Annotated in this window: 204 protein-coding genes, 1 other RNA gene, 2 pseudogenes and 2 riboswitches; of the genes and pseudogenes, 77 read left to right on the forward strand and 130 right to left on the reverse strand. The window is 62.6% G+C overall.

Features of this window, described 5'->3' with window-relative positions:
• The 13 genes from GYH35_RS34965 to rsmI all read right to left on the reverse strand — a co-directional run.
• Window positions 1–751, reverse strand: a 751-nt coding sequence (locus tag GYH35_RS34965; protein ID WP_235936813.1) for a UDP-N-acetylmuramate--L-alanine ligase, incomplete at its 3' end; no start/stop codon positions are given.
• Window positions 748–1,836 (reverse strand): undecaprenyldiphospho-muramoylpentapeptide beta-N-acetylglucosaminyltransferase, encoded by a 1,089-nt coding sequence (gene murG / locus GYH35_RS18435; RefSeq protein WP_161829198.1) that lies wholly within the window; start codon window positions 1,834–1,836, stop codon window positions 748–750. The genes GYH35_RS34965 and murG, both read right to left, overlap by 4 nt.
• Window positions 1,833–3,035 (reverse strand): putative lipid II flippase FtsW, encoded by a 1,203-nt coding sequence (ftsW, locus tag GYH35_RS18440; RefSeq protein ID WP_161813046.1) that lies wholly within the window; start codon window positions 3,033–3,035, stop codon window positions 1,833–1,835. Before ftsW ends, murG begins: the two co-directional genes overlap by 4 nt.
• Window positions 3,032–4,366: a UDP-N-acetylmuramoyl-L-alanine--D-glutamate ligase gene (gene murD, locus GYH35_RS18445; RefSeq protein ID WP_161813045.1), complete on the reverse strand. Its 1,335-nt coding sequence runs from the start codon at window positions 4,364–4,366 to the stop codon at window positions 3,032–3,034. Before murD ends, ftsW begins: the two co-directional genes overlap by 4 nt.
• A 4-nt stretch (window positions 4,367–4,370) precedes the next feature.
• Window positions 4,371–5,453 carry a phospho-N-acetylmuramoyl-pentapeptide-transferase gene (gene mraY, locus GYH35_RS18450; protein ID WP_161813044.1) on the reverse strand — a complete coding sequence of 361 codons (1,083 nt, stop codon included), beginning with the start codon at window positions 5,451–5,453 and terminating at the stop codon, window positions 4,371–4,373.
• 16 nt (window positions 5,454–5,469) lie between these two features.
• A complete protein-coding gene (locus tag GYH35_RS18455; RefSeq protein ID WP_161813043.1) occupies window positions 5,470–6,864 on the reverse strand; it encodes a UDP-N-acetylmuramoyl-tripeptide--D-alanyl-D-alanine ligase in 1,395 nt (464 codons plus the stop codon).
• Entirely contained in the window at window positions 6,861–8,405 is a 1,545-nt protein-coding gene (locus GYH35_RS18460) for a UDP-N-acetylmuramoyl-L-alanyl-D-glutamate--2,6-diaminopimelate ligase (RefSeq protein WP_161829199.1), read from the reverse strand. The genes GYH35_RS18455 and GYH35_RS18460 overlap by 4 nt, the downstream gene beginning before the upstream one ends.
• 23 nt (window positions 8,406–8,428) lie before the next feature.
• Entirely contained in the window at window positions 8,429–10,156 is a 1,728-nt protein-coding gene (locus GYH35_RS18465; RefSeq protein ID WP_161829200.1) for a peptidoglycan D,D-transpeptidase FtsI family protein, read from the reverse strand.
• The gene (ftsL, locus tag GYH35_RS18470; protein WP_161813040.1) at window positions 10,153–10,419 is read right to left on the reverse strand and encodes a cell division protein FtsL; all 267 of its coding nucleotides are present in this window, start codon (window positions 10,417–10,419) and stop codon (window positions 10,153–10,155) included. The genes GYH35_RS18465 and ftsL overlap by 4 nt, the downstream gene beginning before the upstream one ends.
• On the reverse strand, window positions 10,416–11,345 hold the full coding sequence (gene rsmH, locus GYH35_RS18475; RefSeq protein WP_161829201.1) for a 16S rRNA (cytosine(1402)-N(4))-methyltransferase RsmH: 930 nt from the start codon (window positions 11,343–11,345) through the stop codon (window positions 10,416–10,418). Before rsmH ends, ftsL begins: the two co-directional genes overlap by 4 nt.
• Window positions 11,346–11,354: 9 nt before the next feature.
• Window positions 11,355–11,810, reverse strand: coding sequence for a division/cell wall cluster transcriptional repressor MraZ (gene mraZ / locus GYH35_RS18480; RefSeq protein WP_129642247.1), 456 nt, complete (start codon window positions 11,808–11,810; stop codon window positions 11,355–11,357).
• Window positions 11,811–12,292: 482 nt separating this feature from the next.
• Window positions 12,293–12,677, reverse strand: an RNA gene (gene rnpB / locus GYH35_RS18485) — RNase P RNA component class A.
• 18 nt (window positions 12,678–12,695) lie between these two features.
• Window positions 12,696–13,577, reverse strand: a complete 882-nt coding sequence (gene rsmI / locus GYH35_RS18490) for a 16S rRNA (cytidine(1402)-2'-O)-methyltransferase (RefSeq protein WP_161813038.1) — start codon at window positions 13,575–13,577, stop codon at window positions 12,696–12,698.
• A gap of 54 nt (window positions 13,578–13,631) precedes the next feature.
• Here rsmI and GYH35_RS18495 point away from each other — a divergent pair, with 54 nt between their 5' ends.
• The 4 genes from GYH35_RS18495 to GYH35_RS18510 all read left to right on the forward strand — a co-directional run bounded on the left by GYH35_RS18495 (window position 13,632) and on the right by GYH35_RS18510 (window position 17,044).
• A complete protein-coding gene (locus GYH35_RS18495) occupies window positions 13,632–15,518 on the forward strand; it encodes a penicillin-binding protein activator (protein WP_161829202.1) in 1,887 nt (628 codons plus the stop codon).
• 115 nt (window positions 15,519–15,633) lie between these two features.
• Complete coding sequence (locus GYH35_RS18500; RefSeq protein WP_161829203.1) at window positions 15,634–16,002, forward strand: YraN family protein; 369 nt, start codon at window positions 15,634–15,636, stop codon at window positions 16,000–16,002.
• Window positions 16,003–16,040: 38 nt separating this feature from the next.
• A complete protein-coding gene (locus GYH35_RS18505) occupies window positions 16,041–16,226 on the forward strand; it encodes a CPXCG motif-containing cysteine-rich protein (protein WP_161813035.1) in 186 nt (61 codons plus the stop codon).
• A 47-nt stretch (window positions 16,227–16,273) separates the two neighbouring features.
• Window positions 16,274–17,044 carry a hypothetical protein gene (locus tag GYH35_RS18510; RefSeq protein WP_161829204.1) on the forward strand — a complete coding sequence of 257 codons (771 nt, stop codon included), beginning with the start codon at window positions 16,274–16,276 and terminating at the stop codon, window positions 17,042–17,044.
• Window position 17,045: 1 nt separating this feature from the next.
• Here the strand turns inward: GYH35_RS18510 and GYH35_RS18515 are convergent, their stop codons facing one another.
• The 5 genes from GYH35_RS18515 to cobU form a co-directional block, all read right to left on the reverse strand.
• Window positions 17,046–17,807, reverse strand: a complete 762-nt coding sequence (locus tag GYH35_RS18515) for an inositol monophosphatase family protein (RefSeq protein ID WP_161829205.1) — start codon at window positions 17,805–17,807, stop codon at window positions 17,046–17,048.
• A gap of 42 nt (window positions 17,808–17,849) precedes the next feature.
• Entirely contained in the window at window positions 17,850–18,158 is a 309-nt protein-coding gene (locus GYH35_RS18520; RefSeq protein WP_202624405.1) for a DUF2149 domain-containing protein, read from the reverse strand.
• 22 nt (window positions 18,159–18,180) lie between these two features.
• Window positions 18,181–18,618 (reverse strand): MotA/TolQ/ExbB proton channel family protein, encoded by a 438-nt coding sequence (locus GYH35_RS18525; protein ID WP_161829207.1) that lies wholly within the window; start codon window positions 18,616–18,618, stop codon window positions 18,181–18,183.
• Entirely contained in the window at window positions 18,615–22,901 is a 4,287-nt protein-coding gene (locus tag GYH35_RS18530; RefSeq protein ID WP_161829208.1) for a cobaltochelatase subunit CobN, read from the reverse strand. Before GYH35_RS18530 ends, GYH35_RS18525 begins: the two co-directional genes overlap by 4 nt.
• A 112-nt stretch (window positions 22,902–23,013) precedes the next feature.
• Window positions 23,014–23,207, reverse strand: a riboswitch (cobalamin riboswitch).
• Window positions 23,204–23,812, reverse strand: a complete 609-nt coding sequence (gene cobU, locus GYH35_RS18535; RefSeq protein WP_161813029.1) for a bifunctional adenosylcobinamide kinase/adenosylcobinamide-phosphate guanylyltransferase — start codon at window positions 23,810–23,812, stop codon at window positions 23,204–23,206. Its footprint overlaps the riboswitch before it by 4 nt.
• A 29-nt stretch (window positions 23,813–23,841) precedes the next feature.
• Here cobU and cobT point away from each other — a divergent pair, with 29 nt between their 5' ends.
• From cobT to GYH35_RS18560, 5 genes are read left to right on the forward strand one after another with little or no spacing between them, the layout of a single operon-like run.
• Window positions 23,842–24,852: a nicotinate-nucleotide--dimethylbenzimidazole phosphoribosyltransferase gene (cobT, locus tag GYH35_RS18540; protein WP_202624406.1), complete on the forward strand. Its 1,011-nt coding sequence runs from the start codon at window positions 23,842–23,844 to the stop codon at window positions 24,850–24,852.
• The gene (locus tag GYH35_RS18545; protein WP_161813027.1) at window positions 24,849–25,643 is read left to right on the forward strand and encodes an adenosylcobinamide-GDP ribazoletransferase; all 795 of its coding nucleotides are present in this window, start codon (window positions 24,849–24,851) and stop codon (window positions 25,641–25,643) included. The genes cobT and GYH35_RS18545 overlap by 4 nt, the downstream gene beginning before the upstream one ends.
• Complete coding sequence (locus GYH35_RS18550) at window positions 25,628–26,161, forward strand: histidine phosphatase family protein (RefSeq protein WP_161813026.1); 534 nt, start codon at window positions 25,628–25,630, stop codon at window positions 26,159–26,161. Before GYH35_RS18545 ends, GYH35_RS18550 begins: the two co-directional genes overlap by 16 nt.
• A 43-nt stretch (window positions 26,162–26,204) precedes the next feature.
• Window positions 26,205–26,723 carry a sigma-70 family RNA polymerase sigma factor gene (locus tag GYH35_RS18555; protein ID WP_161813025.1) on the forward strand — a complete coding sequence of 173 codons (519 nt, stop codon included), beginning with the start codon at window positions 26,205–26,207 and terminating at the stop codon, window positions 26,721–26,723.
• Entirely contained in the window at window positions 26,720–27,391 is a 672-nt protein-coding gene (locus tag GYH35_RS18560; protein WP_161813024.1) for a DUF3379 family protein, read from the forward strand. Before GYH35_RS18555 ends, GYH35_RS18560 begins: the two co-directional genes overlap by 4 nt.
• Window positions 27,392–27,448: 57 nt before the next feature.
• On the opposite strand, the gene bufA2 is transcribed toward GYH35_RS18560, so the two are convergent.
• Entirely contained in the window at window positions 27,449–27,700 is a 252-nt protein-coding gene (gene bufA2 / locus GYH35_RS18565) for a BufA2 family periplasmic bufferin-type metallophore (RefSeq protein ID WP_161813023.1), read from the reverse strand.
• 442 nt (window positions 27,701–28,142) lie between these two features.
• Between bufA2 and GYH35_RS18570 the strand changes: the two genes are divergently transcribed.
• The 9 genes from GYH35_RS18570 (at window position 28,143) to GYH35_RS18610 (ending at window position 37,638) form a co-directional block, all read left to right on the forward strand.
• Entirely contained in the window at window positions 28,143–28,616 is a 474-nt protein-coding gene (locus GYH35_RS18570; protein WP_161813022.1) for a DoxX family protein, read from the forward strand.
• A 21-nt stretch (window positions 28,617–28,637) separates the two neighbouring features.
• A riboswitch (cobalamin riboswitch) is annotated at window positions 28,638–28,837 on the forward strand.
• A gap of 118 nt (window positions 28,838–28,955) precedes the next feature.
• On the forward strand, window positions 28,956–30,917 hold the full coding sequence (locus tag GYH35_RS18575) for a TonB-dependent receptor plug domain-containing protein (RefSeq protein ID WP_202624407.1): 1,962 nt from the start codon (window positions 28,956–28,958) through the stop codon (window positions 30,915–30,917).
• The gene (gene cobD, locus GYH35_RS18580) at window positions 30,917–31,960 is read left to right on the forward strand and encodes a threonine-phosphate decarboxylase CobD (RefSeq protein WP_161829209.1); all 1,044 of its coding nucleotides are present in this window, start codon (window positions 30,917–30,919) and stop codon (window positions 31,958–31,960) included. The genes GYH35_RS18575 and cobD overlap by 1 nt, the downstream gene beginning before the upstream one ends.
• Window positions 31,957–32,586 (forward strand): cob(I)yrinic acid a,c-diamide adenosyltransferase, encoded by a 630-nt coding sequence (cobO, locus tag GYH35_RS18585; RefSeq protein WP_161829210.1) that lies wholly within the window; start codon window positions 31,957–31,959, stop codon window positions 32,584–32,586. The genes cobD and cobO overlap by 4 nt, the downstream gene beginning before the upstream one ends.
• Window positions 32,583–33,449, forward strand: coding sequence for an ABC transporter substrate-binding protein (locus GYH35_RS18590; protein ID WP_202624408.1), 867 nt, complete (start codon window positions 32,583–32,585; stop codon window positions 33,447–33,449). Before cobO ends, GYH35_RS18590 begins: the two co-directional genes overlap by 4 nt.
• Complete coding sequence (locus GYH35_RS18595; RefSeq protein ID WP_161829211.1) at window positions 33,446–34,423, forward strand: FecCD family ABC transporter permease; 978 nt, start codon at window positions 33,446–33,448, stop codon at window positions 34,421–34,423. Before GYH35_RS18590 ends, GYH35_RS18595 begins: the two co-directional genes overlap by 4 nt.
• Entirely contained in the window at window positions 34,420–35,214 is a 795-nt protein-coding gene (locus GYH35_RS18600; protein ID WP_161829212.1) for an ABC transporter ATP-binding protein, read from the forward strand. The genes GYH35_RS18595 and GYH35_RS18600 overlap by 4 nt, the downstream gene beginning before the upstream one ends.
• A gap of 4 nt (window positions 35,215–35,218) precedes the next feature.
• The gene (cbiB, locus tag GYH35_RS18605) at window positions 35,219–36,163 is read left to right on the forward strand and encodes an adenosylcobinamide-phosphate synthase CbiB (protein WP_161829213.1); all 945 of its coding nucleotides are present in this window, start codon (window positions 35,219–35,221) and stop codon (window positions 36,161–36,163) included.
• Complete coding sequence (locus GYH35_RS18610) at window positions 36,163–37,638, forward strand: cobyric acid synthase (RefSeq protein WP_161829214.1); 1,476 nt, start codon at window positions 36,163–36,165, stop codon at window positions 37,636–37,638. The genes cbiB and GYH35_RS18610 overlap by 1 nt, the downstream gene beginning before the upstream one ends.
• Here the strand turns inward: GYH35_RS18610 and GYH35_RS18615 are convergent.
• The 3 genes from GYH35_RS18615 to GYH35_RS18625 all read right to left on the reverse strand — a co-directional run bounded on the left by GYH35_RS18615 (window position 37,635) and on the right by GYH35_RS18625 (window position 38,861).
• Window positions 37,635–37,868 carry a hypothetical protein gene (locus tag GYH35_RS18615; RefSeq protein WP_161813015.1) on the reverse strand — a complete coding sequence of 78 codons (234 nt, stop codon included), beginning with the start codon at window positions 37,866–37,868 and terminating at the stop codon, window positions 37,635–37,637. The two genes, GYH35_RS18610 and GYH35_RS18615, sit on opposite strands and share 4 nt — an antisense overlap.
• Window positions 37,850–38,197, reverse strand: a complete 348-nt coding sequence (locus GYH35_RS18620) for a hypothetical protein (RefSeq protein ID WP_161813014.1) — start codon at window positions 38,195–38,197, stop codon at window positions 37,850–37,852. The genes GYH35_RS18615 and GYH35_RS18620 overlap by 19 nt, the downstream gene beginning before the upstream one ends.
• Window positions 38,198–38,315: 118 nt before the next feature.
• Window positions 38,316–38,861, reverse strand: coding sequence for a MarR family transcriptional regulator (locus tag GYH35_RS18625; protein WP_202624409.1), 546 nt, complete (start codon window positions 38,859–38,861; stop codon window positions 38,316–38,318).
• A gap of 264 nt (window positions 38,862–39,125) precedes the next feature.
• Between GYH35_RS18625 and GYH35_RS18630 the strand changes: the two genes are divergently transcribed.
• Window positions 39,126–39,698, forward strand: a complete 573-nt coding sequence (locus tag GYH35_RS18630; RefSeq protein WP_161813013.1) for a cob(I)yrinic acid a,c-diamide adenosyltransferase — start codon at window positions 39,126–39,128, stop codon at window positions 39,696–39,698.
• On the opposite strand, the gene GYH35_RS18635 is transcribed toward GYH35_RS18630, so the two are convergent.
• From GYH35_RS18635 to GYH35_RS18690, 12 genes are all read right to left on the reverse strand, one after another.
• Complete coding sequence (locus GYH35_RS18635; protein ID WP_161813012.1) at window positions 39,676–41,316, reverse strand: hypothetical protein; 1,641 nt, start codon at window positions 41,314–41,316, stop codon at window positions 39,676–39,678. The genes GYH35_RS18630 and GYH35_RS18635 overlap by 23 nt on opposite strands.
• 63 nt (window positions 41,317–41,379) lie before the next feature.
• A complete protein-coding gene (gene ypfJ / locus GYH35_RS18640) occupies window positions 41,380–42,228 on the reverse strand; it encodes a KPN_02809 family neutral zinc metallopeptidase (RefSeq protein ID WP_161813011.1) in 849 nt (282 codons plus the stop codon).
• Between the two features lie 84 nt (window positions 42,229–42,312).
• Window positions 42,313–43,491, reverse strand: a complete 1,179-nt coding sequence (locus tag GYH35_RS18645) for a glycosyltransferase (RefSeq protein WP_161813010.1) — start codon at window positions 43,489–43,491, stop codon at window positions 42,313–42,315.
• A gap of 245 nt (window positions 43,492–43,736) precedes the next feature.
• Window positions 43,737–44,621, reverse strand: a complete 885-nt coding sequence (htpX, locus tag GYH35_RS18650) for a protease HtpX (RefSeq protein WP_161813009.1) — start codon at window positions 44,619–44,621, stop codon at window positions 43,737–43,739.
• Window positions 44,622–44,754: 133 nt separating this feature from the next.
• Window positions 44,755–45,999 (reverse strand): L,D-transpeptidase family protein, encoded by a 1,245-nt coding sequence (locus GYH35_RS18655; protein ID WP_161813008.1) that lies wholly within the window; start codon window positions 45,997–45,999, stop codon window positions 44,755–44,757.
• Between the two features lie 70 nt (window positions 46,000–46,069).
• Window positions 46,070–46,561 (reverse strand): TPM domain-containing protein, encoded by a 492-nt coding sequence (locus GYH35_RS18660; RefSeq protein WP_161829215.1) that lies wholly within the window; start codon window positions 46,559–46,561, stop codon window positions 46,070–46,072.
• A 5-nt stretch (window positions 46,562–46,566) separates the two neighbouring features.
• A complete protein-coding gene (locus GYH35_RS18665; protein WP_161829216.1) occupies window positions 46,567–47,508 on the reverse strand; it encodes a TPM domain-containing protein in 942 nt (313 codons plus the stop codon).
• A 29-nt stretch (window positions 47,509–47,537) separates the two neighbouring features.
• Window positions 47,538–48,200 (reverse strand): LemA family protein, encoded by a 663-nt coding sequence (locus tag GYH35_RS18670; RefSeq protein WP_161813524.1) that lies wholly within the window; start codon window positions 48,198–48,200, stop codon window positions 47,538–47,540.
• Window positions 48,201–48,442: 242 nt separating this feature from the next.
• The gene (locus tag GYH35_RS18675) at window positions 48,443–50,500 is read right to left on the reverse strand and encodes a M13 family metallopeptidase (RefSeq protein WP_161829217.1); all 2,058 of its coding nucleotides are present in this window, start codon (window positions 50,498–50,500) and stop codon (window positions 48,443–48,445) included.
• A gap of 50 nt (window positions 50,501–50,550) precedes the next feature.
• On the reverse strand, window positions 50,551–51,297 hold the full coding sequence (locus GYH35_RS18680) for a class I SAM-dependent methyltransferase (RefSeq protein WP_161813004.1): 747 nt from the start codon (window positions 51,295–51,297) through the stop codon (window positions 50,551–50,553).
• Window positions 51,294–52,157 carry an alpha/beta fold hydrolase gene (locus GYH35_RS18685; protein WP_161813003.1) on the reverse strand — a complete coding sequence of 288 codons (864 nt, stop codon included), beginning with the start codon at window positions 52,155–52,157 and terminating at the stop codon, window positions 51,294–51,296. Before GYH35_RS18685 ends, GYH35_RS18680 begins: the two co-directional genes overlap by 4 nt.
• A 130-nt stretch (window positions 52,158–52,287) precedes the next feature.
• Window positions 52,288–52,482 carry a hypothetical protein gene (locus tag GYH35_RS18690; protein WP_129776659.1) on the reverse strand — a complete coding sequence of 65 codons (195 nt, stop codon included), beginning with the start codon at window positions 52,480–52,482 and terminating at the stop codon, window positions 52,288–52,290.
• A gap of 112 nt (window positions 52,483–52,594) precedes the next feature.
• Here GYH35_RS18690 and greB point away from each other — a divergent pair, with 112 nt between their 5' ends.
• Entirely contained in the window at window positions 52,595–53,107 is a 513-nt protein-coding gene (gene greB, locus GYH35_RS18695) for a transcription elongation factor GreB (RefSeq protein WP_161813002.1), read from the forward strand.
• Between the two features lie 29 nt (window positions 53,108–53,136).
• On the opposite strand, the gene GYH35_RS18700 is transcribed toward greB, so the two are convergent.
• The 3 genes from GYH35_RS18700 to GYH35_RS18710 all read right to left on the reverse strand — a co-directional run bounded on the left by GYH35_RS18700 (window position 53,137) and on the right by GYH35_RS18710 (window position 56,039).
• Window positions 53,137–53,694, reverse strand: coding sequence for a hypothetical protein (locus GYH35_RS18700; protein WP_161813001.1), 558 nt, complete (start codon window positions 53,692–53,694; stop codon window positions 53,137–53,139).
• A 36-nt stretch (window positions 53,695–53,730) separates the two neighbouring features.
• Window positions 53,731–55,149, reverse strand: a complete 1,419-nt coding sequence (locus tag GYH35_RS18705; RefSeq protein WP_161829218.1) for a homospermidine synthase — start codon at window positions 55,147–55,149, stop codon at window positions 53,731–53,733.
• 221 nt (window positions 55,150–55,370) lie between these two features.
• Window positions 55,371–56,039, reverse strand: a complete 669-nt coding sequence (locus GYH35_RS18710) for a glutathione S-transferase family protein (protein WP_161812999.1) — start codon at window positions 56,037–56,039, stop codon at window positions 55,371–55,373.
• Between the two features lie 70 nt (window positions 56,040–56,109).
• On the opposite strand from GYH35_RS18710, the gene GYH35_RS18715 reads away from it, so the two are divergent.
• From GYH35_RS18715 to GYH35_RS18745, 7 genes are all read left to right on the forward strand, one after another.
• A complete protein-coding gene (locus GYH35_RS18715; RefSeq protein ID WP_161829219.1) occupies window positions 56,110–56,955 on the forward strand; it encodes a sulfurtransferase in 846 nt (281 codons plus the stop codon).
• 83 nt (window positions 56,956–57,038) lie between these two features.
• On the forward strand, window positions 57,039–59,003 hold the full coding sequence (gene speA / locus GYH35_RS18720) for a biosynthetic arginine decarboxylase (protein WP_202624410.1): 1,965 nt from the start codon (window positions 57,039–57,041) through the stop codon (window positions 59,001–59,003).
• A 335-nt stretch (window positions 59,004–59,338) separates the two neighbouring features.
• Window positions 59,339–59,614 carry an RNA recognition motif domain-containing protein gene (locus tag GYH35_RS18725; protein WP_161812997.1) on the forward strand — a complete coding sequence of 92 codons (276 nt, stop codon included), beginning with the start codon at window positions 59,339–59,341 and terminating at the stop codon, window positions 59,612–59,614.
• Between the two features lie 151 nt (window positions 59,615–59,765).
• Window positions 59,766–60,602 carry a class I SAM-dependent methyltransferase gene (locus GYH35_RS18730; RefSeq protein WP_161812996.1) on the forward strand — a complete coding sequence of 279 codons (837 nt, stop codon included), beginning with the start codon at window positions 59,766–59,768 and terminating at the stop codon, window positions 60,600–60,602.
• On the forward strand, window positions 60,599–61,762 hold the full coding sequence (locus GYH35_RS18735; protein ID WP_161829220.1) for a succinylglutamate desuccinylase/aspartoacylase family protein: 1,164 nt from the start codon (window positions 60,599–60,601) through the stop codon (window positions 61,760–61,762). The genes GYH35_RS18730 and GYH35_RS18735 overlap by 4 nt, the downstream gene beginning before the upstream one ends.
• A gap of 17 nt (window positions 61,763–61,779) precedes the next feature.
• Window positions 61,780–62,313 (forward strand): NUDIX hydrolase, encoded by a 534-nt coding sequence (locus tag GYH35_RS18740; protein ID WP_161812994.1) that lies wholly within the window; start codon window positions 61,780–61,782, stop codon window positions 62,311–62,313.
• A 208-nt stretch (window positions 62,314–62,521) separates the two neighbouring features.
• Entirely contained in the window at window positions 62,522–62,893 is a 372-nt protein-coding gene (locus GYH35_RS18745; RefSeq protein WP_161812993.1) for a hypothetical protein, read from the forward strand.
• 3 nt (window positions 62,894–62,896) lie between these two features.
• Here GYH35_RS18745 and GYH35_RS18750 read toward each other — a convergent pair whose 3' ends face one another.
• The 7 genes from GYH35_RS18750 to GYH35_RS18780 all read right to left on the reverse strand — a co-directional run bounded on the left by GYH35_RS18750 (window position 62,897) and on the right by GYH35_RS18780 (window position 69,076).
• Complete coding sequence (locus GYH35_RS18750) at window positions 62,897–63,550, reverse strand: hypothetical protein (protein WP_161812992.1); 654 nt, start codon at window positions 63,548–63,550, stop codon at window positions 62,897–62,899.
• 1 nt (window position 63,551) lies between these two features.
• Entirely contained in the window at window positions 63,552–64,175 is a 624-nt protein-coding gene (locus tag GYH35_RS18755) for a hypothetical protein (RefSeq protein WP_202624411.1), read from the reverse strand.
• A gap of 173 nt (window positions 64,176–64,348) precedes the next feature.
• Window positions 64,349–64,912, reverse strand: a complete 564-nt coding sequence (locus GYH35_RS18760) for a hypothetical protein (protein ID WP_161812991.1) — start codon at window positions 64,910–64,912, stop codon at window positions 64,349–64,351.
• Window positions 64,913–64,923: 11 nt separating this feature from the next.
• A complete protein-coding gene (locus GYH35_RS18765; RefSeq protein ID WP_161812990.1) occupies window positions 64,924–66,207 on the reverse strand; it encodes a putative porin in 1,284 nt (427 codons plus the stop codon).
• 268 nt (window positions 66,208–66,475) lie between these two features.
• Window positions 66,476–66,793: an RNA recognition motif domain-containing protein gene (locus GYH35_RS18770; RefSeq protein ID WP_129642200.1), complete on the reverse strand. Its 318-nt coding sequence runs from the start codon at window positions 66,791–66,793 to the stop codon at window positions 66,476–66,478.
• Between the two features lie 388 nt (window positions 66,794–67,181).
• Window positions 67,182–67,886 carry an HAD family hydrolase gene (locus GYH35_RS18775; protein ID WP_161812989.1) on the reverse strand — a complete coding sequence of 235 codons (705 nt, stop codon included), beginning with the start codon at window positions 67,884–67,886 and terminating at the stop codon, window positions 67,182–67,184.
• On the reverse strand, window positions 67,886–69,076 hold the full coding sequence (locus GYH35_RS18780) for an O-succinylhomoserine sulfhydrylase (protein WP_161812988.1): 1,191 nt from the start codon (window positions 69,074–69,076) through the stop codon (window positions 67,886–67,888). Before GYH35_RS18780 ends, GYH35_RS18775 begins: the two co-directional genes overlap by 1 nt.
• Before the next feature lie 65 nt (window positions 69,077–69,141).
• Between GYH35_RS18780 and GYH35_RS18785 the strand changes: the two genes are divergently transcribed.
• The 3 genes from GYH35_RS18785 to GYH35_RS18795 all read left to right on the forward strand — a co-directional run bounded on the left by GYH35_RS18785 (window position 69,142) and on the right by GYH35_RS18795 (window position 73,218).
• Window positions 69,142–69,780, forward strand: a complete 639-nt coding sequence (locus GYH35_RS18785) for a glutathione S-transferase family protein (RefSeq protein WP_161812987.1) — start codon at window positions 69,142–69,144, stop codon at window positions 69,778–69,780.
• 129 nt (window positions 69,781–69,909) lie between these two features.
• Complete coding sequence (locus GYH35_RS18790; protein ID WP_161812986.1) at window positions 69,910–71,094, forward strand: FIST signal transduction protein; 1,185 nt, start codon at window positions 69,910–69,912, stop codon at window positions 71,092–71,094.
• Between the two features lie 54 nt (window positions 71,095–71,148).
• Window positions 71,149–73,218 (forward strand): S9 family peptidase, encoded by a 2,070-nt coding sequence (locus tag GYH35_RS18795; RefSeq protein WP_202624412.1) that lies wholly within the window; start codon window positions 71,149–71,151, stop codon window positions 73,216–73,218.
• Window positions 73,219–73,267: 49 nt separating this feature from the next.
• On the opposite strand, the gene GYH35_RS18800 is transcribed toward GYH35_RS18795, so the two are convergent.
• From GYH35_RS18800 to GYH35_RS18810, 3 genes are read right to left on the reverse strand one after another with little or no spacing between them, the layout of a single operon-like run.
• A complete protein-coding gene (locus GYH35_RS18800; protein ID WP_161812985.1) occupies window positions 73,268–74,302 on the reverse strand; it encodes a D-alanine--D-alanine ligase family protein in 1,035 nt (344 codons plus the stop codon).
• Window positions 74,299–75,360: a putative zinc-binding metallopeptidase gene (locus GYH35_RS18805; RefSeq protein ID WP_161829221.1), complete on the reverse strand. Its 1,062-nt coding sequence runs from the start codon at window positions 75,358–75,360 to the stop codon at window positions 74,299–74,301. Before GYH35_RS18805 ends, GYH35_RS18800 begins: the two co-directional genes overlap by 4 nt.
• A gap of 3 nt (window positions 75,361–75,363) precedes the next feature.
• Complete coding sequence (locus GYH35_RS18810) at window positions 75,364–76,791, reverse strand: ADP-ribosylglycohydrolase family protein (protein ID WP_161812983.1); 1,428 nt, start codon at window positions 76,789–76,791, stop codon at window positions 75,364–75,366.
• A 152-nt stretch (window positions 76,792–76,943) separates the two neighbouring features.
• Here GYH35_RS18810 and msrB point away from each other — a divergent pair, with 152 nt between their 5' ends.
• Window positions 76,944–77,417: a peptide-methionine (R)-S-oxide reductase MsrB gene (msrB, locus tag GYH35_RS18815; RefSeq protein WP_161812982.1), complete on the forward strand. Its 474-nt coding sequence runs from the start codon at window positions 76,944–76,946 to the stop codon at window positions 77,415–77,417.
• 25 nt (window positions 77,418–77,442) lie between these two features.
• On the opposite strand, the gene GYH35_RS18820 is transcribed toward msrB, so the two are convergent.
• Window positions 77,443–77,970, reverse strand: coding sequence for a TIGR00645 family protein (locus GYH35_RS18820; protein ID WP_161812981.1), 528 nt, complete (start codon window positions 77,968–77,970; stop codon window positions 77,443–77,445).
• Window positions 77,971–78,067: 97 nt separating this feature from the next.
• On the opposite strand from GYH35_RS18820, the gene GYH35_RS18825 reads away from it, so the two are divergent.
• Genes GYH35_RS18825 through GYH35_RS18835 form a run of 3 tightly spaced genes read left to right on the forward strand, consistent with a single transcriptional unit; the run spans window position 78,068 to window position 80,237 of the window.
• On the forward strand, window positions 78,068–79,360 hold the full coding sequence (locus GYH35_RS18825; RefSeq protein WP_161812980.1) for a sensor histidine kinase: 1,293 nt from the start codon (window positions 78,068–78,070) through the stop codon (window positions 79,358–79,360).
• Window positions 79,361–79,368: 8 nt separating this feature from the next.
• Window positions 79,369–79,533, forward strand: coding sequence for a hypothetical protein (locus GYH35_RS18830; protein WP_161812979.1), 165 nt, complete (start codon window positions 79,369–79,371; stop codon window positions 79,531–79,533).
• Window positions 79,534–79,571: 38 nt separating this feature from the next.
• Window positions 79,572–80,237, forward strand: coding sequence for a DUF6680 family protein (locus GYH35_RS18835; protein ID WP_161812978.1), 666 nt, complete (start codon window positions 79,572–79,574; stop codon window positions 80,235–80,237).
• Here the strand turns inward: GYH35_RS18835 and GYH35_RS18840 are convergent.
• The 11 genes and pseudogenes from GYH35_RS18840 to ampD all read right to left on the reverse strand — a co-directional run bounded on the left by GYH35_RS18840 (window position 80,234) and on the right by ampD (window position 92,224).
• Window positions 80,234–80,524, reverse strand: a complete 291-nt coding sequence (locus GYH35_RS18840; protein ID WP_161812977.1) for a hypothetical protein — start codon at window positions 80,522–80,524, stop codon at window positions 80,234–80,236. The two genes, GYH35_RS18835 and GYH35_RS18840, sit on opposite strands and share 4 nt — an antisense overlap.
• A 294-nt stretch (window positions 80,525–80,818) precedes the next feature.
• A pseudogene (locus tag GYH35_RS35480) lies at window positions 80,819–80,968 on the reverse strand (RHS repeat-associated core domain-containing protein); the annotation flags it as partial.
• A 13-nt stretch (window positions 80,969–80,981) separates the two neighbouring features.
• On the reverse strand, window positions 80,982–81,278 hold the full coding sequence (locus GYH35_RS18850; RefSeq protein WP_161812975.1) for a hypothetical protein: 297 nt from the start codon (window positions 81,276–81,278) through the stop codon (window positions 80,982–80,984).
• The gene (locus tag GYH35_RS18855) at window positions 81,278–84,874 is read right to left on the reverse strand and encodes an RHS repeat protein (protein ID WP_161829222.1); all 3,597 of its coding nucleotides are present in this window, start codon (window positions 84,872–84,874) and stop codon (window positions 81,278–81,280) included. Before GYH35_RS18855 ends, GYH35_RS18850 begins: the two co-directional genes overlap by 1 nt.
• A 62-nt stretch (window positions 84,875–84,936) precedes the next feature.
• A pseudogene (locus GYH35_RS35485) lies at window positions 84,937–85,779 on the reverse strand (hypothetical protein); the annotation flags it as partial.
• A gap of 388 nt (window positions 85,780–86,167) precedes the next feature.
• Complete coding sequence (locus GYH35_RS18860; RefSeq protein ID WP_161829223.1) at window positions 86,168–87,106, reverse strand: hypothetical protein; 939 nt, start codon at window positions 87,104–87,106, stop codon at window positions 86,168–86,170.
• Window positions 87,103–87,780, reverse strand: coding sequence for an RNA polymerase sigma factor (locus GYH35_RS18865; RefSeq protein WP_202624413.1), 678 nt, complete (start codon window positions 87,778–87,780; stop codon window positions 87,103–87,105). Before GYH35_RS18865 ends, GYH35_RS18860 begins: the two co-directional genes overlap by 4 nt.
• 24 nt (window positions 87,781–87,804) lie before the next feature.
• Window positions 87,805–89,559: a vWA domain-containing protein gene (locus GYH35_RS18870; RefSeq protein ID WP_161829224.1), complete on the reverse strand. Its 1,755-nt coding sequence runs from the start codon at window positions 89,557–89,559 to the stop codon at window positions 87,805–87,807.
• Between the two features lie 89 nt (window positions 89,560–89,648).
• Window positions 89,649–90,071: an MGMT family protein gene (locus GYH35_RS18875; RefSeq protein WP_209005445.1), complete on the reverse strand. Its 423-nt coding sequence runs from the start codon at window positions 90,069–90,071 to the stop codon at window positions 89,649–89,651.
• 8 nt (window positions 90,072–90,079) lie between these two features.
• The gene (locus GYH35_RS18880; protein ID WP_161812971.1) at window positions 90,080–91,534 is read right to left on the reverse strand and encodes a sodium:solute symporter family transporter; all 1,455 of its coding nucleotides are present in this window, start codon (window positions 91,532–91,534) and stop codon (window positions 90,080–90,082) included.
• A 78-nt stretch (window positions 91,535–91,612) separates the two neighbouring features.
• On the reverse strand, window positions 91,613–92,224 hold the full coding sequence (gene ampD, locus GYH35_RS18885) for a 1,6-anhydro-N-acetylmuramyl-L-alanine amidase AmpD (protein WP_161829225.1): 612 nt from the start codon (window positions 92,222–92,224) through the stop codon (window positions 91,613–91,615).
• Window positions 92,225–92,322: 98 nt separating this feature from the next.
• Here ampD and GYH35_RS18890 point away from each other — a divergent pair, with 98 nt between their 5' ends.
• On the forward strand, window positions 92,323–93,057 hold the full coding sequence (locus GYH35_RS18890; protein ID WP_161829226.1) for a 16S rRNA (uracil(1498)-N(3))-methyltransferase: 735 nt from the start codon (window positions 92,323–92,325) through the stop codon (window positions 93,055–93,057).
• A 3-nt stretch (window positions 93,058–93,060) separates the two neighbouring features.
• On the opposite strand, the gene GYH35_RS18895 is transcribed toward GYH35_RS18890, so the two are convergent.
• The 6 genes from GYH35_RS18895 to GYH35_RS18920 form a co-directional block, all read right to left on the reverse strand.
• Window positions 93,061–93,540: a chemotaxis protein CheW gene (locus GYH35_RS18895; RefSeq protein ID WP_161812968.1), complete on the reverse strand. Its 480-nt coding sequence runs from the start codon at window positions 93,538–93,540 to the stop codon at window positions 93,061–93,063.
• Window positions 93,537–100,370, reverse strand: a complete 6,834-nt coding sequence (locus tag GYH35_RS18900; RefSeq protein WP_161812967.1) for a hybrid sensor histidine kinase/response regulator — start codon at window positions 100,368–100,370, stop codon at window positions 93,537–93,539. Before GYH35_RS18900 ends, GYH35_RS18895 begins: the two co-directional genes overlap by 4 nt.
• Before the next feature lie 15 nt (window positions 100,371–100,385).
• Window positions 100,386–102,494 carry a methyl-accepting chemotaxis protein gene (locus GYH35_RS18905; RefSeq protein ID WP_161829227.1) on the reverse strand — a complete coding sequence of 703 codons (2,109 nt, stop codon included), beginning with the start codon at window positions 102,492–102,494 and terminating at the stop codon, window positions 100,386–100,388.
• Window positions 102,495–102,681: 187 nt separating this feature from the next.
• A complete protein-coding gene (locus GYH35_RS18910; RefSeq protein ID WP_161812965.1) occupies window positions 102,682–103,248 on the reverse strand; it encodes a chemotaxis protein CheW in 567 nt (188 codons plus the stop codon).
• A gap of 20 nt (window positions 103,249–103,268) precedes the next feature.
• Window positions 103,269–103,640, reverse strand: a complete 372-nt coding sequence (locus GYH35_RS18915; protein WP_116810845.1) for a response regulator transcription factor — start codon at window positions 103,638–103,640, stop codon at window positions 103,269–103,271.
• 57 nt (window positions 103,641–103,697) lie between these two features.
• The gene (locus tag GYH35_RS18920; RefSeq protein ID WP_129642179.1) at window positions 103,698–104,111 is read right to left on the reverse strand and encodes a response regulator; all 414 of its coding nucleotides are present in this window, start codon (window positions 104,109–104,111) and stop codon (window positions 103,698–103,700) included.
• A 185-nt stretch (window positions 104,112–104,296) separates the two neighbouring features.
• Between GYH35_RS18920 and gshB the strand changes: the two genes are divergently transcribed.
• The 8 genes from gshB to GYH35_RS18960 all read left to right on the forward strand — a co-directional run bounded on the left by gshB (window position 104,297) and on the right by GYH35_RS18960 (window position 111,743).
• Window positions 104,297–105,289, forward strand: coding sequence for a glutathione synthase (gene gshB, locus GYH35_RS18925; protein WP_161829228.1), 993 nt, complete (start codon window positions 104,297–104,299; stop codon window positions 105,287–105,289).
• Window positions 105,286–106,188, forward strand: coding sequence for a TonB family protein (locus tag GYH35_RS18930; protein ID WP_161812963.1), 903 nt, complete (start codon window positions 105,286–105,288; stop codon window positions 106,186–106,188). Before gshB ends, GYH35_RS18930 begins: the two co-directional genes overlap by 4 nt.
• Before the next feature lie 46 nt (window positions 106,189–106,234).
• Window positions 106,235–106,798: a YqgE/AlgH family protein gene (locus tag GYH35_RS18935; RefSeq protein WP_129642176.1), complete on the forward strand. Its 564-nt coding sequence runs from the start codon at window positions 106,235–106,237 to the stop codon at window positions 106,796–106,798.
• An 11-nt stretch (window positions 106,799–106,809) separates the two neighbouring features.
• Window positions 106,810–107,241, forward strand: a complete 432-nt coding sequence (ruvX, locus tag GYH35_RS18940) for a Holliday junction resolvase RuvX (protein ID WP_161829409.1) — start codon at window positions 106,810–106,812, stop codon at window positions 107,239–107,241.
• 162 nt (window positions 107,242–107,403) lie between these two features.
• Complete coding sequence (locus GYH35_RS18945) at window positions 107,404–109,854, forward strand: DUF4394 domain-containing protein (RefSeq protein WP_161829229.1); 2,451 nt, start codon at window positions 107,404–107,406, stop codon at window positions 109,852–109,854.
• Window positions 109,855–109,961: 107 nt separating this feature from the next.
• A complete protein-coding gene (locus tag GYH35_RS18950) occupies window positions 109,962–110,948 on the forward strand; it encodes an aspartate carbamoyltransferase catalytic subunit (protein ID WP_161829230.1) in 987 nt (328 codons plus the stop codon).
• A 16-nt stretch (window positions 110,949–110,964) separates the two neighbouring features.
• Window positions 110,965–111,375 (forward strand): hypothetical protein, encoded by a 411-nt coding sequence (locus GYH35_RS18955; protein ID WP_161829231.1) that lies wholly within the window; start codon window positions 110,965–110,967, stop codon window positions 111,373–111,375.
• Between the two features lie 35 nt (window positions 111,376–111,410).
• Window positions 111,411–111,743, forward strand: coding sequence for a hypothetical protein (locus GYH35_RS18960; RefSeq protein ID WP_161812959.1), 333 nt, complete (start codon window positions 111,411–111,413; stop codon window positions 111,741–111,743).
• 43 nt (window positions 111,744–111,786) lie between these two features.
• On the opposite strand, the gene GYH35_RS18965 is transcribed toward GYH35_RS18960, so the two are convergent.
• Genes GYH35_RS18965 through GYH35_RS18975 form a run of 3 tightly spaced genes read right to left on the reverse strand, consistent with a single transcriptional unit; the run spans window position 111,787 to window position 115,165 of the window.
• A complete protein-coding gene (locus tag GYH35_RS18965) occupies window positions 111,787–112,914 on the reverse strand; it encodes a PilT/PilU family type 4a pilus ATPase (protein WP_161812958.1) in 1,128 nt (375 codons plus the stop codon).
• 14 nt (window positions 112,915–112,928) lie between these two features.
• A complete protein-coding gene (locus GYH35_RS18970) occupies window positions 112,929–114,092 on the reverse strand; it encodes a PilT/PilU family type 4a pilus ATPase (RefSeq protein ID WP_129642170.1) in 1,164 nt (387 codons plus the stop codon).
• 32 nt (window positions 114,093–114,124) lie between these two features.
• Window positions 114,125–115,165 (reverse strand): type IV pilus twitching motility protein PilT, encoded by a 1,041-nt coding sequence (locus tag GYH35_RS18975; RefSeq protein ID WP_129642169.1) that lies wholly within the window; start codon window positions 115,163–115,165, stop codon window positions 114,125–114,127.
• 99 nt (window positions 115,166–115,264) lie between these two features.
• On the opposite strand from GYH35_RS18975, the gene GYH35_RS18980 reads away from it, so the two are divergent.
• From GYH35_RS18980 to GYH35_RS19000, 5 genes are all read left to right on the forward strand, one after another.
• Window positions 115,265–116,002, forward strand: a complete 738-nt coding sequence (locus GYH35_RS18980; RefSeq protein WP_161812956.1) for a YggS family pyridoxal phosphate-dependent enzyme — start codon at window positions 115,265–115,267, stop codon at window positions 116,000–116,002.
• 71 nt (window positions 116,003–116,073) lie between these two features.
• On the forward strand, window positions 116,074–116,895 hold the full coding sequence (gene proC / locus GYH35_RS18985) for a pyrroline-5-carboxylate reductase (RefSeq protein WP_161812955.1): 822 nt from the start codon (window positions 116,074–116,076) through the stop codon (window positions 116,893–116,895).
• 6 nt (window positions 116,896–116,901) lie between these two features.
• Window positions 116,902–117,435: a YggT family protein gene (locus GYH35_RS18990; RefSeq protein ID WP_161812954.1), complete on the forward strand. Its 534-nt coding sequence runs from the start codon at window positions 116,902–116,904 to the stop codon at window positions 117,433–117,435.
• A 30-nt stretch (window positions 117,436–117,465) separates the two neighbouring features.
• Window positions 117,466–118,014, forward strand: coding sequence for a DUF4426 domain-containing protein (locus tag GYH35_RS18995; RefSeq protein WP_161829232.1), 549 nt, complete (start codon window positions 117,466–117,468; stop codon window positions 118,012–118,014).
• 279 nt (window positions 118,015–118,293) lie between these two features.
• Window positions 118,294–118,605 (forward strand): HU family DNA-binding protein, encoded by a 312-nt coding sequence (locus GYH35_RS19000; RefSeq protein ID WP_129642164.1) that lies wholly within the window; start codon window positions 118,294–118,296, stop codon window positions 118,603–118,605.
• A gap of 66 nt (window positions 118,606–118,671) precedes the next feature.
• Here GYH35_RS19000 and GYH35_RS19005 read toward each other — a convergent pair whose 3' ends face one another.
• Together GYH35_RS19005 and GYH35_RS19010 are read right to left on the reverse strand one after the other, a co-directional pair.
• Window positions 118,672–119,124: a tellurite resistance TerB family protein gene (locus GYH35_RS19005; protein WP_161812952.1), complete on the reverse strand. Its 453-nt coding sequence runs from the start codon at window positions 119,122–119,124 to the stop codon at window positions 118,672–118,674.
• 25 nt (window positions 119,125–119,149) lie between these two features.
• A complete protein-coding gene (locus GYH35_RS19010; RefSeq protein WP_161812951.1) occupies window positions 119,150–119,809 on the reverse strand; it encodes an alpha/beta hydrolase in 660 nt (219 codons plus the stop codon).
• A 128-nt stretch (window positions 119,810–119,937) separates the two neighbouring features.
• Between GYH35_RS19010 and GYH35_RS19015 the strand changes: the two genes are divergently transcribed.
• Window positions 119,938–120,585 carry a YbhB/YbcL family Raf kinase inhibitor-like protein gene (locus tag GYH35_RS19015; protein WP_161829233.1) on the forward strand — a complete coding sequence of 216 codons (648 nt, stop codon included), beginning with the start codon at window positions 119,938–119,940 and terminating at the stop codon, window positions 120,583–120,585.
• Window positions 120,586–120,588: 3 nt separating this feature from the next.
• On the opposite strand, the gene GYH35_RS19020 is transcribed toward GYH35_RS19015, so the two are convergent.
• The 3 genes from GYH35_RS19020 to GYH35_RS19030 form a co-directional block, all read right to left on the reverse strand.
• The gene (locus GYH35_RS19020) at window positions 120,589–121,095 is read right to left on the reverse strand and encodes an FKBP-type peptidyl-prolyl cis-trans isomerase (protein ID WP_161829234.1); all 507 of its coding nucleotides are present in this window, start codon (window positions 121,093–121,095) and stop codon (window positions 120,589–120,591) included.
• A gap of 44 nt (window positions 121,096–121,139) precedes the next feature.
• Window positions 121,140–123,095 carry a molecular chaperone HtpG gene (gene htpG, locus GYH35_RS19025; RefSeq protein WP_161829235.1) on the reverse strand — a complete coding sequence of 652 codons (1,956 nt, stop codon included), beginning with the start codon at window positions 123,093–123,095 and terminating at the stop codon, window positions 121,140–121,142.
• Window positions 123,096–123,288: 193 nt separating this feature from the next.
• Entirely contained in the window at window positions 123,289–123,519 is a 231-nt protein-coding gene (locus GYH35_RS19030; protein WP_161812947.1) for a hypothetical protein, read from the reverse strand.
• Between the two features lie 182 nt (window positions 123,520–123,701).
• On the opposite strand from GYH35_RS19030, the gene GYH35_RS19035 reads away from it, so the two are divergent.
• Window positions 123,702–124,670: a nucleotide-binding protein gene (locus tag GYH35_RS19035; RefSeq protein ID WP_161829236.1), complete on the forward strand. Its 969-nt coding sequence runs from the start codon at window positions 123,702–123,704 to the stop codon at window positions 124,668–124,670.
• Between the two features lie 23 nt (window positions 124,671–124,693).
• Here GYH35_RS19035 and GYH35_RS19040 read toward each other — a convergent pair whose 3' ends face one another.
• The 8 genes from GYH35_RS19040 to GYH35_RS19075 form a co-directional block, all read right to left on the reverse strand.
• Window positions 124,694–124,966 (reverse strand): hypothetical protein, encoded by a 273-nt coding sequence (locus GYH35_RS19040; protein ID WP_161812945.1) that lies wholly within the window; start codon window positions 124,964–124,966, stop codon window positions 124,694–124,696.
• A gap of 266 nt (window positions 124,967–125,232) precedes the next feature.
• Window positions 125,233–125,934 (reverse strand): DUF6901 family protein, encoded by a 702-nt coding sequence (locus GYH35_RS19045; protein ID WP_161812944.1) that lies wholly within the window; start codon window positions 125,932–125,934, stop codon window positions 125,233–125,235.
• On the reverse strand, window positions 125,931–127,355 hold the full coding sequence (gene ppnN, locus GYH35_RS19050) for a nucleotide 5'-monophosphate nucleosidase PpnN (RefSeq protein WP_161812943.1): 1,425 nt from the start codon (window positions 127,353–127,355) through the stop codon (window positions 125,931–125,933). The genes GYH35_RS19045 and ppnN overlap by 4 nt, the downstream gene beginning before the upstream one ends.
• A 13-nt stretch (window positions 127,356–127,368) precedes the next feature.
• Complete coding sequence (locus tag GYH35_RS19055) at window positions 127,369–127,839, reverse strand: L,D-transpeptidase family protein (RefSeq protein WP_202624414.1); 471 nt, start codon at window positions 127,837–127,839, stop codon at window positions 127,369–127,371.
• Between the two features lie 221 nt (window positions 127,840–128,060).
• The gene (locus GYH35_RS19060) at window positions 128,061–128,444 is read right to left on the reverse strand and encodes a hypothetical protein (protein ID WP_161829238.1); all 384 of its coding nucleotides are present in this window, start codon (window positions 128,442–128,444) and stop codon (window positions 128,061–128,063) included.
• Window positions 128,441–130,627, reverse strand: coding sequence for a LysM peptidoglycan-binding domain-containing protein (locus GYH35_RS19065; RefSeq protein WP_161829239.1), 2,187 nt, complete (start codon window positions 130,625–130,627; stop codon window positions 128,441–128,443). Before GYH35_RS19065 ends, GYH35_RS19060 begins: the two co-directional genes overlap by 4 nt.
• Before the next feature lie 369 nt (window positions 130,628–130,996).
• On the reverse strand, window positions 130,997–132,958 hold the full coding sequence (locus GYH35_RS19070) for a cadherin repeat domain-containing protein (RefSeq protein ID WP_161829240.1): 1,962 nt from the start codon (window positions 132,956–132,958) through the stop codon (window positions 130,997–130,999).
• 157 nt (window positions 132,959–133,115) lie between these two features.
• Complete coding sequence (locus GYH35_RS19075) at window positions 133,116–136,301, reverse strand: TonB-dependent receptor (protein ID WP_161829241.1); 3,186 nt, start codon at window positions 136,299–136,301, stop codon at window positions 133,116–133,118.
• Window positions 136,302–136,747: 446 nt separating this feature from the next.
• On the opposite strand from GYH35_RS19075, the gene GYH35_RS19080 reads away from it, so the two are divergent.
• Window positions 136,748–139,141, forward strand: a complete 2,394-nt coding sequence (locus GYH35_RS19080; protein ID WP_202624416.1) for a glycoside hydrolase family 3 N-terminal domain-containing protein — start codon at window positions 136,748–136,750, stop codon at window positions 139,139–139,141.
• A gap of 49 nt (window positions 139,142–139,190) precedes the next feature.
• Here the strand turns inward: GYH35_RS19080 and GYH35_RS19085 are convergent, their stop codons facing one another.
• Genes GYH35_RS19085 through GYH35_RS19100 form a run of 4 tightly spaced genes read right to left on the reverse strand, consistent with a single transcriptional unit; the run spans window position 139,191 to window position 147,269 of the window.
• Window positions 139,191–141,860: a glycoside hydrolase family 3 C-terminal domain-containing protein gene (locus GYH35_RS19085; protein WP_161829242.1), complete on the reverse strand. Its 2,670-nt coding sequence runs from the start codon at window positions 141,858–141,860 to the stop codon at window positions 139,191–139,193.
• Window positions 141,861–141,862: 2 nt separating this feature from the next.
• Window positions 141,863–143,119, reverse strand: coding sequence for a D-mannonate dehydratase ManD (gene manD / locus GYH35_RS19090; protein ID WP_161812936.1), 1,257 nt, complete (start codon window positions 143,117–143,119; stop codon window positions 141,863–141,865).
• Window positions 143,119–145,059 (reverse strand): sialate O-acetylesterase, encoded by a 1,941-nt coding sequence (locus tag GYH35_RS19095; RefSeq protein WP_161829243.1) that lies wholly within the window; start codon window positions 145,057–145,059, stop codon window positions 143,119–143,121. The genes manD and GYH35_RS19095 overlap by 1 nt, the downstream gene beginning before the upstream one ends.
• Window positions 145,060–145,076: 17 nt before the next feature.
• Window positions 145,077–147,269: an alpha-glucuronidase family glycosyl hydrolase gene (locus GYH35_RS19100; RefSeq protein WP_161812934.1), complete on the reverse strand. Its 2,193-nt coding sequence runs from the start codon at window positions 147,267–147,269 to the stop codon at window positions 145,077–145,079.
• A gap of 136 nt (window positions 147,270–147,405) precedes the next feature.
• Here GYH35_RS19100 and GYH35_RS19105 point away from each other — a divergent pair, with 136 nt between their 5' ends.
• From GYH35_RS19105 to GYH35_RS19140, 8 genes are all read left to right on the forward strand, one after another.
• Complete coding sequence (locus GYH35_RS19105; protein ID WP_161812933.1) at window positions 147,406–148,488, forward strand: LacI family DNA-binding transcriptional regulator; 1,083 nt, start codon at window positions 147,406–147,408, stop codon at window positions 148,486–148,488.
• Between the two features lie 167 nt (window positions 148,489–148,655).
• Window positions 148,656–150,146 (forward strand): D-xylose transporter XylE, encoded by a 1,491-nt coding sequence (xylE, locus tag GYH35_RS19110; protein ID WP_161812932.1) that lies wholly within the window; start codon window positions 148,656–148,658, stop codon window positions 150,144–150,146.
• Window positions 150,147–150,157: 11 nt separating this feature from the next.
• Complete coding sequence (locus GYH35_RS19115) at window positions 150,158–151,315, forward strand: fumarylacetoacetate hydrolase family protein (protein ID WP_161812931.1); 1,158 nt, start codon at window positions 150,158–150,160, stop codon at window positions 151,313–151,315.
• A 20-nt stretch (window positions 151,316–151,335) separates the two neighbouring features.
• Window positions 151,336–152,103: an SDR family NAD(P)-dependent oxidoreductase gene (locus GYH35_RS19120; protein ID WP_161812930.1), complete on the forward strand. Its 768-nt coding sequence runs from the start codon at window positions 151,336–151,338 to the stop codon at window positions 152,101–152,103.
• 32 nt (window positions 152,104–152,135) lie between these two features.
• Window positions 152,136–153,005, forward strand: coding sequence for an SMP-30/gluconolactonase/LRE family protein (locus tag GYH35_RS19125; protein WP_161829244.1), 870 nt, complete (start codon window positions 152,136–152,138; stop codon window positions 153,003–153,005).
• Entirely contained in the window at window positions 152,995–154,767 is a 1,773-nt protein-coding gene (locus GYH35_RS19130) for an IlvD/Edd family dehydratase (RefSeq protein ID WP_161812928.1), read from the forward strand. The genes GYH35_RS19125 and GYH35_RS19130 overlap by 11 nt, the downstream gene beginning before the upstream one ends.
• A gap of 194 nt (window positions 154,768–154,961) precedes the next feature.
• Window positions 154,962–156,623 (forward strand): alkaline phosphatase family protein, encoded by a 1,662-nt coding sequence (locus tag GYH35_RS19135; RefSeq protein ID WP_161812927.1) that lies wholly within the window; start codon window positions 154,962–154,964, stop codon window positions 156,621–156,623.
• Between the two features lie 60 nt (window positions 156,624–156,683).
• The gene (locus GYH35_RS19140) at window positions 156,684–157,352 is read left to right on the forward strand and encodes a DUF2459 domain-containing protein (protein WP_161829245.1); all 669 of its coding nucleotides are present in this window, start codon (window positions 156,684–156,686) and stop codon (window positions 157,350–157,352) included.
• A gap of 27 nt (window positions 157,353–157,379) precedes the next feature.
• Here the strand turns inward: GYH35_RS19140 and GYH35_RS19145 are convergent, their stop codons facing one another.
• The 11 genes from GYH35_RS19145 to GYH35_RS19195 form a co-directional block, all read right to left on the reverse strand.
• Entirely contained in the window at window positions 157,380–157,937 is a 558-nt protein-coding gene (locus tag GYH35_RS19145; RefSeq protein WP_161812925.1) for a BON domain-containing protein, read from the reverse strand.
• A 115-nt stretch (window positions 157,938–158,052) separates the two neighbouring features.
• Window positions 158,053–159,435, reverse strand: a complete 1,383-nt coding sequence (locus GYH35_RS19150) for a sugar porter family MFS transporter (RefSeq protein WP_161829246.1) — start codon at window positions 159,433–159,435, stop codon at window positions 158,053–158,055.
• The gene (locus GYH35_RS19155; RefSeq protein ID WP_161829247.1) at window positions 159,432–160,610 is read right to left on the reverse strand and encodes a hypothetical protein; all 1,179 of its coding nucleotides are present in this window, start codon (window positions 160,608–160,610) and stop codon (window positions 159,432–159,434) included. Before GYH35_RS19155 ends, GYH35_RS19150 begins: the two co-directional genes overlap by 4 nt.
• A 13-nt stretch (window positions 160,611–160,623) precedes the next feature.
• On the reverse strand, window positions 160,624–161,295 hold the full coding sequence (locus GYH35_RS19160; protein WP_161829248.1) for a D-lyxose/D-mannose family sugar isomerase: 672 nt from the start codon (window positions 161,293–161,295) through the stop codon (window positions 160,624–160,626).
• Between the two features lie 9 nt (window positions 161,296–161,304).
• Window positions 161,305–163,269 (reverse strand): bifunctional aldolase/short-chain dehydrogenase, encoded by a 1,965-nt coding sequence (locus GYH35_RS19165; protein ID WP_161829249.1) that lies wholly within the window; start codon window positions 163,267–163,269, stop codon window positions 161,305–161,307.
• Window positions 163,266–163,967 (reverse strand): ribulose-phosphate 3-epimerase, encoded by a 702-nt coding sequence (locus GYH35_RS19170; protein ID WP_161829250.1) that lies wholly within the window; start codon window positions 163,965–163,967, stop codon window positions 163,266–163,268. The genes GYH35_RS19165 and GYH35_RS19170 overlap by 4 nt, the downstream gene beginning before the upstream one ends.
• A gap of 1 nt (window position 163,968) precedes the next feature.
• Entirely contained in the window at window positions 163,969–164,862 is an 894-nt protein-coding gene (lsrF, locus tag GYH35_RS19175) for a 3-hydroxy-5-phosphonooxypentane-2,4-dione thiolase (RefSeq protein ID WP_161812919.1), read from the reverse strand.
• Window positions 164,855–166,870 carry an alpha-ketoacid dehydrogenase subunit alpha/beta gene (locus tag GYH35_RS19180; RefSeq protein ID WP_161829251.1) on the reverse strand — a complete coding sequence of 672 codons (2,016 nt, stop codon included), beginning with the start codon at window positions 166,868–166,870 and terminating at the stop codon, window positions 164,855–164,857. Before GYH35_RS19180 ends, lsrF begins: the two co-directional genes overlap by 8 nt.
• Window positions 166,870–167,100, reverse strand: coding sequence for a biotin/lipoyl-containing protein (locus GYH35_RS19185; protein WP_161829252.1), 231 nt, complete (start codon window positions 167,098–167,100; stop codon window positions 166,870–166,872). Before GYH35_RS19185 ends, GYH35_RS19180 begins: the two co-directional genes overlap by 1 nt.
• 14 nt (window positions 167,101–167,114) lie before the next feature.
• Complete coding sequence (locus tag GYH35_RS19190; RefSeq protein ID WP_161812916.1) at window positions 167,115–168,071, reverse strand: carbohydrate kinase family protein; 957 nt, start codon at window positions 168,069–168,071, stop codon at window positions 167,115–167,117.
• Window positions 168,072–168,074: 3 nt separating this feature from the next.
• The gene (locus GYH35_RS19195; RefSeq protein WP_161812915.1) at window positions 168,075–168,935 is read right to left on the reverse strand and encodes a class II fructose-bisphosphate aldolase; all 861 of its coding nucleotides are present in this window, start codon (window positions 168,933–168,935) and stop codon (window positions 168,075–168,077) included.
• A gap of 153 nt (window positions 168,936–169,088) precedes the next feature.
• Here GYH35_RS19195 and GYH35_RS19200 point away from each other — a divergent pair, with 153 nt between their 5' ends.
• A complete protein-coding gene (locus tag GYH35_RS19200) occupies window positions 169,089–169,979 on the forward strand; it encodes a MurR/RpiR family transcriptional regulator (RefSeq protein WP_161812914.1) in 891 nt (296 codons plus the stop codon).
• A gap of 19 nt (window positions 169,980–169,998) precedes the next feature.
• Here GYH35_RS19200 and GYH35_RS19205 read toward each other — a convergent pair whose 3' ends face one another.
• The 7 genes from GYH35_RS19205 to GYH35_RS19235 all read right to left on the reverse strand — a co-directional run bounded on the left by GYH35_RS19205 (window position 169,999) and on the right by GYH35_RS19235 (window position 177,777).
• Window positions 169,999–170,661, reverse strand: a complete 663-nt coding sequence (locus GYH35_RS19205; RefSeq protein ID WP_161812913.1) for a trimeric intracellular cation channel family protein — start codon at window positions 170,659–170,661, stop codon at window positions 169,999–170,001.
• A 21-nt stretch (window positions 170,662–170,682) separates the two neighbouring features.
• A complete protein-coding gene (locus GYH35_RS19210; protein WP_161812912.1) occupies window positions 170,683–171,414 on the reverse strand; it encodes an endonuclease/exonuclease/phosphatase family protein in 732 nt (243 codons plus the stop codon).
• 56 nt (window positions 171,415–171,470) lie between these two features.
• Window positions 171,471–171,983 (reverse strand): hypothetical protein, encoded by a 513-nt coding sequence (locus GYH35_RS19215; RefSeq protein ID WP_161829253.1) that lies wholly within the window; start codon window positions 171,981–171,983, stop codon window positions 171,471–171,473.
• A gap of 187 nt (window positions 171,984–172,170) precedes the next feature.
• Entirely contained in the window at window positions 172,171–173,715 is a 1,545-nt protein-coding gene (locus GYH35_RS19220) for a Fic family protein (RefSeq protein WP_161812910.1), read from the reverse strand.
• A 205-nt stretch (window positions 173,716–173,920) separates the two neighbouring features.
• Window positions 173,921–174,721 carry an ImmA/IrrE family metallo-endopeptidase gene (locus tag GYH35_RS19225; RefSeq protein ID WP_161829254.1) on the reverse strand — a complete coding sequence of 267 codons (801 nt, stop codon included), beginning with the start codon at window positions 174,719–174,721 and terminating at the stop codon, window positions 173,921–173,923.
• Between the two features lie 145 nt (window positions 174,722–174,866).
• Window positions 174,867–175,583: a TSCPD domain-containing protein gene (locus GYH35_RS19230; RefSeq protein WP_161812908.1), complete on the reverse strand. Its 717-nt coding sequence runs from the start codon at window positions 175,581–175,583 to the stop codon at window positions 174,867–174,869.
• Window positions 175,584–175,632: 49 nt separating this feature from the next.
• Complete coding sequence (locus tag GYH35_RS19235) at window positions 175,633–177,777, reverse strand: adenosylcobalamin-dependent ribonucleoside-diphosphate reductase (protein ID WP_235936816.1); 2,145 nt, start codon at window positions 177,775–177,777, stop codon at window positions 175,633–175,635.
• Window positions 177,778–178,340: 563 nt separating this feature from the next.
• Here GYH35_RS19235 and GYH35_RS19240 point away from each other — a divergent pair.
• Complete coding sequence (locus GYH35_RS19240; protein ID WP_161812907.1) at window positions 178,341–179,693, forward strand: Do family serine endopeptidase; 1,353 nt, start codon at window positions 178,341–178,343, stop codon at window positions 179,691–179,693.
• A 70-nt stretch (window positions 179,694–179,763) separates the two neighbouring features.
• Here GYH35_RS19240 and GYH35_RS19245 read toward each other — a convergent pair whose 3' ends face one another.
• Window positions 179,764–181,596 carry an autotransporter outer membrane beta-barrel domain-containing protein gene (locus GYH35_RS19245; protein WP_161829255.1) on the reverse strand — a complete coding sequence of 611 codons (1,833 nt, stop codon included), beginning with the start codon at window positions 181,594–181,596 and terminating at the stop codon, window positions 179,764–179,766.
• A gap of 195 nt (window positions 181,597–181,791) precedes the next feature.
• Between GYH35_RS19245 and cueR the strand changes: the two genes are divergently transcribed.
• Window positions 181,792–182,247 (forward strand): Cu(I)-responsive transcriptional regulator, encoded by a 456-nt coding sequence (gene cueR / locus GYH35_RS19250; protein ID WP_161812905.1) that lies wholly within the window; start codon window positions 181,792–181,794, stop codon window positions 182,245–182,247.
• Window positions 182,248–182,252: 5 nt separating this feature from the next.
• Entirely contained in the window at window positions 182,253–184,613 is a 2,361-nt protein-coding gene (locus GYH35_RS19255; RefSeq protein ID WP_161829256.1) for a copper-transporting P-type ATPase, read from the forward strand.
• 303 nt (window positions 184,614–184,916) lie between these two features.
• On the opposite strand, the gene GYH35_RS19260 is transcribed toward GYH35_RS19255, so the two are convergent.
• From GYH35_RS19260 to GYH35_RS19270, 3 genes are all read right to left on the reverse strand, one after another.
• Complete coding sequence (locus GYH35_RS19260; RefSeq protein ID WP_161829257.1) at window positions 184,917–186,185, reverse strand: acyltransferase family protein; 1,269 nt, start codon at window positions 186,183–186,185, stop codon at window positions 184,917–184,919.
• Between the two features lie 10 nt (window positions 186,186–186,195).
• A complete protein-coding gene (locus GYH35_RS19265; RefSeq protein ID WP_161829258.1) occupies window positions 186,196–186,933 on the reverse strand; it encodes a GDSL-type esterase/lipase family protein in 738 nt (245 codons plus the stop codon).
• 87 nt (window positions 186,934–187,020) lie between these two features.
• A complete protein-coding gene (locus GYH35_RS19270) occupies window positions 187,021–188,094 on the reverse strand; it encodes an aminopeptidase (RefSeq protein WP_161829259.1) in 1,074 nt (357 codons plus the stop codon).
• A gap of 67 nt (window positions 188,095–188,161) precedes the next feature.
• On the opposite strand from GYH35_RS19270, the gene GYH35_RS19275 reads away from it, so the two are divergent.
• A complete protein-coding gene (locus GYH35_RS19275) occupies window positions 188,162–189,436 on the forward strand; it encodes a multifunctional CCA addition/repair protein (protein ID WP_161812900.1) in 1,275 nt (424 codons plus the stop codon).
• Here the strand turns inward: GYH35_RS19275 and GYH35_RS19280 are convergent.
• The gene (locus tag GYH35_RS19280; RefSeq protein WP_235936829.1) at window positions 189,405–190,577 is read right to left on the reverse strand and encodes a class I SAM-dependent methyltransferase; all 1,173 of its coding nucleotides are present in this window, start codon (window positions 190,575–190,577) and stop codon (window positions 189,405–189,407) included. The two genes, GYH35_RS19275 and GYH35_RS19280, sit on opposite strands and share 32 nt — an antisense overlap.
• A 65-nt stretch (window positions 190,578–190,642) precedes the next feature.
• Here GYH35_RS19280 and GYH35_RS19285 point away from each other — a divergent pair, with 65 nt between their 5' ends.
• Complete coding sequence (locus GYH35_RS19285) at window positions 190,643–191,395, forward strand: pteridine reductase (protein ID WP_161812899.1); 753 nt, start codon at window positions 190,643–190,645, stop codon at window positions 191,393–191,395.
• On the opposite strand, the gene folK is transcribed toward GYH35_RS19285, so the two are convergent.
• Genes folK through tsaD form a run of 3 tightly spaced genes read right to left on the reverse strand, consistent with a single transcriptional unit; the run spans window position 191,346 to window position 193,322 of the window.
• Window positions 191,346–191,885 (reverse strand): 2-amino-4-hydroxy-6-hydroxymethyldihydropteridine diphosphokinase, encoded by a 540-nt coding sequence (gene folK / locus GYH35_RS19290; RefSeq protein WP_161812898.1) that lies wholly within the window; start codon window positions 191,883–191,885, stop codon window positions 191,346–191,348. The two genes, GYH35_RS19285 and folK, sit on opposite strands and share 50 nt — an antisense overlap.
• Window positions 191,882–192,268 (reverse strand): dihydroneopterin aldolase, encoded by a 387-nt coding sequence (gene folB / locus GYH35_RS19295; protein WP_161812897.1) that lies wholly within the window; start codon window positions 192,266–192,268, stop codon window positions 191,882–191,884. The genes folK and folB overlap by 4 nt, the downstream gene beginning before the upstream one ends.
• A 31-nt stretch (window positions 192,269–192,299) precedes the next feature.
• Complete coding sequence (gene tsaD / locus GYH35_RS19300) at window positions 192,300–193,322, reverse strand: tRNA (adenosine(37)-N6)-threonylcarbamoyltransferase complex transferase subunit TsaD (RefSeq protein WP_161812896.1); 1,023 nt, start codon at window positions 193,320–193,322, stop codon at window positions 192,300–192,302.
• Between the two features lie 271 nt (window positions 193,323–193,593).
• On the opposite strand from tsaD, the gene rpsU reads away from it, so the two are divergent.
• From rpsU to rpoD, 4 genes are all read left to right on the forward strand, one after another.
• Window positions 193,594–193,821, forward strand: coding sequence for a 30S ribosomal protein S21 (gene rpsU, locus GYH35_RS19305; RefSeq protein WP_129642111.1), 228 nt, complete (start codon window positions 193,594–193,596; stop codon window positions 193,819–193,821).
• Window positions 193,822–193,897: 76 nt separating this feature from the next.
• Window positions 193,898–194,347: a GatB/YqeY domain-containing protein gene (locus GYH35_RS19310; protein WP_161812895.1), complete on the forward strand. Its 450-nt coding sequence runs from the start codon at window positions 193,898–193,900 to the stop codon at window positions 194,345–194,347.
• Window positions 194,348–194,396: 49 nt separating this feature from the next.
• Complete coding sequence (dnaG, locus tag GYH35_RS19315; RefSeq protein WP_161829260.1) at window positions 194,397–196,160, forward strand: DNA primase; 1,764 nt, start codon at window positions 194,397–194,399, stop codon at window positions 196,158–196,160.
• Window positions 196,161–196,250: 90 nt separating this feature from the next.
• Window positions 196,251–198,140 (forward strand): RNA polymerase sigma factor RpoD, encoded by a 1,890-nt coding sequence (gene rpoD, locus GYH35_RS19320; RefSeq protein ID WP_308683805.1) that lies wholly within the window; start codon window positions 196,251–196,253, stop codon window positions 198,138–198,140.
• 246 nt (window positions 198,141–198,386) lie between these two features.
• Here rpoD and GYH35_RS19325 read toward each other — a convergent pair whose 3' ends face one another.
• From GYH35_RS19325 to GYH35_RS19335, 3 genes are all read right to left on the reverse strand, one after another.
• Window positions 198,387–199,490, reverse strand: a complete 1,104-nt coding sequence (locus tag GYH35_RS19325) for a winged helix-turn-helix domain-containing protein (RefSeq protein ID WP_202624419.1) — start codon at window positions 199,488–199,490, stop codon at window positions 198,387–198,389.
• Between the two features lie 200 nt (window positions 199,491–199,690).
• Entirely contained in the window at window positions 199,691–200,752 is a 1,062-nt protein-coding gene (locus GYH35_RS19330; protein WP_202624420.1) for an MBL fold metallo-hydrolase, read from the reverse strand.
• Window positions 200,753–200,878: 126 nt separating this feature from the next.
• Window positions 200,879–202,705 carry an SLC13 family permease gene (locus GYH35_RS19335; protein WP_202624421.1) on the reverse strand — a complete coding sequence of 609 codons (1,827 nt, stop codon included), beginning with the start codon at window positions 202,703–202,705 and terminating at the stop codon, window positions 200,879–200,881.
• 225 nt (window positions 202,706–202,930) lie between these two features.
• Between GYH35_RS19335 and GYH35_RS19340 the strand changes: the two genes are divergently transcribed.
• Window positions 202,931–203,209, forward strand: a complete 279-nt coding sequence (locus GYH35_RS19340) for a hypothetical protein (protein ID WP_161812891.1) — start codon at window positions 202,931–202,933, stop codon at window positions 203,207–203,209.
• Here the strand turns inward: GYH35_RS19340 and GYH35_RS19345 are convergent, their stop codons facing one another.
• The 3 genes from GYH35_RS19345 to GYH35_RS19355 all read right to left on the reverse strand — a co-directional run bounded on the left by GYH35_RS19345 (window position 203,210) and on the right by GYH35_RS19355 (window position 205,057).
• Window positions 203,210–203,800: a DUF4136 domain-containing protein gene (locus GYH35_RS19345; protein WP_161812890.1), complete on the reverse strand. Its 591-nt coding sequence runs from the start codon at window positions 203,798–203,800 to the stop codon at window positions 203,210–203,212.
• 128 nt (window positions 203,801–203,928) lie between these two features.
• The gene (locus tag GYH35_RS35150; RefSeq protein WP_161812889.1) at window positions 203,929–204,468 is read right to left on the reverse strand and encodes a methylated-DNA--[protein]-cysteine S-methyltransferase; all 540 of its coding nucleotides are present in this window, start codon (window positions 204,466–204,468) and stop codon (window positions 203,929–203,931) included.
• A 34-nt stretch (window positions 204,469–204,502) separates the two neighbouring features.
• Complete coding sequence (locus GYH35_RS19355) at window positions 204,503–205,057, reverse strand: MgtC/SapB family protein (RefSeq protein WP_161812888.1); 555 nt, start codon at window positions 205,055–205,057, stop codon at window positions 204,503–204,505.
• Window positions 205,058–205,189: 132 nt separating this feature from the next.
• On the opposite strand from GYH35_RS19355, the gene GYH35_RS19360 reads away from it, so the two are divergent.
• Window positions 205,190–207,163: a lytic transglycosylase domain-containing protein gene (locus GYH35_RS19360; RefSeq protein ID WP_161829263.1), complete on the forward strand. Its 1,974-nt coding sequence runs from the start codon at window positions 205,190–205,192 to the stop codon at window positions 207,161–207,163.
• A 4-nt stretch (window positions 207,164–207,167) separates the two neighbouring features.
• On the opposite strand, the gene GYH35_RS19365 is transcribed toward GYH35_RS19360, so the two are convergent.
• The 3 genes from GYH35_RS19365 to GYH35_RS19375 all read right to left on the reverse strand — a co-directional run bounded on the left by GYH35_RS19365 (window position 207,168) and on the right by GYH35_RS19375 (window position 212,896).
• On the reverse strand, window positions 207,168–208,958 hold the full coding sequence (locus GYH35_RS19365; RefSeq protein WP_161812886.1) for an AI-2E family transporter: 1,791 nt from the start codon (window positions 208,956–208,958) through the stop codon (window positions 207,168–207,170).
• A 75-nt stretch (window positions 208,959–209,033) separates the two neighbouring features.
• Complete coding sequence (locus tag GYH35_RS19370; RefSeq protein WP_161812885.1) at window positions 209,034–211,619, reverse strand: putative bifunctional diguanylate cyclase/phosphodiesterase; 2,586 nt, start codon at window positions 211,617–211,619, stop codon at window positions 209,034–209,036.
• A 230-nt stretch (window positions 211,620–211,849) separates the two neighbouring features.
• Complete coding sequence (locus GYH35_RS19375; RefSeq protein ID WP_161829264.1) at window positions 211,850–212,896, reverse strand: aldo/keto reductase; 1,047 nt, start codon at window positions 212,894–212,896, stop codon at window positions 211,850–211,852.
• A gap of 191 nt (window positions 212,897–213,087) precedes the next feature.
• On the opposite strand from GYH35_RS19375, the gene GYH35_RS19380 reads away from it, so the two are divergent.
• Together GYH35_RS19380 and GYH35_RS19385 are read left to right on the forward strand one after the other, a co-directional pair.
• Window positions 213,088–214,023 (forward strand): LysR family transcriptional regulator, encoded by a 936-nt coding sequence (locus GYH35_RS19380; RefSeq protein WP_161813513.1) that lies wholly within the window; start codon window positions 213,088–213,090, stop codon window positions 214,021–214,023.
• Window positions 214,024–214,042: 19 nt separating this feature from the next.
• Window positions 214,043–214,771: a glutathione S-transferase gene (locus GYH35_RS19385; RefSeq protein ID WP_161812883.1), complete on the forward strand. Its 729-nt coding sequence runs from the start codon at window positions 214,043–214,045 to the stop codon at window positions 214,769–214,771.
• Here the strand turns inward: GYH35_RS19385 and GYH35_RS19390 are convergent.
• The 5 genes from GYH35_RS19390 to GYH35_RS19410 form a co-directional block, all read right to left on the reverse strand.
• Window positions 214,750–215,199 (reverse strand): nuclear transport factor 2 family protein, encoded by a 450-nt coding sequence (locus GYH35_RS19390; RefSeq protein WP_161812882.1) that lies wholly within the window; start codon window positions 215,197–215,199, stop codon window positions 214,750–214,752. The two genes, GYH35_RS19385 and GYH35_RS19390, sit on opposite strands and share 22 nt — an antisense overlap.
• Before the next feature lie 47 nt (window positions 215,200–215,246).
• Entirely contained in the window at window positions 215,247–215,822 is a 576-nt protein-coding gene (locus tag GYH35_RS19395) for a polysaccharide deacetylase family protein (RefSeq protein ID WP_161812881.1), read from the reverse strand.
• Between the two features lie 2 nt (window positions 215,823–215,824).
• A complete protein-coding gene (locus GYH35_RS19400; protein ID WP_161812880.1) occupies window positions 215,825–216,379 on the reverse strand; it encodes a YkoP family protein in 555 nt (184 codons plus the stop codon).
• Window positions 216,376–217,788 (reverse strand): MGDG synthase family glycosyltransferase, encoded by a 1,413-nt coding sequence (locus GYH35_RS19405; protein WP_161829265.1) that lies wholly within the window; start codon window positions 217,786–217,788, stop codon window positions 216,376–216,378. Before GYH35_RS19405 ends, GYH35_RS19400 begins: the two co-directional genes overlap by 4 nt.
• Window positions 217,789–217,902: 114 nt before the next feature.
• Window positions 217,903–218,481 carry an SAM-dependent methyltransferase gene (locus tag GYH35_RS19410; RefSeq protein ID WP_202624424.1) on the reverse strand — a complete coding sequence of 193 codons (579 nt, stop codon included), beginning with the start codon at window positions 218,479–218,481 and terminating at the stop codon, window positions 217,903–217,905.
• A 751-nt stretch (window positions 218,482–219,232) separates the two neighbouring features.
• Here GYH35_RS19410 and GYH35_RS19415 point away from each other — a divergent pair.
• Window positions 219,233–220,768, forward strand: coding sequence for a protein kinase domain-containing protein (locus tag GYH35_RS19415; protein ID WP_161829266.1), 1,536 nt, complete (start codon window positions 219,233–219,235; stop codon window positions 220,766–220,768).
• A 20-nt stretch (window positions 220,769–220,788) separates the two neighbouring features.
• Here GYH35_RS19415 and GYH35_RS19420 read toward each other — a convergent pair whose 3' ends face one another.
• The 4 genes from GYH35_RS19420 to GYH35_RS19435 all read right to left on the reverse strand — a co-directional run bounded on the left by GYH35_RS19420 (window position 220,789) and on the right by GYH35_RS19435 (window position 228,195).
• The gene (locus tag GYH35_RS19420; protein WP_202624425.1) at window positions 220,789–223,740 is read right to left on the reverse strand and encodes a TonB-dependent receptor domain-containing protein; all 2,952 of its coding nucleotides are present in this window, start codon (window positions 223,738–223,740) and stop codon (window positions 220,789–220,791) included.
• Window positions 223,737–224,366 (reverse strand): response regulator transcription factor, encoded by a 630-nt coding sequence (locus GYH35_RS19425; RefSeq protein ID WP_161829268.1) that lies wholly within the window; start codon window positions 224,364–224,366, stop codon window positions 223,737–223,739. Before GYH35_RS19425 ends, GYH35_RS19420 begins: the two co-directional genes overlap by 4 nt.
• A 107-nt stretch (window positions 224,367–224,473) precedes the next feature.
• Entirely contained in the window at window positions 224,474–227,494 is a 3,021-nt protein-coding gene (locus tag GYH35_RS19430; protein ID WP_161829269.1) for a sensor histidine kinase, read from the reverse strand.
• 59 nt (window positions 227,495–227,553) lie between these two features.
• Entirely contained in the window at window positions 227,554–228,195 is a 642-nt protein-coding gene (locus tag GYH35_RS19435) for a response regulator (protein ID WP_161812874.1), read from the reverse strand.
• A 158-nt stretch (window positions 228,196–228,353) separates the two neighbouring features.
• Between GYH35_RS19435 and GYH35_RS19440 the strand changes: the two genes are divergently transcribed.
• From GYH35_RS19440 to GYH35_RS19450, 3 genes are all read left to right on the forward strand, one after another.
• A complete protein-coding gene (locus tag GYH35_RS19440) occupies window positions 228,354–228,722 on the forward strand; it encodes a hypothetical protein (RefSeq protein ID WP_202624426.1) in 369 nt (122 codons plus the stop codon).
• Between the two features lie 72 nt (window positions 228,723–228,794).
• Window positions 228,795–229,199 carry a GlcG/HbpS family heme-binding protein gene (locus GYH35_RS19445; RefSeq protein ID WP_161812872.1) on the forward strand — a complete coding sequence of 135 codons (405 nt, stop codon included), beginning with the start codon at window positions 228,795–228,797 and terminating at the stop codon, window positions 229,197–229,199.
• A 34-nt stretch (window positions 229,200–229,233) separates the two neighbouring features.
• Window positions 229,234–230,037, forward strand: a complete 804-nt coding sequence (locus GYH35_RS19450; RefSeq protein ID WP_161829270.1) for an SDR family oxidoreductase — start codon at window positions 229,234–229,236, stop codon at window positions 230,035–230,037.
• 45 nt (window positions 230,038–230,082) lie between these two features.
• Here GYH35_RS19450 and GYH35_RS19455 read toward each other — a convergent pair whose 3' ends face one another.
• Window positions 230,083–230,583 (reverse strand): nuclear transport factor 2 family protein, encoded by a 501-nt coding sequence (locus GYH35_RS19455; RefSeq protein WP_202624427.1) that lies wholly within the window; start codon window positions 230,581–230,583, stop codon window positions 230,083–230,085.
• Between the last annotated feature and the right edge of the window lie 103 nt (window positions 230,584–230,686).

Genomic DNA, 230,686 nt, shown 5'->3' on the forward strand with positions numbered 1-230,686 from the left:
CGGCGCGCAGGTCGGCCTCTTGGCTGTCGATGCCATAAGTCACGAACGGTCGATTGATCCGCGGCAGCAAGCTCTTTGCGATCGGATCGTCGGCGCACACCACAGCCAAGCCGTAGAACGGCAGGTTGTGCAGGAAGTCGATGAAGCTCTGCTTCAGCCGCTCGAAGTCGCCTTCGTGCGTGCCGAGGTGATCGTTGTCCACATTGGTGACGATCGAGATCATCGGCTGCAGATGCATGAACGACGCGTCGCTCTCGTCGGCCTCGGCCACGAGATATTTGCCGGCGCCCAGGCGCGCATTGCTGTCCGCGCTCTTCAAGCGGCCGCCGATGACGAACGTCGGATCCAGACCGCCCTCGGCGAGAATCGACGCGACCATGCTGGTCGTCGTGGTCTTGCCGTGCGTGCCGGCGACCGCGACGGAATAACGGAAGCGCATCAGCTCGCCCAACATCACCGCACGCTGCACGATGGGCAGCCGGCGCGACTTTGCTTCGACGACCTCGGGGTTGTCCGCTTGCACGGCCGTCGACACGACGAGCACATCCGCCTTGCCGACGTTCTCCGCCGCGTGGCCGATCTTGATCTGCGCGCCCAGCTTCGCCAGCCGCTGCGTGACGCCGTTCGGCTTCAGGTCGCTGCCTTGAACGTGATAGCCCAGGTTCAACAGCACTTCGGCGATGCCGCCCATGCCGCTGCCGCCGATGCCTACGAAATGGATGTTATGAATGCGGCGCATGCGATCTTTCATGCGACACCTCCCGCGGCGGCCACGCATGCATCGGCGAGACGCACGTCAGCATCCGTGATCGCAACCGAGCGGGCACGCATGGCCATCGCTTTGAGTTGCTCACGTCCACCGCTCAGCAATTTGTTGAGCTCCTGCGCGAGCCGTTCCGGCGTGAGATCGCGCTCGGCAATCGAGATGCCCGCCTGGGCATCGACCAGGAACTTCGCGTTGAGCGTTTGATGATCGTCGACGGCGGCGGCGAACGGCACGAAGATGGCCGGCAGTCCTGCCGCGGCCAACTCGGAAACCGTCATCGCGCCGGAACGACACACCACCACGTCGGCCCAGCTATACGCCTCGGCCATATCAGTGATGAAGGCACGAACGTCACCCTGCACGCCGTGCTTCCTATAAGTCTCTTGCACGACCGGCAAGTGACGCTCGCCGGCCTGATGAATCACCACGGGGCGAAACGCCGCATCGATGGTTGCGAGCGCCGCCGGCACCGTTGCGTTGAGCTTCATCGCGCCCTGGCTGCCGCCGATGATGAGCAAACGGATCGGACCGGTACGGTCGGCGAAACGTTGCTCGGGCGGAGCAATCGCGGCGATCTCACGTCGCACCGGATTGCCCACCTGCTCGGCATGCATGCCCGACGGAAAACTCTTTGGAAATGCTTCGAGCACACGACGCGCCAACTTCGCCAGCATGCGATTCGTCATGCCCGCAACGGCGTTCTGTTCGTGAATAACCAGCGGCCGACGCGTGAGCCATGCAGCCACACCACCCGGACCCGCGACGAAGCCACCGCAGCCGAGCACCACAACGGGGTTGCGTCGGCGGATGACTTGCAGGCTCTGCCAGATCGACTGCACTACCTTGAACGGCGCGAGCAACAACGTCGCCGCCCCTTTGCCGCGCAGACCGCTCATCGAGATCCACTCGATCTCGATCTGTGCCGGCGGGACCAGCTTCGCTTCCAAACCCTTTCTCGTCCCGAGCCATACGGGTTCGAAACCGCGTTCGCGCAAGACGCGAGCAGCCGCGAGCGCCGGAAACACGTGTCCGCCCGTTCCGCCGGCCATGATCAACACCGTGCGCTTCATTCGTCACTCTCCTCTCGCGCGCGGCGAGAAGGACGCGACACAGCGAGGCGGCCCGATGTCTGTGCCTCGTGATGAATGCGCATGAGGAAACCCAGCCAGCCGAGCGTCACCATCACGCTCGAGCCGCCGTAAGACATGAGCGGCAAGGTCAAACCCTTGGTCGGCAGGATGCCCATGTTCACGCCGACGTTGATGAAGGTCTGCAACGCCAGCCAGATGCCGAACGCCGCCGCGCAGTACGCCTGGAATGCGAGCCCCGCCTCGGACGCGATGCGCGAGATATAAAAGCTGCGCCACACCAGCAGCACGAACAGCGCCAGCGTGACGATCACGCCCGCAAGACCCAACTCCTCGGCGAGCACGGCGAACACGAAGTCGGTGTGCGCTTCGGGCAGGTAGAAAAGTTTCTGCACGCTGGAGCCGAGCCCGACGCCGAACAACTCGCCGCGACCGATGGCGATCAGCGACTGGGTCAGCTGGAAACCGGAATTGAATGGATCGGCCCACGGATCCATGAACGCGGTCAGACGCTTCATTCGATACGCTGAAGTCACCGCAATGAACGCCATGCCTGCGGCGGCAATAGCCACGAGCGCGAGAAAGTGACGCAGCTTCACGCCGGCGAGGAACAGCACGCCAAGGCCGGTGGCCATCAGCACGGTCGCCGCACCGAAATCGGGCTCCAAAAGCAGCAGAGCCGCGGCGCCCATGAGCACGCCCAGCGGCTTGAGGAAGCCTTTCAGTTCTTCCTTCAACTCGCCTTGCCGCCGCACGACGTAGCTGCACAGATATATAAGTAGCAGCACGCGAGCCAGCTCGGACGCCTGGAAGTTCATGACGCCGGCACGCAGCCAGCGGCGGCTGCCGTTCACTTCGTGACCCAGGCCGGGAATCAGCACTGCCAACAGGAAAACGAAAGCGACCAGCAGCAGCGGCATGGCCAGCTTTTCCCAAACTGCCGTGGGAATGGACATCATGATCATGGCGCCGAGCACGCCGAAGCCCACGCCATAGAGCTGACGCTCCAGGAAATAGAGGGGGTCCTGCACTTGCTTGTCGGCGATGCTGATGGACGCGGACGTCATCATCACCAGCCCGAGCAGCAAGATGCCGCCGATGGTCAGCAACAGCACGGAGTCGAACGCGAAGCGTCGCGGCCGGCCGTTGTTACGCGCGAATGCGAGAGGTACAGCGCTCATGCCTGCAACCCTCTAACCGCAGCGGCGAACACATCGCCGCGGTGCCCGTAGTCCCGAAACATGTCGAGGCTCGCGCACGCGGGTGACAGCAGGACCGTCTCGCCCGGACGCGCCGCATTCGCAGCCGACTGCACGGCCTCATTCATATCTTTCGCGAACTGAGTCGTGGCGATCCCGTGCAGGGCCGCGTCGATCTGTTTCGCGTCCTGACCAATGAGCACGACGTGCCGGACCTTGCCGCGAAACGCCTGAGCGAGCGGCTGGAAGTCCTGACCCTTGCCTTGACCGCCGGCGATCAACACCAACGAACCCGGCATGCCTGCCACGGCCGCGAGCGTCGCGCCGACGTTCGTGCCCTTCGAGTCATCGACGAAGCGCACACCTTTCACGTCCGCAACCCACTGCGAACGATGCGGCAGTCCGGCGAACTCACGCAGCGCCTGCAAACAGGCGGGACGCGACAAGTTGAGGGCATCGCACATCGCGATCGACGCCAACGCATTCGCTGCGTTGTGCAGACCGCGAATCTTCAGCTCCGACATCGCGATCATTCGCTCGCGACCGTGCATGAGGACCACGTCATCGCCTTGCTGATGCACGTAGTAATCCGCCGTATCGGCATGCAGGCTGAAGCCGAAAACGCGCGACGACTGATAGCGCATGGAGCGAACTGCGATGTCGTCCATGTTCACGATGGCAGCCTGCGCGCGCTGGAAAATGCGCTCTTTCGCGGCCGCGTATTCTTCGATCGTCGCGTAACGATCCATATGATCCGGCGTCACGTTCAACACAGTGGCGGCTGCGGCACGGAGCGACAGCGTCGTCTCCAACTGGAAGCTCGACAGCTCGAGCACATACAACTCGGGCACGGGATCGTCGAGCAGCTCCAACGCCGGCCGTCCGAGATTACCGCCGGCGATAGCGCGCCGACCCGCGGCGTTTGCCATGAGGCCAACGAGCGTCGTGACCGTGCTCTTGCCATTCGTCCCCGTGATCGCCGCGATCGGCGCTTTGGCCTCGCGCACGAACAATTCGATGTCGCCGACGATCGGAATGCCGCGCACGGCGGCACTCATCAGGAAAGGCTCTTTCAGCGACACGCCCGGCGACGCCACGATTTGCGACGCGCCGTCGAGCAACGCTTCGTCGAAGCCGCCGAAACGCAGTTCCGCTTCCGGCGCAAGTTTCTTCAGCGCCGCAGCTTCCGGCGGCGCCGCGCGACTGTCGGTGACAGCGAAGCTCAAGCCGCGAGACTGCAAATAACGCGCGCACGACAATCCCGTCCGGCCCAGGCCGACGACGATCGAACGTCCGCGCTGCTGCTGCGTCATGGCGTTAGCGCACCTTCAACGTCGCAAGGCCGATCAGCACCAGGATCACGCTGATGATCCAGAAGCGCACGATGACCTTGGGCTCGGCCCAGCCCTTGAGCTCGAAATGATGATGGATCGGCGCCATGCGGAAGATGCGCTTGCCGGTGAGCTTGAACGACGCCACCTGCAGCATCACCGACACCGTTTCCATCACGAACACGCCGCCCATCACGAACAGGACGATCTCCTGGCGCACGATGACGGCGACGATGCCTAGTGCCGCACCGAGCGCGAGGGCGCCAATGTCGCCCATGAACACTTGCGCGGGATAGGTGTTGAACCAGAGAAAGCCGAGACCTGCGCCGACCAGCGTCGCGCAGAACACCAGTATTTCACCGGTGCCCTCGATGAAAGGAATGCCGAGATAGCCCGAGAACACTGCATTGCCTGTCGCATAAGCGAACACCCCCAATGCTCCACCCACCAGAACCGCCGGCATGATGGCCAGACCGTCCAGGCCGTCGGTGAGATTCACCGCGTTGCTGGTGCCGACCACGACGAAGTAAGCGAGCGCGACGTACCAGACGCCGAGCGGAATCACCACCTGCTTGAACAGCGGCACATACAACGCCGTCTCGGCCGGCGACTTGGCCGTCATGTACAAGGCGATCGCGCAGCTCAGGCCCGCGACCGACTGCCAGAAATATTTGTATCTGGCGATCAGGCCGCGAGTGTTGCCGACCACCAGCTTCAGATAGTCGTCCCAGAAGCCGATCAGGCCGAACGCCAGCGTCACCAGCAGCGTGACCCACACGAAGCGGTTGCTCAGATCGGCCCACAGCAGCGTGCTGAAGGTGATCGCGACCAGAATCAGCAGCCCGCCCATGGTCGGCGTGCCGGCCTTGGGCAAATGCGTCTTCGGGCCCTCGTCGCGCACGCGCTGGCCGATCTGGTTGACCTGCAGCTTGTTGATCATCCACGGGCCGATCAGGAACGAGATCACCAGCGCCGTGAGCGCGGCCAGAATCGCGCGCAGCGTCAGGTATTGGAAAACGCGAAATGCGCCTTCCAGGAGTGCGAGCTGTTTGGTGAGATACAGCAGCATTTAAGTAGTCGTTCTCTTAATGATGGCCGTTGGTATTGCCAGGCGGCATCGCGGACAGTGCCGCCGACACGCGCTCCAACCGATTCGCTCGCGACCCTTTAATAAGTACCGCGACCCCGCCGCTCAGCGATGCCTTGGCTTCGCGAATCAACGCGTCGATATCGGCGAACCATCGGCCACCGGGACCGAATGCCTCTACCGAGAAGCGCGAGCCTTCGCCGATGGCGAGCAGCCGCTCGATGCCCGTCTGCCGCGCATAGCGACCGACTTCGGCATGCAACTCATCGCTCGCATCGCCCAGTTCTTTCATTTCTCCCAACACCAGCCAGCGCGCGCCGGCGAAGCTCTTCATGGCGTCGAGCCCGGCCTTGAGCGAGCTCGGATTGGCGTTGTAGGAATCGTCGACCAGGAATGCGCCGTTGATGGCGGGCTTCAATTCGAGCCGGCCAGCCACCGTCTTCATCGCCGCAAGGCCTTTGACGATCTGCTCGACTGGCGTGCCCGCCGCGCATGCCGCCGCAGCCGCGCCCAGCGCGTTGCGCAGGTTGTGCAGGCCAGCGAGCGGAATGGTCGCAGCGACCGTCCCATCCGGCGTCACCAGATCGAAGTCGATGCGGAAGCCGGACGGCGAGTTGACCTCACGGACCTTGTGCGCCATGAAATCGGCCGGCTGCTCGAAACCAAACGTCAGGATGCGATCGGCCGCGCTCGCGTCGCGCCACTGCCACGCATATTTGTCGTCGGCGTTGATGACCGAGACGCCTTCGAACGGCAGCGCCTGAAACATCTCGCCCTTGCCGGTCGCGACGCCGTCCAGACTGCCGAACCCTTCGAGGTGCGCGGCGCCCGCATTCGTCACGATGCCGACCGTCGGCTCGGCCAGCGAAGCCAGATGGGCAATCTCGCCCAGATGATTCGCGCCCATTTCGATGACCGCGAAGCGATGCTCCTTGGTCAGCTCGAGCAGCGTCAGCGGCACGCCGATGTGATTGTTCAAGTTGCCCTTGGTCACGAGCGTCGGGCCGCGCTGCGACAGGATGGAGCCGATCAACTCCTTGGTCGTCGTCTTGCCGTTGCTGCCCGTCACGCCGACCACGGGAATCGGGAACTGACGCCGCCACTCACGCGCGAACGCGGACAGCGCCGCCAATGGATCGGCAACGACGATCTGCGGAATGTCGACGGGCAACTGCCTCGCCACCAACGCGGCGGCCGCACCGTTCTGAGCCGCGGTCGCGACGAAATCGTGACCGTCGAACGACGGACCGCTCAGCGCGACGAACAACGCGCCCGGCTTGATGGTCCGCGTATCGGTCGAGACGCTGGTGAATGCACGATCGGCGCCGACCAGCTGGCCCATGCCATTAGAGTGGGCAACCTTCACGAACTCACTCGGTTTCCAGGCAATCATGACTGCCTCCCAAGCGCTTTGAGCGCCTGCTCGTGGTCGCTGAACGAGCGTCGCTCAGTCCCCACGATCTGATAGTCCTCGTGCCCTTTGCCCGCGATCAGCACCACGTCGGTCGCCGCACTCTCGGCAATCGCTCGATTGATAGCGGCCGCGCGGTCACGCTCGACGATCGCGGCTTCGGGACGAGTCAACCCTTTAAGAATGTCGGCGACGATCGCGTCACCGTTCTCGGTGCGCGGATTGTCGTCGGTGATGATGATGCGGTCGGCGAGACGCTCGGCGATCGCGCCCATCAAAGGACGCTTGCCCGCGTCGCGGTCGCCGCCGCAACCGAACACACAAACCAAATTGCCGGTGCGATGCTTGCGCACGGCCAGCAACGCCTTTTCCAACGCGTCCGGCGTATGCGCGTAGTCGACGATGGCGAGCGGACGGTTCGGCGCCGTGATCGTTTCCATGCGGCCCGGCGGCGGACCGCACTTCTCGAGCGCACCGATCGCGTCCTGCATGGACACGCCGCTGGTCAGCAAGGTCGCCAGCACGGCCAGCAAGTTCTCGACGTTGAAGTCGCCGACAAAGCGCGAACGCAATGTCGCCGCGCCCCAGCTGCCGTCGAAATCGATGTCGAGGCCGTTCGGGGCGGCGGTCACGCGGCGAGCAAACAATTGCTTCACTTCGCCCTTCTCGCTGCGCCAACGCGGATCCAACTGGATCTCGCCCGCGCGACTGAGCACGACCAGGCAGGTGTGCGCCACTCGGGTCGCAATCTCGCGGCCGAACGCATCGTCCACGTTCACGATGGAATAGCGCAGCGACGGCCAGCGGAACAGATGCGCCTTGGCTTCGCCGTACGCTTCGAGCGTGCCGTGATAATCGAGATGGTCGCGCGTGAGATTCATGAAGACCGCAGTGTCGAACCGCACGCCGTTGACGCGATGCTGATCGAGCGCATGCGAGGAAACTTCCATCCCCAGGCAACGCACATCTTCGTCGCGGAGTTCAGCGATCTGCCGATGCACGGTGATGCAATCCGGCGTCGTGTGCGAGCCTGAATGCAAGACGCCGACGCGGCCATAGCCGAGCGTGCCGGCGTAGGCGGAAGTCACATCCAACTGTTGCAAGGCGGCGGCGATCACATGCGCCGTAGTCGTTTTTCCATTGGTGCCGGTGACACCGATGACACGCACGCTCGCCGACGGCGCATCGAAAAACCAATCCGCAATTGCGCCGAGCCAGGCCGTCAGTCTGGGAATGCCGATCAGCGGCACGTCTTCCGGCAAGCGCGGCGGAATCACTCCTTCGACCGGCTCCCACAGAATGGCGGCCGCACCGGCGTTCACCGCCTGCGCCGCGAAGCCGATGCCATGAGTGCGCGTTCCGGGAAGTGCAACGAACGCAGCGCCCGGCGTCACTGCCCGGCTGTCGAGTGTGAGATCGGTGATCTCCAGATCGGGCGGCACGAAATCGACGGACGACACGCCGCTGTCCGCGAGCAGCTCCCGCAGATTCTTGGTACGCACGTTGTCGACCCGGCTGTTCATGGTGTTCTTTGCAGCGGCTGTCCTCATGGATTGGCCTGCACCAACGTCGTGGCAGGCACTCGGTCGAGACCGTCGGGAGGAACACCCATCAAGCGCAACGCGCCCGCCATCACATTGGCGAACACGGGCGCGGCGACGTCGCCGCCGTTCTTTCGATCGCCGGTGGGCTCATCGATCACGACCAGCGCAGCCAGACGCGGATGGCTCGCCGGCACCACGCCGCCGAACGATGACTTGTAGCGGTCGCTGGAATACGCGCCGGCATCGGCGGTCCACGCAGTGCCGGTCTTGCCGGCCACTCGATAGCCGATCAGCGAGGCGCGCTTGCCGGTGCCTTCCATCGAGACCACCGACTCCATCATCTCCAGCAATTCTTTGGCGGTGCGCGGATCGATGACTTGCTCGCCCGGCACCGGCTCTTCCACTTTGCGCAATGTCACCGGCCGCTTCACGCCATAAGCGCCGAGCGTCGCGTAGGCGCGCACCAGCTGCAGCGGCGTGACTGACAAACCATATCCATAAGAGATGGTTGCCTGGCCGATCTTGCGCCAGTGCGAGTATTCATTGAGCAAACCGGCCGATTCGCCCGGAAAGCCGCTGCCGGTGACCTCGCCGAAACCGAACGCGGTCAGCGTGTCGTACATGGACTTGGGCGGCAGGCTCATCGCCATCTTGGTCATGCCGACGTTGCTGGATTTCGCCAGCACCGTGGCCAGCGTGATCGGGCCCAGGTTGTGCTTGTCTGGAATTCGTTTGATGCCCACCTGCACGAAACCCGGCGAAGTGTCGATGATGGTGTTGCCGTGATAGCGCCCGCTCGCCACTCCGGCAGCGGCGATGAACGGCTTGATGCTCGACCCGGGCTCGAAGATGTCGGTGGCGGCGCGGTTGCGATAACGCGAAGCCGCGACCTGGTCCCGATCGTTCGGGTTGTAAGCCGGCTGATTGACCATGGCCAGCACTTCGCCGGTCTCGATGTCGAGCACGATGACCGTGCCGGCCTTGGCGCCGTATTCCTGAACCGCTGCCTTCAGTTCGCGATAAGCAAGGTACTGGATGCGCAGATCGATACTGGTAATGAGATCGCCACCCGGATGCGCCGGGCGGATGCTCTCCACGTCTTCTACCGTGCGGCCGAGACGATCCTGAATGACGCGCTTCGCGCCGGCTTCCGCGCCGAGCCAACGGTCGTACGCCAGTTCCAGTCCTTCCTGGCCGATGTCGTCATACTTCTTGGTGAAGCCGAGCAGATGGCCCGTGACTTCGCCGGCCGGATAGAAGCGCTGATATTCGCGCTGCAGGTACACGCCGGGAATCTTCAATTCCTTGACCTTCGCGGCATCGCTCGGGCGCATGTGGCGCACCAGATAAACGAACTCGCGATCCAGGTTGCTGGTGATGAGCTGCGTCAGCCAGCGCTTGTCGCGATTCAGTGCTTCGGCCAGGCTCGGGATCTGATCCGCGGCCTTCATGACTTCGGGCGGGTTCGCCCACACAGTGTCCACCGGCATGCTGGCAGCCAATGGTTCGCCGTTGCGGTCGTAGATGCCGCCACGGTTCGCGGTCAATTTGGCGATGCGGGTGTAGCGAGCGTCGCCCTGACCTTCCAGGAACCCTTCGTCGAGTACCTGCAAATCCACCGCGCGCGCGACCAGGCCGGTCGCGATCAGCACCAGCGTGCCGAGCACGAACCGCAGGCGACCGCGGTACTGCTCGGGGGAAAAGCTCTTGGTTTCGTCGCGACGGATCATGGCTTCACAATCCGCACTTCATCGGGGCGCGGCACGACCATCTGCAGATTCACGCGCGCGGTCTGCTCGACCCGCCCATGCATCGCAAAGGCGCTCTGCTCCAGCTTCAGCTGGCCCCATTCGATTTCGAGCCGGTCGCGCTCCGCATGCAGACGCTGCAGCTCGATGAACAAGCTGCGCTGCTCGTGCTTGCTCCACACGACGGCAATCGCGGCGCCGAGCAGCGCCACTCCCAACACTGGCATGACGACGCGAGCGCTCATGCGGCCACCCTTTCCGCCACTCGCAGCACTGAGCTACGGGCGCGAGGGTTGGCGGCGACTTCGGCTTCGCTCGGATGAATCGGCTTGCCGACACGGCGCAGTTTCGGACGGGCGTGCGCAGGCACGTCGGGCAAGCCGGCGTACACGGGATCTTCCTGCGACTGCTCCTGCATGAAACGTTTGACGATGTTGTCTTCGAGCGAATGAAAACTGATGGCGCACAACCGCCCGTGCGGCGCCAATGCAATGAGGCTGCCGGCCAGCGCGGCCCGGATTTCCTCGAACTCCTGATTCACTTGAATACGAATGGCCTGAAACGTACGCGTCGCCGGGTGTTTGCCCGGCTCCCACTTGGGATTCGCCTGCGAAACGATTTGCGCGAGTTGCAACGTACTCACGACCGGCGCCTCACGGCGCGCATTCACAATGGCGCGCGCAATGCGCTTCGCAAACTTCTCCTCACCGAAATCACGAATGACGCGAGCGATGTCGTGCTCCGACGCCTTCGCGACGAAGTCCGCTGCGGTCATGCCGGATGAAACATCCATGCGCATGTCGAGCGGACCGTCCTGCGTGAAACTGAACCCTCGCGCGGCTTCGTCCAGCTGCGGCGACGACACGCCGAGATCGAGCAGCACGCCGTCGATGGCGCCTTCCAGCCCCATCTGCGTCACTACCGAGCCCAACCGCGAAAACGCACTGCTCACCAAAGTCATCCGCCCATCGTTGGCGAAGCGCTCGCGCCCGGCTGCGATCGCTGCCGGGTCCCGATCGAATGCGATCAGCGCTCCCTGCGGCCCGACCCGCTCCAGAATCGCGGCGCTGTGGCCGCCGCGACCGAACGTGGCGTCGAGATAGCGGCCGCCCTCGCGTATATCGAGCGCGGCCAGCACTTCCTGCAGAAGCACCGGCGTGTGCGACAACATGACCGGGCCTTACAACGACAGCGATTCGAGCTCGGGGGGCAGCTCCTCGGCGGTTTCGTCGACCTTCAGCCACTGCTCGCGGCTGTCGTTCCACAACGCCTCGTCCCACAGCTCGAACCGGTTGCCCTGACCGATCAGCATCGCGGTCCGCGACAGCGTCGCGTACTCACGCAAGCTCGGTGGAATCAGGATGCGGCCGCTGGTGTCCAGCTCCAGATCAGTGGCGTGACCGATCATCAAGCGCTGCAAGCGCCGCGCGACCGGATTCAAGGTCGGCAGACGACGCAGCTTCAGCTCGATCTCTTCCCACTCCGGCAGCGGATAAATCAGCAGACATCGGTCGGCGCGATCGACGGTTGCGATCAGCCGCCCGTTGGAGCGCTCCACGATGCGCTCGCGATAGCGCGTCGGCATGGCTAGCCGACCTTTGCTATCGAGAGTGACCTTGTTTGCGCCCCTGAACATGCCCCGCTAACCCACGCATTCCCACTTTTTCCCACCGATTTGCACTATAGGTACCGATGTGTCGCGGGTCAAAAAAATTTGGGGCATTTCCTGTTTAGCGACAGGCACTTAGGACGTGAAGCTGGCACCCACCCCGAAAATTACAAAAACTGCTCTGACAGAAATCAGTGGGTTAGGAAACGTTCTTTGCGTGCCGCGGCACGAATACCAGGGTTTGTCCCCACCTGTGATTTCAACCAGTACAGGGAAAACCTTAAGCCGCGGAAATGCGCAATCGAAGGCTGAAGAGCGGCCGTTTCAGGGTCGAAATCGGGCCGATTGTGGCGTTTGCCGACGTAAGGATTTTGTCGACAGTGGTAGGTGATTCAGCCCAAAAGCGGTGCCGTAGGCTGAACAGCGTTTATTAAAATTTAATGATATCGAAACAGCCGCCGGCCCCGGCATGTCGGTGCCGGGGCTGAGCGAGCCAAATCGAAAGTGGGAAAAGGAGTCGGCCGGTAAGCCGGGTTCTGTCGTGGACAACCATTCATCTGCGATACGCGTCACCGCGTACCTCCAGCGACCTACCCGGGAGTCTGTGTGGGCCACACATGCGGCCAGTCCGAGGACTGACCGCGCGCTCCCCTATTTGGTCTTGCTCCGGGCGGGGTTTACCGTGCCACCGAGTGTTGCCACCGGCGCGGTGCGCTCTTACCGCACCCTTTCACCCTTACCGTCGCGTGGCCGAAGCCGCGCGCTTAGGCGGTTTGCTTTCTGTTGCACTTTCCGTGGACTCACGTCCCCCAGGCGTTACCTGGCGCCTTGCCCTGGGAGCCCGGACTTTCCTCCACCCTTGCAAGCAAGAGCAGCGGTTGTCTGGCCGACTCCGGCGCGCATGATACAGACTTATTCCCGTTTGCCACCGCTCAATTGCATGGCTCGCGCATAAAGATCGCCGCGCTTTTCGCCGCTGAGTTTTGCGGCGATTTTCGCCGCCTGCGATGGTGAGAGCTCGTCCAACAGCGCGCGCAGCAGCTGATCTGCATTCAAGCTCTGCGCTGTGCTCGCCTCATCAGGATTGCCGCTCACAACGATGACGATTTCGCCGCGTGACATATCGGCGTTTTGCTCGGCGATTTCACTCAACTGCGCGAGCGTGCCGGTGTATGTGGTCTCGAACCGCTTGGTAAGCTCGCGGCTCACCGATGCTGAACGCTCACTGCCCAATTCCGCCGCCATGTCGCGCAGAACTTCGGGCAAGCGATGCGGCGCTTCGTAGAAGATCATCGTACGTTGTTCGCTCGCCAGCGCTCGCAGCCGCGACACGCGAGCTGCGTTTTTCGCGGGCAAAAAGCCTTCGAAAGCGAATCGATCGGTCGGCAACCCGGCGATCGACAACGCCGCGATGGCCGCGCACGGCCCAGGCACGACCGCAATCGAAACACCCCGGGCCCGCGCCGCTGCGACGAGATCGAAGCCTGGATCGCTGATCAGCGGCGTGCCCGCATCCGAGACCAGCGCGATGGCTTCGCCGGCGAGCAAACGTGTGATCAGCGTCTCGCTCTTGTGCATCTCGTTGTGCTCGTGCAACGAAGTAAGCGCAGTATCGATTCCGAACGCTTGCAACATTTGTCGGGTGTGCCGCGTATCTTCAGCTGCGATCAGCTGAACGCCCGACAACACCTCGCGCGCCCGTGCGCTGAGGTCGCCGAGATTGCCTATCGGCGTGGCCACGACGTAGAGCGTGCCGGCCGCCACCGCAGACTCGGTGCTAATTCCAGCGCTCATTTTTTGACCCTATATAATGCCGTCCGCGGCTCACGCCGAGAGGTTGCAGTGGAAATGAATGGCACAAAGACGGGTCGATTTGCGATGAATGGCATCGCCACCATCATACTGGCGATCGGCCTCACCGCATGCGAAGTCACACCCGTCACCCCGGAGACCCCGAGCGCCGCCGCCGACCGGCAGGTCGATCAGGCCGAAGCCCTGTCTGGAAAGGGCGACTACAAGGGCGCCGCCCGCGCGTACGAAGCCTTGGCCGCACAGTCGCCGGGCGACTTGCGCGATCGCTTCCTGTTGCGTGCCGCTCGTGAATATGTTCGCGGTGACGATACGGCTCAAGCGACAGCGCTGTTGAATCAGGTCAGCGCGTCGTTGCCTCGCGCCGATTTCGGATTGCGTTCGCTCGTGACTGCCGAGCTGGCATTGCGTGGCGGCCGTGGCGATAAGGCGCTCGCCGAGCTGGATCGTATTCCTCAGCCGGTGCCCAGTGAATTGTCTTCCGATGTGCTCGAGCTGCGCGCGCGCTCGTTGTTTGCGTTGAGCCGGCCGGCTGCGGCCGTCAGCGCCGCACTCGAGCGCGAGCGTTCGTTGACGAGCAAGGAAGATATTCGCGCCAATCAGCGGATGATCTGGCAGGGCCTGCAAAAGAGCGCGGCAGGCAATGCTGATTTCACACCGCCGGCCGGTGCGAGTTCGACACTCGCTGGCTGGCTCGACCTGGGCCGCGCGGCGCTCGTGACTGCCCGCAATCCGTTTTCCGCGAATGAAGACATTGCGCAGTGGCGCAATCGCTATCCGACCCACCCGGCGAATTCGTTGATCTCTGAAGACGTGCTGCCGCAGTTGAGCGTCGGCCTGGATTATCCAACGCAGATCGCGCTGATTCTGCCGCTGTCGGGCCGTCAGCAGGCCGCAGGCATGGCGGTTCGCGATGGTTTCCTCGCCGCGTTATTGCAGCAGGAGGCGAGCCGTCGGCCGATGTTGAATGTGTATGACTCGGCGGAAATGGGCGCGACGACCGCCTATCGCAAAGCTGTTGCCGACGGCGCGCAGTTCGTCGTCGGCCCGCTGACCAAGGAAGAAGTGACCGCGATTGCGACCTCGGGCGAAGTCTCCGTGCTCACGCTCACTTTGAACCAGACTGCGGACAATGTTTCTTCGCCGCCGCTGTTGTTCCAGTATTCGCTCGATCCGGAAGAAGAAGCTCGGCAGGTTGCGCAACGCGTGACTGCCGACGGCCGCATGCGAGGGTTGGTGCTGTTGCCGAACAACGAGTGGGGTCAGCGGGTGTTTCGTGCGTTCGACACGGAGCTGAAGACGTTGGGCGGTCAGATTGCGGGCATGACATTTTATGACGCGTCGGCGCGCGACTTTTCGCAGCCCATCACCGATTTGTTGCTGATCGACGAGAGCCGCGCTCGCGCGAATTCGCTGTTTACCGCGCTCGGCATGAGGATGGAGTTCGAACCGCGGCGCCGTGGTGATGCGCAGTTCATTTTTGTCGGCGCGCAGCCAGTGCAAGGCCGCTCGATTCGCCCGGGCCTGAAATTTCATCTGGCGGGCGACCTGCCGGTCTATGCAACTTCGGACATTTTCGAGCCGGACACGCAAGCAAACAACGATCTGGAAGGCGTGATCTTCCCGGATATGCCCTGGGTCATTTCCCCCGACGCCGCTTCGACTCAACTCCGCAGCGCCCTCACCCGCCACTGGCCCGTCCGCGCCCGCGGCCGGGGCCGTTTGTATGCTTTCGGCTTCGACGCCTGCCGCATCGTTCCCCTGCTCAAAGCCGGCCAGACCGGCAGCGCGCATGCGATTCCAGGCATGACGGGCTTGCTGTCCGTCGACGAGAAAGGCCACGTCAAACGCGAGCTCGACTGGGCCAAAGTCTCCGGCGGCCGCGCGTTGCCGTTAGGAACGGCGGCGACGGCGTCGGCGCAGTAAACCAATCAACCGAGCGCCGGTATCCATTTACCGGCGCTTTCGCCGAGAAATACGGCCTTCCGCCGCGACTCCATGCTGGCACGGTGATGCCACTTCAAATGCGGCGGAGTGGATCATGGATGATCGAGAACGCAAGGCCATCGGGCTGCTGGGCGAAGAACTGGCGTTGGCGTATTTGCTGTCGCAAGGGCTCAAGCCGCTCATTCGCAACTACCGCTGCAAGATGGGCGAGCTCGATCTGGTGATGATGGAGCGCGAGGTATTGGTGCTCGTCGAAGTTCGCACGCGTGCCAACAACGACTACGGCGGCGCGGCTGCCTCGGTGGACTGGAAGAAGCAGCACCGGCTCGTGCTCGCAGCGGAGCATTTGCGGATGAAGCGAGTCGACCTCCGGCGCTACGCGGCACGTTTCGACGTGGTCGCGATCACCACGGGCGAACCCAAGGCCAAGGTCGACTGGATCAAGAACGCATTCACGCTATAGTCGAGCCGACCTCGGTCGCACCCGCCAGAGAAACCGTCATGCTCGAAACGACCGCTGAAACCACCTGCCCCCATTGCGGCGAATCCATCACGCTGTTCCTGGACCTGTCGGTCGAATCGCAGGAATACATCGAGGATTGCTCCGTCTGCTGCCAGCCCATGACCGTTTATTACAGCGCCGAAGGCGGCGAGCTCACCGATTTGCGGGTGGAATCCGCGAACTGAGACTTATCGCGCGGGGCGGGCCCGCTCGCTGCAGGTAACGTCAGCGCATGTGGCGCAATTTCCGCATCCTGGTCCTGCTGCTGATCCTCCTGGTCGTCGCGCTGAACACGTATTTCGATCGCGTGTACTCGACGGACTGGAATAGCCCGCTGTACGTGACCCTCTATCCCATCGACGGCGACGGCAGCCCGGTAACGCAGCAGTTCATCGGCGACCTGAAGCCGGATCGTTTCCAGGCGCTGGAAAATTTCTTCCAGGAAGAAGCGAGTTTCTGGGAGCTGCCGCTGCAGCGGCCGATCCAGTTCAAATCCGCACCCCAACTGCACGAGGTCCCGCCCGCGCTGGATCGTGACGCGAACGTATTCAGCATCCTGTGGTGGAGCCTGCGCATGCGGTACTGGGTCTGGCAATCGCCGGACCCGCCCGGCGTCGCGCCCGACATCAAGCTCTTCGTCGTCTATCACGACCCGGCGCTGACGCCGACGCTGGCCCACTCGATCGGCATGCAGAAAGGCTTGTACGGTGTCGTGAATGTCTTCGCCGACCGAACGATGACCGGCTCGAACGACATGATCACCGCCCACGAGTTGTTACATACATTGGGCGCAACCGACAAATACGATCCGCGCACCAGCCAACCGATCCATCCGATCGGCTACGCCGAGCCCACCAAAGAACCGCTCTTGCCGCAAACCCACGCCGAGCTGATGGGTGGCCGCATCCCGCTGTCGAACGAAGAGTCGGTCACGCCCGAATCGCTGAACCAAGTCGTCATTGGCGAGCTGACCGCCGCAGAGATCCGCTGGCTGAAAAAATAGCTCAGGCCAGCGCGCTCAGCACGGTCGAATGTAACTTGCCGTTCGCCGCGAGCACCGACGTCGTCTCCAGCGTCAGCGCCTTGCCATCGAGATCCGTGAACTTGCCGCCCGCGGCCTCGACGATCACCGAGCACGCGGCGACGTCCAGAATGTTCACATCCGACTCGATGACCACATCGATCTTGCCCGCCGCCAGCAAGTGATAATGCAGGAAATCGCCATAGCCGCGGATGCGATGAGCGCGGGCAACCAGCTTGCCGTAACGATCCCAGCGCGGGCCGCTCGCCAATGTTTTCAAGTTGCCGCCGGAGATGGCGCCTGCCTCGACAGAATCGATCTCACTGACCTTGATCGGCTTGTCGTTCAACCACGCGCCCTTGCCGATCTCCGCCCACGCCAGCTCGCCATACACCGGCGCCGACGACACACCGACGATGAGCCGGCCGCGATGCATGAGCGCGATCTGCGTGGAGAACATCGGATACTCGCGCACGAATGCCTTGGTGCCATCGATGGGATCGACCAGCCACAAATATTCCGCATCCATCGCGCTCTGCCCGGTCTCCTCGCCGTAAAAACCGTGCGACGGAAAACGCGAGCTGATGATGCCGCGGATGACTTTCTCCGTCTCCACGTCGGCGTCGGTCACCGGCGTCTTGTCGGCTTTGATCGTGACCTGCAGATTGTTCTGGTAGTAACGACGGATAACGTCAGCCGCGGCGCGGGCGGCTTCGAGAGCGGTGTCTAGGAAAGGCGAATTCATGGCGATAGGACAATGGCTGGGCGATGGCCTCATTGTAGCCGCTCATTGCCCCACCAGGATCAACTTGCCGGTTTTTGGATCGCGATACACCTGGCCCACCGGCTCCATACCGGCGCCCGCCGCCTGGCCGCGCAGACCCTCCGGCAACTCGGCCAGCTCACGGCCCGGCTCAACGACTTGCTTGCCACCCTCGGCGCTGCTGGAGGTCTTATTGAGCACCGGCTGTGCCGACACCAGCGCAACGATCAAGCCGCAAATGAACACCAGCATGATGTCCACGAGATTGACCAGCGACGCCTGCGGGTCCTCGGGCGTCTCGTCGAATCGCGCGCTGCTCCAACGACGCCTCACGACTGACGCTCCCAACGGAACTTCATGATTGTTGCTCCCAACGGAGCAAAGCCTCGTCGTACCACCGTCGTCGCAACCGACCGATGATGAAGCCCACGACACCGGCAGCCAGCCCCAGCACGGTGGCGTCGAAGGCCGTCAGCATCGCTTCGGCCAGCAGGTTCAGACTGCCATTGCTGAGCGCCTTCAACCCAGGCCCGAGCGAGATCAACGTGGCCATCAAACCCAGCATCGGTGACGTGCGAGTAAGAATGTCCGCCCGCTCGATGCGTCGATGTGCCCGGCGTTCTACCGCGCCAATATCCGCTGGCCGCTCACGCCGGCGCAAGAACCCGCGTTCCCCGAACAGCACACCCACATCGACACAAGCGAGCGCGATGCAAACAAACAATCCGATGACCACTGGCGTCAAGAGCAGCGGCACCAGCGTGTGGGTCCATTGCACGATGAATGAGTTCATGCGGAACGTTCCTTGGGAGCAATGTAACGTCCGCGGAGATATCCGGCGGACAGCAATACCGCGATCGCGAGCACGATGACCAGCAACGCCCAAGGCGAGCGACCGCTCGCACCCTCAGCATCAGAACGCTGCTTGGCCTCATCTTCAGTTGCTGCCTGCAGTTCCGCCATCGTCGTCGGCGATGAAGCGGACTTCGCATCCACGCGCGCGCGTTCGAGCAGTTGCTTGAGCGGCTCGATCTGATCGGCCCGTAGATAAGGCTGCACCCACTGGAACACGGGATGATCCGGCTGCGTGTGTCCGCTGCCCGGCAAGCCGTGTTCAAGCAACAGATCCACCCACTTCTGACTGAGCCGCTGCAACGTGGCCTCATCGGTCTGCCAGAACTGCTTCTCGGCGGCGACCAGCAGGATGGCAATCATGTTGGTCTTCACGTGCACATTGGAGCCCTGCTCGAGGAACTGGTCCAGTCCGAGGCCATGCGAGTCGTCGACATACACCTGCTTGACCTCGTCCCACGCCCAGCTCTTGATCACATCCGGGTTCGTGACCTGCCAGCCCCACAGGTACTCCATGAACTCGCTGCCCATGGTTCGAGCACCAGCGTAACCATGCTGCATCAACGGTTTGATCCACGCCGGATTCAGATAGCGGCCGCGCAGTTCGGACAACAACGCCGTAGGCAGCGGCTGCATCGTCGGCTGCGCTGGATTGGAATGATCGGCGACATGACTGGCCGGCACACGACCGCTCAACGTTTCCACCGCGAGGCTCAAGCCGCCCAGATAGTCGAACGCATCGTTGTTATCCATCAGGCCGTAGAGATTGCTCGACCGGCCCAGATAGGTGTTGCGCACCTCCCGCAAGTTGCTCTTCAGCAGCTCCTGTTGCGCCTGACTCGTCCCGTCGGCCGAGTATGCGTGCCCAATCCGGTCGATATAGATCTTCGCCAGCTCCTTGCGATCGTTCCAGCTGCCGGAGCGCTCCACCGCGCGATTGATGCCGGCGCTGTAATCGCCCGGCGATGTGCCGAACACACGCAAACTCGCCCGCTTACCCGCTTCTGCATGCCCGACGCGTTGCTTGATGAGCGCCGATGTTTCATTCACCCAATGGCGCGCAACATGATTTCGCGCCAGCGGCTCGTCACCGGGACTCGCCATCGGACCCAACGGCTCCAGCGCAGCGCGCAGTGCCGATGTCAGATCGGGGCGACTGCGCTCGATGGTGCGTCGGCTGCCATCCAGCGCCAGCAGCACGGCCTTGTCCAGCCAGACAATCTGCTGACCGAACAGATCTCGAAACAAACCCGACGTGACGAATACCGTATCGGCGCGCTGACCGACGTCGTTCAGCGGCAGGCGCTCGAGCCCCGCGACGATGCCACGACTGTTCCACTGTGGCGCGACGCCGAGCAGTGACAACCCAAAGCCCACCATCGCACCTTCGTCCCGCACCGAATCGGACGCCCACAGGATGACTGCCTCCTTGCCATCCTCTTTCACTCTCGAGCGCGCCTCGCTCGCGAGCTTCGCGCCCAACGAATAACCCAGCCGTGACGGAATCAGACTGTTGTCGAGACCATGAAAGTTACGCCCCGTCGGCAGCGCCTCGGCATTGCGAATGGGATCGCTGCCCGGACCGGCAGGAACGAAACGGCCCGCGAGACCGTGCAACAGCGCGCGCATTTCATTCTCGGGCGAGCTCTGCAGATTCTGTCGAAGCGCTTTGTCGTCGGCGCCTGCCTTCATGGACACCAGCATCGTGTCGAGGGCTTCCTTCTGCCACGGCTTGCCGAACACATGCAGGCCCAGCGGCATGAAATCTTCCTGCAAGTGCGTGAGGTAATGACCGATCTCGTGCACGAGCAACTCGTCGTCGGCCTGCTCGAACGAGATGCCGCGCACTTTCAACTCGGCGTCCATGCTTGCAGTCAGCGCGTCTTTGAGATGCAGCTCATCGATCAAACCGCGCATCGATTCAGCGGCTTGCTTGCGCAGGGCCGGGTTGTTCGACGACTCGTAACTTTCCACCAGCTGCCGAAGACGCAACAGGTCGTCATAGAGCGGTGTCGCCGTGAGCGGCGGAATCAAATGATCGACCATCACCGCGAGTCCGCGCCGCTTGGCCTGCAAACCCTCGCCGACGCCATCGACTATGTAGGGATAGATACCCGGAATGTCGCCGGCGATCAGCGCCGGATAATCCAGCTCATCCTGACCGACGCCTTTGCGCGGCAGGAACTCATAGGTCGAGTGACGTCCCAAATGCACGATGGCATCGGCGCGGAACTCGTGACGCAGCCAGAAATAGAACGCGAGGTACTGATGCGTCGGCGGAATGCTGGTGTTGGCGTGTAACAGCTCCTCGTTCAGCTCCCAGCCGCGCGGGGGCTGCGGCCCCACAAATATCTTGCCGAAGCGCACACCCGGCAGCACGAGCTTGCCTCTATTCACCATCACATTGCCCGGCAATTCGCCCCAGCCTCGCAGCCCTTCAACGCCGGTAGCTGCAATCGCGCGAGTCAGCGAGTCGATACGCGCTTCGTTGCCGCCTTTACTCAGCTGAGTTTCATACGCAGCTTGCAGCTGTTTCACGAGATCGAGGGCACGGTTTCGCGCGGGATGTTGTGCGCCTTCGAGCAGATGTTCGACCTCGTGCAGCGTTCGATTGACTTGACCCCGCGCTTCCTGAGGCAAGCGCGCAGCTTGTGCCGCTTGGACATTTGCTTGTAGCAATGCCAATGGGCCGCCGGTCATTTCCTTCTGCAACGGTTGCTGCAAGGCCGCGAACCATTGCGCATACTGCTCAGCGCTTACATTGGCAACTCGCGTCGCCATCGCGCGCAACACATCGCCCTGCTCGGGGAGATTCACGCCGTCCTGTTGCAGCCGCTCGAGCAGATCCGCCGATGACGCAGGCAGCGATCCCGTGTCGTAACCTTCGCGCTTCAAAGCCCGCAGGATTTCCAGCAACGAGGCTGGCACGTCGAGATTGTCCGCGCCGATGTTGTGACGACCTGGCGGATGGTTGTAGTAGACGATGGCGACGTGCTTGTCGGCGTTCTTCATCTGTTGCAGCCGTGCCCAACGCTCGATTCGCGCCGTCAGCTGCTCGAGTTGGGATGGAATGGCTGCGACTCGGGTCACTGCGATGCCGGTCAAAGCATCCAGCTGCGGAGCAGCCGCGGCCGCAACGACGATCGGCTGACTGATCCCTTGCAGCTCCGGCATGGCAACGCGGTAGTAAACACTGTCCCAAGCCAGTCCTTGCTCTGACATACGCCAGCCTTCGACAGTGACATCGTGCAATCGAAGTGCTTTCAGCACAGGCACATCGAGCTGCTCGATGCGGCGCGTCGCCTCAGCGCGATCGCTGCTGCCACCGACGATGAAATCCTGCACGGACACGATCGCACCTAGACGGGCGCCGACCTTATCGGCAATCACTCCCAACGCGTCGCTGCTCGGCCTGCCCCAACCCGCGAGCACCGTCAGGCAATCCAGATCCCGCGCACTCAACGAGCGGCAGATTGCTTCACTCAAACTCGCATCGGCGTGCTGATCCTCGAGTACCGCGACTACGCGTCGATCGCCGGAGATGCGCAATGTTTCGGCGGTCGACCACTCGCCGCGATAGTGAAAGCGCATGGGAAGCGCATCTTCGACGGGCTTGATGGCCGCCGCGGCCGCGCGATCTTGCTCGGACAGCATCAACGCCAGCAGCGAGATCAGATTGGACGCACCCCGGTTCTGCCAGTACGCGCGCGCTTGAATCCAGGGCGTCAGTTGCGGATGGCGACGAACGGCCGCAGCGACAGCGTCCGCGCTCGCATCCTTCTCTGCCGTCAGCGACGACAACTCCGCATAGCGCGGATCTTCATCGACAAACAAACGTTTGCTGCCCCATCGACTCTGCCGACCGAGCGCCGGGTCGCCGGCAACGGAGATGATCTCGCGAGCGCGAGTCGCCGGAAGCAGCGCCTGAACGCGCTGAGCCGTTTCTTTGAACACCGTGGCGAGCAACAACGCATCGGCGCCGCTGATCAGTTCTTCCAACTGAGCATCGCTAAGCGCATCGACTTGCGCGGTCGTGCGGAAGATCAATCGATGGTTGGGCAGCCGCTGGTTGACATCACGCGCCGCTTGCGCGAGATCGCCGGAATTGCGCTCGGATACGACCGCAACGAGCGTGGCCGCGGATATCTCGGCGGCGAAACAAGAAAGGATCAGGGCAAACAGTCCGCGTAACACACGGACGACGGGGCGAGACTGAGATCGCACAGCGGGACCTGCGGGAGCTGACACACCACACGGTGCGAACGCCTTCAGGCATCGCTCCGTGAACCTGTCGCCGCTGCAGGAATTCCCGCTCGTTCAGCACACCCCGGCTGCACGAAGACGACCACGGCAAGCTGGTCTCCTGGCTCGCGGCTTGAGGCCTACATCACCTTCCCAGGCGTGAAACCCAGTGGTCAGCTCTCGCGAGCTTCGATGGCGGCACCGCTTACAGTTGCGGGGGCAGCCCGGGCATTGCACCCGGTTCCCATGACTTGTCGTTCGCGCGACACCTTGCGCGAAAATTGTTACGTCGTCAATCGACCGCCACGGAACGTCTTGATGGGCACGGCAATTCCGGCGACTACCAAAGTCACTTCGTCGCAGGCCGCGGCCAGCATCTGGTTCAGCCGACCCTGCTCGTCCTGAAAGCGCCGCGCGACCGGCGACAACGGCACGATGCCCGCGCCCACTTCATTGGAAATCAACAGCACGTCGCGGCGAACTGCCTGCAGCCATTGCAGAAAATCAGCGCGCTCCGACTCCCAGGCTGGCAGCTCCGCGGTCGGCGCATCCTCACGAAAATCCTTTAACAAAGCGTTGGATAACCACAGAGTCATGCAGTCGATCACGAGCATGGACGATGCATCCTGGCCTCGCAGCGCTTGCGCAAGACCGGCCGGTGCTTCTAAGGTGCGCCACGTTGCCGGTCGCTCGGCCCGATGTAACGAGATGCGATGCTGCATCTCCTGATCGAGTGCTTGCGCGGTGGCGACGTAGGTGACATTCACGCCCCGCGCATCCGACAGCGATTTCGCCAGAGCAAGGGCATGAGCGGTCTTCCCCGAGCGCGCACCGCCGATGATCAGGCGCCGCCCGACCGAAGCTCGCTCACCCGACACGTCATCCTCTACCATTGCCTGCACTCACCGATCAGATGCTGCCCATGATAACCAACGCCACCTTGCAACGCCGACTCGATACGCGCACCAAGCCGCAAGGGTCGCTCGGCGCACTGGAAACCCTGGCGGTCCGCATCGGCCTGGCGCTCGATACCGAAACGCCGGTGTTCCGCGCCCCGCAAATGTTTGTATTTGCAGGCGACCATGGCATCGCCACCGATGGTGTCAGCGCTTACCCACAGTCCGTGACCTCGCAAATGTTGCTCAACTACTTGCACGGCGGCGCGGCCATCAATGTGCTGGCGCGTCAGCATGGCATTTCTTTGCGCGTCGTCGACGCCGGCGTCGCCAGCGACACTGGAGAACATCCGTCACTCGTTGCTCGCGCCATTGCCCGAGGCACCCGTAACTTTCGAGTCGAGCCGGCGATGACACAAGCTCAATGCACGCAGGCGCTCGACACCGGTCGCGCGCTGGCGCAAGAAGCTTTGAGCGCAGGATCGAACGCGTTGCTGTTTGGCGAGATGGGCATCGGCAACACCGCTTGCGCCTCGATGCTGCTGCATCGGCGAACGGGTTGGTCCTTGGAAGATTGCGTCGGTCGCGGCACGGGCCTCGACGATGTCGGTTTGGCCCGCAAGCGCGAACGCCTGGCGGCCGCGTCGGCGCGTCGTCCCGAAAAGCTCTCGCCGCTCGAAACGATCGCCGAATACGGCGGGTTCGAGTTGGCGATGATCACTGGCGCCTTGCTCGCAACCGCCGACGCGAAATGCATCGCCGTGATCGACGGCTTCGCTGTATCGGTCGCTGCGTTGCTCGCCATCGAGATCGATCCCCGAGTTCGGACCCGGTGCATCTTCAGCCATTGCTCGGCGGAACATGCACATCGAAACTTGTTAGCTCATCTCGACGTGAAGCCGCTGCTCGACCTGGGCATGCGACTCGGCGAAGGGACGGGCGCGGCCATGGCGTGGCCCATCATCGACGCCGCAGCCCGCTTGATGACCGAGATGGCCAGCTTCGAATCCGCAGGAGTGGACGACAAGGCTTCATGAGTAGCGAAGCTCGCACCGCTCGCCCTTCTCGCCTGCTCGCTGAGCTGCGGCTGCTGCTCATGGCGGTTCAGTATTTCACGCGCGTACCCATGCCAGCCTGGGTTGGCCACTCGGCGGAGAACTTGGGCAGCACGCCACGTTACTTTCCGGCGGTCGGCGCGCTGATCGGCGCTGTCGGAGCACTGGTGTTGTGGGCAACCAGTCTGGTTCTGGCCGGACCGTTGCCGGTCATCTTGAGCACAGCATTCACCGTGTTCATGACCGGCGCATTCCACGAGGACGGTCTCGCAGACACGTTCGATGGATTGGGCGGTGGCGCGACACGCGAGCGCGCACTGGAAATCATGAAGGACTCGCGCCTCGGTACGTTCGGCACGGCTGCACTGGTGCTGACGTTACTGATCAAGATCGAAGCGTTGAGCGAATTGCCCGTAACGTTCGCGATCGTCGTGTTGATCGCCGGTCATGCATTCTCTCGCGCGTGCGCGGTAACGCTGATCTTTGCCGGCACCCTCGTCAGCAATCCCGAGCTGTCACGATCGCGAGCGGTTGCGCAGCCCATGGGCCGCGGCGAGCTGATCTTCGCGCTCGTAATTGGCATCGCGCCGCTGTACTGGTGCGGCACTTACGCGATCGCGGGATTTGTTTGCTCGCTGATCGTGTTGTATGTGCTCGCACGCTGGTTCATGCGAAGACTCGGCGGCTTCACCGGCGACACCCTGGGCGCCACCCAGCAGCTCACCGAGATCGCGTTTTATCTGGGCGTACTCGCGTCGTGGAATTCTTTCTGATTCGCCACACCGCGCCCGCGGTGGTGAAAGGCGTGTGCTATGGCCAGACCGATGTGGCGCTGGCGGCGTCTGCGGAGCGCGACATTCAGGTCGCATTGGCGCCCTTGCCCAAGTTCGATCGGGTCTATTCGAGCCCGGCGCAGCGCTGCCTGCGCCTTGCCTCCGCGTTAGCACAAAGAGACCGGAGCCCCTTGGTGCTCGCGCCCGAGCTGCAGGAATTGAACTTCGGCGAATGGGAGCAATTGCCGTGGGCGCAGATTCCGAGAGAACATAGCGACCCATGGGCGGCGGACACCTGGAACCTCGCGCCGCCCGGCGGAGAAACAGAACAGGCCTTATGGACCCGAGTCGCCACCTGGTATCGCACAGCTTCTTCGACGCCGGCCTCCCGTTGCGCAGTCGTCGCGCACGGCGGGTCGTTGCGGGTGTTGCGCTGTTTGATCCTGGGCCGACCCGTCGAGGATCGCTGGTCCTGGACCCTGAACTGGGGCGAGCACGCGCGCTTCGAGCCGGTCTGAATCCGCCCTGCAATAAAACCCCGCTGTTCCCGGTCTACTTCCCATGAACGCTGCCGATAGTGCTCGTGAGCGCGGGCGCTTCGAGGCGCTGTGCATGCCGTTTCGGGCCGATGTGTTTCGGTTCGTGTACTGGCTTTGCCGAGACCGGGCGTTGGCGGAGGATGTGGTGCAAGAGACGCTGCTGCGAGCGTGGCGGTCGCTGGACTCGCTCGGCGACGAGAAGTCCGCGCGACCTTGGCTGCTGACGATTGCACGACGCGAGCTGGCGAGAGTGTTCGAGCGCAAGAGGCTGCCCATCGTGGACATCGATGTCGCCAACGAAGCCGAGCCCGACTCGCTGGCCGTCAACGATCAGCATGAAGTCGAGGACATGCGACGCGCGATTCTGAAACTGGACGTGACCCACCGCGAGCCGCTGGTGCTCCAGGTGCTGCTGGGCTATTCCACCGAGGAGATCGCCCGGCACCTGGACATCAGTGTCGCTGCCGTGTTGACGCGTCTGTTTCGTGCGCGACAGGTTCTGCGTCAGCAGCTTCTGGGCGCGGAGGGCTCGCGGTCATGAACTGCGAAGAACTGCGCACGCTCGTCGGCGCCGAGCCCAACTCGACCAACCCCGAAGTCCTTGCGCACATCGAAAGCTGCCCTGAGTGCGCGCGCTATCGCCAGGAACTGCAGGCGATGGATCGGCTGATCTATCGCGCGCTGGCCGTCGAAGCGCCGACCGAGACGATCGCTTCGCCACCGAAGCAAACACAAAATCCGTCTCGTGTGTGGCGCATGGCCGCGAGCGTGCTCATTGCCGTGCTCGTAGGCGCCATGTCCCTGTGGCTGCTGACACCGAGAGAGAGCTTTGCAGCGGAAGCGATCAACCACGTAAAGCATGAGCAATTCTCGCTCGTGCGTACTTCGGAAACTGTAGATGACCAGGAGCTGGAAGCGGTTCTCGCAGCATCGCGCTTACGTTTGAAACCGGGCGCGGCGAAAGTGTCGTACGCGCAGAGTTGTCCGTTCCGTGGCCAACGCGTTCCGCATCTCGTAGTGCAAACGGAACAAGGACCCGTCACCGCGCTCGTTGTGACAGATGCGCCGACTCAGGGGCGCGAACATATCGACGAGCAAGGCTTCCAGGGCGAGATCATTCCGGCGCCGCGCGGCGTGATCGTCGTGCTCGGGCAGAACGTGCCGGTAGATGCGGTCGCGAGAACGCTATTGAGCGCGCTGGAATACTGAGCCTGAAATGCACAGCGGCGCTTGCGCGCCGCTGTGCGAGTCGATTGCAGAACGCAATTACTTCTTCACTTTCGCCTTGGCCGCGTCGCACTCGGCCTTGGTCAGCATCACGTAGCCGGTGCCCTTGCACTTGTTCTGGCCCGCGCAGGCATTGGTGGCCGTGCTGCAAGCGGACTGGCCCTTGCACGCGTTGGCGCCTTCGCATTTCACCTTGGCTTCGTCCGCCGCGTTCGCGGTGGTGGCGACAGTGGAAAACAGCAATGCCGCGGCGGCGGCCATGGCGGCGCGAGTGGCTTTCTGTGTGCTCATGAATTCTCTCCTGATCTGATTTCTCGAGCGGGTGTGAAACGGATCGTCATCGATGCCGCGAACAGCATCTTGCCCACAAGACCGGACCCGCCGCCATCCCATTACATGCAAATCGAGTAATAAGCGAGCGCTGAGACCGGTCTGGTTAGCACAGCGACTCGGGCATCCTGCCACTCGCGCTGTGGCGCAGAGAGGAAAAGGCGCGACTTTTCCCCCTGCGCTCGCCGCCTGCGGCGGCGGGCACATTGCGCTGTGCTGTCCTGCTCCGCGCAAGCCCTGGGTGTACATCCGTGTACACCCGCTCGGCGGAGCGAAGCAGTGCTTCGCCGAAAGGCACCGCCGAGCCCCTGTGCCTGGGGTGGCTCGTATTGAGTTTCATGGATCGTGGGTCGGCTCGCAGCCGACGGAAAGCTAGCCAACAACCACAATCGGGAGTGAGAACATGTTGAGCGATACCCTGATGGACCCGAAGAGTCCGCTGGCCCGGCTGCTCGACCACCTGCAGGCTCCGTTCGCGCTGGCTTCCCGGGTTTATGTGAGCTGGGTGTTCCTCAAGAGCGGCTACCTCAAGCTGTCGGACTGGGAGCAGACCGTGGCGCTGTTCGAGTACGAATATCGGGTGCCGCTGCTGTCCCCTCAACTCGCGGCCATCGCGGGTACGGCCGGCGAGCTGGTGTTTCCAACGCTGTTGATGCTCGGCCTGTTCGGCAGGATCAGCGCGCTCGGCCTGCAGGCCGTCAATGCGCTGGCGGTGATTTCATATGCGCACGTGCTGTTCCAGGAAGGCTTCGCGGCCGCCATCGGCCAGCATTATCTGTGGGGTTATATTTTGCTGGTCCTGACGGTCTATGGGCCGGGCGCCTGGTCGCTGGACCACCAACTGCGCCGGCGACGCAAGAATTCTTCCGACACTTGACGAAGACCGGCGCGGACCTCATCCTCGCGCCGCGCGACAAGTTCCCCGTCAAGGGGATTCAAAGGGAACTCGGGTGTGAAGCCCGGGCTGCCCCCGCAACTGTAAGTGGTTCGCCGCGCGTCAAAAAACCACTGGCGTCACCCCAGGAATGGGTCCGCCGGGAAGGTGACGCGAGGACTTCAGCCATCAGCCAGGAGACCTGCTTGCCGCCGTCGTCCATCGATCGGCCGGGGTGTGCCGAGAGAACGGGAATTTCCCTGTAGAGGCGACCGGTGCATGGGTCGCGACGCGTTTGTGAGTTGCAGCCCGTGCGGTTTGTAACTTACAGCGGAGCTCTCAGTGTCTACCCATCCCGTTTCCGGCCCCACCCCCCGGGCCTCGTCTCGCCTTCTCACCCTGTCCGTCGCCTTGCTGCTGCATCCCGCGTGGTCCGCGATGGCGGCCGATATGCAGGATGGCGTCGAAGATGTCATCGTCACCGCCAATCGCATCGCGCAGGAAACATCGCGCGTCGGCGACTCGGTCACTGTAATTACCGCGAAAGAACAGCGTCTCAGCCAGAAAACCGCCGTGTCCGATCTGCTCGCGCTGACACCGGGCGTGACGGTCGCGCGCAATGGCGGCTTCGGCGGCACCACGACGATTCGAATTCGTGGCGCCGAGAGCCATCAGACGATGGTGCTCATCGACGGCGTCAAGCTCAACGATCCGTCCTCGGCCAGCGGCGAATTCAACTTCGCGGATCTCATCACCACCGACTTTGCGCAGATCGAAGTGTTGCGCGGCCCGCAGTCCACGCTGTGGGGCAGTCAGGCGATCGGCGGCGTAGTAAACATCGTGACGCCGGTGCCCGAAGGCCCGCTGTCCGCATCTGTCTCCGCCGAGGGTGGCACTCACGAAACCGCGATCATGCGCGCTCACGCGCAGGCCGGCGGCGACCGTTTCGCCTGGCGCGTCAGCGGCAATTATTTGACCAGCGACGGCATCTCCGCCTATTCGCGCGACCTGGGCGGTCGCGAGCCTGACGGCTATCGAAATGTTGGCTTCACGGCGCGCGGCATTCTGCACATCACTGACAACGTCTCCGCCGAAATCCGCTCGACCTGGAGCGACGGCCGCTCGGACTACGACGGCTTTGTGGGTTTCAATCTGGCAGACACGCCCGAGTACGGCACGACCGAAGAATTGACCACCTACGCCGGTGTGAAATTCGATGTGTTCGACGGACGTTTCGAGAATCGCATCGGCTTCGCGTACACCGATACCGACCGCAAGGACACCGATCCTTCGTCGACGGTGCCGACCACTTTCGATGCGGACGGTCGCAACGAGCGTTGGGAATATCAGGGCACGCTGCGTATCACGGAGCGCGTGAGCACCATCGTCGGCCTGGAGTCGGAACGCTCCGAGCTGAGTTCGGCATCGCCCACCACGTTCGATCCAGATCCCGCGCCGCTGACCGGCGAGGTGCAGATCGACAGCGCCTACGCGCAAGTCAACGTAACGCCGATCGATGCGTTGTCGTTGACGGCCGGCGTTCGCTATGACGATCACGATACCTTCGGCGGGCACACGACGACCCGTGCGTCGGCTGCATGGTCGGTCACGCCGTCGACGATCCTGCGCGCCAGTTATGGCGAAGGATTCAAGGCGCCGACGCTGTATCAGCTGTACAGCCTGTACGGCAATCTGAATCTCGACGCCGAAGAGGCCGAGAGCTGGGATGCCGGCATCGAGCAGCACTTCTTCGACAAGCAGCTGGTGGTGTCCGCGACCTACTTCGACCGCGACACGACCAACATGATCGACTTCGTCTCCTGCTGGGGCGAGACCTCGCCGGATTGCCTGGCGCGGCCCGACGGTTACTACGACAACTTCCAGCAAACGAATGCCCACGGCGTCGAACTGGCGATGGCCGCGCACTTGACCGAACAGCTCTCGCTCACCGTGAACTACACGAACATGGATGCGGAGAACACGGCGCGCGGCACCGCGAACTTCGGCCATTCGCTGCCGCGTCGGCCGGATGAAACGACCAATGCGCAAGTGAGCTATGAGTGGCCGGTCGGTCTGACGACGACGGTTGCCGTCCAGCATGCGAGCCGCAGCTTCGACACGATCTCGAATGCCGCCGTGCTGGATGGTTACACGCTGGTCGACTTCCGCGCATCGCTTGCGGTGAGCGATTCGTTGGAAGTCTACGGTCGCATCGAGAATGCGTTCGATGAAGAGTACGAGACCGTGAAGAACTACGGCACGCTCGGTCGCACGTTCTACGCCGGCCTGCGGCAGAGCTTCTGATGGACAGTGGCGCCGACATTGCAGCCGGTCGTTTCGCACATCACGGTGGCCGGCTGTGTGTCGCGCGCTCGCTGTTTCCCGATGTGCCTCAGCCGTGGATCGACCTGTCTACGGGCATCAATCCTTCGTCATATTCAGCGCCGCGAGCTTCGGCTCGCGAGCGCAATCGATTGCCGGAGCCGAGCGAGCTCGCGAAGCTCGAAGCGGTGGCAGCCGCGGCCTTTGGTGTAGACGATCCTGCGCGCGTCGTCGCGACTGGCGGGACGGAGAGCGCGCTTCGATTGCTGCCGTATTTGTTGAGGACCGGTTCGGCTGTCGTTGCGGGGCCGACGTATGGGTCGCATGCTGATGCATGGATGCGAGCAGGTGTAGATACGAATATGGTCGCCGACTCGGAGCTGGCGGCCCGAGCCAGCGCTGCCGGCGCTGCCATGACTGTCGTCAATCCAAACAATCCGGACGGACGCGTGCTGAGCCGCGAGCAACTACAAACGCTGCATGATTCTTTGCAAGCAAACGGTGGCGCGCTGATCGTCGACGAAGCGTTCGGCGATCTCGAGCCCACTCACTGCGTCGCCGGCCTGGCCGGCACGGACCGCGCGGCGCGCATGATCGTGTTGCGCTCGTTTGGGAAGTTCTATGGATTGGCCGGCGTGCGTTTGGGATTCGTCGTTGCCTCCCCCGTCATTGCCACTCAACTGCGTCACATGCTCGGCGACTGGCCCGTGTCTGTGGATGCGTTGCGCGCGGGACTCGCCGCCTACGCAGACGAGGCCTGGGCGGCGAAAACGCGGCTTCGCTTGCATCGCGCCGCGCAGCGTCTCGACAAGCTGCTCGTCGACGCCGGCATGACCATCGTCGGGGGCACCTCGCTTTATCGGCTGGCTCGTGCTTCGAACGCGCGCGCAAGATTCACGCAACTCATCTCACACGGCCTCCTCGCCCGGCCGTTCGACTACGACAGCACGCTGTTACGTTTCGGTCTGCCGCTCGGTGCAAAAGACTGGCGCCGTCTTGCGGACGCGCTGAAGGTGCAACCATGAGCACACCGACCGACGGCCTTTCCGAAGCCGAGAAGGACCGTCTGCACGCCGAAGAAATGAGGCTGCGCCAGGCGGAGCGTCGCGCCGAGCGCGCAACCAAGAAGGAACGCGGCGGCCTGCTGATGATCCTCACCGGCCCTGGCAAGGGCAAATCCTCCAGCGCCTTTGGCATGGTGGCCCGCGCGCTCGGTTGGGACATGCGCATCGGCATCGTGCAGTTCATCAAGGGCAAGTGGCAGACCGGCGAGAAACATTTCTTCCGCCGCTTTCCCGAACTGGTGACGTTCGAAGTGATGGGCGAAGGCTTCACCTGGGACGTGCAGGACCGCCAGCGCGACATCGCCGCCGCCCAGAAGGCGTGGCAACGCGGCTGCGAGCTGATCGTCGATCCCGAGTATGACTTCGTGCTGCTCGATGAGCTGAACATCGCCATTCGCAACGATTACGTCAGCATCGATGAAGTGGTTGCGTTCCTGAAGAATCGTCCGCGCGACAAGCATATCTGCATCACTGGGCGCGACGCGCGCCCCCAGCTGACCGAGATCGCCGATCTGGTCACCGAGATGACGCTGATCAAACATCCGTACGAGGCCGGTTTCAAACCGCAGCGTGGAGTGGAATTTTGAAACCCTGGCTCGCACCGCTGCTGGCCGCTCTATGGCTCGCGCCGGGCGCACAGGCGGGGGAACCGGCGCCTCACCCGATGCGCATCGTTTCGTTGAACATGTGCGTCGACAGCATCGTCGTCGAACTGGTCTCGCACGATCGGATTGCGGCACTCAGCCACTACGCGCGCGATCCGCAGCGTTCAACGATTTCAGACGCGGCCCGACACCTGCCGATCACTTATGAAACCGCCGAGGAAGTCGTCGCGCTCCGGCCGGACCTGGTGCTCACCAGCCGCCACTCGGCGATTGCCACTCGCAATGCGCTGAAGCGGGTCGGCATTCGATTCGAGTTGTTCGATGTTCCGGCCAGCATCGAAGAGAGCCTGGCGCAGGTGAGACAGGTCGCGCATCTGCTGGGCGCGGAGCGTGAGGGCGAAGCGATGGTTGCGCGCATTCAGGCCGCGCTGGACGCTGCTCGCCTGCCTCCTGAAGAGCCACCGTTGACCGCCGCCATATATCAGCCCGGCGGCTTGTCTGCTGGCGCGGATACCGTCGTCGGTGAATTGATGGAGCTCACCGGCCTTAGAAACATCGCCGCGCGCTATGGCGTCGAGCAGTATCGTCCGCTGCCTTTGGAAGTGCTGGTTTCAGCGCCGCCGGATGTGTTGCTGGTGGGCGAGACTTCGCCCGGCGCACCGCTGCAGGCAGAAAAGATTGTGCGCCATCGCGCATTGCACGCTTTGGATTCTCAAATGACACAAGCCGTGTTTCCAGCGCGGCTCCTGTACTGCGCCGGACCGACGATGGTCCCTGCGGCGGCTGCGCTTGTGCATGCTCGTGAGCAAGCGTGGGCCGTGCGGCGTACGAGGGTCAGGCTGTGACTTCGCGTCGGTGGGCCGTACCTTCGCTTTTGGCGCTCGTGGTCGTGCTCGCGATCCTGTCGATCGCCGTTGGCCGCGTGACGCTGACTTGGGATATGTGGAAGGCACAGGATGCTGTCAGCCGCGCGATTCTGCTCGAGCTGCGCCTGCCTCGCGCGATCCTGGGTGTATTGGTCGGCGCATCGCTCGGCCTTGCAGGCGCAGCGATGCAGGGATATTTGCGAAATGCCCTCGCCGAGCCGGGAACGTTGGGCGTATCGGCGATGTCGGCACTCGGCGCTGTGCTCAGCATCTTCTTCAACATCGCCGGACTGCATCCGTGGGTACTACCCATCTGCGGCGTGACAGGCGGCATGACGGCCATGGCTGCGTTGTTTGTTTTGTCCGGCATGGCGGCCAGCGTGCTGACGCTCGTCTTGTCCGGCATCATCCTGAGCGCGCTCGCCGTCGCCGGCATTTCGTTGGTGCTGTCGTTATCACCCAGCCCGTGGGCAGCCGGTGAGATCGTACGCTGGATGCTGGGTGGGCTCACGGATCGAAGCTTCGATGAGCTGACCATCGCCGCGCCGTTGATCGTGATTGGATGTATCGCGGTGCTCGGTTGTCGTCGTTCCCTGGACGCGCTGACGCTCGGCGAGACGGGCGCCCGCTCGCTCGGCATCGATTTGAACCGTGCGCAATGGCAGCTGGCCTTTGGCATCGGCCTGATCGTCGGTGGCAGTACTGCGGTTACGGGCGTGATTGGATTCGTCGGCCTGATCGTGCCGCACCTGATGCGCTCGCTGGTCGGCTCGCGCCCGGGCGCATTGTTAGTTCCCAGCGCCATTGGCGGCGCGGCCCTGGTGCTCGCGGCAGACATTGCCGTCCGACTCCTGCCCGGCGGCTCGGAGCTCGAGCTCGGGGTGGTGATGTCGTTGATCGGCGCACCGTTCTTCTTCGTGCTGCTGCACTCCATGCGGCGCAAGCTCACATGACGCGGCCGGCTAGCAACCTGAAGATCAACGGACTACAGTTTCGACGTGGCAGCCGCGTCGTGCTGGATGCCATCGATCTGCAACTGCAGTCGGGCGCAGTCACCGCGGTGCTCGGTCCGAACGGGGCCGGCAAGTCCACGCTATTGTCGTGCATCGCCGGCCTGCTTCGGCCGGAGCGCGGCTCGGTCGAGCTGGATGGAACATCACTGCATTCATTGGCCGCCATGCAACGGGCACGTCGCATCGCCTTTCTGCCCCAGACTCCCGAGATCGCCTGGGCGGTCGACGTGCAGACCCTGGTCGGACTCGGCCGCATTCCGTTTCAAGGCGTCAGCAGCGATGAGGAAGATCGCGCTGCCGTCGCTCGCGCCATGGCTAAAACCGAAGTCGCCCAGTGGGCCGAGCGCGCTGTGACGACGCTCTCGGGCGGTGAGCGCGCACGCGTGCTGTTGGCTCGTGTGCTGGCGGGCGAATCGGATTGGATTCTGGCGGATGAGCCGTTCACCGGCCTCGATCCGTCCCATCAGTTCGAAGCGGCCGAACTGTTACGAGCCGCGGCCGATCAAGGCGGCGGCGTGGTGCTGACCATTCACGATCTCACGCTCGCGGCGAGAATCGCCGATCGCGTCATCATCATCGACGACGGCCGCATCGTTGCTGACGGCTCACCTCAGGACGCCCTGACGCCGCAGATCCTGCGCGATGTTTATAACATCGACGCGCAGTGGCTCGAAGGCATGAATGGCACGCCGCCGACGATTGCCATTCACGGGCGTGCGACACGGGGCTAGCGACATGTTCGACCCCTGGTTACTCATCGCGGCGCTGATCGTCGAAGCCTGCGTCGGCTATCCGCTCGCCCTTTATCGCGCGATTCGTCATCCGGTGGTTTGGATCGGGATCGCGCTCGATGCGCTGGAGCGTCGCTGGAACCGACCGGAATTCGGCGATGGAGCGCGGCGCTCGCTGGGCGTTGTCACTGTCGTGTTGGTAGCGGGCGGCGCTGCTGGGATCGGTTACGTCGTTCAGACATTGGCCGGCCATGTTTCTTTCGGTTCGGCTTTGATTGTCCTGGTCGCGAGCACTGGCCTCGCTCAGCACAGTTTATTTACTCACGTTCGTGCTGTGCTTCAGCCGCTTGCCAGTGGCGATTTGGTTGCCGCACGCCGCGAAGTTGCGCAGATCGTTGGCCGTGATACGGAGGCGCTGAGCGAATCCGGTGTGGCGGGGGCAGCGCTGGAAAGTCTCGCGGAGAGTTTCAACGACGGTATCGTCGCGCCAGCGTTCTGGTTGTTCGTCGGCGGCTTGCCCGGCTTGTTTGCTTATAAAGCGCTGAATACCGCCGACAGCTTGATCGGCCATCGAGAGGCGCGCTGGCGGATGTTTGGTTGGGCGGCCGCGCGTGCCGACGACGTTGCGAATCTCATTCCCGCCCGCCTCGCTGGCGCGTTGCTCGCCATCGCTGGCGGCGGTGGATTGTTAGTGATGTGGCGGGACGCGCCGAAACATGCATCGCCAAATGCCGGTTGGCCCGAAGCCGCGATGGCCGGCGCGCTGCGCATTCGACTCGGCGGACCGACGGCTTACGACGGCGTCATGCATGAACGGCCTGTGTTCGGCGCAGGTTCGTCGCCGACGGTTGACGACCTCAAGCGCGGACTTCGTATTTACGTGATCGCCTGCGGTTTGCTGTGGCTGACTGCGGTCGCGACGGGATTCGCGATGGGTGCGAACGGCTGATGGCCGCGATCATGATCCAAGGCTGCGGATCGGACGTCGGCAAATCGTTGCTCGTCGCGGGGCTGTGCCGTCTGTTTGCGGATCGTGGGCTGACGGTGCGGCCGTTCAAGCCGCAGAACATGTCGAACAACGCGGCCGTCACGCCCGACGGTGGCGAGATCGGGCGCTCGACGGCGCTGCAGGCATTGGCCTGCCGGACCCCGCCGACTGTCGATATGAACCCGGTGTTGCTCAAGCCGCAAAGCGATCTGGGCTCGCAGCTGATCGTCCGCGGCCGGCGCCAGGGCGTCATGCAAGCCAGTGCGCATGGACGCGACAAACGGGAGCTGTTGCAGATCGCGGTCGAGAGTTTCCGACGGTTGCAGCAAGAATCTGAGTTGGTGATCGTCGAGGGTGCGGGCAGCCCAGCGGAAACGAACCTGCGCACGCATGACATTGCGAACATGGGCTTTGCACATGCGGCCGATGTGCCCGTTGTGCTGGTAGGCGATATCGACCGCGGACATGTGATCGCTTCTTTGGTCGGCGCGCATGCTGTGCTCGACGAGGCCGATCGCGCTCGCATTCGGGGCTTCATCATCAACAAGTTTCGGGGCGATGCGAGTTTGTTCGATGATGGGCTCAGGACGATCGAGAGTCGCACCGGATGGTCTCGACTCGGCGTCGTGCCGTGGTTGCATCAGGCCGGCGCGCTGCCTGCGGAAGATGCCATGCAGTTGGATCAGTCGGGCATCGCGCCTGCTGTAGCTGCTCGAGATCGGATTCGCATCGTTATCCCTCGCCTGCCGCACATCGCGAACTTCGACGATTTCGACCCGCTGCGCGCGGAGCCACAGGTGGAGCTGCTATTCATTCACCCGGGTCAGCCGTTGCCGCTCGATGCGACACTGATCGTCCTTCCCGGCAGCAAGGCCACCATCGCCGATCTCGAATTCGTCCGCTCCCAAGGCTGGGACATCGACCTGCTCGCCCACGCCCGCCGCGGCGGCCGCGTGCTCGGCATCTGTGCCGGCTATCAAATGCTCGGCAACGTCGTCCTCGACCCGGAACGCATCGAAGGCCCCCAAGCCTCCGCCCGCGGCCTCGGCCTGCTCGACATCGCCACCACCATGACCGGCAACAAACAACTCCGCGCCATCACCGGCACGGACCTGGTCACCGGCTCCGCCGTGAGCGGCTACGAAATGCACCTCGGCCTCTCCACCGGCCCAGCGACTGCGCATCCGTTCATCCGCTTCGACAACGGCACCACCGACGGCGCCCTCTCCCCAGACACCCGCATCCTCGGCTGCCACCTCCACGGCCTCTTCCACTCCCCCGCCTTCCGCTCCGCGTTCCTCGCCCGCCTGGGCGCTGAGTCGAATGAAGAGGATTACGCTTGTCGGGTGGAGCAATCGCTCGATGCGATCGCTGCTCAACTGGAACAAGCGTTGGATATCGCGAAGCTCGCGGGAATCGCGAGGCTCGCCATCTAACCAGCGATTATCCGGATGCGCTCGTAAACCAGCTGAGCGCGATCCGCCTGATCATTCCCAGATGCAATCAGTCCCGGCAGATAGTCGGCAAACAGCGGCGTCGCTAACAGACCTCCACAGTGCTCTCCCAGATACTTGCGTAAGTCATTGGGACTCGCGGCGATCTCTTCGATCAAGCTCGGCCTGCCATCGATGACATTGACGATGTCTTCTAAATCGTGGCTTGCCAAGAGATCGCCGGCGCCGCGATCCGCATGTGCCTCGAACTTGGTCGCCAGAAAACTGGTGCGGCGATCAAGCGAATATCTTCGCCGTCCGGCAGTTTGAACGAAGTCGCACCGCTCACAGCGAGTGGGTACCAGCGATTGGCGAAGCCGAGAATACCGGGATCGGAGGGCATCACATCGACTTCTAGCCCTCGATAGCGCCAGCGACAGATAGGCGCTTCCGTCGCCATGTCTCGCTTGAAACCGAGCTTGGACAGCTCCCTTTCGATTCCGCGATAAGCAGACAGCGCCGAGACTGAAACGACGAGATCCACGTCCAGCGTGGCGCGCACAGGCGCAGCGGCTTCATCCGTTATGAGCAAACCGACTGCGCAACCTCCGACGAACACAACTTCTTTGCGCAACGGCCCGAGCGCATGAGCGACTAACTGTAACTTTGCAACGTTGGGATCACGCGCTGCCACCGAAATACTTCTCCAACAGCTTCTGCGCCGCGGCTCGCTCGCGCGCTTGCCCGGACCGATATGCATCGAATAGCGAAAGCACGGCATACAAATCCGCGTCTCGCGGAGCGGCTTCTGGAATAGTGGGATAGAGCGGCGCCAAGCTCACGCCGCGGGCTTTTCCATTCCTATGAGCCCAAACCGGAATCGGATCGGTTGAAGGCGTGATGACGCTCTTCAATGGCTCAGCCGCATAAGCGGTGGGAACACCGCGACCGACTCGACCAAGTACCGCCGGGAACGCGTACTTGGCACCTCCCAGAACGAACTCCTTCAGCTGCGGCCTCAGTATCGACGGCCGCCCCTCACGGATGACCGCCAGTCCCGCAAGTACGGCCCGTTTCAAGGACGCGTGAACTGCCGATGCCGCCAAGCCAGTGCGCTCGGCGAGGCGCGCGTAGGTGGGACCGTTTTCGGCGCTGGTGAGCAGAGCCAGCAGAACGTACAAATCCTGCGGTTTCAACACCAGCTGCTGAGTGCTCCGTCGCGCCATATTCTTGATTCTTGAATTGAGAATGCCGGCTTCGGCCAACACCCTATCAGCCTGGTTATCGCAGTCAATATTCTCAATTCAAGAATAAAGAATGCCTGCCGCTTAAATTATTTCAACCTACTGATTTTTAAAGAAATGCTTGAAAGATAAGATATCGAAAAATTGTCAGTTTTGATGGATTTCGAGGCGCGCGCAGAGAAGAGTCGACAATCCCGGCCGATCCGGGCAAGGTTAGCCTTTCGACCACACTGACGAGTATTTGCCATGGGCCACCGCCTCTCAAAAATCTACACACGCACCGGCGACGACGGCACGACCGGGTTGGGCGATGGGTCGCGGGTGGAGAAGACGCATGCGCGGATCGAGGCGTATGGGACGGTGGATGAGGCCAACAGTGCGATTGGGATGATCCTCGCTGTGCCTAACTTGCCGGCTGGTGTGTCGGCGGCGCTGACGCAGATTCAGCATGAGTTGTTCGATCTGGGCGGGGAGCTCGCGGTGCCGGGGTATCGGGTGATCACGGCGACGCATATCGATGCACTGGAAGACACGCTGGATAAGTTCAACGAGCCGTTGCCGCCGTTGAAGGAGTTCATTCTGCCCGGCGGCGGGCCGGCGGCGGCTGCTTGCCATCTCGCGCGGGCTATCACGAGGCGGGCGGAGCGCTGCTCGTGGGCGGCGTCGAAGCAGGAAGACATCGCGCCGGAAGTCACGCGTTATTTGAATCGCCTGTCCGATCTGCTCTTCGTGATCGCGCGCGTCTTGGCGCGGCACGAGAACGGGCAGGAAGTGCTGTGGAAGAAAACGACGCCGGTCAGTTCAAAGCCAGCACGCTGATGAAATCGTCCTTGGGCGTGAGCCGGAGCGTGATTTCCTGCTCCAGCTCGCGCGACACGACCAAGGTGGCCTCGAAGCGATTGACCATCACCGGCTTCACTGTAGAACCGCCGGGCCGATGCGTCAGCATGAAGCTGTGATAAGCGCCGGCATGGGTCGCGGTGAACTGCACCAGAATGTGGATGCCGTCGCCTTCGTCATTGATGCGCTCGTCACAGATCACCAGGAACGCCTGATCCGCCGGCACTGAAGCGAAGGCGCCCGCACTTCGCAGCTCGCTCAAGAAATTAGAGATCTGCCGCGACACTCGCATCCAGGTGCTCGCTGCATTGGGCAGGCCCGCACACCAGCGCGTGCCGCGCTCGATGGCGTTGATCACAAACAGCGCGAAACGACGCTGCGCCAGATAAGACCAATCCGACGACGCACTCGCCCCGCAAGCCAAGGTCCGCAAGGCGGGCCATTCGCGATCGGGATTGCGCACCGACTGCAGCACATTGACGCCCATGGCCGCGAGCAGCCAGCGATCGGAGTTGTTCACTTCTTTGGCCAGCTTGGCGCTGGAACGGAGCATCGGCTCCGGCTCGCGGTCTGAAACCGCCGCCGCAACCGCCTCACCCGAGCGCGACAGCAATCCGGCGACCGCACCGCCGTTACCAAAGACCTCGAGGCGTCCTCGCAGCCGGTCCATCGCCGAGATCCGCGGAAAAAACATCAGCGCGTTGTCACTGCGAAAGTCGAGCGCCTTGAGCGAACGAATCGCCTCGGGAGCGCTTTCCCACGACGACGGCGGATCGACGATCAGCATCGCCCGCTTGTCCCGGCAGAAGCGGGTCGCGACCAGCAACGCGCTCACTCCCACATCGATGACTCGCGCCAGCGGCGGGATGTACAGGAACGCCAGATCGTCGACGCTTTCCAATGCAAACAATCCCGTGCCGCGGGCGGCCGAACCGATCACGTCATAGTCGGTGATGGGCTTGCCGTCATCACCATCGGGATTGGAGTTCACATAGCCCACCGGCAGATTGGTGCCCGGCATGAGCGTGCGATCGGGCCGGATCAGCGGCACCGCGCCGCGCACCCGCATCAGGTCCGATTCCAACAGCACCGAAGTGACGAACCGGGGCGACTGCGGATCCACCGACAGGGCACGGAACGTTTCCTGCTCTTCGACCCGTTCCGAGCCCGGCGAGCGCACACGTTGAATGACCAGGTTGAAGGTTTGTTCGTCGTTGCTATCGATATGGTCGTAATCGATCGACGCTCGCAGGAATTCACGAGTGCCGGGCGCTCGCGCTTCGAGCCGCAATGTCTCCCGGCCGCACTTCAACGAGAGCGTTACCGGCGCCGCGCCATTCGCCACCCGAACGATCACCGCCTGGCGACCGCCCTGCTCGAAGAAATGCTCGACTGCGTAGGCAAGGGGGCTCGGCTGCCACAGGCCGCCGAAGTGCTGCTGAAAGTCCGCGAAGCTGCGGACGACGATGGGTTGATGCAACGGACCGCGAAGAGTACGACCGACGAACGCGGTCAGTTGCGCGTTGGCGCGCGCAATAGGTTGCTCCGCACTCGACGTTGCCGCGAACTGGATACCAGCGAGCGTTTGCTCCCGCACCGTACCTCCCCAGGTGTGTGCGGAGCGTAAGTTATCATAGCTATTGACAGGAACTACAACTGTTTACAGCTGATTCGTGCCGAAAGTGTCACAAGCCTGCACCGAGCCCGTCTCGTAGCCGCGTTTGAACCATCGCACGCGCTGCTCCGAGCTGCCATGTGTAAACGACTCCGGCGCTATGTAACCGCGCGCCTGCTTCTGCAAGCGGTCGTCGCCGATCGCGGCGGCGGCATTCAAACCTTCTTCGATATCGCCTTGCTCGAGCAGCTGACGGGAACGATCGGCGTTGTGCGCCCAGATGCCGGCGAAACAATCGGCCTGCAGCTCCTGCCGCACCGATAAAGCATTCGCTTCGGCCTCGCCGGCCTGCTGCCGTGCCGCCATGTTGCGCTCCGAAATGCCAAGCAGCGTCTGGACGTGATGTCCGATCTCATGCGCGACCACATACGCCTGCGCGAAATCGCCCGGTGCGCCGAAGCGGTTTTGCAGCTCCTGATAGAACGACAGATCGATATAGACCTTGTGATCGCCGGGGCAGTAGAACGGCCCGACCGCAGCCTCGGCGAATCCGCAAGCCGACTCGACCGCGCCCGAGAACAACACCAGCTTCGGCTGCTCATAGGTACGTCCAGCCTGGCTGAAGATCTGGCCCCATGTTTCTTCCGTATCCGCCAGCACCACGCTGACGAACTCGCGCGACTGCGCTTCCTCGGGGGTTTCCTCATAGGGACCTTCCTGGGACGTGGGCGCCGAAGGCTGCACGCCTTGCAGAACGACCGATGGGTCCTGACCGAAGTAGATGGCGATCAGCGCCAGCACGATGGTGCCGATGCCAATGCCGCCGGCCCGTCCGAAACGGACGCCACGCCGATCTTCGATGTTCGAGCTGCCTTGCCGACCTCGCCAACGCATGACGTCACTCCGCCGAGATTTCTTGTCGGTAGAGGTTATACGGCCTGGGACGCGAAGTGTTCCAGCCGTGGAGGAAAGTCGAGCTTACGCCGCCAGTTTCTTCGGGTCGGCAGTAATGAGGGAGGAATACAGCTCGGCCATCCGAGCGGCCGTCGCGCCGGCCGACCAGGTGGCGGCGTAGGCGCGCGCTTCAGTGGACATCGTCCGCCGCCGCTCTGGATCATTGAGCAACTCGACGACCAGGTTCGCGAAGCCTGCTTCGTCATCCGGCGCGACGCGCGCCCCGCGCTCGGGCTTCACGATGTCCGCAGTACCCATGTAAGCGGTGGAAACAACCGGCGTGCCGCAGGCCATTGCCTCCAACAGCACCAGGCCCTGGGTCTCGGTCTTCGATGAGAACACGAACAGATCGCCGGCGTTGTAGCAGTCCGGCAGCTCGCGCTCGCGCGACAGGTAACCGACGAACCGAACGTTCGCCGAAAGTTTCAACGACTCGACATAGGACTTGCAGTGCTCGAGGGCGGGCCCTTCGCCGGCCACGACCAGCATCGTCTCCGGCTTGCGCTTCACAACGCGAACAAACATTCGCAACAGGAAATCGATGTTCTTTTCATGAGCGATGCGCCCGACGTGCACCAGCGTCGGCCGATCCGCGGCAATGCCGACGCGCTCGCGAAACCGGCGGCCATCGCCGCTCGCGAAACGTTCCATCTCCATGCCGGTGGGAATGATGTGCATCGGACAACGCACACCGTAGTCCTGCAATGCCTTCTGCATCGCCATCGACGGCACGACGAGCGCATCGAGCGCGGAACATTGCGATACCGTGAATCGACGCGCGACGAAGCGCATCACCGAGCGAGGAATGAGCGGCACGTAGTGATGCAGATACTCTTCGAAGTAGGTGTGATAGGTCTCGATCACCGGCACGCCCAGCTCCCTGGCGACGCTCACACCGTAATAGTGAGCGATGAACGGCGTCTGGATGTGCACGAGATCGAAGCCGCCGCGCTTGAGCTCCGGACGCAGCGAGCGGAGAGCGTTCTGCCTGAGGATGCGATCTTCGGGATCGCGCGGCAGATAACGGGACGGCACCCGGATGACGGGCTCCTGGCCCGCGTCGGAATATTCGAGGGGATATTCCGGCGCGATCAGCACCGTTTCATGCCCGGCCGCGTGCAGACCCCGGCGGAATGTCTGGATCGAGGTGGAAACGCCGTTGATGCGCGGAAAATAAACATCCGAGATCATCAAGATGCGCATGCCGGCACTCGTGACTAGCGATGGGCGCGGAGCGTATGGCGTTTACATGACAGGTTGATGAACTAGGGGGACCTGAGAACCCACCCCCTGGCCCCTCCCGATGGGAGGGGGAATAATTTTTTCTCCCTGCGGGAGACTGGCCTTTTTCAGAAGGGCCATCTCACGCCAGGGGAATCATTCCTGCGGAGCCTTTCCAAAAAAAACGGCGGCCCACCCGGCCGCCGTCGTAGAGAAACTGACCTCGCTCAAGCCGCCTGGCGGAGCGCGGCGATGCGCTCTTCCAGCGGCGGGTGCGTCATGAACAATCGCGCCAGACCGCCGGGCTTCTTCTCAGTGCTGATGCCTAGGGCCTGCATCGAATCCGGCAGTGGCGTGGAATGCCCGTGACGCAAGCGCTCCAACGCGCCGATCATATTTTGGCGACCGGCCAGGTTCGCGCCGCCCGCATCGGCGCGGAACTCGCGATAGCGCGAGAACCACATGACGATCATGCTGGCGAGAATGCCCAGCACCAACTGCGCAATGATCGTGGTGATCATGAAGGCCGGACCATGGTCGCGCTCCGTCTTGAACACGACGCGGTCGACGGTATAGCCGATCACTCGCGACAGGAACACGACGAACGTGTTCACGACGCCTTGAATCAGCGTCAGTGTCACCATGTCGCCGTTCGCAACGTGGCTGACTTCGTGCGCGAGCACAGCTTCGACTTGTGGTTGTGACATGTTGTGCAGCAGTCCGCTGCTCACTGCGACGAGCGCGTTGTTGCGATTCGCGCCAGTCGCGAACGCGTTCATATCGGGCGCATCGAAGATGCCGACTTCAGGCATGCCGATGCCGGCGGCCTGCGCTTGCTTGCGCACGGTCTCGACCAGCCACGCTTCAGTCGGATTGCGCGGCTGCTCGATCACGCGCACGCCCATGCTGCGCTTGGCGATGAATTTCGACATGGCCAGCGAGATCAGCGAGCCCGCGAAGCCGACAACGGCGGAGAACACCAGCAGGTTGGTGAGATCGAGGCCGGTGCCTTGCTCGTTGAGAATGCGATCGACGCCGAGCAGGCGCAGGGTGACGCTGAGGACCAGCAGAATGGCCACGTTGGTGGCGACGAACAGCAATATGCGTTTCATAGTTGACTCGAGGCCGGTGGATCGATTCCTGGGGACAAACGCGCGGGGCATCGAACGCAGCTAACCTGCGGACGATATGCGGCCGGACGCCCGCCGCTTCAAGCGGGCGCCCGGTCGCAATAAACGAGAGGATTTAGGAGCCGCTGGCGGCGCCAGCAGGCTTCGCGGCCGTCTTTTTGGCTTTCGGCGGCGTCTTCTTGGGCAACGGCTTACCGTCGCGCACCGCTTCGAATTCTTCGGCGAGAAACAGACCTTCTTCCGTGTAGTTCCAGGTTGCACCTTGCGGCACCCGGTTCTCCACGCGACGCGCCCGGGCGAGATAGGCATCGACCGTCACGTTCTGGCGCGAAATCGGCATGGCGATGCCACGCGACTGCGCGATGATTTGATTCAGCAGCTCAACGTCGACAGCCGCGGCATGCTGTTGCAGTTTCTGCGACAACTTGTCGTTGATGCCGGCGGTGAGTAATTCCTCCGCGCCCTTGGGATGTTCGCGCTCGTCATCCTCGAGCACTGGAAATACCTGCACATACATCGCGTCCTTCTGCCAGCCGAAGACGAACGGCTGGTTGACGACGCTGACCTTGGTGCCGACCGGGATCTGGTCGTACAGCTGGGCGATGTCTTCCGGATAGAAACGAATGCAGCCGTGGCTCGAGCGCATGCCGACGCCGTAAGGCTTGTTCGTGCCGTGGATCAGATAGCTCGGCCAGCCGAGTGTCATCTTGAAAGCGCCGAGCGGGTTGTCCGGCCCCGGCGGCACACGCGCCGGCAACGGATCGCCGTTTTCCTTGTGCTCCTTGCGCACCGACAGCGGCGGCGTCCAGGTCGGGTTCTTTTGTTTGCTGACGACCTTGGTGCTGCCTTCCGGCGTCTGCCAGCCGATCTTGCCGATGCCGATGGGATGCGTGATGACGGTGCGCATGCCGTCATCGACTTCGCCCTTCTTCAGCTTGGGCGGCTTCGGAAAATAATAAACGCGCAGCTGTGCAAGATTTACAACGAGACCTTCGCGCGGGGCATCGGGCAACACGAACTGAGTCGGCACCACGATCTCGCGACCGACGCCGGGCAGCCAAGGATCGACGCCCGGATTGGCGCGCAGAATCTCCTCGTAGCCCACGTTGAAGCGCCGTGCGATGTCGGACAGCGTGTCCTCGCCTTGCACGTGAGTGATCTGGATCTCGCCGACCACTTCGTCGTGCGCAGGATCGAAGCGGAATTGATGGGTCGCGATCGGCGCTTCGATCGGCGGTGGCGCGGGTGGGGGCGGCGGAGGCGGCGGTTCGGCCGGACGGATGAGTTGGCAACCGGCGGCCACCAGAGCCGCGGCCAACACCACCAGACGGCCCAAGCCGGAACGAATCGACGGGTTCATAGGGCTACTTATTACCTGATTGAGCCGCGCTTTTCCATTTCTGTCCCCGTTCAGAACCAAGCACGAACCCTCATAACAGCGTCGGGCGATCCGGCAATTCGTTGCGATCCGCGGCTGGAAAATGCCGCGAAATGAGCGCGCCTGCGGCCTGAATGCCAGCGATCATCGCGGAGGCCGCCGAGCCCTGGCTGAACAGCTGCTCCATGCGATGGCACACGTCGCTCCACTCCTGGGCGCTGATGCGGCCGTTGAAGCCACGATCGGCGACGATCTCGACATCGCGATCGGCCCACAGCACATAGATCAGCACGCCGTTGTTTAGTTCGGTGTCCCACACGCCCAAGTGGGAAAACGCCTGCAAGGCGCGCTGGCGCGGTGTGATGTCGCTGAACAATTCGGCGGGATCGAGGCTCGCTTCGAGCGCGATGCGCACTTCACCGCCGTGGGTCTTCTCGGTGTCGGTAATTGCCTTCTCGATCGCGTTCAGCGCGGCCTCATCGAAGGAGCGCCGCAGACTGCGTCGAGGCATGAAGATGTGTCGGGTGAGTCGGGCGAAATTCATGAGGCTTACCACCGTCCCGAAGCACCGCCGCCGCTGAAGCCGCCACCGCCGCCGCTCCAACCGCCGCCTCCGCCAAAGCCACCGCCTCCGCCGAAGCCGCCGCCCCAGCCGCCACCGCCCCAACCGCCCCAACCGCCGCGACGATTGCTCCAGCCGCGGCCACCACCGCCGCCCCCGCCGCTGAACAGTGCGAACAGGAAGGCGACCACGGCCGCGATAAAGGAGATGGCCATGACGCTGGTCAATACCCACATCAACAGACCGGCAAGGCCCGCCGTCGCACCGGCGCCGCCAACCCGGCCGAGCAGGCCTCGCAAGATTCCGCTGCCGACGAAAACAAACATCAGCAGGATCGGCAGCGCATTCCCGATGCCCTGCGCCTCACCGCGCCCGGAGCGGCGCTCGGGTTCGGGCAGCGCCTCGCCTTCGATCACTGCGATGATGCGAGTAATCGCTGCATTGATGCCGCCCGAGAAATCGCCTTCGCGGAAGTGCGGCACGATGACCTGAGAGATGATGCGGCTCGCAATGACGTCCGGCAGCGCGCCTTCCAGCCCAGTGCCGACTTCGATGCGCACCGCGCGATCGTTCTTCGCGACCAGCAGAATGATGCCGTCATCCGGCTCGGCTCGGCCGACCTTCCAGGCGTCGGCGACGCGAATGGAATATTGCTCGATCGACTCGGGCTGAGTCGTCGGCACGATGAGCACCGCGATCTGACTGCCCTTCTCTTGCTCGAAGGCGAGCAGCCTGCTCTTCAGCGCAGCGGTTTCTTCGGGCCGCAGCGTGCCCGTGAGATCCAGCACCGGCGCGTCCCGAGGCGGCGCTGGAACGGGCGGCTCTTGCGCGAACGCCGTGAGCGCCAGCAGCAGCGTCAGCAACAGCAGCCAGGGAATCGCAGCCCGCGGCGCTGGCAAGCGTCCGCGGGAGTTGGCGAAGGCGGTCATCAAGGTATTCGCGCTGGTCTCGAGCCGGTTCAGCCGGGCTTCTCAACCTGGGGCTGCGGCGCCGGCTGCGCCGGCGGAGTCTGCTGCTGCGGCCCCGACTCGGTCCGGCCGAAGTCCACCGCCGGCGGACGCGCGATCTCGCGCTCGTTCTCGACCGAGAAATTCTGCTTCGATTCGTGCCCGAACACCTTCGCGGTCAGGTTGGTCGGGAACGAGCGCACGGTGACGTTATAAGTCTGCACCGCATCTATGTAACGTTTGCGCGCAACGGCAATCCGATTCTCGGTGCCTTCCAGCTGCGCCCGCAGATCGTCGAAGCCGGAGATGGATTTCAGCTCCGGGTACCGCTCCACGACCACCATCAGTCGCGACAACGCCTGGCTCAACTCGCCTTGCGCCGCCTGCCACTGCTGGAACGCCTGCGGATTGTTGATCAGCTCCGGGGTCGCCTGGATCGATGTGGCGCGGGCACGCGCTTCCACGACGCTGTCGAGAATGTCCTTCTCGGCCTGCACCGCGCCCTTCACCGTGTTCACCAGGTTGGGCACCAGATCGGCGCGGCGCTGATATTGGTTCAGCACTTCCGACCAAGCCGCAGTCACCTGCTCATCCTGCTGCTGCAACCGGTTGTAACCGCACCCGGTCAACAGCGCGCCGAGCAGTACCAGCAAACCTACGCGCAGAACATGCATGACGGAGCCCTTCATGATAATCGTCGTTTAGCCAGGGCCGGTCCTGCGCATCCCTGCGCTCCCGGCACTCGGGCATCCTGCCCAGTGTCTCTTGCCGCGCACGTCAGCCACGCGCCGCCGGACCCGTCAGCGAAACCGTCCTGGATGGGTCAGAGTTCCGCTGACAGCAGCTGTTAAATTGGGGAAATTCACTCGAACTTTCAAGCGGTCGCCGGCGAATGCAGCAAAGTCGCCGGCGAGCTTCACCAAATGCGGACCCGATCGGCGGGCGCCTTGTACATCTTGTCGCCCGGCTTCACAGCGAAAGCCGCATGAAACTCCGGCAGATTCGCGACGACGTTATTGGTCCGGTACTCGCTCGGACTGTGGGGATCGGTCAGTAAGCGGCGCCGCAACTCGTCATCGCGGTACTTGCGCGCCCAGCCCTGGGCCCAGCCGATGAAGAAGCGCTGCTCGCCGGTGTACCCATCGATCACAGGCGCGGGCTTGCCGCGCAACGATAACTGCCAGGCGCGATAGGCCATGGCGAGGCCCGCGACATCCGCGATGTTCTCGCCCATGGTGAGATCGCCGTTCACAAACAGGCCGGGCAACGGGCTCAGGGCGCTGTACTGCGCGCCCAGCTGCTTGGCGCGGGCGGTGAACTCGGCATTGTCCTCGGGCGCCCACCAGTCGTTCAGATTGCCCGCACCGTCGTAACGACGGCCCTGATCGTCGAACCCATGACTGATCTCATGTCCGATGACCGCACCGATGGCGCCGTAATTGATGGCGTCGTCGGCGGCGACGTTGAAGAACGGCGGCTGCAGGATGGCTGCCGGGAACACGATCTCGTTGGTCGGCGGGTTGTAGTAGGCATTGACGGTTTGCGGCGTCATGAACCATTCGGTGCGATCGATCGGCCCGCCCAGCTTGGCGAGGTTGCGATCGAACACCACCGTCGCGGCGCGCATCTCGTTGCCAACCAGATCGTCGCGGCGAATTTCGAGCTTCGACCAGTCGCGCCATTGCGACGGGTAACCGATCTTCGTCGTCAGACGCTCCAGCTTCGCGTGCGCTTTTTGTTTGGTGGCCGGCGACATCCAATCCAGTGAATCGATTCCTCGGGCGTAAGCACTCAGCAGGTTACCCACCAGCTCATCCATGCGGCGCTTCGCGTCCGGGCTGAAGTGACGGTCCACATACATCTTGCCGACCAGATCGCCCATGGCGCCATCGACCGTATCCACCGCCCGCTTCCAGCGCGGCTTCACTTCTTCGATGCCCGACACGGTGCGCTGAGTGAAGTCGAAATGCAGATGCGCGATGCTGCCCGGCAGATCGGGCGCATAAGTGCTGAGCAGCTTGTATCGGAAATAGCCGCGCCAATCGGCCACTGGCGTCGTCGCAATCAGCTTGCCCAGCGCTTCGAAATAGCTCGGCTGCGAGACGACCAGCGCCTGCGTCTTGTCCATGGGAATCTGCGCGCCGGCGAAGAATGAGTTCCAGTCGAAGCCCGGCATGAGCTTCGGCAGCGCCGCGATTTCGTAACGGTTGTATGTTTTCTGCGCGTCGCGGTTCTGCACGCGCGTCCAGTGCGACTTCGCCAGCTGCGTCTCCATCGCGACGATTTTCTCCGCGATACTCTCGGCTTTCGGCGTGTCCGCGGCGGCGAGCAGATCCTGCACGTAGATCTGATACTTCTCACGAATGCCCTTCAGCCGCTCGTCGCCGGACAGGTAATAGTCACGATCCGGCATGCCCAGACCGCTCTGCGCGAGGACGCCTGTGTACTGGCTGGAGTTCTTCCGGTCGATGGAAACGTAATACGCGAACGGATGCATCACCGAGATGCGCTGGCTGTAGCCGATGTGACGCGCGACGTCCTGCTTGGTCTTCAAGCCGTCGATACGTTTCAGCTCGGCTGCGAGCGGCGCCAGCCCGCGCGCTTCGATGGTTGTCTCATCGAGATAGCTGGCATACAGATCGCCGACCTTCTGCGCGTCCGAGCCCACCGGCGCATTGGCGGCCGCGGCTTCTTCAAGAATGGCCTTGAGATTTTCCTCGGCGCCGTCTTCGAGCAGCGCGAACGCGCCGTAGTTGGAACGATCGGCCGGGATGGTGGTGTTGGCGAGCCAGTGGCCGTTCACGAATCGATAGAAGTCATCCTGCGGCCGGACGTTCTTATCCAGATTCGAGCTGTAAACGCCGGAGCGCAGCGTCGAGGTCGATGCAGCTGGGGGCGCGCCGGTCGGCGGGCTCGAACAAGCGGCGAGAACGACGGCGCAACTCAACGCGGCAAGCAACGGTTTGGCGTTCATGCCCGCGATCATAGCGGGCGCCGTTGCATTGCGGACGGGCTATTGAACAGTCAGTGAGGCCGGCCGACTTTCAGATGCAATGGCCAGGTCACTAACTTGGTCTCGACCGGCGAGCCCCAGCACGGCGCCATCTCGGCCCGCAGAGCGGGCAGCGGATCCTGGCCGGTCGTGCGCTTGTATCGTTGCACGGCGGACCAGGTGCCGAGATAGCCGATCAAGCTGTCCAGATCCCATTGCAGCTGCAGCTGAAATTGCGGCGTGCCGATCTCCTGGAACGGGAACGGCAGATCGCGATAGGCGCTCTCTACCCAGCGCCGCTCGGGCGGCCAGTAGCTGCCCACTACATCGCTGTAGAAATGCCGGACGATCGCATCGATCTGCGGCTCGACGTACGCGAGGCCGTAAGTCCACAAGGCCAGCGCGCCGCCGCTCTTCAGCACACGCTTCACTTCGGGATAGAAACGATCGTGATCGAACCAATGCGCGGCTTGCGCGGCGACGACGAGATCGACCGTGCCAGCGCGCAGCGCCGGCTGCTCGGCCAGATTGCCGATGTATGCAACGTGCGGATGCTGTTCGGCGTTCTGCAGCTGGGACACGCTGCCATCGCTCGCGATCACCAGCTCGAAATGCCCGGCCAGCCCGACTGCCGCCTGTCCGCTGCCCGTGGCGCAATCGAGCGCGACCTTTCTTTGCGGCGTCAGTGAGGCGAGGTAGTCGAACAGCTCGGCCGGATAGTCGGGACGATATTTCGCGTAAGCATTCGCGTGGCCGGAAAAGTGATCCTTGAAACTCATGGCAGCTCCGCCAGGAAGCGATCGAGCGCCGCGCGACATTGCGGCTCGTCGAGTTGCGGCACGTGCCCTCTGTTATCAACCGTCACTCGCTGCAGGCGCGGATGCTCGCGTTGCATCCGATCGAATACATCCACGGACAATAGATCGGACAGCGCGCCGCGAATCGCCAGCGTCGGCGTGTCGCGCAACGCGTTGAAGGCGAGCCACATGCCTTGCGCTGCGCCCGGCGGCGGCTGGATCGCTCGGATCGCGTCGCCGATGCGAGGATCGGCTTCGAGCCGCGGCGAGCCCGTTTCGTCTTCGCTATAGGAGAGTCGCACGAAATCGCGCCACTGCGGTTCGGTGAAATCGGGAAGCGCCACGCCGAAAACATATTTCATCTGCTCGATGGCGTCGCCCCAACTTCGCGGCGGCGGGAAGCGCCCCGCGTAACTGCGAATGCGCGCGGCGCCGACGGGATCGACTTCCGGCCCGATGTCGTTGAGCACGACGCCCGCGAAAGTTTGCGCGCGAACTGCCCCCATGAGCATCGCAACCAAGCCACCGAGCGATGTGCCAATGGCGATGACGCGATCGATGCCCAACTCCCGCAGCAACGACCACAGGTCGTCGACGTAAGTCATCGGGTGATAGTTCATCCACATCGAGTCGTACTGCGACTGCCCGCGCCCGCGGAAATCCGGCGTGATGACTCGTCGCCCCGGCGTGATCCTCAACGCCAGAGCCTCGAAATCACGACAGTTGCGCGTCAGCCCATGCAGGCAAAGCACGGGCACTTTTTTCACGTCGCCCGGATAGTCGCGGTAGTAAAGCTTCAGGCCGTCGCGGGAACGGTAGGTCTGCTCGGAGTAAATCGGCATGCTCGCAGGATAACCCGCGGCAAAATCGAGGCAAAAAAAACCCCGAGCTTGGGGCTCGGGGCAGAGAAGCGGACTTTCTGAAGGGAAGTAAAGCCCGCTAGGGGATCGAGGAATTTTGGGGGCACCCGCTTTAGTGCAACCGGCTCCACTGCAGAACCTTGATATCCTTGGTGTCGCATTCGAAGTTCTTCGCCAGCACCGTGGCGGCTTCCTTGAGGTCGCCGCGCAGCAAGGTGCGGTTCACTTCGACCACGCCGCGGAACTCGCTCATGCCCTTGGGGGCCCGTTCTTGCAGCAGAAAGTGCGTGTAGTACTTGATGCTCATGGGACGGCAGAGTAAAGAGCGCGAGGGCCGGCGACCGTGAAGGATCTCTCAGAATTTCGGCCATTTGACGTTATCAGCGACGGCCTTACGAAAGCTTGGCAAACCGGCTCACATGTCCCGCTACCGACCGCCTCAACCAAAGGGTTCAAAGTTCATTACTCCTGTCGGTGCACAACGACTAAAGGACGAATTGGACCACCTGTGGCGCGTCTTGCGCCCGCAAGTCACGCAGGCCGTGCAAGAGGCCGCGGCCCAGGGCGACCGCTCGGAAAATGCCGAATACATCTATGGCAAACGTCAGCTGCGCGAGATCGATCGCCGTGTACGTTTTCTGCGGCAACGACTCGACGGCATGGTGATCGTCAGCCAGCCCCCGTCGGATTCATCCCGTGTGTTCTTTGGCGCCTGGGTGACGCTCGAAGACGACAATGGCGTCGAGAGCGAATACCGCATCGTGGGCCCCGACGAGTTCGATGCATCCCAGGGGTACATCAGCATGGACTCGCCATTGGGCCGCGCGTTGTTGCGCAAAGGTTTGGATGATGAAGTCCGCGTCGAAGTTCCGGGCGGTCTCAAGGCTTATGTAATAACCGCCGTGCGCTACGAGGCGCCATCAGGCGGATGATTAAACGCCCGTTAACTGGACGATGACGGCTATAGCCCGAATAGGGAAAAGAGGCGGCGCACCGGTCCCGCGGCCGCATCCAGATCGCGCTTACGACGGGTGTGCATGCGTTTCTGCAGCGTCTCACGGCGTTGACTCAGCCATTGCTCGCGATCCGCGCCAGGGGGCGAATGACGCTTGGCCAACTGCGCGGCGCGGAACTTACAGAAGTCGCGATACGACTCCAGATCGTGGTGCAGGTCACGACTGACCAGCTCGATCATGATGGCTTGATCGAGCAGCGCCGAAGAGGCTCCCGGCGCCGGCTCGCCAAAGCAGGCCAGCGCGTTCACCAAGCGCTGCGAATCTTCCTCACTCAGCCGCCACTCCGCGTCGTCCGCCATTTCGAGCAGGGTGCCGAGGCGCGAGTAACGTTCCTTCACGAAGTCGGCGAGATGCGCTTGCGAGCCTTTCAAATAAACCTCGCGTGCCGAAGCAACGATGCGCTCGATGGGCTGCGCACGCGCGGCCGACTGGCGCACCTGCGCGACTTCCGCGAGGTGCTGCAGATCGGCGTCGCCGAGATTGAAGCTGATTCTGAATGGCATGCCGAGACTATCCCTAGTCTCGACATGAACGTCAGCTCAAACGATCACGTTTTTGAATTGCCACGGATCGGTCTTGTCGAGGTTCTCCTCGAACAGCCGGTTGCGATCGAACAGCGGCGTCCAATCGCCGTACGCACCGACGACGGGGCCGAGGTACGGCATGCAGATCTCGAGGGCGCGGCGGAAGTCCAGCTCGTCCGGCTCGACCACGCCGCGATTCGGATTTTCCATCGCCCAGATCATGCCCGCCAGCGCCGCGACACAGACTTGCAAGCTGGTCGCCGTGTTGTGCGGGCAGAGCTTGCGCGCTTCGTCGATCGACAGCTGCGAGCCATACCAGTACGCATTCTTCTTGTGACCCGCGAGCAGCACGCCGAGCTCGTCGATGCCGCCGGAGAGGATCTCCTGATTCAGAATGCGCTTGTGATCCTGCAGCCGCCAGTTGCGGCCGGCGAACTCGTACACCGACATCACCGCGTCGTCGCACGGGTGATAGGCGTAGTGCACCGTCGGGCGGTACACGACCTTGTCGCCTTCGCGATGACTCAGATAGTCGGAGATCGAGATCGACTCGCCGTGCGTGATCAGGAAGCCGTGGAAATGTCCGGCCTTCGGCGTCCAGGTGCGCACGCGCGTGCCTGCTCCCGGCTGCATCAGATAGATCGCGCTCTGGCGGCCGAACTCGTGACGACGGCCCTGCGGCGGCAATTCCTTTTCGTGCGTGCCCCAGCCGAGCTCCGCCGGCTGACAACCTTCGCTGACGAAGCCGTCCACCGACCAGGTGTTCACGAACTCGTTGATCTTCTTCGGCGTGTTGGCGACCTGCGTGTCGCGCTCGGCGATGTGAATGACTTTCACGGCGAGCTTGGCCGCGAGCGCCGCCCACTCTTCGCGCGTCTTCGGGTTGCCCGCGTCAACGGACGTGTCCGCCGCGATGTTCAGCAGCGCCTGCTTCACGAAGTGCGACACGAGACCCGGGTTTGCGCCGTGGGTGATCACGGCGGTCGGCCCGCCCTTCTGCGCGTCGCGCACTTCCAGCATCTGCTCGCGCAGCGCGTAGTTGGAGCGCAGCGACGGCGGCACATTCGGATCGGTGTAGCCGCCCGGCCACGGCTCGATGCACGTGTCCAGATACAGCGCGCCTTTCTCGTGCGCCAGCTTGACCAGCGCGATGCTGGAAACATCGACCGACAGGTTCAGCAGGAAGTCGCCCTTGCCGACCAGCGGCTCGAGCACCTGACGATAATTTTCCTGCGTCAGCGGGTTGATGATGAACTTCACGCCGTATTCGGCAGCTTCCTGCTGGCCCAGATCTTCCGCGGTCACGATCGTGATGCGCTCCGGCGGGAGCGCGATGTGACGCAAGATGAGTGGCAAAACTCCCTGTCCGATGCTGCCGAAACCGACCATCACCAGACGGCCGGGGAACTTGAAATGCACGGGATATTGGGACATAGCACACTCACTCACGCAAACAACAACCCAAAAAGTTTGGAACGTCGAACCTCGATTGCGAAATAGCTCGCTGGGCGACGGCGCGAAGTTTACTGACTTTTGCCGCCGCGTCGACCGTAATGAAAATCGACGGCGATAAGTGCGCCGCGTGAGCGCACTTTCAAGGTCTGGCAGAGAATTTTTCAGTGGCGACGCGCCCGTCAATGCGCGCCGCGGGCACGCTACTCTTTTTCTTTCCAGTGCGGCGGATAGGTTTTTTCGTAGCCGGGCAGCGCTTCCACGCGCTTGATCCACGCCGCGATGGCGGGAAAAGTCGTCTCGATCGGCAGCAGACGCGCGCGCAGATCTTCCGCCTCGCGCCGCTCCAGCACGCGCATCAACTGCTGGATGCCCGGGAAAATGACGATGTCGGCGGCCGAAAACGCCTCTCCGACCAGCCACGCGGACGTCGTCAGCCGATTCTCGATGGTGCGCGCCTCGGCGATCACGAAGTTGAGCGCACGCTCGATCTCCTCCATGTGCCCTTCGACGCCCTGGAACAGAATCGCGTAGATGAGCTTGGCGAGGTGGTCCTCGGCGTACGACTGGTACTCGCAAATCACGCGCGTGATCGTGCCCTCCTCCTCGGCGTTGTGACCGAAGATCGGGATCTCGGGATACTTGCGGTCCAGGTAGCGCAGGATGGCGAGCGACTCGAACACCACATAGTCGCCATCCTTGAGCACCGGCACGCGCCCGCGCGGATTCATCTGCAACATCTGCGGCGAGCGGTGCTCCTGCTTGGAGAACTGCACCAGATGCGACACGTACGGCAACCGCTTGTGCTCGAGCGCGAGCAGCGCGCGCCAGGAATAAGGGCTGCCGCTACCCCACCACAGTTCCAGTGCCATGAAGTCGTCCCCACGAAGCCAAGGGCGGATTGTAACGAAGCCGGCCACAGTGGCTAGTACACTAGCTGCCATGCACACCACACTCGTCAGCGTCGGAACTCTGGCGCAACACCTGACCGATTCACAGTGGTTGATCGTCGACTGCCGCTTCGATCTGGCGCAGCCGGCGGCCGGCGAGACGGCGTATCACGCCGGGCACATTCCTGGCGCCATCTACGCGCATCTGGACCGCGACCTGTCGAGCCCGATCACGCCGACGACCGGCCGGCATCCGCTGCCGGATCCTGAACGTTTTGCGCAGACTTTGAGCCGCTGGGGTGTCGGCGCCGACACACAAGTGATCGCGTATGACGCCGACAACGGCATGTATGCATCACGCCTGTGGTGGCTGCTGCGCTGGGTGGGCCATCGCGCAGTGGCCGTGCTCGACGGCGGACTCAAAGCCTGGACCGCGGCGAGCCTGCCGCTCGCCACTGAAATTCCTGCACGTCGGCCGACACAATTTCAGGCGCGTCCGAACCGCGAGTTGTGGCTAGACGCCGACCAGGTGCAGGCGCGCGTGCAACAGCCTGACTGGAGATTGCTCGATGCGCGCGCGCCGGAGCGCTTCCTGGGCAAAGTCGAGCCGCTCGACAAAGTCGCCGGCCACGTGCCAGGCGCTCGCAATCATCCGTTCTCGACCAATCTGGCGGGCGACGGCCGCTTCGGCGCGCCGGAAGAATTACGACGTCGCTATGAGCAGTCGCAGGCGGGCGTCGCCGACGATCGCACCATCGTAATGTGCGGCTCCGGCGTGACTGCGTGTCATCTGCTGCTCGCGATGGAAGTAGCCGGCAAACCCGGTGCGCGCTTGTACGCCGGATCCTGGAGCGAATGGATCAGAGATCCGCGCCGAGGCGTTGCAACTACTGATTAATCGTCGCGCTTAATTTAGCAATCTCTTTGCAGTATCGTTCGCGCCTTTCTTACACAGGCCCCACACCGGAGAGGCCAGCGCACTTGGACTCCACTGCCAAAAAACCCCTGCCTTTGGGCGTCACCAACGGCTCCTGGGACACCGAGGATTCGCTCGAGCTGTATCAGGTGCCGCATTGGGGCAAGCACTACTTCAGCATCAACGCCGCCGGCCACGTCGTGGTGCGCCCGGATGGCTCGCCGGATCGCGAGATCGATTTGTATGAAGTCGTCGAAGGACTGCGTCAGCGCGATCTGACCACGCCCGTGGTGGTGCGCTTCTCCGACATCCTGCGTCATCGGCTCAGCCGGCTGCAGAAAGCGTTCGCGCAGGCCATCGCCGAGAACGACTACAAGAACCGCTACACCGCGGTGTTCCCGATCAAGGTGAATCAGCAGCGCCTGGTGGTCGAAGAGGTGTATCGCTACGGCAAGGAATTCGGCTTCGGCCTGGAAGCCGGCTCCAAGCCCGAGCTGCTGGCGGTGATGGCGCTGACCGAAGATGCGCCCGAGCGCATGATCGTCTGCAACGGCTTCAAGGACGACAGCTACATCGAGGCGGTCATCCTCGCCACCAAGCTCGGCCGCACCATCATTCCGGTGATCGAGAACTTCGAGGAGCTGGCGCTGGTGCTGAAGCACGCGCAGAAGTATCAAGTGCGCCCGCGCATCGGCGTGCGTGTGAAGCTGGCGAGCGAAGGCGCCGGACGCTGGCGCGATTCGGCCGGCGAGAAATCCAAATTCGGCCTGTTCGTCACCGAAATTCTCGATCTGGTGAAGGTGCTCAAGGCCAACAACATGCTCGACTGCCTGGAGCTGGTGCACTGTCATCCCGGCAGCCAATTGCAGGACATCCGCAAGGTCAAAGACGCGATCAACGAGCTGGCGCATGTCTACGCCGAGCTCAAGCTGATGGGCGCCGGCCTGAAATATATCGACGTGGGCGGCGGCCTCGGCGTCGACTACGACGGCAGCGGCACCAACTTCGAATCGTCGATGAACTACACGATGAACGAGTACGCCAGCGACGTCGTGTACCGCATCGGCAGCGTCTGCAACGCGCGCGGCATCGACCATCCCGTCATCGTCAGCGAATCGGGCCGCGCCACCGCGGCTCATCACAGCGTGCTGGTGTTCAACGCGCTCGGCTCTTCGTGCCTCGATAAATTCCGCATCTCGGACCGTATCGAAGACGAATACAGCGGCGACAAGGACGAGCTGCCGCAGCCCGTGCTCGATCTATTCGAAGCCTATCGCACGATTTCCGAGCGACGGCTGGTGGAGTGCTATCACGACGCTCTGCAGGCGCGCGAGCAGGCGCTGCAGATGTTCAACCTGGGCTTGCTGAGCCTGGAATTCCGCGGCCTGACGGAACGTTTGTATTGGGCGACCTGCGCCAAGATCCGCGACTACTGCCGCAAGCTGGAGCGAGTGCCGGAGGAACTGGAAGGCCTGGAGCTGATTCTTTCCGATACTTACTTCTGTAATTTCTCGGTGTTCCAGTCGTTGCCGGACAGCTGGGCCATCGACCAGCTGTTTCCCATCATGCCCATCCACCGGCTCGATGAGAAACCGACGCGCAATGGCGTGCTGGCCGATATCACCTGCGACTCGGACGGCAAGATCGATCGTTTCGTCAGCCAGCGCGAAGTGAAGCGCACGCTCGAGCTGCACGAATTGAAACCCGGCGAGGAATATTACCTGGCCGCGTTCCTGGTCGGCGCCTACCAGGAAACGCTGGGCGATTTGCATAATCTGTTCGGCGACACGCACGTCGTGCACATCCGCCTGCACGACGAGGGCGGCTGGTGGATCGAGGAGATCGTCAAAGGCGACACCGCCGGCGAAGTGCTCAGTTACATGCAGTACGACGTGGAGCGGTTGTTTCCACAATTCGCCCGCGACTGCGAACGCGCGGTCCGCGAAGGCCGCATGACGCTGGCCGAAAGCCAGGCGTTGCGCCGTTTCTACGAGTGGGAGCTGAACGGCTATACGTATTTGGAAGGTTGATAACACTCCAGGCCGGGCGGAACCCGCCCGGCCTACCTGCCCTCCTAGTTCGCACCTGCAAAAAAATCCAAAAATCCCGTTGTCAAGTAGGATCATTGCAGTCGCCAAAAGGCTGACGTAGTATCGGCCGCGGTCAGCTGAATACGCATTTCAACCTACAAGAGCGACCTTCGGACATACGCGCTGCATAGCTCGTCTCCTTACCACCGCCATTCCCATGGTTGATTGTCAGCGACCAAGACACGGCGATCGTTCTCTCATCCGGGAGCCCATGAGCTCGTCGGAGGCGATCGTTTGGCTGCAACTTTTGTCTGGCCTCAAAGAGTGATCCTTCGATGACGACGATCTACGTTGGCAATCTGCCGTTCAGCGCCACTGAAACGGACGTTCGCACCCTGTTCGAAAAACACGGCACGGTGCAGTCGGTCAAGTTGGTAAACGATCGCGAAACTGGCCGTCCGCGCGGCTTCGGCTTCGTGGAAATGCCTTCGGGCGATGCCCAGACCGCCATTCAGCACATGAATGGCTTCGACATGGGCGGCCGTCCGCTGCGGGTGAACGAAGCCCGCGAGCGCGAAGCCCGTCCGCCGCGGCAAAACGGCCGCTGGTAACCAGCTCCGACAGCCTGCTGCAACCAGGCTGCCGTAACTGAACCGGTCCGTCTGCCCAGGCCACGCTCCGCAGGGCGTGGCCTGGGTCTGGTTTTGATTGCCACTGTCGCATCCACTATCTTCGCGGCTCGTGAGGTCGCGAGGAGAAGGAATGAGATTGCCCTGCGTCGCCCGGTCGTTCCGTTGGTTCGTGCTGAGCGCGATAATTCTGACTGGTTGCGCGACGACGCCTGCCACCGATCCAGCCACCAACGCCGCGCTCGACACCATCCTTCGCGGTGAGCACCGCGCACCCGAGCAGCGCGCGCGGGATATATACCGCCATCCCAAAGAGACGTTGGAATTCTTCGGCATCCGCCAGGACATGACGGTGGTCGAAGTGTGGCCGGGCGCCGGCTGGTACACCGAGATTCTCGCGCCGCTGCTGAAAGAACGCGGCCAGCTGTATAGCGCCCTGCTCGACCCCGCCGCCGGCGAGTACGCCAGGAGCACGGTCGAGACCTACAAGGAAAAACTGCGGATGCGGCCGGACCTGTACGGCAAAGTGATCATGACGACGCTGGCCGCGCCGCCGGCGAAGAACGAGATCGCGCCCGCCGGCTCGGCCGACCTGGTGCTGACCTTCCGCAATCTGCACAACTGGATGATGTTCGGCTGGGAACGCGACGCCCTCGCCGCCATGCATGCGGCGCTCAAGCCAGGCGGCGTGCTCGGCGTCGTCGCACATCGCGGCGACCCGAAGCTGCCGCAGGATCCCAAGGCTGCCTCCGGTTATGTGAACGAGGATGTCGCGATCCGGATGATCGAAGCCGCCGGCTTCCAACTGGTCGGACGTTCGGAGATCAACGCCAATCCCAAGGACACCAAGGCCTACGAGAAAGGCGTGTGGACGCTGCCGCCCGGCTTCGCCGACGGCGATGCTGAGCGTTACAAACAAATCGGCGAGAGCGACCGCTTCACGCTGAAGTTCGTGAAGAAGGCGTCATGAAACGCGTCCTGACTGCGGCGCTGCTCGGTTGCCTGCTCAGCACCCTCGCGCACACCGCCGAAGAGCCAGTGGCGCCGACGCCGGCGCCCGCGACCATGGAGGGCTCGGAAACGCTGAAGCCCAAGGGCCGCCTGCGCCTGCTCGGCAGCGAAGTGCCGCCGGGCACGCGCAAGAAACTCACTTGGACCAGCGGCCAGGCGATGGAAGGTTTCGTCTCGCCCGTGCCGGTGTTCGTGCTCAACGGCAAAGGACCCGGGCCGGTGTTGTGCCTGACAGCCGCCGTGCATGGCGATGAGTTGAACGGCATCGAAGTTGCGCGCCGCGTGCTCGACGACATCGACGTCGAAGAATTGAATGGCGCGGTCATCGGCGTGCCCATCGTCAATATCCAGGGTTTCTATCGCGGCGCTCGCTACCTGCCCGACCGCCGCGATCTGAATCGTTACTTCCCCGGCAATCCGAAAGGCAGCGCCGCCACGCGCATGGCGCACTCGTTCTTCACCGAAGTCGTGAAGAATTGCTCGGCGCTGATCGACCTGCACACAGGCTCGCTGAATCGCACCAACCTGCCGCAAGTGCGCGCCGACCTGCGTCTGCCGCAAGTGTCCCGCATGACCAAAGCGTTTGGCGCGACGGTCGTTCTGCACAGTGTCGGCGAACGAGGTTCGTTGCGGCGGGCAGCGACCGAAGCAGGCATTCCTTCGGTGACGTTCGAAATGGGCGAGCCGATGCGCGTGCAATCCGAGCAGGTCGAGCATGGCGCCAAGGCGGTGGAAACATTGCTGTACTCGCTCGGCATGACCAAGCAGCGCCGCTATTGGGGCGATCCGGAGCCGGTGTACTACGCCTCCAAATGGGTGCGCGTCGATCACGGCGGCATCCTGTTCTCCGACGTGGCGCTCGGCGAGCGGGTCAGCGAAGGCGAGTTGCTCGGCGTCGTCACCGATCCGATCTCGAATCAGCAGCATCGCATCTACGCGCCCACCAGCGGCCGCGTGCTCGGCATGGCGTTGAATCAGGTCGTGCTGCCGGGCTTCGCGGCCTATCGCATCGGCACCGCCACCACGCCCTCGAAGATGTCCAAACAAAGCGCCGAAGATGCCGCCGAGGACGACGAGTCGGCGCCGCCCACCGAAGAAGCCGATCCTCCGCCAGGGTAGGGGCCTGCTAACACGCCATGAGCATCGAGAAACTCACCCACATCTTCACCGGTCGCGCCATCACGGTGAACGTCGAGGAAGTGCGACTGCCGAACGACCACCTCGCGACGCTGGACATGGTTCATCACCCCGGCGGCGCCGCCATCATGGCGCTCGACGACGCCGGCCGCGTTTGCCTGGTGCGGCAATATCGTCATGCGGCCAACGGCTACATCTGGGAATTCCCGGCCGGCAAGATCGACAACAAGGAACCGCCGCTGCAGACCGCGCAGCGTGAGCTGGAAGAAGAGGCCGGCCGTCGTGCGCGCGAGTGGCGCAGCCTCGGCGACTTCCTGCCCTCTCCCGGTTTCCTGACGGAAGTCGTGCATTTGTTTCTGGCCACCGATCTGACCGAGGTCGCCAACCGGCTGGAAGCGAGCGAAGTGCTCGAAGCGCATTGGCTGCCGTTCGAGCAAGCGATGCAGATGGCGCAGTCCGGCGAGCTGCGCGATGGCAAGACCCTGGCGGCGCTGCTTCGAGCCGCTCCTTATGTGCAAACACGGGAGCCATGACTGTCGGTATTTTTAGCGCATTTGCAGCACTGTCGATGGTCATGACAGTCAAGGATGCACATCCGGCACTCACATCACACTTTTGCAACTTGCCCGCGGTTGTGCGAAGCAATTCAATAACGGCACCCGTCCAAAGGGATACGAGGACGTGGAATTCTCAACAGGGCCGGAAGGAGCAAGCCTCCCGACGGGAGATGGAGACGCGGAGTTGAATGACGATTTGAAGAAACTGGGTTTCCGACTGCGGCCTCGAGTGGTCGAGCCGAAGCAGCCGGGCCGCATTGCCTTCGACGAGCGGGGCAATGCCGTTTACGAGTGGAAGGACGATCGCTTCACCGAAGACGGCGAGGAAGGCGAGCGCGCGCGCCGCAAGGCCCTCGATCACCCCGGCCTGTCGTTCGTGGAAGAAGAGCAGCCGGCCAACTCGATCCAGAACAACGCCAAAGGCACGCGCCTGGGCTACAACCCCTACGAGAGCGGACTTTTGAAGCGCAAGCCGGCCGCCCCGAAGCGCGACCTGCGCGAGCTGTCGAAGTGGATCGAGCTGAAGAAGAAGGTCGGCAACAACAGCGGCGAGTGAGCCTCACACCGCGAGTTGCCTGATCTTCTCCTGATGTCCGCAACGGAAGAAGCGGCGTAGCTCGGCCAGCCACTTCTCCGGTTGCGAGCGCCGCGGATGCAGATAGCGCTGATCCAATGAGCGGCAATAGCGCGCCGCGTGCCGATTGGCTTCTTCGTAGCGACGCCGGCTGATCTCATCCAGCTGCGGCAGGAAACTCACCCCGTTGAACATCCTTGCATGCAACGCGCCCGGGAACGCGCCCGCGCGTTGCTGGGTGATCAAGGCGAGCGCCGTGGCGTACTTGTCCACTTCGGCCTGCAGCTCCAGCTCGAGCAGCGACACCGGCCGGCCGCGCGCCAGACTCCAGATCAAGTAGTGAAAGTGACTGACGCCTTCGAGCGCCGTGCAGAAGTCGTGCAGGTTGCCTTCGTCGAGCGCGTTCAGCGGATCCTGACGTTCCAGGCGGTCGAGCACCCGCTCATCGATGAACAGGCCGATGCGCACGTCGCCGTCTTCCTGCACCACGAACACCTGCTCGTCGCTGAGCGGCCCGCGCTGATCGCCGACCACTTCACGCAGCCGTTGCGGGTCGCTGATCAAAAAATCTTCGGCGTCGTGCTCGACGGGAGCGTCGTACAGTCGGGTCAGGAGCGACTGCATACGACGCAGCAGCATGTCAGTGCTCCTTTCTCCCGGCATTCACTGGCGCGACACCGAGACGCTGCAGGATCGCGAAGGCGCGCGGACTGCCCGTCTTCAGCCAGATCTCGTAGAGCCGCAGGATGTCCTTGTCGGTATGCTGATATGCCATCTCGGCCACATCGTTGAGCACATCGACCAGGCTCTGAAACTTTCTTGCGAGCTCCAGGAACACCGTCGCGAATGCCTGGCCACGGATCGAGTAGCGCATATTCTCGGCGAGCGTGCCGTACGCGCGGCCGCCCATCGCGATGTGGTAATCGATGTCGACCAGTTTGCGCGCGAAACTTTGCGCGAAGAAGCCAGCGATGAACAAAGAAACATCGCCCAACCGACGCAATGCCTCGTCACGCTGCTGACTGGATTGCGCGGCCGAGGCATCCGCCAGCATGTGCGCCAGCGGCTTGAGCCGGACGCCTTCGGGCGTCCTTTCGTAGAGCTCTTCGGAGCGCGCAAACATGGTCAGCACGTTAACGACGTAGTGCTCGGTGTGATCGTCGACAGCCACGCGTTGATTGCGTAGCGCCTTCTGCACCGAGTCGTGAAAGAACTCGCGCAGATTGGGAACCGCAACTACCGTTCCTGAGCCATCGTCGCTCATCGCTTTGGCCCTCGTGCATGACCCTTGTACTAAGAGATCGGCAAGAGTCGTCGAGAATTTAACCCTCTAGCGTTAGATACGGTTCCCAGGGGCAAGTTCGCAATCAGACTTTGGATGGATGTGGCGAAATTTGTGAGAAAGTTCCCTTAGCACTCGCCGGCAATGTTTGCTAATTATCTCGCCAGCCTGCCGATGCTCAGCCCGACCACGAGCGAGCCGATCGCCTTGCCACTATCGAGCACGGGCACCGCGACCTGCAGCTGCTGCAAGCCGGAGGACTCGTCGACCTCCACCTCGCCCTGCCAGGTCTTGCCGCTCATCGGCAGATCGTGTTTCGGCTTGCCCCGATGACTCCAGTTGGTCGGCTTGCCGAGGAACGCAACCTTGCCGCCATCCGCGCCCGAAAGAAACGCTTCGGAGACGACCTCGCCCCGCCTGGTCTTGAGCACTTGCGCCGCCGGCGTCTTGGTGAGGCCGCGCACGAACGGATCGATGACGCTGGTGTTGGTCCACCTGGCCTGATCCATCGACGCCGCCTGCGGCGACTTGCTGGTGTTGTACTCCTTCACCGCGCTGACGATGGCCGGATCGGCGGCCCAGGCTTTCACTTCCTTGATCTTCGCGGTCACACTCGCTTGCAGCGCCGGATCGAGATCCGAGGCTGCGGCGACTTGCGACAGACAAAGCAGCGCCGCCAGCATCGAGCCGGCGAACGCCTTGACGTTGATCGTTCTCATGGCCCTGCCAATCAAAACTTGGTGTTGAAATCGAGCATGAGCCGATCGAAGTCGTACTCGGTGCCCACGTCCTTGTTGTTCGCGTTCTTGAAGTACGTGGCGTTCAACACCCAGTTCTTCGCCGGCGCATAGCCAGTGCGCAACACCCAGCCGTCGGAGTCCGACACGCCGCCGCCGAAATCGGAGTCGATGTGTTGGGCGAACAGCGCATCCTTCTCGATCAGCTGATACGCGAGGCCGGTTTCCCACGTGCCTGGGTTCGACGCCTTGCCGACCATCGTGCCCATGGTGAATGCGGTGTCGTATTCGGCGTCGAGGTTGCGCGCGACCTCGGCCCACACCTGGAACGGCACATCGCGCAGCTTGAAGTTGTACTCCGTCATCAGGTCCACGACCTGGAAGTCGTACGCCAGACCGCCACTGGGGTTGAGCGAGTTGCCGTTCGGGGAATTGTTATAGAACGGGCGACGGCGTTCGGCGGCGGCGAGGTCGTAGTAAGAAGCCGCGACCACCAGGTTGTTGCCGCCGAGATCGAAACGATTGCCCAGCTGCAGGCCATACATCTTCGTGTCGGTGGTAGTGCTCGTCGTGGCGGTGCTCTGCACGTTCTCTTCCAGCCAATAGCTCCACGCCGAGCCGAACATCGAGCCGACGCTGTAGGTCAGCGCGATGCCTTCGGGATTGATGTCGTTGTCCCAGAACAGACTCTGGCCGGGCCGCACGAACGGCATCTTCATCTTGCCGGCGATGAAATGAGCGTCGTCGGCAAACGTCCAATCGAAATAGGCGAGATCGAGATACAGCGACTTGCGCGAGAACGCGCCGTCGAGCTGCACGTTCCCGCCGCGCGGACTGCCGGAAGTCACGATGCCAACGGCGGCGACGATGTTGTCGTTTACTTTTGCTTCCACACCGAGACGTGCGCGCAGCAGATCTTCTTCGCGCTTGGCGCTGGCACTGTCATCGTCGGTCTGTTGATGACGGTAACGAACGTCGCCCTTGAGCACGACGCGGCTCGGCCAGTCCGCGCCTTTCACGGCGGGCACTGCCGGCTTCATGTCGGCCGCCCGATTGGCGGCGTGGGCCACTTGTTTGCTGACCTGTTCGGTCTGCGCCTTGAGCTGGTCGTTCTCGGATTTGAGCGAGTTGTTTTCGGCTTCGAGCTTGTCGACTCGCTGCATGAGACTTTGCAACTGCGAGCGGATCTGCGCGAGCTCATCGTTCGAGGCTGCGTGCGCCGCCGAGCCCAAGCTCAGAGCAGCGGCAACGGCGGCCGCGAGGAGCGGATTCTTCACAAGGTTCTCCGGTAAGGGACGATGTATGGCCGTCGTGCCGGGACGTCACGCGTCCGTCACACGACTGCAACATTGCGATGGTTACCGGCCTGCAGCACTGCCGTTATGCGATTTCGCCTGATGCACCCCTACGGCCGGGCCGGGCAGTGACCGTTATGTGAACCTGCTCCCAAGCGGTTTGTGACGTACCTCTCCAAAAAGAAAAACCCCGAGGTATTGCTACCTCGGGGTTCTTCACAAGCGAAGCTAGCTTCGTTGTTGGCGCCGCTTACCAGCGGCCGCCACCGCCGCCGCCGCCGCCCGGGCCACGGGGGCCACGGCCACCGCCGCCGCCACCACCGCCCTGACGCTCCTGCGCTTCATTGACGCGCAGCGGACGGCCACCCATGTCCTTGCCGTTCAAGGATTGAATGGCGCGCTGTGCGTCGGCACGCGGCATTTCCACGAAGCCGAAGCCGCGAGGACGACCGGTTTCACGGTCGTTGATCAGGGCGACGGACTCCACGGTGCCGTGCTGTTCGAACATCTGGCGAACCTGGTCCTCGTTCGCCGAGAACGGCAGGTTACCCACATAGATCTTTGTCATAGCGATACAGTCTCTCTGAAAAAGCCTCGAGCGCGATCCCCCTGCTGGGAAATATCATCACTGCGAGGCCTGGTTACATTCGGGCTCCGCCCCTGCACTCCCCCAGTCGTTCCTGACGCAGAAGTCATGCGGTTTAGGTTCCCAGGCCTACGTTCGCGGTCTCGTCGGATTTTTCAGAAGTTGGCCGAAAAAAGGGTCTTCAATGACCCGGCTGGCCAAGCCAGAGAAAAAAGCGGGCAAAGGCACAACGAACGGCGCGGAATGTACGCCAATCAAAGAGTCAAGGCAATCGGCGACAAAGCCCGCAGGTCCTTGAAAATAGGGATACAACGGCGAATGTATCGGGCGCGCAGCGCACCGTAATGCGCGCCCCGGCGCGGGGCCTTGGTTAGCGCCGCAGCCCCAACAGGGTGCCGAGCTCATGCAATGTTCGCACTGTATGCACCGGCGCCCCGAACTCGGCCGACCATGCGAAGTCGCCGCGATTGATCCAGACCGGATGCATACCGGCGGCCCTTGCCCCGACTACGTCCAGGGCCGGATCGTCGCCCACATACACAACCTGTTGTGGTGTCAGTCCGGTTCCTTCAATTACCTTGTGGAACAGGAGCGGATCCGGCTTCAACGCACCGACCTCCCGGGCGGCCAGGCAGCGCTCGAAATAATGCGCCAGACCGATGCGTTTTAGATCGGCGTTACCGTTACTGGCGGTAAACAGACGGAAGTGCGGCTTGAGCCAGTCCAGGCCCGGCAGCACGTCGTCGTACAGCACCACTTCGTTGCGCGCCTGGAGGAAAGCCTCGAACGCCTCGTCGGCCATGGCCTCGGCGTAACCGAACTCCCGGGCATGATCGGCCAGTGTCTGCCGGCGCAAAAAAGTAAAGTCATGCGCCATTTGGGGGTAGGCCTGCGCAGTCTCCTGGCGAGCTTTGCGCAACATCTCGACCGTCATGGCGGCGGTCACGCGGGGGTACTTGAGGGCTAGAAAATCGTACATGGCCTGTTCGGCCCGCTCGATCACCGGCATCACGTCCCAGAACGTGTTGTCCAGATCGAAGCAGACCGCGCGGACGCCCGACAGGTCGCCCGCCATCACGCCGCCACCGCACGAACCGCCGCGAGGCCGCGCTCGAGATCGGTTTGCAGATCGCGCACGTCTTCCAGACCGACCGAGATGCGGAGCAAACCTTCCGTAATGCCGGCGCGCTCGCGCTCCGCGGGACTGATTCTCGAATGAGTGGTCGTCGCCGGATGAGTGATGGTGCTCTTGGTGTCGCCGAGGTTCGCAGTGATCGAGAGCAACCGCGTCGCGTCGACGAACGCCCAGGCGCCCTTTCGGCCCTGCTCGACATCGAACGCGATAATGCCGCCGAAGCCGCTCTGCTGCCGCTTCGCGAGCGCATGTTGCGGGTGCGACTCCAACCCCGCGTAGTACACCTTGCTGACGCCCGGCTGCACTTCCAGCCAACGGGCCAGCTGCAACGCGGCGGCGGAATGCGCCCGCATGCGCAGTTCCAATGTTTCCAACCCCTTCAGGAACACCCAGGCATTGAACGGGCTCATGCTCGGCCCGGCGGTGCGCAGGAAGCCGAAAATATCCTTGCCGACCAGTTGTTCGTTGCCCAGCACCGCGCCGCCCACGCAGCGCCCCTGACCGTCCAGATATTTGGTGGCCGAGTGGATCACCAGATCCGCGCCCAGCTCGAACGGTTTCTGCAATGCCGGCGTGCAAAAACAGTTGTCGACGATCAACAGCACGCCGCGCTCGTGCGCGATATCGGCGATGGCGCGAATGTCCGCGATGACCGAAAGCGGGTTCGACGGGGTCTCGAGGAAGAACAACTTGGTGTTGCTCTTGATCGCGCGCCGCCATGCCTCGCTGTCGTCCGGACGCACATAGGTGACTTCGACGCCGAACTTCACCAGGTACCGATTGATCAGCGCGATGGTCGAGCCGAACACGCTGTCGGAACAAACGATGTGATCGCCCGCCTTCATCAGCGCCATGCAGGTCGCGAGAATGGCCGCCATGCCGGAGCCGGTCGCGACACACGAGGCCGCGCCTTCCAGCGCCGCGAGCCGCTCTTCGAAGCAGCGCACGGTGGGATTGGTGAAGCGCGAATAGATATTGCCCTTGACGCTCTCGTCGAAGCGCGCGGCGGCATCGGCGGCGCTCGCGAACACATAGCTCGACGTGGTGAAGATGGGCTCGGAATGCTCGGCTTCGTGGGAGCGGCTCTGGCCGGCGCGGACCGCGAGCGTGGCAAGGTGATGTTCAGTCATGGTCAACGAGGGTTTAATAAATCTCGGTGGACGGGATGCGGGGCGTGCCGCATTCTACTCAACCCATGCTTACTCTCGTCATCGGCAACAAGAATCTCTCCTCCTGGTCGCTGCGCCCCTGGCTGGTGCTGAAGCATTTCGGCGTGCCGTTCCAGGAAGTGAAGCTGCCGCTCGACACACCTGAATTCCAGCGCGACATCGTCAAGTATTCGCCGACGCGGCGCGTGCCGCTGCTGATCGACGGCGAGCTGAAGATCTGGGACTCGCTGGCCATCGCCGAGTACCTCAACGAGCGGCTTCAGGGCCGCGCCTGGCCGTCCGATCCCAGCGCCCGGGCGCTGGCGCGTGCGGTCAGCGCCGAGATGCATTCAGGCTTCGCGGCCTTGCGCACTAACTGGCCGATGAAGGCGATCGGTACCGCGATCGTGCCGCTGCCTCCGCAAGGCATCGACGATGTGAATCGGGTTCAGCAGCTGTGGCACGAGTGCCGTTCGCAATATGCGCAACGTGGGCCGTGGCTGTTCGGCGAGTACTCGATCGCCGATGCCATGTACGCGCCGGTCGCCGTGCGTTTCCGCCACTACGGCTCGAGGTTTTCCAGCCCCATCGTCGAGGCGTACCAGCAGCAACTCCTCCAGGATCCATACATGCAGGAGTGGATCGCCGAGTCCCAGGTGGAAGTGGACACGGGCTTCGGCACTTAACCGAGTCGGTAAATAACGCTCAGCTCGCAGCGCTGCCGACGACAGGCCGCGCGACGGCGATTGCAGAATGGCATTTAACGAAAGAATGCCTAGAATCGAGCGCTCGACTCGCATTCAAGCAGGACAGCTATGCGCTGGGCATCCGCCGTCGACACCGATAATTCCTTGCGGGCCGCAGTGGAGCATGCCGCTGAGACCGTGTTCCTCGGGCTGGGACGTCAGGAACCGGATCTGGCGATCGTGTTCGTGAGCGCCGAGCACTCGGGCCACTTCGACGCCGTGCCGGCGCTGCTCCAACGCGAGTTCGAAAATGTCTTCATTTTCGGCTGCTGTGGCGGTGGCGTGATCGGCGGCGGTCGCGAGATCGAAGATCGTCCCGCCTTTTCGTTGACCGGCGCAGTGCTGCCCGGCGTGCGCCTGAAAGGCACGCATCTGGATGCCGCCCAAGTGCCGCCGGTGTACGCCGAAGCACGCGCGTGGGAAGACGCATTGCGGGTCACCTCCGCTCAGCAGCCCTCATTCCTGTTGCTTGCCGACCCTTTCAGCTTCGAGGCCGAGACCTTCATCCGTGGCCTGGACCGAATCTATCCGTTGGCGCCGAAGATAGGCGGCCTGGCGAGCGGCGCGCGGCAGGTGGGCGGCAGCGCGTTGTACCTGGGCAATCAGGTCTACCACTCGGGCTGCATTTCACTCGCCCTGACCGGCAACGTCGATATCGACATGGTGGTCGCGCAGGGCTGCCGGGCGATCGGCGATCCGATGTTCGTCACGTCGGCGCACGAGAATCTGATCCGGGAGCTCGACGGGCGCTCGCCCCGGGATGTGCTGTCGGCGCTGTTCGAGCGCCTGCCCGCGCCCGATCGGGAGTTGTTCAGTCAATCTTTGCATCTGGGCATGGCGATGCGCACCGACGCGAGCGAATTCACGCCGGGCGATTTTTTGATCCGTGGCATTCTCGGCATGGATCCGCAAAGCGGCGCGTTGTGGGTCAGCGCCAACGTGCCCGCGAATAGCGTCGTGCAATTCCATCTGCGCGACGCCGCCACCTCGGCCATCGACCTGGAACGCACGCTGCGGGCTTATCGGGCTTCGCATCCCGTCGAACCCGATGCCGGGGCGTTGCTGTTCTCCTGCCACGGCCGCGGCATTGGCTTGTACGGTCAGGCCGATCACGACAGCAATGCGTTCCGGCGCCTGGTCGCTGACCTGCCCATCGGCGGCTTTTTCTGCGACGGCGAGTTCGGGCCCATCCAGAACTCCACCTTCCTGCACAGCTACACCAGCGCCTTCGCGGTTATCCACGAGAAGAAATAAGCGCTTGCGATAAGCTCTATACTCCCGCCCTTTCGCCGGACCGGAGTCCCCTTGATGCGTCAGTCGTTCGCCCCTGCCGCCTGTGCGTTGTCCGCTTGTTTACTGATGCCGCTGGGCGCCCTCGCTGCCCCCCATCCCTTCAATGTCGAAGACCTGGTCCGCATGCAGCGCGTGTCCGAGCCGGTGCTCTCGCCCGATGGCCGCACGGCCGTTTTCACGATGCGTGAGACCGATCTGGCCGCGAACCGGGGCCGCACCGATCTTTGGGCGCTCGATATCGCAACCAAAGGGGCGCAGCCTCGCCGGCTCACCACCCATCCCGAGGGCGACAGCTCGCCGGAATGGACCGCCGACGGTCGCGAGATTTATTTCCTGTCGACGCGCAGCGGCTCCAGCCAGGTGTGGCGTTTGCCGGCCAACGGCGGCGAAGCGATTCAGGTCACCGACCTGCCGCTCGATGTCGGTTCGTTCCACGTTGCCAGCCAGGCCGGCCGCCTTGCCGTGACGTTGGAAGTATTCCCCGACTGCAACGACCTGCCGTGCACGGTCGACCGGCTCAAGGAAGCCAAGAACGTGAAGGACAGCGGCGAGGTTTACGACCGCCTGTTCGTGCGCCATTGGGACGCCTGGAGCGACGGCCGCATCTCGCAACTGTTCGTGCTCCAGCTGAGCAATGGGGCGGCCACCGAGCCAGTGTCGGTCAGCAAGGCCCTCGATGCCGACGTGCCGTCCAAGCCCTTCGGCGATGCGAGCGAATATACGTTCTCGCCGGATGGCTCCAGGCTGGTGTTCTCGACGCGCCTCAAGGGCAAGTCGGAGCCGTGGTCGACCAACTTCGATTTGTATGAAGTCGGCGTCGACGGCAGCGGCCTGCGCAACCTCACCGAAGACAACCCCGCCTGGGACACGCAGCCCGTGTTCTCTCGCGACGGCAGCCAGCTTGCGTGGCGCGCGATGGAACGCGCCGGCTTCGAAGCCGACCGTTTCCACGTCGTGGTCATGGATCTGAAGAGCGGCCAGCGTCGCGCGCTCACCAAGGAATGGGACCGTTCGGTCGACGGCATGGCCTTCGCCAACGACGGCAAGACGTTGTTCGTGACCACCGATCATTTCGGCCAGCATCCGCTGTGGTCGGTCGAGGTGAAGACCGGCAAGCCCACCATGCTGACCGGCCCGGGACGCGTCGAAGCCTTCAGCGTCGGCGAGAAAGAAATCGTGCTGACGACGTCCTCGCTGAAATCTCCGGCCGAGTTGCAGGCGCTCACCATCAAGGGCGGCGATCTGCGGGCACTGCCTCGCATGAACGAAGCGGCGCTGGCGGAGGTCAAGCTCGGCGAGCCGGAGCAGTTCACGTTCGCGGGCGCCGAAGGTGCGACGGTATATGGCTTCGTGATGAAGCCGGCCGACTTCAAGCCCGGCACGAAATATCCGGTCGCGTTCATCATCCATGGCGGCCCGCAGGGCTCGTTCGCCAATTCCTGGAGCTATCGCTGGAATCCGCAGACCTATGCGGGCGCGGGCTACGCGTCGGTGTTCATCGATTTCCATGGCTCGACCGGTTACGGCCAGGCGTTCACGGATTCGATCAGCCAGGACTGGGGCGGCAAGCCGCTCGAAGACTTGCAGAAGGGTCTCGCGGCCGCGCTCGACAAATATCAATGGCTGGACGGCGCTCGCATGTGCGCGCTCGGCGCGTCGTACGGCGGTTACATGATCAACTGGATCGCAGGCAACTGGGCCGAGCCGTTCAAGTGCTTGGTGAATCACGACGGCGTGTTCGACTCGCGCGCCATGGCCTACTCCACCGAGGAGCTGTGGTTCACGGAATGGGAGCAAGGCGGAATTGCGTGGGAAGTGCCGGAGAACGTCGAGAAGTTCAACCCGGTCAATCACGTCGCGAATTGGAACAAGCCGATGCTCGTCATCCACGGCACGCGCGATCATCGAATTCCGTACGCGCAGGGCCTGTCGGCGTTCACAGCGCTACAGCGCAAGGGCATTCCCAGCCGCCTGCTGATGTTTCCGGACGAGAACCACTGGGTGCTCAAGCCCAACAACAGCATCCGCTGGCACCACGAGGTGCAGAAGTGGCTGAATGAGTGGACCGGCAAGAGCGGCGAATGAGTTTCGATTTTAAAGGCCCGCTGCGAAGCGGGCCTTTTTCTTTGCCCGGCTACTCTTCGTCGGCGCGCCAGGCGGCTTGGTAGTTGTTGCCAACCCGAATGATCTGTTCCAGCAGCGCCGGATACTCCAAGCCGGCGGCGAGCGCCGAGTCGGCGAAGTCCTCCTCGCGGCTGATGTTCGGATTGCAGTTCGCTTCCAGGACGAACACGCTGCCGTCCGGCCGCATGCGAAAGTCCATGCGCGCGTAACCGCTCAGGTACAGCGAGCGGAAGATGCGTTTCGATAACTTATCCAGATAAGCGGCGCACCCTTCCGGCAGGTTCTGCGCAGCGCCGGTGCGGATGCCATGTTTCGTCTGATAGCGGCGATCCCACTTCACTTTGCGGGTGGCGATACCCGCCATCACGTCCGGCAAGGTGCCGAAATCCATCTCCCACACGGGCAGGGTCCGCAACCGGTCGTTGCCGAGCACGCCGACGTACAGCTCGCGGCCCTCGATATATTCCTCGATGAGTGCGTCCGAGTTGGTCTGCTCGTGGATGAACTGGATACGTTCCTTCAACTTGTCGGCATCGGGGACCACCGACGCTTGTGAGATGCCGAGCGACGCATCCTCGGTCACCGACTTCACGAACAGGGGAAACTTGAGCTTGCGCGGCAGCCGGTAGCGCTGCCCTTTGCGAATGACCGCGAAGCCCGGGGTAGGAATGCGGTGATAGGAAAGAATCTGTTTGGAGAGCGCCTTGTCGCGCGAGATCATCATGCCGCGCGGGTTGCAGCCGGTGTACGGCAGCTTCATCAGCTCCAGGAATGCGACCACGTACTGGTCGTAAGTAACGATGCCCTGGAATTCCTCGAGCAGATTGAAAGCCACATCGGGCTTCCACTCGGTGATGATGGAGCGCAGCTCGGCGAGATTGTCGCCCAGCCCGAGCGCCCGCACTTCGTGGCCGGCCTTCTCCAGCGCCGCCTTCACATCGTATTCAGTCCTGAACTCGTCGATTTCCTTATCACTGAGGCCCTTGAGACTCTCTGGCGGCACCAGACTCTCATGCATCAGCACCAGGACTCGACGCGGCTTCATAGGGTGTAGCGTTCGCGGTCCCGCCGCAGCATGTCGATCAAGATTCGCTCCAGTACGCCCAGCAACGAGCGCTTGGCTTCGTGTTTGGAAGTATCCAGCACCAGGTCCAGCTCACGGCAGCGTTGAGTCACCGTCCTCAGCACATGATGCACGAGATAAGGATACAACCGCGAGCGCCGCATCAGCCAACGTTCCAATTCCGGCCGGCTCTGGCGCACGAACGTGCTCGCACGTACGCGCCGCCGACCCTTTTGATATTTGCCGAAGACACGCTTGAGCCGCAAGTCATACGCGTCCGGCGTATCGAAGTCATAGCGGGCCCGCTTGCGGCGATAGTGCTCGGCCAGCGTGGTTTTGTTCTTGCCGATCGGCTCGATCAGCGAACGGTTCATCACGTGCGGCAGCGTGCCGGACAGCTCGATCATCAGCCGATCCACATATTCCAGCTTCTCGAGCGCGGGCCAGCCCTGATAGTCGCGCCGCCAGCGCGCTTTGGGCTGCATCCACACCGCGAAGGTTTCGGCCCAGTCTTCGGTGGGATGGCTCTGCGCGTACCAGTGGCCCAGATGTAAGACGAAGTCACGACTGGCGGGCCGCGGCCGATACACGTTTGGATAGCGCCGCTCCGGATCGCCGAAAGTCTCGCGCCATCCCTTGCGGCGGCGGATGCGATAGGCATTGTCGAGGGCGTGCGCGAACTCGTGGCGCATGATGCGGGTCAGCCAGTTGGCATTGCCGCCCTCCACCTCGTCCATCATCTTGCGCTCCAGGCGCATCAGCCGCGGATGCGCCATATAGAACGCGATGGCGATGCCGGGCACGCCATCGGGGGAGAACCATTCTTCGGACAGCCAGACATGCGGCGCGAACAGGATGCCGCGGCGCTTGAGATCGCGCCGGATCTGGCGGATGTGACTGTCGATCTCCGTGTGGCGCAGAGTCAGCCGCAGGTCGCAGAAACGTTTCTGCAACAGCTCCTCGTCGCTGAGCCGTGTCCAGGCGGGTTCGCGGGAGCGCACACGACGACGAGCAGGAGCACGCTTGATCCGAGTCGCCATCGCTCAATGCATCAAATGGCGGGCCAGGGAGCGCAACACGGCTTCTTCGGACAACTGCCGTTGCAGTTCGGGCGAAATGGCATCGCCGCCATGATAGGCGCCGCACAGGGCGCCACAGAGCGCGGCTGCCGATGGCGCGGCTCGCGAGGAAGTGAGCACACGAATCAACGAATCGTGTAGCGTCTTGGCGCCGGCAAAGCCGTTCAACGCCACGCAGGTTACCGCGAGGGCATCGCTGGCATCGACACAAGGCTTCGCGCGCCCCTCGACCAATTGTTTGACCTGCGGCTTGAGCTGGCGCTGCCGAACCAACTGCATCGCCGGCCCGCCGAAGCCCAGCAATGTTTGTTTGTTCACGCCGGCGAACGCATCGACGAACAGCGCCGCCCAGACGCGGCACAGATCCAGCACGATCGGCGACTGCTGCGTGGTGCGCGAAGCTTCGACCGCTGCGTCGATGGCCGCTTGCGGATCGCTGCGAAGAAACATTGCGACCACCAAGGTGCGCGGCAGCGAATGCGGATCCAGATTGGCTGGGTCGTGCGTGCCCGCCAGCTTTTTTCTCGACCATTGCCACCCCGCCAGCGCCCGGCGCACTTCCTGAGGCACGCCGATATTGCCGACGCTCTGGCTCCAGGCGAGATAGCGCTGCATCTGGTCGTCGGAATCGTTGATGCCCTTGGCCAGCAAGCTCTCGGCCAAGGCGCGAGTCATCGCCGTGCTTGCGCCGGTGACGAGCATTCCGGCATCGCGCAGGCCGCCGCCAGCCACCAGCGTTGCGGCGTCGAAATTGCTGTTCGCGACCATGCTGCCGAACGCGTCGCCGATCGCCAGTCCGACGATGCTGGCTTCATACCGTCCCAGCACATCGACCGGACTGCCCGGCGCCATCGACTCGCGCCATTGACGCACGAATTCGATTTGCTCGTCGGTCTCGGGAATGGTCGGCCAGCGGTGCGAGCGGCCGCACTGCTGCCACAGATCCTGCAGCCGATCGAGCGCTGCCTCGCTGCCCAAGCCGCTGCGGATCAAATGACAGCCGATCGTGGTGCCGGTGCGGCCGATGCCTGCCCGGCAGTGAACGTAAACGCAGCGGCCGGCGGCCAGCTCGCTGTCGATGAAATCCAGGATTCGCACCATGTGGGCCGGCGACTCCGGCAAGCCATGATCGAGCACCGGCAGCCGCCGATAACGGATGTGCTGCTCGCTGAGCTTGGCCAGGAGCGGATCGTAGGCGGGCATCTCGCCCTCTTCGGTCAGGTCGACGAAGCTGTTGATGCCCGCGTGCAACAGCTTCTGCACGCGTTCTGTCGCCTCGGCGCGCGACATCGATCCCGGATACTCACCGGCGAGCAGCTGCCCTGGGCGCACCCAATAGCTGTTCGGGATCGGCACCGAGGCGATGCCGACAGTGAAAGGATCGGTACTCATGGGCAGCCATGATAAGGGATGCGGTCGGCATAAACCCGCACCGCGGCCGGTGCGTTCCACCTATATTCGCGCCCGGCCGGAAGACGCCTCGCGACCTTGACTTGGCCGCAGCCGCCGCCAATTCTCGTCAGACCCCACCCGAGGACTCTTCCATGCAAAAGCCCACCGAATCGGCCGTCAGCTCCGCCAGCGGCTACGACCTGCGTCCCTTGAGCAAGGCCGAACGTGAACGGCTCGCGGTCTCGCTGACCCCGGAAGAGCGCCACATCATTCTGGATCACGGCACCGAGCGGCCGTTCTGCGGCACTTTGCTGAACAACAAGCAGTCGGGGCTGTATGCCTGCCGCCTGTGCGGGTTGCCGCTGTTCCAGGCCAATGCCAAGTTCGAGTCCGGCACCGGCTGGCCGAGCTTCTATCAGCCGTTCGATCCCGAGCACATCACCGAGCTGCGCGATGTCAGCCACGGCATGATCCGCACCGAGATCCGCTGCCGCCGCTGCGACGGTCACCTGGGACACGTGTTCCCGGACGGCCCGCCGCCGACTCATCAGCGCTATTGCCTGAACTCGGCGTCGATGCAGTTCTATCCGGAAGGTCAGCCGCCGGAACAGCACACGGCCGCATAAGCAACCGCGTATCCCGGGGCGAGGTTCAAGCCTCGCCCTCGTGATCGTGACTGCCGTGGGACTTGGCGGTAATTCGATCCAGCACGCCCATCATCACCGCCGACACGACGAACGTCAGATGGATGATGACGTACCACATCAGCGTGTCGCCTTTCTCGGCCAGCGTCGGCGTCTCCATGAAAGCGCGCAACAAATGAATCGATGAGATCGCGACGATGGACGAGGCCACCTTCAACTTGAGGGAATTGGCGTCGAGCTTGCCCAGCCAGCTCAACTTTTCGGCGCCCTCCTCCACATCCAGCGCCGACACGAAGTTCTCGTAACCCGAGAACATCACCATGACGATCAGGCTGCCGACCAGCACCATGTCGACCAGCGCGAGCAGCAACAGCACCATGTCCGCTTCGGCCATGAAGGCCACATCGGTGATCAGGTGGTACAGCTCCTGGAAGAACTTGATGCCCAGCGCGACCAGCGCCAGCGACATGCCCAGATAGACGGGCGCCAGAATCCAGCGACTGGCAAACAACAACTTTTCGATCGTCTTTTCCATTGCTCCGTTCCGGACCGGCGGTACCGGCGGGGATTCTACCGTATGACCCGCTGAACGTATTGGATGTCGATCCGGTCGGGGGTACAGTCCGCCCAGCATGAGCGCAGACACTCAGCAGGGAGAAGGCAGCGGAAGCCCGGCTTCGTTCGCAACCGAGCGCATGCAGCTGGCCCGGCTGCACGCCAGCCCGGCGTCGCGGCTACGCGACTTGTGGTTGCAACTGTCGGAAATTGCGGCGCGAACCTTGAACGTCGAGCGCGTCGGCGTATGGATTCTGGCCGACGAGGATCGAGCGCTGCGTTGTCGATATCTGCTGCAATTCTCCAGTCAGCAGGTTTTTCAAGGCGCGGTGTTGCGCGCGCAGGATTTTCCCACTTATTTTCAAGCGCTGCAGCAGCAGCGCACCATTGCCGCCGATGACGCACTCAGCGCAACGACCACCGGCGAGTTGCGCGAGTCGTATCTCGAGCCGCTGGGTATTACCTCGCTGTTGGATGCCCCGATTTACGTAGGCGGCAAAGTGGTCGGCGTCGTTTGTCACGAGCACATCGGTGCGCCACGCATGTGGAGCGAAGCCGAAAGCGATTTCGCGGCGACGATCGCGGATACGATTGCACGCCTCTATGGCGAATATGAGCATCGCCACGCCGAGACAGCGCTGGAAAGTTACCAGCTGCATCTGATGGAGTTGCATCGCATGGAGGCGCTGGGGCGCATGGCCGCCGGCGTCGCGCATGACTTTCGAGGGATTGTGAGTATCGCGCTCGGCTTCACCGAGTTGATCCGCCGCGTTCCCAATCTGGCGCCGCAGGCGGATCACTATGCGCAGCGCGTGATCGAAGCGCTCCAGCGAGGTCAGAATCTCACCCAGGAGATCATGAACTTCGGCAAGGACGATCCGGTGTCACCGCGCGTTCTGGACATTGGCGCGGCGCTGTCGAAATGTTCTCACATGTTTCGTGTACTGCTCGGCACCGGCATCCGCCTGCGAGTGCGCAGCTCGGGCCCGGTGAGTCGAGTGTTCATGGACGCGTCGCAGTTCGAGCGCATGATGCTGAACCTGGTCATCAACGCGAGAGACGCCATGCCCTCGGGCGGCGACCTCGACATCGACTACCAGGACGCCATCATCGGCGACGAAGATGACGAACGTGCGACGTATGTCGCGATCTATGTCCGCGACAGCGGCGTCGGCATGGATGAGATGACGCGCCTCAACGCGTTCAAGCCGTTCTTCACGACCAAGGGCGACCGAGGCACTGGCCTCGGATTGGTGATCGTCGATCAAATCGTCGCGCGCGCCGGCGGCCGAGTGAAGATCGACAGCGACGTCGGTCGCGGCACGACGCTGCAGGTTTATTTGCCGAGAATCGCGGCGGCGGCTCGGTAAGGAAACGGGTGGCATCAAACGAAGCTTCTCGTCACTTGATGGCCGCCGCGGGCAATCGCGGCCCAGCCTTCAAGCTGCAACAACAGATCGAACGATTGAGCCAGCTGCCCAAGGCCAAGCAGAAGGTCGTCATCAAGATGCTCGATGGCGTGCTCAGTCAGGCCGGTAGATAAATTCAAAGCCCTGGATAAAAGGGCATGGGGAGACAACTATGGACTTGGGTCTATCCGAGCTCGGTGTCCGCGACTGGTCGGTGATCATCGCCACGATCGCCGGTCCCATTCTCGCTGTTCAGGCGCAGAAGTGGCTCGAACGCTTGCGCGAACGTCGCAACCGCAAGCTCTGGGTCTTTCAACAGCTGATGGCCACGCGCGCCTCGCGCCTCTCCAACGATCATGTGCAGGCACTCAACATGATCGATCTCGTGTTCTACGGCACGCACTTTTTCGGCATCCATCGACGCACCAAGGGCGAGACCAGCGTCGTCGAAGCGTGGCACGAGTATCACGATCACCTCGGCAACAAGTTCGATGATTCAACGTTCGCGATCTGGAACACCAAGGGCGACGAGCTGTTCATCAACCTGTTGTTCGCTATCGCCACCGACGTGCATTTCAAGTTCGATCGCGTACAGCTAAAGAAGGGCTCCTACTCACCGATCGCTCACGGCAACCTCGAGCACGAACAGAACTTGATCCGCAAGTCCGTGCTCAAGCTTCTCGCAGGTCAGAGCGCGCTCAAGATGGAAGTCACCAGCTTTCCTATGAACGAAGATGTCGCCAACGCCCAAGCCACGCTGCAGAAGGCGATGAGCGAAGCCTTTGCCGGTAGAGGCGCGCTCAACGTGATCGTCAAGGGCGATGGTGCTGGCAGCTAGGTTCGTTCCGAATCGGAAAGAAACGTCCTATTCAATCGTCGCTCAAGCACCTGCCTGAGCTGAGGCCAATCGCCTTCCAGAAAATCCTTTGCCTCGGTGGACCCAAGCGCAATCGATTGACGCGCTAATCCTTCAACAACTGACAGCATGGCGTGAACGTCCTTCTGGACTACTCGCGTCATGTAAAGCTGAGCCAGATCGAACGCTGCATCCTTATCTCCTGATGAGATTCGATCGAGGCATTCTCGTATCAATTCGTGATTGACCTGAGCCGCGTTCTCGTCCACTGGTTTCTCCTAGCACATGGGCCCGCAAGATTGGTAGCACTCCACGTAACGCCGATTCGCCTCCTTCTTACACGCCACCCAACCACCTTTCGGCCGGCCCTTCATTTTCCACATCCATTCGCACTGAAACATATCCCTATCCCACTGCTCATCACATGCCTACTCACATTCTGCGCGCGCCTTCTCCCGATCCCTCTCAGACATATCCGGTATCGGAAACGCCGGATCGGCGGGCCACGGACGTGGCGTAACCCTTGGCCTTGGCACAACCCAAGGCCGCGGAACGAACCATGGCGCAGCGACCTGCAATCCCTCTGGGTCAACATTGGAAACAGGATTGGATAGCGCATAGGCGTAGGTGTTAATGCCACCATCCAACCCGATCGGATCTGACTCCACATACCTTCCCGTCGCCGGGTCGTAGTCCCTGAAGTAGTTATAGTGTCGCCTAAGGCGATTACAAAGCTCCCCCCATCCAGAATTTGGCATTCACGCCGATCACCAAAGCGAACAAGAACACGATGCATGAAAATATAAGCGCTGACATGAGTGCCACTGGCCTTCTGCCGATTGCTCGCCAATGAATCACTATCGTTGCGATAGCAAAGAAGGCAGTGAGCGAATAGAAAGTCAAGGAACCAAACAAAGGCTCGCGCGCGCGGACCTCAAGCATGATGGCCATCAGCACGAGAACCAGATACATAGCGCCTGCTATACAACTCAGGCGCAATGCATCTTTAAGACCAATAACCACTAGCGCCTCCCCGGCCTAAAGCCGCGGCAAAGATTTCCGCCATAAAGCAAGCAGTCCATATCACCGGGAGAGCATCGGCCGCACACGTCATCACTTTGGCAACCAACGCCGCTACACGGCGCCCCGAGGCGCCCACCCGGCGATCCGGGCGAAGTCAACCCGGCTGACTTGATGCAGTCATTGGCCGCATTGTGGCAATCATTGAACCCCGGAAACCACAATCCATTGTTCGCGTTCTTCTTGCAGCAACTCATCACTTGGTCTTCGAGACCGTCACTGCCGTCGACCTTGACGCAGAAATCGACCGAGGGCCCCTTCTCTTTGTCTCCGGTGGGCCCAAACCCAAACGATCCTTGCATTCCACAAGAGGCATTGGACTTGTCGTTCCAGAGGTAGCCGTGATTTCCGAAGCCAGGAAACCCGCTAACTTTTCGGTTGCAGAGCCAGATCGCAAGACCTAAGGGATCCGTCCATTGCAGCGGATTGCCCTTCACATATGCATATGTGTTGAGACCGCCTTTCAGACCAATCGGATCGGATTCGACGTACCTTCCGGTCGGCGGGTCATAATCCCTGTGGTAGTTGTAGTGCAGCCCCATCTCCGCCATCGCAATCTGCCCCGGAAAGCGCAGATTGAACTCAAACACGCCCGCACCAGATGGGTCGTCATTCGTCGCCCCACCGCCGAACGGCTCACCATCCCAGCGCCATCGCACGGCGGCGGTTGCCGAGTCGGTGATGACACGCGGCGCGTTCAGATGATCCGTGTGGATGTTGTAAAGCTTCACGCCGCCGCCGCTCTGCGGCCGCAGAGTTGCGATTGGCGTGTCGCCCAGCCAGACGATTTCTTCCGTCAGCGCGCCACTGCCATCATAAATTCCCAGGACGTGCCCGGCGTCGTCGTAGTAGTACAGCGTGCTCCCGGCCTTTTTTGCGAGTTGGCCAAGCGCATTGTAGACGTAGTTGGTCGTCACCCCATTCTTCGTCGACGAGCTCATCCGCCCACGGTTGTTGTAGGTGAACGAAATGCCTGTGAAACTGGTCGTGTTGCCAGCGTCATCGTAACCGTAGATGCGCGACAGCGCGCCCGACGCGACCGAGAGCCGATTGCTATTCGCAGCGATTGTGAACGTCGATGGATGCGAGCCGGTCTCTGTTAGACGATTGCCGTTGGCATCGTACGTGTAGCCAATCGTCGTGCCGCTCTTCGATGCGCTCGTCAATCGATCCAGATCGTCGTAGCCATACGTCCAGCTGAACGCGGAATTGGTCGTATCCGTGATGCCGGTTACACGAAAGGCATCGTCATAGCTGTAGGTCTTCAGACCAGCGCTATCGATCAACGCAATACTGCCGTCTTGGTCGAACGTGCGAACGGCCAGCGAACCGTCGGCCCAAGTCCATTGGCGCACAGGACCGAAGGGATCGTAGAGGATGCCCGAGACGATGACGGTCCCGTTTACGCTGATGCTGGTGACCTTGCCGTTCGTATAGCCGTATGTGATGACTTGGCCGGACGGGGTCGTCATGCTTTGGCGCAAGCCGTTAGCATAGGTGTAGCTCGTCGTCTTGCTAATCGAGTCCACGACTTGAGTCGCCGTCAGCGCGCGACCATGCTCGTCGTAGGTCCATGCCAATGAGTGACTGGCGTCGTACGCACCGGTGAGACGGCCTTTACCGAACGCGCCTGCGTCGTATATGTATGTAAGCACCTGGTCCGTAACTCCACCGGCAGAGAACGAAGTCGTCGCGACGCGATGGAGTTCGTCGTAGGTGTGAGACGCAACGGCGTTTCGCGCATCCGTACTCGTGGCGAGGTTGCCGGCCGAGTCGTACGTATTGGCGGTGCCCCCGGTGTCGGGGCTGGTCTGCTGCTGCAGATCACCCAGAGCGTTGTACGAGTAGGACGTGACTAAGCCACGCGGATCGGTGACAGAGATCAATTGGTCCAGCGCGTTGTAGCCATATTGGGTAACGCCATTAAGCGGGTCGGTAGCGGTCGTCAGTCGATTCAGCTCGTCGTAACCCTGTGCCGTGTCGCGCCCGAGCGGTGCGGCGAGACTCGTTTGATTGCCGTTGTTGTCGTAGCCGTAGGTTGATGTAACGCTGGCTGTGCCCGCTGCACCGATCTCCTGGTGCAGACGGTTTAGGGTATTGAAAACCCGTGTACGACTACGCGCTAACGCGTTCGAGGGATCGTATGTTTGCTCGTTCGTTCGATTGCCCATCGCATCCAGCATATAGTGGATGCGGTTGCCCTCGGCATCGTTAATATCGGTGAGGCGATGAGCGGCGTCGTAGGTGTACTCGAGATAGCTGCCATCGGGCAGGGCGGCCTTCTTCAGCAAACCCGTCGGCCAATAGCTGAACATCGTTACTTCGCCCGCGACGGTGCGCGACGTCAGGCGCTGACGCAAATCGTAGCTTAGCGTCCTCACAACGCCGTTTGGATCGGTGATCGTGAGCGGCTGCCCGTGCGCATTGTATGTGTTGTAAGTGGTGACGTGACCGGCGGCGTTGGTGACGGTCTGAACCTGGCCGCATTGATAGCCGGTCACGCAGCTGTAGTACGTGTACGTCGTGACGTCAGAGACATCGGCGCGCGGTCCATCCGCGGTCAGCACCTGGCCGAAACTGTTGTATGTGTACGTCCAGGCACGCGAAACGTTCGTTGTGGTATCCAGCACTGTGCGTGTGAGCACGTTGCCGGTCGCGTCGCGGGTAAATGTTGTGCGTTTGCCAGGTTCGTCAATCTGCACCGGAAGACGGTATGTGGGGTGCCACTGGGTTGTTATCGTCCTGGCCAGCGACGTTCCGTAAGCTTCGGTCCGAGACGTTTCCAACGTACGAGAAAGATCGTACGTGTACCGTGTCTCGATGTTGTTGAAATCGGTACTCGCTGAGACGTTCCCCTTCAGGTCGTACTGCACCGATTTCGATTCGGCGCATCCATCGCAGAAAGAAGGCGATGACGTGTATCGCCGAGCGCCATACCGCACCTGGGAATTGTGAACACGCGCGACACCCAGAGGATCCGTTACCGTTCGAGTGCTGCTGGTGGAGGTGAAGCTATACCGATTGACGCCGCCGGCATGCTCCGTGCTCGTGGCAGCGCTGCCGTAATAGCCGAAGGTCGCATAGCGTTGTACCGACTCGTCGGTGATTCCCGTCAGCAAATTGACTTGGATGGACGAAGTCATCTCGTAGTGGTAGGTACGCGTCGATCCATCAGGGTATTCAGACTGCGTCAGATTTCGAGACGAATCGTATGTGTAAGCGATTTGAGAGCCATCCGGAAGTGTAATGCTCACGAGCCTCTGGTCGGCATTCCATGTGAAGACTAGTGCGTGTCCGAAGCTATCCGTCACGGAGGCGAGCATGCCGCTTGAGCCATAAGAAAGTGTCTGCACAACGCCGGCGCGAGCGGTGACTGACACAAGCTTGCCCGTGAGATCATATTGCTCGATATCATCATCCTCGGTGATGTACTTCCATCCGATGTGACTGCCATTCGCGTCCAGCACGCGCTCGACGCGATCGGCGATCTCGCCGCCATAATCGAAAACGCCTGTCGCAGCCTCCGTGTAGCCCAGCACGGAGCCATTCGGGCGGTATGCCCATACGCCCTGCAACTGCCCCCCCCCATGCTATATCTCAGATGCTGAAGGTAGCTTCCGGCCCAGCCGATGCCGAGAGGTTCGAATCGATCGTTAGTAGCGTCGTTGTATGCGTAGGCGTATTTGCTGTTATAGGAGCGCACGAAGCTCAAACCGTTTGGACCACTGTAGTCGCGCTCCACCTGGTGCTTGTTACCGGACATGACGATGCAAGGATTTCCCTTGCACATCGATCCCTTGTATGTGACGGGAGGAGCACATTCACTGCTCCAGGGGCACGCGCAATATGCTCGAATGCCTGCAGAATCGTCACCACTGAGAGTCCAGCCTTTCGGACAAGTCACTTCTCTCTGACGATAAATCGTAGCCTCGTAGATCCAACTCTGATTGCATGGGACCACATTCGTCTTATGCGCAATCACCTCATACTGCAGCCGGACATACTGACGTCGGAGAACGCCATGAACATAGGTTTCCGAACCGGGGGTGCTGGACAGATACGGCATCTCGCACCAACTCGAATCGGGCAAGATGCTGGCCGGGATAGCTGCAATCAACTCCTCTTGCGAACTCCGCCAGTGGTTTGGAAACCCCACCATGTGGTCATACCCGAGGCTGTAGACCCGCCAGCGCCATGGCCCAATGTCCACCGGTTTGCATGCAGCGCCGATTGTCGACCCTTCAGGTGTGCATTGATACTGCGTGGGAATGGCGCTCGCTGCAGCATGCGAGAATACAAGCGCAATCAGTGCCACCAAGGCCGATAGGGCGAGCGGCAGAACGCTGCGGGATAACTTGAGTGTGATTGGCGCAGTCGGCCCGGATAGTGCGATTGAAGAGGGCGCGCTCCTCCATGGACTCAGCAACGACGAACGCAGCGACATGCCTCTTTCCTGCTTCCTCACGTCATGTCGCAACCCTGCTTGCCGCCATCCATGAGCGAGTCGATTGACTATTATACGACGAGCCTAGGGCGATCTTACAAACAGGGTCAATCGGGGAATAGATGAAGTACAGTGGTAACGAGGTTCCCACTGGACTACCGTGATGGAATAGGGGCTCATCGTGGGACGTGACCGCAACGAGCACATCGCCATTCGGCAGCACATACAACTACCGCGGATGATCGAGCTCACACGCGAACCGAGAGACGGCGCGTCCTTTTGCTGCGGCCGGCGCTTGATCCGCAGCCCACGCTTTTTGCTTCGGCAACGTTTACTGTGGAATGAGGGCAAGCCTTCTTTACGGACACTGCCGGCATCAGTAACAAGGCTACTTGTTCGCCTCGCGCGCGGTGTCGTTCTCAGCCACCTCATAATTCGGGAAGGCGGCGACAAAGAGTTTCCACTGGCGGTCGGCTTCTTCTGGTTTGTTATCTTTCCGCAGCTGGCGAATGTCTTTCAGCCAGGCTTCCGGGTCTGTGTAAGTCTTCTCCAACTTCGCCATGCTATCGGCGCTGGTGACAACGGCGCTGGCGCTGATGGGGCGTGAGTAGCTCAATACCGCCTTGGGCTCGGGCGTTTCGACGGTGTCGCGAGGGCCGGCGACGCCGGCTTGTTCGCCACGCATGGCTCGTTGCGACGCTGACAGCTCCCGTTCTCGCGCAGCCGCTTCCAGAGCCGACTTCTGTCGCGCGACGTCGGCCACGAAAGCTGCATTGTCTCTTTCCTCAGCCTTGGCGACCTGCTCCTCGAGCGGCGCAGGAGCGGGCGCGGCGACCGGCGGCGGCGGGGCTCGACGCTGAACAGCCGTCATCGGCATCTCGGACGCCGAAGCCGGTGGAGGAACCTCGATTTTCGGCGGCGGCGGCACGGGCATTACCAATTCGGCGGCGGCCGAATCCGCCGCGGGAGCATTGGCTGACGGCTCGCTTGCCGGCTCCTCGATCATCCTCGTCTCAATCGGCGCTTCCGCAGCCTCGCGTTTTTCCTGCATCGCGGACACGGTCGTTTCATCTCGCAAGCCCGTCTCGAGCACGATCGAAACCACCAGCACGGCCGAAGCCGCAACCGCGAGCGGCGCAGTCCAACGCATCCACGCAGGCCGCGACGGACGCTTCACCGCCTCCTCCGCCTGACGAAGCACGAGACGATCGAGCGACGGCGGAACGTCCGCACCGGGCAGCTGACGATATTGACGAGACACGCTGGAACCCCCCTTCAGGTATTCGTCCAGCGGCTGCTCGTCAACCTTGTCGGTGGGTTCGGTCATGACACGCTCGACTGCAGAGTCGGAGATTGATGCTGGCGCAGCGCCCCGCGCAGCTTGCCCAAGGCATAACGCAGGCGGCTCTTCGCCGTTTCCATGGCGACACCGGTGATGCGGCCGATATCCTCCAACCCAAGCCCCGTTTCTTCGTACAGCAGGAATACATCGCGCTGTTCCGCCGGCAATTCATCCAGCGCGCGTTTGAAATCCGCACGCAGCTGCGCTTCGGAGAGCGCGGCATCGGGACTTTCATGACCCGGCCCGGGCAACTCGTCCGCCAGCGCATCGACATCCTGTGCGCCTTTTTCCTGCGGCCGGCCGGCACGGCGGAAATAGTCGATCGCGCAGTTGTGCGCGATGTGAAACAGGAACGTCGTGAACTTGGCGCGCACTTCGTAGCGCTCGCGGCTGGCGATCACCTTGCTCCACACCTCCTGAAACAAATCATTGGCCGCCTCCTGGCTGCGGCACAGGCGCCGCAGGTAACGATACAGCGATCCCTTGTGCCGCTCGTAAAGCATCTCGAACGCGCGCACATCGCCCTTGCGATAGCGAAGCATGAGCGTCGCGTCGTCCGGCGCCGCGCCGATGGTCGATACCGTCGCGCCGGCCGCGCCGGTGACATCGCCCGCCGCAGCCGACATCGGCTGCGGGCCAGGAGTGGAAGAAAGATCCATGCAGCGAAGAATATCAGCAATGCTTCATTCTGAAATCTGGCTGACCTTACTGGCGTCCGTCGACGGCGTCAGGCTCTTGGCCAGCGCCACCAGCGACACGAACTCCTTCCGATAACCATCGCGATCCGCACCGAGCGCACCGTTCGCGAGCTTGGTGACATCGCCGTAGCTGAACTCGCCCATGTATTTTCCACCTCGCAGCAGCTGCCCGAACGCCGCGACGCTGGCCGCGAAGCGGAAATCGGCGGTCACCTTATCTGCGACCGAATCCTTGCGGATCGGATATTCCAACAACTGGCTGGCATCCGAGCCGGGCTTCTTGTAACGCAGCCGGACGTTCGCGAGCTCGCCCTTGCCAGCGGTAGCTTCGGTCTTGGCGCCGTAGCGCAATGAGTCGACGCGACCCTTCGCACCCACCGGCACGACTTCATACAACGCCGTCACTCGATGGCCGGCGCCGATCTCGCCCGCATCGACCTTGTCGTTGTTGAAATCCTCACGGGCCAGCATGCGGTTCTCGTAACCGATCAGACGATACTCGAGCACTTCGGACGGATTGAACTCGACCTGGATCTTCACGTCCTTGGCGATGGTGTATAGCGTCGAGCTGAGCTGCGAGACCAGCACCTTGCGCGCTTCGGACAACGTATCGATGTATGCGTAGTTGCCGTTGCCGGCATCGGCGAGGCGCTCCATCAATTGCTCGTTGTAGTTACCCGTGCCGAAGCCCAGTGTCGTCAGCTCGACGCCCGTGGTCCGCTCGCGCTCGACGATGTCCACCAGCGCTTCGAAATCCACCGTGCCGACGTTGAAGTCGCCATCGGTCGCGAGCACGACGCGATTGATGCCGCCTTTGACGAAGGTGTCGTGCGCCAGTTTGTAAGCGAGCTGGATGCCGGAGGCGCCATTCGTCGAGCCGCCGGCGGACAGACGAGCGAGCGCTTCCTGAATTTGATGTTTCGCATTGCCCGGCGTCGGCTCGAGCACGACGCCCGAACTGCCGGCGTACACAACCATGGAAACACGATCGCGACCGGTCAACTGATCCGTCAGCAGGCGAAACGCATTCTTGAGCAGCGGCAATTTATCGGGCGAGTCCATCGAGCCCGAGACGTCGATCAGAAACACCAGGTTCGCGGCCGGACGTTCCTTCGCCTCCACTTCGAAACCTTTGATGCCGATGCGCATCAGCAACGCTTGCGAATTCCATGGCGCGGCGGACAGCTCGGTCGACACATTGAACGGAATGTCGCGACTGTTCGGGGTCGCGTACTCGTAATCGAAATAGTTGATCAGCTCCTCGACACGGACGGCATCCTGCGGCGGCAGGCTGCCGTTGTTGAGGAAGCGACGCACGTTCGCATATGCGCCCGTGTCTACGTCGATAGAGAAAGTCGACACCGGCTGCTCCGCGGCAACCTGTATGCCGTTGTCTTGTTGATGTTGGTAGCGATCGGTGTCGGCGGGATTTGCCGGCATCGCGAAACCAGACGACGCCATCTTCATTTGCACCTCGGCCCGGCGCAGCTGATCGGCCGATGTCACCTGCCGGTACGACTCCTGAGCTGGGGCGGGCAGGGCTGCGGGCGGAACCGGCGCCGCTTGAATCGCCGCGTCGGCGGGAGATGCGACTGCCTGTTCTTCGAGCATGCGGGTTTCTATGGGCTCTGCATTGCCCACCTGCTCCGCAACGGTCTGTTTTTCTTCCCGCTTGGCGGCGCAAGCAGCAAGCACGGCAGCAGCAATCAACAAGGATCCCCGACTGACGACCCGATTCATGGCTTCGCTCCCCACTCCGACGCGGCTTGCGTCACTGGGGGTATGAACGGCGGGTGAGCTCGGATCGGGTTAAGGCGGGGTAAAGATTTTCAGCCCGGTCCCCAGACCAGCTCGTCCAGCAGCTTCTCTCGGGGCGGCCAGCCATACCGGTCCAGATCCACCCGGCCGCCGACGAAATCTATGCCCTCGTTCTCCAGATGCTTACGCTGGCGGGCATAGCCATCGCTGCCGAGGGGAAAGGAAATGCGGCCACTGGCGTTGATGACCCGAAACCAAGGCAATCCTCGCGACGCCGGCGTCTGGCGCAACACCGTGCCCACCAGCCGTGCCCGTCGGGGCAGACCGGCCACGTCGGCTACGCCGCCATACGTGCAGACCTTTCCTCGCGGAATTCGCTTGATTGCCGCAATGATGCGAGCCGCGTCGTTCGCCGGTGCGACCGTCGCGGTCTTTTTCTTCGAGATCTTTCGCGTCGCGTTCTTCCGAGCTTTTTGTTTGTTACGCGAAGCCACGAGTCACCTCAGATCGGCACGCGATCGTGCACGGTTTCCTGGGAGCGATCGGCGCGGTCGGGATTGCGCCGGCGCTCACCGCCGGTGAGTGCGATACCCAGCGAAGCCACGAAAGGCATGACGCGCTCCAGGAAATCGCCCGGCGCATCCGGCAGCAAATGAAATAGCAAAGAAAGAATGAACCCGGACCAGATTGCCGCGAGCATTGCACCGGGACGTACGCGCTTGCCGCACACGCGAACCAACAGCAGCGGCCCGAAGGACGAGCCGATCGCCGCGTAACCGAACATTGCATGCTCGAACACTGTCGCCGGCGCCCATAGCGTCGATAGCACGATCAGCACCGCCGACAACACCATGGCGGCTCGACTCCAGCCGATGGACAGCGGCGCGTTCACACGGCGCATGTCGATTCCCAAGGTGGTCGCGAGCGCCAGCAACTGACTGCCCAGGTTGGCGAAGATCGCGGCGATCAGGCTCGCGACGATGAATGCCGCCAGCAGCGGCGGCAGCAGCCGGTCCGCGATCGTAAACAGCGCCAGCTCGGGCCGATCCAGGTCCGAATACAGAATGCCGGCAGCCCAGCCACAACCCAGCACCAGACCGACCAGCAGCGTCGTGAGCAGGAGCGACAGGCAGCTGGCCCGCAACAATGTTTTCTCATCGCGAGCCGCCATGAATCGAGTGGCGAGCTGCGGCTGGCCGGTCATGCCCAAGCCGATACAAAACACACCGGCGGCGAACGCCAGCGACACCACACCCTTGCGCCCCCCAAACCAATCGGAGGCCAGGGGTCCGAGCGCCGTGAAGGCGATTTTGAATTGGTCCCAACCTTCGATTGCGACACTCGCGCCCGCCAGCAACAGGGCAGCGAACAGTCCGACAGCGATCACTTGCACGGCATCGCCCACTGCCGCCGCACGCAAGCCGCCGGCGAATGCGCCCACGGTGATAAGAAACATCGAGGTCAGCGTGATGCTGATCAAGTTGAATCCAAACTCGTCGACCAGCAGCCCGCCGGCGAAGCGCAACATCGCACTGGTCTGCAACAGCACACACAGCATGAAGATGAGAATGGCCGAGCGCGCCACCAAAGGTTGCAGGCGATCGCCCGCATCGACGCTCAACACCTGAAACAAAGTGGCCGTGCCCTGGCCCACGGAGATGCCACGCAGGCGCGGAGCGATAAAGAACAGATTGAGCGCGGAGCCAAGCACGAAGGCGCCGCAAATCCAGACCGCCGACCAGCCCCAAGCGAAGGCGGCGCCGGCGAGCGTCATCAACAGCCAGCCGTTGACGGTATTCGCTGTACAGCTGACCGCCGTCAGCCAGACACCAAGACGGCGATTCGCCAGCGCGAAATCGGCCGCGTTGTGCGTGCGCCGGCCCGCCCACGCCGCCACCACCAGCAGCAGCGCCGCGAAGGCCATCAGCGTCAGCAACACCGTGGCGGAGCGGTTCATGGTCGAATACGAGTCCTCAAGCGGCCGGCCGGCGATGCTACACGAGGCCGTGTTCGCGCGCGAAAGGTGTCGCCAGAATCAGGCAATCGCTCGCAATAGCGCGTAGAGCCGCTGCCAATCGAAGGCCGGGCCCGGATCGGTCTTGCGGCCCGGCGCGATATCGCTGTGTCCCGCGATTCGAGCGAGCGACAGCGACGGATAGGCTTCACACAGCGCCAGGATGACCGCGCTCAGCACGCGATACTGCGCCGGCTCGTACGGAATCTCATCGGCGCCCTCCAACTCGATGCCGACGGAAAAATCGTTGCAGCGCTCGCGCCCCTGATAGCTCGACGCGCCGGCGTGCCAGGCGCGCTCGTGAAACGGCACGTACTGCACCGGCTCGCCGTCGCGACGGATCAACAAGTGCGAGGACACCTTCAGATCCTTGATCTTCTCGAAGTACGGATGCTCGGCAGGCGGCAGCGTGTTGGTAAACAAGCGGTCGATCCACGGCCCGCCGAATTCGTCCGGCGGCAAGCTGATGCCGTGCACGACAATGAGTTCTGGCAAGATGCCGCCCGGCCGCGCATCGAAGTTCGGCGACGGCGCCTGCCGGGCCGCACGCAGCCAGCCGCTGTTCGCGTCGATGCCCGCCGCCACCGTGAGCAGGTGGTGGTACAGAGCGTCGGGCGGCGAAGTGAAGTGCATGGGCTGTTCCATCACGGTGTCACGGCACAATGTTTGCTTGGCCTTGAATAGATCATGACTGGTCAGGGCTAGGATCCCCTACTCGCAATGAGGCGAGCATGAGAATGAACCGAATCTTTTGCGACGGCCCGCTGGCCGGTCGCACCGAAATCGACCTGCCTCCGGCCGGCGGTTACCACGTCGCACGCGTCCTGCGTATGCGCGAGGGTGCACCGCTTAGTGTATTCGATGGCAGCGGCCAGGAATTCCGCGCCGAAATCGTGCGCGTCGAAGGCGACAAGGTCACCGTCAGCCTCGGCGATCCCACGCCCGGCACCGCCGAGTCGCCCTTGAAAATCACCCTGGTCCAGGGCGTCTCGCGCAGCGAGCGCATGGATTGGACGCTGCAAAAAGCGACGGAGCTGGGCGTGGCCGCGATCTCGCCCGTGCTGACGGCCCGCAGCGTCGTACGCCTCGATGAGAAGCAAGCCGCCAAAAAACGTGAGCATTGGAAGGGCATCGTCATCGGCGCCTGCGAGCAATGCGGGCGCGCGAAGATCCCGGCGGTATCGGCGCCGATGACGCTGCGCGAGTACTTTGCCAACGTGAAAAAGGACGGCCTGCGACTGGTGCTGAGCCCGTCCGCGCCGGCGTCGCTGGTCGGCCTGTCGAGCATGCCTAGCAAAGCCGAATTGTTGATCGGCCCGGAAGGCGGCCTGGACGACGACGAACTGCACGCCGCCCAGAAAGCCGGCTTCATGCCGGTGCGTCTCGGCCCGAGAGTGCTCCGAACCGAAACAGCGGCAGTGGTCGCTCTGTCTGTTTTGCAAGGTCTATGGGGTGACCTTCAGTAGGAATTAAGCTGCCCGACTCTCTTCGCTGATCATCTGCTCCAGATGCTCGAAGTCCGGAATGAGCGGCGACTCATTCAACATGCGCACCTGGCACAGGATCGGACCGCGTTCCGGAAAAGTTCTGCTTGGATCGGATTTCACAACGTCATTGTTGACGCGCACCAGCTGCGGGAAGCCTTGCGTAATGACACCGAAATAGCCGCCCGTTACCTGGCTGCTCAAAGCGACGAAAATCACAATACGCGTACGCGTACCCGGCGTCGGCACAGCCTGGCCGCAGGCGGCTTCGAAGGAGATCACCGGCACCGGCCGCCCGCTCCAGGAAATCGTGCCCAGATACCACGGCGGCACGCCCTCCACCTTCTCCGGCGTCTGCCACGTCACGACCTCGGCCACGCACGCGCGCGGCACGATCAACCGTTCCTGCGCCAGCGGGATCAGCAGGCTGTACAGCTCGTGCGAGGGGACGTCAGTAGCACTCACGACACTTTCCTTCTACGCGCCTGCACCAGCGGCTCGATCGCATCGAGCAGCTGATTTTCCTGATACGGCTTGCCGAGGTAATCGTTCACGCCGATCTCGATCGCGCGGGCGCGATGTTTCTCGCCGACGCGCGATGTGATCATCACGATCGGAATATCGGTCAGACGCGCATCGGCGCGCACCTGCGTCGCCAGCTCGTAACCGTCCATGCGCGGCATTTCGATATCGAGCAGGATCACATCCGGGATGTGTTCCTGCAGGATCGACAGCGCATCGACGCCGTCCTTCGCCGTCATCACTCGCATGCCATTGCGCTCGAGCAGACGCTGCGTCACGCGGCGCACGGTGATCGAGTCGTCGACGACCAGCGCGAACGTACGGTTGTCCTGCTTCGGACCCTGCTGTTCCAACGGCGCCTTGCCGCCGCGCCAATCCGAGCGCACCAGCGTGCCCATGTCCAAGATGATGACGATGCGGCCGTCGCCCAGGATCGTGGCGCCGGCAATGCCGCGAATCGTCGCGATCTGCGGGCCCACCGACTTCACGACCATCTCACGGCTGCCGACCAACTCGTCGGTGACGATCGCCGTCGAATGCTCGCCGGCACGGATCAGAATCAGCGGCACCGATACGTCGAGCTCGGGCAGCGCCGACGGACCGCCGCCCACGAACGCGCCGAGATGCTGCAATCGATAGACCTGTCCGCCGTAGTTGAAGGTCGGCGATTCTTCGGCCAGATGTCTCTGCACTTCCGACTTCGGAATGCGAGCGACGCCTTCGACGGACGGCAGCGGCAGCGCGTACAGCTCATCGCCCGTGCGGACGATCAACGCTTGCGTGATGGCCAGCGTGAACGGCAGACGGATCGTGAACTTCACGCCCTTGCCCAACTCCGAGGCGGTAAACAGCGCGCCGCCGAGTTTCTTGATCTCGTTGACCACCACGTCCATGCCGACGCCGCGGCCGGCATGTTGAGTGATGGTGCTAGCGGTGCTGAAGCCCGGCTCGAGAATGAGCTGCATCGCTTCTTCGTCGGTCAGCACGCGGCCCGCTTGTAACAAGCCCCGCTGCTTGGCGCGCTCGCGCACGGCGTTCACGTCGATGCCGCGACCGTCGTCTTCGAGCACGATGACCATTTCCGAGCCTTCTCGGTGCAGGCCGACTTTGATCGTGCCTTGCGCCGGCTTGCCGCTCGCAACGCGTTCTTCCGGCGTTTCGATGCCGTGCACGACGGAGTTACGCAGCATGTGCTCGAACGGCGGCAACATGCGCTCGAGCACCTGGCGATCGAGCTCGCCGTTCGCACCGACGACCACCAGCTCGACACTCTTCTTCGTGTCGTTGGCGACCTGGCGCACCAATCGGCTGAGACGTTGCACGTGGCGCTGGAACGGCACCATGCGCGTGCGCATCAGGCCGTTCTGCATTTCCGTCACGACACGCGACTGCTGCAGCAACAGGTTCTGCGCTTCGCGCGTGAGATTTTCCAGCAAGCCTTCGATCGAGCTCACGTCGCTCACCGATTCGGCGAACGCGCGCGTCAACTGTTGAATGGTCGAGTAACGATCCATTTCCAGCGGATCGAAGTCGGCGCGATCCGGGAACTGTTCCTGGTGGCGGTGCAGGATCTGCGATTCGGTTTCCAGCTCGAGCTTGCGCAGCTGTTCCTTCAATCGTGTGACGGTGCGGCCCAGCTCGGCGAGGTTGAACTCGATGGAGCTGACCTGCTGTTCCATGCGCGAGCGGAAGATGCTGACTTCGCCGGCGTTGTTGAGCAGGTTGTCGAGCAGGTCGGCATCGACGCGCGCGAATTCGCGAGGTTCCTGCTGAGTCGGCTTTTCGCGGCCCGGCAGTGCGGGGGCTTGCGCTTCCGCAGCTTCTTCCTGCTGCTCGCTGCCGTCGGGCGGCAGCTCGGGAGCGACCGCTGAGACATCGTGGGCTGCATGCACGCCGGTGGCGGCGTGCTCCGCCTGGATGGCGGCGTCGGGAGTTTCTTCCACGCGAACGGATTCGCGCGGAGCGACGGCGCCCAGTTCGTCGGCGCCGAATTCAACTTCGACGTCGGAGACGGCTTCGATTTCCGGCGCGGATGGCTCTTCGCTCCATGCGCCTTCGGACAGCTCGCCTTCGGCGAGCGCCTTTTCGGCGGCCGCTTCTTCTTCGACCAGCGCTTCGATGTCGGTGAGCGTCGGGACGATGTCGGTTTGCGAGCCGATGTCCCGGTCGTCGGGCGAGTAGTCCTCGATCTCGACGATCTCTTCCGCGGGCGCATCGAACACCGGCTCCGGCGTGAGCGCGGCCGGAGGCACGATTTCAGGCGCGATCGGAGCAGCGGGCATGATCGCAGCGGCGGACGTCGGTTCGGCGGCTGCGGCCTGCGGCGCGCTGACTGGCGCGGGCGCTTCTTCGGCTTCGCCGTTGGCCAGCGCACGAATGCGCCTCATCAGTTCGCGAGCCGGCTTGCAGCGCTCGCCGCTGGCGACCACATCGCGCATGCGATGCAGTTCGTCGAGGCTGGCCTGCAGGGCGTCGAACACCCTTTGCTCGGCGGGCACCTGGCCGGTTTCGACCAGACCCATCAATGTTTCCAACTCGTGGCTGAGATCGCCCATGGCGCGAATGCCCGCCATGCGAGCGCCGCCCTTGAGCGTGTGCACGACGCGTTTCAGCTCGAACACCAGCGCGGTGTTGGCGCGATCGCGGATCCACGAGGAGAGCGATTGATCGGCGGTTTCGAGCAGCTCGGTGGCCTCTTCGGTGAAGATGGCCGCGACGTCGGGGTCGAAATCGCTGTCGTCGTAGTCGCCTTCGTCCTCGGGCTCCGTCGCAGACGCGCCTGGCTGCTGCGCAGCCGGCGCTACTTCAGAAACAGCTTGAGATTGAGCAGCGCTCGCCGGCTCGGAAATCGGCTCTGCCGATGTCTCAGAAGCCATAGCCTGTGACTGCTCTGCGCCCGGCGCTGCTTCAGAAGGTGCGGCCGGCTGATCGTCGAATGCCGCCATTTCAGCCGGTTCGGAGAACGGTGCGAGCTCAGGCGTTGCCGCCATCGCAGCGGCCTCGCCCAATGTTTCATCGGCAGCCGGCCGCAGCGACGGGCTGCGAATCGTCTCCGCGTCATCGCGTGCAACCGCCGACTCCGGCGGCAACATTGGCGGCTCGTATTCCGCCGCCCACGGTGCAGTCTCAACGATGAGATCGGTAGCTTCGGCGGGCAGCGGCTCGTTCAGTTGCAGCAGCGCGCGATTGCTTTCATCGAGCAGGAGCTGCGCCTCATCGACGACGATCCCCGGCTCTTCCTGGGTCAACTCCGCCAGCGCAGCCGCTTCCTGCGTGAGATCGTCATCCGAGCTCAGCTCGACTGCTTCGACCTGCAGTTCGCCGCTGGAACCATCATGGTTGGCGGCATCGGCGCCGTCCTTCGGGAAGTTCTCGTAGGACCACTGCAGCGTATCGAGACCTTTGAAGCCAGCTTCGATCTCGACGACCTCGCCAGCCGGCTCATCGAGCGTGATCTCTTCCGGCGTGACCTCGACCGCGCCGAGCACGATCTCTTCGCCGAGCGCTTCGGTGGCGCCGCCCGCCAGGGCGGCCGCGTCGAGCGTGATTTCCTCGACGACGAGCTCCGGCACGGCCAGCTCGATGTCTTCGACAGAGACTTCGGGCGCCTGCAGATTGATCTCTTCGCCGACGACCAGCGTGGTCGCATCGAATGCGCCCGACTCGAGCATGCTCGGCTCGACGGGGCTGAGCTCGAAGGTTTCCGGCTCGATCGGCGGCAGCATGGCATTGACCTCCGCCAGCGACATCTCGTCGACGTGGACGGGTTCGAGCGGCGGCACGCTCAGCTGCAGATTGACGCTGGTGGCCGCGGTCGACGTGATCAGATGCTCGCCCGTCGCCTCGCTATTCGTAGCATTGGCCGAGGTGGTTGCACCGAGCTCGGCGATGCGCGAAATCTCCGCATCGAGCGAGTGCTCGAGGTCGTTCAAGCGACGCACGATCACGTCGTGGTCGAGGAAGAATCCGGTGTTCTCGTTGATATTTTCAACGACCTGCTGGATCGCGGTCACCGCATCCGACAACGACGCCAGCCCGGCGTCGGACATGCCGATGGAATTGTCGTAGAGCTTGCGGATGTAACGATTCAGCGGCTCCGCGATCTTGATGCCCTGGCGCGCGCCGGCAGTCTTCGCCGTGCCGCTCAGGGTGTGACAGGAGCGATGCAGATCTTCCGTAACGACATAAGGAGGCGTCGCCAGCCGGCAGGCTGCGATGAACTTATGAATCGTCGCGAGGTGTCCCGCGGTTTCTTTGGCGTAGATCTCGTGGAGCGCCGGGTCCATTCGGGATTCTGCCGATTCCGCCGCGGGGGTTATTGCCTGCGGGGCTGGCTCTGTTTTTTTTTCCGGCAGAGGCGACAGTGTTGGCGCCTCCATGGCGGCGGCCGTGAGCACCGGCGGCTCCGGACGACGCGCCGGAGCAGGCTTGGGAGCAGCAGCCGGCGCGGCGGCCAATGTCTGAGTCGCCGTTCCCGGACGAACGCCGGCGAGCGTATTCGCCGTGTTGATGATCTTTGCGATATCGGCCTGCGGCGCGCGACCGGTTTCGAGCTGCTCGACGAGCTCCGGCACGGCGGCCACGGCGGAGCGCATCAGCGCCATGATGTCGGGCGTGCGATCCAGCGTCTTGTTGATGACGCGATTCAACATGTTCTCGACCGACCATGCGAAGTCGCCGATGAGCTGCGCGCCCACCATGCGACCGCTGCCCTTCAATGTATGGAAGGAACGGCGCACGTTGACCAGCGCTTCCTGATCCTGCGGGTTGGAGTCCCACAGCGGGAAGAACTGGTTGAGCTTGGCGATTTCGTCCTTGGCTTCTTCGATGAACAGCTCGACGAACTCCGGATCGACTTCGCGATCGACGGGCTTCGTGAGCGCGGGCGGCATCGGCGCTGGCGGCTGCGGAGCGGCGGCCGGCTTGGTCGGACGACGCACTTCCTGCGTGACCGGATCAAGCACAGCAGTCGGCTCGTGCTCGGTGCCGAGCGCAACGGTGGCCGCGTGCGGCTCGATGACGACCGTGCGAGCGTGATCGGAAGTCGTGCCGCCAAACGCTTCGACGCGCGGCACCGGCTGCGCTTCGGCGAGATAACGCAGGCAGGTTTCGGCGTTGTCGAGCATGTACCAGGGATCGGCGCGGCCGGCCTGGATGGTTTCCATGTAGTACTCGACCGCGACGATGGCATCGGCGAGACGATCGACCGCCTCTTGCGGCAGCGTCAGGCCGTCGCTGCGCACGAAGTTCTGCAGCGCCTTGTCGATGCCTTCCATGATCTCGACGACGCGCGTCTTGCCCAGCATCAGCAAGCCGGCGGTGATGCCGCGCATGAGCTGAGGAATCTGGTCGACGGCCGTGCCTTCGCGAGGCTTGTCCAACGAGTGCGCGATCGCTTCCTTGATGCGCGCCATGTTGACGATACATTCGCGCAGCACCGCCTCGGTGACCTGGCGGAACTCGATATCGTCCGGGCCGGCTGGCTTCGCCGGTGCGCTGCTGTCAGCCGTCGGCACGATCATGCCGACCAGCTGCTCATCGAGACTGTCTTCGACCTTGATGAGCGTCGCCGCCATGCGCAGCAACGTGCCTTCGCTGGCCTTGGACTTCTGCGCGACGATGGCCTGCAGATCGGCTGTCTCGGTCTGCACTTTGTCGCGCAGCTCGCCGAGGCCGAGCACGCCGAGCGTATCGGCGATCTTCTTCAGCAGTTCCAACTGCGGCGCGAGCTCGTCGACCTGCGTCCCACCCTGGCGCACGAAGATATCGAGCGCGTCTTTGACGCGGCTCAAATCTTCCTTGATCGCGGCGGCCACGGTCTTCATCAGCTTGACCGAAGGTGCGGACAAGCTTTCACGCGCCTGCTCGACACCCTCGTCGACCGGCAGCAGCTCGGACAGACGGAACGAAGCACGCACGGCGGCAACGCGCGGGCCGTTGGTGCGCGCACGAGCGACGTAATAAAGCAGGTTGTTCAGCAGCTCGAGCGGCGGAGAATCGGCGTAACGCGCTTCGCCTGCTTCATACAAACGTTTCATTTCCCGGTCGGCCTGACCGAGCAAACGTTTGATCGAGGCACTGCCTTCGAGGCCGCCCTCACGCAGCGCTTCGAGGATCGCGCCGACCACCCACCACAGCTGGAACACAGCTTGGGTCGTGGCGACATGCTCCAGCTTCTCGGAGGTGCGCGACAGGGTTTCGAGGTTCTGATCGACGCGCTCGCCCTTGATCCAGCCCAGCAGGCCGAGTTGGAAACGAGTGCGCAGTTTGCGAGCCCACTGCGCGACCGTGAGCGCGCCTTCGGCGGCGCCCGCGACCGGATTCGCTTGTTGATCCGAGCTGAGATTCAGCAGCAGCAACGTGCCTTCGGACAACAACGCATGACCGCGCACCGCGCGCAGGTCGTTCAACAAAGGCAACAGCACGAGCGCCATGTCGCGCCCACCGCTCATCACGCGCTCGAGATAGGTCGGCAGCTGCACCATCGCGCGCATCAAGGCGTCGAGACCTTCGGCGAGATGACGTTTCTCGTTGAAGTTCGCGATCAGGTAGTTCGCGACCTGGCCCATTTCTTCGGCCAGCAAAGCCGCGCCATACACTTCGGCGACGCGCAGGGCGCCGTGCACCGCGTGCAGGTGTTCATTGCACTTACGAAGCAGCGCCAGGTTGTCCTGCTGCTCGCCGAACGCTTCCAACGAAGCGCGTGCTTCGTTCAGTTCGCTGGCGAGCTCGCGCGCAACGATGTGCAGAGTCTGCGATGAAACCTCAGCCATGGTCTCGCGTATTTCTTAAGCGTTGAGGCCGCTGACTTTCTTCGGCGCGTTGGTGCGGTTCGCGGCGGTGCCGCTGCCGGTCGCTGTAAGCGAAGGCGGCGGCGCCACGGGCGGCGCTTTACGGGCCGGATCAGTCAACAAGGCAGAGCCACCGGACACAGCGTCCGGCAGACGGAAGCCCGCGACAGACTTGCGCAACTGCGAGGACAGCTCGGCAAGCTTGCCGACCGAGCTGGACGTAGCGGCGGAATTCTCCGCTGTCTGCGAGCTGATCTCTCTGAGCACGCCCATGTTGCGTGCGATGTTTTGCGCCGCCGAGGACTGCTGGCGGGCGCTGGCGGAAATGTTCTGCACCAGGCTGGCGATCTGATTCGACACCTGCTCGATCTCTTCCAGGGCCGCGCCGGCGTTTTCGGCCAGCAAGGCTCCGCCCACCACGTCCGTGGTGCTGCGCTCCATCGACACCACCGCTTCGTTGGTGTCGGCCTGAATCGTGCGCACCAGCACTTCGATCTGCTTGGTGGCGTTCGCGGCGCGCTCGGCGAGGCGCTGCACTTCGTCCGCGACGACCGCGAAACCGCGGCCCGCTTCACCGGCCATGGACGCCTGAATGGAGGCGTTCAAGGCGAGAATGTTGGTCTGCTCGGCGATGTCGTTGATCAGCTCGACGATGTTGCCGATCTCCTGCGAGCTCTCGCCGAGGCGCTTGATGCGCTTCGACGTTTCCTGAATGGTCTCGCGGATGGTGTTCATGCCGTCGATGGTACGACGCACGGCATCGCCGCCCTTGTGCGCCACGTCCACCGAGTGACGCGCCACGTCGGCCGAACGTTCGGCGTTGCCAGACACTTCCTCGGTCGAGGAAGCCATCGCAGCCACCGACTCAGACGCCAGCGCAACTTGCTTGGACTGAGCCACCGACGCCTTCGCCAGCTGACTGACCGAGCCCTGGGTTTGTTTGGCCGCGGAGTCCAGCGACACCGCCGACTCGTTGATGGTCGCGACCAGCTCGCGCAGCGCTTCGATGGCGTAGTTGATGGAGTCCGCGATCGCGCCGGTGATGTCTTCGGTCACCGTGGCCTGCACGGTGAGATCGCCGTCGGCCAGGCTCGACAGCTCGTCGAGCAGACGCAGAATGGCTTCCTGGTTCTGTTTGTTCCTGCTCGCCTGTACTTCCAGCTGTTTGCGGATATTGCCGCCAATCGAATACAGCAAGGTAAGCACGGTCAGCGAGATCAAGCCGAGCGCGAGCAAACCGATCGGCAAGGCTTTGCTGTTGACGACGCCGGCCGCAGCGCCGCCCGGCACGCCGACCCGGGTAGCAAACGCGCCGTAAATCTTGTCGCCGCTGGCAGCAAGCGCTGCCGCAGCTTCGCGTGCGGACTTCACTCGATCGGCGGAGCTGATGGCCGTGCGAACCTTGTCGCTCAGCTGAGCATACAAAGAGCTGGTGCTCTTGAAGCGGCCTTCGGCTTCCGGCCCGGTGACCTTGGGCAGGCCCAGGCCCGAGTCTTCGCCGCCGAGGCCGCCGACGACCTGGCCCATATAGTCGTTGCCGTCCGCGAGACGACGCGCAATCACCGTCGCGTCGCCGACGCCGCCGGCGAGCGCTTCGACGTCCTGCTGCAAACGCAGGCCGGTCAGCTCGAAACGTTCCAGATGCCGGGTCATGCCTTCGATGCCGGGCGAGCCGAGCGCGCTCGCGACATTACCGAGGCTCTGTAACAGCTGCGGCACCAGGGCGCGCACTTCGATGGACGATTTCTGCACGCCTTCGATGGCTTCCTGCGCGTTCAGGATTGCCTGGCTTTGTTTCAACAGGTCGGTCGTGCCGGCAAAGCTCTGCACGTCGGGGCCGAGGGAAGCGGCGAGCGTCGAATAACGGGTGCGCGATTCAGACAGCGCGTTGAACGCGCCCTGCGTGCCGCTCAGCGCGGCGTTGGCTTGCAACGGCAGCTTCTGCGACAGTGCGAGCAGCTCGTTCATCTCGCGCACGCTCTTGTCGTCGCCGCCCGTATCCGGGCCTGCAAACATCATCAAACTCAGTGCCGCGACTACGCACACCAGCGCGACCACCATGAGGGCCGGCAGGAAGCGCACGCCAGTCATTTTTTTGTCAGCCATGATCCTGCCCTTCCGTGGCGATCATCGGGTCGCAAGACGCCACGCCGTGCAAACCCGCTGTCGCAGGCGCCGGCGCATGCCGTGTGCTGATGCTGTAGTTGTTTTGCACGACCGTCTTCCAACTCGTCTCGTCTATCTAATTGGCCAAACTGCTCGGACTTTCGGTATCGGCTCGATGCGGGCGCGGCTAGGAGGCCGCTGCTTGCAGAAACTCGGCGCTCTCCAGCAGCGAGCGCAGGCTGAACACGGGCCAGCTCTCCGTGCCACGACGGAACGCGCCGGCGAGATAACGATCGCAACGTACGATGGTCGGCGGCGGCGTCGCGGAGAATTCGCCGTCGGCGAAGCGGCGGAATCCCAGCACTTCGTCCACCAGCAAGCCGGCGGGCACTTCGCGATGATTCGCCACCAGCACGCGCGTGCTGCGATTGGTGTTGGTCATGCCGCCGCCCAGATAGGCGCGCAGATCGACCACCGGCAGCAACTGGCCTCGCACATTGGCGATGCCACGGATCCAGGGTTTCGCGCCCGGCACGCGCGTCACGACGGACGGATAACTCAACACCTCGCGTGTTTCTTCACGCGCGGCCAGAAAACTTTCCGAGCTCAAACGGAACGCCACGCCGACCCACTCGCGCTCGGAGGCCGCATCGCGGCCCTGCCCGGTCAGCGCAACGCGCGCCAGTCGCTCGAGCTCCCGCAGGAGGTCGAACGGCTTGTCTCGCAGCGACTTGAGTGTGGCGGAGGCGCTCATTTCCTTAGGGCAGTCCGAAGTCAGCCGGCCTGGGTCAGGGCGGCCTGCGCTTTTTCGATCAGCTTTTCCATCGACACCGGCTTCACCAGGTAGTCCTTGGCGCCCTGGCGCATGCCCCAGATGCGGTCGGTCTCCTGGTCTTTGGAAGTCACCATGATCACCGGAATCGCCTTGGTGTCGGGATCGGAGGCGAGCTTGCGCGTCGCCTGGAAGCCGTTCACGCCGGGCATCACCACGTCCATGAAAATCAGATCGGGCTTCATCTCCTTGGCCTTGCGGATCGCCTCGGCGCCATCGCCGGCGGAGGCCGTCTGATAGCCGTGGCGTTCCAGCGCCTTCTGCATCACGTGCACTTCCGTCGGCGAATCGTCGACGATGAGGATCAGTGCCATACCTTGCTCCGCCGTACCTTGCTCCGTCCGAGTTGCCAAAGCTGCACGCATATGCGGCTACCTTGCCGCCGCGCCAACGTGCGTTTCGATCGCGTTCAACAACTCATCCTTGGTGAAGGGCTTGGTCAGATAGTGCTCGGAGCCGACGATCCGGCCGCGGGCACGATCGAACAAGCCGTCCTTGCTCGACAACATGATCACCGGAATGGAGCGGAACACCTTGTTGTGCTTGATCAGCGAGCAGGTCTGATAACCGTCCAGCCGCGGCATCATGATGTCGACGAACACGATGTCGGGCTGATGGTCGGCGATCTTCGACAGCGCATCGAAGCCGTCGACCGCCGTGAACACCTCGCAGCCTTCCTTCGACAGCAGCGTCTCGGCCGTCCGGCGAATGGTCTTGCTGTCGTCGATGACCAGCACTTTGAGGCCCGAAAGTCGGGCGGACTGGCTCGCTGCTAGGTTCTCCATCGCGCTAATTCCTCAAGCCCTCAACTGATCCGGAAAAAACTGCCGGGGCACAACCGCCGGAACTTTTAACATATTGGTTATAGGGCCGCCATCGCCCGCCTTCCTATACTATGAAGCCCGTCACACAGCGCTCGCACCGCGAATTCCGTGTGATGTGTACGCTCGACTTCCCAGGTGAAATGCCCATGTCCCCCACGACCGACAAGACCCGCCCAAGCACTGTGTCGCAACCTGTCCGCGTCGTCGTGGTCATGGATCCCATCTCTGAGATCAAACCGGCCAAGGACACGACGCTGGCCATGCTGCTGGCCGCCCAGGAGCGGGGCTGGGAGCTGTGGTATGCCGAGCAGCGGGACCTGTGGCTGCGCGATGGCGCGCCCCTGGCCCGGCTCGCACGGGTCACGGTGAAGAACGATCTCGAGGATTGGTATGAGCTGGGCGAATCCCAGGTACAGGGATTGTCCGAATTCGATGTCATCCTGATGCGTAAGGACCCGCCGTTCGACATGGAGTACATCTACACGACGTACATCCTCGAACGGGCCGAGGAGGCCGGCGTGCTGGTGGTGAACCGGCCGCAGGGCCTGCGCGACATGAACGAGAAGGTATACACAGCCTGGTTTCCGCAGTGCTGTGCCCCGACGCTCATCACGCGCGACATGGCCGACATGCACGCGTTCCTGAAGGAGCACGGGCGCATCGTCTGCAAGCCGCTGTATGGCATGGGCGGCCGCTCGATCTTCGTGCTCGAGCAGAGCGACAAGAATGCCAATGTGATTTTCGAGACCATGACCGAGTACGGCACGCGCTTCGCGATCGTGCAGAAATATCTGCCGGAGATCGTCGAGAGCGGCGACTCGCGCATCCTGGTCATCGATGGCGAGCCGGCGCCGTATGCACTGGCGCGGATACCGTCGGCCACTGACAATCGCGGCAATCTCGCCGCTGGCGCCAAGGGCGTGGGCCGCGAGCTGAACGAGCGCGACCGCTGGCTGGTCGGCCAGATCGGCCCCGAGCTGCGGCGTCGCGGGATGTTGTTTGTTGGACTGGACGTGATCGGCGGCTTTGTCACGGAGATCAACGTGACCAGCCCGACCGGCGTCCGTGAACTGGACAAGCAGTTCGGCACCCGGATCGCCGGCCTGCTCATGGATGCGATAGAGAAACGACTGCAATGAATGCTTCGGCTCAGCCTGACGATTCGTCGCTCTCCAGCGAGCTGCAGGAGGGTCAGGCGCCCGTCAACGACCGGCTGACCACCACTTTGTTTCTGGCGGCGCTGTTTCACGGCATCGTGATCCTGGGGATCACTTTCGCCGCGCCTCGCGGCGACAACAGCCCGACGCCGACCCTGGAAGTGCTGTTGCTCACCAGTAACGACACCCGCGCCGCCGATAATCCCGGCGCCGAATACCTGGCTCAACGCAGCCAGCAAGGCAGCGGCACCACCGACGAGCGCGTGCGGCCGGCGAATCCCACCTCCTCGCCCGTGATGGCCGACCTGGATGGCGTGCCCGACGGCAACAGCGATCGCTACAAGGAAGCGGTCAGCGGCCAGCAATCCACCGAGATCGTCAGCAGCCGCAGTGATCGCAGCGAAGTCGAATATCGCAGCGGCGACAACAATCCGTCACAGCAGGCCGAAGTGCCGCTGGCTCTGTCGCCGACCGCGCCGCGCCCGATCGCCACCAGCGCGACCGACACGTCGCTCGTGCTTCGCGGCAAGCGCATGGACGGCGTGACGGAGATCGTGCCGAACACGCGCGAGTCCAAACTCGCGCCCTATTTGAATAGCTGGCGGACCAAGGTGGAACGTCTGGGCACGCTGAACTTTCCGCAGTACGCGCGCAACGGCCAGACCGGCAACCCGGTGCTGGAAGTTTCGCTGAAGCCCGACGGCACCCTGGGCGACGCCCTGATCCGCCGCTCCAGCGGCAGCAAGGAAATCGACCAGGCGGCGCTGTCCATCCTGCGCCTGGCCTCACCCTTCGACCCGTTCCCGAGCGAGCTGCGTAAGCAGTACCAGGAATTGCGGTTCGCCTATGAGTGGCAATTCCTTGGCGCCGCCAAAAATTGAGCTTCCGTGCTTGAGCCCCGGCGGGAGCGGCCGGATACTTGGGCTCATGTCCGAAGGCGACTTCCTCACCAATCAGTTCCTCATCGCCATGCCGGCGATGACCGACAGTAATTTTGCCCAGACGGTCACGTTCATCTGGGAGCACAACGCGGACGGCGCCCTCGGCATCATCATCAACCGGCCGCTGCAGATGCGGCTGCTGGACGTGTTCGAGCAGCTGAAAATGCCGACGGCGCCCGGGGTGTTCGGTCACCAGCAAGTCTTGCAAGGCGGCCCGGTGCAAACCGACCGCGGCTTCGTCGTGCATCAGGTCGGCGGGCATTGGGAACATACCCGCCAGGTGTCGCCGCGCCTGCAAGTCACGACTTCGCCGGACATCCTGAATGCCATGGCTCGCGGCAGCGGGCCGAACACCGCGCTGGTCGCCTTGGGCTATGCCGGCTGGAGCGCCGGTCAGCTGGAAACCGAATTGGCACAAAATGCCTGGCTCACCGCGCCCTGCGATGAGCGCATTCTGTTCGACACGCCCTATGAGCAGCGCTGGCGCGCCGCCGGCCGTCTGCTGGGCGTGGATCTCGCCACCATCAGCGACCAGGTGGGCCACGCCTGAGCCCGCAGGTCATCCTCGCGTTCGATTACGGAACGAAACGCATCGGCGTCGCCAGCGGCGACACGCTGACTCGCACCGCTCGCGCGCTCACCACGCTCGAACGCGGTGAAGTCGTGCCCTGGGCGGCGATTGCCAAGCTGGTGCAGGAGTATCAGCCGTCGCAGTTCGTTGTAGGACTGCCCTGGAACATGGATGGCACACCGACGGTGCTCACCGACGTCAGCCGTTCCTTTGCAGCCGAATTGAAGTCTCGTTACAACAAACCGGTGGCGCTGGTCGATGAAAGATTGAGCTCGCGCGAGGCCGAGGCTCAGCTGCGCGATGCCCGAGCGTCGGGAATGAAGAAGCGTCGCACCACCCACGCCGACGTCGACATGATCGCTGCGCGCATCTTGCTCGAACAATGGCTCGAGAATCCTCACGCTGCGGAACAGGCGACCTGAATATCGATCCGAGGCGGCGAGCAAGCGTGACGCGCCTCTCAATTTCTCCGGCAAACGCAGCGCCGACGCTCGCTGGAAATAATTCGACACAGCTACGGCGCATCCATCGCTCGCCTGGCGCCGAAGCAGCCTGCATCTGCAGCCGAAGCAACAGGCGACCCCATGAATCCCAACGCTCGCGCCGTTACGGCCCGCGTTCCGTTTGCTTTATATGCGTTGCTCACGCTGCCGCTCCTGGGATGCAGTAGCGGCGGCGGCAACGACGATTCAGCGCCCGCGCCAACGCCTAATCCACCGAGCGGCATCGTGCCGGGCGATACGTTCGCGGTCACCAGCTCGAACCGCCTGATGAGTTTCAACAGCGCCACCCCCGGCACCGGTTCGGCGGTTGCCATCGCCGGCCTGCGCGCCAACGAAAACATCGTTGGCTTCGATCTGCGGCCCGGCGGCTCGCCCGCCGGACAACTGATCGCCGTGGGCAATCAAGGCGGCGTCTACACCGTCGATCCGAACAGCGGCACGGCCACGCTCAAAAGCTCGATGGTCGCCGACCCATCGGACACCAGCGATCCCTACACGGCGCTGTCGGGCACACGGGTCAGCATCGATGTGAATAACGTCGTCGACCAGTTGCGAATCGTCAGCAACTCCGGTCAGAACCTGCGCGTGAACATGGACACCGGCGCGACCTTCACCGACCCGCCGCTCACGGTGGCGGGCCTGCGCAACATCGGTGTGGTCGAGGTTGCTTATACGAATAACTTTTCGTCCGCGTGCCGCACGACGGTTTATTACCTCGACACCACGGACGATCGTTTGCTCACGAGCGCTAACGCCAGCGGCGGCGTGCTGACCACGGTCGGCCCGCTGACCGTGAACGCCGGAATCGGGGGCTTCGATATCTCTACCGCCCCCGACGGCACGCAGTCCGCCATCGCCGCGCTGTCCGTGGGCAATGTGACTTCGCTATACATGATCGATCTGAACACCGGCGCGGCCACGCTCGTCGCCGGAATCGGCGGACTGAACAGCGGCGAAACCGTGCTCGGCCTGGCGCGCCCGGTGCCCACGACGACGCCGCCGCAACCGGTCGGCGAACTGTTGGCGCTGACCGAAGGCAATGGCCTGGCCTCTTTCAACAGCGGTCTGCCCGGGAAACTCTGCACGAACGCCACCATCAACGGCTTGCAAGGTAACGAGACCGTCGTGGGCGTCGACACGCGGCCCGCCGACCGCAACGTCTACGCGCTCACCAGCGCCGGACGGCTCTACACCGTCAATGCAGCTACCGGCACCGTGGCGCTCAAGGCAACGCTTACTGCATCGTCGAGCGATTCGACGTCGCCGTTCACGGGCCTCGATGGCGGCAACATCACCGTCGACGTAAGCCCGGTGGCCGATGGCTTGCGCGTCCTGAGCAGCAACGGCATGAACCTGCGCGTGCTGTTCGATACCGGAGAAACATTCACCGACGATCGGCTCAACCCGTCCGGGTCGAGCGTGACTGCGGCGGCGTACACCAACAGCTTCGCCGGGACGGGCACGAGCACGTTGTATGTAATCGATACGGCGAACGATCGGCTGATGATTCAAGGACGCGCGCCGAGCACTCCTGTCGCGGGCGATTTGCAGCCCGTTGGCCCATTGGGCATCACCGGTGACGTGCAGACAGTCGCCGGCCTGGATATCAATGCCATCAACAACAACGCTTTCGCGGCGCTGAATGTCGGTACCGCAACCACTTCCGATCTCTACAGCATCGATCTCACGACCGGCGCAGCTACTCGGATCGGCCCCATCGGCTCGACAGCGCGCATCCGCGCGCTGACGCATTCGAACGTGCCGCAAGCGACGCTGCTCGGCATCACCAACGACGGGCGCTTGCTCAGCTTCAACGTCAACACGCCGGGAACGATCGCCAGCAACCTGGCCGTCACCGGCCTGCAAGGCGGCGAACGGGTGCTGGGCTTCGACATCCGTCCCTCGAACCAGGTGTTGTATCTGCTGAGCGACGCAGGCCGCATCTACACCGTCGATCCGGTGGCCGCCCGTGCGACGCTCGGCAGGGCATTGATGCCCAACATCGGCGATCCCTTTCGAGCACTGATAGGCACGACATTCGGCACCGACTTCAGCCCGACCGCAGACGCGCTCCGAGTGCTCAGCGACGCCGAGCACAACCTCGCCGTCATCGTGGATTCCGGCGCGACCGGCACCGCCACGTCCTTGCGGCGCATCCCCGACGAGAATGGCCGGCCGGCGCCCGATGTGGTCGCGATCGCATACACCAACAACTACGCCAACCCGGGCGACACCACCCTTTACAACATCGATCTGGGCAGCAATGCACTGGTGACCCAGAAGCCGGCGAACAACGGCCTGCTCACGACCGTCGGCCCGCTGACCACCGACCGCCAGACCTTCACCTTCAGCGGCGGCTTCGACATCGTGGGCGGCGACAATGGCCTTGCCGTGGCGGCGCTCCAGCCCACGGGCAGCAGCCAGTCGACGCTGTACCGAGTGGACCTCCGCACCGGTGCGCTGACCGCCATCGGCCCGATCGGTGCGGCCGATACGATGCGGCTGATGGGGCTGACGATCCGGCTCCAGTAAATCTCTACTCGCCGGCCGGGCCTCGGGGCGCCGGCAACGATTGCTGGCGAGCGCGCCTCCAGAACGCGGCGCGCCGAGCCGCCTTCGACTACAATCCCGCCCCGACTATGAGTACCGACCACAGCGCCAAAGTGCAGCGCGACGCCGAAGGGCGGCTGCGACATCTGATCACCCTGGACGGCCTGAGCCGCGACGAGATCGTCGCCCTGCTCGATCTGGCCCAGTTTTACGCACGTACGCCGGGCGAGCTCGCCGCCCGCGATCAAACGCTCGCCGGGCACACCGTCGCCAATCTGTTCTTCGAACCCAGCACTCGTACGCGCGTGTCGTTCGAACTGGCGGCACAGCGGCTCGGCGCGGACGTGGTCAACCTGGACATGCAGTCGTCCTCTCGCGTGAAAGGCGAGACGGTGCTCGACACGATCTACACCTTGCAGGCCATGCAGGCCGACATTCTCGTGATGCGAGACGCCGAGCCTGGCTTGCCGGCCTACGTTGCGAAGTACGTCGCGCCGCATGTTTGTATCTTGAATGCAGGCGAGGCGCATTTGTCACATCCGACGCAGGGCTTGCTCGATGCGCTCACGGTGCGGCAGACCAAGGGCGACTTCACCAAGCTCAAGATTTTGATCGCCGGCGACCTCAGCCACTCGCGGGTGGCGCGCTCGGCCTGGCATGCGTTCACGACGCTCGGCGTCGCTGAACTGCGCATCGCCGCGCCGGAAGATTTGATGCCCGGCAAGGACGAATTCAAAGGCGCCACGCGCTTCACCGATATCGACAAGGCGATCAGCGGCGTCGATGTGGTCATGACCCTGCGCATCCAGCGCGAGCGCATGAGCGGCGCGTCGATCCCCGACGAAGCGACCTATCATCACACCTTCGGCATCACCGCCGATCGTCTGGCGAAAGCCAACAAAGACGCCATCGTCATGCACCCGGGCCCGATGAACCGCGACGTCGAGATCGCCAGCGCCGTGGCCGACGGCCCGCAGTCGGTGATCCAGCGCCAGGTCACCAACGGCGTCGCCGTCCGCATGGCCGTGCTCGCGACCATCGCCCGCAACGTGCAGGCGCGCCGGCATTTCCAGTGATTCATGCAGGTGAGTCGTGCGACTCCTGATCGGCACCGACTCGGAATACGCGGCGGTCGTTCGGACCGCCAACGAAATGCAGCAAGCCGACGATCGCTCGCCGCTGCTGGTGCTGATCGGTAGCGCGAGCTCGTTTTCGTTCAAGCCCCGCCCCTCGACCATCCTGGTGCCCGGCATGCCCGCCGGCGTGATCGCCGCCGTGCCGTCGTTGGAAGAGTTTGGGATTGCGAGCCGGCTCGCGAGTGAAGCCGGTCTGCCGGGTTGTTACGACGGCCCTGTCGTCGAGCTCGCGGCAGCCTGGCTGGGCTCGCTGCCAAACGAACTACGTTCGCAAACGCAGGTCATCTTCGCCGCAGCTGCCAGCGGGATAGCGCCGTTGGCCGAGCGCTTGGGCGTTCCGGGAAGCTCGATACAAGTGCTATCTTAGCCCCGCCACTTCAACAACTCACATCGAGGGATCGAATGAAAAGAGCAATATTCGCGGCGGGCGCGTTGCTATTACCACTGGCGTCGTTTGCGGGATGGGGCCAGCCGGTGAACGTTACCGGATACTACGTTTGGGACAACGGCGTGGCCTACATCAAGACATCGAGTCACGCCAACCCTCAGTCTTGCTCCAGTGCCCAATACCTGGCGCTGGACACGGAGCAGAAAAACTTCAAAGCAATCTGGGCGCAGATCATCTCGGCGCATGCGCAGGGGCTGACCGTCTCGCTGTTCTACGACGGCTGCATGCAGACCGTTGAGGCAAGCTATCCCAAGATACGAGCTATCGCGGTGCCCAACGTCTGGTAACTGGCGCGCGGAACAGTAACGGGCCAAGGCTGAGCGCGCTCGCTCAGCCGAAGTTGATCTTCGCTTCCAGGTTGGTGCGCGAGTCCGCGTAGGCCAGCGCATCTTCCATCGTGATGCGGCCTTGCTTGTACAACTCGTACAGCGCCGTATCGAAGTGCTGCATGCCCTTCTCCGAGCTGGTGCGCAGAGCTTCCTTCGCACCGAGCACGTCGCCTTTCTTGATCAGCTCCTGGACGTGCGGCGTGTTGATCAGCAACTCCACCGCGGCGACGCGGCGCTTGTTCTTACCCGGCACCAGACGCTGCGCGATGATCGCGCGAAGGTACTGCGAGAGGTCGAGGAAGATCTGCGTGTGCTGATCCAGCGGGAACATGTTGATGATGCGGTCGAGCGTTTCCGCCGCATTGTTCGCGTGCAAGGTCGCGAGCACCAGGTGGCCGGTACCCGCAAGCATGATCGCCGACTCCATCGTCTCGCGATCGCGAATCTCACCGATCAGCAGCACGTCAGGCGCGGCGCGCATGGCGCTGCGAAGAGCGCGTGCGTAGGACTTGGTGTCCAGGCCGACTTCGCGCTGGTTGATGATCGACTTCTTGTTCGAGTGCAAGAACTCGATCGGATCCTCGATCGTGATGATGTGGTCCGAAGAGCTCTCGTTGCGATAGTTGATCATCGACGCGAGCGTGGTCGACTTGCCCGAGCCGGTCGCGCCGACCATGAGCAGCAGGCCGCGCTTCATCATCATCAGATCTTTCAGGATCTCCGGCAGGCCGAGATCGTCGATGCGCGGCATGTCGGCAGTGATGTAACGAAGCACCATCGCGGGATTGCCGCGTTGATGGAACACGTTCACGCGGAAGCGGCCGAGGCCGGGCTCGGAAATCGCGAAGTCGATTTCGAGCTCGTCGTTGAACGCGTCGATCTGTTCCTGGGTCATCAAGCCATACGCGGCCTGGCGCACCACTTCCGGCGTCAGCATCTGCTTGTTGACCGGAAAGATCTGGCCTTCGATCTTGATCTTGATGGGCGCGTAGGAGGTGAAGAACAAGTCGGAGGCGCGCTTGTCCACCATCAGCTTGAACAACGGCTTGGTGTTGAGAACGACTGTGCGGTCCTCACCGGTGTTCTCGGCACTAGCTTCGCTATTGATCGTTTCGCCGTCAGCAGCCATGTTCTGGAATCCAACTATCTACCAATGACGCCTTCGGACTCTTCATCCATGATCCGCAGGCTGTCGCCGCCCTCGTCGGGCAGCTTCGCTTCGCGCTTGCTCTCGAGCTTGATGCGCAGGCGCACTTCGTTCTTCGAGTCCGCGTTACGCAGCGCGTCTTCGTAGGAGATCATGCCGCTTTCGTACAGGTCGTACAGCGACTGGTCGAAGGTCTTCATACCCAGCCGGTTCGACTTGCCCATCACGTCCTTGATCTGCGCGACTTCGCCCTTGAAGATCAGGTCCGCGATCAGCGGCGAGTTCAGCATGATCTCCATCGCGGCGATGCGGCCCGTGCCGGTCTCGCGCGGAATCAGGCGCTGCGAAATCAGCGCTCGAATATTCAAAGACAGATCCATCAGCAACTGTTCCCGGCGCTCTTCCGGGAAAAAGTTGATGATGCGGTCCAGCGCCTGGTTGGCGCTGTTGGCGTGCAGCGTAGCGAGCACCAGGTGGCCGGTTTCGGCGAACTGAATGCCGTATTCCATCGTGTCGCGGTCACGGATTTCGCCGATCAGGATCACGTCCGGCGCCTGGCGCAGCGTGTTCTTGAGCGCCACGTGCCAGTTCTCGCAGTCGACGCCGACTTCGCGGTGAGTAATGACGCACCCCTTGTGGTTGTGCACGTACTCCACCGGATCTTCGATGGTGATGATGTGGCCGCGGGTCTTTTCGTTGCGGTAGTTCAACATCGCGGCCAGCGACGTGGACTTACCCGAGCCGGTGCCGCCGACCAGGATCACCAGGCCGCGCTTGCTCATCACGACATCGCGCAGGATGAGCGGCAGCTGCATTTCTTCCAGCGTCGGGATCTTGGCATTGATGGTTCGCACCACGCAGCCGATCTGGCCCTGCTGCACGAACGCGCTGACACGGAAGCGGCCGATGCCGGCCGGCGCGATCGCGAAGTTACATTCCTTGGAGGCGTCGAAGTCGCGCGTCTGCTTGTCGTTCATGATGGAACGGACCAGCACCGCGGCCTGCTCCGGCGTCAGCACCCGCTCGGACTGCGGACGGATCTCGCCGTCGACTTTGATGGCGGGCGGGAAGCCCGCGGTGATGAACAGGTCCGAGCCCTTGCGGTCGACGACACGCTTGAGCAGGTCCTGCATCAGCTTGATAGCTTGTTCGCGTTCCATTTCGCAACCTCAACTGTCAGCGCACGGGCGCTTTAGAACGCGTCCTTGTTTTGAGCGCGGAAGCGCGCTTCTTCCTTCGTCACTACGCCCTTCTGCAGCAGTTCGGCCAGGCACTGGTCGAGCGTCTGCATGCCGTCTTTCTGGCCGGTTTGAATCGCCGAGTACATCTGCGCGATCTTGCCTTCGCGGATCAGGTTACGGATCGCCGGCGTGCCGATCATGATCTCGTGCGCGGCCACTCGGCCGCCGCCGATGCGCTTGAGCAACGACTGTGAGATCGCGGCGCGCAGCGACTCGGACAACATGGTTCGCACCATTTCTTTTTCAGCCGCGGGGAACACGTCGACGATACGGTCGATGGTCTTGGCCGCCGAGCTGGTGTGCAACGTGCCGAACACCAAGTGGCCGGTTTCCGCCGCGGTCAACGCCAGGCGGATCGTTTCCAGGTCGCGCATTTCGCCGACCAGCACTACGTCGGGATCTTCACGCAACGCCGAGCGCAAGGCTTCGGAGAAGCCGAGCGTGTCACGATGCACTTCGCGCTGGTTGACCAGCGAGCGTTTGCTCTCGTGCACGAACTCGATGGGATCTTCGATCGTGATGATGTGATCGGGCTTATTGTCGTTGACGTAGTTGACCATCGCGGCCAGCGTCGTCGACTTGCCCGACCCCGTCGGCCCCGTCACCAGCACCAGGCCGCGCGGCTGCATGGCGAGATCCTTGAAGATCTTCGGCGCATTCAAGTCGTCGAGCGACATGATCAGCGAGGGAATGGTCCGGAACACCGCGGCCGCGCCACGGCTTTGATTGAATGCGTTGACGCGGAAGCGCGCCAGCTTGGGAATCTCGAAGGAAAAGTCCGTCTCGTAGAACTCTTCATAAGCCTTGCGCTGCTTGTCATTCATAATGTCGTACACCATGCTGTGTACTTCCTTATGAGAGAGCGCCGGCATGTTGACGCGCTTCATGTCGCCGTCGACACGGATCATCGGCGGCACACCGGCCGACAGATGCAGATCCGAGGCGTTGTTTTTGACGGCGAAAGCCAACAGCTGCGCGATATCGACAGGCATGAATCTTCCTTCCAATCCGCTTCGCCCGCCGGGATAGGTCAGGGTGCGGACGCAAAAGATGAGCGTGCGGCAGTATAACGGAGCGGTATCGGGCTCAATATGTTAACCGGTCCGCAGATTTCGGCTGACACAGTGACAGACAGCGCATCTCGAAACCTGGCGAATAGCTGGTCGCAGACCCGGCAACGCATTGCCACAGCGGCGTCGCAGTGGGGCAGACTGTGCGATTCCGTCGGATTGGTCGCAATCAGTAAGGGCCACCCGGCCAGCGCGATCCGCGCCGTGGCGGCCCTGGGCCAGCGCGACTTTGGCGAGAATTACCTGCAGGAGGCGCTGCCCAAGCTGCAGGAATTGCAGGATCTGGAGCTCACCTGGCACTACACCGGCCAGCTCCAGGGCAACAAGACCCGGCCGGTCGCGGAGCATTTCCATTGGGTCCACACCCTGGACCGGCAGCGCATCGCCCTGCGTCTGAATGAGCAGCGGCCGCACTACGCCCCGCCGCTCAATATATGTGTGCAAGTCAGCCTGGCGCCCGAGCCCGGCAAAGGCGGCGTGCCGCCGGAAGAAGTATTGTCCCTGGCACAGAGCGTGGCGGCGCTGCCCAAGCTCAAGCTGCGCGGGCTGATGTGCATTCCGCCGCCGCGCGATACGTTCGATGAACAGCGTGCGCTGTTCGAACAACTCGTCGCTTGTCAGCGTCAGCTGCTGGACGCGGGCCTCGCCGTCGATACTTTATCGATGGGCATGTCGGCCGATCTGGAAGCCGCCGTCGCGGCGGGGGCGACCTGGGTCAGAATTGGCACCGCGATCTTTGGCGTGCGAACTCCCAAGTAGACGCAACGGTTAAGCGACAACAGTCCGCATAGACTTCCACGGATTCATCTAGACAAATAAGTATCCGACTCATGAAACAACGCATCGCATTCATCGGCGGCGGCAATATGGGGCGCAGCCTGATCGGGGGCTTGATCGCCAAGGGCGCCGATCCGTCGCAGCTCGTGGTCGCCGATCCCTACGCACCGACGCTGCAAGCTCTGCAAGCTCAGTACAACGTACAGACCGTCAGCAACAATGCCGACGCCGTGCGCGATGCGAACGTGGTGCTGCTCGCCGTCAAGCCGCAGGAATTGCGTAATGTGGTCAGCTCGTTGCAGGAGCAGATTCTGCGCACCCGTCCGCTGCTGATTTCGATAGCGGCCGGCATTCTCGCGACCGACATCCAGCGCTGGGCCGGCGGCCTGCCGGTCGTGCGCTGCATGCCGAATCGCCCAGCCATGCAAGGCTGCGGCGTCACCGCGCTGTACGCGAATGAATTGGTGACCGAAGCGAACCGCGCACTCGCGGAGCAGATCCTCGGTGCGGTCGGCGCGACGCTGTGGGTCGAACGCGAAACCGACATGGATACGGTGACCGCGATTTCCGGCAGCGGCCCGGCCTATTTCTTCCTGCTGATCGAGATGCTGGAAGCGGCCGGCCAGTCGCTCGGCCTGTCGCCGGACGTGGCGCGCAAGCTCGCGGTCGAGACGGCGTACGGCTCCGGATTCATGGCGCACGAGTCAAGCGACTCGCCCGCAACTTTGCGCCAGCAGGTCACGTCCAAGGGTGGAACCACCGAAGCGGCGCTCAAGCATCTGGAAGCGAACAATGTCCGTGCTATCTTTTCGCAGGCCGTAGCCGCCGCCGCGCAACGCTCGGCGCAATTGGCCAAAGAACTGGGCAGCACCTAACGACACATGGAATCCATCAGATTCATCATCGGCACCTTGCTCCAGGTGCTGCTGGTCACGGTTTTCTTATTGCGCGTGTTACTGCCGCTGGCCCGCGCCGAGACCCGCAATCAGCTGTCACAAGCAGTGATCCGGATGACCAATCCTCTGGTCCTGCCGCTGCGTAAAGTGCTGCCGCCGATCGGCAAGGTCGACACTGCGTCCATCGTCGCGTTGATCATCGTGCAGGCGGCGGCGGTCGCATTGATGTGGTTGCTGGGCGGTTACCCGGGGATTTTCACCCCCAGCCAGTTCATCACGGTCGTGCTCCTGACGCTGATCAGGACCATCATCAACTTCTACATCTTCGCGCTGTTCCTTTACGTCATCCTGAGCTGGATCGCTCCCGGCACCAACAGTCCCGGCGCGGCGCTGATCGATACGCTGTGCGAGCCGCTGCTGCGTCCGGTGCGCCGGCTGATTCCGCCGCTCGGCGGGTTCGATCTTTCGGCGTTGTTCGTCATCATCGGTCTACAGGCGCTAAACATCGCGATCACCTGACAAAGCGATCGGTGCTATAAACAGTTCTCCATGCCCTTTTGGAGAACATCGGTGCTCAATAACACACGCAAGCACACCGCCGTTCGCACGTTCCGGAATTCGCCGCTCGGCCCGCTGCTCGCCTTGCTCGCGGCCACCTTGCTGGTCGGTTGCACGGAGCAGCCCGAGCAACGCGCCATGCCGGCGCAGGCGCTGGACGAAACCTTCAAGGACTTCGGAAATTACGAGGTGCATTTCAACGCGCTTCGCACCGACGAGCTGACTCCCGAGGTGGCGCGCGCCTATGGCATTCAGCGCAGCGCCAACCGAGTCATGCTCAACGTAACGGTGTTGCGCAAGGAAGCCGAGCATGCGCCGCGCAAGCCGGTGGAAGCCACCGTGGCGGTGGACGCCTACAACTTGAACGGTCAGTTGAAGGACATCGAGATGCGCCGTGTTTCCGAAGGAGAAGCGATCTACTCCATCGGCGAGGTCACGATCGCCGGCACCGAAATCCTGGTGTTCGACATCAACGTCACACCGCAGGGCGAATCGTCGCCGTTCAACGTGAAGTTGAAGCGTGAATTCGTCTCGGATTAGCTCGGCAAAAGTCGCGCCTTTTGCCGGGCGCATCGAAAGGGCCTTGGCCGCTTTCGATCAGGGAAGTAGTCCGAAAGTCGCATTCGTCCGACGACTTTGGCCTCAACGAACGGTTCGTCGCTGTGAGGGAGTGCGCGCGAGCCTGAAAAAATAGGCGAAAAAACCGGTCCGCTGCTTATTTCCCGGCAAATCTTGTGCTATTTTCCGCGCGTCTTGCGATTGCCCGCGACCGATCCATTTCAAGACGGCGCGATTTGTCACTTACTCAGGAGACTACAAATGGCAAAAAAGAATGCTGCGCCGACCAAGTCGGAGATCCTTGCGCAGATTTCCAAAGACACGGGTCTTGCCAAGAAGCAAGTGTCCGATGTGTTTGAGTCGTTGAGCGGCGTAGTGAAGAAGAGCCTGAAGGGTTCGGGACTGTTCACCCTGCCGGGCCTGCTGAAGATGAAGGTTGTGAAGAAGCCTGCCACCAAGGCTCGCGAAGGCGTCAACCCGTTCACGGGCGAGAAGATGACCTTCAAGGCGAAGCCCGCCAGCAAGAAAGTGCGCATCGCTGCACTGAAGAGCCTGAAGGAAATGGTGAACTAAGAGTTCACTGCTTCCGATGCTTTTCGCGGCGCCGGCTCCGTCCGGCGCCGCTCCCGCCCCGACGCCTCAACGATCCACGACCACTTTCAGCTTCAGGCGCACCCGGTCGCGATCGGAAATATGCAGTAACCCTGCGATCCGCTGGACCAACTGCTCCTCGTGCTTGTCGATCCGGCCGTCGGCATGACTGACCCGCCAGAGCATTTCGACGATCTGCAGCTTGTCCGCCTCAGGCAATTCCCGATTCAACCGATGCGTGAATTCATGCAGCGAGACCGCTTTGTCGGCGCGCTTCGTGGCATTGATCATGAGCACATCGAGCGCTTCGTCGGTCAGCTCGAACCGTTTCTGCAACAGATGACGGATGGCCTGCACCTCGGCATCGCTCTCGGAAAAATCAGCGCGCGCCAGCTCCAGCAGCAGCGCCGCCGTCGCCAGCTCGAACGGCTCGCGATCTTCCAGCACGCCGCGCGGCACGGGATCTTCGCCAAAAATCTTTTTCAATTGACCCAGTAACATGCGTACTCCGTAAGTCCGGCGCGGCTCAGCGGCCCAGATGCGCCAGCTCGATCAACCATTGCACCACGACCTGGCGCAATTCGTTCAAGCGGCCGTGGAAGAAGTGTTCCACGCCGTTCAGCACCGCCAGGCGGGGCGACTCCGGCAATGCTTGCGCCCATTGTTGGATATCGTTCGGGTCGACCAGTTCATCCCGATCGCCTTGCACGATCAGCCAGGGACATTGCGGTAACGAGCCATCGTCGACGCTGACTCTGCGAATCGCCGGCGCTACCGTCACCAATCTCGCCACGTCGCGTGCCGCGGCGGCACGAATCGCGACCGCGCCACCGAATGAAAATCCACCGAGCCACAAGCGTGCACCAGGCCAGCGCTGCGCGGCCCAATCGAGCACGGCGATCGCGTCGTCGGTTTCACCCTTGCCTTCGTCGTAGTTGCCCGTGCTCTTGCCCACGCCGCGATAGTTGAACCGCACCGATGGCGCACCGGCTTCATTGAACGCTCGGGCAATCGAATACACCACTTTGTTGGTCATGGTGCCGCCGTACTGCGGATGCGGATGACAGATCACCGCAACCGACTCGGGCGCGGCAATCGTGGCGGGTACATCGAGCAATGCTTCCAGCGTTCCGGCCGGGCCGGGGATGGTCAGCGTCTGTGAGGCGGTCGGGGCGGTTGCAGTCATTCTTCCAGGGTACCATTCATGGCCGGGGCGCCGGCGCCGAAGCTCGACCGGGCGAAGTTTTCGCACCGGCTGACGGAACATCGACTGCCGTCGTTCAATTCTTTCTGATCCGACCTTGCGAGACTGTCATGAAGCTTACTTCCTCCAGCTTCCAGCACGATCAGCCCATCCCGGAGAAATTCGCGTTCGGCGCGCCGGATCCTGTGCTGCACATCCGCCTTACCGACAATCACAATCCGCAGTTGCAGTGGGCCGATGCGCCCGCGCAGACACGCAGTTTCGCCTTGATCTGCGTCGATCCGGATGTGCCGACGAAACCGGACGATGTGAACCAGGAAGGCCGCAGCGTGCCGGCGAGCCTGCCGCGCACCGATTTTTATCACTGGGTGATGGTCGATATCCCGGCGCAGACCGCCGAAATCAAGGCCGGCGAAAGCTCCAAGGGCATCGTTGCCGGCGGCAAGAAAGAGCTCGGCGGGCCCGCCGGTTCACGCCAGGGCGTGAACGATTACACGGCGTGGTTCGCGGGCGATGCCGACATGAAAGGCACGTACAAAGGTTATGACGGCCCGTGCCCGCCGTGGAACGACGAGATCGTGCATCACTACAACTTCACGGTGTACGCGCTCGATTGCGCGAAGGCGCCGGTGGATGGCGATTTCACGGGGCCGCAGGTGTTGCAGGCGATTCGCCCGCACATCCTTGCGCAGGCGACGCTGACCGGCACTTACTCGAACAATCCGAAATTCAACAAGCCGAAGCCGTTGGATAAATAACGGTTACGGCGCCGGCGGTGGCGGTGGGTCTTCGATTGCCAGCAACTCGACGTCGAACAACAAGGTCGCGTTCGGCGGAATCTGTCCGCCACCCGCGCCCGTTGCACCGTAACCGAGATCGGAAGGAATGATCAGCTGACGCTGACCGCCGGGCTGCATGCCCTGCACGCCCTCCTCCCAACCTTTGATCACTTTGCCCTGGCCGATCACGAAACGAAACGGCCGGCCGCTGTCGCGCGAGCTGTCGAACTGCTTGCCCTTGCGCTCGGGCGCGCTGGGGTCGTACAGCCAGCCGGTGTAATGCACGACCGCCTGCTGTCCGGAAGAAATCCCCTCACCGGCTCCCTTGACGATATCGATCTTCCGCAGCTCGGTGACTGGCGCCGCGGTCGGCGGAGGATTCTCCACCGGCCGGCGGGCCGTACTCGGGGCATCGTTACCGCACGCCGCCACGAGCAGAGCCGCGGCGACGCCAGCCAGAACCAACGACGATGAACGCGTGTGCTTCATTCTGACGATCCAGTTTTTATCGAAGCGCCAATAGTGCCCGCGAATCAGGCGGTCTTCATCAGTAGCCGGTTCAAGCGCTGCACGAACGCGGCGGGCTCGGGCAGCTGACCGCCATCCGCCAGCGTCGCCTGCTCGAACAACAGCATCGACAGATCGTTGAACTCCGCATCCTCGGCGGTCTTCTCGATCCGTTGCAGCAACGGATGATTCGGGTTCACTTCCAGCGTCGGCTTGCTGACCGGCGCCTTCTGTCCCGCCGCTTCCATGATCCGGCGCATCTGCGCACCCATGTCGTACTGACCGAGCACCAGACACGCGGGCGAATCGGCCAGGCGAACGGTCACGCGCACATCGCTGACCTGATCGGTGAGCGCCTTCTTCATGCGCTCGACCAGATCGGTGTGGCCCTTCGAAAGCTCTTCCTGCGCTTTCTTTTCCTCGTCCGACTGAATGGCCGCGAAATCCAGCTCGCCGCGCGCCACGTTCTTCAGCTGCTTGCCATCGAACTCGCGCAGGTGATCGACCAGCCATTCATCGACGCGATCCGACAACAGCAACACTTCGATGCCCTTCTTCCGCAGCACTTCCAGATGCGGGCTCGACTTCGCGGCGCCGAAGTTGTCGGCGATGACGTAATAGATCTCCTTCTGACCTTCCTTCATGCGACCGACGTAGTCCTCGAGCGACACGTCCGCTTCCGGCTTGTCGGCCAGCGTGCTGGAGAAACGCAGCAGCTTGGCGATGCGTTCGCGGTTGGCGTGATCCTCGGCCGGACCTTCCTTCATCACCGTGCCGAATTCCTTCCAGAACGTCGCGTACTTCTCCGGCTCGTCCTTCGCCATCTTGGCCAGCATGTCGAGCACGCGCCGTGCGAGACCGGTCTTCATGGTCTCGATCGCCGGATCGTGCTGGAGCATTTCGCGAGAAATGTTGAGCGGCAGATCGGCCGAATCGACCACGCCTTTGACGAAGCGCAGATACAGCGGCAGGAACTGCTCGGCGTCATCCATGATGAACACGCGACGCACGTACAGCTTCAGACCGCGAGCGCCTTCGCGATGCCACAGGTCGTAAGGCGCGCGCGACGGGATGTACAGCAGGCTCGTGTATTCCTTCTTGCCTTCGACCTTGCCGTGCGACCACGCGAGCGGATCGGTGAAGTCGTGCGTGACGTGACGATAGAACTCTTTGTATTCCTCGTCCTTCAACTCGGTGCGCGGCCGCGCCCAAAGCGCTTGCGCCGCGTTGACGGTTTCGAATTCCGGCTTCGCGTCTTCCGGCTTGACCTCGGCAACGACCGAATCGTCCTTCTTCTCTTCATCCTCGCCCTTGTAGGGCGCGGGCTTGGGCATGCGCACGGGGAACGCGATGTGGTCGGAATACTTCCGCACCAGGGAACGAATGCGATATTGATCGGCGAACTCGTGATCGCCTTCCTTCAAGTGCAGCACGATGCGCGTGCCGCGCTCCGGCAACTCGATGTCCGACACGGTGAATTCACCGTCGGCGGCCGACGTCCAATGCACGCCAGCGCCCGCCTCGAGCCCGGCACGGCGCGAGAACACTTCCACTTTCTCGGCGACGATGAACGATGAATAGAAGCCGACGCCGAACTGGCCGATCAGCTGCGCGTCCTTCTTCTGATCGCCGGTGAGCTTGGCGAGGAAGTCGGAGGTGCCGGACTTGGCGATGGTGCCGAGGTGCTCGATGGCTTCCTGGCGGCTCATGCCGATGCCGTTGTCGACGATGGTGATGGTGTGCGCTTTGTCGTCGGCGTCGATGGTGATGGTCAGCTCACCGCCGCCTTCCAGCAGCTCGGGCTTGGCGAGCGCCTCGAAGCGCAGCTTGTCGAGCGCGTCGGAGGCGTTGGAGATCAGCTCGCGGAGAAAGATTTCCTTGTGGCTGTACAGCGAATGGATCATCAGCTTCAGCAGCTGCTTCACCTCGGCCTGAAAGCCCAGCGTCTGGGTCTGGGTCTCGTGCGTGCCCGTGTCGTTCATTGAGTGCTCTCCATAAGTTCGCGTCGCGCCCAGCCGCCTGTCGGAATGGCGTGGCTGAACGGTGAAAGGCCGGTCCGGGAGACCGACCATGATAGAGGGACGCGGGGGCTTATGGGGACCCGGGCTACGGATTCAAGAGCCGGGGTCCGGGCATTCTCCCCGATATATTTTTCGGGGAGTTACGTAGCGGGTGTCAGTCGTTATTAGCCAGTTCTGCGCGGCGCCGACGCCAATAGTCATAGAGCGAGGCCGACAGCATCAGGCCGATGGCGGCCAGCGTCGCCTGGGGCGCCAGCATCAGCGCGAATCCGGTGAGCGCGAACAGAGCGAAAGCCAGCAGGAAACCGAGAATTTTCGGCGCCAGGTGCCGGGTGGCACACAGGGCGTCGTCAAGGTTGTCCCACCACAGCAGCAGGAATTCCATAGGGGTCCTCAAAGTTGATGGCGACGACTCTAGCGGCGGCCAGTTGGGGTCGGTGTGAGCCGACTCACAGCAACGGCAACCACGGCCGGTGATGATCGTCACAACTCTGAGCTTGCGGCGTTGCCAAACGCTGCGTAGGCTGATTCACGACAGAAAGTGACTCTATTTGACAGTCGGCGAGCATGCAAAAGATCGTCGTATTGAATCCCAAAGGTGGCTCCGGCAAGACCACGATAGCGACCAACCTGGCCAGCTATTTCGCGGTCGAGCAGCTGCGCCCGACGCTCATGGACATGGACGCCCAGGGCTCGAGCACGCACTGGCTCAGCAAGCGCACCCCGGAGCAACCGCTGATCAGCGGCATTGCCGCTTACGAGCGTAATACCGGATTGACCCGCAGTTTCGCCACCCGTCTGCCGCTGGATACACAGCGTCTGGTGGTGGATACGCCTGCGGCCGTCGAGCCTCAGAAACTCCCCGACATCACCCGCAATGCCACTGCCGTGCTGGTGCCGGTGCTGCCGTCGGACATCGACATTCACGCCGCGGCTAAATGCATATCCAATCTGCTGCTGATTGCCAAGCTGCGTCGTGACGAGCAGCGCATCGCGGTGATCGCCAATCGGGTGAAAAAGCAGACGCTGATCTACAAGTCGCTGATGAAGTTTCTGGAGAACCTGCAGATTCCGGTGATCGCGACGCTGCGCGACTCGCAGGCTTATATCCGTTCGGCCGAGACCGGCTTGGGCGTATTCGAGATGAAGCCGAATGGAGTGCGCGAAGACCTGGAGCAATGGCTGCCGCTGGTGGGCTGGCTCGCGCAACGCAAGCCGCTACCCATCGAGCCCGGCACACCGGCGATTACGTCGGCGCCGACTACGGCGCCAAAAACCGCGACCACTTCGCTCGAATCTCTCGTGACACCGACACCGCCTGCGAAGCCGGTGCTGGCTCAAGCACTCGCCGCTCCACCCGCTCGATTCAATCCCGCTGCTGAATCCGCGAAGCCGCCGCAGGTGAGTCCGGACGCGGTCGTGAACGCGCTCGCGAGTCCAGCCAGCGCGCTGACTCCTCGGGGCTCCAGCGGCACGAACAAGATCGAGCGCTCCGAGTCGTTGCTGCCGTCACTGCTTCGCCGCGTCTTCGGCTGAAGCAGCTCCGCTCGAAAGCGGAGTTACTTGCCGCTCTTCGTATCCTTGTCCCAACTGCTCTTCACCTTGTCAGTCCAGCTCTTGTAGTTGGACCAGGTGTGCAGCGAGCGCGTGATCGCGGCATGACGCGAGTTGCTCGCGGCCGTCGGCGCACGGTCGAGCCAGTTGGCTCGCTGCGGCTCACGCGGCGGAGTGCCCGTGCCGGCGCGAACGATCGCACCCGCGCTCTCGCCCGCCCAGGCGCGATGCCGGCCCGTGGCGGTCATCTCATCGATCTTGGTTTCGGTGGTGGTCATGTGTGATCTCCTGTTGTGAGCGAAGTTACGGAGCACACACCACACACAAGAGGAACTACATCACAGCGATGAAGCGACGTCTCCAGAGTGCGACAGCCATCGCAAGGGCGGCGCCTCACACGTCACAAAGCGCGCTGCATTTAACCGGCCGTTATGCATTATTGGAGCGATTGCACCGCGTCGCGCGCAACACACATCGATGCACGCATGCGTTCATCGGCGAGAGTGGAAAAAGTTCCGACACTCGCGGCTAAGTAACAAATGTTTTATTTCGCTGCGAGCAACGCAGCGAAGGCCGGTTTGATCTCGTCAAGGATGTCGTGGATCGCGGCAGGCACGAGACTGCTGAACACATCGAGCAGCACCACTGCATTCACGATCGCATCCTGTCGGCTCGCCGCGCGCAGACGCGTCGCCATGCCGCGATTCACCGAGTGCACGCCGCGATACACGCGTTCGAGATCGTTGAGCACGAAATCCGCCGATGCACCTTCGCGCGCAGCGTAGTGCTGAGCGAGCAGATACATCGATGCAACTCGATACGCCGTTTCGGATTCGCTGGAGAACGGCAGATGGAAGCGCGCCATCGGGCGAAACACCGCGGTGCGCGGGCAACCGCTCGATGCCATGATCAAGCCCATCAGCGAAGCGAGTGCTTGCTGTGCGGCCAAGGTCGCTGTGACCTGGCGCTCTTCGCTCTCCACCGTCACTTTCACCTTGTCGTAGGAAACGATGTCGGTGAAGCCATCGATCACGCCGGCGAGCTGCAAAGCCGCGGGACAATGCGGCGTCTCGGCGGCATTGAACGGACAGCCGGTGCACTGATTGAAGCCCAGCGCCGTCCACGCCGGCGGCTGCGGCACATTCGGCGGACTGAGCTCCGCCGTGTCGCGATCCATCTCCAGCTCGAAAGCGCGTTCCTGGGAATCGGGGAAGGTGAAGCGATAGGTAAGTGTGACCTTGCTCATGCGACCAGCCGATAGCAGGGCTTGTATTCGCCCGCGAGCTTCATGCGTTTTTGCCGCACGAACGCCGACAGCAGCTCATCGAGCAGCGTCATCACTTCCTTGTCACCGTGCAGTTCGAAGGGGCCGCGCTCTTCGATGGCGTGAATGCCGTTCTCCTTCACGTTGCCGGCGACGATGCCGGAGAACGCGCGGCGCAGATTGGCGGCCATCACGTGCGAGGGCAGATCCCGCCGCAATTCCAGGCGCGCCATGGCCTCGTGCGTGGGCTCGAACGGACGCTGGAAATCCTCGGGGATCTTCAGCAGCCAGTTGTAGTTGTAGGCATCGCTCTTGGTGCGTCGATATTCGCGCACGGACTCGATGCCCTTGTACGCCTCGCGCGCCGCCTGCGGCGGATCGCCAATGATGATCTTGTAACGGCTGCGCGCAGCTTCGCCCAAGGTCGCACCGATGAAGCGATCGATCTGACCGAAATATTCGGCGGCCGACGGCGGCCCGGTGAAAATCACCGGCACCGGCTGATCGGCATTGGCCGGATCGAGCAGGATGCCGAGCAGATACAGAATTTCCTCGGCGGTGCCGGCGCCGCCCGGGAACACGATGATGGCGTGCGCGCAGCGGACGAACGCTTCGAGACGCTTCTCGATGTCCGGCATGATCACCAGCTGATTGACGATCGGATTCGGCGGCTCGGCGGCGATGATGCCGGGCTCGGTCATGCCGATATAACGCCCCTCGCGAATGCGCTGCTTGGAGTGGCCGATGGTGGCGCCCTTCATCGGGCCCTTCATCGCGCCCGGCCCGCAGCCCGTGCAAACGCTGAGCGCGCGCAGGCCGAGCTCGTAGCCGACCCGCTTGGTGTAGTCGTACTCCACCGAGCTGATCGAATGGCCGCCCCAGCAGACCACCAGGTCGGGCCGGCCTTTGTAGTCGAGGATCCGCGCGTTGCGCAGGATGTGATAGACCGCGTTGGTGATGCTGGCCGAATCGGTCAGATCGAAGCGCTGGCTGCCGAGAATCGCATCGTGGATGTAGACGATGTCGCGCAGCACCGCGAACAGATGTTCCTTGATGCCGCGGATCATCGAGCCGTCGACGAACGCGCTCGCCGGCGCATTCTTCACTTCCAGCTTGATGCCCCAGGCCTGGCGGCCGAGCCGGATCTCGAAGTCCTTGTAGCGATCGAAGATGGCGCGCACGTCGTCGGACTCGAGGCCCGAGCTGAGCACCGCCAGCGCACAGCGGCGGAACAGATCGTAAACGCCGCCCTGCCCCGAGCTGAGCAGCTGCTGCACTTCACGCTGCGATAGATTTTCCAGGCTGCCTAGCGGCGAGACTCTGGCGTCGACCACTCCTTCGGGTTCAGCCTGGGTTACCGAAACCGAGGCCGAGGCGCGTCCATCGGTGGACGGCGCCTTCATCTTGAACTCTCTTTCACGGCAAGATCTCTATGGGCGTGTCGGGCGGCGTCATCAACCAGATTTCCACCATGTCCGAATTGGACACGGCGATGCAGCCCTCGGTCCAGTCGACATTCGCGTAGTAGTCGCGGGACTTCTTCGGAGTGTTCGGCTGGCCATGAATCATGATCGCACCACCCGGACGCAGGCCCTGCTTGCGCGCACGCTTCACGTCCTGCTCGTTCGGATAGTCGACCTGGATGGAAAGGAAATATTCGCTGTTCGGGTTCCGGCGCGTCAGGCGATAGGAGCCCTCGGGCGTGCGGAAGTCGCCTTCGAACTGCTTGTGGCCCTCGGGGCGCAGCCCGAGCGCGATCTTGAACGTCCTGAGCGCCGCGCCGTTGCTCATCAGGAAGAGCTTGCGCTCGGCCTTGCGCACGATGATCTTGTCCGCCAGCGGCAGCGCCGCTTCGACGCTGGAGGAGACCAGGGCCGAGGACTGCAATGGCGTTTCCGCCCGCAGCGGGGCGGTGGCGAAGAGAATCAATGAAGCGATGACTGGGACGGCAATGTTTCGCGGCATAAGGGTGACGACGGTCAACGCTGACGGAGTATAGCGTGCTTGCGAGTTATGTCGGCTCGCCGGTGAGCCGATTGAGGGCTGTAGGGCATCCTCCATGTGTATCTTGGCGACACGGGGCGGAAAAACCGTGATTTGGATCGCATTCAGTCCTGGGATTCCAGCGTCACACCGGTGCATTCACGCAGTGCCGGCCCGGTCTCGGCGCGTAACCGGTATTTACGACCGCCGTACACCTCCACATCGAGCGAATGGCGCGAGCCGCCCTTGGTCTCGGCAATCCGGCAGTCCACCAGCAAATTGTGCTTGCCTTCCAGGACATCGACCGAGGTCTGCGTGACGCCGATGTCGTGACCGTCGACCTGCCGCAGGATCACGGTAACCGGCGAACCGGCGGTGACCACCGGATCGCCCGTGATGCGGGCAACTTCGTCCCGATCTCGTTTCGGTCCGTCATACAGCTGCACGCTCATGCAGCCGCCGGCCAGCAGCGCGGCAATCGCCAGCAGACTCAGTTCGATGGACTTCAAGCCGAGGGCTCCGCAACACCTGTGGCTTCGACCAGCGGAATCACCAAACGTGCGCCAGGCTGCAACGCGCCGAGGTCCAGGTCCGGGTTGTACTGGCGCAGCAGCCAGATCGGAATGTTGTAGCGCTGCTGAGCCAGCACCCACACCGATTCGCCGCGCTTGATGACGTGCTCGCGCGTTCCCTGGATGCGGAACTCCGTGAAGAACGCTTCCTGCAGAGCGCGGTGATATTCCACGCGGCGCGCTTCGAACTGGTCGGGCGTGACCTTGGAGAAGTCCAGCTTCACTTTGCGGCCGATCACCACCGGCGTCGCCATCGAGATGCGGTTCAGCTGGCGCAGCTGGCTGGCGCGCACGTCCAGCCACTCGGCGTAGTGACCGAGCGTCTCGGCCGCCTGCACGATGACCGTGTTGTTGTCCTTGACGCCGTAATCGCTGGGATCGGCCGAGGCCGCCGTCTGCGTGCCGGGCACCAGCGCGGGGCCGATTTCTTCGGCTTCGCGCTCCGACACCGGCTCGACCGCTTCAGCCTCGGCCGGCGGCTCGCTGACGGCGGCGATCGTCGCCACCGGCACTTCAGCTTCCACTGGCGGCTTGGCGCGCGCCGAGGCCACCAATGCGAGCACCTGGCCTTCGTAGATGAACTGGCGATTGCGGATGCTGTTCATTTCCATCAGCTGGTCTTCGGTCAAACCATGCTTCTTCGCGATCTTGCCGAGCGTGTCGCCACGACGGACCACATAGCTCTCCGCGCCGACCACACCGGTCGGAGGCGTCGGCTTGGCGGCCGGCAGCGCGGGCGGCGGTGTTTCTTTCGGCGCCTGCGCGACCGTGGCGGCCGGGCGAGTACCCCTCGACGGCAACTCCAATACCTGACCAATGCGCAGCCGATACGGGCGGTTCAAATCGTTCAACTCGGCCAACTGCTGCTGGCTCACACCGTACTGGCTCGCAATGGCCGACAGCGTCTCGCCGCTCTCCACTCGATGCTGAGATTCGGCCAGCGCGACTTCGACAGCCTCGGCTGCGCCGCCCGTATTCAGCTTGGCCATCACCGTCGACAGATCGATATGCGAGGGCACGCGGAACTCATAGCCGCGCGGCACATTGCGAGCGCCCTTCCAGACCGAGTTCAGCAACGCCGGATTCAGGCGGCGCAGTTCTTCGCGTTCCAGGTCGAGCACGGTCGCGATGCGGCTGGCCGGAATCGATAGCGGCAACTTCATCACCAGGCTGCTGTCCGCAGCGTTGCGACGGATGCCGGGGAAGTACTTCTCCGGGTTCTGATCGATTTCCAGCGCCGCCAGGAACGCCAGATAGAAGTTGCGCGAAGCAAAGCCGAACGAACGGCTGTTGTACTTGCGCACGATGGTGGTGATGTCGCTGGTGCCGAGCTGCTCCTGAGCGCGCTTCATGCCGCCAGGACCGTGGTTATAAGCGGTCAGCGCGAGCGGCCAGCTGCCGAGAATGATGTAGTTCTGTTCGAGGAAGCGCGCGGCCGCCTCGGTGGAACGGTAGGGATCGAGGCGCTCGTCGACCGTTGCGTCGATGCGCAGGAAGCGGCGGCCGGTGCTGCGCATGAACTGCCACATGCCGGCGGCGCCGACTTTGGAATAAGCGTAAGTGTTGAACGAAGACTCGACGTGCGGCAGCGAGGCCAGCTCGCGCGGCAAGCCCATTTTCTGGAACGTATCGGCGATGTGCTCGCGCCACGCGCCCGAGCGCACCAGGCCTTCGCGGAAGCGGTCCGCCTGACCCAACTGGAAGCGCACTTCTTCGGAAGCCTGCTCGAAACGTGAACGGCGCGTGTTCTTCGGCCACAGCGCCTGAACGCGCAACTCTTCCTCACTCAGGTCGTCGGCGCCGCTCGCCAGACGATCCAGGATGCGCGAGTACTTCTTCTTGGCGTCCTCGATGCGCTTGGTGCGAGTTTTCGGCGCAATGTCCGAGGGAAACTCGAGCACTTCATAAACGACGCTCAGGTCTTCCGGGTCGTGCAGCAGACCGCCTGCGGTCGTGACCTCGGTGTAAATGCGGCGCCAGAACGCGATGTCCGGTTCCAGCTCTGCCGGGCGCACGAAATGCTCGCTCTGGCTGGCGCTGGCGCGGGCCGGCATGGCCAGCGCGAGCGCCAGCGATGTCAGCAACAACAGGAGGGTGAGGCGATACGAGGTCGTCTTCATGAAACTTAAGGCAACGGGAAGCTTGGCGGCAAGACTATGTAAAACCTTGGCGCTTGCACAGCGGTGCAGTTCGCAAATTGCGACAGGTAGGGCCCTAAGCCTTTCCCTGATTTAACAACGACCGATCGGACTCCCTGTCACGACGGTCGTGCTCCGAGGAAAAAGCGTCGTTTTTCCTCGGAGCCGCCACTTGCGTGGCGTGGTCACATCCATGTGCCCAGTTGCCCATTCGTCGCGGCGCGCCGGCCGGTTTTGCGACGCGCCGCGCCTGAATAAAAAAACGGCAGGAGAGTTGCGGCTCCTGCCGTTAAAGTCGTCGGCGGGTAACACCACCGGGGGTAAACGACAGCACCCCCGCCGACGTCTCGATCAGCGTTTCGGGCAGCCGCCTCCAATGGTGTCGCCATGCGCCAGATGCGCAGGCACCGCGTGCTTGTTCACATGCTGGCTGCGGCCCTTGTGACAGATCTGGATATCGCTCGGAATCTTGACGATCACTTCGGCCGCGTGGCTCGGCAGCTTGCCGTCGCCGGCCATTACCGTGAGCTGGTAAGCCTCCCGCTTGAAGTCGATGCGCTGGGGCTGCGCGATGCGAATGGTTCCGGTGTCCGCGTCGATCTCGAAGATGCCGACGCCGGCGCCGCCTTTGATCTGCCAGCTGCCAATCGTGTCGTTCTCATCGGCGTCCTTGCCGTGCACCGTGCCGACCGTGTTGAGCGGCGCTTCTCCGAGCCGAAATTTCTGATCGTTGGCAATGACCGGACGGCTGTCGTTCAGATAGCGGGCAGCGAACATCGCGAACGTCGGCCAGTTCGGCGTCGAGACGTGACCTTCGATCTGGCGCCGCCAGCCCACCGTGCCGTCGATGAACGCCACGTTGAATGGCGGCGTGCCGCCGATCGATTCACCCGGCCCCGAAGTGAACACGGTGCCCTCTGGAACGATCTGTCCTTTCCAGCCGAGCAGGTTCCACACCGGCGAGGCCAGCTGACCCGAAAGGAATGTGCCGCGCGGATCGGCCCATGCGTCGCCAAAGCCGGGAGGTGTATCCGTACCGTTGGTGACAAAGATGGCGCGCGGTGCGAGCAGCGATGTGGTCGAGTGCGCATCCACATCGAGCAACTCGAGCTTGCGTGGCATGAACTGCCCTTCGTGCAAGGCTCCGGCGTATTTCAGGATGTTGCCATTCACCCAGTGATATTCACCGGTGGAACTGGCCACGAATTCCAACGACTCGCCCCAATGACGGCGCGCCATCGCCGTTCCCAGCGCGCCCGCGTCACTGGGCCAGGCAACGACGACGCGCTCGTCGTACGCGGCCGTAACCAACGTCGCTTTGCCGTAGCGCGAGTGTCCCTGCACGGCGATCTTGTCGCCGTCGAAGTCCGCGTCGCGCTCCAGCGCGTCGATGAGTCGGCTGACACCCCAGCCCCACGCCACCAGCGCGCCAGGATCGTCCGGCTTGCGCCATTGGCCTTGCGTGACCAGACCGATGAGATAGCTGGACAGGTTGCCGGTGTTACCGTTGTCCGGCTGCACCTGGGTCGGCAAGTAATTGCAGACACCGATCCCATACGGCGCGGTGTATTGGAAACGATTCACGCCTTCGCCGTAAGTGATGACAGCGGGATATTTCTTGCCGGCCTCGGCCGGATAGCGGCAGGTCGCATTGACGACCGGCACGTTGCGCAGCTGCGGATAGCGCGATGTATCGACCGTCCCGGTGAAGGTTTTCTCTCGATAGGAATAGCCGACCCCGCCGACGACTTGCGTCCCCGTGGTGACGGCGCTCACCGCCCAACTCACTTCGATATTCGGATCGATGGGCTTGCCGTACAGCTGCTCCTGCACGAGCTTGAAGATTTCCGGCCGCCGCTTTTGCCACCAGTCCGTGGCCGTGGCGACTGCGTCGCCGTCCTTCATGCGTAACAGATCGATGTCGGAATAGCGCGGCGACGAAAAAGGGCCGTAGTCGCCGAAGCCGCTCATGGCGCCGCCCGCCTGGCCGGCGGAATCGTCATAGGTGTGCCACAAACCGAAGTTGGTGCGCACTACGGTGTGACCGAGCGCATCGGTCCAGTTGCCTTCGGGATTGGCGGGATTCGAGGGCCACGCGTTGCTGGGACGATTGGGATCTTGCAGACGCGGCGGCAAGACAGGAAACGAAATGCCGAGCTGGCACAACATGCGATCGCGATCCTGCGCCGACGTGACGGTCGCATCGGGCATCGCTGGCAACGCGCAGTTCTGCGCAGGTGAGATCAAAGGAAGAAGCAGGCCTCCCGCGAGCGCCCCGATGACGCTGCCGCGGGGGATGGAACTAACATTCATGTCGATCCCCCGAAGTTCTTCGCTTGTTTCGACTCGCCGCGGCCCGAGGATTGCCTCGGGCCGCGAACGAAGGTGCTCCGTGCGTGCTGGTCTCTCTAGCTAATTCCCGCGGGATGACCGCAGGCCGCGCTCCTTAGGTCGCGCAGCCTTTCCGGCCTCAAAACTTGCCGCGCAGGCCGACGATCACCGTGCGGCCAGCTTCATACTGCGTGAACGTGGCGTTCGGGAACTGGAAGTACTGACGCTGTTCCTCGTCGAACAGGTTGATCACGTCGACCGTGAGCTGCGGAATGAACTCGGACCAGCCGAACATCGTCGTGAAGTCGAAGCTGGACGAGAAGTCCCACTGCTCGTAGTCGTCGTTGAACAGCGCCGCGGTCGCGATGCCGTTCTGGTTCAGACCCGAAGCCTGCGAGCCCTGGCTGAACGTCGTCGACAGACGCGCGCTGATGCCGAAGTTCTCGTAGTAGATCGTCGCGTTGTAGGTTTCCGGCGCGACGCCGACCGCCACCGCCGGCACCTGGCCGTCGCCCTTCTGGTCGACGATCGTGTAGTTGGCCGTGAAGCCGAGGCCTTCGACCCCCAGATCCGCCAGCAGGAAGTCGAGCGGCTGCACCCAGTTGAGCTCGAGGCCGTTCACCGTGAGGCGACCGTCCGCGTTCACCTGCTGTTGCAACACCACCGTGGCCGCATCCGGGCCGCCGCGAGAATTGATGGCCTGCTGCTGCGTCGGAGTGAGGCTGTCGAACGTCACGCCGTAAAGCGCGAGCTCGCTGAACGGCACGGTCTTCGAGCCCAGCACCGTGAAGCCGTCGATGCCTTTGCGGAACGCGGTCGCGCCGACGTAACCTTCCTTGCCGGTGTAGATCTCGAAGCCCAGATCGATGTTGTCCGAAAGGAACGGCTTCAGATCGGGATTGCCCACCGTGCCGACGTCCGCCGACGGCGTGCTGAAGCCCAATCCCGGCAGCATGTCGTTCGGATTCGCGCGGGTCATGGAGCGCGAAGCTGCGGCACGAATCACCACGTTATCCGTAACGTTGAAGGCGACATTCGCCGACGGCAGCCAGTTCTCGTACGTGCGCTCGGTCTCGACGAAGTTCACCATGTTCGGATAGCGCGAACCGTCCGCAATCGAGGTGCCATCCGGCAGCGTGTTACGAGGATCGGCGATCGAGACGCGGCCACCGACGGTCTGATCGGTGCGAACCCAGCGCACGCCCACGTTGTAACGCAGCCGCTGGTCGCCGACATCAACGTCACCGTTGACCTCGGTGTAGAAGCCGGTGGACTGTTCGCGAATCAAGCCGCCACTGGCGCCGGTGTTGGACGAACTTGCTTCCGGGGAAGCTCCGTGGAACGCCGCGTACTGCGAGTCACGCGCGAAAGCATCCCAATCGGCAGTGACGAAGCCCGGGCCGGGCCGCAGATAGTTCACGAGCGACGACTGCGGAATCAATGAACCTTGATAGTTCAACGCCGGAGCGCCCACGGACGCGCCCGTGCCCAAGCCCGGATACGCCGGGTAACCCGCTGGCGCCGCGCCCGGTGCAACCGCGCCCAAGCAAGCCGGCTGACTGTTCGGCGTCTGCAGGAAAACGTTCGGATTGTTGCCGCAGACTGCGTTCTGCCAGGCCTGGCTGTTATCGAAGGCGCGAATCCGACGTTCCACGTCGTCATAGGCGCCGCCCAGACTGACGCTGAAATCGCTGTCGCCCCAAGTCAGGCTGGCGCGCGTGCCTTTCGTTTCGGTCTCGCGCTCTTCGTCCTGCATGTTGACGCGGCCGCCCGCCCAACCGAAGTTCGCCGGATTGTTCAGATCGAGCGAGCTGTCGATGGTCGGAATGCCGCCGTTATTGGTGTAGTTCACCGTCATGCCGGAGTTCGCCGGCGTGCTGACCAGGAAGGTCGGCGATTCGCGATGGAATTCGCTGTGCGTGTAATCGGCCTGCCAGTTCAGGCTCAGCTTGTCGGTGAGCTGCCATTCGAAGCCCGGATTGGCGCCGTAGAACTCGGTGTCTTCGATGAACGGCCGGTACTCGAGGAACGCCTGCGCATTCGCGAACGTGGCGCTGGTCACCACGCAGCCCTGCGCGCAGTTGACGCGGTCCACTTGCATGTTCAGCGGAATCATCGCCCCGTTGCGCCCGACCAGGTTCATGTCGATGCGCTCCAGGTCGTTTTCCTTCTTGCCGTACATCGTGTCGAGGTAGGCGTGGAAGGTATCGGTCGGGCGGAATTCGAACGCGGCCACGGCGTTGTAACGGTCGCGGTCGCCGGAGATCACCGCGGGACGGCCCAGGCGCGGAATGATGGCGTTGTCGATCTGCTCGAGGGTGAGGCCCGGGTTGTTGGCGAGCAGGAATTCCCGATTGATGACGTCGCCCGGCGTCAGGCCGTTGCCTGCATTGCTGGGCACGACGCCCGGAATCGTGAAATTGCCGCCGCCGGTGCCGTTACACCGATCGCCGGCGCCGGGTCTGCATTGCGCATTGGCCTCGGGCACGGGGTTGGTCGTGCTGGTGCTGGGCACGACCAGATTGGGATTGGTCCAGCCGATGGTTTCGAAGCCGGTGGTGTTCACTTTGTTGTGAACGCCGGCCACGCCGATCAGCGCGCCGAAGCTGCCCCAGGTGTTGCTGGCAACGATCGAGCCGCGGCCGCCCATCGAGTCGGCCTTGCTGTTGTCGATGCCTTGCATCGAATAAGCGATATGGCCGCCTTCGTTATCGAACGGACGCGCACTGCGCATGTTCACCGTACCGGCGGCGCCACCTTCCAGCATTGCGGCGGTGGGCGTCTTGCTCACGGTCAACTGCGAGAACAATTCGGTCGGAAACAGATCCAGATCGACTTCGCGGTTCGTGCTTTGCGCATCGGTGCGGCCGGTGGATGCGACGGCGACCGGGGCGCCATTCAGCAGCACTTTCGTGAAGTTCGTGCCGAGGCCGCGGATCGCGATGTTCAGGCCTTCGCCCGAAGTTTCGCGGGCGATGGTGATACCTGGAATGCGATTGAACGATTCGGCGATGTTGGAATCGGGAAACTTGCCGATGTCCTCGGCGAAGATGGCGTCGACGAAGCCGACCGCGTCCCGCTTGGCCGTGGTCGAGCTCTCCAGGCTCTGGCGATAGCCCGTGACCACCACTTCTTCGAGCGCGCTCTCATCGGCCGCCGGCGCGGCAGCCTCCTGAGCATGCGCGAACTGCGCCTGGCCCAGGGCAGCAGCGATACAGATGCTCAGAGCTTTACTGCGGGCGGCGCGCCCTGCGTCCAATTTGCGATTACTCACAATCCCCTCCCCATCACGAACGTTACGACATGCGCCGAATGGCGCAGGCATGGCATAGGGAGGGAGTCCGCAGCTTTGGCGGCAGAGACAACAAAGAGCCGAGGCAAAAGCATCGTTCTCTCCCCCTGACAACTCGATCTTTATCTGGGCCGGCCGCGCTTACGGCGCGGGGGCCCTGTCGCTTTCCAGCGAAGGCGATTTGATGATAGCGCTCACAATTCGACAAATGCAACCGTCCCTGGCGAGCGCTCCGTCACAAAGTCTTCAGGCCCCCTGGCGGAGCTGTTGTCGCGCCGACGCCATCCAGAAAATTCGTCTAAAAATCTCACCGCTGGCGAATGATGTCCGCGCGCCACAGTGCGCGACCGAGCGTGGGCGGGAGGAATTTGCAGCCGCGATTGACCCCGACCGGGGGCCTGGGTTAATGATACCGGTATCACCTTACTAACAAAGACGAGCCCGTTTTGGAGCCCGTTTCACAACCCTAGGGGGGACCCATGGTGCGAGCTTTCAGCCTGGCCACGGCTGGCCAGCGGATGCGTAATCCGAGCGCGAAATTAGGTGTCTTGATCGCCGCGGTGCTGGTGGCGTCCGGAGTATCGGCGCAGTCACGCAGCGACCGCCCCACGTATAAAGATCCGGCGGCGCCGGTCGAACAGCGCGTGCAGGACCTGCTCTCGCGCATGACCCTGGAAGAAAAGATCGCGCAAATTACCGCGGTCTGGACCAAGAAGAATGAGCTGCTCGATGCCAAGGGAAACTTCGTTCCCGAAGCCGCGCAGAAGCTATATCCCGCAGGCATCGGTCATTTCACACGCCCCAGCGATCGTCAGCAGGTCGGCAGTCCGCTCCAGACGCCATTTCGTAACGAGCGCGAGACCGTCGAGCTGATCAACGCGATCCAGCGTCATGCCACTCGCAACACACGGCTGGGCATTCCGGTTTTGTTTCATGAGGAAGGACTGCACGGCCATCAGGCGCTCGGCGGCACACACTTCCCGCAAGCCATCGCACTCGCGAGCAGCTGGGATCCGCAGTTGCTCGAGCGGATTTTCACTGTCGTCGCTCGAGAGATTCGTGCTCGCGGCGCGCATCTGGTGCTCGCTCCCGTCGTAGACGTCGCGCGCGACCCGCGCTGGGGCCGCTTCGAAGAAACATACGGCGAAGATCCCTACCTCGTAAGCGCGATGGGCGTGGCGGCGGTGCGCGGATTCCAGGGCACTACCCTGCCGCTTCCCAAAGATCGAGTGTTCGCAACCCTCAAGCACATGACGGGGCACGGCCAGCCGGAGAGCGGCACCAATGTCGGCCCGGCAAATATCTCCGAGCGCATCCTCCGTGAAGTGTTCTTTCCGCCCTTCAAGGCCGCCGTCGCTGCCAACGCCCAGGCGGTAATGCCTTCATACAATGAAATCGACGGCGTGCCGTCGCACGCCAATCACTGGCTGCTGCAGGACATCCTGCGTGGCGAGATGGGCTTCAAAGGCGCGATCGTCAGCGACTACTTCGCGATCAAAGAACTCATCGACGTGCATCACATCACGACCGATCCGGTCGATGCCGCGGTCCGCGCGTTGAAGGCCGGCGTTTCTTCGGACCTGCCCAACGGTGACAGTTATGCGTTGCTGCCGCAGGCGCTCGCCGCAGGACGCATTCAGCAGGCGGACATCGATAGAGCCGTCGGCGACATGCTGCGCCTGAAGTTCCTCGCAGGCCTGTTCGAACAGCCGTATGCGGATGCCAAATACGCTGAAAAGATCACCGGCAACGCCGAGGCCCGTGCGTTGGCGCTCGAAGCTGCACGCAAGTCCATCGTGCTCCTGAAGAACGATGGCGTATTGCCGCTGCGTGCCGATGGATTGAAAACATTGGCGGTGATCGGCCCGAATGCCGCTCGCGTCGAGCTGGGCGGCTATTCGAACGTTCCCAAGCACGTCGCCACTCTTCTGGATGGCATCAAAGCCAAAGTCGGGCAGCGCGTGAACGTCGTCTCGGCCGAAGGCGTGCGCCTGACCGAGAGTGGCGACTGGTACACCGACGAAGTCGTCCGCGCGAAGCGTGAAGACAATCTCGAGCGCATCAAGGAAGCAGTGAAAGTCGCGCAAGGCGCCGACTCCATCGTGCTGGCAATTGGCGGCAGCAGCGCTTTGCACCGCGAGGCGTGGGCGAAGAATCATCTCGGCGACAGCCTCACCCTCGGCCTGACGGGGGAACAGAGCGAGCTTGCCGAGGCGATGTTTGCTCTGGGCAAACCGGTCGTGGTGGTGCTGATCAACGGCCAGCCACTGTCGATTCCCCAGGTTGTGGACAAGGCCAACGGCGTGCTCGAAGGCTGGTATCCCGGCCAGGAAGGCGGCACGGCCCTCGCGGATGTGTTGTTCGGCGACGCCAATCCGGGCGGCAAACTGCCGGTCACGGTCGCTCGCGACATCGGACAGCTGCCGTTCTTCTACAACCAGAAGCCGAGCGCGCATCGCGGTTACCACTTCGAATCGAAGCAACCGCTGTTCCCGTTCGGCTTCGGTCTGTCCTACACCAAGTTCGAGCTCGGCGAGCCGAAGCTTTCGAGCGCGCGCATCAGCGCCGACGGTAACGTGAAAGTGTCGGTGGACGTGCGTAACACCGGCTCGATGCAGGGCGATGAAGTCGTGCAGCTGTACGTACGTGACGTTGCCAGCTCGATCACGCGTCCCGTGAAAGAGCTCAAGGCATTCCGCCGCGTTTCATTGCAGCCCGGTGCGTCGACTACCGTGGAATTTACGTTGGCCAAGGAGGCATTCGCGTACTGGAATCAGGAGATGAAGTACGCCGTCGAGCCTGGCGAATTCAGCATCATGACCGGTCCCAACTCGGCCGAGCTGAAGTCCGCAACTTTGACCATCGGCGACTGATCGACGATGGCTGGCGTCCGCCGTTGCCGGCGGACGCCATTGCCTCGAACTAGCGTTTCACTTCAAATGTCTGTCGGGCGCGAATGTCCGCGCTCGAGGCACCGACCTGCACTTCGTACTTGCCGGGATCGACCGTGTAACGCTTGGCGTTCACGTCATAGTGACGCAGATCGCTGGACGCCTCGAGCGTGAAGCTGACATTGCCCACCTCGCCCGGCTTCAACGCAACGCGCTTCACACCACGCAGATCTTTGTTGGCCCACTGCTGCTTGGAGTCCTTCGGCGCAACGTACAGCTGAACGACTTCCTCACCGGCCCGCGAGCCCGCGTTCTTCACCGTGAGCGACGCCTGAATCGTTCCATCCGGAGCGACGTTCGCGCGATCCAGCTTCAGGTTCGAATACTCGAAGCGCGTGTACGAAAGCCCGTGGCCGAACGGATACAACGGCTGGCCCGTGAAATAACGATACGTCCGGCCCTGCATGGCGTAGTCATCGAACGCCGGCAACTTTTCGTTCTCTTTGTAGAACGTGACAGGCAGGCGACCCGACGGATTCACGTTGCCGAACAACACATCCGCCACCGCATTGCCACCGCGCTGACCCGGATACCATGCCATCAGGATCGCAGGCAGACGCTGCTGCGCCCAATCGACCGCGAGCGCCGAGCCGCCCGTGAGCACCAACGCAACCGGCTTGCCCGTGGCCTGCAACGCTTCGAGCAGTTTTCGCTGGCTGCCGGGCAAGCGCAGATCGGTGCGATCGCCGCCGGCGAAGCCCGGATAGCTCACCTTCATCTCCTCGCCTTCGACATCGCCCGTCAGACCGCCGACGAACACAACTGCATCGGCGGCGCGTGCGGCGTCCATTGCTTCTTCGAATGGCGCCTTGGCGCCGGGGCGTCGCCAGCCCAAGCGGATTTCGGCGTCGCGGATGTCTTCGAAGTATTCGAGCTTGATGCGATAGGCCCGCCCGCCTTCGAGATCCACGCTCGCGCTGTGACTTTTCACGCGCTCGTTCTGATCCCAGCCGTTCACGATCAGGCGATCGTCGATATACAAACGCACACCATCGTTCGCACCCACGACCAGCTCGTACTTGCCCGAAGTCGGCGGTAGCAACTGACCGGTCCAGCGAACGCTGAAGTCATCGCCGGCCAGCGCCTGCGCATTCGACAGCTCACCTCGCGCAGCCAGGTCATCGGTCGGCGCGCCGCGATCCCAACGGAACGCGATTCGCGAATCGACGCGCGTCATCACCGGCGCGCCCGCAAAGTCGCGCCCCCGGAAGTATTCGCCTTTGAGGCCCTGCTCTTTCGAATTTGCATCGGGCCGCAGGAAGTTCGCGTCGATCAGCGGCACCGCGCGAGGCTCTTCGCGTCCTTCGACCAGGTCGACGCCACGCGAATAGATCACCTTCGTCTGCTTGCCCGCTGCCTCACGGATGCCCTGGAGAATCGTCACTGGAGCCGCCGGCGTGCCGTAGTAATTGCCGAGCAGCGACATGACTTCATCGGCTGTCGGACCGATGACAGCCAGCGTTTTGATATCGCGCGAAAGCGGCAACATGCCGTCGTTCTTCAGCATCACGATGGATGACTGCGCTGCCCGCCGCGCCAGCTGATCGTGTTCCGCCGATTGATTGACCGAATATGGAATCTGCGCCCACCGTACACGCTCGGGCGGATCGAACATGCCCAACTGAAAGCGCGTCAGCATCAGCTTGCCCACAGCGGCGTCGATCTCTTTCTCGCTGATCAGATTCTGCTTCACGGCCGGCAGGAGAGCGTCATAGGTCTTGCCGCAGTCCAGCTCGCAGCCATAGCGCACGCCCAGCGCGGCGGCTTCGGGCGCCGTCGCGACGATCTTGTGATGTTTCCAGATGTCCTCGATGGAATCGCAGTCCGAGACGACGTAGCCATCGAAGCCCCAGTCCTTGCGAAGAATCTGCTGTAACAGCCGCGGACTGGCGGAAGCCGATTCGCCATACACGCGGTTATATGCACCCATCACCGACGCGACCTTGCCCTCCTGAACGAGCGCTTGGAACGCAGGCAGATAGGTGTCGTACAGATCGCGCTCGCTCGGATGCACGTCGAAGTGATGTCGATCCGCCTCCGGCCCGCTATGCACCGCGAAGTGCTTGGCGGTGGCGTCGACCTTCCGATACTTCGGATCGTCGCCCTGCAAGCCCTTCACGAACGCGACGCCCATGCGCGCAGTGAGCCATGGATCTTCGCCGTAGGTTTCCTGTCCGCGTCCCCAGCGAGGATCGCGGAAGATATTGATGTTGGGGGACCAGAACGTCAGGCCCTGATAGCGCTTGCGCAGACCGCGACGTGCGAATTCATGATGCTTGGCGCGCGCCTCGTCACTGATGGCAGTCGCGATCTCGAACATCATCTTCTCGTCGAAGGTCGCGGAGAGCCCGATAGCTTGCGGGAACACGGTCGCCGCGCCGGCGCGAGCGACGCCGTGCAACGCTTCATTCCACCATTCGTACTCGGGAACATCGAGCCGCGGAATGGCAGGCGCGGCGTTGCCCAACTGGGCGATCTTTTCTTCCAAGGTCATGCGGGACACCAGGTCGGCCGCACGTTCCTCGAACGACTTGTTCAAATCCTTGTATGCAGGCTGCTCGGCGCCTGCCGAGAACGAAACGCACAGCAGTGCGGCAACGGTCAAGGCAAGCTTCGTCGATCCCGACTTCATGTAGCGCATGGTTACCAATCCCACATTGAGCCGTCTTCCAGACGAGCGATAGGTAGTTGTTTGGGCGAGTACGGATACTTCGCCGCGAGTTTTTCGTCGATGGTGACGCCGTGTCCCGGCGACTCGCCACAGTGCAGCCGGCCATCGCTGAAACGATAGTCGTGCGGAAACACTTCGTCGGTCTCCTTGGCGTGATGCATCCACTCCTGAATGCCGAAGTTCGGCACCCAGGTGTCGAAATGCAGGGCCGCGCCCATGCACACCGGCGACAGATCGGTCGCGCCGTGAAAACCCGTGCGCACTTGATACAGCGATGCAAAGTCCGCGAGCCGACGGACGTGCGTGATGCCGCCCGCGTGCACGATGGTCGTGCGGATGTAGTCGATGAGCTGATTCTCGATCAGATGTTTGCAATCCCAGATCGAGTTGAACACCTCACCGACGGCGAGCGGCGTTACGGAGTGATGCCGGATCAGCTCGAATGCCTTCTGATTCTCCGCTGGTGTCGCATCTTCCAGCCAGAACAGGCGGTATGGCTCGAGGCTCCGCGCCAGACGCGCCGCCTCGATCGGTGTCATGCGGTGATGACCATCGTGCAGCAGCTCGACCTCGTTGCCATGATCGATGCGCAACTGCTCGAACAGCTTAGGCACGATCTCCAGATACTTCGGCGTCGACCACAACGTCTCCAGCGGCAGCTGCGTTTCCGCGGGCTCATAAGCCTTACCGCCGCTGGCAATGCCGTACGTCTTTGCCAATCCGGGCACTGCGCACTGAGCGCGGACCGCACGAAATCCCATTCCGATGTAGCGAGCGACTTCATCGCTGGTCTCAGCGATGTCGCGGCCGTTGGCATGCGCGTAGACGAGCGCACCCTCGCGCGAACGACCGCCGAGCATTTGATAAAGCGGCAGACCGGCGAGCTTCGAAACGATGTCCCACAACGCCACGTCGACAGCAGCAATCGCCGTCATCGTCACAGGGCCACGACGCCAATACGCGCCGCGATAGAAAAACTGCCAGGTGTCTTCGATGCGACCGGCATCTTTGCCGATCAAGTTGGGAACGATGTGCTCTTGCAGATAGGCCGCGACGGCCAGCTCGCGACCGTTCAGCGTGGCGTCGCCGAGCCCGGTGATTCCCGAGCGCGTGACGATCTGCAACGTAACGAAATTACGACCCGGACAAGTCACGATCACCTTGGCGTCGACGATCTCGCGATCCCGACTCGAGCCGGCCACTGCTGGCGACTCTTTCTCGACCTTCATCATTTGACCTCGATCTGGAACGGACCGGCCGGCAGCGGCGCCGTGTCATATAACGTGCACACGGGGCTGTCGGCCCAGCAATAACGGACGCGCGTCGCAGTCCCTGAGTTCGCGCTATTCAACAGCACGCGCTGACCTTGAATCGTCGCTTCGGCGTATTCGCAGGTGCCCGCAGCAGCGCCGCAGGTTTCGAAGCCGATCGGACGCGCGGCGCTGTAGGCCACGAGCTTTCCGGTGACATCCGCGAATTCAACCGAAACAGCGTCGCCCTCGCGACGCGCGCTCGCCGGCACAGGGCCGGACGGGGGAGCAGTGTCCTTGTACAGAACATGCCGAGCCGCACGAGCAAGCCGCCGCGCGACCTCTTGTTTGTTGGCCGGATGAACGTCGGTGTACTCGCCCAGATCGATGGCAACCGCGAGAGCCGCATTCGGATCTGCCTTCACCGCGAGGCGCTGCGCTTCGCGCGTCTTCGCCCAGCCGCTTTCGGTCGGCTCTGTCGAGGCCGGGCCGTAGCCCGCGAGTTGCACCACGAAGAACGGCACGCTCGCACCGAACTGCGTGCGCCAATCGGCCATGAATCGGGTCAACAGCGCCTGATACTGATCGCCTTCATCGGTATTGGATTCGCCCTGATACCAAACGACGCCACGCAGGCTGAGATTCGACAGCGGCGCGATCATGCCGTTGTGGATCACGCCCAATCCGGCAGTTGCCTCCCAGGGCGCACGCAACGGATACGCAGCATTGGCCGGCGGCAATTGGTAACGCCATTCCTTGTTGAGCAAGACGTTCGAGCCATCGGCGAAGCGAATTGCACGACTTTCCATGGAACCGGGCAGACCGCCGCTCGCGTATGTATCGAGCACGCTGACGACGACCGTGTTCTCTCCAGCACGCAGCACCTTCGGCGGCAGCGGATAAGATTTTTCGCCGCCCGGGCCCGCGGCCCCCACCAGGCGGCCGTTGATCCAAACTTGATCGGACTCATCGACGCGCCCCAAGGCGAGCGTGGCTTGCTGCGCGGCTTGTGACTTCGTCAAAGTCACATTCGTCCGATACCACAGCATGCCGTCGTACTTGGCCAACTCGGGCACGCCCCACTCTTCCCAGTAGCCGCGCTCCACCGGTGCAGGCTTCCACTCGCCGTTGGGCTTTGCGCTCCAGGGCTCCTGGCCCGGACGATCTTTGGTGCGCTCGCGCCACCAGCCTTCCCAAATGCTGGCCCACTGAGCGTTCGCAGCGATCGGGTCTTTGCTCGACAGCGCCAGCGCGTCCAGCGCGCCCTCATAACCGCCCATCGAACGAAGCGCCGGCGCCGTCATCCAGGACTGGATCTTCGATCCGCCCCAGGCCGCGGCGATCAAGCCCATCGGCACCTTGTCTTTCTTCTGCAGCTCGCGCGCGAAATACAAACAAACGGCCGAGAACTCCGGCACTGTCTGCGGCGACGCCTTCAACCATTTCACCGGACTGGCAAAGCCGTACTGAGGAACCGGATTGTTCGCCAACGGCACGGTCAGCATGCGAATGGAGTCGTTCGTCGAGTTGAGGATCTCCGAACGAGAATCGAGCGCGCGGTGGACTTGCAGGACCATGTTGGACTGGCCCGTGCACAACCACACGTCGCCGATCATCACATCGTCGACGACCTGCTTTTCGCCCGAGGCGGCGGCGACGGACAGCTGATAAGGACCGCCCGCGCTCATGCTTGGCAGGCTCGCTCGCCAACTCCCCGTCGCGTCCACCTTCGCCTGTACGCTCGAGCTCGCCAACGTCACGGTGAGCGACTCACCCGGCTCGGCGCGTCCCCAAACATTGATCGCCTGCTCCCGCTGCAGGACCACGTGATCCTGAAACAGGTCGTGCAGCAGCGGAGCCGCATTCGCGCTTGTCGTCGAGAGTACTGCCAACAGCGCGCCCGGGATCCACTTCGACATGCAGCGAGTCCTCATGATCAGTGATGTCCCGGCGCGTACGGGAACTCGAGCGACTTGTAGTAATCGAGCGAGTGCTCAGGAGGCGCGAAACCTGCGGGCAGCGGGCGCTTCGAGAAGGTCTGGAAGTAAGCGATGCTGGCGTCGCGCCACCACTTTGCTTCCTTCTCCTGAATCTTCAGGAAGGCAGCGACCTCGTGGTGACGTTCGGCATCGACGAACGGCGCCAGCCCTTGCCACGTGCCTTCCATCTCGCGAACCGTGTCGACACCCCGCGTGTATCGATACACCAGCTCGTCCCATAGGATGCGGCCGGACTTCGTGCGGTAGTCCCAAGGCACGTGATGGAACCACAGCAGGAACTGCTCCGGCACTCGCTTGAGATCGCCAAACTGTGCGGCCACGGGCGGCGCATATTGAGCGACGGCATTGCTGCCCGTCTTGGTGCGATCGAAGCCAATGCCGTTGGCGTCGGCGCGATGGTAGTAAACGGAAGTCCAGTCGGCGCGCGGACCGCCTTCGACCCACGGTCCCGGTCCATAGTGATGACCGCGTCCCATCAAATGATGCAAGCCGAGCGGCGTCATGTAATCGACGACCGCCTCGTGCGACTTCATCATCATCGCGACCACCGGCTTTACGAACTGCGGATCGTTCGAGAACGTCATCCGCACCCATTCTTCGGCGAGGTCCTTGGACGACAGCATCGGATTCCAGGCGAGGCGCCCGAAGGCATACCAGTTCGCCTGCTCGAACTGCGCGCCGCTCCAGTTGCGATCGGTGCCGATGTTGGCCACGCCCGCAATTGCCGTGCGCGCGTAGTTATGTACGGAGCCATCGAGGATCTTCGCCACCGTCGAACCCTGACGCGGGCGATAGGTGTCGGCACGCAGCACTTCTTCGTAGAACGCGCCGAGATAAACCAGATGCGTCGCGAAGCCCAGATATTCCTTGGTGATCTGGAATTCCATGGCCAGCGGCGTCTTCGGCATGGCGCCGAACAAGGGATGGAACGGCTCGCGCGGCTGGAAATCGATGGCGCCGTTCTTCACCTGCACGAGCACGTTGTCGCGGAACTTGCCGTCGAGCGGCACGAACTCGTCGTAGGCCTGTTTGGCGCGATCGTCCGGCTGCTCGTGCGAATAAACAAACGCACGCCAGATGACCGTGCCGCCGAACGGTTTGACGGCGTCGGCCAGCATGTTCGCGCCGTCGGCGTGAGTGCGGCCGTAATCCTGCGGGCCCGGCTGCCCTTCGGAGTTGGCTTTGACCAGGAACCCGCCGAAATCGGGGATAAATTTGTAGACCTCGGCAGCCTTTGCTTTCCACCACTGCTGCACACCGGGATCGGCGGGATCCGCCGTCTTCAAGCCGCCGATTTCGACTGGAGCACTGAAGCGCGCCGTTAGAAACACCCGGATGCCATACGGGCGAAACACGTTCGCCAGCGCCGCGGCCTTTTCCAGATACGGCGCAGTCAGCATCGTCGCGTTTGCATTGACGTTGGTCAGCACCGTCGCATTGATGCCGATCGACGCGTTGGCGCGCGCATAGTCGGTGTAGCGCGGGTCGAGATAGTCGGGCAGCTTGTGCCAGTCCCACAGCGAAAAGCCCGCGTAACCGCGCTCGACGGTGCGGTCGAGATTGTCCCAGTGATTCAGCATGCGCAGCTGAATGCGCGAGGACTCGGTGATGTTGATGTTGCCCAACGGCTGCTGGGTCTGCAGCACCCGCAGGAAATGAAACACGCCGTAGAGCACACCGACATCGTCGTTGGCCGCGATGATCACGGTCGCCTGGCCATTGATGGGCCGGTGACGAATGACATAACCCTGCGCCGCCAGCCCCTTCAAGCCCAGATCGAACTGAGCAATCTGCGCGTTCGACTGTGGCGTGCCGATCACCAATGCGGGCGCCGACACACTCTCGACGGCAGCAGGCTGTTGCGACAGTAAGCCGTTCAACCCGCGCAACAATTCGTCCTTGGCGGCAACGAGGGTCGGCGAAGGAGTCGGCATCACGAGCTGAGTCGTGGCTCCGGCATAACGATCGCGCTGATCGGCAGGTAGCGGGCGATAGCGGAGCCAGAGCTCATAGCCATCTTCGGCGGCGGCGGGTTGCATGAAAAGCGCCGCGCACAGCGCCCAAATAGACATGACTGCTCGAAACAAAGGCGCGCATCCGCCACCCAACGAACGATGACCTGGCGCCATCTCTTCCCCCTACCATCGGCTAACCGGAGTTTTGGTAACGGTAACACGGGCGCTCGACGCGCTTCCACCCTTCCCGACTCCGAGGCAATAATGTGCTGAATTCATGAGCCCATCGGGCCCGTCACCTACAACCTGCATGCAAAACGCACCTCGCAAAGCCCGCAACTCGGCCACTTCGACACGCCGTAAAAGCGCCGCTGTCACCATTCACGAAGTGGCCCAGCGCGCCGGCGTCTCGCCGATGACCGTGTCCCGCGTGGTCAACGGCAACGCCAATGTGCGGGCCGCGACTCGCGAATTGGTGATGCGCACGGTGCGCGAGCTCAACTACACACCGAACGCCGCCGCTCGCTCGCTGGCCGCCGCGTCCGGCACCCGGATCGCATTGATCTATACAAACCCGAGCTCGGCCTACTTGAGCGAGTTGCTGGTCGGCGCGCTCGACGGAGCCAGCAAGGCGGCAACGCAACTGGTGCTCGATACCTGGGATCACATGACGCGCGCGACCGAACGAGCCGCCGCTCGCAAGATCGCCCAGAGCGTGGCCGGCGTGATTCTTCCGCCCCCTTTGTGCGAATCGAAAGCCGTTTGTTCCGAACTGGTGGCTGCGGGAATTCCGGTGGTCGCCATCGCTTCCGGGCGCTTCCAGCCGGACATTTCCGGCGTGCGCATCGACGACTTTCGCGCAGCGCAAGAAATGACCGAGCATTTGATTTCATTCGGACATTCGCGCATCGCCTTCATCAAAGGCCATCCCAATCAGACCGCCAGCGCCCTGCGCTACGAAGGTTTCCAGGCGGCCATGGCGGCGGCCGGCATACCGGTCGATCCGACCATGGTTCAGCAAGGGTTCTTCACCTATCGCTCCGGCCTGGAAGCGGCGGAGAAACTGCTCGCGCGCAAGAAGCCGCCAACAGCCATTTTTGCCAGCAACGACGACATGGCCGCGGCCGCCGTGTCGGTGGCTCACCGCCGGGGTATGGATGTACCGCGCGACATATCCGTGGTGGGTTTCGACGATACGCCGACCGCGACCACCGTCTGGCCCGAACTGACCACCATCCGTCAGCCGATCGCCGCGATGGCGGCGTCTTCCATCGACCTGCTGCTACGGAGCATTCGTCGCCGTAAGGACGGCGAAGCCCGGGTGGTGGTCGATCACGTCGTGGCTCACGTCCTGGTCAAGCGCGACTCGGTGGCCGCCCCCGGCCCAGGCTGATTCCGCGCTTCGGAGCGCATTTCCTTCCCCTCGTCCTACGTTCTGGTAAGGCAAGGTCGCGCTTGAATTTTGATAGCGCTATCACTACGCTCGTCCATCAGCATGAGGCCATTGAGAGCCTCGCTTCGCCAATCTACCCATAGGCGTCATCTCAGGGGGCGCAATTTATGTCACAGGGGATTTCCCAGGCCGAGCTGAATCCCACGCTGGTGCGTGGACTTGCGTTCGTCGCCGCACTCGGTGGACTGCTGTTCGGCTACGACACGGCTGTCATTTCCGGCGCGGTCGGCGCCATCGACCATAACTTCATCCTGCCCCGTGGACTGCCGGAAACCAGCGCAGCCAGCCTGTCGGGTTGGGCCATTTCCTGCGCCTTGCTCGGCTGCGTGATCGGCGCCGCGTTGGCCGGCCCGATGTCACAGAAGATCGGCCGTCGCGGCGGCCTGATGGTCTCGGCCGTGCTGTTCATCCTTTCCTCGGCCGGTTCCGCCTACCCGGAATTCGGCTTCCTGGGCATTGGCGGCGAGGGGCCTGAAGCGCTCACCTCGTTCATTCTTTATCGAATCCTCGGCGGCATTGGCATCGGCGTGGCCTCGATGCTCTCGCCGCTATATATCGCCGAGATTGCTCCGCCGAAACAGCGCGGCCAGCTGGTCACTTATCAGCAGGTCGCCATCGTCGTCGGCATGACGCTGGTGTACTTCGTGAATTGGTTCATCGCCTCGCAGGGCGACGACCAGTGGGTGCTCTCGACCGGCTGGCGCTTCATGCTGCTGTCGGCTGCGTTGCCGGCGGCTTTGTTCCTCGGCCTGTTGCTGCTGGTGCCCGAAACGCCGCGCTGGCTGGTGATGAAAGGCCGCATGGACGAGGCACGGGACGTTCTGGCGCGCCTGACGAACGAAGCCGAAGCCCGCGTCGTGCTCAAAGAGATCGACGAATCGCTGCACGAGCGCACCGGCAAGTTGTTTGCTTTCGGTGCACTGGTGGTGTTCGTCGGCATCATGCTGTCGGTGTTCCAGCAGTTCATCGGCATCAACGCGGTGCTGTACTACGCGCCGCTGATGTTCCAGAACATGGGCGCCTCGACCGATAGCGCGCTGTTGCAAACGATCATCGTCGGCGTGGCCAACATCGTATTCACACTGGTCGCGCTGGTGACCGTGGATCGCTGGGGCCGCAAGCCGCTGCTGATCCTGGGCGGCGTGGTGATGGCGATCTCGATGCTGTCGCTGGGCTTCCTGTTCAACAGCCACAACGTCGGCACCGCCGCGCTGGTCGCGGTCGTCGCTTATATCGCCGGCTTCGCGCTTTCGTGGGGCCCGGTGGTGTGGGTGCTGCTGGCGGAAATCTTCCCGAACCCGATCAAGGGCAAGGCGATGGCCATTGCGGTGGCCATGCAGTGGATCGCGAACCTTTTCGTTTCCTGGTCGTTCAAGGTGCTGGACGGCAACTCGGCGTTGAACGCGATGTTCAACCACGGCTTCTCCTACTGGATCTACGGCGTGATGAGCATTCTCGCCGCGCTGTTCGTGTGGCGCTTCGTGCCCGAGACCAAGGGTCACAGCCTGGAAGCCATTCAGCACTTGTGGATGGAAAAGCCGCAGGACCACTCGAGCTCCGAGGCTGCCTCCAAGGCCAGCACTGCTAACGCGCTCTGAACGATCTATTTATGAGACTACTTGCCCATCTTCCGGCGGACTGGCGTGAGGCCACCTTGGTTGGCCGCATCGCCACGGCCGCCGGCCCGACCCCAGTCGTCATCACTCGCGGCCACGTTCGCGACGTGTCGCGAGTCGCGCCGACGGTTTCCGACCTGCTCAACAATTGGAACGGCACCCTGCCAGCTGGCGATGACCTCGGCCCGCTCGAGCAGCTGCCGTTGTCGGCTGCTTTCAACGGCGGCGCGGATGCGTCGACGCGCTTGCTCGCGCCGGTAGATCTGCAATGCGTAAAAGCTTGCGGCGTGACGTTCGCCGTCTCGGCGGTGGAACGCGTGATCGAAGAGCGCGCCCGTGGCGACTACGCCAAAGCTCAGTCCATCCGTGATGCGCTGGGTGAACGTGTTGGCGCCGACATCCGCTCGGTCAAGCCCGGCTCGGCCACCGCGGTTCGCTTGAAAGAAGCGCTGATCGCCGACGGCCTGTGGTCGCAATACCTGGAAGTGGCCATCGGTCCGGATGCCGAAGTGTTCACCAAGTCGCCGGTGCTCTCCTCGGTGGGCTGGGGTGACTGGATCGGCGTGCGCAAGGAATCGCAGTGGAACAATCCCGAGCCCGAGATCGTGCTTGCGTGCGATGCGAAAGGCCGCACGCTGGGCGCCTCGCTCGGCAACGACGTGAATCTCCGCGATATCGAAGGCCGTAGCGCGCTGTTGCTCGGCAAGGCGAAGGACAACAACGCGTCCTGCGCCATCGGCCCCTTCATCCGCATGTTCGACTCGACCTTCAGCATCGACGACGTGCGCCAGACCGTGGTGTCGCTGACCGTCGAAGGGCCCGAGGGCTACAAGCTCGAAGGCCGCAGCTCCATGTCGTTGATCAGCCGCGATCCGCTGGAGCTGGTCGAGCAGACCCTGAGCCAGCATCAGTATCCGGACGGCTTCGCGCTGTTCCTCGGCACCATGTTTGCTCCCACCGACGATCGCGATGTGGCCGGCCGCGGCTTCACGCACAAAGTCGGCGACATCGTGCGCGTGTCCTCGCCTCACCTGGGCACGCTGGAAAACAAACTCACGACTTCGGACCAGGCGCCGCCGTGGTCCCACGGCATCGGTCATCTGATGCGGAATCTCGCCAGCCGGGGCTTGTTGGCCCAGCGCTCCACTTAAGCTCAGGCTCAGCTCATTTTATGTCTCACACCGTTTATCCCTCGCTTCGTAACAAGCGTGTCGTTGTCACCGGTGGCGGCTCCGGCATCGGCGCGGCCATCGTCGAATCGTTCGTCCGCCAGGGCGCGCGAGTGGCGTTTCTCGACATCGCCGATGACGACTCCAAGCAGCTGGAGCGTCAACTGGAATCCAGCAGCGCCACGCCGCCTCGCTACTACCGCTGCGATCTGAAGAGCATCGACGCGATCCGCGAAACGTTTGTTCGCGTGCGTGCCGATCTGGGTGGCGGCATCGATGTCCTGGTGAACAACGCGGCCAACGACGACCGTCACACGGTGCAGGAAATCACCGAGAAGTATTGGGACGACCGCATCGCTGTGAACCTGCGCCATCACCTGTTCTGCGCGCAGGCCGTGGTCGAGGACATGAAGGCGGCCGGCGGCGGCGCCATCATCAACCTGGGCTCGATCTCCTGGCATCTGGCCCTTCCGGACCTCGCCATCTACCAGACCGCCAAGGCCGGCATCGAAGGCCTGACCCGCTCGCTGGCTCGCGACCTGGGAACGTTTGGCATTCGAGTGAATTGCGTAGTACCGGGCGGCGTGCGCACGCCGCGCCAGATGAAGTTGTGGCATACGCCGGACGAAGAGGCGCGCATGCTCGGCCTGCAATGCATTAAGGCCCGCGTCGAGCCGCACGACGTGGCCAACATGGTGGTGTTCCTGTCGTCGGACGACGCCCGCATGTGCACGGGACACGAATATTTCGTGGACGCTGGCTGGCGCTGAGCCAGCGGAACTCTCACATCACGGACTGAAGCATGACCAAGGTCGATTGCGTCTGCGCCGTGGGCGCCCAACTGGGTGAAGGCCCGCTCTGGTCAGCGCCAGAGCAGGCAGTCTGGTTCGTCGATATCAAAGGCCGCCAGGTTCATCGCTTCGACACTCGTGGCAGCGCATTGAGCTCGTGGGCGGCGCCGGAAGAAGTCGGCTTCGTGGTCAAAGCGACCGGCGGACGCTTTGTCGCCGGCATGAAGAGCGGGCTGCACTCGTTCGATCCGACGAACGGCAAATTCACTTTGATCACGCGCGTCGATTCGGATCGGCCGCGCAATCGACTCAATGATGGTTACGTCGACGGCGCCGGCCGCTTGTGGTTCGGCTCCATGGACAACGACGAATCGCAGCCCACCGGCTCGTTGTACCGCTTCGACCAGCGCGGGCTGCGACGCTGCGACGAGAACTACGTGATCACCAACGGCCCGACCACCAGCCCGGATGGCCGCACGCTGTATCACGTCGACACCCTGGAACGGATCATCTACGCCTTCGACTTGAACGATGGCGATCTCAGCAATCGTCGCGAGTTCGCTCGCATCGAAAAGCCCGGCGCCTATCCGGACGGCCCGGCCATCGACGCCGATGGCTGTGTATGGATCGGCCTGTTCGGCGGCTGGGGCGTGCAGCGCTTCTCGCCGCAGGGCGAGCTGCTGCAAACGATCGAGATGCCGGTCGCCAACTGCACGAAGGTGGCCTTCGGCGGCAACGACCTGCGCACCATGTACATCACCACTGCGTGGAAGGGCTTGTCTAAAGAGCAGCTCGCCACGCAACCGCTCGCTGGAGGCTTGTTCGCGACCCGCGTCGGCACGCCCGGCGTAGCTCCGAACGAGGTTCGTTATGACGGCTAAGCGCCGCTTCCGCTCCCAGGATTGGTTCGACGCCCGCGATCACATCGACATGATGGCGCTCTACCTGGAGCGCTTCATGAATTACGGCCTGACGCCGAAGGAGCTGACGAGCGGCAAGCCCATCGTCGGCATCGCTCAGAGCGGCAGCGATCTCACTCCCTGCAATCGCATCCACGTCGATCTGGCTACGCGCGTGAAAGAAGGCATTCGCGATGCTGGCGGCATTCCGATGGAATTCCCGACGCATCCGATCTTCGAGAATTGCCGGCGCCCGACCGCGGCGCTGGATCGCAATCTCGCCTATCTCGGCCTGGTTGAAATTCTGCACGGCTATCCGATCGACGCCGTCGTGCTGACGACGGGCTGTGACAAGACGACCCCAGCCGCAGTGATGGCTGCATCGACCGTCGACATCCCTGCGATCGTGCTCTCCGGCGGCCCGATGCTCGATGGCTGGTTCGAAGATGAGCTGGTCGGCTCCGGCACCGTGATCTGGAAGAGCCGCCGCCGTCTGGCAGCGGGTCAAATTACCGAACAAGAGTTTCTCGATGCCGCCGCGGCTTCGGCGCCCTCGCCCGGCCACTGCAACAGCATGGGCACGGCTTCGACGATGAACGCCGTCGCGGAAACCCTTGGCCTGTCGTTGCCCGGTTGCTCCGCCATTCCCGCGCCGTATCGCGAGCGCGGTCAGATGGCGTATGAAACGGGCCGTCGCGCCGTTGAAATGGCATTCGAAGATTTGCGCCCGTCGAAGATCCTCTCGCGCGAATCGTTCCTCAACGCCATCACTGCGATTGCGGCTCTCGGTGGCTCGACGAACGCGCAACCGCACCTGACTGCGATGGCGCGCCACGCCGGCGTGGAGCTGAATCCTCAGGACTGGACCAAGTACGGTCACGAGATCCCGCTGCTGCTCAACATGCAGCCTGCCGGCAAATACCTGGGCGAGCGATTCCATCGCGCGGGCGGCGTGCCCGCCGTTCTGCACGAGCTGATGGAAGCAGGCAAACTGCACGCCGACGCGATGACCGTCACCGGTCGCGCCTTGAAAGAAAACATCAAAGGCCGCGCGAGCCGCGACCGCGAGATGATCACGACCTACGACAAGCCGCTGCGCGAGCGCGCGGGTTTTGTCGTGTTGAGCGGCAATCTGTTCGACTTCGCCATCCTCAAGGCCAGCGTGATCACCGAAGATTTCCGCCGCCGCTATCTGGGTGAGGCCGGGCACGACAACGTGTTCGAAGGTCGCGCCATCGTGTTCGATGGCTCCGACGATTACCGAGCTCGCATCAACGACCCGTCATTGAATATCGACGAGCGCAGCGTGCTTGTGATCCGCGGCGCCGGCCCCCTCGGCTGGCCCGGCTCTGCCGAGGTCGTGAACATGCAGCCGCCCGATGCGCTGCTGAAGCGTGGCATCACGAGCTTGCCGACCATCGGCGACGGGCGGCAGTCCGGCACTTCGGACAGCCCGTCGATCCTGAACGCCTCTCCGGAGAGCGCCGCTGGCGGCGGGCTCGCGTGGCTGCGGACCGGCGACATCATCCGCATCGATCTGAATCAGGCTCGCTGTGACATGCTGGTGTCCGATGAAGAGATCGAACGCCGCAAGAAGGACGGCATCCCGGCCGTGCCCGAAAGCGCGACGCCGTGGCAGGAGCTGTATCGCTCCACCGTCAGCCAGCTCGATACCGGTGGCGTGATGGAGATGGCGCTGAAATATCGGCAAGTGGCCAAGAAAACGCCCCGGCACAATCATTGAGCCCGGCTCGCCAGATCCTGTAACGCTGGCGAAACAAACGCAGATCAAAGTGGCAGGCTGGCGCGAATCTACGCGCCGGCTCGGCGGGCTCATGTCAGAGGCTTAACCTGACGCGGCAGGCCGAGCGCCGTAAAATGGCTGGCTATTCGAGTCGAGTTCCGACTCTCATCAGGCTCCGAAGTCGCCGCCCATCCATGAATTCAACGTCCCGCTCGGCAATCGCACGTTGCCTGTCCGTCTGCATGTTGCTCGGCTCGCTCACCGCAGCTCCGCTGCACGCAGCCGAACCGCCGCGTCCCAAGCTCGTGGTCGCCATCGCGATCGACCAGTTCTCCTCCGATGTGTTCACCGAGTACCGTCCGTTGTATCAGGCCGGGCTGAAGCGCCTTGCCAGCGGCGCCGTGTTCCCGAAAGGCCATCAGAGCCACGCCTCGACCGAAACCTGCCCCGGCCATTCCACCATCCTGACCGGCGCGCGTCCGGCACGAACCGGCATCATCGCGAACGACTGGCAGGATCCGTTGCTGCCGCGGACCGTGAATGGAAAGGAAACATTCACGCTGTACTGCGTGGAAAAGCCCGAGCCGGCCGGCAGCGTCGTGGACAAGACAGTCGTCTCACCGGACTCTCTGCTCGTGCCGACGCTCGGCGATCGCATGAAGGCGCGCGATCCCGCCACTCGAGTCGTGTCGGTCGCCGGCAAGGATCGATCGGCGGTGATGCTTGGCGGTCACAACGCCGACCTCGCTTTGTGGTGGACCCAAACGGGCTTTGCGACGTACGACGGCAAGGAGTCGAGCATCCCCGAAGAGATCGCCGATAAGATCAATGCGAACCTTCGCAAGTCATACGGTTCGCCGTCAGTGCTGAAGCTGCCGGCCGCTTGCGCCTCGCGATCGCGCGAGACCAGGCTCACCGACAATATTTCCATCGGCACCTTGCAGAATCTTCCCGCCAGCTCCAAGCGCTGGCGCGCGACTCCGGCGATGGATGCGTTCACCGTCGACGCCGCGCTCGCCGCGGTGAAGAGTTTCAATCTCGGCGGCAAGGGCGCCACCGACCTGCTGGCAGTGAGCTTCTCCGGCACGGATTACGCCGGCCACTATTACGGCACCGAAGGCGCCGAGATGTGCACCCAGCAACTCGCGCTCGATCAATCGATCGGTCGGTTGCTCGCCGGCCTCGACAAGACAGGCATCCCGTACGTGGTCGCAATGACGGCCGACCATGGCGGCATCGACACCACGGAAAGAAACAAACAGCGCGGCGTCGCCGAGGCAGCTCGCATCGATACGAACCTGCTGGCGGCAAACGTCAACGCGATTCTCGAACAAGAACTGCCGGACTTGCCGAAGCCCGTCGTGCTCGGCCCCAAAGAGTTCGCAAACGACGTTTACTTGAATGCAGCGATCCCGGCGGGTCGCCGCGCAGGCGCCCTGCATGCGGTCGCTCAGTACTATCGCAATCACCCGCAGATCGCCGCGGTGTTCACGAAAGACGAATTGATCGCAGCCGCACCGCCTTCCGGTCCCGTCGATGAGTGGACGCTGCTCCAGCGCGCCAAGGCCAGTTTCAATGCGCAACGCTCGGGCGATCTGATCGTGCTGCTCAAGCCTTACATCTCGCTGTATCAGCTGCCCAAGAACGTGGACAGCGACTACACCGCGTCGCATGGCTCGCCCTGGGGCTATGACCGTCGCGTGCCGCTGGTGTTCTGGTGGAAGGGCATTGTCGGCTTCGAGCAGCCTGTTGCCGTCGAGACGGTGGATCTGGCGCCGACGCTGGCAAAGATCATCGGACTCGACGTCCCCGCCGGCGAATTCGACGGGCGCGCGCTGCCCGTCGTCCAACCCTGATCAGGCCGCGTCTGAGGCGGATTGCCGCCTCAGTCACGTTTCATGTAGCGTGCGCCGTGCATGACCCACGGCTTTCGACAACTGCTGTCGTTGTTTGCCACGGTGCTGCTGACGGGCCTGCTCTCCGGCTGCGCCTCGAACGACGCCTGCTACGCGCCGACCACGCCGCACGAATCCCTGCATTCGGTGTATGTGATCAAACGCGCCTGGCACACTGGCGTCGCAGTCGCGGCCGCCGATTGGCCGAATCGCAATTGGCCGGTGCTCGCCGACTTTCCGGAGTCACGGTATCTGGAGTTCGGGTGGGGCGATGCTCGCTTCTATCAAGCGCCGGCTGGCGAAGAAAGCTGGTGGCTCGCGCTTCGCGCAGCGTTCTTTTCGACCGCCAGCGTCGTTCACGTCATCGGCTTCGACCGTCCAACACCGGAAGCGCTGCTCGCAGATGAAGTGATTGAGGTGCGACTCTCGGCGGAGGGATTGCGGAAGCTCACGGCCTCGATCGAAGCAGAGTTCAACGAGAACACGCCCAAATCGTTTGGCGCGCCGCTGCTCGGCACGCCCGATCCGAACAAGTTCTATTACGCCAAGCGACGTTTCTTCTTTCCTCGCATGTGCAATTGGTGGACCTCGCAGCGCCTGCACGACGGCGGCTGTCCGATTGCTGCGTGGTCGGTCGTCTCCGCGAACAGAGTGATCAGGGAAGCGAAGGGATTCGCGAGCGCGCCTTGAGCACGCTCGCGGTGGGTAAGGCCACGATCATTCCTGCGGCTCCCGCTCCTGCTCCTCGGTCAGCGCGATATTGTTTTCAACGTCTCTAACGCCAGGCACGGCGCTGGCCGCATCGCCGGCGCGAGCTTTCTCTTCCACGCTCGTCACAAAGCCGCTCAGCTGCACCACGCCCGCACTCACTTCGACATTGACGTCGCTTTCGTCGTCCATCTCGACGTTGCCCAGGCTGCTGCGGACTCGGGCTGCAATGACTGTATCGGAAACAGGTTGCTGCGCGGGCCGGTCCTCATTGCGAACGACCAGGTCATTACGAACCTCGTCGACGCCATTGACCGATCGAGCACGCAAGACCGCCGCGGAGATCGCATCGTCGGACTCCACAAATCCGCTCAACTGAACAATGCCATCGCGTGTCTCGACCTCGATATCTTTCGCTTTCACGGCGCTATCGGCCGCCAGAGCCGATTTGACCTTCGCCGTCAGCGCGGTGTCGCTGACAGCTTGAGTGTCCTGGGCAGCCGCTGCGGCGGCAGGGATGACGCAAAACAAGCACACGATGAGGGTGAGTTCTCGCAGGTGACGCATTGGCTGATCTCCGGTCGCAGACTCGCTGCGATGTAGTGGGAATGAGTCAGCCAAATCGAAGTTCCCCCGGCAGGGGAAAGTGCGCACACTGTGTGTAAGTAAGCCGACCGCCCCGCTACTGAGCTTCGCGGGCGCCTTGCACGACCACGGCGCTGTCAGCCGGATCCGAAGTGCCCAAGCGTCGTTGGATGTCCTCGAGCCGGACGCCGCTGGTCTCGGGAAAGAACATCCACACGACCAGGAACTGCAGGATCACCATGACCAGGAACACGAAGAACGGACCGGACTGCGACTGAGTCGCGATCACCGGAAACGCGGCCGACACGATGGCATTCATGACCCAATGCGTCGAACTGCCGAGACTCTGTCCTTGCGCGCGCACGCGATCGGGAAAGATTTCGCTCAAGTACACCCAGACGACCGCACCCTGCGAGAACGCAAAGAACGCCACGTAACCGACCACGAACACCAGCAGCGTTTGCTGATACTGCTGGATCCGGAAGATCGTCGCGATGGCGGCCAGGCACACTGCCAGTCCGACGGAGCCGACCAACAACAGCGTCCGCCGACCGAACCGATCGATCAGGCTCAGCGCGATGAGGGTTGCGATCAACATCGTCGCACCGACGGCCACCGCCTGCGCGTTCTGCGACGCCCGATCGAAGCCAGCCATCTGGAAGATATCGTTCAAGTAATAGAGCACCGCGTTGATGCCGATCAACTGGTTGAACATGGCCAGCACCAGCGCCAGCAGGATCGGGCGGCGATAACGCCATTGAAACAGACGATCCGAGCTCGGCCCCACATCCGCCTGCAGCGATGCACGGATGGTTTCCCGCTCGGTTTGCGGCTGCGGCGAGCCGAGCTTCCCAAGCACCTGATCTGCTTCCATCAAGCGATTCTGTGCGATCAACCATCGCGGGCTCTGCGGAATGCCGACCAGCATCCATAGAAACAGCGCCGCCGGTGCAGCTGCGACGCCCAGCTGCCAGCGCCACTCGATATCGCCCAGCGCAAACGATCCGATCACGTAGTTCGACAGATACGCGAGCAGAATGCCGCCGATGATATTTATCTGAAACGCGCCGACCAATCGCCCGCGCCACGCAGCGGGAGCAATCTCGGCGATGTACACCGGTGCAATCACAGATGAACCGCCCATGCCGAGGCCGCCGACAAAGCGGAAGATCAACAGCCACGTCCAGGATGTGGAAAGCGCGCAGCCCAACGCCGATACGAGATAGCACGCGGCCAGGATCAGCAAACTCGTGCGCCCGCCTAGCGCGCGGCCAAGCCAGCCTGCCGCCATCGCGCCCAGCACCGTGCCCCACAGCGCGGCCGACACTGTGAACCCCAGCTCGGCCGGCGAGAGATTGAATACTCGGGTCAGTCCCTGCGTCGACCCGGCGATGACCGCCGTATCGAAACCGAGCAGCGAGCCACCCAGCGCAGCGACGAAGACCGTGCGGATCAAGGTACCGTTGAGCGTCTGTTTCATTGTAATGCGAGCCCCGGTAAGGTTCCCGTGCGCAGGAAGTCGAGATGACAATAGACCGCCACCGCGGCGCCCGACGCCGCGCGCAGCACGATGCTGTTATCCCTCCAGTGACCTTCGATATCGGCGACGCAGTCGAAATCTGCCGGTACGCGCGCGACGCCCTGGAGATAAAAGATAGAGAGCCGGCCGCGCACATCCGGCCGCAAAGAAGTCGGTATGCCTCGCGCGTTCAATGGATTCTCCCGGCAGGACGCGGCGAGCCCGGCGTGAAAGTAGGCCGTGATGTCCTCGATGCCCATGACGTTGACGTGCCTGCCATTCCACGGCGGAAAATGACGTCCGCCATTGGAGAACCACAGCAGCGTCGACGCGAGTTGCTTCGGGTCGCGCAATGCGAACCAAACAAATCGTTGCTCCGGAAAGGTCACGGCCGACCAGGCGAACTCTTGCGCCGGGTCCGCGCACAATAGCGCGAGATCTTCGAATCCGCGTCGCGCGGGATAGCGGCACAGATCCGTGGTCGAGCCATCGATGCATGGCGCGGCATGTAGATCGACGATCTGCTGATCCGTCTGGAGCCACGAGTAGCCGCGATCTTCCGGCCTGGCAGTTGGCTCAACATACGTGCGCGCATGAAGCAACGAACTAAACGAGAGCCGGGCAGCGCCCTGGCCGGTAGGAAACGCAAGTGTCGCGTGATGACCCGGGTTGATCGGCCCGGTCAGGCCCGAGAGGTCGTGCCGTTGATAAACGATCGATTGATTGGCGAGCAGCGCGGTGGTCGCATGGCATGCGCCACCTTGCAACGGCATGTCGACCCCCAGCCGCAGCCAGCAGCCGTCGTTTGTTTCTCCACTATCGATCTCGCGCCATTCGCGATTCGCGGTTTCACCGTGCGGCGGCAAACGCTGGCCACGATACGGCTCGGCGTTCTCACCAAATGCCGAGCAGAACCAGTCGCCACGCAATGCCCGAAGCATCGGCGGCACATCGGCAGGCAATGATTCCTGTGCCCACGGCGCAATCGCGTAAGGCTGAATGGGCTCATCGTCTCTGGGAAAAAACGTAACCGGACCCAGCATGCCGCCGGTCCGGGTCAACGCCAGCTCGACATCCCGCGAGCCCAGCAGGAATGAGTCCTGCCCCTGAATCTTGACAGTGGACTCGAAGGTCATGCGACACCGGGCGTCAATATTCAGTACACAGTTTGTGCGTCACCGGCTCGTCTTCGTCGATGGTCGGAAAGCGCCCGACCTTGGCATGGAAGGCATTGTCGGTCTCATCGTCGTTGACCGACGAGACTTCGCCCACGATGGCCGTCCCTCTGCCTTCCTCGGCCCAGAACTCGTGATACAGATAGGGCGTCAAGGTGATGGAGTCGCCCGGCTGCAAGCGAAATGTATGTCCTGCCTTCACACGGTAGCGCACGCCGTCCAGCGAGACTTCGACATCCGAGTCCGAAAGCGTGCCGTCCGGGCCGCGATTGAACAGACGAATCAGCAGATTGCCGCCCGACTTGCAGATGATGTCCTCGGACTTGAGCATGTGATGGTGCATCGGCGTGTGCTGATTCTCTTGAATCACCAGGATCTTCTCGGCGTACGGCTTCTTGTTGTAAGGCGCGATCTTGTGATGCCCGTTACGCACCGTGAAGACCACCAGGCCGACTTTGTCGAAATCTCCCGAGCCGAAATCGGTGATATCCCAGCCCAGCTTGCATTGACGGATCTCATCGCATTCCTCGCCCTTGGTCGCCCACTCGGCGGGACTCCAATAAGCGAACGGCGGCAGGCGCACCTGATGTTCGTGCAGCAGCGCGATCGCGTCATCGATCAGCGCATTGATCTCGGATCGTTTCATCGTTCCCCCTCAGATGACCCGCTCGTTGCCGCCATCCACTGGAATCTGCGCGCCCGTGGTCCTGGAGAACCGGGGCCCGCACAGTTCGGCGGCCAGCTCCGCCACATCTTTGCTCGTCACCTCGACCTTGAGGACGTTGTTTGTTTTGTATTCCTGGACACTCAGTTTGTAGGAGGCCGCACGCGCGGCCAGCACTTCAGGTGTCCAGATGGCCGTATCGAAAACGGCATTCGGATGCACGCAGTTCACGCGAATGCCATCGCCACCCCACTCCAGCGCCGCAACTCGCGCCAGCTGTTGCATCGCCGATTTCGAAGCCGAGTAAGCCGCAGCTCCCGGCCCCGGGGCGGCGACATTCTTGGATCCGATAATCACCACCCGCCCCCCGCGCGGCGCGAGCTTCAGCAGTGGATGACATTCCCGCATCAGCACCAGGTTTGCATCCAGATTAATACTCATGGTCCGGCGCCATACGTCGGTGGCCAGCGCGGCAATTGGCGAGCTCTTTGGAAAGATCCCGGCATTCAGGACCAACATATCGATCGAACCGAAGGTGCGCACGGCCTGATCCAGCGCCGCGCCGATCCGCTCCTCATCGGTGAGATTGCACTCGATGCCCAGATAGCTCTTCCGGTCGTACAGATGTTTGACGGCCGGCGCCACATCCAGGCCGATGACGGCGGCGCCGCGCGCGAGTAATGCATCGACGCAGGCTTTGCCGATGCCCGAAGCCGCCCCAGTCACCAGCGCTACTTCACCCAGGAAATCGCATTCAGGATCGGGCTTCGTGAGCTTGGTGCGCTCCAGGTCCCAGAACTCGACATCGAAGAAGTCTCTGGCTGGCAGCGCCTTCCAGCCACCGAGTTTCTCGGCGCTCATGATGATGTCGATGGTGTGCCGATAGATATCTTCGGCGATACCCGCATCCTCGGCGCTCCGGCCCAGCACCACCATCCCGAGCTCCGGATCCAGAATGACGCGCGGCGCCGGATCGACGACCGCCAATGTGCGTCCCGCTGCGTAGGCCCGCGCATAATCTTGATATGCCGCCGCGTAGGCCGCGACATCGCGCCCCACCATCGGCACGCGCTTCGTACGAATGACGTGATCGGGCGTCACGCCGCCACGCTGAGACAACTCGAGCACATCGGTACGCCGAGCAAAGCCCAACGCCTGTGAGTCCGAGCGCACTGTCATCACCATAGGCGCTCCGGCCGCGTCGCTCACTTTTCGACGAAGCGCCGCGATCTCCGCGCGTGGCTGAGGCTTCACCGGCTGCGTAAGCCATTCGATCCGGCCGGCGCCGTGCGTCTCGAGATAGCGCTCCGCCTGCGACACCAGATCGATCATGCGCTCGTAAGAAATCTTCGCCGATTCGCCGAAGGTAAAGAGCCCGTGATGCATCAGCACGACGCCAATGGTTTCGCGCGTCGCTTCCTTGGAAAGAATCTCGCGGCACAGACGCACCAGCTTGAAGCCCGGCATCGCATAAGGAATGATCACGACCTGCGTGCCGTAGATCTCCTGCAAGCGCTCGAAGCCATTGCGTGAGTTCATCACGGCGATGAGCGCATCGGCGTGCGTATGGTCGACGAACTTCTGTGGAAGTAGCGCGTGCAGCAGCGTTTCCACCGACGGCGCGGGAGCGGAGGCACGCGTCAATGACAACTTCAGCTCGCTCTCCATCTGCTCGTCGGACAGTTCGGAGAGACTCACGAGCCGTAGCAGCCGCCGCAACCGACACGGCGAAAATCCGGCCGCGTCGATCGTGCTCAGATCCGCGCCGCGACCTTTGACGTACAGCACTTCTTCGGATTCGCCGAAGAGATTCGGCTCGAGCAGCTTGACCGAGGTGTTGCCGCCGCCGTGAAGGACGAGCGAAGGATCGCGACCGAGCAGGCGCGAAGTGTAGACCCGTTGCCCCAACGGCCCCTGGAATCGGAGCGCGTCCTGATCGTTCCACAAACTGTTCATCGCAACGCGCCTGTCATGGCCCTGGCATTCTCCAACGGAGCCTTGCCATCGAAGACCGCGCTGCCGGTGACGATGATGTCGGCGCCGAGGCGGGCGATGCTCCCAATGTTGTCTCGCGTGACGCCGCCGTCCACGCATATCAACGCCGTATCTCGCACGATCTCTCGCAGCCGTTTGACACGATCGCAGGTCGACGCGATGAACTTCTGACCGCCCCAGCCGGGATTCACCGCCAACATCAGCACCAGCTCGAATTCGCCCGCCAGCGGCTCCAGCACTTCCAGCGGCGTGCCGGGATTCAAAGCGATGCCACGCACGATGCCGCGGTTCGAATCGTTGGCATTGGTCATCTTGCCCAACGCCTGCAGCACGCGATGAATATGACGAGTGGATTCAGCGTGCACAGTGATGATGTCGGCGCCGGCGGCGACGAACGCATCCAGCTTGCTGAGCGGATCTTCGATCATCAGGTGCACGTCTTTGAGCAGACGCGTCTTGAGCCCCGCGACGACGGGCGCGCCCATGGTCAACATGGGGCAGAACATGCCGTCCATCACATCGAAGTGCAGGAGTTCGACGCCGGCGCTTTCGAGGATCTCCAGCTGCGAGCCTAGCGTCAGCCAGTCCGCGGTGAGCACCCCAACGCTGATCTGAGGCGCGGAGGCGCGCAAACGATCAACCAGAGGTGAGCGCGCCATTTCAACGTCCTTTCGACTCTTCGCTTCTCAACGTCAGGAACAGCTCATGCGCTTCCTTCGGCTTGAGACCGCTGTGCACGACTTTGTGAATCGCCAGCATCATGGCGCGCGGCGCTTCGCTCTGGAAAATATTGCGCCCCATGTCGACGCCGGCGGCGCCTCGCTGAATCGCGTTATAAGCCATGGTCAGCGCGTCCAATTCCGGCAGCTTCTTGCCGCCCGCCATCACGATGGGCACTGGGCACGAAGCCGTGACCGTTTCGAAACCTTCGGCGCAGTAATACGTCTTGACGATCTGCGCGCCCAGCTCGGCACAGATGCGGCAGGCCAGGCGGAGATACTGAGCATCGCGCGTCAGCTCCTTGCCCACGGCGGTAACCGCCATCGTCGGAATGCTATAGCGCAGGCCCATGTCGACGAGCCGCGTCATGTTGTGAACCGAGTGCGTCTCGAACTGTCCGCCGATGAACACCTGCGTGGTCAGCGCCGAAACATTCATGCGAATGGCGTCTTCGATATCGACCGCCAGCTCCTCGTTCGACAGTTCCTTGAGAATGCTCGGACCGCCGCTACAACGCATGACGATGGGTTTGTTGATCGCCGGCGGCACCGTGGTCCGCAAAATGCCGCGCGTGAGCATCAGTGCATCGGCCATGGGCATGAGCGGGACGATGTTGAGGTCCACCCGTTCCAGGCCGGTCGTCGGCCCTTGGAAATATCCATGGTCGATGGCGAGCATCACCGTGCGCGCGGTTTCAGGATTGAAGATGCGCGCCAGGCGATTCTTCATGCCCCAGTCGAGCGAGCCCGCTCCGCGCAGAAAGAATCCGGGCGTGCGCATCGGCACGTCCTCGTGGAAATTCTTTGCTTCTCTGAGTGCTTCTGTATCAGCCATGGCTTTCCTCCAATATCTCGCGCACTCCCATCGAGATGCAGTCCGCATTGGGGCGGTATGCGTTTTCGAGCACGGGAGTGAAAGGAACAGGAACATCGGGCGAGGCCACGCGCGTTACGCGCACGGACGGCCAACGCTCGGCGATACCGGCGGCGATCTCGGCGCCCACGCCGCCAGTCACCGGCCCTTCTTCGACGATGACGGCGTGACCGGTCTTGCGCACCGATGCGCCGATCGTTTCCCAATCGATGGGAGACAGACTGCGCACGTCGATCACTTCCGCGTCGAGCTCATCGGCCACTTGCATTGCGTAGTGGACCATCAAGAGCCAGGCCAACACCGTCACGCGCTTGCCTTCGCGCCGAACCGCGGCTTTGCCGATCGGTACCACATAGTCTTCCAACGGAACATCGCTCGACGCATCGACCGCACCGCCCTCGGCGCGCGCGCCCTTCGAGCCGTACAACAACTTGTGCTCGAACATGAGCACAGGATTGCCGTCGCGTAACGCCGCCTTGAGCAAGCCCTTGGCGTCGTATGCATTCGAGGGCGCAACTACTTTCAGCCCAGGAACGCCAGTGAAATAGCGCTCCATGTTTTGCGCATGCTGCGAGCCTCGGCCCGTCGCCCCTACCGGCGCACGCATGACCAACGGGACGCTGATCGTTCCGCCGGACATGTAACGAAGCTTGGCCGCGTTATTGATGATTTGATCGCTCGCGAGGAACAGGAAATCGCCATACTGCACGTCGGCGATCGGCCGCATGCCCATCACGGCCGCCCCGGTGGCCAGGCCGAAGAAACCGAGCTCCGCGATCGGTGTATTGATCATCCGCTCCGGAAATCTTTTCTCCAGGCCCAGCGTCACCGTGAACGCACCGCCCCACCCCCCCGGCACCCCAATATCCTCGCCGATGCAGAACACGCGCGGATCCGCAGCCATTTCTTCGGTAATACCCTCGCGCAACGCCTCGGCAATGCCGAGACGCCGCGTTGATCCACCTGCGCTCACGACGGGGTTTAGTTGTTCATTGAGCGCAGATGGCCGCGGCGACGCCTCGGCAAAAACGTAGTCGGTCAGGTCGCTGGCGCTCGGATGAGGCGCGACCTTTGCTCGCTCGACCGCTGCGGTGAGCGTCTTTTGAATGCGGGTATTGATGAGCTCGTGCTCTTCGGCCGTAATCTGAACCTTCGCGGCGAAGCGCTCGATGGGATCGCGTTGCGCCCAGGCCTCGCGCTCATCCTTCGGTTGGTAATGACACGGGTCGCGACGCGAGTGCCCGGTGCGACGATAGGTCATCAGCTCCAGCAGCACCGGACCGTGGCCGGCGCGACATTCGGCGACCGCCTTCTGTGCAGCTTCATACACTGCGAGAACATCGTTGCCGTCGACTGTTTCACCGCGGAATCCGTACGACTTCGCGCGATCCGAGATGCGCGAGTTCTTCATTACCAGATCGACATGCGTCGACGCGCCGTACAGATTGTTCTCGCACACCAGGATGAGCGGCAGATTCCAGATGGCCGCCATGTTGACGCCTTCGTGGAACGCGCCTTCGGCGATGGCGCCGTCACCGAAGAAGGACGCCACTACGTGTGGCTTGTTTTCCAACTTGAATGACAGCGCCATGCCGGCGGCCAACGGAATGCCGCCTGCCACGATGGCGATACCCGGCACCATCCCCTTGCTCATATTGCCGACGTGCATCGAGCCGCCCCGGCCCTTGCAACACCCGGTCTCCGCGCCAAACAGCTCATCCATCAATTCTTGCGGCGCCAATCCCTTGGCCAGCGCATGGCCGTGGCCACGAAATGTCGAAGTGATCCAATCATCGGACGACAGCGCCGTGCACACGCCGACAGCGGTCGCCTCCTGGCCCTGACATTGATGAATCGTTCCCGGCATGGTGCCTTCGAGGAACAGGAATTTGACCGTGTCCTCGAACTCGCGGATCAGCACCATCCGCTCGTACATGTCGAGCAGGAACTTGCGATCGTAGCCAGGCATCAGCTCACCTTGATGGTCGCGATGACGGTGCCGACGGGAACCTTCTGCCCGGACTGCACATGGATGGTGGCCAGGGTGCCGTTGGCGATGCACTCCACTTCCTGGACCGCTTTGTCGGTTTCGATCTCGAGCAGCGCCTGACCGCGCTTCACGGGGTCGCCCACATTAGCCAGCCAGCGGGTGATGCCGAGCTCCACGCCTTCGTTGGTGGCGAGATCCGGCATCTTCATATTTACATCCATCGTCAATGTTCCTCGCTGGTAACAGGCAACGGATGCGTGCCTAGAAATGTATCGGCTTCTTCGGCGCTGAACACGGAGTCGGTTGTGCCCGCAGCCCTGGTAGCGGACGCGCCGACGGCGCTCGCATAGCGAAGTGTTTGCTGCAGGTCCCAGCCCTCGAGCAGGCTGCGGATGACGCCCGACGTGAATGCATCCCCGGAGCCGGACGGATCGACGACAGCCATGCGGTAGGCCCCGCAACTCCACATCTTGCCGTCCCGCCCGGCGACGGACCCATGTGGGCCACGCGTGATGATCACGGTGTTTGCACCGGCATCTTTCAGCGCGCTCAGTTGGTCGTGCGGATCGGCGAAACCCGTGAAGGCGCGCGCTTCGTCGTCGTTCGGCAGAAATACATCGATGTAGGGCAGCAAGGGGGCCAACTGCGCCATGCCCGTCATTCCTTGCGGAACGACCACATCGACGACGGTCTTGACCTCGGCTTCCCTGCAGAACTGCAGCAGCGCTTTGAGCTTCGCGAAGTCGATGCCCGGCATGACAAACAGGCCGCCGAGATAGAACACTTTCAGCGACTCCAGCCACTGGGGCGAGATGCGATCGATGCTGAATGCGTGGTTGGCGCCGAATGTATGCAGGTAACGGCGATCCTGATTTTCAATCAGCAGCACGATCGTCCGACTGGTCGGATACTGCTCGACCCGCTCTACCAGCGAACAACCGACGTCGTGCCTGTTGAACGCTTTGAAAAGCGTTTCGGCGGAGCCGTCGCGGCCGACACAGCCGACGACATCGACACTGACGCCTTGTTTGGCCAGATCGATAGCGACATTCGCGGCACAACCGCCGGCTCGTACCGGCAGGTCGTCCAGCGCGTGCAATTGTCCCGCCGGTGGCAGGGCCGGAAGCGGGCCACAGAATGTGTCTTCGACCAGGATTCCTGCGCAGCCCACATCAGGCATGGCTCACGCCCTTCCGCAGCAACCGAGAAGATCGATCCGCTCCAGTACCGCTTCCTTCACGACGCGACGGCCGATCACCATCAGGTCGGTGCCGCTGCCATCGCCGAGCAGTGCATGCGGATTCGGCTCGGCGGTGTCCAGCGCCTCGCGGATGGTTCGAAGATACTTCTGTTTCATATAGGTGCCATAGTTGATCTTCCTGACACCCAGATGGATGGCGGCCTTGATCGAGTCGTCCTCGATACCGGTCCCCCCGTGTAATACCAAGGGCACATCGAGCCGCCGGCCCAGCGCTTCGAGCCGGCTCAGATCCAACGGCGCGCGGCCTTGCAGTTTGATTTCTTCGTTCCCGACGCTGACCGCGAGCAGATCGACGCCAGTTTCCGTTACGAACTGCACGGCGCCGTCGGCGTACGCGGCGGTGTCCAGATCGTCGGCTTCGAAATCCGCTTCCACCGCGACCTGCCGGCTGTGGGCCAATGCCGTGAGCCGCTTCACCCGGCGGGTGTAATCCTCCAGCGGCGCATGCGGATCGGCCGGCATGACCAGGTTGAACCCCGCGCCGATGGCCTGTTCCACCCACGCATCGTTGGGGCATTCATTGAAGATGAACCCGACCGGCACATCGGCTTCGATGGCCGCCGCTTTGCCGAGCGCGGCGTACAGGCGCAACTCCTGGGCCGAGGCGTTCTGCCGTTCCGCGAGCCATTCGCCGTTGAAGCCGATGATGATGGGCGAGCGGGTTGCCTCGGCCGCATCGATCACGCCTTGCACGGACTCGAGGCTCCAGCTTTCGAAATAGCCGAGCGCATAGTCGTGATGGCGGGCGTGCTGCATCAGTCGATTGATCGGTTCGAGCGACATTGGAAAAACCCGCGATGACAAAGACTGAAATGGCTGTGAACTAGCGCCGGAACTACGACTGAACTATGTTCACTAATATTGTAGTGTTACTGAACTTGGTTCAAAACTACGCGGCCGCTGGTGTGCTGTCAAGGCTGCTCATAGAATGGTCCTGTGCGACGCAAGAACTCTGCATTAAAGGCATCGACTGACACGCTTGGGGGCGACGGCCGGCGGCCGTTGCTGACCTATATCAAAGGCATCCTCGCGTCCCTCAATCCGACAGACCGGTTGATCGCCGACTGTGTGCTCGCCGACCCGGAACGGGTCATCACCTCATCGATCGCACAGTTGAAAGACGACTGTGGCGCCAGTGTCGGCGCCATCGTGGCGTTCTGCCGTCGCGTCGGTGTCGCGGGTTTTGCCGAGTTCAAAATCGCCCTGGCCCGCGACCTGGCGCAGTCGGGCCTGCCGGCCGGACAGGGGCAGGAAAGCGGCACGCTGCTCGAGAAGGTGTTCCAGGTTCACGCGCAGAGCCTGACGGAAACCTTGCAGATCAACCCGCCCGCCCAGTTCGAGAAGATCGCGCAAGTCATCGACAAGAGCCGGCGCGTGGAGCTGTTCTCCATCGGCCTGTCCTATCCGGTCGCTCACACGGCGTACTGCAAGTTCCTGCTGCTGGGACTGCAGGCGTCGGCGCATTTCGACTCGCATATCCAGCTCATCGCCGCGACTCAGCTGGAGAAAGGCGATGTGGCCATCGGTATTTCGTTGTCGGGCACCACTCGCGAAACGGTGGAATGCCTGAAAGTCGCCAAGGCCAAGGGCGCCACCACCATCGGGCTCACCAATGCCATGAAGTCGCCGATCACGACTTACAGCGATTACTGCCTGTACGCGACGCCGAGCGAGATCAAATATTTCCAGGCGCCGCTCGCCTCGCGCGTGACGCAGCTGGCGTTGATCGATGCGTTATTCGTTTTTCTGGCGCTGAAACACAAGAGCCGCACGGCGGCCAAGCTGCAGTCCTCCGGCGAGGAACTGATCAAGCGCCGGATCGAGTGAGACGGTTGCGAATACCGACTTACAATCTGGCGTCTTTCTGCACGTCCTTGCGCTCGCCGGCGCCGCCGCGTGGCTGTTGAAACGCCTTCGGCAGTTGCCAGCCACGCTTGATTGCCATCGCGCGCAAGACGAAACAAAACGCAGCTCCGCATAAGGCGGCAGGAAGCGGTGGCGCGCCGAACTGATCGCCCAACACCACCACCGTCGCTCCGGCGAGCGCGGCCACCGCATACAGGTCCGCACGCAACACCAGAGGAATCTGCGCGAGGAGTAAATCGCGAGCGACACCGCCGCCAATGCCGGTGAGCATGCCGAACAACGCCGCCATCACCGGATTGAGCTCGTATGCGAGCGCCTTCTGAGTTCCTGCTACCGCGAACAGCGCAAGACCCGCCGCGTCAAACATTCGCACCGGATTCTCCATGCGCTCGATGGCGGCATGCCACCGGAACGCGATGATCCCCGCGACGGCGGACGTAGCAAGAAACCGCCAATCCGTAATCGCCGCCGGCGGCGTGGCCCCAATCAAAACATCCCTCGCGATACCTCCAGCACATGCCGCCGCAAACGCCAGCACGAGAACGCCAAAGATATCCAACTGCCGCCGCGCCCCTGCCGTCGCACCAGCGAGCGCAAACACGAAGGTGCCGGCGAGATCGAGGACCAGGACGAGGGTTTTCATGAGAGCGCCTGCAGCAATCGTTTACGGCGCGCGCCGCTCTATCACCGCCAGAATTCCCTTGTGATCGCTGATGCCCTCCAGCACCTGCACCTGTGTCACCCGATATTCCGGCGTCGAGAAAATGGTATCGACTGCCAGCTCGAGCGCGCCGGCGTAATGGAACTGCGGGTCGAGCGTGGTGGTGACATCCGGCGGCAAGTGATCTACCAGCCCTAACTCGCCCGTGAACCTCGAGAACATTTCCCCGCCGCGAGGCGCATTGAAGTCGCCACACAAGACATAGTCGGGATATGGCATCAGCACCTGTTTGAGCCGCGCGAAATCTTCGCGTTGTTCGTCGGTCGGTTCGCCGTTCCTCGACCAGGTGAAATGAGTGGTGCCGATCTTGTAATACCGCCCCTCGTGCGGGAGCTCCGTCATGACCACCAAGCGCCGTGGATCGTTCGGCTGCTTGAAGATCCGGATGCGGGGATCGTCGGCATAGTAACTGACGGTTTGATTATGAACCGGCACCCGAGTCAGCACCGCCAAGCCCCAACTGCGCGGACTGGTATTGCCCGCCTCGCCCTCCGGCATGAGCGCGCTGAGGGCGTACTTCACTTGATAGCCGCCCGCCGCCGCGAGCTTCGCACAGTCCTTCTCGAATACTTCCTGCAAGCAGACGATGTCTGGCAAGTGCGTGGCAATCGTCCGCGCCACCCGGTCGAGATGACGATCGTGTTCGATATTCAGGGTCAGTAGTTTGAGCGGCATAGCCGCAACAGTACGCGGCGGCCGGTGAAAAGGAAAATCACGACCGCCGCGACGGATCAGGTGTCGCCTGCGTGCGTCATGCGCGTTTTCGCATGCAGCGCCTTGATCTTCACTCCATCGGTGAGCGTTTTCACCAGCGTGACCCTGTCCTCGCCGACCGTATGCACCTTCATTTGAATCCCCGCCATCGTCACCGAGCGCTGCTCGGTATACGACACCTCGGCGGTCCAGGGGTGCAGCCAGTCGCGGCTCACCTCGACGTCGTCGCGCCGGACATTCATGCCGCTCACGACGAGCTTCATGGCCGGAACGACCTGCGCGTAGTAATCGCACAGGTCCTCCTTGCCTCCCTCCATATCGAGCGGGCGGCCCGGCGTCGTGCGGTCATCGATCGAGAACTCCAAGTCCTCGTGCATCATCTCGCAAATGCCGTCCGCATCGCCGTTCAGCGAGAGCTGCTCCCATTCGTCGAGATAGTTCATCGCGCCTCGCGGCCCGAGGCTCATGAAGCCCGAGCCATAAATCCAGGCGAGCGCGATCGTTACGACCCAGAAGAGCTTCTTCATCATGCGTCCTGCGATTGAGCTGGAGCGAATGCTCGCGCAGTCGCGGCTGTCCGTGTGCGACGAGCGTCACGTTCCCGGTACGCACGGAATCGCCCGCTCCCTCTCGATTAACAATTCCGGCGCGGCGTCGCCCAGCCCGTGCGCGTGACGGCCATAGTAGCGGCCCGGTGGTCAGCGGCGGGCACCTACGCTACTCCCCCGGCCCGCGTCGATCTGCGTTCGACGCCGCTTCATGAAAACTCTGCGCAACTACTTCTTCCGCCCGGTCAACTTCTTCGTCCCGCATCCAGCTGAAATGCGATTTGCGCTTGTTGGTCGATAGACGGTTGTTATTTTGGTGCACGACACGAATGAACGTGTCCATGGAATGAGGCGGCCAGTCCAGCATTCCGTTGAGAGCTTTCTTGGCAAGATCATATCCGAGCAGGTACGTTATTTCCTGTTCGAGGTCCTGCTCCACGGTGCAATCGAGCGCGTGATACAGGAAGCTCGCTTGCTCGGTGGCATCGAAGTACTGGTAGTACACCGCCTCATTTCCCTGAGCCTGCATCTTCGAGACGATCGGATCGTATGAGGTGATGGCGTTGAGAGGCTTCGAGAATGCCTTCAGCGCCGCCGAATAGGATTCAAGATGAGCGAGAATGACGGCCGACACTGGAAGGATGATTCCCTTCGGCGTGAATTCGGCAACCGACAGTTGCTCATGGATCAGGTAGCGGTGCAATCGCCCGTTGCCGTCGATAAACGGATGTATGAATACGAAGCCGAAAGAGACGCTCGCCGCGGCAATGACCGAGTCGAGCGCAGCGGGAGCGGCTCGCAGTCGGTCCGAGAAGCGGACCAGGCCGTCCATAAGGGGACGCACATCATCGGGTCGCGGAGGTACGAACTCGACGCGTGGCATGTGCCCCAGACCATGATCTCCGATCCAGTTCTGCTCAATCCGATAGGACGCCTCGCGGAAGCGTTCGTCGACGACGGCGTTCTGCAACTCGATGAAGCGGTCCTCGCTCAACGGTTCACCGGATTCTGCTTTCCGAAGCAGATCGGCGAAGCGCTGGGCACGGGCGGGACTGGGACGCTCGCGCTCCACTTCGAACGAGGAGTGAGTTTCCTTTAGATAGAGATATTCAGCGGCGCGCCGTAGCAGGCCCGCATCGTACTTCTCAAGCTTCTCCTTGGTCCGAACTTTGAGGTTCTTGCCAACCATCGTCTCGAGATAGTCTGTGCGCCGCACGAGTGGGCAGAACGCACGGTTACCCGGGAGATTGTCAATCACTCGATATTTAGGATCTCGTGGACTCTGGTCGAGGCGCATTCCGAATTGCAGAGACTCGTCGAGGACCGGGAGGTAGGCTGACTTCGGCGACACCTCCAGCGGCGCGATATCGAGCCTCTCCCCTGTGAGCCATTCATACAGGTAGCCGATGCGCCGAGAGAACGCGGACTGGAGTTGGGCTGTGATGAGCTGTCGAACGGGCTCGTCGCCCAGTTGCGCGAAGAGCAGCGCGAGCACGGTCAGGTTCAGACCTTCGTAGCGAAGCGCGAACTGCAGGTCACCAGACAGGGTGTCCTCAGGGCGGTAGGAAGGCTGAAACTCGCAAATCTCGCTGCTTCCATCGTTCCGGGTTCGCCGGCCGTGGACGGCGGTGGCGACCTGCGCGACGATTGGAAGCGCTGGAAGCTTGAGTTGGTAACGCTCCACTAGGCGGGCGTACCCGATCGGCTCGCCCATACTGAACTCCTACAAAATTCACCCGCGGCGTACATAAATGGGCCGCACTGGCGCCCACAGTACAAAAACGAGCCGCGATAATCCACTTCAGGCGGGTGAGCCGGAGATAGTGGCCATAAAAAAGCCCCGCCGTATCGGCGGGGCTTCAGTCGGCCAGGTTAGTCCCCATCGTGCCGTAAAGAAATCCAGTTGCAGAGGCTGCCCGCTAAAACCTGACCAACCCCAGCTCTTCCAATCGAATCGCCATCACCTCGACCGAAACGCCGAACTTTTCATCGAGGGAATGAAAGTGCCTGGAGTTGTAAGAATGCGCCGATGCGAGCCTACGGCTCAGGTCGCGCTCACTTCGACATTTGCGTTTTAGTTGGGCGAGAGGCTCCGCCGTCAACGCGAAAGCAGTCGCGTCAGTCAGTTCGAAGGGCGCTGCAAGAAATCTGTTAATGAAGGCCTCTCGGACCAACTTCTCTGGCAACAGAAAATATGCAGCAAACTCATCTGCTTCACGTTCCTGAGGATCGCGGGAGCGAGCCGCCGAGCCATCGGGCGCTCGGTCTCTGTGCAAGCCAGAGCCCGTATGTAGAAGCGCATGACCCAGTTCGTGAGCAGCGGTGAAATTTCGCGACCAAGGATCGAAACGCCGCGAGACACGCACCTCGCCGTGATCTCGATCCATCAATCCCGCCACTTCATACGTGTCCTTTCCCGCAGCATGCTCCCCGAGCGATTCATGCTCAACGACTCTGTATCCAAGTGCTTTCAATGCCAAAGCAGGATCCACAATCTGAGCTGGCTCGACGTCAGCGGCCCCGAGCAACCTCTCTCGATGCGTCCACATTAACCTGTGGAGCGTTCGGGCGATCAACTCGAGATCGCGTTTGGCAAACGGGCGCCCTCTACGATACCCGTTCATCACTTGAGCAGCATTGAGTACTGGCTGGTCAAGTGCGGGCAGGACAGCATCGTACTCACCCGCACCATTTAGATGGGCGTAGGGGTTCTTGAGCAACTCTCGGCTTTTTCTGATTCGAGAATCCACATTCCGAGTCATATCGTGCAGCCCTGCCTGTCACAGGCGATCGCTGAAGAATCAACCAGACATTTAGCTCACACATTCGTTCATTCAAAGGAGGGAGCGCCGAGCCAGCCCCGGCTCATCCGCACTTCGAATCGCCGCAGTTCAAACAAGTCATGCAGCCGTCCATCAACACGACCGCGGTGGTGCTGCACTTGGAGCACAGCTGCGCGCCCTCGGGGAAATGGCTCTTCGCAAAGGCGTCGACCTGTTTGTTGCGCGCCTCGTACTCGGCCTTCTTTTCCTCGATGAGCTTCTTGCGCTCCTCTTCCATTTCCGGCTTCTTCAGCAGGCCGATGGTCTGCAAATGCTTTTCGACCACGTAGCCGAGCTCGGCGATGATGGACGGCATGAACTTGCCGCCGCTCTGCCAGTAGCCGCCGCGAGGGTCGAACACGGCTTTCATTTCATCGACCAGGAAGGTCACGTCGCCGCCCTTGCGGAACACGGCCGAGAGAATTCGGGTCAACGCCACGATCCACTGGAAATGATCCAGGTTCTTGGAGTTGATGAAGATCTCGAACGGCCGGCGCTGCTCGTGGCGGGTGCCTTCGTTCAGGATGATGTCGTTGATGGTCACGTACATGGCGTGATCCGACACCGGCGTCTTGATCTTGTAGGTCGAGCCGATCAGCACGTCGGGACGCTCGACTTTCTCGTGCATCCAGACGACGTTCGATTCTTCCTTGCGTTCCTTGGCCTGCACGGCTTCGGCGGCGGCTTTTTCGGCCGCAGCCTTGTCCTCGGGCTTCTCGACCCGGTACTTGATGATTTTCTTGTCGATCTTGGAGCTCATGGTTTGACCTGCTTCAAGTGCGGCGGGCGCTGCGCGCCCGCCAGCGACTTTAAAATTTTCCGTAGTAGCCTTCTTTGAGCGCGTCGAAGAGATTCGCGGCGGTGTGCTTCTCGCCGTCGTACTCGATCTCTTCGTCGCCACGCACCTTCACTTCGGTGCCGTCTTCCAGCGTGAACACGTACGTGGTGTTCTTCAGATCTTCTTCCTTGACCAGCACGCCCTGGAACGCTTCCGGGTTGAACCGGAACGTGGTGCAGCCCTTCAGGCCCTGCTCGTAGGCATACAGATAAATGTTCTTGAAATCCTCGTACGGATAATCCGTCGGCACGTTCGCCGTCTTGGAGATCGAGGAGTCGATCCACAGCTGCGAGGCCGCCTGGATGTCGACGTGCTCCTTCGGCGTGATGTTGTCCGCCGTCGTGAAGTAGTCGGGCAGCTTCTCGGCCGCGTTGGTCGAGTTCGGCATCGCGCGCGGATTGATCAGCTCGCGGTAGGCCAGCAGCTCGAAGGAGAACACGTCGATCTTCTCCTTGCTCTTCTTGCCTTCGCGGATGACGTTGCGGAAGTAGTGATGCGCGAACGACGGCTCGATGCCGTTGGACGCATTGTTCGCCAACGACAGCGAGATCGTGCCGGTCGGCGCGATCGAGCTGTGATGCGTGAAGCGCGCACCCACTTCCGCCAGCTCATCGACCAGTTCCGGCGCGGCTTCGGCAACGCGTTGCATGTAACGGCTGTACTTGGCGTGCAAGGTGCGGCCGTGAATCTTCTGACCGACGCGCCAGCCGTCCTTCTTCATCTCGGGACGCTTGCGGAGCATTTCCGCCGTCACGTCGAACTCCTCGACCATGATCGGAGCCGGGCCCTTCTCACGCGCCAGCTCGAGGCCCGCTTCCCAGCCCGCGAGCGCCATTTCGCGCGACACGTTCTGTGTGAAAGCAACCGACTTCTTCGAGCCGTACTTCATGCACTGCATGGTGATCGCCGAGCCCAGGCCCAGGAAGCCCATGCCATGGCGGCGCTTGCGCATGATCTCGTCGCGCTGCTGACCGAGCGGCAGGCCGTTGATCTCGACCACGTTGTCGAGCATGCGCGTGAACACCTTCACGGCCTTGCGGAACTCTTCCCAATCGAAGCGCGCGTTTTCGGTGAATGGATCGAGCACGAAGCGCGTCAGGTTGATCGAGCCCAGCAGGCACGAGCCATACGGCGGCAGCGGCTGCTCGCCGCAAGGATTGGTCGCGCGAATGTTTTCGCACCACCAGTTGTTGTTCATTTCATTGACTTTGTCGATGAGCACGAAGCCCGGCTCGGCGAAGTCGTAGGTGGACGACATGATCACGTCCCACATGCGCTTGGCCGGCAGCGTCTTATAGATCTTGCAGCAGACCAGGCCGGTCTCGTTCACGACATAGCCGTCCTTGGTCGGCCACTCGCGCCACACGTACTGGGAGCTGTCCTGCAGGTTCTCGCCGCCTTCCAGCTCGCGCTGGCTGACCGGGAAGGCGAGCTGCCAGTCCTGGTCCTTCTTCACCGCCTCGACGAATTCGTCGGTGATCAGCAGCGACAGGTTGAACTGACGCAGCCGGCCGGCTTCGCGCTTGGCGCGGATGAAATCCATTGCGTCGGGATGACCGATATCGAATGTGCCCATCTGCGCGCCGCGACGACCGCCGGCCGACGAAACGGTGAAGCACATCTTGTCGTAGATATCCATGAACGACAGCGGGCCCGACGTGTATGCGCCGGCGCCGGAGACATACGCCCCCTTCGGGCGCATGGTCGAAAATTCGTAGCCGATGCCGCAGCCGGCCTTCAGCGTCAGGCCCGCTTCGTGGACCTTCGCGAGAATGTCATCCATCGAGTCCAGAATGGTGCCGGACACGGTGCAGTTGATCGTGGAAGTGGCGGGCTTGTGCTCCAGCGCGCCGGCGTTCGAGGTGACGCGGCCAGCCGGAATCGCGCCCTTGCGCAGGGCCCACAGAAACTTTTCGTACCATTGGTCGCGCACGTCTTCTTTCTCGACGTCGGCGAGCGCACGGGCGACCCGTTTATAGGTGTCGTCCATGGAGCGATCGACGGGCGTGCCGTCTTTGGCGGAGAGGCGGTATTTTTTGTCCCAGATATCCAGCGAGGCTTCCTGGAACGGAATGCTGTTGACATCCATGGGCTCAAGTTTGATTGCGGTCTTCATGCCGGCAAAGAACTCCGGATTGCGAGCGGGCGCCAATCGTCCCCAACTGACGTCCCAAAACTCCCTCCAGCACGAGCCCCTTCAAAGCCCATGACTGGCGGTCCATCTGACCTGCGCAGTTATCTCGCCGGTCGTGTTTTTCTTTCCACAGCGAGACACTACATATTGTGTCAGAGGCACAAGCCTAGACCTGCCATCTGAAGCCGTCAAGAAACCCTCCTTCGAAAAATAGGCTCGGAAAGCCCCTATAGTTCAAGGGCTTGCTGGCTTTCGCGGGAGGATTTCGGCGCTGCCGAAAAGAGGTCGCCAGTATCACCGCAAACGCAGCAAACCACAACATCTTGTGTCCACCCGGTATCAACTGTAAGCGCACAAGTTATCCACAGCGTGCCCACCGGTGTGTCCACAGAGCCATCGTTCGCCCTCGAAATGCCAAACCGGGCGGATTGCTCATAGAATCCGGGGCTGGGCAGGACTGGCCCGGATCGAACCCAAAAACCTCAACCATTGTCTTGGCAAATGCGGCGGCGAGCCGCTTTCACGCTCCACACTAGGATTGCTTCATGAGACAGGTTTACGCGCTGTTGGCCGCAACGGCTCTGCTCTACAACGTGGGCGCCGCCGCACAGCTACCGGAGAAAGTCGGAGATGCGCCGCTGCCCTCGCTGGCGCCCATCGTCAAAAAAGCTTCGCCGGCGGTGGTGAACATCGCCACTCGCGGCACCGTGCGGGAACAGCGGCCCCGCAATCCGCTGCTGGAAGATCCGTTTTTCCGCCGCTTTTTCGATGCTCCAGAGATGGGGCCGCGCGAGCGCCAATTCCAGAGCGCCGGCTCGGGCGTCATCGTCGACGCGAAGAACGGCTACATCATCACCAACGCGCACGTAATCGAGAACGCCGACGAGATCACCGTGACGTTGCTCGATGACCGGCAGGTGAAGGCCGAAATCGTCGGCCGCGACAAGGCGTCGGACGTGGCGGTGTTGAAAGTGCCCGCGAAGAATCTGGTCGAGATGCCGCTCGCCGATTCATCCAAAGCCGAAGTCGGCGATTTCGTGCTCGCGATCGGCAATCCTTTCGCGCTCAGCCACACGGTGACCTCCGGCATCATCAGCGCGCTCGGTCGCTCCGATAACAATCCGGAGTCGTATCAGGATTTCATCCAGACCGACGCGCCCATCAATCCCGGCAATTCGGGCGGCGCGCTGGTGGACCTGAAAGGTCAGCTGGTCGGCGTCAACACCGCCATCTTCTCCGGCAGCGGCGGCAACATCGGCATCGGCTTCGCCATTCCTTCCAACATGGTGAAGGCCGTGATGGCGCAGCTCGTCCAATACGGCGAAGTGAAGCGCGGCATGCTCGGCGTGCAGCTGTCTAACAACTTCACTCCTGGCATCGCCGACAGCCTCGGCCTGGAAAATGCGCGAGGCGCGCTGGTGTCGCAGGTCATCGAAGGCTCGCCGGCGGATCAGGCGGGCATCAAAGCCGGCGACGTGATCACGTCGATCAACGGCCGCACCGTCGCCAATGCTGGCGAACTGCGCAACACCATCGGCCTGCTGCGTATCGGCGAGAAGGTCGAGCTGGGTTTGATCCGCGAAGGCAAGCCGCGTCGCGTGAGCGCTGTCATCGGTGAGCGCGATGGCGCCGATGGTGAAGGCGCCGCAGAGATTCATCCGGCCCTCGAAGGCGCCGCGCTGACCAACGCTGCAAACAATACTGGCGTGCTGGTGGAAAGCGTCGCCGACGGCAGCCCGGCTCAGCAGGCCGGTCTGCGCGCGAACGATGTGATCCTCGCGATCGGCCGCGCACGCATCAGCTCGGTTGAACAACTGCGTCAGGCAGTGAACGGCGCGACGGCCTTTGCGCTGACGATTCGTCGCGGCAATTCGACGCTGGTCTTTACGATCCAATAAAAAAGATTCGATAGTCGCTGTTACCGCGCCCTCTGCCGATCCGGGCAGAGGGCCTTTGATTCCCATCGCATCAGTAGTCGATCGAGCGCGCGCAGCGGACTCCGGTCGCCGTGAATTTTGCGGTCAATAACTCGGTGGGATCGGCAGACATCAGCACGCTCCAGGCATGGTCCGGGCCGTACTGGGTCGAGCTCCAGTAGCTGAAATTGGCCATCTCGGGCCTGAACCCCAGTCGCACCAGGTTCGTATGGATGCTTGGAACGCCGGCGGGGCAGTTCGCCAGTCCACCCACGTCGGTCAGCTGGCAAACGGCGGGCAAGTACCAGGTGCCGACACTGGCTCCGCCAGCGGTGCTGGTATCACAAACATCGGCCGCCGGCGCAAGGTTACCTAGCTGGGCCGCGATCGACGCCGTGTTGCCCGCGCCGTCGATTGGATCGGTCCCGCTCACCAAGAGCGTCGTCCCGGACCAGCTCCAAGAACCCATATTGGCGCCGTCAATCACGCTGGCGCTGGTCGGCGAGTCGACCGAGAACACCAGGTACCCATCGATCGAGAACGCGATCGCCGTCGTCGCCGACGAAGAAACATTGTCGCCTGTGATCTCGATGCCGCCCTGAGCGACGTAGGGGACGGGCGATCCCAAGGTCAGCGTGCATGCAGCCAGGGGCGGCAGCGACGGACCGCAGGTCGAGCTCACGACCGACACATCCGTCCAGCCCGCCGGCAGATTGATTGCGATGTTTTGCGCCGAATAGCTGGCGCCAGTGTTCGTCACGGTCAGCGACGCCGTGCCGTCGACCGGGATCACGGCGCGAGCAGTGACCGAAAGCGTCGTGGCGTTATCGGCGCAAGAGACACCCACGTTCGCAACGTCGCTCATGTCCATCATGCCGCTGTCATTGCTCACGGTGCACGTTTGCGTCGCCGGCTGAGTCAACACAGTGACCGAATAGTTGCTCCCCTGCGCGACGGGGCTGGGGAATGTGTAGGCGCCGCTGCTAGTGATAGCGAGATTGTCGCCGCCGTTGTTTTGCAGGACGACGGTGCCGTTCAATCCAGAGACCGTGCCGCCCAGATTGAAGTAGTTGGTCGAGCAGACGACCACGACGTTGGAAACATCGCCCGAGCCCACCGCGCCCGCTCCCTGACTCACACTGCAGGTCTGCGTCGCCGGTTGAGTTTGAACCATCACGGCGTACGGGCTGCCCTGCGCGACGGCAGCGGGGAACTCGAACGCTCCATTGCCGCTGATGGTTATCGGATCGCCGCTGTTGTTTTGTAACACGACGTCGCCGGCGAGGCCGGAGACAGTGCCACCGATGACGAAAGTGTTGGTCGAACAAACGACAGCCACATTCTCGACCGCACTTGTTCCCATCGTGCCGGCGCCATTGCTGACCGAGCAGGTTTGGATGTCCGGATGGGTTTGAACGCTGACGGCATAAGCCGCACCTTCAGTCACGGGCGTCGCGAACGAGAATGGTCCGTCCGTGCTGGACGGGTATGTATCGTTGCCATTGGTCAGAGTCACGGAGCCGACGAGCCCCGAGATGTTGCCGCCAACGGCGTGGCTGCGGCCTGCGCAACTGACGACGACGCTATTGATCGATGCGTAAGGCATCGTGCCCGTGCCGCCGAGCACTGCGCAGACCTGATTCGCCGGCTGCGAACCGATCGTGACGACATAGCTCGTTTCCGCAGGCAACCGGGTGGCGAAATTGAAACTGCCGTTAGTGGAAACTCGCAGCGATTCGCTGCCGTTTAGGATCAACGTGACTTCCCCGGACAGCCCGGTGACCGTCCCACCCACGCCAGCCTCGAAGGAAGCCTCCTTATCGGAATCGACGCAACCGCCCAGCGCCAGCGCGGCTACCGCAGTCCATACCTTCGACAATCGCACGGCTCGTCCTTTTCATTGTTTTGCCGTGGAATTGTGCACCGCAGTCAGCATTGGGTCCGTGACACAGCGCTAACTCCGCGACCGTCGACTGGGCCGGTCAACAACATGCGACTGGCTCGCTCGCCGGTGCACCTCGTCCGCCTTGACCTTGCCACCGTGGCAAGGTTCATCATGCAGGCCGTTTGGAGGTGAGCCATGCCTGCTGTCAAAGCGCGAGCGGAATTGTCGGAAGCCAAAGATCAGGGTTACTACAGTATCGGCAAGGCCGCCGAGCTGTCGGGAATCACCCCGAAGATGATTCGTCACTACGAATCGCTGCAGCTCATTCCCAAGGCCGCCCGCACTGCCGGCGACTATCGCGTCTACAGCGCGGCCGATATCCATACGCTGCGATTCATCCGCCGCGCACGGGGTCATGGATTCTCGATGGAAGAGATCGGGACGCTGCTCGGCTTGTGGCGCAATCAGCGGCGCGCCAGCGAGCAAGTGAAGCGGCTCGCGACCAAACACATCACGGACCTCGATCATAAGATCGCCGAGCTGCAGTCCATGCGCGCGGCGCTAGCGGAGCTCGCCGAGCATTGTCACGGCGACTCGAGACCCGATTGTCCCATTCTCAGCGATCTCGCCGGGCTGCCGCCGGCGGAGTGAAAATCATGTCGAAGCATCAGCATCATCATTCAGAGAGCAAACACGAGGGCGCGGCCGCGAAGTCGTGCTGCTCGACTGCACCCAGCGCGCCTGAGGCGGCAGCATCTGACTCGTGCTCGCACACGGGCGCAGCGAAGCGCGATTCATCCGGTTCGCACGGTGCCCATGGTCACGCGCAGAAGGCTGCATCGAGCTGCTCGCACGAGCGACACGAGCATCATGGACATCATCGCGCGCGTCCCGCGAGCGACGTGCCGCTGCCGGCCGGCACGATCTACACCTGCCCGATGCATCCAGAAATCCGGCAGGTCGGCCCGGGCAACTGCCCCAAGTGCGGCATGGCGCTCGAGCCAGAGCTGCCGAGCGAGCACGTCGACGACAGCGAACTGCGGAGCGTGCGACGCAAGTTCTGGATCTCACTGGCTCTGAGCATTCCGGTCGTCCTCGTGGCGATGGCGCCGCATATGCTCAATCTGGCGATCTCACATTCGACAGCAAGCAACCTGCGCTGGCTCGAGCTCCTGTTGAGCGCACCGGTCGTGCTCTGGGCCGCGGGCGACTATTACAAGCGCGGTTGGATGGGCGTCATGCATCGCGCGCCGAACATGTACACACTGATCGGCCTCGGCGTTTGTATCGCCTTCGGTTACAGCCTGGTCGCGACGTTTCTTCCTCACGTCTTCCCAGCCGAGCTCCGCGATGGACACGGCATGGTCGGCGTGTACTACGAAGTCGCGAGCTCGATCGTCACACTCGTGCTGCTCGGCGAATGGCTCGAGTTGCGAGCACGCGGCCGTACCAGCGCAGCGATTCGTCAGCTCCTCGGTCTCGCACCGAAAACCGCGCGCCGCATCGAGGCCGATGGCACAGAACACGACGTTCCGCTCGGCCACGTCCACGCCGGCGACAAACTCCGCGTCCGCCCGGGCGAGAAGATTCCGGTCGACGGTGTAGTCGTCGAAGGCAACTCCAGCGTCGACGAATCGATGCTGACCGGCGAGCCCATGCCAGTGGAGAAATCCGCCGGCGATGCGGTGACAGGTGCGACCATCAATCAAACCGGTGGCTTGATCGTCGAAGCCCAACGCGTCGGCGCCGAAAGCCTGCTCTCTCAAATCGTCACGATGGTCGCGCAAGCCCAGCGCTCGCGTGCCCCGCTGCAGCGACTGGCCGACCAGGTCGCCGCCTGGTTCGTCCCGGCCGTGATCGTCATCGCAATCGCCACGTTCATCGTGTGGTGGTTCGTCGGCCCGGACCCGAAGCTCGCCTACGCGCTGGTGAACGCAGTCGCCGTCTTGATCATCGCCTGCCCTTGCGCGCTCGGACTCGCAACGCCGATCTCCATCATGGTCGCCAGCGGCCGCGGCGCTCAACAAGGCGTGTTGTTCCGCGACGCGCAGGCCATCGAGAACCTCCGCAACGTCGATACGCTCGTGCTGGACAAGACCGGCACGATCACCATCGGCCGCCCGACGCTCGATCGCGTGATCGCGTTGAACGGCTATTCAGAATCTCAGGTGCTCAGCTGGGCCGCCGGACTCGATCGCGCGAGCGAACACCCACTGGCGCGCGCCATCGTGACCGGGGCCGAACAGCGGAAGGCTCAACTCGCCACCGTCACTGGCTTTCAGTCGGTCACCGGTCAAGGCGTTCGCGGCCAAGCCGACGGCCATGAGCTTGCGCTGGGAAACAAAGCGCTCATGAGCAACGTTGGCGCGTCAATCGACACTCTCGCCGAGCAAATCGCAGATTTGCGAAGCGAAGGAAAGACGGTCGTATTCCTCAGCGTCGACGGCCAACTCGCCGGCGCCATCGCTGTGGGCGACGCCATCAAAGAAACCACGCCGAGCGCGCTGCAGGCCCTGAAGCAAGACGGCTTGCGGCTCGTCATGCTCACTGGCGACAACGAAACAACGGCTCGCGCCGTGGCCAAACACCTCGCGATCGACGAAGTGATCGCCGAAGTGCAGCCTCAGGACAAAGCGAACGTGATCGCGAAGCTGCAATCCCAGGGCCGCCGCGTCGCCATGGCCGGCGACGGCATCAACGACGCCCCCGCCCTCGCCAAAGCCGACGTCGGCATCGCCATGGGCACGGGCACCGACATCGCAATGGAAAGCGCACAGGTCACCCTGGTGAAAGGCGACCTCACCGGCATCGTCCGCGCCCGGCACTTGAGCCGAGCGACGGTAAAGAACATTCGCCAGAACCTGTTCTTCGCGTTTGGCTACAACGCGCTCGGCATCCCTATTGCCGCCGGCGTGCTCTATCCGTTTACCGGCTGGCTGCTGAGCCCGATGCTCGCCGCGCTGGCGATGAGTCTGTCGTCGGTATCAGTCATCAGCAACGCGTTGCGGCTGAGATGAGCCGCAACACCACTGAGACATATCGACGCCGTCGCGACAGCCGAGACCCATCTCTTTGCCGGCAAGCCAAGCGAACGTGTCGGCGCGTCGACGAGGTGGGGGACCTCCTTCCGGCAGCTTTTCGGCACAGGGACGGGGCCGAAACAGCAGGGCTCACCATGGACGTGCGGCGAGGGGCGCAATGCGCTCCGGCCGGCGCCCGGTGCCGGAAGGAGGTCCCCCACCTCGGCGGCGTGCGGGAACCGACGCCTCTCCTATCCGAAACCGACGCCTCCTGAATCCCGGTCGACGCTGAGCGCCAGATCAGGCATGACTCTCGAGCACCGGCACCTCGACATTAGCGGACTTCCCCTCGACCGCGACCGCAGCCGCCACCGGCGCAGCCGGACTAACAGTCTGCGGCTGAGCCACCGGCGCCGTCGACTTCAACAGCGCGCGAGCAAAGATCGGCCGCAAGTACGTACCAACGGCACGGTGATGTTTCTCGAACGAGTGATACACCACCAGCGCCACCAGATGCGCCAGCACGACACCGAACGCAATCGCGGCCGGCTTCGGCCAGCTGTGGGTGTTTTCGAACACGATGACCAGCACGGTGTTATGCACCAGATACAGACTGTAACTATACGAAGCGCCGAACTTCGCCAGCGCGGCGGGAATCCTCCAGGCCGCCGTGGCCTGATTCAGCCTTAGGAAGATCCCGAAAAAGATCACCGTCATCAAAAAATTCGTCTGCAGATCGTACGGATCGAGTCCCAGCTTCACGACGCGCGCACCGAGCGACGCGACCCCGCAGACGACGATGATCCAGGCAAGCAATCTTGAACGGGCGGCGGCGCTGTCCGCCCCCATGAACACGACGAGAAAGCCGGCCATGCCACCCACCATCCAGGTAAGCGACAACGCTTTGCCCGCGCCGTCCGCCGCATTCCACAGAATCACCGGCACACTGATCAGCGCCAGCAGCACGATCCAGCCGCCCCGGATCCGCTCACGCTTGATCGCACAGAAGAACAGCAAGCTCATCGCGATGTAGATCCAGAACTCGATCGCGACAGTCCAAAAGGGCTCGGCGGTGTTGTAGGGCCGGATGCGCCACCACACGTCGACGTGCGCAATGTCCAGCAACTGGAACACCGGATAGTCGAACAGCAGAAACAAATTCCCCAGCAGCGCAACGAAGCCCGTGCTCAACCCGTCGAGGCTCCAGTTGGTGTGAATGACCGTCGCATTCAACAGCGCAATCGCCAACAACACCGGAACGAACGGAGTCATGATGCGAGCGACGCGGTCCGCCAGGAACGCCGGCATGTGCTCGCCAGGCTTCTTCGCTCGATACATCAATGAGCGCGTAATCAAAAAGCCCGACAGCACGAACAGGATGATGACGGCCACGCCGCGGCCCTGGTAGGTCTTCTTGTTGTCGAAGAACACGACAAAGACATGCGACAGCAGCACCAGATTGGCCGCTGTAAAGCGCAGTAGATCCAGAAAAGCCGTCGCGGACGCACTGGTGCCCCGGGAGTCCCGCTGCTTCGACGCGTCAGCCGTGACCGGTGGAGAACTGTCCATTGACGACCACCTACTTCGATTCGATTTTCTGCTTGAGCGTCCGTCCCAACACTTCGTAACCCGCAGGGCCGATATGCAAGCGATCCGCAGCCAGCAGATTCGGCTGCGGCTGCCCGTCCGGGGTTGCAAACAGCGGAAACAAATCCAGCAACTCCACGTTGTCATACTTTTTCGCCAGCTCGCGGATACTGGCGTTGAGATGGGTCAGCTCCGACGCCTTGATCGGCGCCTTCTCGCTGTTCCTCGGCGGCAAGGTGCACAGGATGACCGGCAGGTCCGCCTTGTGCGCCCGGATGGCCTGCAACATCCGATCGATGTTTCGAGCAGTCTGATCGGTCTTCTGTAACGCGCTCAGATCGTTGCCGCCGATCAGCACGACGATCCCGCTGGGGTTCAGCTCGAGCACGTCTTCCTGGAATCGAAACAACAATCCGCGGCTCACGTCGCCGCCGATGGCTCGATTCGCGATCGGCGTCGGCGCGAGATCGCGCTCGGAGGTCTTCCAATTGCCCAGCAAGGAGTCGCCGGCGAGCACCCAGGCGCCCTGTTTTCGCTCGCGCTGCTTCCAGAAACTTTCGCGGTTGTCCTTCATCCAGCCGAAGACGCGGATCACGCCTTCGCCGGGCCAATCCTTCTCAGCCGCCGGGTAAGGCGTGGGCCCATTCTTTGAAATATTTTCAGTCGCACCGGCAACCGTCATCAAGCCGGTGCAAATCAGCGCGGCAATTGCCCGCACCCATCTCCGCATATCTCGTCCCTCGCCCGTAAACGGCGACGATACGCGAGTTGCACCGTTTTAAATATAGATACGGTTTTCAGACAAGGAACGATGACGTCACGAATCGGCGACAGCGCAAACTGCGGCAGCCCGCGCCTCTCTTGTTTCTTTTGCCAGCTCGCGCGCCTTCTCGTAGAACCGTGGCAGATCGCTATCGACCGATTGCAACAGTCGACGCAACCCCGGCACGCAGCCGTAGTAAGTCGCGGCAGACACCAAATGAGCGTTGTTCAGCGTGCGACCGAACCAGGCGTCATAGCCGCGATAACCATTCCACTGCTCGGCTTTCAGCTGCGAGTACTGCAGCTTCAGCACGCCGAATTCATATTGTTTGCGATCGCGCTTCTCGTCGTCGGGCAAGTCCGACCGATACAACGCATCGAGGCGTTCGCGAGTCTGTAACAAGAGTGCAACGAACTGAGCATTGCGCTCGCGCTGCTCATTCCACGCATCCAGATCCTTCAACCGGCCGCGCGATGCGAGCCATCGCTGCAAGCCTGCCTCCTCGACCACGGTCGCGAACGCTTCGTTGAACTCCGAATCGCCGGGCACATAGACGACCTGATGCGCCAGCTCATGAAACAACGTCGCCGCAAGCTGCACGTCGCTCCAGCCGAGCATGGTGTTGAGCACCGGGTCTTTGAAATGACCCAATGTTGAGTAAGCGGCAACACCACCCACCGCGGTGTCGCTGCCTCGCAAACGCAAGCGACGTGCATAGGTCTTCGCGTTGTTCTCTTTGAAGTAACCGCGATACACGACGCAGCCGGCAATCGGAAAGCACCAGCGCTTCGGCTGCACCGAGAACTCATCGGTCGCGAACACATTCCAGACGACGTAAGGACGGCCGACATCCGCATAGCTGCGATAGCTGTCGTTGTCCGGCAGGCCCAGCTCTTGCGAAGCGAAAGTTCGCGCGGCGGACACGTATTCGAGCCGGTCGCGCAACTGCTCCGGCGTGCGCGCGTCGGTCAGCAGCTTGGCGATGGGCTGACGCTTGGAGGTGAGCTCCATTTGCCCGGTGGCCGCCTGGATCAAATAGCAGCCGCCGGCCGATAGCGACGCCGCCAGGACGAGCGCGATCCTGCACAGGCGGGCAATGAAACTAGGGGTGTGGTCCGTTCCGGGCATCGTTCGGGCAATCAGCTCACGATCGCGCCATTTTGTCCCACCGCGTCAAGTGAGACAAAATGTCCGTATGAAGATTTACCTGGTCGGCGGCGCAGTGCGTGATGAGCTCCTCGGCCTGGCCGTGCGAGAGCGCGACTGGGTCGTGGTCGGCGCGTGCCCGGAGGAATTGCTCGATCAGGGCTTCAAGCCGGTGGGAAAGGACTTCCCCGTGTTCCTGCATCCGCAGACCAGCGAGGAATACGCACTCGCCCGCACCGAGCGCAAGACCGGGCCGGGCTATCGCGGCTTCGACACCATGTTCTCGCCCGACGTGACGCTGGAGCAGGATCTCGAGCGCCGGGACCTGACGATCAATGCGATCGCCCGGGATGAGGCGACGGGCGCGCTCGTCGATCCATTCCACGGCCAACGCGATCTCCAGGAGCGCTGGCTCCGGCACGTGTCGCCGGCATTCGTCGAAGATCCGGTTCGAGTGCTGCGCCTCGCGCGCTTCGCCGCCCGGTTCGCACCGCTCGGTTTTCGGGTCGCACCTGAAACAATGGAGCTCTTGAGAGAGATCGCTGCACGCGGCGAGCTCGATGCGCTCGTGTCTGAACGTGTCTGGCAGGAGACCCAGCGCGCGCTGGAAATGCCCGCTCCGCGTCAGTTCTTCGAGGTGCTGCGCGAAGGGAACGCGTTGCCGGTGATCTTTCCGGAAATCGATGCGCTTTTCGGCATTCCTCAGCCCGAGCAATGGCATCCGGAGATCGACACCGGCGTGCACACCATGATGGTGCTCGATCAAGCCACCAAGCTGACTGACGATCCGGTGGTCCGCTTCGCCGCGCTCGTTCACGACCTGGGCAAAGCGACGACGCCAACTCATGAGCTGCCCCGGCACATCGCGCACGAAGAGCGGGGCGTCGGCATCGTCGAGGAGCTGTGCGATCGTCTGCGCATTCCCAATGCCTATCGCGAACTGGGCGTGCTGGTGTCTCGCTATCACCTGCACATGCATAAGATCACAGAGCTGCGTCCGCAAACCGTTCTGGAGCTGCTGGAACGTCTCGATTCGTTCCGGCGCCCGGCGCGATTCGAACAATTTTTGCTCGCGTGCGAAGCCGACGCTCGCGGCCGTAAAGGGCTCGAGCAGCGCGATTATCCGCAGCCCGAATATTTACGCCGCGCGCGTGAGGTAGCTGCGGCTGCGACACTGAGCGCAGAAGAACGCGAGGGACTGCAAGGCTTCGAGATCGCGAAGCGGCTGCACGACAAGCGCATCCACGCGCTGAAAGAGCTGAAGCGACAGCACGAAGCCGCTCGCAGCGAAACTAAAGAGACGCCGCCAGATCCCGAACGCTGAAGCCGCGCAACGGCAGCTCGATTCCTTTGGCGAGTCCGATGACTTTGAATCGCTCGCCCATCTCGCCGGGCAGCGTCAACAACATCGCCTGTCGCGCCATCTGTAATCGCGCCGCGAGTTCTTCATCATTCGTCGGCGCGAGGAACTGCTCGATACCGGTGCCGATGAGGAAGTGCGCCTGCGTCGTGTAACCGGCGACGCTCATGCCCGCGGCGATAGCAGCCTCGGCGACGGCGGTGAAATCCACCCACGCGCCGATATCCTGCACACCGACATTGATGAGCGGATCGTCATGGAAACGATGCCGGAAGTGACAAAGCATCGTGCCAGCGCTGCGGTTGGCCGCGTAGTACTGTCGGCGAGGCAGTCCGTAGTCGATGAAGAACGCGGCGCCTTGCTTCATCGATGCCGCGATACCTGCGATCCACTGCGACAAACGGAGATTGATCTCAGAGGTGTAACCGTCGGCGAACGGCTCGCCCAAATTGAACTCGATTTCGCGCACCGTCGCCTCGAGCGCCGCGTCGGCGTGCACCTCGGACCAGTCGAGTCGGCCGAGCTCCCAGGTCACGCCCAACTGATTCACCTGCAGACCGCGGATCCGAAAGCGCTGAATCGGCAGTGCGTCGAGCACTTCATTCGCGAGCAGCACGCCGCGAAATTCATCCGGCAGACGATCCAGCCACTCGATGCGATCCATCAGGTGCGGCAGGCGCCGTTGTAACAACGCGCGCTGCCGTTCGCACAGATCGGCGCTGACTTCGAGGATGAGATATCGCTCCGGTGTTTTCTGCTGTCGGTCGAGCTCGCTCAGCACGTCGGCGGCCATCACGCCGGAGCCGGCGCCCAGTTCCAGAATGTGACCGCCGTTGACCGTATCCAGCACCTGGACGCATTGATTGGCGAGGCAGCGGCTGAACAAGGGAGAAATTTCCGGCGCGGTGACGAAGTCGCCTTCGCTGCCCAGCTTGGTCGCGCCCGCACTGTAGTAGCCGAGGCCCGGTTCGTAGAGCGCCATCTCCATGAAGCGCTCGAAGCTGATCCAGCCGCCGGCGGCTTCGATCGCGTCGCGAATGCGCTGGACCAGCTGCTCGCTGTGCGCCAATTCATCCGGCGAGAGTGCCGGCAACGGCAGTGACACGTTCAAGCGACGCGCTCCGAGTCAGCCGGGCTTGCAGCAATCATCCGTTCGTTCACCATACCTGCATGGACACTTCCAACGCACTCGCCCAACGTTCGGTGCTGATCACTGGCGCGGCCCGCCGCATCGGCGCGGCGCTGGCCCGGGGCTTTCATGCCGAGGGCGCCAATGTCTGCATTCATTTTCACCGTTCGGCCGGCGAAGCGGAACAGTTGCGTGACGAGCTCAATGCCGCTCGCGCCGACTCGGCCGTCTGCGCCGCCGCCGATCTGCTGGATACCGAGGCCCTGCCGACGCTCGTCGAGCGAGCAACCTGCGCGTTCGGCCGGCTCGATGTGCTGATCAACAACGCTTCGACGTTTTATCCCACTCCGCTCGGCACTGTCACGGCCAAACAATGGGACGACCTGATGGGGACCAACCTGCGCGCGCCGCTGTTCCTGGCGCAAGCAGCCGCGCCGGCGCTCAAAGCAGCGCGAGGTCTCATCATCAACATGATCGACATTCATGCGCAGCGCCCGCTCCCGCAGCACCCGGTTTATTCCAGCGCCAAGGCCGGATTGATGATGCTGACCCGGTCGCTGGCGCGCGAGCTGGCGCCCGAGGTGCGGGTCAATGGCATCGCGCCCGGCCCGATCCTGTGGCCCGAAGGCGGCCTCGACGAGACGGTGAAGCAGGAAATCATCGACAAGACCTTGCTCAAGCGCAGCGGCTCGCCGCCCGACATCGTGCGCGCGGCGCTGTTCTTCGCGAAGGACGGCCCGTTCGTCACCGGCCAGATTCTGGCGATCGATGGGGGGCGGAGTGTGGGCTGGTAGGCTCGCCGCCCAGCAGCACCTCGACCATGGCGTGCTCACCGCCCTGAAAACTTTCCCAGAGCTCGCGCATGGTTTTATCGAGCATCGGGTGCCGCACATCGGGCGCGATGTCGGCCATCGGCTTGAGCATGTAAGGCCGCTTCACCAGATCCGGCCGCGGGATGACCAGGCCGGGCTGGTTGCTCACCAGGTCGCCGAACAAAAGGATGTCGAGATCCATGGTCCGCGGCGCCCACTTCGGCGCGTCCGGCGGACGGTCGCAGGCGGCTTCGATCTTCTGCAGTTGTCGGCGCACTTCAGCGACGGAATCTTCCGTGTTGAAGCCGACCACCAGATTGATGAAATCGGCGCCCTCGAACCCTACGGCCTTGTTCTTATAAGCCGGCGACAACGTCATCGGGCCATACGCCGCCGCCAACGCGCGTAACGCGACCGACAAATGTTTTTCGGGCTCGACGTTGCTGCCAGCAGCGACGTAAACAGCCGTCATGGCTGAGTCTGCTGCGTCACGCCCGCGTAATCCTCAGCACGTCGCTCGATCTCGATACCGACATCCCGCGCGCCCCGAATCGCGCCGCGCTTATTCAGCCGCACCTTCACCCACGAAACACCGAACTCCGTGACGATCACTCTCGCGATCGCCTCGGTCAGCGTCTCGACCAGCTGATATTGCGACTCGCCCACGAATGCGAGCAACCGTTTGGCGACGCGTTTGTAATCGATGGTGTCATCGATGTGGTCGGTGGCCGCGGCTTTGCGAATGTCGGCCGCCATTTCGACATCGAGGATGACGGTCTGTTTGACGCGCCGTTCCCAGTCCCAAATGCCGACGATGCATTCGACACTGAGCTGGGACAGAAAGATCTTATCCATGGACTGAAGGGGCAACTCTCTAAAGGATGGATCAAACGGCCGCGGGCATGCGCAGCGTATCGAGCGGCCAGCGCGCGGTCGCACGAATCTTCAAATCGTCGTGCTCGCCTGCCGCCAGACGGCGATAGCCAGCGTACGCGATCATCGCCGCATTGTCGGTGCAAAACTCCGGCCTCGGATACAACACTCGCAACCCGCGCTTCTCGCCCAACGCCTGCAGCTCGGCTCGCAACCGGCGGTTCGCGCCCACGCCACCGGCAACCACCAACGTCTTCAACCCGGTTTGTTTCGCGGCGCGCGCGCATTTGGCGACCAGCGTCTCGACCACGGCTTGCTGAAATTCATAAGCAACGTCGGCCCGCGTCTGTTCATCGAGCTGCCGACCGCGAATCGCGACCACCACCGCCGTCTTCAGACCGCTGAAGCTGAAATCCAGCCCCGGCCGGTCGAGCATGGGCCGCGGAAAATCGAAGCCCCCCGGCTTACCGCTGTCCGCCAGCTTGGCCAGCGCCGGGCCGCCCGGATACGGCAAGCCGAGCATCTTGGCCGTCTTGTCGAACGCCTCGCCGGCGGCATCGTCCAGGGAGGAGCCGATGATCTGGTACTCCCCGAGCCCGCGAACTTCCGCGAGCAGGGTATGGCCACCGGACACCAACAACGCCAGGAATGGAAACTCGGGCGCCGCCGTCTCCAGCATGGGCGCGAGCAGGTGCCCTTCCAGGTGATGAACCCCGACCGCCGGCTTGCCCCAGGCAAACGCCAGGCTGCGAGCCAGCGAAGCGCCCACCAGCAATGCCCCGACCAGGCCGGGCCCGGCGGTGTAAGCGACGCCATCCAGCTGATCTGCATCGATTTTTGCCTCGGCCAGCGCTTGCTGGACCAGCGGCAACAGCTTCTTTACATGGTCACGCGAGGCCAGCTCCGGCACGACGCCGCCATAAACGGCGTGTAGTTGAACCTGACTATATAAAGCGTGGGACAGCAGCCCGCGCTCGCCGTCGTACACGGCGGCGGCGGTCTCGTCACAGGAGGTTTCGATACCGAGGACTTTCACAGTGGCGCGTAGGGCTGGTTGTAGGAAAGGGCCCAAAACCCAATTTTGGGGGCGCGAAGCTTAACCCCCAAGGCAGCCCAAGTGCCCCTATCCGCGGGCTGCAGAAAGCCGATTTCTGCGTTATTTTGCTTTTCCCCTCGGGGACCATTAGACTGCCGCGCTCTCAATCGTCCCCGTCTCGTTTCGTCCTCGACCCCGACGCCAGTCTTCGGCGCTCGTCGTCGGCTCGAATCGACCGAAGCGGGCCGTGTTCAACATTCCGAGGTTAGTAATGCCGAGCGTTCGCGTCCGAGAAAACGAGTACTTCGATGCCGCCTTGCGGCGCTTCAAGCGCGCCTGCGAAAAGGCCGGGGTCCTGACGGAACTGCGCCGCCGGGAATTCTACGAGAAGCCCACTCAGGAACGTAAACGCAAGAAGGCCGCCGCCGTGAAGCGCCACATGAAGCGCGTCACCCGCGACGGCAGCAGCCGCGGCCCAGCCCGCGCCCGCGCTTACTGATCGAACTTGTTTCCCGGGACGGAGCCTTCTCGCTCCGTCCCCGTCGATTCCCTCCCGCCGACCTGCCCGAGCCGCCATGTCCTCACTCAAAGACCGCATCACCGAAGACATGAAGACGGCGATGAAGGCCAAGGACACCGAGCGCCTGGGCACGATCCGGATGATCACCTCCGCCATCAAGCAGCGCGAAGTCGACGAGCGTATTCAGCTCGACGACACGCAGGTGCTGGCTGTGGTCGAGAAGATGATCAAGATGCGCAAGGAATCCATTGCGCAGTTCCAGAGCGGCGGTCGCGAGGACCTGGTCGCCAAGGAACAGAAGGAAATCGACCTGTTGCAGGGCTATATGCCGCAGCAGCTCAGCGACGCCGAAGTCGATGCGCTGATCGCCCAGGCCATTGCCGAATCCGGCGCCACTTCCATCAAGGAAATGGGCAAGGCCATGGCGTTGCTGAAGCAGAAGGCGCAGGGCCGCACCGATATGGCCAGCGCCAGCGCCAAACTGAAGGCCAAGCTCGGCGGCTGAGGCGATCGGGCTCTATGCCGGCCACGTTGCCGCGCATACTCTTGCATTCGTGTCCGGCCTCATCCCCAAACATTTCATCGAAGAGCTGATCTCCCGGGTCGACCTGGTCGAGCTGATCGGCAGCCGTGTGCCGCTGAAAAAGGCCGGCAAGGAATATAAGGGCTGTTGCCCGTTCCACGGAGAGAAGACGCCGTCGTTCACCGTGGTGCCGGACAAGAACTTCTACCACTGCTTCGGTTGCGGCGAGCACGGCAACGCGCTCGGCTTCCTGATGAAGCACGACAACCTCGGCTTCATCGATGCGATCGAGGAGCTGGCCGACCGGGTCGGCGTCGAGGTGCCGCGCGAGCAAACTCCGGGCCAACGGCCGCCGCCGTCGGATGTTTTGTTCGCGACGTTGGAGAAAGCCGCGGCTTTCTACAGAAGTGAGTTGATGAATACGGCCCGCGGCAAGGACTACTTCAAGTCGCGCGGCCTCACCGGCGAAACCGCCGCAACTTTTGCGCTGGGATACGCCCCGGACGCCTGGGATTCGGTACTCAAGCTACTGGGCGGCAGCGACGCCGAGCGGTCGCGGCTGCTGCAGGTGGGGTTGATCATCGAGCGCGACAACCGCTCCGGCCATTACGACCGGTTTCGTGATCGGGTGATGTTCCCGATCCGTGATGCGCGGGGTCGCACCATCGGTTTCGGCGGGCGCGTGCTCGATAAAGGCGAGCCCAAGTACATGAACTCGCCGGAAACAGAACTGTTTCACAAAGGCCGCGAGCTTTATGGCTTATATGAGGCTCGTCAGGCCAGCCGGACCCTGAGCCGGCTGTTGATCGTTGAAGGTTATATGGATGTGGTGCGGCTCCATCAGGCCGGCATCACTTATGCAGTGGCGACCCTGGGTACGGCAACGACGCCGGAGCATCTGGCACGCGTGTTCCGCATCTGTAACGAAGTGACTTTCTGTTTCGACGGCGACCGCGCCGGCCGGGCGGCCGCGTGGAAAGCGCTGGAGAACTCGCTGAGCCAGGTGCGCGAGGGACGGCAGATCCGGTTCTTGTTTCTGCCCGAAGGGCACGATCCGGACACGCTGGTCGGCGAGGAAGGCCGCGAGGCTTTCGAAGCACGTATCAAACAGGCGATGCCGTTGTCTGAATATTTCATCAATCATCTGAGCGCGCAGGTCGATACGCACAGCATCGACGGGCGGGCGCGGCTGGGCGAAATGGCACGGCCGTTGCTTGAGCGCATCCCCGCGGGAATTTTCCGTGAATTGCTGGCCGAGGAAGTAGCCAAAACCGTCGGCCTGAAACGCGACCGATTGACGTCTATGTTAGGCGAGGGCGGCGAAAAGGCGGCCGCGCCGGAGCCGGCGCGCCGGCCCATGAAGCCTCAGGTTCAGACGGGTCGGCGCAATCTGGTCCGGCAGGCGATTCATTTGTTGGTGCATTACCCTGAAATTGCCGACAAGGTGACCTTGAATCCTGTCTTGAGCACGCTCGAAAGGCCGGGAATTCCGCTGTTGATCGAGCTGATCGAGGAACTAGCCCAGCGCCCGTGCGCTAACACTGGGGCGCTGCTTGAACGCTGGCGGGATCGCCCCGATGTTGAGCACCTGGCGAAATTGGCCGCTCAGGAGTGTCTGGTCGACGCCGCCGGCGCCGCCACCGACCTGGCCGGCGCGGTCCAGCAGCTGGCCGCCGAGGCGATGGAGGCTCGACAGAAGCTTCTGTTAAGCCGGGCGGGCCAGTTAACCGATGCCGAAAAGGCTGAATTGCAGGGGCTATTGGCCCGGAAACCTCCGGTTGCTCATGGTGCGTGAACGCGAACCTAGCGCCCGGAAAACGATCAAAGTACACTGCGCGGTCTTTTTAAGCCCGCCCACCCCCGGACAGCACGTGAGGGCCACGACTTGAGCAAAACCTTGGCAGCAAAGAAGGAACCGGCGCAGATCGCCGATGAGCGTCAATCGCAATTGAAGCTGCTGATTGCCCGTGGCAAGGAGCAGGGCTACCTGACGTACGTCGAGGTCAATGACCATCTGCCCAGCGAAATCGTCGATCCGGAGCAGATCGAAGATATCGTCAACATGATTAACGACATGGGCATTACGGTGTACGAGAAGGCGCCGGAATCCGAAGCCCTGTTGTTGGCCGAGCCCGTGGTCGCCGACGAGGAAGCCGCAGAAGAAGCCGCCGCCGCGCTCGCCACTGTGGACGCCGAATTCGGCCGCACGACCGACCCGGTCCGCATGTACATGCGCGAGATGGGCACCGTCGAGCTGCTGACCCGCGAAGGCGAAATCCGTATCGCCAAGCGCATCGAGGAAGGCCTCGACACGGTTCGTGGCGCGCTGTCCAGCTATCCCCTCACCTATAACTTCATGCTCAACCAGTACGAGCAGGTGAAGGCCGGTCAGGGCCGCCTGGTCGACATCATCACGGGCTTCATCGATCCGAACGCGCCGGACGAAATCGCCGCGCCGGTCAATCCGAAGCTGGCCGCGGCCGCCGCGCCGGCCGAAGAGGAGAACGAGGACGAGGAGAGCGAGGGCGGCAGCGAGGACGAGGAAACGCTCGAGACCGGCCCGGATCCGGAAGAGGCCGCTCGCCGCTTCGTGTCCATTGCCAAGGGCCACCAGCAGGTCCTCAAGGCCATGGCCGAAGACAAGACCGGCAAGGACCCGAAGTCGGTCAAGCTGCGCAAGAAAGTCGCCAGCGAGTTCATGGAACTGAAGCTGTCGCCGAAGATGTTCGACGCGCTGATCGTGCAGCTGCGCGACAACGTCGCCGAGATCCGCAATCTCGAGAAGCAGATCATGATCCTGTGCGTGCGCGACGCCGGCATGCCGCGCAAGGACTTCATCTCGACCTTCCCGAAGAACGAGACCAACACCAAGTGGCTCGACAAGCACATCCGCGCCAAGCGCAAGCATTCGGCCGCGCTCGCGCGTCTGCGTGAAGAGATCGAGAAGCAGCAGAAGAAGCTGATGTCGCTCGAGGAGCGCGTGCACCTGACGATCGCGGAAGTGAAGGAGATCAACCGCGAAGTGGCCGTGGGCGAAGCCAAGGCCCGCCGCGCCAAGAAGGAGATGGTGGAAGCCAACCTCCGTCTGGTGATCTCGATCGCGAAGAAGTACACGAACCGTGGCCTGCAGTTCCTGGATCTCATCCAGGAAGGCAACATCGGCCTGATGAAGGCGGTCGACAAGTTCGAATACCGCCGCGGTTACAAGTTCTCGACCTATGCGACGTGGTGGATCCGCCAGGCGATCACCCGTTCGATCGCCGACCAGGCGCGCACCATCCGTATCCCGGTGCACATGATCGAGACCATCAACAAGCTGAACCGCATTTCGCGGCAGATGCTGCAGGAGATGGGTCGCGAGCCGACGCCGGAAGAGCTGGCGGTGCGCATGGAAATGCCGGAGGACAAAGTCCGCCGCGTGCTCAAGATCGCCAAAGAGCCGATCTCGATGGAAACGCCGATCGGCGACGACGAGGATTCGCACTTGGGCGATTTCATCGAAGACACTTCGGTGGACTCGCCGATCGATTCCGCGACGATGGAAAGCCTGCGCGAAACTACGCACTCCGTGCTGGCTGGCCTGACCCCGCGCGAAGCGAAGGTTCTGCGGATGCGCTTCGGTATCGACATGAATACCGACCACACGCTGGAAGAAGTGGGCAAGCAGTTCGACGTGACGCGCGAGCGCATCCGTCAGATCGAAGCGAAGGCGCTGCGCAAGCTGCGTCATCCGAGCCGCAGCGAGCAGCTGCGCAGCTTCCTGATGGATGACTGACCGTCACCGCCGCTACAACAAAGCAAGACATTCAGCCCCCTCACGGGGGCTGAACTTTTTCAGGGCCTGGCATTCCAAAATATCGACGCTCGGGAACCGACCACCTCGTCCGGTCGTTTTTTCGACAAGACGAAAATGTTGGAGGCTGCACAAATGGGCCTGTTGTTTTATCTGACTCTGTTCATCGTGATGTGCGTGTTCGGCTGGTCCGCTCGCGGCGCAGGTTGAACTTACATTCACATCCGTTCAGCGCGCTTTCAGTTTCTTCAGCGCGCGCATGAGCTCACCCTTGCGACTCGTGACGGCGTAATTTTCCAGGCCGAGCCAGCTCGCCAGCTCAACCAACTGTTTCGCCAGCGGCTCGGCGACGCGCGCCGGCACGACACCCGGCTCGACGCTTCCGCCCTTGACCTGTAGCACGCCGCTCTGGCGCTCCGATTTCAGATCGACACGCCCGACGACGCGCTCGCCCAGCAACAGCGGCAGCACGTAGTAACCATGCACTCGCTTGTGCAGGGGCGTGTAAATCTCCAGCCGGAAGTGAAAGTCGAACAGACGTTCGGTGCGCTGACGTTCCCAAATCAACGAGTCGAATGGCGATAGCAGCGCGGCCACATCAGCAATCTTGGAAGCGCGAGGAATCTTCGCTTCGTGGTGTAAGTATCCCTGCTGCTTCCAGCCTTCCACGCTGACGGGCACGAGCCTGCCCTCTTCCACAAGCTCCGCGAGCCGCATCGCCGCCTCTTTCGTCGGAAGCCGAAAGTAATCGCGCAGGTCGCGCGCCGTCGCCACACCCATGGCTCGGGCGCCAATCATCATCAGCTCGCGCTGTGCGCTCTCTCGTGCGGGCACAGGCGCGTTTCGTACCGACTCGGGTAACACGCGCTCCGGCAAGTCATACAGTCGTTCGAAATTCCGCCGACGCGCCGTGGTCACGTCACCGATCCAGAACAGCCACTCCAGGATTTCCTTGCCCTGACTCCAGCCCCACCAGCTGCCCTTGGATTTGCCGGCGTCCGTCAGCTCACTCGCGCCCAGCGGGCCGCGCTCGCGGATTTGATCGATCGCGCCTTTCACCAGATCTTGATGACTGGTCGCATATCGCTTGAGGCGGCCCCAGGTGCCGACGCCTTTGCGCGCGTCGTCCATGCGCCAGCGGAACAATGGATACGATTCAATGGGAAGCAGCGAGGCTTCGTGGCCCCAATATTCGAACAGCAACCGCTCGTCGTAGGCCGCGCGTTCGAGCAGCGCGCTCTTGTAATCGCCCCGCCGCGAAAACACCGGCAGGTAGTGCGAGCGACACAGCACGTTGACGGAATCCATCTGCACGACGCCCAAGCGTCGCACGATGTCTGCGAGTGCCTTCCCGCTTCTCGGCGCGGCTCCTGCCGAGAGGAACTGCTGTGCCTCTAACGCTACCCGTCGCGCTTCGCCGATCGAAAGTGAATCCTTCGCCGCGCCCATGAAGCCACGCATCCCCAACAAACAGGAAGCGCGCAGTGTAGCCGCAAACCCTGACTATCCCCGCCGCTTTTGGGCGCAGCGGCTCACATGGCGTGCGTCGTAGCAGTCATGCTCATGCTGGCAGGCCGAGGTTGTTTGAAACGCCACCACGCCTGCGCGGCCTGGTAATGATCCAGGCGCTCAGCCTCGCCAATGCGCGGCATGGTGAGACGAATACCGTGTTGCGACGACAGCGTCAGCATCTTTTCCATGGGCTCATCCCAGGAATGGAACGCCAGATCGAACGTCGCGTTGTGGATCGGCAGCAACCAGTCGCCCCGCAAATCCCGATGCGCTTGCATGACCTGTTCGGGAAGCATGTGCACTCCTTCCCATTGCTTGTCATAGGCGCCGGCCTCCAGCAACGTCAGATCGAACGGCCCATGGCGCCGGCCGATCTCCGCGAAGCCGTCGAAATAACCCGTATCGCCGCTGAAGAAAATGCGATGCGTGCCGGTGTAGATCGCCCACGACGCCCACAACGTCGGGTTCTTCGCAAAGAAGCTGCGGCCGGAGAAATGCTGGGCCGGCGTGGCAGTGAATTGCAGGCCTTCCAGTTCGACGGTCTGCCACCAATCGAGCTGCTGGATCTTGCTGGCGGGAACGCCCCACCGGATCAGATGATCGCCCACGCCCAAGGGCGTAAGAAACATGCGGGTCTTCGCGGCGAGCTTCACGACCGTGTCGCGATCGAGATGATCGAAGTGATCGTGCGACAGCACCACGCCGGCCAGCGGCGGCAAGTCCTCGAGCGCGATCGGCGTCGGGATGAAACGCTTCGGCCCGGCCCATTGCACCGGCGAGGCGCGCTCGGAGAACACCGGATCGGTGATCCAGAACCTGCCATTCAATTTCATCAGCACGGTCGAATGGCCGAGCCGCCAGATCGATCCGTCGGCGGCCTGCTGCAATTGATCCGGCGCCAGCGGCGTCACGGACAATGCTTCGGGCGGCACCGTCCGGCTCGTATCCTTGAACATGAACTGCCACCACAATTTCAGCAACTGCCACCCGCCCGGCTGCTTGGGCGGCGCGACGTTGTGAAATCGACCGTCGCGAAACTGAGCCGATGAAAAGGCAGGCCGATCGCCGTAGGCTGCGCTCATAGCGACAACTCCCAATAACAACACCCAATGGGTCAGGCGCATGGGCAGTATCTTGCCCTGGGAGACTTAGCCAGGAGTTAGGCGAAGCTGGCGGGTTCTTGCCTATTCCCGCACATCCCGCCTGGATCAACCCAACGGATAGAACTGTGGCAGCACCCAAGTCAGCGCCAGCCACATGATCAACGTCAGCGGCACACCGACGCGCAGGAAATCGCCGAACGAATAGCCACCTGCGCTATAGACGAGCAAATTGCAGTTGTCGGCCATCGGCGTCGCGTATCCCATGTTCACGCCGAACATCACCGCCAGCACGAATGGCTCCGGCGCCAGCCCCAACTGCCTCGCCAGCTCGATAGCAATGGGTGTTCCGATCACCGCGGCAGCACTGTTGGAAATCACACTGCTCATCATCGCCATGAACAGCATCGTCGCGCTCAGCACGGCCAACGGCGGCAGCGACTTCGCCACTGCGGCAGCCACTTGCGCGATGAACGCAGCGCCGCCCGTCGTCACCAATGCAAGGCTCAACGCGAGGCTCGCCACCGTCAGCAGGATCATCGACGAGTCGAGCGCCCGCGTCGCGTGACGCCACTTCAAACACCCCGTCGTGACCATCACCAACACGCCGCAAATCGCGGCGATGGCGACCGGCGCGATTCGCAACGACGCGATCAAGACGATGCCGGCCATGATGCCCAACGCCAGCGGCGCCTTGGCCGTCAGCGGCACATTGCTGGTCGCATCCAGCACCAGCATTTCGCTGCGCTTCTTGAGCGCCTCGATCTGCTCCGCCGGCCCCTGCACCAGCAACACGTCGCCGACGCCCAGCCGCACGTCCCGTAGCATCGTGTGACTCAACGCCTCTTCCTCACCGGGCCGATGAACCGCGAGGGGAATCAGCTGGTAGTGCCAATCGAAGTTGGCCTGCGCCAACGTGCGATCTCGCAGCGGCGACGCGGGTGTCAGCACCAACTCGGCCGTCTGCTGGTTGGGCGCAGTCAGCGGATGCTCCGCGTCGACGCGTACGTCGCCGGAAAACAGCGTCGCGCCGAGCACCCGCGAATACTCCATCAACTGTTCCGACGTATCCCGCACAGCAAGCTGATCGCCAGCTCTCAGGATTACGTCCGGCAGCGGCGAAATCACCAAATCCTGCGAGCGCCGCACCGACACGACGGACATCTCGCCCTGCGTGAGCTTCTTCGCATCGGCCAACGTCTTGCCCGCGACCGGACTGCTGTCCGAGATATGCAGCTGAGCATCGAAAATACGCGGCGAGGCATTCACGAACGACGGATGCGGGTGCTTGTCCGGCAGCAGTCTCGGCGCGATCAGCCACAAGAACAGCAGGCCTGGGATCGCCGCCAGCGCCGCCGGCGCAATGAAGTCGAACATGTGGAAGCGCTCGACTCCCAGGCTCGCCGCGCTGCCGATCACCAGCAGGTTCAGCGACGTGCCGATCGGCGTGCCCATGCCGCCGATCTGCGAGGCGAAGGTCATGGGCATGAGCAGTTTCGACGGCGACATGCTCGAGCGCACCGCCACCGCCGTGAGGATGGGGATCATCAACACCACCTGCGGGGTGTTGTTCATGAATGCGCTGATGACGGCCGTCACGATGATCACGACCCCCATCGCCAGCAGCGGACTGATCTGCCACACCCGGTGCACGACCCGCCCGATCGGCGCGAGCGCCCCGGTGGAGACCAGCCCCTGGCTCGCCATCACCAGGGCGCAGATCGCGATCAAGGCCTCGTTGCCGAAACCTGCGAAGAAGCGGATGGGATCGAGCTCGCTGCCGTCCGTCCCCCGATAGGGGAACAAGCTGAACCCGATGGCCAGCACCGCCACGACCAGCAGGCTGGACGTCTCGATGGGAATGAAGTCGCGCGAGAAGAGATAAAGCGCGCCGAGGGTCAGCAGCATGACCGCGATCGCGTGCGGGTCGGGCATGGGGATCGGGGTCATCGCCGTCAAATGAACGACTTTACATTATGGTTCCCTGGAGGTCACACGTGCCGTCCGGGCGGTTAGAATGCGCCGCGCTGCCCGACCGGATTACGGTAAGTCGCACCATTTCATAATGCTTGCGACTCGCGTGTGTGAACTGCGTTGCAGGCTTCAGCCACGCGCCTCTGGCAGCATCCATGGGTCGAAGTCGAATGAGGGCCGAGCTCAATGAATCCCATCGCGGAGATCTCCATCGATCTCACGGCCCAGGAATTGACCGATCCCTCGAGCGTTGGCCCCCTCGCCCCCAATGAAATCGAAGTGGACGACATCTGCGAATTCGACCCGCTGTTGAAGCCGCTGCCGGCGGCGAACAACGATGGCGCCGTGCTGTCCCCCGCCGATCCCATCCCGGACCTGGCGCTGGACGACGACACCATCGAAGTCGAAATCGAGCTGAGCGTCGAGCAGATGGACGCCATGCTCTCCGGCTTGCCGGTTCGCTAGCTACATATTCGGCTTGCCGGGGTACTGCCGCATCAGCTCGGTCACGACCGCGTTGATGGCGACCTTCGGGTTCTGCAGCTCGTCCTCGTTCACGCGACCTTCGGCCACGCCTTCCCACACCAGCTGCTTCTTCTCGGCATCGACGATGTCGAGATTCAGCGTGCCGACTTTGTACGTGACGGTGCGGTCTTCGTCATACATCGGCCAGGCGTTGTACAGGCCGTAGCGATAGCCGTAATAGCCATAGCCCACCGACGCACGCGCATCCGGACGGATCTCGGTGCGCTCGCGAGTATTCATGTAGAAGTTCACCAGCAGGTCCGGATGCTCCTCGCTGTACTTGTAGCCGCGAGCTTCCATCTGCGCCGACATCGCGCTCTTCAGATAGCTCGTGACCAGCGTCGAATAACCGCCGCGATCGGTGCCGGTTTCCTTCGGGAATCCGTAAGTGCGATACACGGAAAAGTCCGCCGATCGATCGTAGTCGATGCGGGTCTTGGGGCCGCTGGTGGTGGCGCAGCCGGCCGCGAATAGAGCCGCGGTCAGCGCGAACGCCGCCGCGACCCGTGAAAAATATGGCTTGAACGACATGATGGAGTCCCTCGTACGCATCAGCTTACTGTTTAGGCGAATCGTCCGGGCCTCAAGTTCCGAAGCGACGCGTTACCAAATGTTCATCCTCGGCGCCTATATGGCGGCTGAACCGGTGCTCACAAGCCCTACAGCGCCAATGAGCCCTGACCCCGCTCCAGGTCCAGCAGAATCCGTTTGCGCCACAGGCCGCCGCCGTAGCCCCCGTCGCCGCCATCGGCGTTGATGACCCGATGACAGGGAATGACGATGGCGATGGGATTCGCGCCATTCGCATACCCGACCGCCCGCGTCGCCAGTGCATCGCCGATGCGCACGGCGAGCTGCAAATATGACCAGGTCTCGCCGTAAGGAATTTCGCAAAGCGCCGCCCACACACGCTCCTGAAACGGCGTGCCGGGACTACGCAACGACATCGTGAACGTCTGGCGCTGACCCGCGAAATATTCCGCCAGCTGCACTCTCAGATCGTTCAGCACCCGATTGCTGCCCGCTTGTAGCGTCATCGCGTGCCGCTCGCGCAGCTCGTGCAATCGTTCTTGCAGGCGATCGGCGTCGCAGAACGACAGGCCGCAGAGCGCGCTGTCGGTTGCACGAGCAATCAGCGGCCCGACCGGCGATTCGTACCAGTCGATGGAGCGGACCTCGGATGGGGCAGCGGCGTTCACGGGCGCGCACGTTACACCAGCGGGCACGCGCCCACTAGAAGTGCGGTTTATCCGCTTTGCGTCTTTCGGAGCGCTGCTCGCCTTCGACCGGCTTTGGAGCCTCGTCATCCGCGGGCTTGGTGGCCAGCCGCTTCTCTATCTTCGCCAGCACGACGAGCACGATGAGCGCGAACCCGGTGCCGATAGTGGCGAGAAAGTAATACCCGGCACCGCACGCGACGCCGAGCGCGCCGGCAAGCCACATGTTGGCGCCAGTCGTCAGGCCATGCACGTTGCCGCGACTCTGAATGATCGCGCCCGCGGCCAGAAACGCGACGCCGGCGGTCACCGCCTCGATGATACGAACCGGATCGGCCGTCTTGCTGCTGTTGTCGCCGGTGAACTGCTCGTGCAGCTCGAAGGTGATCAAAGTGAACAAAGCCGCCGCGAGCGATATCAAAATATGCGTGCGCAGACCGGCCGGTTTGTTACGCAGCTCGCGATCCAGCCCGATGAGGCTGCCCGCCACAACCGCGAACAGGAGGCGGAGTGTGGCTTCGAGCGATGGCAGCACCGTGTGGTGTCCGCCCAAGGTGACGAACAGGTCCATGGCCAGGAACGTTGCACCCGGCCGTAGGGTTCCTCTGATGCAGTGTGCTGAACTCGCTTCACGGCCGGGCTGCCGTAATGGCCAGACGAGGCATTTGCCATTAATCTCACGACCATGACTCGTTTCCGCCCCATGAAATCGTCGCTGCTCGCGTTGACCCTGCTGTCGCTGATTGGCGGCACGGCGCTCGCTGCCAAGGATCCGTACAAGCGCACTCGGGAAGTGTTCCAAGAGGCGTACGAACTGGCGAGCACCCAGCCGACCGATGAGAAGAAAGACAGCGAGGCGTTACGCAATTACCCGCTGTATCCCTATTTGCAGGCAGCGCGTATCAAGCGCGCCCTGGGCGAGGCGACCGACGAGCTCGGCCCGGCCGATCGGAGCGCGGAAACATTCGTTTCCTATTATGAACGCGAGCCGGTGGGACGCGACGTGCGCGGCGCCTGGTTGACGAGCCTCGCGACCCGTCAGCAATGGCAACCGTTCATGCAACACTACCGGGACGCGTCGGCCAGCGATTCCTTGCGCTGTCAGAGCTTCACCGCCCGCATCGCGCTCGGACAAACCGAAGACCTGTCGCTCGACATCGCGCGCCAATGGCTCACTCCGGTCAGCCTGCCGGATTGTGAGCAGGCGTTCGCATGGATGCGTGCGCAAAATGCGATGACGCCCGAGCTGATCGAGCAACGTGTGCGTCGCGCGCTCGAAAACAACAATCCCAGCTTTGCCAAACAGATCGCCACGGGATTGCCGGCCGATCGTGCCGCGCCGCTGCTGCGCTGGGCCGCGCTGCTGGAAAATCCGCAAAAGCAGATCGATGCGCTGATCGGCTCACCTGCGCTGGAGGTTGAACCGAAGGCGCAACTCGCCGGCTGGCAGCGGCTGGCGCGCATCGACCGTGACGGCGCCGTGAGTCGCTACGAAAGATTCGTCCGCGCTCGCAAGCTCACAGAAGAAACCGCGAGCCCCTATGCGCTGGCGCTCGCACTTGGCCTGGCCTGGGACCGCCGGTCGGAAGAAGCCCTCGATTACTTCAAGCGCGTGCAGCTGAAAGATTTCGATGACATGGCTCGCGAGTGGCACGCACGCGCGGCGCTGTGGACCGGCGATTGGAAACTCGTCGCCAATATCATCGCCGCCATGCCGGATCAGCAGCGCTCGCTGGCTCGCTGGCGATATTGGGCGGCGCGCGCCACCGAGAAGAACGGCGACCCGAAGCTGGCGCGTCAGCTCTATGAATCGGTGCTGGCCGAGGACAATTTCTATTCCATCATGGCCGGCGCACGGCTCGATCGGCCCGTCTCTCCGCATCCTGAAAAGCTGCCGCTGGATCAGGCGCAAGTCGAGCGCATGGAACAATTGCCGCCGATGGTGCGCGCGCGGGAGCTGTTGTTGAGCGACATGCGCAATCAGGCCAACAGCGAATGGTCGTTTGGCTTCGAGCAACTGATGGACTCGGCGCGCACGCAATCCATTCATCTCGCCGCCCGCTGGGGCTGGTACGACCAAGCCATCGCCACGGCGACTCAGCAGCGGGTGTTCAACGATTACGAGCTGTTGTATCCGCAGCCTTACGATGCGGAAGTGCTGACGGCCGCGAAGCTCACCGGCCTGTCACCGCAGCTGATCTACAGCGTGATGCGCCAGGAAAGCCTGTACCGCCGCGACGCGTACTCGTCGGCCGGAGCGCGCGGTCTGCTGCAGATGCTGCCGGAGACCGCACGGCGCACCGCCCGCAAATGGAATAAACCGCGCCCTTCTCCTGACGACCTGTTCAATCCGGTGATCAACGTGCCGCTCGGTGCGGCCAATCTGCGCGGTCTGGTGGATCGTTTCGGCGGCCAGACGATGGTTGCATTGGCCGGTTACAACGCCGGCCCGAATGCAGCGGCGCGCTGGATGCCGCCCGAATCGCTGGATCCGGACATCTGGGTCGAAAACATTCCCTACAACGAAACGCGCAACTACGTGCAGCGCATCCTCTGGCACAACGTGGTGTTCTCGTGGCTAAAGACCGGCGAGCCGCAGAAGGTGGACAACTGGCTGGCGCGGATCGCACCGTTGAGCGATTCGGCGGTGCTCGGCCTCGCCGAAGAAGGCACCTGATTATTTACTGGGCCTGCACCGAGAGCTGATGCGACTTACTGGTCGGCTCAGCGCTGGCGGACTCGGCATTCGCTGCGAGCAGACGATCGATTGCGGCGACCGCCTGCTTCGCGCCAACCACCATACAATTCGCACCGGCTTCGCGGAAGCGCTCGATGGAACGAGGCGCTTCATCGTCCGGCAGCTGCGGACGCATCACGATGATTCGGGTTTCGGGAAGCTCACTCCGGATGCGGCGGCAATAGTTGCGCAGCTCCGATCCTCGAGTCGAGGCAGCGGCGGCGATACAGATCATCGCAGGCGCCTGCCGAATCGCGGCACGCAGCGCTTCTTCCGCAGTCATTTCGGGTGACATCACCGCAATCCGGTCGCGCCCGTACGCCGTACGCAACATCTCGAGCACCAAGTCGTCCGCCGGCGCGCGCACCGTCAAGCCGATGATGTTGGTCTTCGGCATCACCACATTGTCCATGCTCGGCAGCTGCTGCAAAGTCTCGGCGACCACATCCAGCACGAACTCTGTGTCGTCCTCGCTGATCTCGTTCTGCTCGCGATGACTCAGCACCAGCGTCACCGTGGGCACCAGCACATCGTCGATGACGGCGATCGGTCCCATGTCGTTCAGCATGCGATTGACCAGCACGCTGGCCTCATCCTCATCCCGCGCCAGCAACCGTTGATAGAAACGAACATGCGGCTGCAATGCCGGCTCGTCCGCGAAAATGACGGCGAGGAAGCGTAGCGAGCGCACATGACGCCCCAGCACGGCAATACACACCGTCAGTGGCGTCGCGAGCAGCAGTCCCACCGGGCCCCACACCCAGATCCAGAACAGCGCCGAGATCAACAGCGCGAACGAAGAAACACCGGTGCGATAACCGAATACCACGGGCTCGACGAAGTACGCGGTGATCAGATCCAGCCCAAGGAACAGCGCCAGCGTCTCGGCGGTTTCGGACCAGCCAGGAAAGATTGCGAACGCCAGCGACGCCGGCATCAACGCCGAAAGCACGGTCCCGACGTAGGGCACGAAACGCAGCAACGCCGTGATGCCGCCCCACAACGCCGCATACGGCACGCCGATCCAGTACAGCCCCAAGCCCACCAGGATGCCGAAGCCGAGGTTGATCAGCGTCTGCCACACCAGGAACTGGCTGACCCGATACGCCGCTTCATTCATCAGCCGGGTCGTCAGGGTCACATTGCCGGCGCCGATCAATCGTATGAAACGGTCACGCAGGTCTTCGCGCTGCCCGAGAAGAAACGCGACCAGCACGATCACGATGAATGCACTGGCGACCGACTCGAAGATCGCCGTGAACGATTCGCGCAAGCGTTGCGTTGGCGGCAATTTCGCGGGCACGACCCGCACGGGCTCTGCCTTGGCTTGATCGGGATCGTCGTAGAACTGATCGGTCACGCGGCCCAGTGTGCGCGTGAACTGTTGAATGGCGGCGTCGTTCCCCAGGCGCAACTGGCTGACCTTGCGACGCATGGATGAGGTGTATTGGCTGATCTCTCCGGACAGCTGCGCGAACTGGTCGTAGACGACGTAGCCCATGCCGCCGACCGCGCTCAGCGCCAGCACCATGGTGAGCGCCACGCCGGCAAATCTTGGCAGATGCATCCGATCGAACTGGCGGACCAGCGGCGTGAGCACGAAGGCGAGCACCACACCCAACGCCATCGGCAACAGCACTGCCTTGCCGGTGTACAGAATGCCAACGACCAGCACGAGCGTGAGCAAAGTGACCCACGGACCGTTCAATCGTGCGGGTAAAGGGTTCTGCGGCACGTGAATTTCAGCCCCTGCGGGGACGCTGATAGGAAGACGACGTTGCAGAAACTCCGCGCCGCAGGCGCGGGTTCCTCACTTCTCGTCGGCCGGGGGTCTGCCGGAACGAGCGCCGCGCGCAGTGGACGCTCGCAAAGTACGTAGCCGTGTAGTGTTCGACTCGTTTTCGTGGACCGGCGCGGGCGCGCCGATCATCAATTGTTCCAGATGCGCGCGTGCCTGATCGATGAACACCGGCACCGTCGCCGCATTGATGGGTCGCGACACCAGATAGCCCTGGACCTGCACGCCGCGGTCGTTCAGCAAAGCACCGAGCTGCGCCGGCCGCTCGACACCTTCGGCGGTCACCTGCAGGCCGAGGCTGTGGCACAGGCCAATGATGGAACGCACGATCGCCGACGAGCGCCCGCCGGTGTCGATCGTGCTCACCAGGCTGCGATCGATTTTCACGCGGGTCAGCGGCAGCCGCTCCAGCGACGTGAGCGAGGAATAGCCGGTGCCGAAATCATCCAGCGCAATGCTGATGCCGAGCTCGCGCAAGCGCTTCAGTGTCGCGACGGTGTTCGCGCCGGTCTGCAGGACATTCTCGGTCAGCTCGATCTCCAGACACTGCGCCGGCAATTGATACTGCTTCAGCAACGACTGCAGACGGCTGACGAAGCTCGCGCTCATCAGCTGCTGCGAAGAAATATTCACCGCGACGCGCGTCTTGGGCCATGGGCCGCTGTGCCAGACCGCCGCCGTTTGAATGGCCGTGCGCAGCGCCCAATCGCTGATATCGGCGATGAGCCCGGTCTGCTCGGCGACCTCGAAGAAATCCGCCGGCGACACGACGTTGCCATCGGGCTGACGCCAGCGCAGCAGCGCCTCGACCGTGTGCGTCTCCAACGTTTCGAAACAGACTTCCGGTTGATAGAGCAGCTCGAACTCGCCCTGCTCCACCGCGCGTCGCAGCGACTGCTCGACCTTGAAGCGCGACGCCGCCGCCTCGAGCAGCTGTGGCGCATACAAACTCCAGCAATTGCGGCCCGACTCCTTGGCGCGGAACAACGCCGAATCGGCCGCCCGTAACAAGGCATGAGAGTCGGACGCGTGATCCGGAAAGATGCACGCGCCGACGCTTACGCTGATCCGTAGCTCGCGGCCGTGGACGCTCAGCGAACGCTGGAACTCTTCCAGCACCGAGCGGCTCAGCCTCTCGACATCCCCTAGCTGATCTACTTCTTCACAAACAACCGTGAATTCATCGCCACCGAGGCGGGCGCTGAACGAGCGCGAGAACAAGCTGTTCATGCGCAGCCGCTCGCTCACCGCCTGCAGCACGCGGTCGCCGAACGCGTGACCCATGCTGTCATTGATGGTCTTGAAGTTATCCAGATCGATGAACAGCAGCGCAAGTCGACCATTTCTCAAACGCGCACGATCGATGGCTTCGTCGAGATGCGCCAGCAGATGGCGGCGATTCGGCAGATCGGTCAGCGGATCGTGATGTGCGAGATGATTCAGCTCGCGCGTGCGCTCATCGACTCGAGCTTCCAGCTCCAGCTGATGCACGCGAACGGCGCTCTGTGCCTGCTGGAGCTGCTCGGCCATCTGGTTGAATGCCTCGGCCAGCGTGTCGAGCTCGGGCACGCCGCCGCGGACAACGCGAGTTCTCACCGCGCCTCCCGCCAACCGACGGGTCGCTTCGGTCAAGCGACGAACCGGCGCCGTCACGCCCGTGACAGTGACGATCGCAATGCCGATCAACAACAGCATCGCGATGCCGCTCGCCCAACCAAGCCGACGATCGGCCCGATCCGACGCTTGCACCGCCAATTGATCCGCATCCGCCAGCGCACGTCGCGCCGGCTCGACGAGCTTCGTCACGACCATGCCGGAAATCTCGGCGGCGTGATCGCGAAACGTCACCGACTGCTCGTTGAATGTGTCGATGCTATCGAAGGCAGCCCGCCGTCCGGTCACCACACTATTGAAATTGCGCTTCACTTGATCGAGCCAGGGCTGGCCGTGCAACTTCGCCAGCTCGGTCGAGTGCTGCTGCAGCCGGGCGCGAAATGCATTTTCACTCGCGATGATGAGCTGCAAGGAACGCGGCGACGACAGGCTCGCGGCGGCACTGACCTGCTCACGGACACTCGCCAGCGTGCGAGACAGATCCATCAGTTTTTCGCTCGCGAACACCGCGCCAGCGAAGCGCACCGCATTCGCTTGCGGCGCATTGAGGCTCGTTTCCAACGTATCGAAGCGCGCCCAGTAATCTCGCATTCGAGAACGACGCGTCACACTGGTACGCAGAAGATCGTCGCCCGATTTCAGAAAGTCATTGAGCTCGCCGGCAAACGCCGGCGCGGGACGATCGTTCTCGGAGAATCGCGAGGCCGCTTCTTGATAGTCGGCCGCGGCTTCGGTCATGCGCTGGGCAGCGGCTTTGACCGGCTGTTGGGCGATCGTGCTGGTCTCGCTTTGATCGATGACCGCGCGCTCGTACATGGATACGGCAGCGGCGAGCGATTCGGTGGCGCGCACCAGCGGCTCGTGCTGGACCAGCAGCTCACGAACCTTTTCCCGGGCCTCGCGGGCGCTCTGCTGCGTGGAAATATTGGTGACGATGACCGTCAGGCCGACCGCCGCAAAGCCGATGGCCACACGCCAGGCCATGCCCGGCCGCCAACGGCCGGGGCGGGCGTTGGAGACTGGACTCGATGTTCCTTCGCCAGAGTCGATCCCGTCGGTTCGGCTTGGAGGAAGCTCCATCCAGTATCACTACGTAAGTTAAGAGCCGGCAATGTGCCACCGGCTCTGTCCCCGGTCTGTAGGAACTCGATTGGATTGAGCAGCAAGTCTCGCTTTGTCGCCGCTCTGAACTCAGTCTCGCACTGTGATTTAACTTATCGGCCGCCGGCCGGCACCGGTGGCGCAGTGCGTTCCGCAAACTGTCCGTTCCAATACGGGTAATAGGGGTACGGCGGCGTCACCGCGCTGACCGCATCCAGCCTCGCCATTTGATCCTTCGAGAGCTGCCAGCCGATCGCGCCGAGATTCTCACGCAGTTGTTTCTCGTCTCGCGCCCCAATGAGGACGGTCGAGACGGTCGGCCGCTGCAGCAGCCAGTTCAACGCGATCTGCGGGACGGACTTGCCGGTTTCGGCAGCAACTTCATCGAGCACATCCACGATGCGATACAAGCGCTCATCGTCCACCGGCGGACCGATGCTGGCGGTTTCGTGCAGACGGCTGGACTTCGGCAGCGGCTGACCGCGACGGATGCGCCCGGTCAAGCGGCCCCAGCCCAGCGGGCTCCAGACCACCGCGCCGATGCCTTGATCGAGCCCCACTGGCATCAGCTCCCACTCATAGTCGCGCCCGAGCAGCGAGTAATACGTCTGATTGGCAACGAAGCGCGAGTAACCGTAGCGATCCGCGGCGGCTTGTGACTTCATCAATTGCCAGCCCGAAAAGTTCGAAGCGCCGATAAAGCGCACCTTGCCCGCGCGCACCAGATCGTCGAGCGTCGACATCACGGCTTCGACCGGCGTCATCGCGTCGAAGTGATGCAGCTGTAACAGGTCGATGTAGTCCGTGCCCAGGCGTTGAAGCGCACGATCTGTTGCACGGATGAGGTGATACTTCGACGCGCCGACTGCATTCGCGTCTGTACCGGCGCGCAGAGTCAGCTTTGTGGAGATCACAACCTGATCTCGCCGTCCTTTGATCGCGGCGCCGAGGATGGACTCGGACGCACCGTCCGAATATACGTCGGCCGTGTCGAAGAAATTCAAGCCCGCATCGAGACTCACATCGATGAGCCGTCGCGCCTCCTCGACATCGGTATTGCCCCACGCACTGAACAGCGGCCCCTTGCCGCCAAACGTGCCCGCCCCGAAGCCCAGCGCCGACACTTTGAAACCTGATGCACCTAAGAACCGATATTCCACGTTTGCTCTCCCAGTCAACCGAGCGCCTGTGGATGCAGCAATTGCTTCCAGAAGGTCGCCGAACGAAGTGCTCTGCCGGCGTCGCGGCGCGGAGCGCCGCCGACGCAAGCCATGGATCGCAGGTTAGAGGTGCGCCTCTTGTGTTAAAACCACGCGCATCGACCAGCACTTTCTACGTTTCGTTGAAAATCATGGACCACCTCGGCGACTTGAACCTCTTTCTGCGCGTGCTCGACTTGGGCTCGATCAGCGCCGCCGCTCGCAGCCTGGATCTCTCCGTCGCGGTGGCCAGCCAGCGCCTGAAGCGACTGGAGCGCGGCTTGGGCGTTCGGCTCTTGCACCGGACCACGCGTCAGCTGCAGCCGACGCCGGAGGGCGTCGCGCTGGCGGATCAAGGTCGACACCTGGTCGAAGAATTGGACGTACTGACCAGCAGTCTCGCCAGCAACGCGAAGAGCATCGCGGGCACCCTGCGCGTCACGATTCCCGGGTCGTTCGGCCGCCAGTACATCTCGCCGGTGCTGCCGCAATTCATGGCGCGCCATCCTCGGCTACGTCTGGACATCGACCTGTCGGACCAGATGCGCGATCTCGTCAGCGAAGGCCTCGATCTCGCCATCCGCATTGGCACGCTGAAGGACTCCGAGCTCGTAGCGACTCGACTCGCTGAAAATCGGCGCGTACTGTGCGCGTCGCCGGATTACTTGCGTCGTCATGGCACGCCGAAGCAACCGACAGAACTGACGCGTCACGAATGTTTGCTCATGTCGTCGAATCGCGAGTCTTCCAACGTCTGGAAACTGCGCGGCCCGGATGGGAAAGAGACGGACGTACGCTTGCAAGGCCGAGTCAGAAGCAACCTCGGCGAGGTCATTCGCGACGCGGCTATCGGGGGCTTGGGAATTGCGCTGCATTCGACCTGGCACGTTTGCGAAGACCTGCGCGCCGGCCGGCTCAAGATCGTGCTGCCCGACTATCAGCTGCCGGACAGCGGCATCTACGCCGTCATGCCGCAGCGGCGGATGGTGCTGCCGCGAGTGCGTGCTTTCGTCGACTTCCTGAGTCAGCAGTTCGGCAAAACCCCGCCGTGGGAACGATACTTGGCCGCGAAGTCTTCAAAGAAGTGACGTCACCCGAGGAATCACCATGGTGTACGAGCTTTATTACTGGCCGGGCATCCAGGGGCGCGGCGAATTCGTCCGGCTGGCGCTGGAAGAAGGCGGCGCGAAGTACATCGACATCGCATTGAAGCCCGAGAACCGCGGTGGCGGCGTGCCCGCCATGAATAAATTTCTCGAAGGGCCGCGTGTGCCGCATCCGCCGTTCGCGCCACCCTTCCTCAAAGTGGGCAAGCAGCTCATCGGCCAGACCTCGAACATCCTGCTGTACCTCGGCGGCCCGTTGAAGCTCGCGCCTCGCGATGAAGCAGGCAAACTTTGGGTGCATCAATTGCAGCTGACGGTCGCCGATCTGGTCGTCGAAGCGCACGACACGCATCACCCGATCGCGGCCGGTCTCTATTACAAGGATCAGAAAGCGGCGGCAAAACGCCGCGCCGAGGACTTCCGCGAACACCGCATTCCGAAGTTCTTCAACTATTTCGAGAAAGTGCTGACGCGCAATCGAACCGCCGGCCCCTGGCTCGTCGGTCGTCGGGTGACCTATGCGGACCTGTCACTCGCGCAGGTCGTCGCGGGTATTCGTTACGCGTTTCCCAAGGCGTCGACGAAGGCGCTCCGCAAACATCCTCGATTGATGAAACTGCACGACGCCGTATTCGAACGCCCGCGCATCAAGCGCTACGCCGAGTCAGGCCGACGCCTCGCATTCAACAACGACGACTTGTTCCGGAATTACCCGGAGCTGGATGGCTGAGCCGGCACTGACACGTGGGTGTAAACCACCTGCCACTTGCCGTTGCGTTTGGCCCAGATGTCCGCGAATCGCAGCGTGACCGCGAACGGCTTGCCTTCCGATGTGCCTTTGAGATGCACAAGCCCGCCCATGACCGCGCCATCGCCCCAGGCCTTTTCAACCGGCTCCAGCACTTTGAACGGCTCGATCTTGTAGCCGGGCGAGAGATAGTCGGCGATCAGCTCTGACTTGTTCTGCACCTTGCCGCTGCTGTTGACCAGCACGTATTCATCAGCGACCAAGCGGTGCAACTCGGCGCCATCCGCCTTCACCTGCGCGTGATCGTAATCCTCGACGGCCTTGCGCAGGTCAGCCGGAATATCCGCCGCAATCGCAGCTGCTGCCCAAGCGACGCACGCGAGCAGAACGGCAACGCATTTCTTGAACACTGTGAGCACCTCATCCTTTGGCGATGAGGCATGGTATGAACTGGCAGCTACGCCGGCAACAGCGCCGGGCGCAGTCCCCGATCCGACAAATTGCGCAGGAATACCGGAAGAATCTGTACCAGCTGATCCGGCCGATTGTGCTTGTTCTGACCGTCGTGCATCAGCACGATGTCGCCGCCCTTCACCGCGTCGAGCCGCTTCTCGATACCCTCGGCCGCTCCGAGCGGGCCCCAGTCGATGGCGCTCACATTCCAAAGAACGACCTGCTCGCCGCAACGATGCGCCTCGTCACTCATGCAGGCTCGTTCGCGTCCATGCGGCGGGCGATAGAACCCGGGCTGCACGCCGAGCACATCGCTGATCGCGTTTGCACCATCGCGCACCTGCGCTCGCGCAGCTCGTTGCGACATGAACCACGGATGACGATGGCTGAATGTGTGATTGCCCACTGCATGCCCGGCGTCATGAACTCGCCGCATCAGATCGGGGAAGCGCTGCGCCTGTCGCCCGATCGCGAAGAACGTTGCCTTCACGCCCTCTTTCTCGAGCGCATCGAGCACGCGCGGCGTCCACTCGGGATCCGGTCCGTCATCGAACGTGAGATAGACGCGGTTGGCGCACATCGCTAGCCGACCTTCAACTTATCCAGATTGCGCGACAGAGCCTCACGCGTCAGCCAGTATAGGCGGGGCTCCGCCTGCTCGCGATTGCGAATGCGCGCAGCCGGCGCGAACACCCACATCAGCATCTTGAAATGCGCCGAGAGCAACCGGGTCTTCCACGTCTTCGGCATCGGCGTGCTCACGAAACCGACGACCTCGCCGTGCGCGGGAATCCAAGTCGTGCCCTGAAACACACGCACATCGGCCAACGAAGGATCGTTATGCGCCGCCTCCGCCAGCTTGCGCAGCGATTCACGCATCAGCTTGGCAAAGCGAAAGCCGACGCGATGCATCGAGCCCTCGCCCAATGCGGCGATGCTCGCATTGTTGAAGTGCAGACGGCCGATGACGTCGTTGTCGCGCAGTAACGTGCCATCCTCGAATTTCAACTCCGGCCCGCGATAGTGCGTCCGGCCGATGAACAGCACCGGTCCGAGCGTTTTCAATTTGTAGCGACGGTAGTACCACGCGTCGACCAGGCCGAGCGCGCGCTGCGCGAGCCGATGCATTGCCTTCATGGAGTTTGTTGCGCCACTGCCCGGTTGACGGACGCGAGGTCGAGTGCGAGTTGCGCCACCTTGGCCGCGCCGTCGCGCTGACCCAGCAGCCACGCGCGACGCTGCATATTCTGCAATACATCCCGATCACGCAGCAGCGCATCGACCCGCTCCAACAATTCACCATCGGCGACCAGGCCGCCGACTTCGTGTCGCGTGAGGAAATCGACGTTGAAGCCTTCCTGCCCGCCAAGCGAGCGCGTCGCGAGCAGCGGCCGGCCACAGGCCAGCGCTTCGGCGACGGTGATTCCGCCCGGCTTGCCGACGACCACATCGGACGCGCGCAGATAAACATCCATGCGATCGGTCCAGTCGCACACTTTCAACCGCTGCGGATGCCGGGCCGCGAGCCGATCCAGCGCCGAGCGCGCTTTGTTATTTGTGCCGGGCATGACGATGACATGCGTCGACGCCGGTCGCTGCAAGAGCGACATCGCTGCGGTGTCCACACTCAGCCCCAAGCCGCCGCCGAGCACCAGCACGACCTGCGAATCTTCCGGCAGGCCCACCGCACGCCGCGCCTCCACCTGTGACAGCGGGAACGCGAAATCCGGCATCAATGGCACACCAGTAACGACTGCCCGCGAGGTTGTCGACGAGCCATCCCCTTCCAGGATGGAGGGGTGCGCTACACAGTACCGATCGACACCGCGCTGCTTCCAGAAATCGTGCACGCCAAAATCCGTCAGTACTCCGATCATCGAAGTCTGCACCTTGCCGCGTTGCTTCAAATAGGACGTCATGGCGGCAGGAATCATCTGGGTGCTGATGATCACATCGGGCGCGAATTTGCGGATCGCCGGCTCCAGGCGCCGAATCAGCCGCAGGTACGTGAACTTCCAGAGGGCTAGCCGGGCGCGCACGCCGTTGCCCGCAAGACTGTCACCGTCATACGGCATCGACGCGCACAGCAACGAGTACAGCAGTTTGTCCGATGCGTATCGACCGCCTCGCGGGATGCTCTGCCCCTCCTTCGACGCAACCGAAGCGATCAGCTCGAGCACTTCGAGCACGGCGCGCGGCGGGCCGGAACGGCTCTCCAAGACCTGGCGCCAGGTGCCGGCTTCCAGGTGATACAGCCGCTCATACAAATCGGAATGGTTTTGAACCAGATCCAGATACGTCGCATGAATAGCGCGCGCCGCGCCGGCATTCATCAGCGACCAGAAATCGACGGTGGCGACCTCGGCCTGATCCTGCAATGCCGCCGCGACGGCCTGGGCCGCCCGCACATGCCCCAACCCCAGGCCCGACGTGAGCAACAGGACACGCAGCGGCGGCCCGTCGTGAGATATCGGCTGATCGTTGTCAGAAAATACGAATGCTTCGCGAGCGGGTAGCGATCCTGAACTGGGGAGATCGAGGCGCATGCCGTGTTCCGATGTCCGGCGGCTGCGCCGGGCGTGCAATGAACATTACTCCTTTGAATGCCCCATCGTAGTCCTCGGTTCCGGACGCCGCATGAGGACATTGTTCATTTTCAATCACTTCAGTCGTGATCGTTCGGCGAGCGGCGGCATCACCCACATATATATGCCGTCGGCGCCGAGATTGACCGAGCGATCCGGCGGCCAGTCTTTGCCCATGTCGAAATCATGCGAGACCACTCGCGCGCCCGGCGGCAGCTCGGCGAACAGTTTCGGTTTGAGACGCCGATTCAATTCGGGCAAGAGATACAACATGACGACCGTCGCTTCGCGCAGATCGGTCTCGAACATATCGCCAACTCGGAATGTGACCAGCTGGTCGACGCCCTGCGCTTTGGCATTGGCGCGCGCTTCTCGGATTCGAGCCGGATCGAGATCCACCCCGACGCCGCGTGTGCCGTACTGCTTGGCGGCGGCGATGACCATGCGACCGTCGCCGCAACCGAGGTCGTAGACCACGTCGGTCGCTTTGATCTTGGCCTCGTAGAGCATCCGGTCGACCACTTCATGCGGCGTGGCGACGTACCAGACGTCGAGCTTGCGCTTGGGTTTGGTCGGCTCGACCTCGGAGCCGGCGGCGAATTGGCAGAGCGCCAGCAGTATTAGCCCCAATAGCGCGAGTGCGGGGTGTGGCACTGGGTTAGACGGTCGCAAGCAACCTCCGTCAACGTTGATCACTGAACGATCAATCCAACGCCCGAGCCATCTTCCGCCGCAGATGCGCGAAGTCAAGCCTCGGTTATCAAGAAGTTATCCACCGCTTCTGTGGATATCTGGGCGCTGGCGCGACTGACTGCTAGAATTGCGCGCTTCGACGATATGGGCCTGTAGCACAACGGTTAGTGCAGGGGACTCATCGATAAAAGGTGCCTTCGTGTGCGAAAGCCACGAAGTGGACGGGATGAATTCAGGGAACCCTTCCGCCTCACCCTCGCGGGGATGGCGTGGCAACCCTGAGCCAAGCCGGCGGTACACCGCCGGAAGGTGCAGAGACTACCTGAGGGCGGGTTCGATACCGGGACTTCGGTCCTGGCGACGAATCCGAGCGCCCTTGATAACAGGCTGGAGCGTCCCGCACCCCACCGCTCGCTTCGATTTATTCGAAAGGCGCGGGTGAAGAGATAGTCCACTCCCTTTGGAAACATCGGGACCACAGTGAATCCCTTGGTTGCAGGTTCGAATCCTGCCGGGCCCACCATTTCGTTCTAGCGCGCGGTGCAGCGCGCATGAATCCAAAGTCGACCCCCGCTCGAACTTTGACGGTTGGTTAGCCTCCCCCTCTTGAGTCAGAGCCGCGAACGTTCGTCCACGCGACGCCAGCCTCGCGTTCGGTTCCATCGTCCCGCGAGGCCGAGTCGGGCACGAACTACGCGGACACCTTTCGGCTATGAACAAAAAAACGGCGCTGGCCCTGCTGGGCCTGAATGACAACAAGGATCGGGTCAGGGTGGCGCGGGCTTATGGCGAACGACTGGCTCTTCTCCAGGACAAGCTCATGTCGGCGCAGTCCGAGCAAGAGCGCAGCGCCCATGGCGTCGAACTCGCCGAGTTGGGCAAGGCTTATGAAGTGCTCACCGGCGCAGGCCACGGCGCGAAATCAAATGAAGCGTCTGCGACTGTTATGCGCACGGGCACGATGCAATCGCCTGCAGCAGATGCGTTCGTTCGCATGGAGCCCGGCGCAGTCATCGCGGGTCGTCTGGAAATCGGCGCATTGCTCGGGGAAGGAGGCATGGGCTGCGTGTACGCTGCGCGCGATCGTCTGAAGGGTGAGGACGTCGCGATCAAAGTGTTGCGACACGACCTGCAATTCAGCAGCGCGGCAAAGGAGCGTTTCCTCGCCGAAGCAAAAGTTTCCTGCAGTCTGTCTCATCCCAACATCGTGCGCGTGCATGACGTCGGCATCGGCGGCGGCCTCTATTACCTGTCCATGGAGCGCTTGAAAGGTCACACGCTGCGCCACCAGATCGAGCAGTATCGCAAGAAGAATCGCGCCTTCCGTATTGCCGAGGTCACGGACATCGCGCATCAGCTGATCGATGCACTCGACTACGCGCATCGCTACATCATGCATCGGGACATCAAGCCGGAGAACATCTGGCTGGCCGAGGATGGCACGGTCAAGTTGATGGACTTCGGCATCGCTCGAGCGTCGAGCGACTCTCAGATGACGAAGACCGGCGTGACGCTCGGCACGGCTTACTACATGTCGCCGGAACAACGCATCGGCTCGAAGAAAGTGGACTGGCGCACCGATCAGTATGCGCTCGGCGTGGTGTTGTATGAATTGTTGGCCGGCACCTTGCCGACCGGCGCGGTGCAGCCGATCGATACGATTCGTCGCGATCTGCCGAAACGCTATGCGAAAGCGCTCATGCGAGCGATGTCGACATCGCCGCGGAAGCGTTTCCGATCGTATAACGAGATGCTGGCCGAGATGCAGTTGCCACGCTCGAGGCAGTCGTTTCGTTTTGCTGGCTTGCTGTTGATCGGCGCCGGAGTGGCGGCAGCGGGGTACGCGGTCTGGAATGTCCCCGATTGGCAAACGAAACTGTCAGCTGCTGTTATCGCGCTGAAAGCAGAGCTGGCGGGAACGGGCGCAGCGGAGGTGGGGGCTTCCGATGCCGGACGTGCAGAGGGGTTGATCCCTGTCGACGTTCCGCCGCCGGAAGAAACATCGTGGGTCGCAACTGCCTTGACGGAGCCCGAGTCACAGTCGGCGTTGGAGACAGTGCCCGTGCCGGACTCGGAGTCAGAGCCGAAACTGGAATCGCAGTCGGACTCGGAGTCAGAGCCCGGCTTGGAGGCTCAGCCGCCCTCCGAGCCGGAACAATTGCCAAGCTCGGTGGCAGAGCCGGAGCCAGAGGCATCGCTGCAAGCTCCAGCCCTATCGACCGATGCAGTCAGCGCGACCCCGCCGTGAAGGTCACGCAGTCGCCGGCATCAAAACGTGTAATTAACCGACATCGCATAACTCCGCCCGAAAATCCCGTCGTAATACGCAACCGTTCCGCCCGCCGCGGGCACCGGGAACGGCGCCTCGCGATCGAACACGTTATCGACGAAGACGCGCGTCGTGATGTTTTCGTTGAGTCGATATCCCGCCGACAGATTGAACAGCCACCATTCCCCAATCTCCGCGAAGTTGCGAGTATCGATCTGCTCATCGACATCCCATCGCGCCGGCCCCATGTATTGGGTCTGCAGTGACAGGGAAAGATCCTTGACGCTGTAGTTCAGCGTCAGCGAGCCCTGGTCGCGGCTCGTCCCCACCTCCCCTGCTTGGCGATCCAAGTCGCCGAGGCCGACCCGCGTGGTGAGATTGCGAAGGTTGTAGAAGTTCAGCGATGTGTCGAGTCGGCCGAAGCGGCCCAAGCCGACGCCGTAGTTCAACTGCGCCGTGATTGCTTTGAAGCGCTTGGACCCCGCATTGGCGTAGCCGGTGCGTACAAAGGTGACTTGGCCGGATGCGTCACGATCGATGTTGTCGCAGAGCGCGGTCGCGCCGATGCCCGCTTCACTGTCGTAGCACGCGTTCATCACGCCGACCGCGTTGAGGGCGACGATGGCGTTGGTGAGATCGATCTCGATCCAGTCCACCGCAAGGCTCAACGACGGCACCCAGCGCGGGCGCAGGACCACGCCCCAGGTGCGCGAATCTGCTTCCTCGTTCAACAGATCGGGATTGCCCGACACACTGACTTGAGCCGAGGCATCCACAATGTTGGATTGGAACGGCTGTGTAATGCCCGCCGCTGCGCAGTTCGCCGCACGCGTCGCGGGGTTCGGGCCCGCGTCGATGAATCGCGAGTCGCAGGGGTCGTCGGCCGTATCGAATGCGCTCGATGTCGGGACGAACGCTTCGGTGATCGCGGGCGAACGAATCGCGAGCGTTTTGTTGCCGCGGAACTGAATGTCGGGAATTGGCGCGAATCGCGCGCCCGCAGTCCAAGTGAGATCGCCGCCGGCGACGGAATGGTCCACGTAGCGAGCAGCGCCTTCGACCTGCAAGGCATTCACGAACGGAATGTTCTGGTGCTCACCGACGATCGGGATCAAGAGTTCGGTGAAAGCCTCATCCGTTTCGAACTCGCCGCTCAAGCCGTCGATGGGCACCAGCCGTCCCCACGCTTCCCGGAAGAAACGATCGGGATCGAATCGAGAAGTCTCCCGGCGGTTTTCCACGCCGACGACAGCCTGGACCGCACCACCAGGAAGATCGACGATTTCGCCGGAGATATCGGCAGTGACGACGCGCTGAGTGACCGTCGAAGTCTGCATCGCCAGCGTCGTGATGTAGTCGCGCGCGGCTTGGCTGGGCGAACCGACGCCGAACAGGTTCAAAGGTGCGCACGAGTCCGACCGTGTTCTGATCGGTGCAGACTCGAGCGTTCCATTCAACGTGCCGCGGCAGACAATCTGCCCGGTCGCGGCATCGATCACCGCATCCATCGCATTCTCAAAATTCTGTTGAACGACCATCGGCTCGCGCGACGTCGTCTCGGAGTTGCCGTAGTTGCCCGCGATCTCCCATTGGAACGAACGTTCGCCTATATCGAACGCACCTTCGAGGCCCGCAACCACTCGATACACATTGCTCTCGGAACGAGCCAGCCCGCTCTGAAGATCGGAATTCGCGCGAGCGAGATAGAAGAACGAAGGATCAGCCCCTGCGGCCAGCAGATTGTCCCGAATGAGCGCGCGCGACTCGGCCGACAGGAAAGGATTGTCGGTGCTGACGATCAGATTGCCCTCGGGCGATCCGCCCGGGCCGAACAGCAGCGAGTTGTACACCGGTTGATCGGCGAATTTTTTGCCGCTGGTCGTCGAGTACCACGCTTCGCCGAACGCCCGCACTCGGTCCGTGATCTGGAAATTTCCCAGCGCCGTGAAGTTCGCCCGCTCGGTCGGAGCAAGCAGAGTGCTCACCGCAGTGACATTGAAACCGTCGCCAGCGGACTTGTTGACCAGGTTCCCCGTCCCCGTGCCGAAGTTATACGGCACCAGCGCGCCGCCCGGGCCAAACTGCAGGGTGTTGCCGGTCGCATCGAGGATGCCCGCGAACTGCGCCAGGGAATCGTCGATCAAAGGCAACCCACCGGCGGTCACCACATCGACTCGACGCTGCTCGATCAACTCGTTGACGTACGGCGAATCCGGATCCTCCGGTGTGGTGTAGTACAGGCCGCGCGCCGTGCGCGATCTGTCCATGTACATCAAGCCTTCGCTGCGGGCGTACTCAGCGCTCATCGTCACATTGCCGCGACCATCGGCGAAGTTCGTGCCGGCCAAAGCTCGCAGCCGATAGTTGTCCGCGTCGCCGCGTGCGGATTGGCCGAAGGACGCGTCAACGTCCGCGCCCTCGTAGTCACGCTTGAGAATGATGTTGACCGTGCCCGCGATGGCATCTGAGCCGTAGACCGGCGCGCCGCCGACGGCGATCACTTCGACCCGATCGATGAGTTGAGTCGGAATCGCATTGAGATCGACCTGTTGCCCGGCATCGGCCGGCCCAAAGATCGAGGCCGTGTTCGAGGAGACGAAGCGACGTCCGTTCACCAGCGTCAAAGTCCGCTGCGAGCCGAGCGAGAAAAAGTCGGCGAAGCTCTGCGCGACGCCAAACGCGGAGGGCTGCGTACCCGCACTGCTCGACGCCGGCGGGCCGAACGCAGGAATGTCGTTCAGCACCTCGATGACGTTCGGCGCACCTCGATTCTCGATGTCGTCGCTGCTCACCACGACGGTGGGCTGCAAGCGCTCGAGCTCGGGCCGCGCAATTCTCGATCCGGTGACGACGATCGTATCGACGACGTCGGACGCGGGCGCCGTTTGTGCCCAGGCCGGGGCACTGGCGGCAACTGCGATGGCTGCAAGCGGAACGACTCGAATCCTCAAGAGAACTCCTCCCAATCCAACGACGACTCCAGCGTCTGCGCCATCCGCACCAGGTGCGCAAACGAGCGTGCACGCATTTTGTCCATGATCCGGCCGCGATGAATCTGCACGGTGACCTCGCTGATACCGAGATCGAGCGCGATCTGCTTGTTCATCATCCCGTTCACGAGCAGGCGCATGACCTGCCGTTCCCGCGGCGTCAACCTGGCTCTGCGGTTGCGCACTTCCACGAGCGTCACCTGGGCGTGCCGGCGGCGGCGATACTGATCGAGCGCCGCATTGACCGCAACGAGCACGTTGTCCCTCGACAACGGCGGCTGCAACAGGTCGACCGCGCCGGCCTTCAACGCACGAACGATCGCCGTCACTTCGGAGTACGCAGTGACGAACACGATCGGCACTCCGAGCGCAGCGAGTTCCAGTTGCAGATCCAACCCGCTCATGTCCGGCAACTCGATATCGAGGATCGCGCAACACGGCGGCGTCGCGGCGGACTCGTTCAAGCATTCGGCGGCGGATCCGCATGCGCGCGTGTCGAGCCCCGCGCCTTCCAGATAGCAGCAGATCGTTGCACGCGTCTCCGGGTTGTCATTCACCACGTAGACGATCTCATTTCGTCCGCTCATTTGTTCCGGCGTCTCGCGCGACTGCGTCGTCACGCAATGTATTCGCGCGAGCGGTGGTGGCACATCATCCCGCGCGGCAGGAGATCGCCTACCCTTTGGGGTAACTGTCAGCGATCGCTGGCGTACGCAATGTTCGCTGGAACTCTCAGCTCGATGCTCGTGCCCGCATCGGGCCTGCTGGCGATTTCGAATTGCGCCTGGATCTTTCGTGCGCGCTCCCGCATGCCCGCGAGACCCCAATGGCCGTTCGCGGGCGCCGCCTGCAAGACACTCTCGTCGAAGCCCCGGCCGTCGTCGACGAGGCGCACTGTGAGCTCGCGCCGCGAATAAAGGATCTCGATCTGGATCGTGTGGGCGTTCGCGTGGCGGAGCGCATTCGTCAAGCCTTCGCTGAGAATGCGCTCTGCTTCTTCCGCGACGACCGGATGCAGTCCGCGCGATTGACCCTCGACAGTCAGACGCACGTCCACGACGGTGTCTTCGGAAACGTGCGCCACGAGCTGTCGAATCGCCGCGGTGAAATCGCGTTGCGCACGCGTCGAATGACGTAACGCCGTGACACGCTTACGCCCTTCGACTAGCACGACGTCTGCACGATCGAGTGCCTGCTCCATCAGATCGCGCGCCGGTTCGCCGCTTGGGATCTTCTCCATCGCACCTTGAAACTTGAGCATCAGCCCCTGCACGCTCTGCAGGAACGTGTCGTGCAGCTCGCGCGCGATCCGCTCGCGCTCTTCCAGACTCGCCTCGAGGCGGGAGCGGATGCGCGTCGCCACTTGCCGCACGCGGATCGCCAATACAGCCCATAGCAGCAGTACCGACGCAAGGATGGCGAGCACAATGAACCATGCGGTCTGATAGAACGTCGGCAACACTTCGAAGCCGAAGCTGGCGCCCTGCTCGTTGCATACGGCGTCGTGATTGCAGGCCGTCACATGAAATGTATATCGGCCTGGCGCCAGATCGTTGTAGAACGCCTGCCGTCGCGTCCCGACCTCTTGCCAGTGCTCCTCGTAGCCTTCGAGGCGATAACGAAACGTGAGCTTCTGAGGCAGCGCCAGACTCGGCGCGGTGTAATCGATCTCGATGTCGCGCGTGAGCGCTGGAAACACCGGCCGCGATCGCACGCTGTACTGCTTACGATCCGCGACTATTGCTTCGATATGCACGGGCGGGGCGGCGGCCGGCTCCTTCAGGCGCGACGGGTCGATCACGTGCGTACCGTTGAGGCTCGGGAACCAGAGCCTGCCATCCTTGGACATCGCCGATTCGCTCATGAACGGCGCGCGCGTGGGCGTCGCTCCGTCCAGAGCATCGAACCAACGCAAAGCAACCCGGCGGGATGGCTCCTGACGCCAGGCAGCCAGCTCGCCTTTCGTGATTCTCACGAAGCCGCACTCCAGGCTGAGCCACAAGTCCTCCGATCTGTCGAACTGCATGGCCCACACCCGATCGCACGGCAGGCCGTTGCTCCTAACCAGAGCTCGGCGCTGACCGCGCTGTGTCTCGATGAGCCCGTATCCCGCCGCGCCCATGACGGTGCCGTCGGCTAGCACGATCAGGTCGTCCACATGCCGCTCGGTAATGTCGGGGTTCACGTCAGCGAACGAGATTGTTTCCAATTGACCATCACGATAGCGAGCGAGATCGCCGCTCATGGTGCCGATCCAGATACCGCCGGCAGGATCGGCCGCCACCTCGCGCCCCGGGGGCACCTGTGGTTCGCGCAACTGTTCGACGATGCGAGTACCCTCCACACGCATCAATTTGCGCTCGCGCGCGGCCAACTGCATCCAGACATTCCGCCGGGTGTCTTGCGCGATGCTCGCGACCAGTCCGGATGGGCGGCCCTCGGCATCTTCGACCGGGGTGAACGTCCCCCGATCGAAAATAAACATGGACTGCGCAGCGCCGAGCCAGAGACGGGCAGAGGCATCCTCGAACATCGACGTGATCTGGTGGTCGCGCAGCACCGCCGGCCCCCGATCGAGTTTCGACACTCTGCCATCGCGCAGAATGTTTACACCCTGACTGGTGCCGAGCCAGACGGAACCGTCCGCACGAGCCATGACCGAGCCAGTGTCATCGGAGCTCAGTCCCTCGCGCGTCGAGTATGGGACCACGCTGAACTCGCGAAAGCGATCCAGGCCGCGCACGGTCGAGACCCATACGTTGCCCTCGCGATCCTCGAAGAATCTCAGCACGTTGTCGGCCGAGAGTCCGTCGCTGGCCCGAAAGCGCTCCACGCGATCGCCGTCGATGCGCAACAGTCCCTGGTCCGCCGTTGCCACCCAAAGCGTATCCTGGCGGTCTTTATTGAGAGCAAAGATCGATAGCGCGCTCGAGTCGAAGCCCGTTGTGACCAACGGTTGAAATTTGCCGTTGACGAGTCTCTGCAACCCACCCTCGCGTCCGTCCCTGGCCATGGCAACCCACAAGTCGCCACGACGGGTTCGCGCGACTCCAACGACGCCGGCCATGCCCCGACTTTCGCTCAGCGCGGCGGGATAAATGGCCGAGGTCTTGCCCGCCTGCCAATGGATCATCCCCAGATCGGCGCCGAGCCAGATGCTGCCATCCGCTTCACGCAAGAAGCCTCTGGCGCAACACGAGCTCATCGTGAGCTCCAGACCCGGCAATGGCGCCGGACATTCCAGGCGATCCTCATGCACGCGACACAGGCTGGTCGCGAAGGGGGCGCCATACGTACGCACGGCCCAGATGCTGCCGTCGGGCTCGAGCGTCAGCTCCACGATCGCTGCGTCCAGTTCCTTCGAGATTCGCGTCAGGCGTCCGTCACGCAATCGATCCAGTCCCGAGTCGGATCCGATCCAGAGACTGCCGTCGGGAGTCCCGAGCAACGCGGTCACGTTCTTCGCCGCCAGTTCCTCGCCAAACTCGGAAACCCAACGCGTGAAGCGCACACCGTCGAATCGATAGAGACCGCCCGTGGTGCCGATCCAGAGGTAGCCATCGGCGCTCTGCGCGATGGGATCCGGCACCGCCGGCAGCGAGCCGTCCTGCAGACGCCAGCTGGTGTGTCCGTACTGCGACAGCAGATATGCGGGATCCAACGCGAACGCGCACCGGCTCGCGCATGCGAGCAAGACGAACGTAAGAATTCGCATCAGGTGGCTATGAATTCGCCCCTGCGCGTGCCGGTTCACATACATGCCGCTGCTTTTTCTTATAACTCGATGATGCCGCGTTTGACGGCAGTCACGACCGCGTGAGTGCGGTCGTTCGCGCCGAGCTTCGCTAAAATATTCTTCATGTGGGCCTTCACGGTGTCCTCGGAGATGCCCAGATCGGCCGCGATGCGCTTGTTCGCGTTGCCCTGCGCAGCTCCGCGCAGAACATCGAGCTCGCGCAACGACAGCAGCTCGTCGGTCAGGTGCTCCGCAAGCATGGTCGCGACATCTGGAGGAATCACACGACGCCCCGCATGCGCCGTCCGAATCGAGTCACGCAAGGCCTTGCGCATGGTGTCTTTCAACATGAACCCGCACGCACCGGCACGAAGCGCGCCGGTGATCTGAGCATCGCCCTGAAACGTCGTCAGGACCAGAATCCGTGCGTCGGGAAACTCTTCGCGAATGATGCGGATCGCGTCGATGCCATTCATGTCCGGCATCTGCAGGTCCATGAGCGTGACATCGGGGCGAGTGAGCCGGAACTGCTCGATGCCGGCGCGCGCACTGGCGGCCTCGGCGACCAGTTGCATGTCCGGCTGGCCGGCCAATGTGGCGGCGATGCCTTCACGAAGCAGCGGATGGTCATCGATGGCAAGCACCCGGATCGGTCGCACCGAGGGGTTGTTCGACGACATGCTGCGCTCCAGGGAAAGGAACGCCAATCATGCCGCAGCACATGACATATCGAAAGCATCCAGACTACCCGAAAGTGTTAGCGGGCGATTGCTCTTGGGTGGGGTGGTGACCGGACAGTCACGCACGTACGCTCCCGACGATGCAGGGATTCTTCTCCATGTTTCCTTCAGGACGCGCCGGCCTCGCGCTCCTGGTCCTACGAACGTCGGTCGCCGCCGCTTTACTGTTGGGAGCAGTGGTTGGCTCGCATGCACTCTTATGGACCGCCGCGAGCGGCAGCATTGCCGTTTTGCTGTGCGCGGGGTTCGCGACGCCGATTTGCGCCGGGGTGTGCAGCGTCGTTGCAGCCATCGTCGCCTTCAGGGCAAGTGGCGAGAGTGCGCTGTGCCCGACGCTGTTCGCGCTGACTTCGCTTGCGCTCGCGCTGCTCGGGCCGGGCGCCTATTCGCTGGATGCACGCATCTTCGGCCGCCGTCGCATCGTCTTCACGAGCCGCGACAAGGACCGCAATCAAATAAACATGTGATTCAGCAGCGGCCGTGAGGCACTCACTATCTGCCAGGCACACGAAGGCGTGCAGGCAGTCAGGAGCGAGCCCATGGTGACGAGCAATCAAACTGAAACAATGATCGCGACGGGCGAGTCGCGAGCCAGGGAAATCGGAGTTCCCGTCAACATCGCGGTACTGGATGCAGGCGCGCATCTCAAAGCGTTCAGCAGAATGGATGGCGCCGTCATCGGCTCGATCGACGTTTCCATCTCGAAGGCGCGCACCGCCGTTTTGTTCGGCATCCCCAGCGAAGCTGTTTGGGAGTACTGCAAGCCCGGCGCGCCCGCGCCTGGTCTGGAGCGAAGTAACGGCGGGCTTGCAACGTTCCCTGGCGGCATCCCGCTGTTCGATTCGAGCGGCGCGCTGATTGGCGCCGTCGGCGTCTCCGGCGGCGCGGTCTCTCAGGACCTCGAGATTGCCAAGGCCGCAGCCGCGGCGCTGCGCTCTTCGTGAGCCAACATCCCCCTTGCTATGGAGTCAATGTGTCATGCCAAAAACTATCTTGATCACGGGTGCGGGCTCGGGCTTCGGCGAAGCCGCCGCGATCGGAATGGCCAAGAACGGTCACAACGTCATTGCCACCGCCCAGGTCTCGCCGCAGGTCACACCGCTGCGGGAAAAAGCGAAGGCGCTGGGACCGAAGAACCTGCGTGTCGAACGCCTGGATCTGACCGATCCTTACGATGTCGCCCACGCCCAGAGCTTCGACATCGACGTGCTGTGGAACAACGCCGGCATGGGTGAGGCCGGCCCGGTGTTCGAGATTCCCATCGATCTCGTACGCCGCAATTTCGAAGTGAACGTGTTCCTGCCGCTGCAACTCACCCAAGGCTTCATCCGCCAGTGGATCGCTGCGAAGAAGAAAGCGAAGGTGGTGTTCACATCGTCCATGGGCGGCCTGTTCACGCCGGCGAACTGGGGCACCTATGTGTCCACGAAGCACGCGCTGGAATCGGTGGCCGAGGCCATGCAACAGGAGTTGAAGGCTCACGGCATCAAGGTGCAGACCATCAACCCGGGCGCGTTTTATACCGGCTACAACGAAACGATGGCGGACGCGCCGTTTCGCTGGCTCGACGATTCGAAGCACGTCACCAAGCGCGCCGCGCTGCGCGCCGAGTTCGACTCGTTCCTGCAAGCGCCGGATGGGCACCTGGACGCCCGCGAGATGATCGATCGGATGATCGAAGTCGTTCCTGCGGACACCGGCAAGTTCCGCAACGTCGTGCCGAAGGCCACCGAGGACATGCTCAAGGCGCATCAGCTGGCGGCGTGGGAAAACGCGATCTGAGTGGGTGCTGAGCGGGCCTATCGCCCGCTCAGTCCTTCCCAACTGTTACTTCTGCGGAGCCACCCGGTTCCACAAGTCGTCGAAGGCGATGCTGTCGAAGAACGCCGTGGCCTCGACGACCTTGCCGTCGCGCATCTTCAGGAACCACGCGTACGTGTTCCTGTAGGGCTTGCCATCGTGAGCCACCGCCTGCGCGTCGAAACGAATGACGACCTGCTCTCCATCGGCCATCACGTCGTGTACTTGCGGAATCAGTCGCTCGCGCATTCGCGCGTTGAACGGCTTGATGACCTCGTCGATGAAGCTCTGCCGATTCGGATACCGCTTGGCCGCCGCCGAGTGGCCGACGATGGTCCACGGCGCTTCCGGGGTCAGCAAGTCAAACGGGCTACCCGCCCCGGTCCGCCAGGCATCGAACGCCTTGGTCACTGCATCGACATTGCGACGCTCGATCTCATCGTGGGTTTGCGCCATCGCTATCTCTCCAGAAGTCAGTAGCCAACCGAGCAGCAGCGCCGCTGCAACTCGCTGCTTGTTAACGTGCACGTCTCGAACTCCTTTGTATGCTGCCGAACGCGCAGCGTAGGTCGAGCGAACTGCACTGGCCCATCATGGGAATCGATGATTGCGACGGGCGGCGCGAACAGGG

Source organism: Steroidobacter agaridevorans (assembly GCF_009932555.1).
In the GTDB taxonomy this organism is placed as follows: domain Bacteria; phylum Pseudomonadota; class Gammaproteobacteria; order Steroidobacterales; family Steroidobacteraceae; genus Steroidobacter; species Steroidobacter agaridevorans.

Bases quoted from the DNA above. Each gene is read 5' to 3' on its own strand.
- GYH35_RS19385 (WP_161812883.1), top strand. From the start codon at position 214,043: ATGGTGTACGAGCTTTATTACTGGCCGGGCATCCAGGGGCGCGGCGAA.
- GYH35_RS18675 (WP_161829217.1), bottom strand. From the start codon at position 50,500: ATGAACGCCAAACCGTTGCTTGCCGCGTTGAGTTGCGCCGTCGTTCTC.
- manD (WP_161812936.1), bottom strand. From the start codon at position 143,119: ATGAAGGTCGAGAAAGAGTCGCCAGCAGTGGCCGGCTCGAGTCGGGAT.
- GYH35_RS18975 (WP_129642169.1), bottom strand. From the start codon at position 115,165: ATGCCTGTCGATATCGCGCAGCTGTTGGCTTTCGCCGTCAAAAACAAC.
- GYH35_RS18740 (WP_161812994.1), top strand. From the start codon at position 61,780: ATGAGCATCGAGAAACTCACCCACATCTTCACCGGTCGCGCCATCACG.
- GYH35_RS18555 (WP_161813025.1), top strand. From the start codon at position 26,205: ATGAACGCTGCCGATAGTGCTCGTGAGCGCGGGCGCTTCGAGGCGCTG.
- GYH35_RS19355 (WP_161812888.1), bottom strand. From the start codon at position 205,057: ATGGACCTGTTCGTCACCTTGGGCGGACACCACACGGTGCTGCCATCG.
- GYH35_RS19190 (WP_161812916.1), bottom strand. From the start codon at position 168,071: ATGCCTGATGTGGGCTGCGCAGGAATCCTGGTCGAAGACACATTCTGT.
- GYH35_RS18905 (WP_161829227.1), bottom strand. From the start codon at position 102,494: ATGGCTGACAAAAAAATGACTGGCGTGCGCTTCCTGCCGGCCCTCATG.
- GYH35_RS19075 (WP_161829241.1), bottom strand. From the start codon at position 136,301: ATGCCTGCGCCATTCGGCGCATGTCGTAACGTTCGTGATGGGGAGGGG.
- ypfJ (WP_161813011.1), bottom strand. From the start codon at position 42,228: ATGCGTTGGCGAGGTCGGCAAGGCAGCTCGAACATCGAAGATCGGCGT.
- GYH35_RS19405 (WP_161829265.1), bottom strand. From the start codon at position 217,788: ATGCGCCTCGATCTCCCCAGTTCAGGATCGCTACCCGCTCGCGAAGCA.
- GYH35_RS19140 (WP_161829245.1), top strand. From the start codon at position 156,684: ATGACCCACGGCTTTCGACAACTGCTGTCGTTGTTTGCCACGGTGCTG.
- GYH35_RS18730 (WP_161812996.1), top strand. From the start codon at position 59,766: ATGAGATTGCCCTGCGTCGCCCGGTCGTTCCGTTGGTTCGTGCTGAGC.
- GYH35_RS18690 (WP_129776659.1), bottom strand. From the start codon at position 52,482: ATGAGCATCAAGTACTACACGCACTTTCTGCTGCAAGAACGGGCCCCC.
- GYH35_RS19105 (WP_161812933.1), top strand. From the start codon at position 147,406: ATGCAAAACGCACCTCGCAAAGCCCGCAACTCGGCCACTTCGACACGC.
- GYH35_RS18700 (WP_161813001.1), bottom strand. From the start codon at position 53,694: ATGCCATTCAGAATCAGCTTCAATCTCGGCGACGCCGATCTGCAGCAC.
- GYH35_RS18665 (WP_161829216.1), bottom strand. From the start codon at position 47,508: ATGACCGCCTTCGCCAACTCCCGCGGACGCTTGCCAGCGCCGCGGGCT.
- GYH35_RS19310 (WP_161812895.1), top strand. From the start codon at position 193,898: ATGTCCTCACTCAAAGACCGCATCACCGAAGACATGAAGACGGCGATG.
- GYH35_RS18500 (WP_161829203.1), top strand. From the start codon at position 15,634: ATGGATGATCGAGAACGCAAGGCCATCGGGCTGCTGGGCGAAGAACTG.
- GYH35_RS18835 (WP_161812978.1), top strand. From the start codon at position 79,572: ATGGACTTGGGTCTATCCGAGCTCGGTGTCCGCGACTGGTCGGTGATC.
- GYH35_RS19380 (WP_161813513.1), top strand. From the start codon at position 213,088: ATGGACCACCTCGGCGACTTGAACCTCTTTCTGCGCGTGCTCGACTTG.
- GYH35_RS19005 (WP_161812952.1), bottom strand. From the start codon at position 119,124: ATGTTACTGGGTCAATTGAAAAAGATTTTTGGCGAAGATCCCGTGCCG.
- GYH35_RS19435 (WP_161812874.1), bottom strand. From the start codon at position 228,195: ATGTCGTCGAACAACCCCTCGGTGCGACCGATCCGGGTGCTTGCCATC.
- GYH35_RS18725 (WP_161812997.1), top strand. From the start codon at position 59,339: ATGACGACGATCTACGTTGGCAATCTGCCGTTCAGCGCCACTGAAACG.
- GYH35_RS18825 (WP_161812980.1), top strand. From the start codon at position 78,068: ATGAGCGCAGACACTCAGCAGGGAGAAGGCAGCGGAAGCCCGGCTTCG.
- GYH35_RS19395 (WP_161812881.1), bottom strand. From the start codon at position 215,822: ATGTGCGCCAACCGCGTCTATCTCACGTTCGATGACGGACCGGATCCC.
- GYH35_RS18930 (WP_161812963.1), top strand. From the start codon at position 105,286: ATGAATGCTTCGGCTCAGCCTGACGATTCGTCGCTCTCCAGCGAGCTG.
- GYH35_RS18600 (WP_161829212.1), top strand. From the start codon at position 34,420: ATGACGCGGCCGGCTAGCAACCTGAAGATCAACGGACTACAGTTTCGA.
- GYH35_RS19425 (WP_161829268.1), bottom strand. From the start codon at position 224,366: ATGAGCGGACGAAATGAGATCGTCTACGTGGTGAATGACAACCCGGAG.
- GYH35_RS18685 (WP_161813003.1), bottom strand. From the start codon at position 52,157: ATGCCGATTTACTCCGAGCAGACCTACCGTTCCCGCGACGGCCTGAAG.
- GYH35_RS18630 (WP_161813013.1), top strand. From the start codon at position 39,126: ATGGGCCACCGCCTCTCAAAAATCTACACACGCACCGGCGACGACGGC.
- GYH35_RS19415 (WP_161829266.1), top strand. From the start codon at position 219,233: ATGAACAAAAAAACGGCGCTGGCCCTGCTGGGCCTGAATGACAACAAG.
- GYH35_RS19040 (WP_161812945.1), bottom strand. From the start codon at position 124,966: ATGACCACCACCGAAACCAAGATCGATGAGATGACCGCCACGGGCCGG.
- GYH35_RS18750 (WP_161812992.1), bottom strand. From the start codon at position 63,550: ATGCTGCTGCGTCGTATGCAGTCGCTCCTGACCCGACTGTACGACGCT.
- GYH35_RS18870 (WP_161829224.1), bottom strand. From the start codon at position 89,559: ATGAATCGGGTCGTCAGTCGGGGATCCTTGTTGATTGCTGCTGCCGTG.
- murD (WP_161813045.1), bottom strand. From the start codon at position 4,366: ATGACGCAGCAGCAGCGCGGACGTTCGATCGTCGTCGGCCTGGGCCGG.
- msrB (WP_161812982.1), top strand. From the start codon at position 76,944: ATGCAAAAGCCCACCGAATCGGCCGTCAGCTCCGCCAGCGGCTACGAC.
- htpX (WP_161813009.1), bottom strand. From the start codon at position 44,621: ATGAAACGCATATTGCTGTTCGTCGCCACCAACGTGGCCATTCTGCTG.
- GYH35_RS18820 (WP_161812981.1), bottom strand. From the start codon at position 77,970: ATGGAAAAGACGATCGAAAAGTTGTTGTTTGCCAGTCGCTGGATTCTG.
- GYH35_RS19020 (WP_161829234.1), bottom strand. From the start codon at position 121,095: ATGAAGCACACGCGTTCATCGTCGTTGGTTCTGGCTGGCGTCGCCGCG.
- GYH35_RS19145 (WP_161812925.1), bottom strand. From the start codon at position 157,937: ATGCGTCACCTGCGAGAACTCACCCTCATCGTGTGCTTGTTTTGCGTC.
- GYH35_RS18920 (WP_129642179.1), bottom strand. From the start codon at position 104,111: ATGGAGAACCTAGCAGCGAGCCAGTCCGCCCGACTTTCGGGCCTCAAA.
- GYH35_RS18900 (WP_161812967.1), bottom strand. From the start codon at position 100,370: ATGGCTGAGGTTTCATCGCAGACTCTGCACATCGTTGCGCGCGAGCTC.
- GYH35_RS19215 (WP_161829253.1), bottom strand. From the start codon at position 171,983: ATGATGAAGAAGCTCTTCTGGGTCGTAACGATCGCGCTCGCCTGGATT.
- GYH35_RS19015 (WP_161829233.1), top strand. From the start codon at position 119,938: ATGAAGCTTACTTCCTCCAGCTTCCAGCACGATCAGCCCATCCCGGAG.
- GYH35_RS18510 (WP_161829204.1), top strand. From the start codon at position 16,274: ATGTGGCGCAATTTCCGCATCCTGGTCCTGCTGCTGATCCTCCTGGTC.
- GYH35_RS19445 (WP_161812872.1), top strand. From the start codon at position 228,795: ATGGTGACGAGCAATCAAACTGAAACAATGATCGCGACGGGCGAGTCG.
- GYH35_RS18865 (WP_202624413.1), bottom strand. From the start codon at position 87,780: ATGGATCTTTCTTCCACTCCTGGCCCGCAGCCGATGTCGGCTGCGGCG.
- GYH35_RS18455 (WP_161813043.1), bottom strand. From the start codon at position 6,864: ATGATTGCCTGGAAACCGAGTGAGTTCGTGAAGGTTGCCCACTCTAAT.
- cbiB (WP_161829213.1), top strand. From the start codon at position 35,219: ATGTTCGACCCCTGGTTACTCATCGCGGCGCTGATCGTCGAAGCCTGC.
- GYH35_RS19360 (WP_161829263.1), top strand. From the start codon at position 205,190: ATGAAATCGTCGCTGCTCGCGTTGACCCTGCTGTCGCTGATTGGCGGC.
- GYH35_RS19205 (WP_161812913.1), bottom strand. From the start codon at position 170,661: ATGAAAACCCTCGTCCTGGTCCTCGATCTCGCCGGCACCTTCGTGTTT.
- GYH35_RS18805 (WP_161829221.1), bottom strand. From the start codon at position 75,360: ATGGCGACTCGGATCAAGCGTGCTCCTGCTCGTCGTCGTGTGCGCTCC.
- GYH35_RS19275 (WP_161812900.1), top strand. From the start codon at position 188,162: ATGAAGATTTACCTGGTCGGCGGCGCAGTGCGTGATGAGCTCCTCGGC.
- GYH35_RS18810 (WP_161812983.1), bottom strand. From the start codon at position 76,791: ATGAGTACCGATCCTTTCACTGTCGGCATCGCCTCGGTGCCGATCCCG.
- GYH35_RS18995 (WP_161829232.1), top strand. From the start codon at position 117,466: ATGCCCTTTTGGAGAACATCGGTGCTCAATAACACACGCAAGCACACC.
- lsrF (WP_161812919.1), bottom strand. From the start codon at position 164,862: ATGGCTGATACAGAAGCACTCAGAGAAGCAAAGAATTTCCACGAGGAC.
- GYH35_RS19240 (WP_161812907.1), top strand. From the start codon at position 178,341: ATGAGACAGGTTTACGCGCTGTTGGCCGCAACGGCTCTGCTCTACAAC.
- GYH35_RS18710 (WP_161812999.1), bottom strand. From the start codon at position 56,039: ATGGCACTGGAACTGTGGTGGGGTAGCGGCAGCCCTTATTCCTGGCGC.
- GYH35_RS18525 (WP_161829207.1), bottom strand. From the start codon at position 18,618: ATGAACTCATTCATCGTGCAATGGACCCACACGCTGGTGCCGCTGCTC.
- GYH35_RS19185 (WP_161829252.1), bottom strand. From the start codon at position 167,100: ATGAAGATGCCGGATCTCGCCACCAACGAAGGCGTGGAGCTCGGCATC.
- GYH35_RS18570 (WP_161813022.1), top strand. From the start codon at position 28,143: ATGTTGAGCGATACCCTGATGGACCCGAAGAGTCCGCTGGCCCGGCTG.
- GYH35_RS18860 (WP_161829223.1), bottom strand. From the start codon at position 87,106: ATGACCGAACCCACCGACAAGGTTGACGAGCAGCCGCTGGACGAATAC.
- GYH35_RS18980 (WP_161812956.1), top strand. From the start codon at position 115,265: ATGTTAACCGGTCCGCAGATTTCGGCTGACACAGTGACAGACAGCGCA.
- GYH35_RS19340 (WP_161812891.1), top strand. From the start codon at position 202,931: ATGAATCCCATCGCGGAGATCTCCATCGATCTCACGGCCCAGGAATTG.
- GYH35_RS19270 (WP_161829259.1), bottom strand. From the start codon at position 188,094: ATGCCCGGAACGGACCACACCCCTAGTTTCATTGCCCGCCTGTGCAGG.
- GYH35_RS18970 (WP_129642170.1), bottom strand. From the start codon at position 114,092: ATGGAACGCGAACAAGCTATCAAGCTGATGCAGGACCTGCTCAAGCGT.
- xylE (WP_161812932.1), top strand. From the start codon at position 148,656: ATGTCACAGGGGATTTCCCAGGCCGAGCTGAATCCCACGCTGGTGCGT.
- GYH35_RS19345 (WP_161812890.1), bottom strand. From the start codon at position 203,800: ATGTCGTTCAAGCCATATTTTTCACGGGTCGCGGCGGCGTTCGCGCTG.
- GYH35_RS18760 (WP_161812991.1), bottom strand. From the start codon at position 64,912: ATGAGAACGATCAACGTCAAGGCGTTCGCCGGCTCGATGCTGGCGGCG.
- GYH35_RS18775 (WP_161812989.1), bottom strand. From the start codon at position 67,886: ATGGCGGGCGACCTGTCGGGCGTCCGCGCGGTCTGCTTCGATCTGGAC.
- GYH35_RS19180 (WP_161829251.1), bottom strand. From the start codon at position 166,870: ATGCCTGGCTACGATCGCAAGTTCCTGCTCGACATGTACGAGCGGATG.
- GYH35_RS18545 (WP_161813027.1), top strand. From the start codon at position 24,849: ATGAGTAGCGAAGCTCGCACCGCTCGCCCTTCTCGCCTGCTCGCTGAG.
- ftsL (WP_161813040.1), bottom strand. From the start codon at position 10,419: ATGAGCGCTCGCGTCGTCATGCCAGTGTTGGGAGTGGCGCTGCTCGGC.
- GYH35_RS19450 (WP_161829270.1), top strand. From the start codon at position 229,234: ATGCCAAAAACTATCTTGATCACGGGTGCGGGCTCGGGCTTCGGCGAA.
- GYH35_RS18705 (WP_161829218.1), bottom strand. From the start codon at position 55,149: ATGTCCCAATATCCCGTGCATTTCAAGTTCCCCGGCCGTCTGGTGATG.
- ampD (WP_161829225.1), bottom strand. From the start codon at position 92,224: ATGCACTTCACTTCGCCGCCCGACGCTCTGTACCACCACCTGCTCACG.
- GYH35_RS18780 (WP_161812988.1), bottom strand. From the start codon at position 69,076: ATGACTGAACATCACCTTGCCACGCTCGCGGTCCGCGCCGGCCAGAGC.
- mraZ (WP_129642247.1), bottom strand. From the start codon at position 11,810: ATGTTCAGGGGCGCAAACAAGGTCACTCTCGATAGCAAAGGTCGGCTA.
- mraY (WP_161813044.1), bottom strand. From the start codon at position 5,453: ATGCTGCTGTATCTCACCAAACAGCTCGCACTCCTGGAAGGCGCATTT.
- GYH35_RS19265 (WP_161829258.1), bottom strand. From the start codon at position 186,933: ATGCGGAGATGGGTGCGGGCAATTGCCGCGCTGATTTGCACCGGCTTG.
- GYH35_RS19085 (WP_161829242.1), bottom strand. From the start codon at position 141,860: ATGCGCTACATGAAGTCGGGATCGACGAAGCTTGCCTTGACCGTTGCC.
- GYH35_RS19400 (WP_161812880.1), bottom strand. From the start codon at position 216,379: ATGAAGGCAATGCATCGGCTCGCGCAGCGCGCGCTCGGCCTGGTCGAC.
- cobU (WP_161813029.1), bottom strand. From the start codon at position 23,812: ATGGTAGAGGATGACGTGTCGGGTGAGCGAGCTTCGGTCGGGCGGCGC.
- GYH35_RS19285 (WP_161812899.1), top strand. From the start codon at position 190,643: ATGGACACTTCCAACGCACTCGCCCAACGTTCGGTGCTGATCACTGGC.
- GYH35_RS19135 (WP_161812927.1), top strand. From the start codon at position 154,962: ATGAATTCAACGTCCCGCTCGGCAATCGCACGTTGCCTGTCCGTCTGC.
- GYH35_RS18890 (WP_161829226.1), top strand. From the start codon at position 92,323: ATGAGAATGAACCGAATCTTTTGCGACGGCCCGCTGGCCGGTCGCACC.
- GYH35_RS18990 (WP_161812954.1), top strand. From the start codon at position 116,902: ATGGAATCCATCAGATTCATCATCGGCACCTTGCTCCAGGTGCTGCTG.
- GYH35_RS19170 (WP_161829250.1), bottom strand. From the start codon at position 163,967: ATGGCGCGCTCACCTCTGGTTGATCGTTTGCGCGCCTCCGCGCCTCAG.
- rsmI (WP_161813038.1), bottom strand. From the start codon at position 13,577: ATGAGCGCTGGAATTAGCACCGAGTCTGCGGTGGCGGCCGGCACGCTC.
- GYH35_RS18880 (WP_161812971.1), bottom strand. From the start codon at position 91,534: ATGAACCGCTCCGCCACGGTGTTGCTGACGCTGATGGCCTTCGCGGCG.
- GYH35_RS18945 (WP_161829229.1), top strand. From the start codon at position 107,404: ATGAATCCCAACGCTCGCGCCGTTACGGCCCGCGTTCCGTTTGCTTTA.
- GYH35_RS19125 (WP_161829244.1), top strand. From the start codon at position 152,136: ATGACCAAGGTCGATTGCGTCTGCGCCGTGGGCGCCCAACTGGGTGAA.
- GYH35_RS19045 (WP_161812944.1), bottom strand. From the start codon at position 125,934: ATGAGCAAGGTCACACTTACCTATCGCTTCACCTTCCCCGATTCCCAG.
- folB (WP_161812897.1), bottom strand. From the start codon at position 192,268: ATGGATAAGATCTTTCTGTCCCAGCTCAGTGTCGAATGCATCGTCGGC.
- GYH35_RS19335 (WP_202624421.1), bottom strand. From the start codon at position 202,705: ATGCCCGACCCGCACGCGATCGCGGTCATGCTGCTGACCCTCGGCGCG.
- GYH35_RS19030 (WP_161812947.1), bottom strand. From the start codon at position 123,519: ATGGAATTCCTGCTGCTGTGGTGGGACAACCTTGACGACGCCCTGTGT.
- GYH35_RS19330 (WP_202624420.1), bottom strand. From the start codon at position 200,752: ATGAGCGCAGCCTACGGCGATCGGCCTGCCTTTTCATCGGCTCAGTTT.
- GYH35_RS18910 (WP_161812965.1), bottom strand. From the start codon at position 103,248: ATGAGCGCCTCCGCCACACTCAAGTCGCTGCGAGACAAGCCGTTCGAC.
- cueR (WP_161812905.1), top strand. From the start codon at position 181,792: ATGCCTGCTGTCAAAGCGCGAGCGGAATTGTCGGAAGCCAAAGATCAG.
- GYH35_RS19220 (WP_161812910.1), bottom strand. From the start codon at position 173,715: ATGGGCGAGCCGATCGGGTACGCCCGCCTAGTGGAGCGTTACCAACTC.
- GYH35_RS19260 (WP_161829257.1), bottom strand. From the start codon at position 186,185: ATGGACAGTTCTCCACCGGTCACGGCTGACGCGTCGAAGCAGCGGGAC.
- GYH35_RS18460 (WP_161829199.1), bottom strand. From the start codon at position 8,405: ATGAACAGCCGGGTCGACAACGTGCGTACCAAGAATCTGCGGGAGCTG.
- GYH35_RS18770 (WP_129642200.1), bottom strand. From the start codon at position 66,793: ATGACAAAGATCTATGTGGGTAACCTGCCGTTCTCGGCGAACGAGGAC.
- proC (WP_161812955.1), top strand. From the start codon at position 116,074: ATGAAACAACGCATCGCATTCATCGGCGGCGGCAATATGGGGCGCAGC.
- GYH35_RS18950 (WP_161829230.1), top strand. From the start codon at position 109,962: ATGAGTACCGACCACAGCGCCAAAGTGCAGCGCGACGCCGAAGGGCGG.
- GYH35_RS18915 (WP_116810845.1), bottom strand. From the start codon at position 103,640: ATGGCACTGATCCTCATCGTCGACGATTCGCCGACGGAAGTGCACGTG.
- GYH35_RS19100 (WP_161812934.1), bottom strand. From the start codon at position 147,269: ATGGCGCCAGGTCATCGTTCGTTGGGTGGCGGATGCGCGCCTTTGTTT.
- GYH35_RS18505 (WP_161813035.1), top strand. From the start codon at position 16,041: ATGCTCGAAACGACCGCTGAAACCACCTGCCCCCATTGCGGCGAATCC.
- GYH35_RS18755 (WP_202624411.1), bottom strand. From the start codon at position 64,175: ATGAGCGACGATGGCTCAGGAACGGTAGTTGCGGTTCCCAATCTGCGC.
- GYH35_RS18785 (WP_161812987.1), top strand. From the start codon at position 69,142: ATGCTTACTCTCGTCATCGGCAACAAGAATCTCTCCTCCTGGTCGCTG.
- GYH35_RS18680 (WP_161813004.1), bottom strand. From the start codon at position 51,297: ATGAGTTTCAAGGATCACTTTTCCGGCCACGCGAATGCTTACGCGAAA.
- GYH35_RS19160 (WP_161829248.1), bottom strand. From the start codon at position 161,295: ATGAAACGATCCGAGATCAATGCGCTGATCGATGACGCGATCGCGCTG.
- greB (WP_161813002.1), top strand. From the start codon at position 52,595: ATGTCCCGCTACCGACCGCCTCAACCAAAGGGTTCAAAGTTCATTACT.
- GYH35_RS18800 (WP_161812985.1), bottom strand. From the start codon at position 74,302: ATGAAGCCGCGTCGAGTCCTGGTGCTGATGCATGAGAGTCTGGTGCCG.
- GYH35_RS18645 (WP_161813010.1), bottom strand. From the start codon at position 43,491: ATGCGCATCTTGATGATCTCGGATGTTTATTTTCCGCGCATCAACGGC.
- GYH35_RS18965 (WP_161812958.1), bottom strand. From the start codon at position 112,914: ATGGCTGCTGACGGCGAAACGATCAATAGCGAAGCTAGTGCCGAGAAC.
- GYH35_RS19230 (WP_161812908.1), bottom strand. From the start codon at position 175,583: ATGAGCTCCAAGATCGACAAGAAAATCATCAAGTACCGGGTCGAGAAG.
- ppnN (WP_161812943.1), bottom strand. From the start codon at position 127,355: ATGAAGGCGCCGTCCACCGATGGACGCGCCTCGGCCTCGGTTTCGGTA.
- ftsW (WP_161813046.1), bottom strand. From the start codon at position 3,035: ATGAGCGCTGTACCTCTCGCATTCGCGCGTAACAACGGCCGGCCGCGA.
- GYH35_RS18790 (WP_161812986.1), top strand. From the start codon at position 69,910: ATGCGCTGGGCATCCGCCGTCGACACCGATAATTCCTTGCGGGCCGCA.
- cobT (WP_202624406.1), top strand. From the start codon at position 23,842: ATGATAACCAACGCCACCTTGCAACGCCGACTCGATACGCGCACCAAG.
- GYH35_RS18660 (WP_161829215.1), bottom strand. From the start codon at position 46,561: ATGAATTTCGCCCGACTCACCCGACACATCTTCATGCCTCGACGCAGT.
- GYH35_RS18935 (WP_129642176.1), top strand. From the start codon at position 106,235: ATGTCCGAAGGCGACTTCCTCACCAATCAGTTCCTCATCGCCATGCCG.
- bufA2 (WP_161813023.1), bottom strand. From the start codon at position 27,700: ATGAGCACACAGAAAGCCACTCGCGCCGCCATGGCCGCCGCCGCGGCA.
- GYH35_RS19035 (WP_161829236.1), top strand. From the start codon at position 123,702: ATGCAAAAGATCGTCGTATTGAATCCCAAAGGTGGCTCCGGCAAGACC.
- GYH35_RS19195 (WP_161812915.1), bottom strand. From the start codon at position 168,935: ATGTCGCTCGAACCGATCAATCGACTGATGCAGCACGCCCGCCATCAC.
- GYH35_RS18795 (WP_202624412.1), top strand. From the start codon at position 71,149: ATGCGTCAGTCGTTCGCCCCTGCCGCCTGTGCGTTGTCCGCTTGTTTA.
- GYH35_RS18515 (WP_161829205.1), bottom strand. From the start codon at position 17,807: ATGAATTCGCCTTTCCTAGACACCGCTCTCGAAGCCGCCCGCGCCGCG.
- GYH35_RS18715 (WP_161829219.1), top strand. From the start codon at position 56,110: ATGCACACCACACTCGTCAGCGTCGGAACTCTGGCGCAACACCTGACC.
- GYH35_RS19095 (WP_161829243.1), bottom strand. From the start codon at position 145,059: ATGTCGAAGTGGATCCCGGGCGCGCTGTTGGCAGTACTCTCGACGACA.
- GYH35_RS18610 (WP_161829214.1), top strand. From the start codon at position 36,163: ATGGCCGCGATCATGATCCAAGGCTGCGGATCGGACGTCGGCAAATCG.
- GYH35_RS19155 (WP_161829247.1), bottom strand. From the start codon at position 160,610: ATGACCTTCGAGTCCACTGTCAAGATTCAGGGGCAGGACTCATTCCTG.
- GYH35_RS18465 (WP_161829200.1), bottom strand. From the start codon at position 10,156: ATGATCCGTCGCGACGAAACCAAGAGCTTTTCCCCCGAGCAGTACCGC.
- GYH35_RS19430 (WP_161829269.1), bottom strand. From the start codon at position 227,494: ATGCGAATTCTTACGTTCGTCTTGCTCGCATGCGCGAGCCGGTGCGCG.
- cobO (WP_161829210.1), top strand. From the start codon at position 31,957: ATGAGCACACCGACCGACGGCCTTTCCGAAGCCGAGAAGGACCGTCTG.
- GYH35_RS19065 (WP_161829239.1), bottom strand. From the start codon at position 130,627: ATGAAGACGACCTCGTATCGCCTCACCCTCCTGTTGTTGCTGACATCG.
- murG (WP_161829198.1), bottom strand. From the start codon at position 1,836: ATGAAGCGCACGGTGTTGATCATGGCCGGCGGAACGGGCGGACACGTG.
- GYH35_RS19010 (WP_161812951.1), bottom strand. From the start codon at position 119,809: ATGACTGCAACCGCCCCGACCGCCTCACAGACGCTGACCATCCCCGGC.
- GYH35_RS19150 (WP_161829246.1), bottom strand. From the start codon at position 159,435: ATGAAACAGACGCTCAACGGTACCTTGATCCGCACGGTCTTCGTCGCT.
- cobD (WP_161829209.1), top strand. From the start codon at position 30,917: ATGGACAGTGGCGCCGACATTGCAGCCGGTCGTTTCGCACATCACGGT.
- folK (WP_161812898.1), bottom strand. From the start codon at position 191,885: ATGACGGCTGTTTACGTCGCTGCTGGCAGCAACGTCGAGCCCGAAAAA.
- GYH35_RS18495 (WP_161829202.1), top strand. From the start codon at position 13,632: ATGAATGGCACAAAGACGGGTCGATTTGCGATGAATGGCATCGCCACC.
- GYH35_RS19070 (WP_161829240.1), bottom strand. From the start codon at position 132,958: ATGAATGTTAGTTCCATCCCCCGCGGCAGCGTCATCGGGGCGCTCGCG.
- GYH35_RS18670 (WP_161813524.1), bottom strand. From the start codon at position 48,200: ATGCATGTTCTGCGCGTAGGTTTGCTGGTACTGCTCGGCGCGCTGTTG.
- GYH35_RS19370 (WP_161812885.1), bottom strand. From the start codon at position 211,619: ATGGCCTGGCGTGTGGCCATCGGCTTTGCGGCGGTCGGCCTGACGGTC.
- GYH35_RS18735 (WP_161829220.1), top strand. From the start codon at position 60,599: ATGAAACGCGTCCTGACTGCGGCGCTGCTCGGTTGCCTGCTCAGCACC.
- htpG (WP_161829235.1), bottom strand. From the start codon at position 123,095: ATGAACGACACGGGCACGCACGAGACCCAGACCCAGACGCTGGGCTTT.
- GYH35_RS18625 (WP_202624409.1), bottom strand. From the start codon at position 38,861: ATGGCGCGACGGAGCACTCAGCAGCTGGTGTTGAAACCGCAGGATTTG.
- GYH35_RS19210 (WP_161812912.1), bottom strand. From the start codon at position 171,414: ATGCCGCTCAAACTACTGACCCTGAATATCGAACACGATCGTCATCTC.
- GYH35_RS19130 (WP_161812928.1), top strand. From the start codon at position 152,995: ATGACGGCTAAGCGCCGCTTCCGCTCCCAGGATTGGTTCGACGCCCGC.
- GYH35_RS19080 (WP_202624416.1), top strand. From the start codon at position 136,748: ATGGTGCGAGCTTTCAGCCTGGCCACGGCTGGCCAGCGGATGCGTAAT.
- GYH35_RS19440 (WP_202624426.1), top strand. From the start codon at position 228,354: ATGTTTCCTTCAGGACGCGCCGGCCTCGCGCTCCTGGTCCTACGAACG.
- GYH35_RS18960 (WP_161812959.1), top strand. From the start codon at position 111,411: ATGAAAAGAGCAATATTCGCGGCGGGCGCGTTGCTATTACCACTGGCG.
- GYH35_RS19165 (WP_161829249.1), bottom strand. From the start codon at position 163,269: ATGAACAGTTTGTGGAACGATCAGGACGCGCTCCGATTCCAGGGGCCG.
- GYH35_RS19255 (WP_161829256.1), top strand. From the start codon at position 182,253: ATGTCGAAGCATCAGCATCATCATTCAGAGAGCAAACACGAGGGCGCG.
- GYH35_RS19000 (WP_129642164.1), top strand. From the start codon at position 118,294: ATGGCAAAAAAGAATGCTGCGCCGACCAAGTCGGAGATCCTTGCGCAG.
- GYH35_RS18560 (WP_161813024.1), top strand. From the start codon at position 26,720: ATGAACTGCGAAGAACTGCGCACGCTCGTCGGCGCCGAGCCCAACTCG.
- GYH35_RS18655 (WP_161813008.1), bottom strand. From the start codon at position 45,999: ATGAACCCGTCGATTCGTTCCGGCTTGGGCCGTCTGGTGGTGTTGGCC.
- rsmH (WP_161829201.1), bottom strand. From the start codon at position 11,345: ATGTTGTCGCACACGCCGGTGCTTCTGCAGGAAGTGCTGGCCGCGCTC.
- GYH35_RS19115 (WP_161812931.1), top strand. From the start codon at position 150,158: ATGAGACTACTTGCCCATCTTCCGGCGGACTGGCGTGAGGCCACCTTG.
- rpsU (WP_129642111.1), top strand. From the start codon at position 193,594: ATGCCGAGCGTTCGCGTCCGAGAAAACGAGTACTTCGATGCCGCCTTG.
- GYH35_RS19235 (WP_235936816.1), bottom strand. From the start codon at position 177,777: ATGAAGACCGCAATCAAACTTGAGCCCATGGATGTCAACAGCATTCCG.
- gshB (WP_161829228.1), top strand. From the start codon at position 104,297: ATGTCCCCCACGACCGACAAGACCCGCCCAAGCACTGTGTCGCAACCT.
- GYH35_RS19120 (WP_161812930.1), top strand. From the start codon at position 151,336: ATGTCTCACACCGTTTATCCCTCGCTTCGTAACAAGCGTGTCGTTGTC.